The organism is Roseateles sp. P1_C6 (genome assembly GCF_056406315.1).
In genome coordinates this window covers 115,344-341,286 of the sequence record NZ_JBFUAK010000005.1, presented here as the reverse complement: position 1 = coordinate 341,286, position 225,943 = coordinate 115,344, and the positions used below count along the sequence as shown (strand labels likewise).

General features: G+C 70.2%; 191 protein-coding genes, 1 pseudogene and 1 riboswitch (2 of these 193 only partly in view). Of the genes and pseudogenes, 106 read left to right on the top strand and 86 right to left on the bottom strand.

Features of this window, described 5'->3' with window-relative positions:
* From AC1D29_RS12885 to AC1D29_RS12845, 9 genes are all read left to right on the top strand, one after another.
* Window positions 1–1,283 carry the 3' portion of a DUF1800 domain-containing protein gene (locus AC1D29_RS12885; RefSeq protein WP_477897863.1) on the top strand. The gene continues 256 nt to the left of window position 1, outside the view, so 1,283 of the gene's 1,539 nt are visible here — the last part of the coding sequence; the start codon falls outside the window, past its left edge; the stop codon is at window positions 1,281–1,283.
* A 3-nt stretch (window positions 1,284–1,286) separates the two neighbouring features.
* A complete protein-coding gene (locus tag AC1D29_RS12880) occupies window positions 1,287–2,528 on the top strand; it encodes a DUF1501 domain-containing protein (RefSeq protein ID WP_477897861.1) in 1,242 nt (413 codons plus the stop codon).
* A 118-nt stretch (window positions 2,529–2,646) separates the two neighbouring features.
* Window positions 2,647–3,009: a tautomerase family protein gene (locus AC1D29_RS12875; protein ID WP_477897859.1), complete on the top strand. Its 363-nt coding sequence runs from the start codon at window positions 2,647–2,649 to the stop codon at window positions 3,007–3,009.
* Between the two features lie 83 nt (window positions 3,010–3,092).
* On the top strand, window positions 3,093–3,611 hold the full coding sequence (locus AC1D29_RS12870; protein WP_477897857.1) for a hypothetical protein: 519 nt from the start codon (window positions 3,093–3,095) through the stop codon (window positions 3,609–3,611).
* A gap of 114 nt (window positions 3,612–3,725) precedes the next feature.
* Window positions 3,726–5,003, top strand: a complete 1,278-nt coding sequence (locus AC1D29_RS12865; protein WP_477897855.1) for an efflux RND transporter periplasmic adaptor subunit — start codon at window positions 3,726–3,728, stop codon at window positions 5,001–5,003.
* Window positions 5,004–5,017: 14 nt separating this feature from the next.
* The gene (locus tag AC1D29_RS12860) at window positions 5,018–5,701 is read left to right on the top strand and encodes an ABC transporter ATP-binding protein (protein ID WP_477897853.1); all 684 of its coding nucleotides are present in this window, start codon (window positions 5,018–5,020) and stop codon (window positions 5,699–5,701) included.
* Window positions 5,698–6,978, top strand: coding sequence for a TolC family outer membrane protein (locus AC1D29_RS12855; RefSeq protein ID WP_477897851.1), 1,281 nt, complete (start codon window positions 5,698–5,700; stop codon window positions 6,976–6,978). Before AC1D29_RS12860 ends, AC1D29_RS12855 begins: the two co-directional genes overlap by 4 nt.
* A complete protein-coding gene (locus AC1D29_RS12850; protein ID WP_477897849.1) occupies window positions 6,978–8,285 on the top strand; it encodes an ABC transporter permease in 1,308 nt (435 codons plus the stop codon). The genes AC1D29_RS12855 and AC1D29_RS12850 overlap by 1 nt, the downstream gene beginning before the upstream one ends.
* Window positions 8,285–9,595: an ABC transporter permease gene (locus AC1D29_RS12845; RefSeq protein ID WP_477897847.1), complete on the top strand. Its 1,311-nt coding sequence runs from the start codon at window positions 8,285–8,287 to the stop codon at window positions 9,593–9,595. Before AC1D29_RS12850 ends, AC1D29_RS12845 begins: the two co-directional genes overlap by 1 nt.
* Window positions 9,596–9,634: 39 nt before the next feature.
* Here AC1D29_RS12845 and AC1D29_RS12840 read toward each other — a convergent pair whose 3' ends face one another.
* From AC1D29_RS12840 to AC1D29_RS12830, 3 genes are all read right to left on the bottom strand, one after another.
* Window positions 9,635–10,459: a DUF6279 family lipoprotein gene (locus AC1D29_RS12840; protein ID WP_477897845.1), complete on the bottom strand. Its 825-nt coding sequence runs from the start codon at window positions 10,457–10,459 to the stop codon at window positions 9,635–9,637.
* A 62-nt stretch (window positions 10,460–10,521) separates the two neighbouring features.
* Window positions 10,522–10,986, bottom strand: coding sequence for a BON domain-containing protein (locus AC1D29_RS12835; protein WP_477897843.1), 465 nt, complete (start codon window positions 10,984–10,986; stop codon window positions 10,522–10,524).
* A complete protein-coding gene (locus tag AC1D29_RS12830; protein WP_477897841.1) occupies window positions 10,983–11,456 on the bottom strand; it encodes a DUF6265 family protein in 474 nt (157 codons plus the stop codon). Before AC1D29_RS12830 ends, AC1D29_RS12835 begins: the two co-directional genes overlap by 4 nt.
* A gap of 69 nt (window positions 11,457–11,525) precedes the next feature.
* Here AC1D29_RS12830 and AC1D29_RS12825 point away from each other — a divergent pair, with 69 nt between their 5' ends.
* The 7 genes from AC1D29_RS12825 to glcF are packed head-to-tail and all read left to right on the top strand — an operon-like array spanning window position 11,526 to window position 19,190.
* Entirely contained in the window at window positions 11,526–12,011 is a 486-nt protein-coding gene (locus tag AC1D29_RS12825; RefSeq protein ID WP_477897839.1) for a retropepsin-like aspartic protease family protein, read from the top strand.
* Window positions 12,008–12,931: a TraB/GumN family protein gene (locus AC1D29_RS12820; RefSeq protein ID WP_477897837.1), complete on the top strand. Its 924-nt coding sequence runs from the start codon at window positions 12,008–12,010 to the stop codon at window positions 12,929–12,931. The genes AC1D29_RS12825 and AC1D29_RS12820 overlap by 4 nt, the downstream gene beginning before the upstream one ends.
* Window positions 12,932–12,975: 44 nt before the next feature.
* Window positions 12,976–13,725: a PhaM family polyhydroxyalkanoate granule multifunctional regulatory protein gene (locus AC1D29_RS12815; protein WP_477897835.1), complete on the top strand. Its 750-nt coding sequence runs from the start codon at window positions 12,976–12,978 to the stop codon at window positions 13,723–13,725.
* The gene (locus AC1D29_RS12810; RefSeq protein ID WP_477897833.1) at window positions 13,722–15,200 is read left to right on the top strand and encodes an FAD-linked oxidase C-terminal domain-containing protein; all 1,479 of its coding nucleotides are present in this window, start codon (window positions 13,722–13,724) and stop codon (window positions 15,198–15,200) included. Before AC1D29_RS12815 ends, AC1D29_RS12810 begins: the two co-directional genes overlap by 4 nt.
* Window positions 15,197–16,279: a glycolate oxidase subunit GlcE gene (glcE, locus tag AC1D29_RS12805; protein ID WP_477897831.1), complete on the top strand. Its 1,083-nt coding sequence runs from the start codon at window positions 15,197–15,199 to the stop codon at window positions 16,277–16,279. Before AC1D29_RS12810 ends, glcE begins: the two co-directional genes overlap by 4 nt.
* Window positions 16,280–16,293: 14 nt before the next feature.
* Window positions 16,294–17,946 (top strand): phosphoglucomutase (alpha-D-glucose-1,6-bisphosphate-dependent), encoded by a 1,653-nt coding sequence (gene pgm / locus AC1D29_RS12800; protein ID WP_477897829.1) that lies wholly within the window; start codon window positions 16,294–16,296, stop codon window positions 17,944–17,946.
* Window positions 17,946–19,190, top strand: a complete 1,245-nt coding sequence (gene glcF / locus AC1D29_RS12795; RefSeq protein WP_477897828.1) for a glycolate oxidase subunit GlcF — start codon at window positions 17,946–17,948, stop codon at window positions 19,188–19,190. The genes pgm and glcF overlap by 1 nt, the downstream gene beginning before the upstream one ends.
* Here glcF and AC1D29_RS12790 read toward each other — a convergent pair.
* Together AC1D29_RS12790 and metK are read right to left on the bottom strand one after the other, a co-directional pair.
* Window positions 19,187–20,728, bottom strand: a complete 1,542-nt coding sequence (locus tag AC1D29_RS12790; RefSeq protein ID WP_477897826.1) for a methyl-accepting chemotaxis protein — start codon at window positions 20,726–20,728, stop codon at window positions 19,187–19,189. The genes glcF and AC1D29_RS12790 overlap by 4 nt on opposite strands.
* A 138-nt stretch (window positions 20,729–20,866) precedes the next feature.
* Complete coding sequence (gene metK / locus AC1D29_RS12785) at window positions 20,867–22,048, bottom strand: methionine adenosyltransferase (RefSeq protein ID WP_477897824.1); 1,182 nt, start codon at window positions 22,046–22,048, stop codon at window positions 20,867–20,869.
* Window positions 22,049–22,177: 129 nt separating this feature from the next.
* On the opposite strand from metK, the gene AC1D29_RS12780 reads away from it, so the two are divergent.
* Window positions 22,178–23,041, top strand: coding sequence for a lysophospholipid acyltransferase family protein (locus AC1D29_RS12780; RefSeq protein WP_477897822.1), 864 nt, complete (start codon window positions 22,178–22,180; stop codon window positions 23,039–23,041).
* Here AC1D29_RS12780 and AC1D29_RS12775 read toward each other — a convergent pair.
* The 4 genes from AC1D29_RS12775 to AC1D29_RS12760 all read right to left on the bottom strand — a co-directional run bounded on the left by AC1D29_RS12775 (window position 23,038) and on the right by AC1D29_RS12760 (window position 28,729).
* The gene (locus tag AC1D29_RS12775) at window positions 23,038–23,913 is read right to left on the bottom strand and encodes a PEP-CTERM sorting domain-containing protein (protein WP_477897820.1); all 876 of its coding nucleotides are present in this window, start codon (window positions 23,911–23,913) and stop codon (window positions 23,038–23,040) included. The two genes, AC1D29_RS12780 and AC1D29_RS12775, sit on opposite strands and share 4 nt — an antisense overlap.
* Window positions 23,914–24,022: 109 nt before the next feature.
* Window positions 24,023–26,620: an ATP-binding protein gene (locus AC1D29_RS12770; protein ID WP_477897818.1), complete on the bottom strand. Its 2,598-nt coding sequence runs from the start codon at window positions 26,618–26,620 to the stop codon at window positions 24,023–24,025.
* 73 nt (window positions 26,621–26,693) lie between these two features.
* Window positions 26,694–27,983, bottom strand: coding sequence for an ATP-binding protein (locus AC1D29_RS12765; RefSeq protein WP_477897816.1), 1,290 nt, complete (start codon window positions 27,981–27,983; stop codon window positions 26,694–26,696).
* Window positions 27,980–28,729 carry a response regulator gene (locus tag AC1D29_RS12760; protein WP_477897814.1) on the bottom strand — a complete coding sequence of 250 codons (750 nt, stop codon included), beginning with the start codon at window positions 28,727–28,729 and terminating at the stop codon, window positions 27,980–27,982. Before AC1D29_RS12760 ends, AC1D29_RS12765 begins: the two co-directional genes overlap by 4 nt.
* 148 nt (window positions 28,730–28,877) lie before the next feature.
* Between AC1D29_RS12760 and AC1D29_RS12755 the strand changes: the two genes are divergently transcribed.
* From AC1D29_RS12755 to AC1D29_RS12725, 7 genes are all read left to right on the top strand, one after another.
* Window positions 28,878–29,330, top strand: coding sequence for a DUF2147 domain-containing protein (locus AC1D29_RS12755; protein ID WP_477897812.1), 453 nt, complete (start codon window positions 28,878–28,880; stop codon window positions 29,328–29,330).
* Window positions 29,327–30,463 (top strand): cytochrome c biogenesis protein/redoxin, encoded by a 1,137-nt coding sequence (locus AC1D29_RS12750; RefSeq protein WP_477897810.1) that lies wholly within the window; start codon window positions 29,327–29,329, stop codon window positions 30,461–30,463. The genes AC1D29_RS12755 and AC1D29_RS12750 overlap by 4 nt, the downstream gene beginning before the upstream one ends.
* Before the next feature lie 7 nt (window positions 30,464–30,470).
* Window positions 30,471–31,310, top strand: a complete 840-nt coding sequence (dapF, locus tag AC1D29_RS12745; RefSeq protein ID WP_477897808.1) for a diaminopimelate epimerase — start codon at window positions 30,471–30,473, stop codon at window positions 31,308–31,310.
* Entirely contained in the window at window positions 31,307–32,020 is a 714-nt protein-coding gene (locus tag AC1D29_RS12740) for a DUF484 family protein (RefSeq protein ID WP_477897806.1), read from the top strand. The genes dapF and AC1D29_RS12740 overlap by 4 nt, the downstream gene beginning before the upstream one ends.
* Window positions 32,021–32,112: 92 nt before the next feature.
* A complete protein-coding gene (locus AC1D29_RS12735; protein ID WP_477897804.1) occupies window positions 32,113–33,003 on the top strand; it encodes a tyrosine-type recombinase/integrase in 891 nt (296 codons plus the stop codon).
* Window positions 33,000–34,511, top strand: a complete 1,512-nt coding sequence (locus tag AC1D29_RS12730; protein ID WP_477897802.1) for a hypothetical protein — start codon at window positions 33,000–33,002, stop codon at window positions 34,509–34,511. Before AC1D29_RS12735 ends, AC1D29_RS12730 begins: the two co-directional genes overlap by 4 nt.
* On the top strand, window positions 34,508–35,689 hold the full coding sequence (locus AC1D29_RS12725) for a class I SAM-dependent rRNA methyltransferase (protein WP_477897800.1): 1,182 nt from the start codon (window positions 34,508–34,510) through the stop codon (window positions 35,687–35,689). Before AC1D29_RS12730 ends, AC1D29_RS12725 begins: the two co-directional genes overlap by 4 nt.
* A gap of 2 nt (window positions 35,690–35,691) precedes the next feature.
* On the opposite strand, the gene AC1D29_RS12720 is transcribed toward AC1D29_RS12725, so the two are convergent.
* A complete protein-coding gene (locus AC1D29_RS12720) occupies window positions 35,692–36,168 on the bottom strand; it encodes an Lrp/AsnC family transcriptional regulator (RefSeq protein WP_477897798.1) in 477 nt (158 codons plus the stop codon).
* 136 nt (window positions 36,169–36,304) lie between these two features.
* On the opposite strand from AC1D29_RS12720, the gene glmS reads away from it, so the two are divergent.
* Window positions 36,305–38,164 (top strand): glutamine--fructose-6-phosphate transaminase (isomerizing), encoded by a 1,860-nt coding sequence (glmS, locus tag AC1D29_RS12715; protein WP_477897796.1) that lies wholly within the window; start codon window positions 36,305–36,307, stop codon window positions 38,162–38,164.
* Here the strand turns inward: glmS and AC1D29_RS12710 are convergent, their stop codons facing one another.
* Window positions 38,165–40,228, bottom strand: coding sequence for a TonB-dependent siderophore receptor (locus tag AC1D29_RS12710; RefSeq protein WP_477897794.1), 2,064 nt, complete (start codon window positions 40,226–40,228; stop codon window positions 38,165–38,167). It abuts the gene before it with no gap.
* Window positions 40,225–41,421: a PepSY-associated TM helix domain-containing protein gene (locus tag AC1D29_RS12705; RefSeq protein ID WP_477897792.1), complete on the bottom strand. Its 1,197-nt coding sequence runs from the start codon at window positions 41,419–41,421 to the stop codon at window positions 40,225–40,227. Before AC1D29_RS12705 ends, AC1D29_RS12710 begins: the two co-directional genes overlap by 4 nt.
* A 693-nt stretch (window positions 41,422–42,114) precedes the next feature.
* Between AC1D29_RS12705 and dgoD the strand changes: the two genes are divergently transcribed.
* The 11 genes and pseudogenes from dgoD (at window position 42,115) to AC1D29_RS12650 (ending at window position 54,623) form a co-directional block, all read left to right on the top strand.
* Window positions 42,115–43,263 (top strand): galactonate dehydratase, encoded by a 1,149-nt coding sequence (gene dgoD / locus AC1D29_RS12700; RefSeq protein ID WP_477897790.1) that lies wholly within the window; start codon window positions 42,115–42,117, stop codon window positions 43,261–43,263.
* Window positions 43,263–44,168 (top strand): 2-dehydro-3-deoxygalactonokinase, encoded by a 906-nt coding sequence (locus tag AC1D29_RS12695; protein WP_477897788.1) that lies wholly within the window; start codon window positions 43,263–43,265, stop codon window positions 44,166–44,168. Before dgoD ends, AC1D29_RS12695 begins: the two co-directional genes overlap by 1 nt.
* Window position 44,169: 1 nt before the next feature.
* Window positions 44,170–44,787, top strand: coding sequence for a 2-dehydro-3-deoxy-6-phosphogalactonate aldolase (locus AC1D29_RS12690; RefSeq protein WP_477897786.1), 618 nt, complete (start codon window positions 44,170–44,172; stop codon window positions 44,785–44,787).
* Between the two features lie 31 nt (window positions 44,788–44,818).
* Window positions 44,819–47,236, top strand: a complete 2,418-nt coding sequence (locus AC1D29_RS12685) for a beta-galactosidase (RefSeq protein WP_477897784.1) — start codon at window positions 44,819–44,821, stop codon at window positions 47,234–47,236.
* 8 nt (window positions 47,237–47,244) lie between these two features.
* Window positions 47,245–48,156 carry an SMP-30/gluconolactonase/LRE family protein gene (locus AC1D29_RS12680; RefSeq protein WP_477897782.1) on the top strand — a complete coding sequence of 304 codons (912 nt, stop codon included), beginning with the start codon at window positions 47,245–47,247 and terminating at the stop codon, window positions 48,154–48,156.
* Window positions 48,157–48,172: 16 nt separating this feature from the next.
* Window positions 48,173–49,159, top strand: a complete 987-nt coding sequence (locus tag AC1D29_RS12675) for an arabinose ABC transporter substrate-binding protein (protein ID WP_477897780.1) — start codon at window positions 48,173–48,175, stop codon at window positions 49,157–49,159.
* Window positions 49,160–49,237: 78 nt separating this feature from the next.
* The gene (gene araG / locus AC1D29_RS12670) at window positions 49,238–50,749 is read left to right on the top strand and encodes an L-arabinose ABC transporter ATP-binding protein AraG (protein WP_477897778.1); all 1,512 of its coding nucleotides are present in this window, start codon (window positions 49,238–49,240) and stop codon (window positions 50,747–50,749) included.
* A gap of 59 nt (window positions 50,750–50,808) precedes the next feature.
* Window positions 50,809–51,732, top strand: a pseudogene (araH, locus tag AC1D29_RS12665) (L-arabinose ABC transporter permease AraH); the annotation flags it as partial.
* Window positions 51,716–52,885: a glycoside hydrolase family 53 protein gene (locus AC1D29_RS12660; protein WP_477897776.1), complete on the top strand. Its 1,170-nt coding sequence runs from the start codon at window positions 51,716–51,718 to the stop codon at window positions 52,883–52,885. The pseudogene araH and the gene AC1D29_RS12660, both read left to right, overlap by 17 nt.
* Window positions 52,882–53,652: an SDR family oxidoreductase gene (locus AC1D29_RS12655; RefSeq protein WP_477897774.1), complete on the top strand. Its 771-nt coding sequence runs from the start codon at window positions 52,882–52,884 to the stop codon at window positions 53,650–53,652. Before AC1D29_RS12660 ends, AC1D29_RS12655 begins: the two co-directional genes overlap by 4 nt.
* A gap of 14 nt (window positions 53,653–53,666) precedes the next feature.
* Entirely contained in the window at window positions 53,667–54,623 is a 957-nt protein-coding gene (locus AC1D29_RS12650; protein ID WP_477897772.1) for a LysR family transcriptional regulator, read from the top strand.
* A gap of 17 nt (window positions 54,624–54,640) precedes the next feature.
* Here AC1D29_RS12650 and AC1D29_RS12645 read toward each other — a convergent pair whose 3' ends face one another.
* The 9 genes from AC1D29_RS12645 to AC1D29_RS12605 all read right to left on the bottom strand — a co-directional run bounded on the left by AC1D29_RS12645 (window position 54,641) and on the right by AC1D29_RS12605 (window position 70,554).
* The gene (locus AC1D29_RS12645; RefSeq protein WP_477897770.1) at window positions 54,641–56,584 is read right to left on the bottom strand and encodes a sensor histidine kinase, YfiR-like protein-associated; all 1,944 of its coding nucleotides are present in this window, start codon (window positions 56,582–56,584) and stop codon (window positions 54,641–54,643) included.
* Window positions 56,585–57,133 carry a TOL_0243 family YfiR-like periplasmic protein gene (locus AC1D29_RS12640; protein ID WP_477897768.1) on the bottom strand — a complete coding sequence of 183 codons (549 nt, stop codon included), beginning with the start codon at window positions 57,131–57,133 and terminating at the stop codon, window positions 56,585–56,587. It abuts the gene before it with no gap.
* A complete protein-coding gene (locus AC1D29_RS12635) occupies window positions 57,133–59,067 on the bottom strand; it encodes a TOL_0244 family TonB-dependent receptor (RefSeq protein WP_477897766.1) in 1,935 nt (644 codons plus the stop codon). Before AC1D29_RS12635 ends, AC1D29_RS12640 begins: the two co-directional genes overlap by 1 nt.
* A gap of 1,033 nt (window positions 59,068–60,100) precedes the next feature.
* A complete protein-coding gene (locus tag AC1D29_RS12630; protein WP_477897764.1) occupies window positions 60,101–61,345 on the bottom strand; it encodes a hypothetical protein in 1,245 nt (414 codons plus the stop codon).
* A 12-nt stretch (window positions 61,346–61,357) separates the two neighbouring features.
* On the bottom strand, window positions 61,358–62,572 hold the full coding sequence (locus AC1D29_RS12625) for a sugar MFS transporter (protein ID WP_477897762.1): 1,215 nt from the start codon (window positions 62,570–62,572) through the stop codon (window positions 61,358–61,360).
* A 4-nt stretch (window positions 62,573–62,576) separates the two neighbouring features.
* The gene (locus AC1D29_RS12620; protein WP_477897760.1) at window positions 62,577–64,619 is read right to left on the bottom strand and encodes a glycoside hydrolase family 97 protein; all 2,043 of its coding nucleotides are present in this window, start codon (window positions 64,617–64,619) and stop codon (window positions 62,577–62,579) included.
* The gene (locus AC1D29_RS12615; RefSeq protein ID WP_477897758.1) at window positions 64,613–66,133 is read right to left on the bottom strand and encodes a tryptophan halogenase family protein; all 1,521 of its coding nucleotides are present in this window, start codon (window positions 66,131–66,133) and stop codon (window positions 64,613–64,615) included. Before AC1D29_RS12615 ends, AC1D29_RS12620 begins: the two co-directional genes overlap by 7 nt.
* 10 nt (window positions 66,134–66,143) lie before the next feature.
* Window positions 66,144–67,514, bottom strand: a complete 1,371-nt coding sequence (locus AC1D29_RS12610; protein WP_477897756.1) for an alpha-amylase family glycosyl hydrolase — start codon at window positions 67,512–67,514, stop codon at window positions 66,144–66,146.
* A gap of 193 nt (window positions 67,515–67,707) precedes the next feature.
* Window positions 67,708–70,554 (bottom strand): TonB-dependent receptor, encoded by a 2,847-nt coding sequence (locus AC1D29_RS12605; RefSeq protein ID WP_477897754.1) that lies wholly within the window; start codon window positions 70,552–70,554, stop codon window positions 67,708–67,710.
* Between the two features lie 355 nt (window positions 70,555–70,909).
* On the opposite strand from AC1D29_RS12605, the gene AC1D29_RS12600 reads away from it, so the two are divergent.
* Together AC1D29_RS12600 and AC1D29_RS12595 are read left to right on the top strand one after the other, a co-directional pair.
* Window positions 70,910–71,575 (top strand): response regulator transcription factor, encoded by a 666-nt coding sequence (locus AC1D29_RS12600; protein ID WP_477897752.1) that lies wholly within the window; start codon window positions 70,910–70,912, stop codon window positions 71,573–71,575.
* Entirely contained in the window at window positions 71,559–72,938 is a 1,380-nt protein-coding gene (locus AC1D29_RS12595; protein WP_477897751.1) for an ATP-binding protein, read from the top strand. The genes AC1D29_RS12600 and AC1D29_RS12595 overlap by 17 nt, the downstream gene beginning before the upstream one ends.
* Here AC1D29_RS12595 and AC1D29_RS12590 read toward each other — a convergent pair.
* Together AC1D29_RS12590 and AC1D29_RS12585 are read right to left on the bottom strand one after the other, a co-directional pair.
* Complete coding sequence (locus tag AC1D29_RS12590) at window positions 72,916–74,169, bottom strand: MFS transporter (protein ID WP_477897749.1); 1,254 nt, start codon at window positions 74,167–74,169, stop codon at window positions 72,916–72,918. The genes AC1D29_RS12595 and AC1D29_RS12590 overlap by 23 nt on opposite strands.
* Window positions 74,162–75,352 carry an FAD-dependent oxidoreductase gene (locus AC1D29_RS12585; protein WP_477897747.1) on the bottom strand — a complete coding sequence of 397 codons (1,191 nt, stop codon included), beginning with the start codon at window positions 75,350–75,352 and terminating at the stop codon, window positions 74,162–74,164. The genes AC1D29_RS12590 and AC1D29_RS12585 overlap by 8 nt, the downstream gene beginning before the upstream one ends.
* Window positions 75,353–75,442: 90 nt before the next feature.
* On the opposite strand from AC1D29_RS12585, the gene AC1D29_RS12580 reads away from it, so the two are divergent.
* Both AC1D29_RS12580 and AC1D29_RS12575 read left to right on the top strand, forming a co-directional pair.
* Window positions 75,443–75,925: a MarR family winged helix-turn-helix transcriptional regulator gene (locus AC1D29_RS12580; RefSeq protein ID WP_477897745.1), complete on the top strand. Its 483-nt coding sequence runs from the start codon at window positions 75,443–75,445 to the stop codon at window positions 75,923–75,925.
* 114 nt (window positions 75,926–76,039) lie between these two features.
* A complete protein-coding gene (locus tag AC1D29_RS12575; protein ID WP_477897743.1) occupies window positions 76,040–76,504 on the top strand; it encodes a hypothetical protein in 465 nt (154 codons plus the stop codon).
* A 29-nt stretch (window positions 76,505–76,533) separates the two neighbouring features.
* Here the strand turns inward: AC1D29_RS12575 and AC1D29_RS12570 are convergent, their stop codons facing one another.
* A complete protein-coding gene (locus AC1D29_RS12570) occupies window positions 76,534–78,441 on the bottom strand; it encodes an AsmA family protein (RefSeq protein WP_477897741.1) in 1,908 nt (635 codons plus the stop codon).
* A gap of 206 nt (window positions 78,442–78,647) precedes the next feature.
* Between AC1D29_RS12570 and AC1D29_RS12565 the strand changes: the two genes are divergently transcribed.
* From AC1D29_RS12565 to AC1D29_RS12545, 5 genes are all read left to right on the top strand, one after another.
* Window positions 78,648–79,091, top strand: a complete 444-nt coding sequence (locus AC1D29_RS12565) for a BON domain-containing protein (protein WP_477897740.1) — start codon at window positions 78,648–78,650, stop codon at window positions 79,089–79,091.
* A 121-nt stretch (window positions 79,092–79,212) separates the two neighbouring features.
* Window positions 79,213–80,250, top strand: coding sequence for a branched-chain amino acid ABC transporter permease (locus AC1D29_RS12560; protein ID WP_477897738.1), 1,038 nt, complete (start codon window positions 79,213–79,215; stop codon window positions 80,248–80,250).
* A gap of 174 nt (window positions 80,251–80,424) precedes the next feature.
* Window positions 80,425–82,200: a branched-chain amino acid ABC transporter ATP-binding protein/permease gene (locus AC1D29_RS12555; protein ID WP_477897736.1), complete on the top strand. Its 1,776-nt coding sequence runs from the start codon at window positions 80,425–80,427 to the stop codon at window positions 82,198–82,200.
* Window positions 82,197–82,928: an ABC transporter ATP-binding protein gene (locus tag AC1D29_RS12550; protein ID WP_477897734.1), complete on the top strand. Its 732-nt coding sequence runs from the start codon at window positions 82,197–82,199 to the stop codon at window positions 82,926–82,928. The genes AC1D29_RS12555 and AC1D29_RS12550 overlap by 4 nt, the downstream gene beginning before the upstream one ends.
* A gap of 3 nt (window positions 82,929–82,931) precedes the next feature.
* Window positions 82,932–83,354: a zinc-ribbon domain containing protein gene (locus AC1D29_RS12545; RefSeq protein WP_477897732.1), complete on the top strand. Its 423-nt coding sequence runs from the start codon at window positions 82,932–82,934 to the stop codon at window positions 83,352–83,354.
* A gap of 8 nt (window positions 83,355–83,362) precedes the next feature.
* On the opposite strand, the gene AC1D29_RS12540 is transcribed toward AC1D29_RS12545, so the two are convergent.
* Complete coding sequence (locus AC1D29_RS12540; RefSeq protein ID WP_477897730.1) at window positions 83,363–84,115, bottom strand: glucose 1-dehydrogenase; 753 nt, start codon at window positions 84,113–84,115, stop codon at window positions 83,363–83,365.
* 115 nt (window positions 84,116–84,230) lie between these two features.
* Here AC1D29_RS12540 and AC1D29_RS12535 point away from each other — a divergent pair, with 115 nt between their 5' ends.
* Window positions 84,231–85,145 carry a LysR family transcriptional regulator gene (locus AC1D29_RS12535; RefSeq protein WP_477897728.1) on the top strand — a complete coding sequence of 305 codons (915 nt, stop codon included), beginning with the start codon at window positions 84,231–84,233 and terminating at the stop codon, window positions 85,143–85,145.
* Here the strand turns inward: AC1D29_RS12535 and AC1D29_RS12530 are convergent.
* Entirely contained in the window at window positions 85,142–85,885 is a 744-nt protein-coding gene (locus tag AC1D29_RS12530) for a sulfite exporter TauE/SafE family protein (RefSeq protein WP_477897726.1), read from the bottom strand. The two genes, AC1D29_RS12535 and AC1D29_RS12530, sit on opposite strands and share 4 nt — an antisense overlap.
* A gap of 15 nt (window positions 85,886–85,900) precedes the next feature.
* Window positions 85,901–86,509: a DUF938 domain-containing protein gene (locus tag AC1D29_RS12525; RefSeq protein WP_477897724.1), complete on the bottom strand. Its 609-nt coding sequence runs from the start codon at window positions 86,507–86,509 to the stop codon at window positions 85,901–85,903.
* Window positions 86,510–86,631: 122 nt separating this feature from the next.
* Between AC1D29_RS12525 and AC1D29_RS12520 the strand changes: the two genes are divergently transcribed.
* Both AC1D29_RS12520 and AC1D29_RS12515 read left to right on the top strand, forming a co-directional pair.
* The gene (locus AC1D29_RS12520) at window positions 86,632–87,258 is read left to right on the top strand and encodes a glutathione S-transferase family protein (RefSeq protein ID WP_477897722.1); all 627 of its coding nucleotides are present in this window, start codon (window positions 86,632–86,634) and stop codon (window positions 87,256–87,258) included.
* Window positions 87,259–87,268: 10 nt separating this feature from the next.
* Entirely contained in the window at window positions 87,269–88,183 is a 915-nt protein-coding gene (locus tag AC1D29_RS12515) for a pyridoxamine 5'-phosphate oxidase family protein (RefSeq protein ID WP_477897720.1), read from the top strand.
* A 27-nt stretch (window positions 88,184–88,210) separates the two neighbouring features.
* Here the strand turns inward: AC1D29_RS12515 and AC1D29_RS12510 are convergent, their stop codons facing one another.
* The 3 genes from AC1D29_RS12510 to AC1D29_RS12500 form a co-directional block, all read right to left on the bottom strand.
* Entirely contained in the window at window positions 88,211–89,110 is a 900-nt protein-coding gene (locus tag AC1D29_RS12510) for a LysR family transcriptional regulator (protein ID WP_477897717.1), read from the bottom strand.
* A 68-nt stretch (window positions 89,111–89,178) separates the two neighbouring features.
* Entirely contained in the window at window positions 89,179–90,048 is an 870-nt protein-coding gene (locus AC1D29_RS12505; RefSeq protein WP_477897715.1) for a pirin family protein, read from the bottom strand.
* A gap of 21 nt (window positions 90,049–90,069) precedes the next feature.
* Window positions 90,070–90,675: an FMN-dependent NADH-azoreductase gene (locus tag AC1D29_RS12500; protein WP_477897713.1), complete on the bottom strand. Its 606-nt coding sequence runs from the start codon at window positions 90,673–90,675 to the stop codon at window positions 90,070–90,072.
* A 119-nt stretch (window positions 90,676–90,794) separates the two neighbouring features.
* On the opposite strand from AC1D29_RS12500, the gene AC1D29_RS12495 reads away from it, so the two are divergent.
* On the top strand, window positions 90,795–91,709 hold the full coding sequence (locus tag AC1D29_RS12495; RefSeq protein ID WP_477897711.1) for a LysR family transcriptional regulator: 915 nt from the start codon (window positions 90,795–90,797) through the stop codon (window positions 91,707–91,709).
* A gap of 13 nt (window positions 91,710–91,722) precedes the next feature.
* Here AC1D29_RS12495 and AC1D29_RS12490 read toward each other — a convergent pair whose 3' ends face one another.
* Together AC1D29_RS12490 and AC1D29_RS12485 are read right to left on the bottom strand one after the other, a co-directional pair.
* Complete coding sequence (locus AC1D29_RS12490) at window positions 91,723–92,472, bottom strand: TonB family protein (RefSeq protein WP_477897709.1); 750 nt, start codon at window positions 92,470–92,472, stop codon at window positions 91,723–91,725.
* A 124-nt stretch (window positions 92,473–92,596) separates the two neighbouring features.
* Window positions 92,597–93,004: a MerR family transcriptional regulator gene (locus AC1D29_RS12485; RefSeq protein ID WP_477897707.1), complete on the bottom strand. Its 408-nt coding sequence runs from the start codon at window positions 93,002–93,004 to the stop codon at window positions 92,597–92,599.
* A gap of 51 nt (window positions 93,005–93,055) precedes the next feature.
* On the opposite strand from AC1D29_RS12485, the gene AC1D29_RS12480 reads away from it, so the two are divergent.
* On the top strand, window positions 93,056–94,114 hold the full coding sequence (locus tag AC1D29_RS12480; RefSeq protein WP_477897705.1) for an MBL fold metallo-hydrolase: 1,059 nt from the start codon (window positions 93,056–93,058) through the stop codon (window positions 94,112–94,114).
* Between the two features lie 239 nt (window positions 94,115–94,353).
* Here the strand turns inward: AC1D29_RS12480 and AC1D29_RS12475 are convergent, their stop codons facing one another.
* The 7 genes from AC1D29_RS12475 to AC1D29_RS12445 are packed head-to-tail and all read right to left on the bottom strand — an operon-like array spanning window position 94,354 to window position 102,086.
* On the bottom strand, window positions 94,354–95,163 hold the full coding sequence (locus tag AC1D29_RS12475; protein WP_477897703.1) for a M48 family metallopeptidase: 810 nt from the start codon (window positions 95,161–95,163) through the stop codon (window positions 94,354–94,356).
* A 5-nt stretch (window positions 95,164–95,168) separates the two neighbouring features.
* Entirely contained in the window at window positions 95,169–95,969 is an 801-nt protein-coding gene (locus tag AC1D29_RS12470) for a lysophospholipid acyltransferase family protein (RefSeq protein ID WP_477897701.1), read from the bottom strand.
* Window positions 95,969–96,613 carry a D-glycero-beta-D-manno-heptose 1,7-bisphosphate 7-phosphatase gene (gmhB, locus tag AC1D29_RS12465; RefSeq protein WP_477897699.1) on the bottom strand — a complete coding sequence of 215 codons (645 nt, stop codon included), beginning with the start codon at window positions 96,611–96,613 and terminating at the stop codon, window positions 95,969–95,971. Before gmhB ends, AC1D29_RS12470 begins: the two co-directional genes overlap by 1 nt.
* A gap of 11 nt (window positions 96,614–96,624) precedes the next feature.
* A complete protein-coding gene (gene glyS / locus AC1D29_RS12460) occupies window positions 96,625–98,775 on the bottom strand; it encodes a glycine--tRNA ligase subunit beta (protein ID WP_477897697.1) in 2,151 nt (716 codons plus the stop codon).
* Entirely contained in the window at window positions 98,772–99,731 is a 960-nt protein-coding gene (glyQ, locus tag AC1D29_RS12455; RefSeq protein ID WP_477897695.1) for a glycine--tRNA ligase subunit alpha, read from the bottom strand. Before glyQ ends, glyS begins: the two co-directional genes overlap by 4 nt.
* A 34-nt stretch (window positions 99,732–99,765) precedes the next feature.
* Entirely contained in the window at window positions 99,766–101,196 is a 1,431-nt protein-coding gene (gene lnt, locus AC1D29_RS12450) for an apolipoprotein N-acyltransferase (RefSeq protein ID WP_477897693.1), read from the bottom strand.
* A gap of 8 nt (window positions 101,197–101,204) precedes the next feature.
* On the bottom strand, window positions 101,205–102,086 hold the full coding sequence (locus AC1D29_RS12445) for an HlyC/CorC family transporter (RefSeq protein ID WP_477897691.1): 882 nt from the start codon (window positions 102,084–102,086) through the stop codon (window positions 101,205–101,207).
* A 113-nt stretch (window positions 102,087–102,199) separates the two neighbouring features.
* Between AC1D29_RS12445 and AC1D29_RS12440 the strand changes: the two genes are divergently transcribed.
* The 5 genes from AC1D29_RS12440 to hslU all read left to right on the top strand — a co-directional run bounded on the left by AC1D29_RS12440 (window position 102,200) and on the right by hslU (window position 107,755).
* The gene (locus AC1D29_RS12440; RefSeq protein WP_477897689.1) at window positions 102,200–103,258 is read left to right on the top strand and encodes a CobW family GTP-binding protein; all 1,059 of its coding nucleotides are present in this window, start codon (window positions 102,200–102,202) and stop codon (window positions 103,256–103,258) included.
* Window positions 103,259–103,415: 157 nt separating this feature from the next.
* Complete coding sequence (gene dksA, locus AC1D29_RS12435; protein ID WP_477897687.1) at window positions 103,416–104,063, top strand: RNA polymerase-binding protein DksA; 648 nt, start codon at window positions 103,416–103,418, stop codon at window positions 104,061–104,063.
* Between the two features lie 17 nt (window positions 104,064–104,080).
* Window positions 104,081–105,841 carry a hypothetical protein gene (locus AC1D29_RS12430; RefSeq protein ID WP_477897685.1) on the top strand — a complete coding sequence of 587 codons (1,761 nt, stop codon included), beginning with the start codon at window positions 104,081–104,083 and terminating at the stop codon, window positions 105,839–105,841.
* Between the two features lie 37 nt (window positions 105,842–105,878).
* Window positions 105,879–106,445, top strand: a complete 567-nt coding sequence (gene hslV / locus AC1D29_RS12425) for an ATP-dependent protease subunit HslV (protein WP_477897683.1) — start codon at window positions 105,879–105,881, stop codon at window positions 106,443–106,445.
* Window positions 106,442–107,755, top strand: coding sequence for an ATP-dependent protease ATPase subunit HslU (gene hslU / locus AC1D29_RS12420; RefSeq protein ID WP_477897681.1), 1,314 nt, complete (start codon window positions 106,442–106,444; stop codon window positions 107,753–107,755). Before hslV ends, hslU begins: the two co-directional genes overlap by 4 nt.
* Window positions 107,756–107,759: 4 nt before the next feature.
* Here hslU and AC1D29_RS12415 read toward each other — a convergent pair whose 3' ends face one another.
* The gene (locus tag AC1D29_RS12415) at window positions 107,760–108,392 is read right to left on the bottom strand and encodes a helix-turn-helix transcriptional regulator (RefSeq protein ID WP_477897679.1); all 633 of its coding nucleotides are present in this window, start codon (window positions 108,390–108,392) and stop codon (window positions 107,760–107,762) included.
* 202 nt (window positions 108,393–108,594) lie between these two features.
* Between AC1D29_RS12415 and AC1D29_RS12410 the strand changes: the two genes are divergently transcribed.
* Window positions 108,595–109,323 carry a response regulator gene (locus AC1D29_RS12410; protein ID WP_477897677.1) on the top strand — a complete coding sequence of 243 codons (729 nt, stop codon included), beginning with the start codon at window positions 108,595–108,597 and terminating at the stop codon, window positions 109,321–109,323.
* On the opposite strand, the gene AC1D29_RS12405 is transcribed toward AC1D29_RS12410, so the two are convergent.
* Entirely contained in the window at window positions 109,269–111,542 is a 2,274-nt protein-coding gene (locus tag AC1D29_RS12405; RefSeq protein ID WP_477897675.1) for a hybrid sensor histidine kinase/response regulator, read from the bottom strand. The two genes, AC1D29_RS12410 and AC1D29_RS12405, sit on opposite strands and share 55 nt — an antisense overlap.
* A gap of 50 nt (window positions 111,543–111,592) precedes the next feature.
* On the bottom strand, window positions 111,593–112,546 hold the full coding sequence (locus AC1D29_RS12400) for an ABC transporter substrate binding protein (RefSeq protein ID WP_477897673.1): 954 nt from the start codon (window positions 112,544–112,546) through the stop codon (window positions 111,593–111,595).
* A 116-nt stretch (window positions 112,547–112,662) separates the two neighbouring features.
* On the opposite strand from AC1D29_RS12400, the gene AC1D29_RS12395 reads away from it, so the two are divergent.
* Both AC1D29_RS12395 and AC1D29_RS12390 read left to right on the top strand, forming a co-directional pair.
* Window positions 112,663–113,388, top strand: a complete 726-nt coding sequence (locus AC1D29_RS12395; RefSeq protein WP_477897671.1) for a hypothetical protein — start codon at window positions 112,663–112,665, stop codon at window positions 113,386–113,388.
* A 10-nt stretch (window positions 113,389–113,398) separates the two neighbouring features.
* A complete protein-coding gene (locus AC1D29_RS12390; RefSeq protein WP_477897669.1) occupies window positions 113,399–114,124 on the top strand; it encodes a phosphatase PAP2 family protein in 726 nt (241 codons plus the stop codon).
* A gap of 83 nt (window positions 114,125–114,207) precedes the next feature.
* On the opposite strand, the gene AC1D29_RS12385 is transcribed toward AC1D29_RS12390, so the two are convergent.
* A complete protein-coding gene (locus tag AC1D29_RS12385) occupies window positions 114,208–114,972 on the bottom strand; it encodes a type III pantothenate kinase (protein WP_477897667.1) in 765 nt (254 codons plus the stop codon).
* Between the two features lie 118 nt (window positions 114,973–115,090).
* Here AC1D29_RS12385 and AC1D29_RS12380 point away from each other — a divergent pair, with 118 nt between their 5' ends.
* Window positions 115,091–116,641, top strand: coding sequence for a methyl-accepting chemotaxis protein (locus AC1D29_RS12380; RefSeq protein WP_477897665.1), 1,551 nt, complete (start codon window positions 115,091–115,093; stop codon window positions 116,639–116,641).
* Here AC1D29_RS12380 and AC1D29_RS12375 read toward each other — a convergent pair.
* From AC1D29_RS12375 to nirB, 6 genes are all read right to left on the bottom strand, one after another.
* A complete protein-coding gene (locus tag AC1D29_RS12375) occupies window positions 116,634–116,858 on the bottom strand; it encodes a hypothetical protein (RefSeq protein WP_477897663.1) in 225 nt (74 codons plus the stop codon). The genes AC1D29_RS12380 and AC1D29_RS12375 overlap by 8 nt on opposite strands.
* A gap of 142 nt (window positions 116,859–117,000) precedes the next feature.
* Window positions 117,001–117,747, bottom strand: a complete 747-nt coding sequence (gene cobA / locus AC1D29_RS12370; RefSeq protein WP_477897661.1) for a uroporphyrinogen-III C-methyltransferase — start codon at window positions 117,745–117,747, stop codon at window positions 117,001–117,003.
* Complete coding sequence (locus AC1D29_RS12365) at window positions 117,744–120,506, bottom strand: nitrate reductase (protein WP_477897659.1); 2,763 nt, start codon at window positions 120,504–120,506, stop codon at window positions 117,744–117,746. Before AC1D29_RS12365 ends, cobA begins: the two co-directional genes overlap by 4 nt.
* A gap of 29 nt (window positions 120,507–120,535) precedes the next feature.
* Window positions 120,536–120,919 (bottom strand): nitrite reductase small subunit NirD, encoded by a 384-nt coding sequence (gene nirD, locus AC1D29_RS12360; protein WP_477897657.1) that lies wholly within the window; start codon window positions 120,917–120,919, stop codon window positions 120,536–120,538.
* Window positions 120,920–120,924: 5 nt separating this feature from the next.
* Entirely contained in the window at window positions 120,925–121,707 is a 783-nt protein-coding gene (locus tag AC1D29_RS12355; protein ID WP_477897654.1) for a type IV pili methyl-accepting chemotaxis transducer N-terminal domain-containing protein, read from the bottom strand.
* Complete coding sequence (gene nirB, locus AC1D29_RS12350; protein WP_477897652.1) at window positions 121,707–124,169, bottom strand: nitrite reductase large subunit NirB; 2,463 nt, start codon at window positions 124,167–124,169, stop codon at window positions 121,707–121,709. The genes AC1D29_RS12355 and nirB overlap by 1 nt, the downstream gene beginning before the upstream one ends.
* A gap of 316 nt (window positions 124,170–124,485) precedes the next feature.
* Between nirB and AC1D29_RS12345 the strand changes: the two genes are divergently transcribed.
* On the top strand, window positions 124,486–126,246 hold the full coding sequence (locus tag AC1D29_RS12345) for a protein kinase domain-containing protein (protein WP_477897650.1): 1,761 nt from the start codon (window positions 124,486–124,488) through the stop codon (window positions 126,244–126,246).
* Window position 126,247: 1 nt separating this feature from the next.
* Here the strand turns inward: AC1D29_RS12345 and AC1D29_RS12340 are convergent, their stop codons facing one another.
* The 3 genes from AC1D29_RS12340 to AC1D29_RS12330 form a co-directional block, all read right to left on the bottom strand.
* Entirely contained in the window at window positions 126,248–126,712 is a 465-nt protein-coding gene (locus AC1D29_RS12340; RefSeq protein ID WP_477897648.1) for a hypothetical protein, read from the bottom strand.
* 65 nt (window positions 126,713–126,777) lie between these two features.
* A complete protein-coding gene (locus AC1D29_RS12335; protein ID WP_477897646.1) occupies window positions 126,778–127,245 on the bottom strand; it encodes a hypothetical protein in 468 nt (155 codons plus the stop codon).
* Between the two features lie 61 nt (window positions 127,246–127,306).
* Window positions 127,307–128,566, bottom strand: a complete 1,260-nt coding sequence (locus AC1D29_RS12330; RefSeq protein ID WP_477898300.1) for an MFS transporter — start codon at window positions 128,564–128,566, stop codon at window positions 127,307–127,309.
* 199 nt (window positions 128,567–128,765) lie between these two features.
* On the opposite strand from AC1D29_RS12330, the gene AC1D29_RS12325 reads away from it, so the two are divergent.
* From AC1D29_RS12325 to AC1D29_RS12310, 4 genes are all read left to right on the top strand, one after another.
* Window positions 128,766–130,013, top strand: coding sequence for an ANTAR domain-containing response regulator (locus AC1D29_RS12325; RefSeq protein WP_477897644.1), 1,248 nt, complete (start codon window positions 128,766–128,768; stop codon window positions 130,011–130,013).
* Between the two features lie 85 nt (window positions 130,014–130,098).
* Window positions 130,099–131,013, top strand: coding sequence for a dioxygenase family protein (locus AC1D29_RS12320; protein ID WP_477897642.1), 915 nt, complete (start codon window positions 130,099–130,101; stop codon window positions 131,011–131,013).
* Window positions 131,010–131,723 (top strand): response regulator, encoded by a 714-nt coding sequence (locus AC1D29_RS12315; RefSeq protein WP_477897640.1) that lies wholly within the window; start codon window positions 131,010–131,012, stop codon window positions 131,721–131,723. Before AC1D29_RS12320 ends, AC1D29_RS12315 begins: the two co-directional genes overlap by 4 nt.
* Window positions 131,717–132,853: an ATP-binding protein gene (locus tag AC1D29_RS12310; RefSeq protein ID WP_477897638.1), complete on the top strand. Its 1,137-nt coding sequence runs from the start codon at window positions 131,717–131,719 to the stop codon at window positions 132,851–132,853. Before AC1D29_RS12315 ends, AC1D29_RS12310 begins: the two co-directional genes overlap by 7 nt.
* On the opposite strand, the gene AC1D29_RS12305 is transcribed toward AC1D29_RS12310, so the two are convergent.
* Window positions 132,850–133,749, bottom strand: coding sequence for an AraC family transcriptional regulator (locus AC1D29_RS12305; RefSeq protein ID WP_477897635.1), 900 nt, complete (start codon window positions 133,747–133,749; stop codon window positions 132,850–132,852). The two genes, AC1D29_RS12310 and AC1D29_RS12305, sit on opposite strands and share 4 nt — an antisense overlap.
* A 96-nt stretch (window positions 133,750–133,845) precedes the next feature.
* Between AC1D29_RS12305 and AC1D29_RS12300 the strand changes: the two genes are divergently transcribed.
* Window positions 133,846–134,586, top strand: a complete 741-nt coding sequence (locus AC1D29_RS12300) for an SDR family oxidoreductase (RefSeq protein ID WP_477897633.1) — start codon at window positions 133,846–133,848, stop codon at window positions 134,584–134,586.
* A 10-nt stretch (window positions 134,587–134,596) separates the two neighbouring features.
* Here AC1D29_RS12300 and AC1D29_RS12295 read toward each other — a convergent pair whose 3' ends face one another.
* The 3 genes from AC1D29_RS12295 to AC1D29_RS12285 are packed head-to-tail and all read right to left on the bottom strand — an operon-like array spanning window position 134,597 to window position 137,564.
* A complete protein-coding gene (locus AC1D29_RS12295) occupies window positions 134,597–135,277 on the bottom strand; it encodes a GNAT family N-acetyltransferase (protein ID WP_477897631.1) in 681 nt (226 codons plus the stop codon).
* A gap of 8 nt (window positions 135,278–135,285) precedes the next feature.
* Window positions 135,286–137,070 carry a DUF885 domain-containing protein gene (locus AC1D29_RS12290; protein WP_477897629.1) on the bottom strand — a complete coding sequence of 595 codons (1,785 nt, stop codon included), beginning with the start codon at window positions 137,068–137,070 and terminating at the stop codon, window positions 135,286–135,288.
* Entirely contained in the window at window positions 137,067–137,564 is a 498-nt protein-coding gene (locus tag AC1D29_RS12285) for a cupin domain-containing protein (protein WP_477897628.1), read from the bottom strand. The genes AC1D29_RS12290 and AC1D29_RS12285 overlap by 4 nt, the downstream gene beginning before the upstream one ends.
* 75 nt (window positions 137,565–137,639) lie before the next feature.
* Here AC1D29_RS12285 and pdxR point away from each other — a divergent pair, with 75 nt between their 5' ends.
* On the top strand, window positions 137,640–139,088 hold the full coding sequence (gene pdxR / locus AC1D29_RS12280; protein WP_477897626.1) for a MocR-like pyridoxine biosynthesis transcription factor PdxR: 1,449 nt from the start codon (window positions 137,640–137,642) through the stop codon (window positions 139,086–139,088).
* A 72-nt stretch (window positions 139,089–139,160) separates the two neighbouring features.
* Window positions 139,161–139,961 (top strand): hypothetical protein, encoded by an 801-nt coding sequence (locus AC1D29_RS12275; protein WP_477897624.1) that lies wholly within the window; start codon window positions 139,161–139,163, stop codon window positions 139,959–139,961.
* Here the strand turns inward: AC1D29_RS12275 and AC1D29_RS12270 are convergent.
* Window positions 139,949–140,848: a LysR substrate-binding domain-containing protein gene (locus AC1D29_RS12270; RefSeq protein WP_477897622.1), complete on the bottom strand. Its 900-nt coding sequence runs from the start codon at window positions 140,846–140,848 to the stop codon at window positions 139,949–139,951. The two genes, AC1D29_RS12275 and AC1D29_RS12270, sit on opposite strands and share 13 nt — an antisense overlap.
* Before the next feature lie 132 nt (window positions 140,849–140,980).
* On the opposite strand from AC1D29_RS12270, the gene AC1D29_RS12265 reads away from it, so the two are divergent.
* Together AC1D29_RS12265 and AC1D29_RS12260 are read left to right on the top strand one after the other, a co-directional pair.
* Window positions 140,981–141,379, top strand: a complete 399-nt coding sequence (locus AC1D29_RS12265; RefSeq protein WP_477897620.1) for a RidA family protein — start codon at window positions 140,981–140,983, stop codon at window positions 141,377–141,379.
* Window positions 141,376–142,473 (top strand): oxidoreductase, encoded by a 1,098-nt coding sequence (locus AC1D29_RS12260; protein WP_477897618.1) that lies wholly within the window; start codon window positions 141,376–141,378, stop codon window positions 142,471–142,473. The genes AC1D29_RS12265 and AC1D29_RS12260 overlap by 4 nt, the downstream gene beginning before the upstream one ends.
* Before the next feature lie 36 nt (window positions 142,474–142,509).
* Here AC1D29_RS12260 and AC1D29_RS12255 read toward each other — a convergent pair whose 3' ends face one another.
* The 8 genes from AC1D29_RS12255 to AC1D29_RS12220 all read right to left on the bottom strand — a co-directional run bounded on the left by AC1D29_RS12255 (window position 142,510) and on the right by AC1D29_RS12220 (window position 150,399).
* Window positions 142,510–143,313 (bottom strand): ABC transporter ATP-binding protein, encoded by an 804-nt coding sequence (locus AC1D29_RS12255; RefSeq protein WP_477897616.1) that lies wholly within the window; start codon window positions 143,311–143,313, stop codon window positions 142,510–142,512.
* Window positions 143,314–143,316: 3 nt separating this feature from the next.
* Entirely contained in the window at window positions 143,317–144,222 is a 906-nt protein-coding gene (ntrB, locus tag AC1D29_RS12250; RefSeq protein ID WP_477897614.1) for a nitrate ABC transporter permease, read from the bottom strand.
* A 3-nt stretch (window positions 144,223–144,225) separates the two neighbouring features.
* Complete coding sequence (locus AC1D29_RS12245) at window positions 144,226–145,473, bottom strand: CmpA/NrtA family ABC transporter substrate-binding protein (RefSeq protein ID WP_477897612.1); 1,248 nt, start codon at window positions 145,471–145,473, stop codon at window positions 144,226–144,228.
* 308 nt (window positions 145,474–145,781) lie between these two features.
* Entirely contained in the window at window positions 145,782–146,393 is a 612-nt protein-coding gene (locus AC1D29_RS12240; protein ID WP_477897610.1) for an ANTAR domain-containing response regulator, read from the bottom strand.
* A gap of 49 nt (window positions 146,394–146,442) precedes the next feature.
* On the bottom strand, window positions 146,443–147,405 hold the full coding sequence (locus AC1D29_RS12235) for an SRPBCC family protein (protein ID WP_477897608.1): 963 nt from the start codon (window positions 147,403–147,405) through the stop codon (window positions 146,443–146,445).
* A gap of 13 nt (window positions 147,406–147,418) precedes the next feature.
* On the bottom strand, window positions 147,419–148,702 hold the full coding sequence (locus AC1D29_RS12230) for a TRAP transporter large permease (RefSeq protein WP_477897606.1): 1,284 nt from the start codon (window positions 148,700–148,702) through the stop codon (window positions 147,419–147,421).
* Entirely contained in the window at window positions 148,699–149,319 is a 621-nt protein-coding gene (locus tag AC1D29_RS12225; RefSeq protein WP_477897604.1) for a TRAP transporter small permease, read from the bottom strand. Before AC1D29_RS12225 ends, AC1D29_RS12230 begins: the two co-directional genes overlap by 4 nt.
* 81 nt (window positions 149,320–149,400) lie before the next feature.
* Window positions 149,401–150,399 carry a TRAP transporter substrate-binding protein gene (locus AC1D29_RS12220; protein WP_477897602.1) on the bottom strand — a complete coding sequence of 333 codons (999 nt, stop codon included), beginning with the start codon at window positions 150,397–150,399 and terminating at the stop codon, window positions 149,401–149,403.
* 115 nt (window positions 150,400–150,514) lie between these two features.
* On the opposite strand from AC1D29_RS12220, the gene AC1D29_RS12215 reads away from it, so the two are divergent.
* Both AC1D29_RS12215 and AC1D29_RS12210 read left to right on the top strand, forming a co-directional pair.
* On the top strand, window positions 150,515–152,428 hold the full coding sequence (locus AC1D29_RS12215; RefSeq protein ID WP_477897600.1) for a sensor histidine kinase: 1,914 nt from the start codon (window positions 150,515–150,517) through the stop codon (window positions 152,426–152,428).
* Window positions 152,421–153,026 (top strand): response regulator transcription factor, encoded by a 606-nt coding sequence (locus tag AC1D29_RS12210; protein ID WP_477897598.1) that lies wholly within the window; start codon window positions 152,421–152,423, stop codon window positions 153,024–153,026. The genes AC1D29_RS12215 and AC1D29_RS12210 overlap by 8 nt, the downstream gene beginning before the upstream one ends.
* Window positions 153,027–153,034: 8 nt before the next feature.
* On the opposite strand, the gene AC1D29_RS12205 is transcribed toward AC1D29_RS12210, so the two are convergent.
* Window positions 153,035–155,179 (bottom strand): phosphocholine-specific phospholipase C, encoded by a 2,145-nt coding sequence (locus tag AC1D29_RS12205; protein WP_477897596.1) that lies wholly within the window; start codon window positions 155,177–155,179, stop codon window positions 153,035–153,037.
* A 158-nt stretch (window positions 155,180–155,337) separates the two neighbouring features.
* On the opposite strand from AC1D29_RS12205, the gene AC1D29_RS12200 reads away from it, so the two are divergent.
* The 11 genes from AC1D29_RS12200 (at window position 155,338) to AC1D29_RS12150 (ending at window position 174,408) form a co-directional block, all read left to right on the top strand.
* The gene (locus AC1D29_RS12200) at window positions 155,338–156,450 is read left to right on the top strand and encodes a LacI family DNA-binding transcriptional regulator (RefSeq protein ID WP_477897594.1); all 1,113 of its coding nucleotides are present in this window, start codon (window positions 155,338–155,340) and stop codon (window positions 156,448–156,450) included.
* Between the two features lie 15 nt (window positions 156,451–156,465).
* The gene (locus AC1D29_RS12195) at window positions 156,466–157,842 is read left to right on the top strand and encodes an MFS transporter (RefSeq protein ID WP_477897592.1); all 1,377 of its coding nucleotides are present in this window, start codon (window positions 156,466–156,468) and stop codon (window positions 157,840–157,842) included.
* A 97-nt stretch (window positions 157,843–157,939) separates the two neighbouring features.
* Complete coding sequence (kduD, locus tag AC1D29_RS12190; protein WP_477897590.1) at window positions 157,940–158,743, top strand: 2-dehydro-3-deoxy-D-gluconate 5-dehydrogenase KduD; 804 nt, start codon at window positions 157,940–157,942, stop codon at window positions 158,741–158,743.
* The gene (locus AC1D29_RS12185) at window positions 158,740–159,960 is read left to right on the top strand and encodes a glycoside hydrolase family 88 protein (protein WP_477897588.1); all 1,221 of its coding nucleotides are present in this window, start codon (window positions 158,740–158,742) and stop codon (window positions 159,958–159,960) included. The genes kduD and AC1D29_RS12185 overlap by 4 nt, the downstream gene beginning before the upstream one ends.
* A 49-nt stretch (window positions 159,961–160,009) precedes the next feature.
* Complete coding sequence (locus AC1D29_RS12180; protein WP_477897586.1) at window positions 160,010–162,874, top strand: TonB-dependent receptor; 2,865 nt, start codon at window positions 160,010–160,012, stop codon at window positions 162,872–162,874.
* A 185-nt stretch (window positions 162,875–163,059) separates the two neighbouring features.
* The gene (locus AC1D29_RS12175) at window positions 163,060–166,053 is read left to right on the top strand and encodes a polysaccharide lyase family 8 super-sandwich domain-containing protein (RefSeq protein WP_477897584.1); all 2,994 of its coding nucleotides are present in this window, start codon (window positions 163,060–163,062) and stop codon (window positions 166,051–166,053) included.
* Window positions 166,050–168,122: an alpha-L-fucosidase gene (locus tag AC1D29_RS12170; RefSeq protein ID WP_477897582.1), complete on the top strand. Its 2,073-nt coding sequence runs from the start codon at window positions 166,050–166,052 to the stop codon at window positions 168,120–168,122. Before AC1D29_RS12175 ends, AC1D29_RS12170 begins: the two co-directional genes overlap by 4 nt.
* A 38-nt stretch (window positions 168,123–168,160) precedes the next feature.
* Window positions 168,161–169,558, top strand: coding sequence for an alpha-L-fucosidase (locus AC1D29_RS12165; protein ID WP_477897580.1), 1,398 nt, complete (start codon window positions 168,161–168,163; stop codon window positions 169,556–169,558).
* A 19-nt stretch (window positions 169,559–169,577) separates the two neighbouring features.
* Complete coding sequence (locus AC1D29_RS12160) at window positions 169,578–170,867, top strand: alpha-L-fucosidase (RefSeq protein ID WP_477897579.1); 1,290 nt, start codon at window positions 169,578–169,580, stop codon at window positions 170,865–170,867.
* Between the two features lie 37 nt (window positions 170,868–170,904).
* Window positions 170,905–172,560: an alpha-amylase family glycosyl hydrolase gene (locus AC1D29_RS12155; RefSeq protein ID WP_477897577.1), complete on the top strand. Its 1,656-nt coding sequence runs from the start codon at window positions 170,905–170,907 to the stop codon at window positions 172,558–172,560.
* 45 nt (window positions 172,561–172,605) lie between these two features.
* Entirely contained in the window at window positions 172,606–174,408 is a 1,803-nt protein-coding gene (locus AC1D29_RS12150) for a glycoside hydrolase family 35 protein (RefSeq protein ID WP_477897575.1), read from the top strand.
* 8 nt (window positions 174,409–174,416) lie between these two features.
* On the opposite strand, the gene AC1D29_RS12145 is transcribed toward AC1D29_RS12150, so the two are convergent.
* Together AC1D29_RS12145 and AC1D29_RS12140 are read right to left on the bottom strand one after the other, a co-directional pair.
* Window positions 174,417–175,289 carry a sugar phosphate isomerase/epimerase family protein gene (locus AC1D29_RS12145; RefSeq protein WP_477897573.1) on the bottom strand — a complete coding sequence of 291 codons (873 nt, stop codon included), beginning with the start codon at window positions 175,287–175,289 and terminating at the stop codon, window positions 174,417–174,419.
* A 9-nt stretch (window positions 175,290–175,298) separates the two neighbouring features.
* Window positions 175,299–175,967, bottom strand: coding sequence for an ion channel (locus AC1D29_RS12140; protein WP_477897571.1), 669 nt, complete (start codon window positions 175,965–175,967; stop codon window positions 175,299–175,301).
* A gap of 205 nt (window positions 175,968–176,172) precedes the next feature.
* Between AC1D29_RS12140 and AC1D29_RS12135 the strand changes: the two genes are divergently transcribed.
* From AC1D29_RS12135 to AC1D29_RS12125, 3 genes are all read left to right on the top strand, one after another.
* The gene (locus AC1D29_RS12135) at window positions 176,173–176,523 is read left to right on the top strand and encodes a hypothetical protein (RefSeq protein WP_477897569.1); all 351 of its coding nucleotides are present in this window, start codon (window positions 176,173–176,175) and stop codon (window positions 176,521–176,523) included.
* A 189-nt stretch (window positions 176,524–176,712) separates the two neighbouring features.
* Window positions 176,713–177,978, top strand: a complete 1,266-nt coding sequence (locus AC1D29_RS12130) for a S1C family serine protease (protein ID WP_477897567.1) — start codon at window positions 176,713–176,715, stop codon at window positions 177,976–177,978.
* Between the two features lie 204 nt (window positions 177,979–178,182).
* A complete protein-coding gene (locus AC1D29_RS12125) occupies window positions 178,183–178,836 on the top strand; it encodes a PEP-CTERM sorting domain-containing protein (RefSeq protein ID WP_477897565.1) in 654 nt (217 codons plus the stop codon).
* Window positions 178,837–178,839: 3 nt separating this feature from the next.
* Here AC1D29_RS12125 and AC1D29_RS12120 read toward each other — a convergent pair whose 3' ends face one another.
* Both AC1D29_RS12120 and AC1D29_RS12115 read right to left on the bottom strand, forming a co-directional pair.
* The gene (locus tag AC1D29_RS12120) at window positions 178,840–180,633 is read right to left on the bottom strand and encodes a S53 family peptidase (RefSeq protein ID WP_477897563.1); all 1,794 of its coding nucleotides are present in this window, start codon (window positions 180,631–180,633) and stop codon (window positions 178,840–178,842) included.
* Between the two features lie 47 nt (window positions 180,634–180,680).
* A riboswitch (cyclic di-GMP riboswitch) is annotated at window positions 180,681–180,775 on the bottom strand.
* An 80-nt stretch (window positions 180,776–180,855) separates the two neighbouring features.
* Window positions 180,856–183,060 (bottom strand): molybdopterin-dependent oxidoreductase, encoded by a 2,205-nt coding sequence (locus tag AC1D29_RS12115; RefSeq protein WP_477897561.1) that lies wholly within the window; start codon window positions 183,058–183,060, stop codon window positions 180,856–180,858.
* Window positions 183,061–183,210: 150 nt separating this feature from the next.
* Here AC1D29_RS12115 and AC1D29_RS12110 point away from each other — a divergent pair, with 150 nt between their 5' ends.
* A complete protein-coding gene (locus tag AC1D29_RS12110) occupies window positions 183,211–183,795 on the top strand; it encodes a 2OG-Fe(II) oxygenase (protein WP_477897559.1) in 585 nt (194 codons plus the stop codon).
* A 9-nt stretch (window positions 183,796–183,804) separates the two neighbouring features.
* Here the strand turns inward: AC1D29_RS12110 and AC1D29_RS12105 are convergent, their stop codons facing one another.
* From AC1D29_RS12105 to AC1D29_RS12070, 8 genes are all read right to left on the bottom strand, one after another.
* Window positions 183,805–184,692: an alpha/beta hydrolase gene (locus AC1D29_RS12105; RefSeq protein WP_477897557.1), complete on the bottom strand. Its 888-nt coding sequence runs from the start codon at window positions 184,690–184,692 to the stop codon at window positions 183,805–183,807.
* Entirely contained in the window at window positions 184,683–185,765 is a 1,083-nt protein-coding gene (locus AC1D29_RS12100) for an esterase/lipase family protein (protein ID WP_477897555.1), read from the bottom strand. Before AC1D29_RS12100 ends, AC1D29_RS12105 begins: the two co-directional genes overlap by 10 nt.
* 49 nt (window positions 185,766–185,814) lie before the next feature.
* Window positions 185,815–186,435, bottom strand: coding sequence for a PEP-CTERM sorting domain-containing protein (locus tag AC1D29_RS12095; protein WP_477897553.1), 621 nt, complete (start codon window positions 186,433–186,435; stop codon window positions 185,815–185,817).
* A 106-nt stretch (window positions 186,436–186,541) separates the two neighbouring features.
* Window positions 186,542–187,306 carry a LytR/AlgR family response regulator transcription factor gene (locus tag AC1D29_RS12090; protein WP_477897551.1) on the bottom strand — a complete coding sequence of 255 codons (765 nt, stop codon included), beginning with the start codon at window positions 187,304–187,306 and terminating at the stop codon, window positions 186,542–186,544.
* Window positions 187,303–188,349 (bottom strand): histidine kinase, encoded by a 1,047-nt coding sequence (locus AC1D29_RS12085; protein WP_477897549.1) that lies wholly within the window; start codon window positions 188,347–188,349, stop codon window positions 187,303–187,305. Before AC1D29_RS12085 ends, AC1D29_RS12090 begins: the two co-directional genes overlap by 4 nt.
* Entirely contained in the window at window positions 188,346–189,443 is a 1,098-nt protein-coding gene (locus AC1D29_RS12080) for a sensor histidine kinase (RefSeq protein WP_477897547.1), read from the bottom strand. The genes AC1D29_RS12085 and AC1D29_RS12080 overlap by 4 nt, the downstream gene beginning before the upstream one ends.
* Window positions 189,444–189,539: 96 nt before the next feature.
* Window positions 189,540–190,091: a PilZ domain-containing protein gene (locus AC1D29_RS12075; protein WP_477897545.1), complete on the bottom strand. Its 552-nt coding sequence runs from the start codon at window positions 190,089–190,091 to the stop codon at window positions 189,540–189,542.
* Window positions 189,973–190,404, bottom strand: a complete 432-nt coding sequence (locus tag AC1D29_RS12070) for a hypothetical protein (protein ID WP_477897543.1) — start codon at window positions 190,402–190,404, stop codon at window positions 189,973–189,975. Before AC1D29_RS12070 ends, AC1D29_RS12075 begins: the two co-directional genes overlap by 119 nt.
* Window positions 190,405–190,504: 100 nt before the next feature.
* Here AC1D29_RS12070 and AC1D29_RS12065 point away from each other — a divergent pair, with 100 nt between their 5' ends.
* Both AC1D29_RS12065 and AC1D29_RS12060 read left to right on the top strand, forming a co-directional pair.
* Window positions 190,505–191,074 carry a DUF1134 domain-containing protein gene (locus AC1D29_RS12065; protein WP_477897541.1) on the top strand — a complete coding sequence of 190 codons (570 nt, stop codon included), beginning with the start codon at window positions 190,505–190,507 and terminating at the stop codon, window positions 191,072–191,074.
* 54 nt (window positions 191,075–191,128) lie between these two features.
* On the top strand, window positions 191,129–194,029 hold the full coding sequence (locus tag AC1D29_RS12060) for an adenosylcobalamin-dependent ribonucleoside-diphosphate reductase (protein WP_477897539.1): 2,901 nt from the start codon (window positions 191,129–191,131) through the stop codon (window positions 194,027–194,029).
* 15 nt (window positions 194,030–194,044) lie between these two features.
* On the opposite strand, the gene AC1D29_RS12055 is transcribed toward AC1D29_RS12060, so the two are convergent.
* The 5 genes from AC1D29_RS12055 to AC1D29_RS12035 all read right to left on the bottom strand — a co-directional run bounded on the left by AC1D29_RS12055 (window position 194,045) and on the right by AC1D29_RS12035 (window position 199,902).
* Window positions 194,045–195,124, bottom strand: coding sequence for a substrate-binding domain-containing protein (locus AC1D29_RS12055; RefSeq protein ID WP_477897537.1), 1,080 nt, complete (start codon window positions 195,122–195,124; stop codon window positions 194,045–194,047).
* 94 nt (window positions 195,125–195,218) lie between these two features.
* On the bottom strand, window positions 195,219–196,691 hold the full coding sequence (locus tag AC1D29_RS12050; protein ID WP_477897535.1) for a peptide MFS transporter: 1,473 nt from the start codon (window positions 196,689–196,691) through the stop codon (window positions 195,219–195,221).
* A gap of 94 nt (window positions 196,692–196,785) precedes the next feature.
* Entirely contained in the window at window positions 196,786–197,154 is a 369-nt protein-coding gene (locus AC1D29_RS12045) for a hypothetical protein (RefSeq protein ID WP_477897533.1), read from the bottom strand.
* Between the two features lie 328 nt (window positions 197,155–197,482).
* Window positions 197,483–198,742, bottom strand: a complete 1,260-nt coding sequence (locus AC1D29_RS12040; RefSeq protein ID WP_477897531.1) for a sialidase family protein — start codon at window positions 198,740–198,742, stop codon at window positions 197,483–197,485.
* Window positions 198,743–198,834: 92 nt separating this feature from the next.
* Window positions 198,835–199,902 carry a glycoside hydrolase family 43 protein gene (locus AC1D29_RS12035; RefSeq protein WP_477897529.1) on the bottom strand — a complete coding sequence of 356 codons (1,068 nt, stop codon included), beginning with the start codon at window positions 199,900–199,902 and terminating at the stop codon, window positions 198,835–198,837.
* Between the two features lie 119 nt (window positions 199,903–200,021).
* On the opposite strand from AC1D29_RS12035, the gene galE reads away from it, so the two are divergent.
* Window positions 200,022–201,032 carry a UDP-glucose 4-epimerase GalE gene (galE, locus tag AC1D29_RS12030; RefSeq protein ID WP_477897527.1) on the top strand — a complete coding sequence of 337 codons (1,011 nt, stop codon included), beginning with the start codon at window positions 200,022–200,024 and terminating at the stop codon, window positions 201,030–201,032.
* Window positions 201,033–201,036: 4 nt separating this feature from the next.
* Here galE and AC1D29_RS12025 read toward each other — a convergent pair whose 3' ends face one another.
* Entirely contained in the window at window positions 201,037–202,005 is a 969-nt protein-coding gene (locus tag AC1D29_RS12025; protein WP_477897525.1) for an ArsR/SmtB family transcription factor, read from the bottom strand.
* 146 nt (window positions 202,006–202,151) lie between these two features.
* Between AC1D29_RS12025 and AC1D29_RS12020 the strand changes: the two genes are divergently transcribed.
* From AC1D29_RS12020 to AC1D29_RS11940, 17 genes are all read left to right on the top strand, one after another.
* Complete coding sequence (locus AC1D29_RS12020) at window positions 202,152–203,222, top strand: UDP-glucose--hexose-1-phosphate uridylyltransferase (protein ID WP_477897523.1); 1,071 nt, start codon at window positions 202,152–202,154, stop codon at window positions 203,220–203,222.
* The gene (gene galK, locus AC1D29_RS12015; protein WP_477897521.1) at window positions 203,219–204,388 is read left to right on the top strand and encodes a galactokinase; all 1,170 of its coding nucleotides are present in this window, start codon (window positions 203,219–203,221) and stop codon (window positions 204,386–204,388) included. The genes AC1D29_RS12020 and galK overlap by 4 nt, the downstream gene beginning before the upstream one ends.
* Window positions 204,385–205,374: an aldose epimerase family protein gene (locus tag AC1D29_RS12010; protein WP_477897519.1), complete on the top strand. Its 990-nt coding sequence runs from the start codon at window positions 204,385–204,387 to the stop codon at window positions 205,372–205,374. Before galK ends, AC1D29_RS12010 begins: the two co-directional genes overlap by 4 nt.
* 12 nt (window positions 205,375–205,386) lie before the next feature.
* Entirely contained in the window at window positions 205,387–206,502 is a 1,116-nt protein-coding gene (locus AC1D29_RS12005) for a glycoside hydrolase 5 family protein (RefSeq protein ID WP_477897517.1), read from the top strand.
* A 152-nt stretch (window positions 206,503–206,654) separates the two neighbouring features.
* Window positions 206,655–207,746, top strand: a complete 1,092-nt coding sequence (locus AC1D29_RS12000) for an ABC transporter ATP-binding protein (RefSeq protein WP_477897515.1) — start codon at window positions 206,655–206,657, stop codon at window positions 207,744–207,746.
* Window positions 207,743–208,639, top strand: coding sequence for a carbohydrate ABC transporter permease (locus AC1D29_RS11995; protein WP_477897513.1), 897 nt, complete (start codon window positions 207,743–207,745; stop codon window positions 208,637–208,639). Before AC1D29_RS12000 ends, AC1D29_RS11995 begins: the two co-directional genes overlap by 4 nt.
* Entirely contained in the window at window positions 208,636–209,460 is an 825-nt protein-coding gene (locus AC1D29_RS11990; protein WP_477897511.1) for a carbohydrate ABC transporter permease, read from the top strand. The genes AC1D29_RS11995 and AC1D29_RS11990 overlap by 4 nt, the downstream gene beginning before the upstream one ends.
* The gene (locus AC1D29_RS11985; protein WP_477897509.1) at window positions 209,457–210,770 is read left to right on the top strand and encodes an ABC transporter substrate-binding protein; all 1,314 of its coding nucleotides are present in this window, start codon (window positions 209,457–209,459) and stop codon (window positions 210,768–210,770) included. The genes AC1D29_RS11990 and AC1D29_RS11985 overlap by 4 nt, the downstream gene beginning before the upstream one ends.
* Before the next feature lie 463 nt (window positions 210,771–211,233).
* Window positions 211,234–211,758, top strand: a complete 525-nt coding sequence (locus AC1D29_RS11980) for a TonB-dependent receptor plug domain-containing protein (RefSeq protein ID WP_477897507.1) — start codon at window positions 211,234–211,236, stop codon at window positions 211,756–211,758.
* Entirely contained in the window at window positions 211,755–213,968 is a 2,214-nt protein-coding gene (locus AC1D29_RS11975) for a TonB-dependent receptor (protein ID WP_477897505.1), read from the top strand. Before AC1D29_RS11980 ends, AC1D29_RS11975 begins: the two co-directional genes overlap by 4 nt.
* A 271-nt stretch (window positions 213,969–214,239) precedes the next feature.
* Complete coding sequence (locus tag AC1D29_RS11970) at window positions 214,240–215,196, top strand: ABC transporter substrate-binding protein (protein WP_477897503.1); 957 nt, start codon at window positions 214,240–214,242, stop codon at window positions 215,194–215,196.
* Window positions 215,196–216,689, top strand: coding sequence for a sugar ABC transporter ATP-binding protein (locus AC1D29_RS11965; protein ID WP_477897501.1), 1,494 nt, complete (start codon window positions 215,196–215,198; stop codon window positions 216,687–216,689). The genes AC1D29_RS11970 and AC1D29_RS11965 overlap by 1 nt, the downstream gene beginning before the upstream one ends.
* Window positions 216,686–217,630 carry an ABC transporter permease gene (locus AC1D29_RS11960; RefSeq protein ID WP_477897499.1) on the top strand — a complete coding sequence of 315 codons (945 nt, stop codon included), beginning with the start codon at window positions 216,686–216,688 and terminating at the stop codon, window positions 217,628–217,630. Before AC1D29_RS11965 ends, AC1D29_RS11960 begins: the two co-directional genes overlap by 4 nt.
* A complete protein-coding gene (gene yjfF, locus AC1D29_RS11955) occupies window positions 217,627–218,601 on the top strand; it encodes a galactofuranose ABC transporter, permease protein YjfF (protein WP_477897497.1) in 975 nt (324 codons plus the stop codon). The genes AC1D29_RS11960 and yjfF overlap by 4 nt, the downstream gene beginning before the upstream one ends.
* 24 nt (window positions 218,602–218,625) lie before the next feature.
* On the top strand, window positions 218,626–220,434 hold the full coding sequence (locus AC1D29_RS11950) for a glycoside hydrolase family 2 protein (protein ID WP_477897495.1): 1,809 nt from the start codon (window positions 218,626–218,628) through the stop codon (window positions 220,432–220,434).
* Between the two features lie 66 nt (window positions 220,435–220,500).
* Window positions 220,501–222,474 (top strand): RICIN domain-containing protein, encoded by a 1,974-nt coding sequence (locus tag AC1D29_RS11945; protein ID WP_477897493.1) that lies wholly within the window; start codon window positions 220,501–220,503, stop codon window positions 222,472–222,474.
* A gap of 21 nt (window positions 222,475–222,495) precedes the next feature.
* A complete protein-coding gene (locus AC1D29_RS11940) occupies window positions 222,496–223,482 on the top strand; it encodes a glycoside hydrolase family protein (RefSeq protein ID WP_477897491.1) in 987 nt (328 codons plus the stop codon).
* Window positions 223,483–223,509: 27 nt separating this feature from the next.
* Here AC1D29_RS11940 and AC1D29_RS11935 read toward each other — a convergent pair whose 3' ends face one another.
* The gene (locus AC1D29_RS11935) at window positions 223,510–223,905 is read right to left on the bottom strand and encodes a hypothetical protein (RefSeq protein ID WP_477897489.1); all 396 of its coding nucleotides are present in this window, start codon (window positions 223,903–223,905) and stop codon (window positions 223,510–223,512) included.
* A gap of 104 nt (window positions 223,906–224,009) precedes the next feature.
* Window positions 224,010–225,943, bottom strand: the 3' portion of a protein-coding gene (uvrA, locus tag AC1D29_RS11930; RefSeq protein ID WP_477897487.1) for an excinuclease ABC subunit UvrA. 3,694 nt of this gene lie beyond the right edge of the window; 1,934 of the gene's 5,628 nt are visible here — the last part of the coding sequence; its start codon lies off the right edge, out of view; its stop codon occupies window positions 224,010–224,012.

Here is a 225,943-nt window from a genome sequence, read left to right as displayed (position 1 = left end):
CCGAGGCGCTGACCGCGCGCCTGGCCGGCCTTGATGTGCTCAAGCTCGACCAGGCCGAACTGCTGGGCCGCTACCGCGAGGCCGTCAAGGCGGCCCGCGAGGCGCGGCGTGAGCAGGCCAAGGGCGAGACGCCCAGCGCCGACGCGCTGAACGCGGTGCGCGAGAAGGTGCGCCCCCTCGTCGGCCAGGCCGCCACCGCGCGGCTGGCGCGGGCGCTGCAAAGCCCGGCCCAGCTGGAAGAGGTGCTGACCGAGTTCTGGTTCAACCACTTCAACGTGTTTGCCGGCAAGGGCCCGGTGGGCGTGCTGGTGGCCGACTACGAGCAGCGGGCCATCCGGCCCTTCGTGCTGGGGCGCTTTCGCGACATGCTGGGCGCGACCGCCAAGCACCCGGCGATGCTGGTCTACCTGGACAACGCGCAGAGCGTAGCCCCCGGCTTCACGCCGCGCCGTGCGGCGCCCAACCCGCAGCGCGCCAGCGGCCTGAACGAAAACTACGCCCGCGAGCTGATGGAGCTGCACACGCTGGGCGTGGACGGCGGCTACACGCAGCACGACGTGACCGAGCTGGCGCGCATGCTGACCGGCTGGGGCGTCGACCAGCGCAAGGCCTTGGCTGGCGGCACGGGCGACCTGTTCGAGTTCGATGCGCGCCGCCACGACCGCGGCAGCAAGACCTGGCTGGGCCAGACGGTGAGCGGCGCCGGCCAGGCCGAGGGCGAGCGGGCGCTGGACGTGCTGGCCGCCCATCCGGCCACGGCCCGCCACCTGGCGCACAAGTTCGCCCAGGCCTTTGTCGCCGACGACCCGCCGGCCAGCCTCGTCGGCAGGCTGGCTGACAACTTCAAGGCCACGGGCGGCGACCTGCGGGAGCTGACGCGCACGTTGATCCGGTCCGACGAGTTCTGGCGTCGCGACGCCTACCAGGCCAAGTTCAAGACACCGTATCAATACCTGCTGTCCAGCCTGCGCGCGCTCGACCTGCCATTGGCCAACCCGCAAAACCTGCTGGGCGCGCTGGCCCAGGCCGGCCAGCCGCTGTACGGCGCGGCCACGCCCGACGGCTACAAGAACACGGCCGCCGCCTGGCGCAACCCCGAGGCGCTGACGCAGCGGGTGCAGCTGGCCACCACGTTAGGCCAGCGCAGCGGCGCCAGCGCCGAGCGGCTCAGCACCACGCTGGGGGCGTCGCTCAGCGAACCGACGCGGCGCACGCTGGCGGCCGAGCCGGCCGGGCAGCAGGTGGCTCTGTTGCTCGCCAGCCCCGATTTCATGAGGAGATAAGCCATGCTCCGTCGCCAACTCCTGCACTTCGGTGCCTTCACGCTGGGTGGCCTGCCCGTGTCGCTCGTGCAGGCCCAAGGTGGCACGCAGAAGAAGCTCGTCGTCGTCATGCTGCGCGGCGCGGTCGATGGCCTGTCCGTCGTCGCGCCTTATGGCGAGCGCGAGTACGCCGCCAACCGCCCGCAGATCGCGATTGCACCGCCCGGGGCGGACGACGGGCTCATCAAGCTGGACGCGATGTTCGGCCTGCACCCGTCCCTGGCACCGCTGAAACGCCACTGGGACGGCGGCCAACTCGCCTTCGTGCACGCGGCCGGCTCGCCGGACCCGACGCGCTCCCACTTCGATGCCCAGGACTACTTCGAATCCGGCACGCCGGGCCGCAAGTCCACACCCGACGGCTGGATGAACCGGCTGCTGACGGCGCTGCCCGGCGAGCCGGCGCCGACGCGCGCCATCTCCCAGGGCAGCACGCCGCCGCGCATCTTTGCCGGCAGCGCCAGCGTCGCCAGCCTGGGCCTGGGCCCCAACGCGATGCAGCGCCGCGCCATCGACGACCCGCAGTTGCAGGCTGGCCTGGCCAAGCTCTACGCCAACGATGCCCAGCTCCGCAGCACGCTGCGCGACACGACCGAAGGGCGCGGCGAGATGAGCCGCAGCATGGCCTCGGGCATGGGTGGCGAGGGCCGCGCGATGGACCCCAGCGCCGACGCAGGCGCGCCGTCCGCGCGCAGCTTCGCTGCCGACGCGCGCCGGCTGGGCACGCTGATACGCAAGGACCCCCACACACAGCTCGCCTTCACGGCGGTGGGCGGCTGGGACACCCACGTCAACCAGGGCGCCGCGCGGGGCCAGCTCGCCAACCGCCTGGCCAGCCTGGGCGAGGGCCTGGACGCGCTCAGCCTGGGCCTGGGCGATGCGTACAAGGACACCGTCATTGTCGTCGTCAGCGAGTTCGGCCGCACGCTGCGCCAGAACGGCAACGGCGGCACCGACCATGGCCGCGGCAATGTCATCTGGCTGATGGGCGGCGCCATCGCCGGCGGCCAGATGCTGGGCGACTGGCCGGGCCTGGACAAGAGCGCACTGGCCGACGGCCGCGACCTGGCCGTGGCCAACGACTTCCGCCAGGTGCTGAGTCCCCTGTTGCAGCGACACCTTGGCCTGACGGAAACCGCACTGGCAACAGTGTTTCCACAAGCCCCGCAAACTTGGCGTTATGCGGACAAGTTGTTGCGCACCTGAAGTCGGGTGCGCAGTCCCTGGGAGAACGACATGATGCGAACGGACATCCCGTGGTTCGGCCTGTGCCTGCTGGGCGCGGTGCTGGCCTACTTTTTCCTCGTCGCCACGGGCGCCTGAATTGCCCATCGTCGACATCTGCTGGGTCGGCGACCTGCCGCCCGGCACCGACGCGCTGGCGCCGCGCCTGGCGGACGCCATCGGCGACGCCCTTGAGCTGGCCCCGGGCCGGGTCTGGGTCAGGCTGCATGCGCTGCCGTCCGCCCATTACGCCGAGAACGGCGGCTTGCTGCCGGGCGCCTTGCCCATCTTCGTCACCCTGCTGCACGCCCGCCCACCGCTGGGGCAGGCGCTGCAGGCCGAGGTGAGCGCGCTGACCACCGCCGTGGCCAAGGCCAGCGGCCGGCCCGCCGACCGCGTGCACCTGGCCTACCCGCCTGCCGGCGCGGGCCGCATCGCCTTCGGCGGCCGCCTCGTCGAGTAGCCGCGGGCGCACCCCCAGTTCGAAGTCTTCCGCACCCGAGGGTTGCGGCGTTGAAGCGCCACCATCGGGTTCGAGGAGAAGACATGACATCCATCCCATTGACGCTGGCGACCCTGGCCGGGGTGTTGCTCGGGGCGGCCCAGGCCGCGCCGCTGCCGGCCTGCGAGCGTGCCGGCGTGACGTACTCGGCCCCACGCCTCGTGCCGCTGCACGGCCATGTGGCGGTGGCGCGGCTGGCCACGCGGCCGCAGCGCGAACTGGACGACAGTGACCCCGAGTACAAGCCGCAGTCGCCGCAGGGCACGGCGGCTTTCTTCCGGGCCGTGACGATTGACCCGACGAAGGACGGCCCGCGCGACAACGTCATCGAGGTCTTCACGACGCAGGGGCCGCGTCGCGCCTGGCGGCTGGACTTCAGGCAGCTGCAGGGCAATGTCGAGATCCAGTGGCTCAGCGAAGACCTGCTGTTCCTGCGTGCGTGGTGGGGGCGCATCGTGTCGACCGACCTGCTGTTCGAGGTCGGCACGGGGAGGTTCCTTTATGCGAAGGAGGCGAGCTACGCGGCGCTCACTGCGCCTTGCGACGAGGTACCCGCGAGATAGCTGCCGGCACGCCGCCCGGACTGTCCGGACACTGTCCGCGGACAGCGTCCGTCGCGCCAAGTGCTTGATTTACAACTCTTCACCCCCTGGCACACAGCTTGCAAAAGCCAGGGCATGAACACTCGCTTCCGCGAAACCTCCGAGCAGGATCGCCCGCTCGCTCCCAAGTCAAGGCGCTGGCCGTTGCTGCTGGCCGGTGGCGCAGTCGTCGTCGGCGTGCTGACCTTGTTCGGCGGCGGCCGCGTCAAGCAGATGCTGTCGGCCGACTCGGCCGTCAGCACCGCGCGGCTGTCGCTGGCCACCGTTGACGTCGGGCCGCTGACGCGCGACGTCGCCGGCGAGGGCCGCGTCGTCGCCGCGCAGAGCCCCACGCTGTACGCGCCCGGCGGCGGCACCGTGACGCTGACCGTGCAGGCCGGCGACCCGGTCAAGCGCGACCAGGTGCTGGCCCGCATCGACTCGCCCGAACTGGCCAACCGGCTGGCGCAGGAGCGCAGCAACGTCGACGCGCTGAAGGCCGACCTGGCGCGCGCCGAGGTCGACGCCCGGCAGCAGTCCGCCGCGCTGCAAAGCGCCTACGAGAACGCCCGCATCGACCAGCAGACCGCCGCCAACGACCTGACGCGCCAGGCCCAGGCTTTTGAGGCCGGCGCCACCGCGCGCATGCAGGTCGAGCGCGCGCAGGACGCGTTGGCCAAGGCCAAGCTGGCGCTGGACCAGGCGCAAGGCTTGCGCGGGCTGAAGACCGACAGCCTGGCGCTGGACGTGCAGGCCAAGCGCAGCGCGCTGTCGCGCCAGCAGTTGATGGTGGCCGACCTGGAGCGCCAGGTGGCCGAGCTGGCCGTGCGCTCGCCGGTGGATGGCCAGGTGGGCCAGCTCTTCATCGCCGAGCGCGCCAACGTGGCCCGCGACGCCAAGCTGCTGTCGGTCATCGACCTGTCGGCGCTGGAGGTGCAGATGCAGGTGGCCGAGAGCTTTGCGCGCGAGCTGCAGCCCGGCATGCCCGGCGAGATCACCGGCAACGGCCAGCGCTGGGCCGGCCTGGTCAGCTCGGTGTCGCCGGAGGTGGTCAACGGCGAGGTCAGCGCGCGGCTGCGCTTTGACGGCAAGCAGCCCGAGCAGCTGCGCCAGAACCAGCGCCTGTCGGTGCGCGTGCTGCTGGACCGCCGCGACAAGGTGCTGGGCGTGGCGCGCGGCAGCTTCGTCGACGAAAGCGGCGGCAGCTATGCCTACGTGGTGCGGGGCGGCGTGGCGGAGAAGGTCGCCGTCAAGCTGGGCGCGCGCTCGCTGGAGCGGGTCGAGGTCGTCTCGGGCCTGGTGGCCGGTGACCGCGTCGTCATCTCCGGGTCGGACAACTTCAAGGGCGCGGACCGCGTCTTGATCGCAGATTGAACAAAGGAAGAACGATGCTCCAGATGGAAAAACTGCAGAAGGTCTACCGCACCGAGATGGTCGAGACCTATGCATTGCGCGACTTCAACCTGACCGTCAACGAGGGCGAGTTCGTCGCCGTGACCGGGCCGTCGGGCTCGGGCAAGACGACCTTCCTGACCATCGCCGGCCTGCTGGAGGCCTTCAGCGGCGGCAGCTACAAGCTGGACGGCATCGACGTCAGCCGCATGGGCGACGGCGAGCGCTCGCGCATCCGCAACCAGAAGATCGGCTTCATCTTCCAGGCCTTCAACCTGATCCCCGACCTCAACGTGCTGGACAACATCGAGGTGCCGCTGCGCTACCGCGGCTTCGGCGGCGCCGAGCGCAAGCGGCGCGCGGCCGATGCGCTGGCCCGCGTGGGCCTGTCGGCGCGCGGCCGCCACTACCCGGCCGAGCTGTCGGGTGGCCAGCAGCAGCGCGTGGCCATCGCCCGCGCGCTGGCCGGCGAGCCGCGCCTGCTGCTGGCGGACGAGCCCACCGGCAACCTCGACAGCGCGATGGCGCGCAGCGTCATGGAGCTGCTGGAAGAGCTGCACCGCGATGGCGCCACCATCGTCATGGTCACGCACGACCCGCAGCTGGCCGCGCGTGCGCAGCGCAACGTGCATGTCATCGACGGCCAGGTCGTCGACCTGGCGGCGGAGCTGGTGGCTTGAACGCATTGAAGCCCCTGCTGCTCGCCGCGCTGTGCGTGGCGACGGCGGCCCACGCCGACGACCTGCTGCAGGTCTGGGCCCAGGCGCGCGCGGCCGACCCGCTGCTGCGCCAGGCTGCGGCCTACAGCGGCGCGCAGGATGCCAGTGCGCGCGAGGCCCGCGCGGCGCTGCTGCCGCAGTGGAGCCTGCAGAGCACCGAGCAGCGCGAGAACGGCGGCGGTGGTCGCCAGCGCACGACGACCAGCAGCATCAGCCAGCCGCTCATCGACCTCGCCGCGCTGCGCGAATGGGATGCCAGCCGCAGCCAGGCCTCGGCCCAGGCTGCCCGCCTGGCCGCCGCCGAGCAGGCGGCCCGCTCGCGCGTCGCCGAGGCGTACTTCGGCCTGCTGTCGGCCGAGGCGCAGCTGGCCACCGCGCGCGCCAACGAAGAGGCCTTCGCCCGCCAGGTCGGCGAGGCCGACACGCGCTTCAAGGCCGGGCTGTCGGCCCAGGTCGAGGCCGACCAGTCGCGCGCCTACCGCGAGCTGGCGCGCGGCAACACGATGGCCGCGGAGCTGAACCTGGCCGATGCCCGCGAGGCCTTGGCGCAGCTGACCGGCGTGCCCGTCACCGCGCTGCAGCCGCTGCGCCGTGCGCTGGCCGCCCAGGCCTTGCCCGACGACGCCGAGGCCTGGGCGCAGCGCGCGCTGCAGGCCAACCCCGAACTGCGCGCGCTGCAGTTGGACGTGCAGGCCAGCGAGCAGCGCATCTCGGCGGCGCGTGCCGGCCATCTGCCGACGCTGAGCCTGGGCGTGGACACCACGCAGCGCCGCGGCGACGCCGTGCCTGCGCTGGACGCCGGCCGCACGCCCACCCAGGTCGCGCTGCGGCTGACCGTGCCGCTGTTCGCCGGCGGTGCCACCGCTGCCGCGGCCGACCGCGCGGGCTTCCAGCGCGACGCCGCGCGCGAGCAGCTCGAAGCCGGCCGCCGCGCCGTGCTGCGCGAGGTGCGCGCCCAGCACCTGGCCGTGGGCCAGGGCGCCGTGCAGTTGCGCTCCACGCAGGTGGCCGTCGAGGCCGCCGAGCGCGCGCTGGAGGCCACGCGCACCGGCCTGACGCTGGGCACGCGCAGCACCACCGACCTGCTGCTCGCCATCCAGACCCTGGCCGGCGCGCAGAACGCGCAGACCCAGGCCCGCCACCGTCACGTGCTCGCGCTGCTGGCGCTGAACCAGGCCGCCGGCAGCCTCGGCGACGCCGAACTCGCCACCGTCAACGCTCTTCTGGAGAACCGCTGATGTTTCTTCACTACCTCGAACTGGCCTGGCGCAACACGCTGGCCTCCAAGGGCCTCAGCGCGCTGATGGTGCTGGCGCTGGCGCTGGGCATCGGCGCCTGCATGACGACGCTGACCGTCTATCACGTGCTGTCCGGCGACCCCATTCCCGCCAAGAGCGCGCGGCTGTTCAACGTGCAGCTGGACGCCTCCGACATGGTGGGCTGGAAGGCCGGCGAAGAGCCCAACTTCGACCTGACCCGCTACGACGCGACGGCCTTGCTGCGCGACAAGAAGGCGATGCGCCAGGTCATGTCCAGCGGCTTCAACACGGCCGTGGGCCTGCCCGATGCGCAGACCAAGCCCATCTTCTCGGGCGTGCGCATGACGTCGGCCGACTTCTTCGCGATGTTCGACGCGCCCTGGCAGCACGGCGGCGGCTGGAGCGCGGCCGACGACGAGGGCGAAGCGCGCGTCGCGGTCATCTCGGCGTCGCTGAACGAGAAGCTCTTCGGCGGCACCAACAGCGTGGGCAAGGAGGTCATCGTCCGCGGCCAGCCGCTGCGCATCGTCGGCGTGCTGAAGGCCTGGAAGGTGCAGCCGCACTTCTGGGACCTGACGCTGGGCAGCTATACCGAGACCGAGGACTTCTACCTGCCGTTCTCGACGGCCATGGTGCTCAAGATGGGGCACTGGGGCAACATGGATTGCTGGGGCCGCGGCGCCAACGGCGGCACTTCGATGGACCTGAACGCCAGCTGCTCGTGGATCCAGTACTGGGTCGAGTTCGCCCAGCCCGCGGATGCCGCGGCCTACCGCGACTACCTCGTCGCCTACTCCGATGCGCAGCGCAAGGCCGGCCGTTTCGAGCGCCCGACCAATGTTCGGCTGCGCAGCGTGATGGACTGGCTGGGTGCGCAGAAGGTGCTGCCCGCCGACGTGCGCCTGCAGACCTGGCTGGCCTTCGGCTTCCTGGCCGTCTGTGTCGTCAACATGGTGGGCTTGCTGCTCGCCAAGACGCTGCGCCGCAGCGGCGAAATCGGCGTGCGCCGCGCCCTGGGCGCCACCCGCGGCGACATCTTCCAGCAGTTCGTCGTCGAGGCCGGCCTGCTGGGCCTGGCCGGCGCGCTGCTGGGCCTGCTGTTCGCCCAGGGCGGCCTGTGGCTGGTGCGCCAGAGCCCCAACGACTACGCCCGCCTGGCGGAGCTTGACGCCAGCATGCTGGCCCTGACGCTGGGCCTGGCGCTGCTGGCCAGCCTGCTGGCCGGGCTGCTGCCGGCCTGGCGCGCAGCCCTCGTCACCCCCGCGGTCCAACTGAAGGTGCAGTGATGTCTGACATGCGAACACCCGGCCCCACGCTGTCCATCGTCCCGCCCAGCCGCGCAAGTTCTGCCCCGCTGGGGGCATTCGGGCGGGCGCTGAGCGATCTCGCGCCCATCCTGTCGACGCTGCGCCGACACCGCATCGCGGCCGGCCTCATTGTGCTGGAGGTGGCGCTGACCTGCACCATCGTCACCAACGCGCTGCACCTGATCCAGACCCGCGTCGAGGCGCTGAACACCGACAGCGGCCTGGTCGAGTCCGAGATGGCCGTGCTGAACCTGCGCGGCAGCAGGCCGCAGCTGCCCGAGCGCACCGCGGCCATCGTGGCTGAGGACCTGACGCGGCTGCGCGCGCTGCCCGGCATCAAGGCGGCCACGGTGGCCAACCAGATCGTCTACGGCAACAACAGCAACAACAGCGGCGTCTCGCTGGAGCCCGACAACAAGGGCTTGCGCATCGGTGCGGCGCAGTACGCGTCCGATGACCAGATGCTGCCCACCTTCGGGCTGAAGCTGCTGGAAGGCCGCAACTTCACGGCCGACGAGGTGCTCGACAACTTCCAGGTCTTCAGCGTCTCCGACCCCAAGATCGGCCAGCTCATCATCAACAAGGTGATGGCCGACAAGCTCTTCCCGGGGCGCTCGGCGGTGGGCCAGACGGTCTACATCTTCGGCCGCTCGCCGTCGACCATCATCGGCGTCGTCGACACGCTGACTCACACGCAGCTGCACCGCGCCCGCGGCGACGGCGGTGGCGCCGCGATGATCCTGCCGCTGCGCGGCGGTGGTTCCTACATCCTGCGCACCGAGCCGGGCCGGCTGGACGCGCAGATCAAGGCCGCGACCGCCGTCCTGGAGGAGGGCGACAAGGGTCGCGTCGTCACCCAGGGCCAGCGCCTGACCGAGATGCGCGCGGCCTTCTATGCGCAGGACCGCGCGATGGCCTGGCTGATGGGCGGCGTCTGCGTGTCGCTGCTGCTGGTCACGGCCATGGGCATCGTCGGCCTGGCCAGCTTCTGGGTGCAGCAGCGCACCCGCATGATCGGCACGCGCCGCGCGTTAGGCGCCACCGAGGGCCAGATCCTGCGCTACTTCCAGCTCGAGAACCTGTTGCTGACGACCACTGGCGTGCTCATCGGCCTGGTCGGCGCCTGGGGCCTGTCGCAGCTGCTGATGCAGAGCTATGAGTTGCCGCGCCTGCCCTGGTTCTACCTGCCGGCCGGCGCGCTGGCGCTGTGGGCACTGGGCCAGCTCGCGGTGTGGGTGCCGGCGCGCCGCGCCGCGCGCTTGTCCGCCGTGGCGGCGCTGCGGTCCTGAGTCGGCGAGGGCTTGGGCGCGGCCTGGACCGGCGGTGCTTCAGCCCTTTTGCAGGCTGGCCAGCTCGGCCGACCAGTCGGCCCAGTGCTTGCGCACCTGCTCGCGCTGTTCCGCGGTCTGGCCGTTCAGCAGCTTCAGCAGGCTGGCGATGATCTGTTCGCGGTAGGCCTGCTCGGCCGGCAGCGGCAGCAGGTTGCGCATCAGCAGCGCGGTGCCGCCGGCCAGGTCCTGGTGCGACCAGGCGCGCAGCGCCTCCACCGTGTGGGCCTGCCGCGTGGCGCGCCCCTGGGCCATGGCGGCCAGGTCGAAGCGCCAGGCGCGGGCGTCGGCCTGGGCCTGCTTGCGCGGCGCGCGGTCCAGGTCGCCCAGCCAGCGCTCCAGGTTGGTCGTGTAGCGCTTGGCGCGCTCGTCCGGGCCGCCGCTGCCGGACTGCTTCTCGCGCCATTCGGCGGTCTTCTCGTCCATCTTCTTTTGCAGGTGCTGCCATTGCTCGGGCCGCAGGCCGGCCAGCAGCGGCGCGGCCAGCGGCGCGGCATGCTGCAGGCAGCGCTCGGCGCTGGCCCGCGCGCCGCGCTCCAGCGCCAGCAGTTCGTCGGTCGTCACGCCGTCATCCAGCGCGGCGTGGGCCTGGCGCAGCAGCGCGATCCACTGCGGCAGCTCCTCGCGACGGTGCCAGGCCTGCCAGGCCTGCAGCTGCTCCTTCAGCCGGCCGCGCTGGCCGCTGTCCAGGTCCAGGTAGGTGTCGGCCCACAGGCCCGCCAGCAGCGGCAGTTGCTTGTAGGCCAGCGTCAGGCTGGAGCAGCCGATCAGGCCCAGCAGGGCGGTCAGCGCGAGGAGGGTGGCAATTCGCTTCAGCACAGGCATGGGCTCACCGTGACGGGACCGGCCGCATGGTGCCAGCGCCGTCATCCCTTTGGATTTGCGGGTCAATTCAGGCGCCGGTACGGCAGCGGGCCGTGACCGACCCGCACCAGGGCCACGGCTTGCTGCACGTCCGGCAAACCGCGTGCCAGGGCTTCCAGCGTGGCCACCTGCTCGGCGCGGGCGACGCAGCCTTCCAGGTAGACGACGCGGCCCTGCACGGTGAACCACAGGCTGCTGGGGTGCAGCGCCGCTGCGCCCGCCAGCGGCCCGCGCAGCGCCGCGGCGATGCCGGCGTCGTAGCGGAAGGCGTTGGGCTCGCTGCACTCGCCTTTGAGCCAGCAGGTCGTGCCGCGTTCGGCGCGCGCGTGGGCCTGCACGCGCATTTCGGCGGTGGTGATGCGCGGGCCGCGTGGCTCGGGGCAGTCGGCGATGTCGGCGGACACCGCCTCGAAGGGGTCGCCGAAGCGGTTCAGAGGCTGCTCGTCGGTGCCACCGGCCAGCAGCAGCGCGACCAGCGCCAGCTTCATCCCGGGCAGGCCGTGCGCTGCATCGGGAAGTCGATGCCGCGCGCCTTGCCGTTCATCTCGCCCTCGATGCGCGCCACCAGGCGGTCCGCCGCCGTGCGGCGGTAGCTGACGCGCTGCGGGAAGTCGTGCGCCGGGTTCTCGAACACCACCTCCGCCTCGCCGTCGCTGAGCAGCTTGAACGTCGTCGGCGGCCGGCCCTGCGGCTGGGCGATGTAGCTGAGCTTGCCTTCGGCGTCGGCGCGCATCTGCATGAACTCGAACTCGACGACGCGCCCGTTCTTGACGATGCGCGCCATGCCCAGCATCAGCCCGCCGGCCGGCGCCGACCACAGTTCGATCGAGCCGGCCTCGCGACCCTGCTGCGCCCAGCAGCCGGCCAGCCAGGCGACGGGCGCGAAGGGGTCGGGCTGAGTCTGGGCGTGGGCAAGAGGCACGCAAGCGGCGAAGAGGAGGGCGGGCAGCAGCTTCATGGATTCCGATTCTGAGCCGCGCGGTTATCGTTGGTTCCCGCGCTAACCCTTGTCCGCCACCCGTTCCCCATGTCCCAGAAGGATCTGCCCCACGCCGCCAAGCTGCTGACGATCTGGCTGCTGATCGGCCTTGTCATCTTCCTCGGCTTCAAGGCCTGGGAGCATGAGCGCGAGGCCAGCCGCTTCAAGCTGGCCGGCCAGACCGTCGTGCTGACGCGCGCCGACGACGGCCATTTCCACTGGCCGGGCCGGGTCGGCAACGTCGAGGTGGACTTCCTCGTCGACACCGGCGCCACGTCCACCGCGCTGCCGCAAAGCCTGGCCGAGCGCGCCGGCCTGACGCCGCTGGGCGCCCTGCGCACGCAGACGGCCGGCGGCGCCGCCAACGGTTTCGCGGCGCGGGCCGACATCGCGCTGGAAGGCGGCGTGCGCGCCGACAAGCTGATGGTGGCGGTGCTGCCCAACCTGGCCGCGCCGCTGCTGGGCATGGACGTGCTGGGCCGGCTTCACTTCAGTCAGAAACCTGGCGAACTCCGCATCGAACCCCAGCCATGATCCGTGTCCTGTTGTTGTCCGCGCTGCTCGTCGGCAGCGCCCACGCTGCCTGCCCGCCCACGCCCGCGGCGGCGACCATCGAGCAGGCCACCGCCTGGGCTGCCAAGGCGCCCGACCGCGGCGTGCTGTGGCGCATCAGCCGCGGCGGCCACAGCAGCTACCTGTTCGGCAGCCTGCACATCGGCAAGGCTGACTGGGCCTACCCCGGGCCGGCGCTGCGCAAGGCCTGGGAGGAGACCGAGGTGCTGGCCGTGGAGCTGGACCCGGCCGACGTTGGCGCGGTGCTGGCCAAGGCCGGCCCACCCCAGCCGCTGGCGCCGGCCCTGGCCCGGCGCATCGAGACCCAGGCGCGTGCCGCCTGCCTGCCGCCGGCGGTGCTGCCGTCGCTGCCGGCCATGCTGCAGCTCAGCACGCTGACGCTGCTGGAGGCGCGCCGCGACGGCTTCGACGCCGGCTTCGGCCAGGACCTGATGCTGATGGCGCGCGCCAAGGCCGAGGGGCGGCCGGTGCAGTCGCTGGAAAGTGTGGAGGAGCAGCTCGCTGCGCTGGAGCCGACCGCGGCCGAGTTGCCCCAGGTGGTGGACGGCACGCTGCGCCAGCTGCAGCGCGGCCAGATGCGCGCGCCGCTGCGCCGGCTGGCCGACGCCTGGTCGCGCGGCGACCTGAAGACGCTGGCGGACTACGCGCGCTGGTGCGGCTGCGCCGACAGCCCGGCCGAGCGCGCCTGGTTCAAGCGCCTGAACGACGACCGCAACGTGCAGCTGGCTGCCCGCATCGATGCGCTGCACGGCGCGGGCCAGCGGCTGCTGGTGGCGGTGGGGGCGCTGCACATGAGCGGGCCCGAGGCGCTGCCCCGGCTGCTGGCGGCGCGCGGCTTCGAGGTGCAGGCCCTCATTCCGAGCAAGGTGGCCAGCAAGTAGGATGGCTCACGCCCCTCCACACTGGCAGCGGCGAGGAGACAGACATGACCGACAACAGCTTCACCAAGTTCGTGCCCGGTTTCGAGTTCCTGCAAGGCCTCGTGAAGAACGCCGGCTCGGCACTGCCGGGCATCGGCCAATGGGTGGCCCCCACGCTGAACCCCGAGGAACTGAGCAAACGCATCGAGGAGCTGCGCACGGTGCAGTTCTGGCTGGAGCAGAACGCGCGCATGTTGGGCGCCACCATCCAGGCGCTGGAGGTGCAGCGCATGACGCTGTCGACGCTGCAGACCATGAACGTGCCGCTGAACCAGCTGCGCGACAGCCTCAAGCTGCCGGAGGCGCCCGCCTGGCCCGCCATCCCGCCCGAGATCATGGCTGCCGCGGCGCCCGTGGCCCAGGCTGCGGCCAAGACGGCGGTGAAGACCGCCGCCAAGACGGTGAAGACCGCAGGCGACGCCGCCAAGGCCGTGGCCGCCAACCCGGCCGCCGCCGTGGACCCGACGCAGTGGTGGACGGCGCTGAGCCAGCAGTTCACGCAGCTGGCCACGTCGGCCATGAAGGACACCGCGACCGACGCGGCCAAGAACCTGGCCGGCACCCTCGTCAAGCAGAGCTTCGACGCCGCCAGCGAGACGCTCAAGCGCGCGGCCAGCGTGCCGGGCGCCGTGGTCGGCGGCGTCGCCAAGGGCTTCGCGGGCGGCGCAGCGCCCAAGGCCTCAGCCAAGCCGGCGGCCAAGGTGGCAGTCAAGACGGCGAAGCCGCGCACCACGCCGGCCCGCCGCAAGACTTGAACGCGCCGACCGACCTCGCCACCCGCCGCGCCGCGCTGGTTGCGGCGCTGGCCCCGCTGCTGCCGCCGCATGCGCTGCTGCACCAGGCCGAGCAGACGACGCCGTATGAGTGCGACGGCCTGACCGCCTACCGCCAGCGCCCGCTGGCCGTGGCCCTGCCCGAGACCGAGGCCCAGGTCGCCGCCGTGCTGAAGGCCTGCCACGCGCTGGGCGTGCCCGTCGTCGCGCGCGGTGCCGGCACGGGGCTGTCCGGCGGCGCGATGCCGCACGAGGTGGGCCTGACGCTGGCGCTGGCCAAGTTCAACAAGATCCTGCAGCTGGACCCGCTGGCGCGCACGGCCCGCGTGCAGTGTGGCGTGCGCAACCTCGCCATCAGCGAGGCCGCGGCACCGCTGGGCCTGTACTACGCGCCCGACCCCAGCAGCCAGATCGCCTGCACGATAGGCGGCAACATCGCCGAGAACAGCGGCGGCGTGCACTGCCTGAAATACGGCCTGACGTTGCACAACGTGCTGCGCGTGCGCGGCTTCACCGTCGAGGGCGAGGCAGTCGAATTCGGCAGTGACGCGCTGGATGCGCCGGGGCTGGACCTGCTGGCCCTGGTGGTGGGCAGCGAAGGCATGCTGGCCGTCGTCACCGAGGTCACCGTCAAGCTGGTGCCCAAGCCCAAGCTGGCGCGCTGCCTGATGGCCAGCTTCGACGACGTGCGCAAGGCCGGCGACGCGGTCGCGGCCATCATCGCGGCCGGCATCATCCCGGCGGGCCTGGAAATGATGGACAAGCCCATGACGGCCGCCGTCGAGGACTTCGTGCATGCCGGCTACGACTTGAGCGCCGAAGCCATCCTGCTGTGCGAGAGCGACGGCACGCCGGAGGAGGTGGCCGAGGAGATCGCCAAGATGGAGGCGGTGCTCGTGGCCAGCGGCGCGACGCGCTGCCAGGTCAGCGAGGACGAGGCCCAGCGGCTGAAGTTCTGGAGCGGCCGCAAGAACGCCTTCCCCGCGTCCGGCCGCATCAGCCCCGACTACATGTGCATGGACTCGACCATCCCGCGCAAGCACCTGGCCACCATCCTGCTGGACATCCAGCAGATGGAGAAGAAGTACGGCCTGCGCTGCGCCAACGTCTTCCACGCTGGCGACGGCAACCTGCACCCGCTGATTCTGTTCGACGCCAACGACCCCGACCAACTGCATCGCTGCGAGCAGTTCGGCGCGGAGATCCTGGAGCGCAGCGTGGCGCTGGGCGGCACGGTGACCGGCGAGCACGGCGTGGGCGTCGAGAAGCTGAACTCGATGTGCGTGCAGTTCAGCGCCGAGGAGCTGGAGCAGATGCTGGCGCTCAAGCGCGCCTTCGACCCTGCCGGCACGCTGAACCCCGGCAAGCAGATCCCTTCGCTGAGCCGCTGTGCCGAGTACGGCCGCATGCACGTGAAGCGCGGGCTGCTGGCCTTTCCCGAACTGGAGCGGTTTTGAGCTTCGCGGACCTCCAGCAACGCCTGCGCGATGCGCGCGCGCCGCTGCGCATCACGGGCCACGGCAGCAAGGATTTCTACGGCGAGGCGCCGGCCGGCGAGACGCTGTCGACGCTGGCGCTGAGCGGCATCACGGCCTACGAACCCAGCGAGCTGTTCATCAGCGCGCTGGCCGGTACGCCGCTGGCCGACGTCGAGGCGGCGTTGGCTCAGAACCGCCAGCGCCTGGCCTTCGAACCCCCGCGTTTCCAGGGCGGGCCGGGTGGCCGCGGCACGGTGGGCGGCATGGTCGCGGCCGGGCTGTCGGGCCCCAGCCGTGCGGCGCTGGGCTCCGTGCGCGACCACCTGCTCGGCGCCGTCATCATCAACGGCAACGGCGAGCTGCTGAACTTCGGCGGCACGGTCATGAAGAACGTCGCCGGCTTCGACGTCAGCCGCGTGCTGGCCGGCTCCATGGGCCAGTTGGGCTTGATCACCGAGGTCACGCTCAAGGTGTTGCCACTGCCGGCCGCCACGGCGACGCTGCGCTTCGAGTTCGGGCAGAGCGCCGCGTTGATGGCGCTGAACCGCTGGGGCGGCGAGCCGCTGCCCGTCGAGGCCAGCGCCTGGTGGGAAGGCGCGCTGGTGCTGCGGCTGGCCGGCGCGAATGCCGCCGTCGACGCGGCCGCGCGCAAGCTGGGCGGCGACGTCATCCCGGCCGACCTGGCCGCATCCTTCTGGACCGGCCTGCGCGACCAGGACGACGAGTTCTTCATCGGCGCCCAGCGCGCGGTGGCCGGTGGCGCGCGGCTGTGGCGGCTGTCGCTGCCCAGCACGACGCCCGAGCTGAAGCTGCACGGCGAGCAGCCGATCGAATGGGGTGGCGCCCAGCGCTGGGTCGTCACGCCGCTGCCGCCCACCGCCGTGCGCGAGGCCGCGGTGGCGGTCGGCGGGCATGCGACGCTGTTCCGCGCGCTGGACAAGAGCCCCGGCGTGTTCACGCCGCTGAGCGCGCCGCTGGCGGCCATCCACCGGCGGCTCAAGGCCAGCTTTGACCCGCACGGCGTCTTCAATCCCGGCCGGCTGTATCCCGGCCTCTGACACTGGGCCTCCTCATGACGTCCCGACTCCACCCGCTGGCCGGCCAACCGGCGCCGGCCGACACGCTCATCGATGTGGAGGCGCTGTGCGAGGCCTACTTCTCGCGCCAGCCCGACCCCGCCAGCCCCGAGCAGCAGGTGTCTTTCGGCACGTCCGGCCATCGCGGCTCGGCGCTGGACGGGTCGTTCAACGAGTGGCATGTGCTTGCCATCACGCAGGCGATCTGCGACCACCGCCGGCAGCAAGGCATCGCCGGCCCGCTGTTCCTCGGCGCCGACACGCATGCGCTGTCGGCCCCGGCGACGATCAGTGCGCTGGAGGTGCTGGCGGCCAACGGCGTCGACGTGATGCTGTCACCCTCGGGCCAGTTCACGCCCACGCCGGCGGTGTCGCTGGCCATCCTCGAATACAACCAGGGCTGCGAGGGCAGCGCGCGCGCGGACGGCATCGTCGTCACGCCCTCGCACAACCCGCCGCGCGATGGCGGCTTCAAGTACAACCCGCCGCATGGCGGCCCGGCGGACAGCGACGTCACCGGCGGCATCCAGGCGGACGCGAACGGCTACCTGGCGCGGGCGCTGGACGGCGTGCTGCGCATGGACGGCGATCGAGCGCTGAAGGCCGGCACCACCCACGAGCACGACTACCTGGCCGAGTACGTCGCCGCGCTGGAACACGTCATCGACTTCGACGTCATCCGCGCCTGCGGCATCCGCCTGGGCGTGGACCCGCTGGGCGGCGCGGGCGTGGCCTACTGGCCGGCCATCGCCGAGCGCTACCGCCTGCCGCTGACGGTGGTCAGCGACACGGTCGACCCGCGCTTCCCCTTCATGACGCTGGACTGGGACGGCAAGATCCGCATGGACCCGTCCTCGCCCTGGGCGATGCGGCGCCTGACGCAGCTGCGCGACAAGTTCGACATCGCCTTCGCCTGCGACACCGACCACGACCGCCACGGCATCGTCACGCCCAGCGGCGGGCTGATGCAGCCCAACCATTACCTCAGCGTCGCGACCGACTACCTGTTCCGCCACCGCCCCGGCTGGCGCGCGGGCGCGGGCATCGGCAAGACGGTGGTGACTACCGCGCTGATCGAACGCATCGCGCGCAGCCTGGGTGCGCGGCTGTTCGACGCGCCGGTCGGCTTCAAGTGGTTCTCGCCTGGGCTGCTGGACGGCAGCCTGGGGCTGGGCTGTGAGGAGAGTGCGGGCGCGTCCTTCCTGAGGCGCGACGGCCGCGTCTGGACCACCGACAAGGACGGCATCGCCGCCGCGCTGCTGTCCGCCGAGATCACCGCGCGCACCGGCCGCGACACCAGCGTCTACTACCAGGGCCTCACCGCCGCGCTGGGCACGCCGTTCGCCGACCGCGTGGACGGCGCCGCCACGCGCGCGCAGAAGCAGCGCCTGGCCAGGCTGACCGCGGCCGACGTGCACGCCACGGTGCTGGCCGGCGAACCCATCCAGGCGGTGCTGGGCACGGCGCCGGCCAACGGCGCGGCCATCGGCGGCATCAAGGTGTGCACGGCCAATGGCTGGTTCGCGGCGCGGCCCTCGGGCACGGAGGACATCTACAAGGTCTACGCCGAGAGCTTTCGCGACGAGGCGCACCTGCGCGTGCTGCTGCAGGAAGCGCAGGACATCGTCAACCAGGCCCTCGCCCCCTGATGCAAACCACGCTCGCTCCCGAATTTGCCGGCACGCCCGACGGCACCGAGGCCGAGGCCATCCTGCGCCGCTGCGTGCACTGCGGCTTCTGCACGGCGACCTGCCCGACCTACCAGTTGCTGGGCGACGAGCTGGACGGCCCGCGCGGCCGCATCTACCTGATCAAGCAGGTGCTGGAGGGGGTGGCGCCCACGCGCGAGACTCAGCTGCACCTGGACCGCTGCCTGACCTGCCGCAACTGCGAGACGACCTGCCCGTCGGGCGTGGAGTACGGCCGACTGGTCGACATCGGCCGGCGTGCCGTCGACGCCAAGGTGGAGCGCCCCGCCGGCGAGCGCCGCGTGCGCTGGCTGCTGAAGGAGGGGCTGACGTCGCCGCTGTTCAAGCCGGCCATGAAGCTGGGCCAGGTCTTCAGGCCGCTGGTGCCGGCCGCGTTGAAGGACAAGGTGCCGGCCAAGCCGCCCGCCACGGCGCATGACTGGCCCACGCGCCAGCTCAACCGCAAGGTGCTGCTGCTGCTGGGTTGCGTGCAGCCGGCCATGGCGCCCAACATCAACAGCGCGACGGCGCGGGTGCTGGACGCCGCCGGCATCCAGACGCTGGTGGCCGACGGCGCCGGCTGCTGCGGCGCGATCCGCGAGCATCTGGGCGACCACGACGGCGCGCTGGACAACATGCGCCGCAACATCGACGCCTGGTGGCCGCTGGTCTCGGGCCGCGGCGAGCGCGTCGAGGCACTGGTGATGAACGCGTCGGGCTGCGGCGTGACGGTCAAGGACTACGCCCATGCGCTGAGCGCCGACCCGGCCTATGCCGACAAGGCCCGACGCATCAGCGAGCTGACCAAGGACTTGAGCGAGCTGCTGCCCGAGCTGGTGCCGGCGCTGAAGTCCCGGCTCAAGGCCAAACCCGGCGCGCTGGCCTACCACCCGCCCTGCACGCTGCAGCATGGCCAGCAGCTCAAGGGCGTGGAAGCCGCGCTGGGCGAGCTGGGCTTTCGCATCGCCTGCGCGCCGACCGACAGCCACCTGTGCTGCGGCTCGGCGGGCACCTACTCGGTGCTGCAGCCCGAGTTGTCCAAGCAGCTGCGCGACCGCAAGCTCGCCGCGCTGGCGCCGTTGCAGGCGGAGCAGATCGTGTCGGCCAACATCGGCTGCATCCAGCACCTGCAAAGCGGCACCGCCCAGCCGGTGCGGCACTGGGTGGAAGTGCTGGACGACGCCTTGCGTGGGGTCGGGGCCTAGGTCCTGAACGTCGAAACGAGCTTGACCAGCTCGTCGGCCTGATGCTTCAGGCTCTCGGCGGCGGCGGCGCTTTCCTCGACGAGGGCCGCGTTCTGCTGCGTTGCCTGGTCCATCTGCGTGATGGCCTGGCCCACCTGGCTGACGCCGGTGCTCTGCTCGCGGCTGGCGGCGCTGATCTCGCGCACGATCTGCGCCACGCGGTCGATGGACGTCACCACCTGGCCCATGGTCTCGCCCGCCTTGTTCACCAGCACGGCGCCTTGCTCCACACGCTCGACGCTGTCGCCGATCAGGCCCTTGATCTCCTTGGCCGCATCGGCGCTGCGTTGGGCCAGCATGCGCACCTCGCTGGCGACGACCGCGAAACCGCGGCCCTGCTCGCCGGCCCGCGCGGCCTCGACGGCCGCGTTCAGCGCGAGGATGTTGGTCTGGAAGGCGATGGCGTCGATGGTGCCGATGATGTCGCCGATCTTGCGCGAGCTGTCCTCGATGCCGCGCATGCGCTGCACCGCCTCGCCCACGACCTCGCCGCCCTGGCGCGCCACCGCGCTGGCGTCATGCGCGAGCTGGTCGGCCTGGCCGGCGTTGTCGGCATTGAGCTTCACGGTGGCGGACAACTGCTCCATGGACGCGGCCGTCTGCTGGATGGCGCTGGCCTGCTGCTCGGTGCGGGATGACAGGTCGTTGCTGCCGTGCGAGATCTCGGTGCTGGCCGTCGCCACGCCGCTGGCGTTCTCGCGCACCGAGCCGACCAGGTGGCGCAGCGCCTGCTGCATCTGCCCCAGCGCCTGGGTCAGCTGGGCGGTCTCGTCGCTGCCGACGCTGCGGATGTCGCGCGACAGGTCACCGCGGCCGACCTCCTCGGCCTCCTGGATGGCCTCGCGCAGCGGGCCCACGACGGAACGCGTGATCAGCCAGGCGGCCGCGATGCCCACGCTGAGGCAGGCAATGGCGATGACCAGCATGATCATCTGCGTGTGGCGCGCCTCCTCCATGACCTGCTGGGTCTCGATGCGCACGCGCTCGCCCTGGAAGTCGGCCATGCGACTGATGGCCGCGACATAGGCTTCGGAGGCCGGTCGCATCTTGCCCTCCAGCGTCTGCAATGCCGTGTCGGCCTCGCCGGCCTTCAGCTGGGCGAAGACCTGGTTGCGGATGTCGACATAGGCCTTGCGGGCGTCGCCAATTTCCGCGAGCAAGGCCTTGCCGCGCTCGGTGTCCACCACCTTGCCCAGGCTCTCCTGCAGTTCGGTGATCTTGGCGCTCGTCGTCTTGATGATCGGCGCGAAGAACTCCGCCACGGGGCCGGCACCGCCGGCCCGCGCCACCGCGTCGGTGCGCGTGACGTTGAGCTGGGTCTGCGTGCGCCAGTCCTGCGCCAGGTCCTGCCGGCGCTGCAGCTCCACAAGCAGGTCGATGTGGGGGCCGACCGCGCCGATCTGCCGGTAGCTCAGGCCCAGGGCCACCGCCAGCAGCAACAGCACCAGGCCGAAGCCCAGGCCCAGCCGGGTCCCGATTCGCAAGGACTGCATCTTCATCACCGCCTCCAGGGTTGATGGAGCGGCGGGCGTCTGGTGCGCACCCTACCGGTGCGTTGACTCTACCTGCGGCCGCATGGCGCGGCACAAAGAAAAACACCGCCTGAAAAGGCGGTGTTTGTTCGGAGCGACGAGGGCTTACAGACCGGCCGCTGCCCGCAGCGCCTGAGCCTTGTCAGTTCGTTCCCAGGTGAACTCCGGCTCTTCACGGCCGAAGTGGCCATACGCCGCCGTCTTCGAATAGATGGGCCGCAGCAGGTCCAGCATTTGGATGATGCCCTTGGGGCGCAGGTCGAAGTGCTCGTTGACCAGCTTGGCGATCTGGTCGTCGGGGATGACGCCCGTGCCTTCGGTGTAGACCGTCACGTTCATCGGCCGGGCCACGCCGATGGCGTAGGCGACCTGGATCTGGCACTGACGAGCGAGACCCGCGGCGACGATGTTCTTGGCCACGTAGCGCGCGGCATAGGCGGCCGAGCGGTCGACCTTGGACGGGTCCTTGCCCGAGAACGCGCCACCACCGTGCGGGCAGGCGCCGCCATAGGTGTCGACGATGATCTTGCGGCCGGTCAGGCCGCAGTCGCCCTGCGGGCCGCCGATGACGAAGCGGCCGGTCGGGTTGATCAGGTACTTGGTGTCGGCGCTGATCCACTCCTTGGGCAGCACGGGCTTGATCAGCTCCTCGCGGATGGCCTCGTAGAACTCGTCCGTCATGCGGTCGCCCAGCGAATACTCAGGCGCGTGCTGGGTGGACAGCACGACGGTGTCGATGCTGTGCGGCTTGCCGTCCACATAGCGCATCGTCACCTGGCTCTTGGCGTCGGGGCGCAGGAAGGGCAGGCGGCCGTCCTTGCGCAGCTGGGCCTGGCGCTCCACCAGGCGGTGCGCGTAGTAGATGGGCGCGGGCATCAGCTCGGGCGTCTCGTCGCAGGCGTAGCCGAACATCAGGCCCTGGTCACCGGCGCCGGTGTTCAGGTGGTCGTCGGACGCGTGGTCCACGCCCTGGGCGATGTCGTTGCTCTGCTTGTCGTAGGCGACCAGGACCGCGCAGCCCTTGTAGTCGATGCCGTAGTCGGTGTTGTCGTAGCCGATGCGCTTGATGGTGTCGCGCGCGACCTGGATGTAGTCGACGTGGGCGTTGGTCGTGATCTCGCCGGCCAGCACGACAAGGCCGGTGTTGCACAGCGTCTCGGCGGCCACGCGGCTGCGCGGGTCCTGCTCGAAGATCGCGTCGAGGATGGCGTCCGAGATCTGGTCGGCCACCTTGTCGGGGTGCCCTTCCGAGACGGATTCAGACGTGAAGAGGAAATCGTTGGCCACTTTTAAACTCCGGTTGCTTTTTTGGCGGCGTCGCCGTTGCTCCTGGAGGTGCGGCGAACGCTTTAGCGGGATTTGTGAATCGCCCCGCAAGTAGTTCCATAACTCGGCGATGCGCCCAGTATAGAAAACATGGCTTGGGTCTTCCGTTGCTTGTCCCGTCTGCCCCTGGCGCTTTTGCACGCTTTGGGTGCTGCGCTGGGCTGGATCGTCTATGCGGCGTCCGCCACCTACCGCAGGCGCTTCAAGGCGAACGTGGCGCAGGCCGGCGTGGCCTGGCCCGCCGCGCGGCCGGCCATCGCCGCGGCCGGGCGCATGGCGGCCGAGCTGCCCTGGCTGTGGGTGGGCCAGCGCGGCAAGCCACTGGGCGCGGCGCTGCAATGGGACGGTGGCGAGCTGATCGCCGCCGCGCTTGGACAGAAGCGCGGCCTGGTCATGCTGACGCCGCACATGGGGTGCTTCGAGATCTGCGCGCAGGCGATTGCCGAGCGTTTCACGACGCCCGAGGCGCCCATCACCGTGCTTTACCGCCCGGCGCGCCAGGCCAGCCTGCGCGACGTGATGGCCGGTTCGCGCGAGCGGCCGGGCCTGGCGACGGCGCCAGCGTCGCTGGCCGGCGTGCGGCAGATGATCCGCGCGCTGCGCAAGGGCGAGGTCATCGGCCTGCTGCCCGACCAGGTGCCGCCCGACGGCCTGGGCGTCTGGGCGCCGTTCTTCGGCCGCCCGGCCTACACGATGACGCTGGCGGCCCGCCTGGTGCAGCAGACCGGCGCGGCGCTGCTGCTGATCTGGGGCGAGCGCCTGCCGGACGGGCGCGGCTTCGTCGTGCACGTGCTGCCGGCACCGGCCATTCCGGCCGAGGCCAGCAACGAAGCCGCGGCCGCCATCGTCAACGCGGCCATGGAAAGCCTCATCCGCCGCGCCCCCGGGCAATACCTGTGGGGCTACCACCGCTACAAGCAGCCGCGCGGCCTGGACATCGGCGCGGCGCCCTAGCCGGGCCGACGCCGCAAGGCGAACAACGCGATCAGGCCCAGCGGCAGCAGCAACGCCGCGGCCGGCTCGGGTACCGCGGTCGTCAACAGCGCCGGATCGCCACCCGTGATGGCGGTCAAGCGCATCGTGTGCAAGGCATCGGCCTCCACGTCGGTCGTGTCGTAGGTCATCTGCACGCCGGCGCTGAGCCGGCTGATCAGCACGAAGCTCGCGCCGGGGTCCACCGTCACGCTGACCGAGAAATCGCCAGCGAAGGGCTGCGGGTCGTAGAGGAGGCCCACGCCGGTGTGGTCGCTGTAGCCGAAGTCGATCAGCCCGCCCTCGAAGTACGGGTCCTGGCCGGTGTACAGCGCCGCCGACCCGAACGCGCTGGCCCGTGCGCTGCTGAGCATGCCGTCGACATGGAAGTCGAAGTGGTAGGTTGCCGTGGCGGCGCCGAGGTAGTGGTAGGTCTGCTGGGTGCGCGCATTGGCGGTGGCCGCGTACAAGTCGATGCCGATGGTCAGCTGCGCCGGGTCCGCCAGGTTGATGACGGGCTCGTTGTCGGCCTTCGCGTAGGCGCCCAGCACCGGCTTGGCCAGCGCGCCTTCGAAGGCGGCGCTGGCGTGGTACTCCACGCCGCCGCCCAGGCTGTAGCCCGCCGTGTTGGCATCAGCGACGGGCTGGCCGACGTAGTCCACCTGGGCGGCCGCCGGGCCGCTCTGGCTTTGCACGGGCGTGCCGGTGAGGCCCATCAGAAAGTGCGGGCAGGTGCTGCAGCCAATCTGGAAGTCGCCCCGCGCGGTGCCGCTGGCGGTGGCGACGCCGGCCTGGCCCCAGGCGGCGGCGCTGGTCAGCAGCGCGAGGGCGGTGAACAGTGCATGGATCTTCATGAGGGGTCTCCCTGACAAGGCGATGCCCGGGCCAACCGGCCCGGCATGCCAAGGCTAGCGGGCGCCACGCGGCGCTGCTGCCGCGGCGCTACCCGGATTTGCGCGCGCACTACTCAGATTTCGCGCGCCGGATCGCGTCCTGGCGCGTCTTCACGCCCAGCTTGAGGAAGAGGGCGGCGACATGGTTCTCCACCGTGCGCTCCGAGCGACGCAGCGTGGCCGCGATGGCGCGGGTGCTGTGGCCTTGTGCCAGCAGCTCCAGCACCTCACGTTCGCGCGCGGTCAGGCCCAGCGGGTCCTGCTTGGCGTGCCCGTAGCGGCCGCGCCCCACGCCGCGCACGCCGACGCGGCGCAGGCGCCGGCGTGCGCATTGCGCGGCCAGCTCGGCGCCCAGGCCCTGCAGCAGCTGCAGCCCCTGGGCGACGGCGTCGGCATCGCCCCACAGCAGCGCCAGCGCCTGCTGGTAGGGGCAGCCCACCGCCGCCCAGGCCTGGCTGGCGGCGCGGTGCTGGCCGGCCGCCTCCAGCGCGCAGGCCGGCGGCGCGTCGGCGGCGAGTGCCTGCGGCTGGCCCAGGCGGGTGAGCCACACCTGGATCTGCGCCCGCCGCCACGGTCCCAGCCGGGTAGACGCGCCGGCCAGCGCCGCCTCGGCCAGCGCGCGTGCGCCGCGCTGTACCGACAGTGTCGCGATCTCCACCTGCTGCACCTTCACCGACATGAACCAAGGCCGCAGCGCCAGCCGCCGCTCGCCATTGGCCAGCGCCTGCCAGTAGGCCAGCGCGCCCGGCTCAGCCCGGCGGGCCGCCTGCAGGGCCAGCAGATGGCTCACCTGCTCGCGCTGCAAGTCGTTCAGGTCGCTGCGGGCCTGCAGCTGGCGCAGCCTCGCCTCGCCGGCCGGCCAGTCGCCGCGGGCGATATCGCCACAGGCCTGGCGCACGCGCAGCGGCACGGCGAAGAGGTCCAGGTCGCGCGCCTCGCAGAACGCCAGCCCGGCCGTGCACAGGCGGTCCAGCTCGTCGTAGCGCGACGCGACCAGCGCGGCCGAGGCGAGGTTGGTCCAGGCGCGCGCGGCCAGCTCCTCCTGGCTGGTGGTCAGGGCCTCTTGCAGCGCCGCGTGCAGTTCGGCCGTGCCCAGGCCTTCGTCCGGCCCACCCAGCCGGGCGGAGGCGAAGGTGATGCGCGCGCCAAGCTCGCCCGCGTGGTCGCCCAGCCGGCCGAACAAGGCCAGCGCCTGGGCGGCGCCGCTCAGTGCCGCCCCGGTGTCGTCGTCCAGCAGGTGCAGCTGCGCGCGGCTGGCCAGCGCGTGGGCCAGGGCCGGGCTGTCGGCGGCGTGCTCGCTCAGCAGCGCCAGCGCGGCTTCGGCGTGCGCCAGCCCGGCACCGGCGCGACCGCGCGTCCATTCGATGCGCGCAAGCAGGCCCAGGTGCTCGGCCTGCGCCAGCGGCCGCCCGCCGGCCCGGCTCAGCGCCAGCGCGGCGGCTCGCGCGGCCTGCTCGATCTGGCCTGTCAGCAGGCATTCGAAAGCCTGCGCGCGGGCCAGCGGTTCGACCTGCGCGGGCGGCAACTGCGCCGCGCGTTGCAAGGCCAGGCCCAGCAGCGCGGCGGCCTGGCGGTGGGCGCCGGTGGCGGCAGCCAGTTCGGCGGCGCGTGGCGCCAGCCGGGCCACGGCATGGTCCAGGCCGGCTTGCTCGGCGTGGTGCACCAGCCGCGCGGGTGCCGCGCCGCGCTCGCTCAGCGCATCGAAGACCGCGGCATGCAGCGCCGCGGCGCGCGGCCCCAGCGCGTCCAGCACGGTCAGCCGGGTCAGCTCGTGCGCGAAGCGCAGGCAGTCGGCGCTGGCTTGCAGCAAGTCGCTGGTGACCACCTCGGCCAGGGCCTGCGGCTCCAGCCCGCAGACATGGGCCAGCACGGCGGTTTCCAGCGGTGACGGTGACACGCTGGCCACGTTGAGCAGCTCCCTCGCCGACGGCGACAGCCGCGCCACGCGGGCCAGCAAGGCGTCGCGCACCGAACCGGGCAGGCCCGCGGCGAGCGGCGCGGCGAGCAGCTCGGTGACGAAGAAGGGGTTGCCGCCGCAGGCCTCGAACAGGCCCGCGGCCGGGCGGCCGGCACGTGCCGCCAGCGTGGCCACGGCGGCACGGCTCAGCGGCGCCAGGCTGAGGGTGCGTGCGCCTTGCCCGGCCAGGCCGGCCAGCGCCGCGCGCAGCGGGTGGGCCGGGCCCAGCTCACCACCGCGCCAGGTCAGGCACAGCAGTACCCGGGTGCCGGCGATGCGCCGGGCCAGGAAGCGCAGCAGGTCCAGCGTGGCGCCGTCGGCCCAGTGCAAGTCCTCGAACACCCAGACCCGCGCACGCCGTGTCTGGCGCGCCACTTCGAGCAGCGCCGCGAACAGCACCGCGGCCGGCGCGCCACGTCGCACCAGCGCCGAGATCTCGTCCGGCAGGCGGGGCAGCATGTCCAGCAGCGGCCCCAGCGGCAGCGGCGTGATCAGCGGCTCGCAGGCGCCCCAGGCCCAGTCGGCGCCGCCGCTGCCGGCGCTCGCGCGTTCCGCCACGCGCAGCAGCCGGGTCTTGCCCATGCCGGCATCGCCTTCCAGCAGTACGCAGCGGCCCTGGCCCTGCGTCGGGTCGGCCAGCGCGGCCAGGTCGGCGCGCAAGCCGGCGAGCGCGGCCTCGCGTTCCAGGAGCGGCGGTTCGGGTGACGGCATGGGGCGGGTCCAGGCTCGCGCCGATTCTGCGAGCGCGTGGCGGCGCGAGCCCTCCCCATGAACGCGGGCTTCATCAAGATGCAGGTCGGCGCGGTGCCGGCAGGCTCAGCCGGGCCTCCAGGCCGTCGCCTTCGCGCGGCAGCAGTTCCAGCGTCGCACCCAGCGCCTGCGCGAGGCGCAGCGCGATCGCCAGGCCCAGGCCGGTGCCGCCGCTGGTGCGGTTGCGCGACGCCTCCAGGCGCACGAAGGGCTGCAGCGCGGCCTGCAGTTGATCGGCCGGGATGCCCGGTCCGCGGTCCAGCACGGCGATCTGAAGTGCACCGTCGACCGGCGTGACGACGACCTGCGCCGCGCCGGCGAACTTGACCGCGTTGTCGATCAGGTTGCCGACGATGCGGCGCAGCGCGCGCGGCCGCGTGGTGACGGGCGCAAGCGCACTCGGCGCATCGAGGCTGACTCGCTGGCCCGCGTCCTGGCCGTCGCAGACCAGGCCGTCCAGCAGCGCGACGAGGTCCACTGCCTGGGGTGCCTCCTCGGCCGCGTGCGCGCTGGCCGCGTAGTGCAGGCCCTCGGCGACCAGGCCTTGCATCTCGGCGATGTCGGCCAGCAGCTTGTCGCGCGCCTCGCCATCGGCGAGCAGCTCGCTGCGCAGGCGCATGCGCGTCAGCGGCGTCTGCAGGTCGTGCGTGACGGCGGCGAGGATGTGGGCGCGCTCGCGCAGGTGCGCCTGGATGCGCGCCTGCATCGCGTTGAAGGCACGCGCCGCGGACGCCACCTCGCGCGGGCCGTCTTCGCGCAGCGGCGTGGCGGCCAGGTCCACGCCCAGGTCGTCGGCGGCGTCGGCCAGGCGGCGCAGCGGCCGTGTGGCCAGGCGCACGGCCGCCGCGCCGCACAAGGCCAGCACGGCGATCTGCGCGGCCAGCAGGGCCAGCGTCGTGCCGGCCAGCGTCAGCCTGGGCGGCTGCACGTGCAGTGCCAGCGCGCTGCCGTCGGCCAGCGCCAGCGCGAAGACCAGCTCGCCGTCGGGCCGCGTACCGGACGCGACCAGCCGAGCGGCGCCGACCTCTTCGGCCAGCGCCTGCGCGAGGCCGGCGGCCAGCTCGTCAGGTGCGAGCGCCTCGGCCGGTGACGCCAGCTCGTAGTGGTAGTTGGGCCGCGCCAGCCTGGGCAGCCAGGCCGCGCGCTCGGCGGCGGGCAGGTGGTCCAGCACGGCGACGGCCGTGGCCACGTCGCGGCCCAGATAGGCTCGCATCAGCCGGCCCATCGCGTCGCCGCGCTCGGCCAGCCAGGCCAGGCTGGCCAGGCCGTAGGCCAGCAGCAGGCCGATGAGGAGCAGGCCGGCGATGCGGCTGGCCAGGCTCACGGCGTCAAGGCTTCGACGGCCGCGCAGAACACGTAGCCTTCGTTGCGCACGGTCTTCAGCAGCCGGGCTTCCTTGGCGTCGTCGCGCAGGCGGCGGCGCAGGCGGCTGACGAGCAGGTCGATGGAGCGGTCGAAGAGGTCGGCATCGCGGCCCTGGGTCAGGTTCAGCAACTGATCGCGGCTGAGCACGCGCTGCGGGTGGTCCAGCAGTGTGCGCAGCAGCCGGTACTCGCCGCCGGTCAGCGGCACCAGCGTGCCGGCGGGGTCCAGCAGGTGGCGGCCGGTCGTGTCCAGCACCCAGTCGTTGAAGCCCAGACGTCGTGCCTGGTGCAGCGGGCTCAGCCGCGGTGGCAGCTGGCGGGTGCGGCGCAGCACGGCGCGGATGCGCGCCAGCAGCTCGCGCGTGGCGAACGGCTTGGCGAGGTAGTCGTCGGCGCCCATCTCCAGGCCCAGCACGCGGTCGGCCTCGTCGCTGCGCGCGGTCAGCATCAGGATGGGCAGCGGCTCGACCTCGCGGCCGCGCAGCTCGCGGCACAGGCTCAGCCCGTCTTCGCCGGGCAGCATCAGGTCCAGCACGACGAGGTCGATGGTCTGCGTCGCCAGCACGGCGCGCATCTCGCGGCCCTGGGTGGCGGTGCTGACGCGGTAGCCGGCGGCGCGCAGGTAGTCGGCCAGCAGCGCGAGCAGCTGGCGGTCGTCATCCACCAGCAGCAGGTGGTCGGGGCGCACATCGGGCCGGTCTTGCATGGCGGCCACGATAGCCCAGGCGGTCGGGCGTTTTGTATCGCTCTTTGTCTGCGCGGCGGGCACGTGTCTGGCGGCGACACATCGACATTGCCGCGATACCGCCACGCCCTGCAATGGCGCCTCCTTCCACTTGAACGAGGTGCCCGTCATGCGAACCGCTCTTCTCTTCATCGCCGCCCTGCTGGCCGCCGGCGCGGCACAGGCCGACCCGCGCGGCCTCTGGTTGACCACCAGCGGCAACCTGGAGGTGCGCATCGAGCCCTGCGGCGCGGCGCTGTGCGGCAAGGTGGCGCGCGTCATCGCCAACCAGTCGATGAGCCGGCCCGGCGACGCCATGGCAGCGGACGCGCAGCCGGCACACGAGGGCATGGGCATCCTGAAAGACTTCCTGCCGTCGGCCAGCGACGCGACGCCCGAAGGCGGGCGTGTGACGACCGAATGGCGCGGCCGCATCTTCAACCGCGAGAACGGCAAGACCTATGACTGCCTGATGTCGCTCGGCCCGGCTGGCGAGCTGAGGCTGCGCGCCTATGTCGGCCTGCCGCTGTTCGGCAAGACGCAGGTCTGGCAACGCGTGCCGGGCGCGCAGGCGCAGCGATGAGCGCGGTGCTGCCGTTGACGGCCGCCTTCGGCGCCGGCCTGGCCACCGTCGCCAGCCCTTGCGTGCTGCCGCTGCTGCCGGCGCTGCTGGGCAGCGGCTGGGGTCGGACGGACCCGTGGCGACCGCTGCTCATCGTGCTGGGCTTCACCGCGTCCTTCAGTGCGCTGGCGTTGGCCTTCGGGGCGTCTGCAAGCGCGCTGGGCCTGTCGGCCGGCGCGCTGCGCGATGGCGCGGCGCTGCTGTTGCTGGCTTTCGGCCTGCTGCTGGTCTGGCCGGCCGGCTGGGAGCGGCTGGCCCGGCCGCTGGGCCGCGTGGCCGACTGGACGCAGCGCTTCGGCCACGGCGGTGGGCGGCTCGGTGCGCTGGCGCTGGGCGCGAGCCTGGGTGCGCTGTGGACGCCTTGCGCCGGCCCGGCGCTGGCCAGCATCCTGGCGCTGGTCGCCAGCGCGGCCGACCGGCAGCAGGGCGCGGCGCTGCTGGTGGCCTACGCGCTGGGGGCCGGCGGCCCCATGCTGGCCGTGGCCCATGGCGGCCAGCGCATCGCACAGCGGCTGCGGCAATGGTCCGGCCCGCTGCGCCGGGCGCTGGGCGTGCTGGTCATGACCTTGGCGGGCGCCAGCCTGGCGGATGTCAGTTCGGCCTGGGTGGCGGGGCTGACGGCGCTGACGGGTCCGTCGGCGTCGGCCCAGAACCAGGTCGTCGGCAGGCCCGCGCCCGAGCTGGCCGGCACGGGCGCCTGGCTCAACAGCCCGCCGCTGACGCTGCAGGCGCTGCGCGGCCGGCCGGTGCTGGTCGACTTCTGGACCTGGGACTGCGTGAACTGCCTGCGCAGCGTGCCCGTCATCGAGCGGCTGCACCAGCGCTTTGGGTCGCGCGGCCTGGTCGTCATCGGTGTGCACACGCCCGAGTTCGCGCATGAGCGGCCGCTGGACGGCGTGCAGGCCGCGGTCAGGCGGCTGGGGCTGCACTACCCGGTCGTGCAGGACAACGAGTACCGCGTCTGGCAGGCCTTCGGCAACCGCTACTGGCCGGCCGCCTGGCTCATCGATGGCGAGGGCCGCATCGTCTACCGCCATGAGGGCGAAGGGGGCGAGGCGCAGCTCGCCGCGGCCATAGAGAGCGCCTTGCGATAATCGGCGCATGAGATTGCGCTTCACCAAGATGCACGGCGCGGGCAATGACTTCGTCGTCATCGATGCCACCCGGGAGCCGTTCGCGCTGACGAAGGCGCAGATGCGCCTGCTGGGTGATCGGCGCTTCGGCGTCGGCTGCGACCAGATCCTGGTCATCGAGCCCAGCCAGGATGCCGGCGCGGACTTCCGCTACCGCATCTTCAACAACACCGGCGACGAGGTGGAGCACTGCGGCAATGGCTCGCGCTGCTTCGTGCGCTTCGTCGTCGATGCGGGCCTGACGGCCAAGCGCGAGATCCAGGTCGACACCATGAACCGTCGCCTGGCGCTGACGCTGCAGGATGACGGCCGCGTGACGGTGAACATGGGCGCGCCCGTGTTCGAACACGCGGCCCTGCCTTTCGATGCGAGCGGGCTTCAGCCCCGGCTGGAGAACGGCTTTGAGCTGTGGCCGGTGGATGGCGTTGAGTTGGCCGTGCTGTCCATGGGCAACCCGCATGCGGTGCAGCGTGTCGACGATGTCGAGACCGCGCCGGTGCTGACGCAGGGCCCGCGCATCGAGCGCCATGCGCGCTTTGCCAAGGGCGTGAATGCCGGTTTCATGCAGATCCTGGCGCGCGACCGCATCGCGCTGCGCGTGTTCGAGCGCGATGCCGGCGAGACGCTGGCCTGCGGCACGGGCGCCTGCGCGGCCGTCGTCGCGGGCATCCGCGCGGGCTGGCTGGACGCCGCCGTCGAGGTGCAGACCCGCGGCGGCCTGCTGAAGATCGAATGGGCCGGTGGCCAGAGTCCGGTCATGATGACGGGCCCGGCCGTGAAAGTTTTTGATGGAGAAATCGAACTGTGAGTTCCAACCCGGCCGCTGACGCGGTGCAAGGCATCACCGAAACCGACATCGCCAACTACCTGGCGGCCACCCCCGGTTTCTTCGAGCGTCACTCGGCGCTGCTGGCCAGCGTGCAGTTGCAGCACCCGCATGGCGCGCGCGCCGTGTCGCTGCAGGAGCGCCAGGCGGAGATGCTGCGCGACAAGATCAAGGGCCTGGAGCTGCGCGTCATCGACATGATCCGCAACGGCCAGGACAACGTGGCCATCGCCGACCGCCTGCACCGCTGGACGCTGGCCGTCATGCGCGCCGCCGGCACGCCCGCGACGCTGCCGGAGGTGCTGCTGAGCGAGCTGCGCCACCAGTTCATGATCCCGCAGGCCAGCGTGCGCCTGTGGGGCGTGGCGGCCGAGCATGAGGCGGCCGAGTACGCGGCCTCCGTCAGCCCGGACGTGAAGAGCTTCGCGTCCAGCCTGAGCCAGCCCTATTGCGGCGTGAACTCGGGCTTCGAGGCGGCGCGCTGGCTGGGGCTGAGCGAGAGCGGCGGCACGGCGACGTCGCTGGCGCTGATCCCGCTGTGCCAGCCCAATGCCAACGAGGGCAAGCCCTTCGGCCTGCTGGTGCTGGGCTCGCCGGACCCGACGCGCTACACGGCCGAGATGGGCACGGACTTCCTGACCCGTGTGGGCGAGATCGCCAGCGCTGGCCTGGCGGGTTTGCTCGCTGCATGAGTGAACAGGCCGAGCGCCGGGCCGCCCCAAGCCGGCCTGACGTCCCCTCGGCGGCCGAGGGGCCTCGACTGATCGCGGACTACCAGGAGTTCTTGCAGCACGCCCGCGTGCAGCAACGCCTGAGTCCGCGCACACTGCGCATCTACACGGACGGCCTCGAACGCCTGCAGGCCATGCTGGCGGAAGCCACCATCGACGCACGCACGCTGAGCATTGCCCAGGCGCGGCGCCTGGCGGCGCTGCTGCATCGCGAGGGCCTGGCGCCCAAGTCCATTGCGCTGCTGCTGTCGGTCTGGCGCAGCGCCTACCGCTGGCTGGGTCTGCAGGGCCGGGTCGCGCTGAACCCCTTCGACGGGCTGCGTGCGCCCAAGGCGCCCAAGCCCTTGCCCAAGGCGCTGGGGGTGGACGACGCCGTGCAACTGGCCAGCTACACGCCGGATGACGTGGCCGATTCGCGGCTTGAGGCGCGCGACCGCGCGATGGTCGAGCTGCTGTACGGCGCCGGCCTGCGCGCGGCCGAGTTGATCGGGCTGGACGTGCAGGCCAGCGGCCAGGCGGCCGGCTGGGTCGACCTGCAGTCCAGCGAAGTGCATGTGCTAGGCAAGGGCGGCAAGCGCCGCAGCACGCCGCTGGGCAGGGCAGCGGCCGAGGCGCTGCAGGCCTGGCTGGTCGTGCGCCCGCAGCTCGCCGTGGCGGGTGAACCGGCATTGTTCGTCGGCGCACGCGGCCGCCGCGTGGCCGGCTCCACGCTGCGCGTGATGCTGTCGGCGCGCGCCGTCGCCGCTGGCACGCCGGCCCATGTCCATCCGCACATGCTGCGCCACAGCTTCGCGTCCCACCTGCTGCAATCCAGCGGCGACCTGCGCGCGGTGCAGGAGCTGCTGGGCCACGCCCACATCACGACCACGCAGGTCTACACGCAACTGGACCATCAACACCTGGCCAGGATTTACGACGCGGCTCACCCCCGCGCCAAGAAATGACCGTTCGAATCGCCACGCTGCTGGCCCTGCTGCCGGCCTGCGCGCTGGCCACCCCCGATGACGTCCCGTTCGCCCGCGTGAACACCGTGCGCCCCGCCGCGGTCGAGGGCAACTGGACGCGCATGAAGATGCCCGACGGCGGTCGCACGGCCTTCGCGTCGCTGAGCTACATGATGGCGCTGGACGACGACTGGGGTTTCGGCCCCGGCTTCTACGGCGCGGCCAAGGGTGACTACGGCGGCATCTTCACGGTCGGCTTCACGGGCCAGCGTCGCTGGCGCCTGTCCAGCAACACGCACCTGGCGGCCAGCCTTTATGTGGGCGCGGGTGGCGGCCTGTCCAGCCAGCAGCTGCGCTTTGGCGGCGGCCTGATGCTGCGGCCCGAGCTGTCGCTGCGCACCGAGAACGGCGCCTGGTACACGGGTGTGGGCATCTCGCAGATCCGTTTCCCGAGCGGCAACGTGAAGAGCGGCGTGGGCCTGGCCTTCACGGTCGGCCGGTCGATGGACTTTGCGAGCTTCTCGCCCGACGACGCCGGCAAGCCGGCCCGCGCCGGTCGCCGCACGGGCCTGGGCTTCGACGAGATTGCGCTGACGGGCGGCATGGAGAAACCCCGTGCTTCCACGCGTGACCGTGGCGGCAACCCGCGCACGGCCAAGGTCGGCAAGGCCGGTGCGGAGCTGCGCCAGTACATCGCCGACGGCAGCTGGTGGGGCGTGGAAGCCTCCGGCGCGGCCAAGGGCGGCGCCGACGGCTACATGGAAGTGCTGGGCCAGATCGGCCAGGACTGGGCGCTGTTCGGCACGCCGCGCTTGCGGGTGGGCGGACAACTGGGCGCGGGCCTGGGCGGCGGCGGCAGCATCGACAGCGGCAACGGCTGGCTGCTGCGCGCGGGGCCCACGCTGCGCTGGATCACGCCGTGGGGGCCGACCGTGCGTGTGGACGCCGGTATTACCCATGCGCCCAGCGGCGCCTACAGCGCGAACTATCTGCGCGCCGTGCTGGCCATGCCGCTGGACCGCACGCCGACGCTGATCGGCGACGACCCCGGCGGCACGGTGCGTGTGCAGCAACTGGGCGCCAGCGTCATGCACCTGCCGCGCGTGCGCTTCAAGGACGGTCGCCAGGAGGCCGTCAGCCACCTGGCTGTCAACATGTCGCGCGAGTTCTCGCCGCGCCTGTACGGCACGGCCCAGGCGGGCAGTGCCGCGGCGGGCAGCGCGGGTGCTTATTCCTTCGGCCTGTTCGGCCTGGGCGTGCAGAGCGACCCGCTGTGGGGGTCCTTGCGCGTCGGCGCCGAGGTGCTGGTCGGCGCGGCCGGCGGCGGTGGCGTGAAGGTGGGTGGTGGCGCGGTGACGCAGGCCGAGGCCTGGGCGCAATGGGCCGTCAGCGAGCGGCTGCGGCTGCGCGCCGGCGTGGGCCAGTTCCGCACCATCCGCGGCCATGACCAGTCCACGCCGCTGACGCACCTGCAGCTCAGCTACGCGTTCGGTACGCTGCAGCGATGAAGAAGATCACGCTGCGTGCCGGCAAGGAGCGCTCGCTCGTCAAGCGCCACCCGTGGGTGTTCGAAAGCTCCATCGCCCGCGGCGGTGGCGACTCGGGCGAGACGGTGCGTGTGGAGTCGGCCGACGGCGCCTTCCTGTGCTGGGCGGCGTTCAGCCCGCAGTCGCAGATCCGCCTGCGCGCCTGGAGCTTCAACGAGGCGGAGCGCATCGACGCGGCCTTCTTCCAGCGCCGCATCGTGCAAGCCATCGCGATGCGCGCGCGGCTGGCGATCGCGTCTGATGCCTGGCGCCTGATCCACGGCGAGGCCGACGGCCTGCCGGGCCTGATCGTGGACCGCTACGGCGACACGCTGGTGGCGCAGTTTGGCGGCGCCGGTGCCGAGCGCTGGAAGGCGCCGATTGCCGACGCGCTGCTGGCCGCGACCGGCCTGACGCGGCTGTACGAGCGCTCCGATGCGCAGGCGCGCGAATGGGAAGGCCTGCCCGTGCAGACCGGCTGGCTGAGGGGTGAGGGCGAGACCGCGCTGACCATCCGCGAGCACGACTGGCAGCTGACGCTGGACGTCGCCGAGGGCCACAAGACCGGCTACTACCTGGACCAGCGCGACAGCCGCCGCCGCTTTGCCGATGCGGTGCGGCAGTACGGTGTGAAGAGCGTGCTGAACTGCTTCAGCTACACGGGCGGCTTCTCGGTCGCCGCGCTGGCGGGCGGCGCGAGCCAGGTCATCAGCGTGGACTCCTCCGGCCCCGCGCTGGCGCGTGCCAGGGCGCATGTCGAACTGAACGGTTTTGACGCCGGCCGCCACGAGGCCTGGGATGCCGACGTGAATGCGATCTTGCGCCGCTGCTTGCAGGAAGGCCGGCGCTTCGACGCCATCGTGCTGGACCCGCCGAAGTTCGCGCCCACGGCCGCCCACGCCGAACGCGCTGCGCGGGCCTACAAGGACATCAACCGGCTGGCCTTCATGCTGCTGAACGACGGCGGCCTGCTGTACACCTTCTCGTGCTCGGGCGGCATCCCGCCCGACCTCTTCCACAAGATCGTCGCCGGTGCGGGGCTGGACGCAGGTGTCGACGGCTACATCGTCGAACGCCTGTCGGCCGCGGCCGACCACCCGCAGACGGTGTGCTTCCCGGAAGGCGACTACCTCAAGGGCCTGGGCATCCTGCGACGCTAGGTTCAGCCCGGCGCTGCAGGCAGCGCGATGCGCGTGTCGAACTTGGCCCGCTTCACGCTGAAGAAGGCCTTGATGTTGCGCACGTTGGCGTCCTGGGTCAGCAGGCGTTGCGTCAGCGCGTGATAGGCCGGCATGTCCGCCACCTGCACGACCAGCACGAAGTCCGGCCCCGGCGACACCCGCCAGCATTGCTGCACGGCGGCCTCCTGCACGGCGCGGGCCTCGAAGGCGTCCAGGTGCTCGGCGCCCTGGCGGTCCAGCGTGATCTCCAGCAGCGCCGACAGGCCCGCACCGAGCCGGTCCGGCGACAGCAGCGCGACGCGGCGCTCGATGACACCGGCGTCGACCAGGCGCTTCACGCGGCGCAGGCAGGTGGCCGGCGACACGGCCACGCGGGCCGCCAGGTCCTGGTTGCTCAGGGAGGCGTCCGTCTGCAGCACGTCGAGCAGCCGGAGGTCGATGGCGTCAAATTCATTCATACATGTTTATGTTTTGAATGGAAATTTCACAAACAATGCGGATGGAAATTTTCATTCATATTTCGATGAATTTCGCATGCATATACCGATTTGGCTTGCCTAGGATGCGCCCCATCCCTAGAACGGAGAGTCATCCATGTGCGGCATCGTCGGCGCGGTCAGTCAGCGCAACATCGTTCCCATCCTCGTCGAAGGCCTGAAGCGCCTGGAATACCGCGGCTATGACTCCTGCGGCGTGGCCGTGCACCAGGACGGCGGTCTGCGTCGTGCGCGCAGCACGTCGCGCGTGGCCGAGCTGCAGCACCAGGCCGACCAGGATGGCATCTCCGCCGGTACCGGCATCGCCCACACCCGTTGGGCCACGCATGGCGCACCGGCCGTGCACAACGCGCACCCGCACTTTTCGGTCGGCCCGAGCGCGAGCGGCGACGGCGTCGGCCGCATCGCCCTCGTGCACAACGGCATCATCGAGAACCACGACGAGCTGCGCGCCGAACTGAAGGCGCGCGGCTATCACTTCGCGAGCCAGACCGACACCGAGGTCATCGCCCACCTGATCGACCACCTCTACAGCGGCGACCTGCTGGACGCCGTGCAGCAGGCTCTGCCGCGCCTGAAGGGCGCCTACGCCGTGGCGGTGTTCTGCCGCGACGAGCCGCACCGCGTGGTCGCCGCGCGCGAGGGCTCGCCGCTGGTGCTGGGCGTGGGCGAGCAGGAGAACTTTGTGGCGTCGGACGCCATGGCGCTGGCCGGCGTGACCAACCAGATCGTCTACCTGGAAGAGGGCGACGTCGTCGACCTGCAACTGGGCCGCTACTGGCTCAGCCGGCTCGACACGACGACGGGCCGCTACGTGTCCGTGCAGCGCGAGGTGAAGACCGTGCACGCCCACAGCGGCGCCGCCGAGCTGGGCCCGTACCGCCACTACATGCAGAAGGAAATCTTCGAGCAGCCCACGGCCATCGCCAACACGCTCGAGGCCATCACCAGCATCAGCCCCGAGCTGTTCGGCGACGGCGCCTACCGCATCTTCAAGGAGGTCGACAACGTCCTCATCCTGGCCTGCGGCACCAGCTACTACTCGGGCTCCACGGCCAAGTACTGGCTGGAGAGCGTCGCCAAGATCCCGACCTCGGTCGAGATCGCCAGCGAATACCGCTACCGCGACAGCGTGCCCAACCCCCGCACGCTGGTCGTCACCATCAGCCAGAGCGGCGAGACGGCCGACACCATCGCCGCGCTCAAGCACGCCCGAGCGCAGGGCATGCCGCACACGCTGACCATCTGCAATGTGTCCACCAGCGCGATGGTGCGCGAGTGCGAGCTGGCCTACATCACGCGCGCGGGTGTCGAGATCGGCGTCGCGTCGACCAAGGCCTTCTCGACCCAGCTCGTGGGCCTGTTCCTGCTGACGCTGGCGCTGGCGCAGACGCGTGGCCACCTCAGCGAGGAAGACGAAGCCCGCCACCTGAAGGACCTGCGCCACCTGCCCGTCGCCGTGCAGGCCGTGCTGGCGCTGGAGCCGCAAGTCATCGCCTGGAGCGAAGAGTTCGCGCGCAAGGAGAACGCGTTGTTCCTGGGCCGCGGCCTGCACTACCCGATCGCCTTGGAAGGCGCGCTCAAGCTGAAGGAAATCAGCTACATCCATGCCGAGGCCTACCCGGCCGGTGAACTCAAGCACGGCCCGCTGGCGCTCGTGACCGCCGAGATGCCCGTCGTCACCGTCGCGCCCAACGACGCGCTGCTGGAGAAGCTGAAGAGCAACATGCAGGAAGTCCGCGCCCGCGGCGGCCAGCTCTACGTCTTCGCCGACGGCGACACCGCCATCGAAAGCGAAGCGGGCCTGCACGTCATCCGCATGCCCGAACACTACGGCGCGCTGTCACCCATCCTGCACGTCGTGCCGCTGCAGCTGCTGGCATATCACACGGCCTGCGCACGGGGCACGGACGTGGACAAGCCCCGTAACCTGGCCAAGTCGGTCACGGTGGAGTGATCAGTACTTCCAGCTCACCGTCGCATTGAAGCTCCGTGGTGCGCCGTAGTACGCCTGATCCCATTTCAGGCTGCCCAGGTAGTTGGCGTTGTTGACGTTGTTGACCGACAGGCCGGCGCTCCAGTGCTTGTCGAACTCGTAGCTGCCGTTCAGGTCCAGCACGCCGTAGGCCTTCTGCTTCACGGCGCCGGTGGCGTCGCTGATGCCGCTTTGCCAGCGCAGCGCGGCGCCAAGCTTGAGTTGGGGCAGCAGTTGGTAGGTTGAGCTCAGGCGCAGCGCACGGCGCGGGATGTAGCGGGTCACGTCGCTGCCGTCATTGCCCTTCAGCCGCAACTGGGTCCAGCCACCGGCCAGCCGCCAGTTCCGGGTCAGGCGGCCGTTCACCTCCAGCTCGTAGCCCGTGCTGGTGGCGCTGATGCCCTCGTAGTAGGTGCTGAAGTCCGCGTGCTGGCCGGCGGCCACAGGCACGTTGCGCTGGCGGGTGCGGAACAGCGCCGCACTGCCGGTCAGCTCGCCTTGCAGCCACGATGCCTTCAGGCCGGCCTCCAGGTTGCTGCCTTCCAGCGGGTCCAGTGGCTTGTGGTTGATGTCGGCCTCGAGCTGCGGGTTGAAGACCTCGGCGTAGCTGGCATAGGCGCTGTAGGTCTCGTTCAGTTCCAGCACCGCGCCCAGATAGGGTTTGACGGCACTGTGCTTGTAGGTCTGATCGACGCTGTAGCTGATGCCACTGCTCTTGACCCGTGTGGCGTTGAGGCCGGTGACGACCTTGAGCGCGTCGCTGACGTAGAACTGCGCGGCGGCATAGGCGCTTTCGCGGCGGCGCGCGGTGTCCGAGTAGTTGGTGGACGCGCCGAACGCGGGCTTGGGAAAGCTGCCGTCCCAGCCCTGCAGCGCCGGCACCGGCGCGTCGATGTTGGCGGCGTACAGCGAGAGCTCGTCGAGTGACTGTCGGCCCGCGTTCAGGCCCAGTGTCAGCTGGTGCTGGCGACCCGCCAGCGCGAAGGGGCCGGAGACGAAGGCGTCGGCAACCGTGTCCACGTATTTGCCTTCGAACGCCGACGGGTAGGCCATGAGGCCGGTGTCCGGCGCGCCATAGACGTAGAACAGCTCGCTGGGCGTGCTGCGGCTGCGGCGCGAGACGGTGGCGCGGGCCTGCCAGCCGTCGCCCAGGTCATGGCTCAGTTCGGCGAAGACCTCGGTGTCGCGGTTGGTCCACCAGGCCCAGTCGGCCGCGGAGCTGGTGTTGCGCGAGTAGTCGACGCGCCGGCCCGTGCTGTCCACCAGCGGCAGCGCGCCCCACATCGGGCTGCGTGCCTTGCTTTGCTGCGCGTTCAGGCCCGCGGTCAATTGGGTGTTGCGACCCAGGTCCAGTTCCAGCACGCCATAGACGACGCTGCGGTGCTGGCCGTAGCGGTCCAGGTAGCTGTCCTTGTCCTCGTCTGCGACGACGAGGCGGCCGCGCAGCGTGCCGTCGGCGTTGAGGCTGCCGCCGAGGTCGGCCTCGATGCGGTGCTGGTTCCACGAGCCCAGCGTCAGCGCGGTGCTGGCCGCGAAGCCCTTGCCGTGGGCGCGCTTGCGGATGAGGTTGACCGTGGCCGACGGGTTGCCGGTGCCGGCCAGCAGGCCGGTGGCGCCGCGCAGCACTTCCACGCGCTCGAAAGCGGCGGTGTCCAGCGCACCCCATTGCGCGCCGTTTGCGAACGGCAGGCCGAGGCCGTCGACCTGGAAGTTGGTGATGTCGAAGCCGCGCGCGCTGAAATAGGTGCGGTCGGTCTCGACGCGCTCGACGAGCACGCCCGGTGTCAGGTCCAGCAGCTTGTTGATCTCGGTCAGGCCGAAGTCGCGGATCTGCTCTGCGCTGATGACGGTGATGGACTGCGGTGTCTCGCGCAGCGACAGCTCCAGCCGCGCGGCGCCGCTGCTGCTGCGGGCGTCGTCGGCCGCCTTGGCCTGCACGCGCACGACGGGCAGCGTGTTGTCGGCGGGCGTCTGTTGGGCCAGCGTGGTGCCGGCAGCCAGCGCCAGCGCCAGCGGGGTGAGCATCCAAAGGGTCTTGTTCGTCATGCTTGCGAGGTTTTCAGGGCGGGAGATGCGGGGGAGGGCGCGGTGCGGCGGCGGGCGCGGGCCTTGCGCAGCCAGATCAGCACGCCGGTGACGGACAGGCCGGCGATGGCCAGGCCCAGGGCCGAGACGAGGATGCGGCCGGGCAGGCCCAGGATGCGGCCCGAGTGCAGCGGGAACTGGGCTTGCAGGTAGAGATCGCCGGCCGTGCCTTCGCCCGGGATCAGCGCGCCGGCCGGGCTGCCGTCGCGGCCGTCGACATAGATCCAGGGGTTGCCGAGGCCGCCGTCGCCGTGGTCGTTGCCGGGTGCGAAGAAGCCCACGCCGTAGACGCCGTAGTCGGCTGAATAGAAGATGCCGCCGGCCGGCGCCGCCAGGCCGCGTTCGCGCGCCAGCACGCGGGCGGCGTCGAGCGCCTGGGCGCGCGTGAGTCGCGGTGCGATCGGCTGAGCGCTGGCCTGGCGTGTCTCGAAGGCGCTGGGCGTGAGGCGGGACACCGCCGACACCAGCGGCACGACGACTTGCTGCCGCAGGTTCATGGCCACCGAGGTCAGCGCGATGACCAGCACCAGCAGCCACAGCCACACGCCGCCGCTGCGGTGCAGGTCGAAGTTCAGCGCGTGGCCGCCCTTGCGCCAGCGGAAGGCGAAGGATTTGCGCCAGCTGCGCCAGCTTGGGAAGGACAGGTAGATCGCGACGAAGCAGTCCAGCACCCACACCAGGCCGATCAGCCCCATCAGCCAGATGCCCCAGGCGATGCCGCCGGACTCCGGCAGGTGCAGGCTGTAGTGCAGCGCGTAGAGGAAGGGCAGCAGGTTCTCGCGCGACAGCGACAGCGCACCCCACTGGCGGCGTGCCTGCACCTCGCCGCTGGCAGGGTCCAGCGCGACCTGGTTGAAGCCCGGTGCGTTGGCCGGGTTGCGCGGCTCCACCATGGCCAGCAGCGTGTGGCCGGGTTCCGCTTGCAGCGGCAGGTAGCTCACGCGCAAGCGCGGGTCGGCGGCCTCCAGCGCGTCGGCCAGGGCCAATGCCGGGCGGGCGGGGCCAGCGCTGCGGGCCTCGAAGAACTGCGGGTTCAGTGCCGCGTCCAGCTCATGGTCGAAGGCGATGACGGCACCGGTGAGGCCGGCGATGAACAGGAACAGCGCGGCGGCCAGCCCGAACCAGCGGTGCAGCAGGACAAAGAAGGAACGCATCTCATGGCGGGCCACGCGCCCGGTTGGCAGATTCGCGGCCGGTTGGCGCGCCAATCGCACTTTAACGCAAATGCGAATACATCGCATTTGCGTTCAATGTGTTGCCGACCGCATGTTGGCAACGAGCGCCCACGGCGCGGCCTCGCCGGTGCGCAGTCAATGCCTTCGAGTCGCGGTTGGGGGGTGCGGATGAGGACGTGCCGGCGCTGTGGCCGGCACGTTGCGCCGCCAGGTCGCCTGGACCCGGCCGGCTGGTCATTCAGTTGCGCATGGCGGCCCTGGGCATCGCCATGCGGGTGGCATCACGGGCGTGATGCCCATCGCGCCAGCGCCGGGCGGGTTGCCTCGGCCACGGCGCGCCGTGAGATCAGGCGCCCGTAGCGCCCAGCTTGGTGCCGACGACGTCGCCGAGTTGGGCCACGATGGCCACGACGGAGAAGGCGAGGGTGATGATCAGCAGTTCCATTTCTTTCCCTTTGGTCTTTGTTGAAACGTTTGCATTGTCAGGGTTACTACCAATGCATGCAAGGGTTAACCCTGAAAATTCCAGGTGATGACATGAAGATGTCACGACAAGCTGCTGGGGAATCGACTGGCTATACCAACTTGGTATAGCAACGACTCAAGAAACGATATTTCCTGGTTAGCAGCCCCTCCTAAGCTCTGCGACGTTCCTGAACGAGTCCCCGAGCCATGCGAATCACTAAGCTGACGACCTACCGCGTTCCGCCGCGGTGGATGTTCCTGAAGATTGAAACCGACGAAGGCGTCGTCGGCTGGGGTGAGCCCGTGCTTGAAGGGCGTGCGCGCACCGTCGAGACGGCTGTCCACGAGCTGTCGACCTACCTGGTCGGGCAGGACCCATCCCGCATCAACGACCTCTGGCAAGTCATGTATCGCGCGGGCTTCTACCGTGGGGGCCCCATCCTGATGAGCGCCATCGCCGGCGTCGATCAGGCGCTGTGGGACATCAAGGGCAAGGTGCTGGGTCAACCGGTCTACGAGCTGCTTGGCGGGCTGGTGCGCGACAAGATGAAGATCTATTCCTGGGTCGGCGGTGACCGCCCGGCCGACGTCATCCGCGACATCAAGCGCCTGCGTGAAGGCGGGATCGACACCTTCAAGATGAATGGCACCGAGGAGCTGGGCATCGTCGACAGTGCTCGCAAGATCGACGAAGCCGTGGCCCGCATCGCCGAGATCCGCGAAGCTTTTGGCTACGACATCGAATTCGGCATCGATTTCCATGGGCGCGTCTCGACGCCCATGGCCAAGCCGCTGCTGAGGGCGCTGGAGCCCTATCGGCCGCTGTTCGTCGAGGATCCGATACTGGCCGAACAGGCCGAGCAGTACCCGCGGTTGGCGGAGCACACCAGCATTCCGCTGGCAGCGGGCGAGCGCATGTACTCGCGCTTTGATTTCAAGCGCGTCTTCGCCGCCGGGGGCATCGCCATCGTGCAGCCCGACCTGTCGCACGCTGGCGGCATCACCGAGTGCTACAAGATCGCCGCGATGGCCGAGGCGCATGACGTGGCCCTGGCGCCGCATTGCCCGCTCGGTCCGATCGCGTTGGCGTCTTGCCTGGCGATCGACTTCGTCGCGCACAACGCCGTGCTGCAGGAGCAGAGCATGGGCATCCACTACAACCAGGGCGCTGAATTGCTGGATTTTGTGAAGAACCCCGAGGACTTCCACATCGAGAACGGTTTCATCAACCCGCTGCGCAAGCCGGGCCTGGGCGTGGAGATCGATGAAGAGCGCGTCATCGAGGCCAGCAAGACGGCACCCGACTGGCGCAATCCCGTCTGGCGCCATGCCGACGGCAGCGTCGCGGAGTGGTGATGTCTGAAGCCCGCCTCATTGCGATGGACTGGGGCAGCACGCGGCTGCGCGCCTTCCTGCTCGGCACGGGCGGAGAGGTGCTGGCGACGCGCCAGTCCAACGACGGTGCATCGACGCTGTCCGGTGCCGACGCCTTTGCCGCGGCGCTGGCCGCACTGGTGGGCGACTGGCGCGAGCAATGGCCTGCGCTGAAGCTGCTGGCCTGCGGCATGGTCGGCAGCCAGCACGGCTGGCGAGAGGCGGCCTACGTGGCCTGCCCGGCGGATGCCGCGGCGTTGGCGAGTCGCGCGCTGCAGCTCGACGCTTCCGTGAGCATCGTGCCCGGTCTCGTGGACAGCGCCGCTCAGCCCGACGTCATGCGTGGTGAAGAGACGCAGATCGTCGGCGCGCTCTCGTTGCACCCTGAGCTGGCCGCCGAGGCCTGCCTGGTGCTGCCGGGCACCCATTCCAAATGGGCGCGCGTGCGCGAGGGCCGCGTGACGGGCTTTGCGACCCACATGACCGGCGAGCTGTTCGCGCTGCTGCGCCAGCATTCGGTGCTGGCCCGGCTGATGCCCGCGGATGGCGCCTCGCCTTCACGACCCGAAGCCTTCCTGCAAGGCGTGGACGCGGCGCGTGAAGACGGCGGCCTGGGTCACCACCTCTTCGCCGTACGCACGCTGGGCCTGTTCAAGCAATTGGCGTCCGAGCAGCTGCCCGACTACCTGTCAGGCCTGCTGATCGGCCACGAGATCGCCAGCGAGCTGAACAATGCCACGCAACAGCTCGCGCTGATTGGCGACCCTGCGCTGTGCACGCGCTACGCGCAGGCACTGGGCCGCTTTGGCCAGCCGGCGCCGCTGCTGCTGGACAACACCGCCCCCGCCGGCCTGTGGCGGCTGGCGCAAACCATGAATCTGACCTGACATGCTTGACCGGGCCCTGCAACAACTCCCCCTCGTCGCCATCCTGCGCGGCGTCAAGCCCGAGGAGGTCGAGGCCATCGCCGATGCGCTCTACGCCGAGGGCTTTCGCGTCATCGAGGTGCCGCTGAATTCGCCGAACGCGCTGGACTCCATCGCCCGTCTCGCGCGCCGCATGCCGGCCGATGCCGTCATCGGCGCCGGCACGGTGCTGAGCGTGCAGGCCGTGGCCGACGTCCAGGCGGCCGGCGGCAAGGTCATCGTCATGCCGCATGCCGACGTGGCCGTGATCCGCGAGGCAAAAGCCCGCGGCCTGTTCTGCGTGCCCGGTGCCGCGACGCCGACAGAGGCTTTCGCCGCCGTCAATGCCGGGGCCGATGCGGTCAAGCTGTTCCCGGCCGAGCTCGTCACGCCGACCATCGTGAAGGCCATGCGTGCCGTGCTGCCGAAGGAGCTGCGCCTGCTGCCGGTGGGCGGCATCACGCCGGACAACATGGCGCCGTACGTGAAAGCCGGTGCGGCCGGCTTCGGCCTGGGCTCGGCGCTGTACAGCCCGGGCCTCAGCGCCGACGCGGTCGCGCAGCGTGCGCACGCTTTTGTTCAAGCCTGGCGCGCGCTCTGACGCGTCACACAACAACCCCCGGAGACACCCCATGAACCGCGTCCGCATGCTGAGCGCTGCGCTGCTGCTGGCCGCCTTCGGGCCTGCCGTCGGCCTCGCCGGCGCCGACACCTTGCTCAAGCTGGACGCCCGCGCCGCCGCCGCCACGCCGCAAACCGGCCACCTGAAGCTGGGCACGGCGCGCTCGCCCAAGGGTGAAACGCTGGCCGCCAACAACCAGTACCTGCTGCAAGACGGCAAGCCCTGGCTGCCGGTCATGGGCGAGTACCACTACAGCCGCGCACCCGCCTCGCAGTGGGACACGCAGCTGCGCCTGATGAAGGCCGCTGGCATAGACATCGTCGCCAGCTATGTGTTCTGGAATCACCACCAGGAGCAGCCTGGCGCCTTCGACTGGAAGGGCAACCACGACCTGCGTCGCTTCGTGCAACTGGCCCAGGCCGCCGGGCTGAAGGTCATCGTTCGCCTGGGCCCTTGGGCGCATGGCGAGTCGCGTTACGGCGGCATCCCCGACTGGGTCGTCGATGCCATGCCCACGCGCAGCAACGATGCCGAGTACATGGCCCATGTCGAGCGCCTGTACGCCGAGATCGGCGCGCAGATCAAGGGCCTGCTGTGGAAGGACGGCGGCCCCGTCATCGGCGTGCAGCTGGAGAACGAATACAACCTGCGCGGCCCCGGCCGCGGCGAGGAACACATCAGCGCGTTGAAGGCGCTGGCGCTGAAGGCCGGCATGGACGTGCCGCTGTACACAGTCACCGGCTGGGACGGCACGGTCTACCCGTCCGGCGAGGTCACGCCGGTCTTCGGCGGCTACCCGGACGAGCCCTGGGCGACGAGCACCAAGGAGCTGGCGCCGAAGGAGACGCATGCCTTCCGCTTCAACACCCGCGTCAGCGGCGACCTGGGCGCGCAGACCCAGGCCCATGCGCCCGGCACGGCCGAGACCGACAAGGACAAGGTGCCCTTCCTCGGCGCGGAATACGGCGCCGGCCTGCCGGCCATGTACCGCCGCCGCACGCTGGTGTCGCCGGACGACATCGCCGCCATGCTGCCGGTGCAGCTGGGCTCGGGCGTGAACCTGCTGGGCTACTACATGTTCCACGGCGGCCGCAACCCGGTTGGCGTGGGCGGCACGGGCCTGGAGGAAAGTTCCCTGAGCGGCGGCTACAACGACACGCCGCGCATCAGCTACGACTTCCAGGCGCCGCTGGGCCCGGATGGCCAGCAGCGGCCGGTGTTGACCAAGCTGCGCCCCTTCCACTACTTCCTGCGCGACTACGGTGCCCAGCTCGCGACGATGACCGTGCGCCAGCCCGAGCGCGTGCCCGCCGACCCGGCCGACCTGCAGACGCCGCGCTGGTCCGTGCGCGCGTCGGGCGACAGCGGCTTCCTGTTCTTCAACAACCATGTGCGCCAGTACGCGATGCCGGCGCAGACGGGCGTGCGCTTCGAGGTACAGCTGCCCGGCGGCACGCTGACGCTGCCGAGCAAGCCGGTGGACATCCCGAACGGTGCCTACTTCGTCTGGCCCCTCAACCTGGACCTCGACGGCGTCAAGCTGCGTTACGCCACGGCCCAGCCGATCGCGCGCCTGGACGCCGGCGCGCAGGGGGTCATCCACGTCTTCGCGCCGACGGCGGGCGTCGAGGCCGAGTTCGCGCTGGCGGACGGCGTCAAGACCTTGTCGTCCGAGGGCGCCCAGCTGCTGACCATTGGCAAGACCGAGGGCAAGGCCAACGGCCGCGCGGTCAATGTGCTGCTGCTGTCGACCGAGGAGGTCGCGCAGTTGCAGATCCTGGACATCGCCGGCCAGCGCCGCCTGGTCTTCAGCGAGCAGCAGGCCTGGGTGGCGGATGGCAAGCTGCAGCTGCGTGGCCTCGCGACCGAGCCGCTGCGCGCCGCCGTCTTCCCCGCCCTGGCCAAGCCCCGCGCGGCCGGGCTGGCCGTGCGCCAGGACGGCGTGCTGCAACGCCTGGAGTTCAAGGCCGATGCGGGCGAGCCCACGCTGCAGGTCAGCGCCACGCGGCCGGCCCGCAGTGCGCCGCGCATCCTGAAGGGCGGCCTCGCGAACGCGGCGCTGCAACCCATTCCCGAGGCCTTCGGCACCGCGGCGACCTGGTCGCTGCGCCTGCCGCAGAAGCTGCCCCCGCAGGCCGAGGACGTGCTGCTGGAGCTGGACTTCGTCGGTGACATCGGCCGCGTGTTTGCCGGGCCGCGCCTGTTGGACGACTGGTACTACAACGGCCAGCGCTGGCAGATCGGCCTGCGCCAGTTCGGCCTGAAGCCCGGCCAGACGCTGAGCCTGAGCGTGCTGCCGCTGCGCGCCGATGCGCCGATCTACATCGACGCCGCGCACCGCCCCACCTTTGCCGACGGCCAGACCCAGGTCGCCGAGCTGCGCGGCGCACGGCTGCTGCCGGTGCGCCGCGCCGCGATCACGCCTTGAGGACAGCGATGACCGATACCGCACTCGACCTCATGCTGGCGCACAACGCCACGCTCGGCGAGGGCCTGCTGTGGCGCAACGGCCGTTGGTGGTGGACCGACATCGAGGCCGCCACGCTGTTCGCGTGGCGCCCGGGCAGCGCCGGGCCGCAGTTCTGCCGCCTGCCGGACCGCTTGGGCAGCTTCGCCCATTGCCGCTCCGGCCGGATGCTGCTGGGCCTGGCCAAGCGCATCGCCATCGCGACGCTGGGCGAGGACCTGGCGCTGGCGCAGCTGCGCACGCTGGCCCCCGTCGATGCCGCCGAACCACGCACGCGCATCAACGACGGCCGCACGGACCGGCGCGGCCATTTCGTGTTCGGCACGCTGAACGAGGCCAAGGAGCGGCGTCCCAAATCGACGATCGCCAGCTTCTACCAATACTCGATGCAACACGGCCTGCGCCGCCTGGCGCTGCCGGCCGTGGCGATTGCCAACAGCATCTGCTTCAGCCTGGACGGCCGCACGATGTACTTCTGCGACACGCTCTCCCAGCGCATCCAGCAGTGCGACTACGACGCCGACACCGCCGAGGTCGACAACGTGCGTCTCTTCACGCAGATGGACCGCGACGACGCCTGGCCCGACGGTTCGGTCATCGACGCCGAAGGCTGCCTGTGGAACGCGCAATGGGGCGCCGGCCGTGTGGCACGCTACGACCCCCAGGGCCGGCTGATGGGCGTCATGACCGCGCCGGCCCCGCACACCAGCTGCCCCGCCATCGGCGGCGAGGGCCTGGACCAACTGATGCTCACCACCGCCCGCACGGACCTGGGCCGCGAGGCACTGGCCGCGCAGCCGCTGTCCGGCAGCCTGTTCGGCCTGCGCCTGCCGCAGGCCCTGGGCGTGGCCGACACGCTGTTTGACGACCAAGACGATTGAGAACAAGGAGACACGGATGAACAAGCAACGACGCCTCTGCACCGCCCTGACCCTGGCCTTGCTGGCTGCCCCGCTCGCGGTGCGCGCGGCCGAGCCGGTCAAGGTCGGCTTCCTCGTCAAGCAGGCCGAGGAACCCTGGTTCCAGGACGAATGGCGCTACGCCGAGCAGGCCGCCAAGGACAAGGGCTTCACGCTGGTGAAGATCGGCATCCCCAACGGCGAGAAGATGATGGCCGCCATCGACAACCTGGCCGCGCAGAAGGCGGTCGGCTTCGTCATCTGCGCGCCCGACGTGAAGCTGGGCGTGGCCGTGAACCGCGCCGCCAAGCGCCACAACCTCAAGGTCATGTCGGTGGACGACCAGCTCGTGGACGGCGCCGGCAAGCCCATCGCCGACATCCCGCACATGGGCATCTCCGGCTACGAGATCGGCAAGCAGGCCGGCCTTGCGATGGTGGCCGAGATGAAGGTGCGCGGCTGGAAGCTGGACGAGGTCGGCGCGCTGCGCGTGGCCTTCGACCAGCTGCCCACCGCCCGCGACCGCACCATGGGCGCGGTGGATGCGCTGAAGGCCGCCGGCCTGCCCGTGGCCAATGTCATCGACGCGCCCCAGGCCAAGACCGACACCGAGAGTGCCTTCAACGCCGCCAACATCGCCTTCACGAAGAACGCCAAGTTCAAGCGCTGGGTGGCCGTGGGCCTGAACGACGAAGCCGCGCTGGGCGCGGTGCGCGCCGCGGAAGGCCGCGGCATCAAGCAGGACGCGATGCTGGCCGTCGGCATCGGTGGCAGCCAGACGGCGCTGAACGAATTCACCAAGCCCACGCCCACCGGCTTCTTCGGCACGGTGCTGATCAGCCCCAAGCGCCACGGCTACGAGACCGCGACGGCTGTCTTCGAATGGGCCACCGCCGGCAAGGCGCCCCCGCCCGTGACGCTGACCAGCGGCGTCTTGATGACGCGCCAGAACCAGGCCGAGATCCGAAAGCAGATGGGCTTGTGATGCGGCCCCCCTGTTCGTTCCACTCTCTGCCCCCCGAGGGGGCGCTTCAACGCCTCCGGGCGGCCGATCGGCGTTGAGATGTCATCCCTGCAGTTCGACAACATCAGCAAGCATTTCCCCGGCGTCAAGGCGCTGAACGGGGTCAGCTTCGAGGCGCGTGCCGGCCAGGTGATGGGCCTGCTGGGCGAGAACGGTGCCGGCAAGAGCACGCTGCTGAAGATCCTCGGCGGCCAGTACAAGCCCGATGGCGGCCGCCTGCTGCTGGAGGGCCAGGAGCGCCACTTCACCTCGGCCGGTGACGCCATCGCCGCCGGCGTGGCCATCATTCACCAGGAGCTGCAGTACGTGGCCGAGCTGACCGTGGCCGAGAACGTGCTGCTGGGCCGGCTGCCCACGCGCTTCGGCCTGGTCGACCACAAGGCCGCGCGCCGGCTGGTGGCCGAGCAGCTGGCCGCCATCGGCGTGGACCTGGACCCGGCCGCGCGGCTGTCCGAGCTGTCCATCGCGCAGCGACAGATGGTGGAGATCTGCAAGGCCGTCATGCAGGACGCCAAGGTCATCGCCTTCGACGAGCCTACCAGCAGCCTGTCGCACCGCGAGACCGAGATCCTGTTCCGGCTCGTGAAGCGCCTGCGCTCCGAGGGCCGCACGCTGATCTACATCTCGCACCGGCTGGAAGAGCTGTACGAGCTGTGCGACGCCTGCACCATCTTCCGCGACGGCCGCAAGATCGTCACGCACGAGGTGATGGCCGACGTGCCGCGCGAGCGGCTGATTGCCGACATGGTCGGCCGCGAGCTGCAGGACATCTACGACTACCGCAGCCGCCAGCACGGCCCCGTGCGGCTGGAGGCGCGCGGCCTGCACAGCGCGCGCCTGCCCGAGCCGCTGAGCTTTGCGATGCGCGGCGGTGAGGTGCTGGGCTTCTTCGGCCTGGTGGGCGCCGGCCGCAGCGAGCTGATGCGCCTGCTGTACGGCGCCGATGCGCGCCGCGGCGGCGAGGTGCTGCTGGACGGCAAGGCCGTCTCCGCGGCCGGCCCGTCAGCGGCCATCGCGGCCGGCATCGTGCTGTGCCCCGAGGATCGCAAGGAGCAGGGCATCCTGGCGCACAGCTCGGTGGCCGAGAACATCAACATCAGCTGCCGCCGCCACGGCCTGGCGGGTGGCATCTTCCTGCGCCACGGCCAGGAGGCACAGCGCGCCGACGACTTCATCCAGAAGCTGCGCATCAAGACGCCCAACCGCGAGCAGGAGATCCGCCTGCTGTCGGGCGGCAACCAGCAGAAGGTCATCCTGGCGCGCTGGCTGGCCGAGCCGGGCCTGAAGGTGCTCATCCTCGACGAGCCGACGCGCGGCATCGACGTGGGTGCCAAGAACGAGATCTACAAGATCATCCACGACGTGGCGGCCGCGGGCTGCTGTGTCATCGTCATCTCCAGTGAACTGCCCGAGGTGCTGGGCATCACCGACCGACTCATCGTCATGCGCGACGGCCGCATCAGCGGCGAACTCTCGCGTGACACCGCCAGCGAGACCGCCGCGCTCGCGCTGGCCCTGCCTGACGGAGCGCCTGCCGCGCCCCTGCATTGATCATGAACACGACCACTCTCACGCCTCGCCCCGCCATGTCCACCACGTCCCGCGCCCTGCTCAAGGAACACAGCATGACGCTGGGCTACGGCCTGCTGTTCGTCGTGCTGGCCTTCACCGTCGAGAACTTCTTCTCCACGGCCAACGTCATCGGTCTGCTGCTGTCGGTCGCCCAGATCGGCATGGTGGCCTGCACCATGATGCTGTGCTTGGCCTCGCGGGACTTCGACCTGTCCGTCGGCTCCACCATCGCGTTCGCCGGCGTGCTGGGCGCCATGGTGCTGGAGCGCACCGGCAGCGTGGGCCTGGCCATCGGCGGCGGCCTGCTGGCTGGCGCGCTGATCGGCGCGGGCAACGGCGTGCTGATCGCCTACCTGCGCGTCAATGCCCTGATCGCGACGCTGGCCACCATGCTGATGGTGCGCGGCCTGGCCTTCATCGTCTCCAAGGGCCAGGCGGTGGGCATTGCCGACGAGGGCTTCATCTCGTTCGGCGATACCACCTTCCTGAACCTGCCACTGCCGATCTGGATGACGGCACTGTGCTTCCTCGTCTTCGGCGTGCTGCTCAACCACACGGTGTTCGGCCGCAACACGCTGGCCATCGGCGGCAACCCCGAGGCCGCGCGGCTGGCGGGCGTGAAGGTGGAGCAGCTGCGCGTGTGGATCTTCCTGCTGCAGGGCGTCGTCACGGCGTTGGCCGGGCTGATCCTGTCGGCGCGCATCACCAGCGGCCAGCCCAACGCGGCCACCGGCTTCGAGCTGGACGTCATCTCCGCCTGCGTGCTGGGCGGCGTGTCGCTGCAGGGCGGCAAGGCGCGCATCTTCGGCGTGGTCATCGGCGTGCTCATCATGGGCACGGTCGAGAACGTCATGAACCTGCTGAATGTCGACGCGTTCTATCAATACCTGGTGCGCGGGCTGATCCTGCTCGCGGCGGTGCTGCTGGATCAGCTGAAGACCCGCGGTGAACGCCGTGCTTGATCGGCGCACGCTGCTGGCAACGGCGCTTGCAAGCGCGTTGCCGGCCCTGGCTGCCACGCCGTTTCTGGCCGGCGGCGACATCTCCGCGCTGACCTGGATGGAGCGCGCCGGCGCCGTCTACAAGGACCGGGACGGCAAGCCGGGCGATGCGCTGGAGATCCTGAAGCGTCACGGCCACAACATCGTGCGCATCCGGCTCTACGACCACACCGGCCCGGGCACAGGCGCCGACGGCTGGTACTGGCCCGAAGCCTCCATGGACCTGCCCGACGTGCTGGCCCTCGCGCGTCGCGCCAAGGCGCAGGGCATGCAGATCCAGTTCAGCTTCCACTACAGCGACTTCTGGACCAACTCCAAGACACAGGACCCGCCCCACGCCTGGCGCCGCGAGCTGGCCCGGTTGCCGGACGACAGCGCGCGGTTCGAGCGGCTGCTGGCCCTCGTGGAGGCGCGCACGCGCGAGGTCATGCAGGCGCTCGTGGCGCAGGGCACGGCGCCCGAGTTCGTGTCGCTGGGCAACGAGATCGAGCATGGCCTGCTCTATCCCTGGGGCCGCACCGACAACTGGCAGCGCCTCGGTGCGCTGCTGAAGGCCGGCCACGCGGCCGTGAAGGCCGTCAGCCCGGCGTCGCGCGTCGCGCTGCACCTGGACGACGGTGGCAACGAGGCCAAGTACCGCGACTGGTTCGACCATGCCCGCGAGCAGGGCGTGCACTGGGACGTCATCGGCCCGTCCTACTACCCGTTCTGGACCAAGAAGAACGTCGGCCAGCTCACCGCTTTCTGTGACGCCGTTTCCAGGCGCTACGACAGCGACATCCTCATCATGGAGGCCGGCTTCAACTTCGCGCCCAGGCGCCATGACGGCTGGCCTGGCCAGCTGGAACACAACGGCCCCTACCCGGCCAGCATGAGCAGCCCCGAGGGCCAGCGCGACTTCATGGCCGAGCTGCTCGGCGCGATGAAAGCCGCGCCGCGCGTGCTGGGCGTCCTCTATTGGGACCCCATCATGATCGCCAACCCCGGCGTCGGCTGGGCCCTGAAGGAGGGCTCCGGCGAGCCAGGCCCCAACGTCGTCTCCAACACCACCCTCTTCGACTTCCAGGGCAAGGCTCTGCCCGTGCTGGACATCTGGAAGCGCTACACGCAATGAGTTCTCTCCGTCTGCAAGGCAAGATCGCGCTGGTGACCGGTTCCACCCAGGGGATTGGCAAGGCCGTGGCCCGGCTCTTCGTCGCCGAGGGCGCCAAGGTCATCCTCAACGACTTGCAGGTGACGCCGCAGAGCGAGGCGCTGCTGGCCGAGCTGGGCGAAGACGAGGCCATGTTCGTTGCCGCCGACATCGCCGACGAGGCGGCCGTGCGTGACATGGCCGCGCGCGGCGCCGAGCGCTTCGGCCCCATCAGCGTGCTCATCAACAACGCCGGCATGAACGTCTTCGCCGAGCCCCTGGCGATGACGACGGCGCAGTGGCAGCGCTGCTTCGCCGTGGACCTGGAAGGCGCCATGCACTGCAGCCGCGCCGTGCTGCCGGGCATGCTGGAGGGCGGCGGCGGCAGCATCGTCAACGTGGCTTCCGTGCACGGCCACCGCATCATCCCGGACGCCTTCCCCTACCCGGTCGCCAAGCACGCGCTGATCGGCATGACCAAGGCGCTGGGCATCCAGTACGCCGCGCGCAACGTGCGCGTCAACTCGATCTCGCCCGGCCTCATCCTGTCCGAGCGCGTCGTCGAATGGCTGGCCGGCGTGCCGCCGGAAGAGGCGCGGCGCCAGGTCGAACTGCTACCCTGCAAGCGCATCGGCACGCCGGAGGAGGTGGCCTACACGGCCCTCTTCCTCGCCAGCGACGAGGCCCGTTTCATCAACGCCACCGACATCCTCATCGATGGCGGCCGCTCCCAGCTCTATCACGAGTAGTTCGACACCCCAGCATGACTGACCCGCGCTCGGATCGCTTCGTCCGCTCGCACCTCAAGACCCGCCAGCTGGTGCTGCTGGTGGAGCTGGGCCGCCATGGCTCCATCCTGCACGCGGCCCAGGCCGCCAACCTGACGCAGCCGGCTGCGTCCAAGCTGCTGGCCGACCTGGAACACGCCTTGGGCGTGAAGCTCTTCGAGCGGCTGCCGCGCGGCGTGGCGCCGACCTGGTACGGCGAGGTCATGATCCGGCGCGCCGGTGCGGCGCTGGCCGAGCTGGACGCCGGCCACCAGGAGGTCATGGAGTTGCTGGCCGGCCTTTCCGGCCGGGTCGCCGTCGGCTCGGTGCTGACGCCGTCGACGACGCTGCTGCCGACGGCTGTCGTGGCATTGAAAGCGCGCCAGCCGCGCGTGCATGTCGCGATCACCGTGGACACCAGCAAGCTGATGATCCAGCAGCTTCAGGGCGGCGAGCTGGATCTGGTCATCGGCCGCGTGCTGGACAGCGAGTCCGCGGCCCAGCTCAGCTTCGAACCCCTGACCGACGAGCCGCACAGCCTGATCGTGCGCACCGACCACCCGCTGGCCGGCCGCAGCGACCTCAGCCTGGCCGAGTTGTCGCACCAGAGCTGGATCCTGCCGCCTGGCGGCAGCATCTTGCGCGACCGCCTGACGGCGCTGTTCCTGAGCGCGGGCCTGGATCAACCCCAGCAGGCCATCGCGACGCTGTCGCTGCCCGTCGTGATCAGCCTTCTGGGCCAGTCCGACATGGTGGTGGCCCTGCCTGAGGAACTGGTGCGACCCTATCTGAATGCCGGCCTGCTGACGGTGCTGGACTTTGACCTCGGCCTGCGCATGGATGCCTATGGCATCGTCACGCGCCGCGGCCACCAGCTGTCGCCCGGTGCCGAGCTGATGCTGACCTGCCTGCGCGAAGAGGCGCAGCGGCGCGGCATCGGCGCATCGGCCTGAGCCGGCGGTCCCGCGCTTCAGCGCCGCTGCCGCGCGACGTCCAGCGCCTTGTCCAGCGCATCCATCAGCTGGGCCGCATCCAGCGGCTTGGTCAGGTAGCGGAAGAAACCCGCCGCGAGTCCGGAGGCCGCCGCATCGGGCATCGCGTTGGCGGTCAGCGCGATGACGGGGATGTGGCTGGTGCGCGGGTCCAGCTTCAGGATGGCCTGGGCCTCGCGGCCGCTCATCGTCGGCATGTTGTTGTCCATCAGGATGACGTCGGGCAGCTGCGCACGCGCCATGTCGACACCGGCGCGGCCGTCGGACGCCGAAAGCAGGCGCACATCGGCGCGCGTCCTCAGCAGCTCCTCGACCAGCTTCAGGCTGGCCGGGTTGTCCTCGACGTAGAGCACCGTGGCCGGTGGCTCGCCTTCGCGCGGCGCCGTCAGTCCCGTCAGCGCGCCCCAGTCGGTCTCGGCGTGCGGCAGTGCCGGGATCTCGCTGGCGTGCAGGTCGACCCAGAACACGCTGCCCTCGCCGGGCGTGCTGTGCACGCCGATCTGCCCGCCCATCAGCTCGACGAGGCGCTGCGTGACGACCAGGCCGATGCCCGTGCCCTGCTCGGGGCCGGCTTCCTGGCCCAGGCGGTTGAAGGGCTGGAACAGCGCCTGGACCTGCTGGGGCTGCAGGCCGCGGCCGGTATCTTGCACCTCGATGCGCACCTGGTCTGCACCAGTCGTGCCGCAGCTCACGCGCACCGAGCCGTCCGGCCGGTTGTACTTGATGGCGTTGCTGACCAGGTTGAGCAGCACCTGCTTGAGCCGCATGCGGTCGGCCAGCGCCACGGAGCCGCCGCTGGGCATGAACCGCACCGCGATGCCGCGCTGCGTGGCCATGGGCTCGATCATCTTGCGGCATTCGGCCAGCACGTCATCCACGTCCACCGGCTCCAGCGACAGCTCCACGTGGCCGGCCTCGATGCGGGCGAGATTGAGGATCTCGTTGATCAGCGTCAGCAGGTGCTTGCCGGCGCCGACGATGTGGTCGACGAACTCGCGGCGGCGCTCGGGCTTGGCTTCGGCGACATCGGTGCCCAGCAGCTGGCCGAAGCCGATGATGGCGTTCAGCGGCGTGCGCAGCTCGTGGCTCATGCTGGACAGGAATTCCGACTTCGCGCGGTTGGCCTGCTCGGCCGCGGCCGTTGCCAGCCGCAGCTCTTCGTTGGAGGCCTCCAGCTGCGCCGTGCGCTCGCGCACGCGCGCCTCCAGCTCCTCGTTCAGGCGCAGCACCTCGTGCGAACGGCGCTCGATCTCGCCCAGCATGCCGTTGAACGAGTCGGCCAGCAGGCCCACCTCGTCCTGCGTGGCCTTGGGCGCGCGGCGCGAATAGTCCTGGCGCTGCATGACGTCCTGGGCCACGTCGCTGATGGCCAGGATGGGCTGCACGACCGCGCGCTGCAGCCGCGTCGACAGCAGCAGCGCCACGCCGAGCGCCGCGATGGCCACGGCGGCGGCGATGCCCAGGTAGCTCAGCACTCGGTCATAGAGTGCGTATTCGGCGCGCAGCAGCACGCTGCCGATGACGCGGCCGTCCTGGCGTATCGGTTGCGCGACGACCAAGTCGCCCTGGTCGCGGTGCACGCCGGCCGCCTGGGCTCGCGGCGGCACGGTGGCGTCCACCCCCGGCGCCGCATAGGCCGCGAACATCTCGCCCTGCGCGCCGTAGATGGCCGCCGCCTTCACCTTGGGCTGCAGGCGCAGCAGCGCGAGGTTCTCGCTCGCCACCTTGTGGTCGTCGAACTCCAGCGCCGGCGCGGTCGATCGGCCCAGCAGCTCGGCCTGCGCCTTCAGGTCGGTGACCCAACCCTCGTGATAGGCGCGCAAGTCATAAGCCACCATCGCGCCGAGCGCGACGAGCAAGGCCACCAGTGACGTCAGCATCGTGACGCCGAGCAGCCTGCGCTGGAGTGAGAGCCTGAACATCTATGACCTGCCTTCAACCCGTCGCGCCACGCCAAGCAGGCGTACGCTGATCTTGAGGCCGCTTTGCGTGGCCGGCGGTAACAGGATGTCGAAGCGCACCTTGTCGTCGACGACCACGAAATTGATCATGCCCGTTGCACCGCCGGGGTCAAGCTCCGTGATGGTCAGGACCGGCCGGCCGGCCAGCGCCGCGATCAGCGCCGGCGCGTGGGCGGCCATCGCGCGCGACACGAAGACGGCGTGCATCCCCTCGGGCACGTCGCCGCGGGTCAGGCGGCGCACTTCGACCGGCCGCCCGCCCACCGAGGCCGCCGCCGCCGTGCGGCGGAACTCCTCCGCCACGACCTCGCTGCCGAGCACGCCGACCCGCCATGGCTCGCCGACGCCCAGCACCTGGGCCGGCCAGTCGACGTAGTTGCCGAACTTGCAGACAAAGGCCGCCTTCACCTGGTACTCGACGACGCTGTCGTCCTCGCCCGCCGACGCGGCGCCCACACCGACGGCGGCGGCGAGCAGCAGCATGCGGCGGGTGAGTGGCGACGGCGTCATCAGGGGAACTGGGCGCGCAACTGCAGGACGATGTTGCGTCCGAACTCGGCGCGCGTCTCGACAGGCGCGAACTCGCCGTGGCTGCCGAGCAGGTTGCGGCCGGTCAGCGCGATCTCGAGGTTCGCGTTCAGGCGCCGGCCCAGGCGCAGGTCCAGCGTCGTGTAGGCGGGCACGTCGGGCGTGCGCAGCGCGCTGACACGGCGCAAGACGACGTCCAGCTCGCTGTCCTGCGGCAGGTTCAGCGCGGCGCGCAGCTGCCACAGCTGGCGCGGCATGGCGCCGTCCGTGGCGGCGAGGCTGTCGGCCGTGTCGATGCTGCCGGGCACGTAGCGCAGCCGGGGCCGCAGCAGCGTGACACCGGCATGCAGCCGCAGTGCCGGCGCCGCCTGCAGGCTGCCCCAGGCCTCGATGCCGTCGACGCGGCCGCGCATGCCATTGCCGAAATAGACCTGGGTCTGGCTGGGCGCCAGCTCCTGGGTGCGCAGGTGCTTGTAGTCGGCCAGGAAGGCCGTCGCCGCCAGCGACAGCGCCGGCAGCGGCTGGCCGCGGTAGCCCAGCTGCAGCACATCGGCCGTCTCGGCCCGGAAGCCCGCGCCGCCTTCGAGCACGAACGGCGGCTGAGCCGGGATGTAGGCGTCGCGGTCTAGCCGCGACGGCGCGCGCACGGTGCGGGCCAGCGAGGTCCACCACAGCTGCTGGGGCGTCGGCTGCCAGGAAAGGCGCAGGCTGGGCAGGAACTCGGTGCCGGTGTAGTCGTTGCGCTCCGCCCGCGCGCCCACCGTCAGCCGCAGGTCGTCGCGCAGCGCGATCTCGTCCTGCGCGAACAGGCTGGTCCAGCTCTGGTTCAGGCGCTCGGGCAGGAAGGCGAAGATGGTCGTGTGGTGGGCCAGCCGGTCCTGCGAGCGGCGGTGGTTGGCGCCCAGCACCAAGGTGTGCGCGGGCGCCGGTCGCAGCGTGTACTGCAGCTCCAGGTCGGCGATGTTCAGCGTCTCGTCGAAGGACGGCGGCACGCGGCGCACGGTGCGGTCCAGATAGCCCTGCATGCTGAGCTCGCCGCTGCCCAGCGGCCGCTGCCAGCGCGCCAGCAGGTTGGCGCCGGACAGCGTGATGGTGTCCAGTGCCATCGGGTAGCCGGTCACCGAGATGCTGCCGGGTGGTGGCTGGCCGTGCAGGCCGCGGTAGGCGTTGGCCAGCACGGTGACGCGCTCGCCGCCGCGTCCCCAGTCGGCACGCAGGCCGGCCTGAGTCAGGTGGCCGGCGTCGTCGATAGGGTGCCCATCGGCGGCTTCGTTGCCGCGCAGGTCGGTGCGCCGCAGGTGCAGACGCAGGTCGCCGCCGCCGGTTGCCGCCATGCCGTGGCGCAGCGTCACGGCGCGCTCGCGGTTGCCGGCCGCGGCCGAGACCAGCGTGCCGCGCGTGGCGGCCGCGCTGCGCGTGATGATGTTGATGACGCCGTTGACGGCATTGACGCCCCACAGCGTGCTGCCTGGGCCGCTGGCGACCTCGATGCGCTCGATGTCCTCCAGCGGCACATCCTGCACGTCCCAGAACACGCCCGCGAACAGTGGCGTGTAGACCGAGCGGCCGTCGATCAGCACCAGCAGCTTGTTGGCCGAGTTGGCATTGAAGCCGCGCGCGCTGATCGCGTAGCCGCCGCCGTAGACGCGCGCGACGTGCAGCGTGGGCGCCAGCCGCAGCGCCTCGGGCAGCGTCGTCACGCCGGTGCGGCGGATGTCGTCGGCCGTGATGACGAAGATGGACGCGGGCGCGTCAGCCAGCCGGGTTTCACGCTTGGAGGCCGTCGTGATCAGCACGTTGCCCAGCTCCTCGAAGCTGAGGTCGACAAGGCTTTGTTGCGCGCTGGCATGATCAGCAAGCAAGGCCGCGAGTGCCGCTGCTGCGGCGCTGCACTGCCGGATGGCTGACAGGCCCATGAGACCTCCGGCGGGGTGTTGGTCTGGCCCACGATAACGCAGGGATCAAGCGGCAGCAACGCAGCTTTTTGGTTGCGGGCGTGACGAAAGACCGGCGCGGCCCAAGCTGATACCTTGTTCCCCCCACCTGCCATGCCGCATCCCGGCGGTCGAGCCCATGATCCGGATTCCCTCCTGCCTGTCAGTCCTGCTGGTCACACTCGGCCTGGCCGGCTCGGCCGCCGCCGCCGAGCCGGCCAAGGCGGGCGAACGCGCGTTCACGCTGAGCTGGCCGGAGGCCGCGCCGCGCGGCGCCACCGAGCTGCGCCTGCTGGCCTGGTATCCGGCCGCGGCGGACGCGGTCGAGCGCGAGATCGCCGTCGGCCCGGTCTTCATCGCCGGCCCCGTGGCAGCGGATGCCCGCTGGCAAGACGACACGCGGCGCCACCCGCTGGTGCTGCTGTCGCATGGTTTTGGCGGCGCGGCGCGCCAGCTGACGTGGCTGGGTGCGGCGCTGGCGCGCGCGGGCTACATCGCCGTCGCGGTGGACCACCCGGGCACCAACGGCATCGACGGCGTCACGCCGGTCGGCGCCTATGCCCCCTGGGAACGCGCGGCGGACCTGAGCCGCGCGCTGGATGGCGTGCTGGCCGACCCCGGGCTCGGCCCGCGCGTGGACCGCGAGCGCATCGTCGTGGCCGGCTTCTCCATCGGCGGCTGGACGTCGGCGCTGCTGCTGGGTGCGACGGCCGACTTCGAGCGCTTTCGCCAGTTCTGCCGCAGCGCCGCGCGCGACAGCATCTGCAACCCGCAGGTGGAGTTCGACCTGAACTACGAGCGCCAGCAGGCGGAGCTGGCGCGTGCCGGTGCCGAGCGCCTGCTGGCGGGCGAGCGCGCCGACCACCGCGACGCGCGCATCAAGGCGGGCGTGCTGATCGCGCCGGCGCTGGTGCAGGCCTTGTCGCCCGACAACCTGGCGCGCATCCGCGTGCCGGTGCTGCAGATCGCCGGCGACACCGACGCGGTCGTGCCGACGCCGACGAATGCGGCCTGGCTACAGGCGCGCGTCGCTGGCGCAAGCCTGCAGGTCCTGCCCGGCGTCGGGCACTACGACTTCCTGTCGTTGTGCACGCCGGCCGGCCGCGGCCTTGAGCCGCGGCTCTGCGCGGACGGCGGCCCGCCGCGGCGCGTCACCCACCAGCAGACCATCCGTGCCGTGCTCGGCTTCTTCGCGAAGACGCTGGGGCCGGCGCCTTGAGCGCAGGGCCGCGCTGACGTCGGCCAGCAGCAGCTGCAAGGCCAGCATCGCCAGCAGGGCGGGCGCGGCCTCGGCCTCGGGGCCGGTGACGAGCTGCAGCATCGCGTCGTGCGCCGTGCCCAGGGCGCGTTCGGTGATCCACACGCCGGGCGCGCCGCGGCGCGGTGCCGCCTCGGCGCCCAGGGCCAGGCAGACGACGGACGCGGTGGGCGGCAGGTCGCCCGTGCGCAGCGGCCGCGCCGGGATGCCGGCGCGCCACAGCGCATGCAGCGCAAGGTCCAGCAACGGCGCGCGGGCAGCGTCGGCGAGCACGTCCACCTGGCCGGCGCCGGCCAGCACGGCGGCCGCCGAGGCGAGCGCGGCGCGGTCCAGGCCGCGCAGCGCTTGCGTGCTGCGCGCCAGCAGCGGGTGGCCTGCGGGGGCGTCACCAGCGTCCCCCAGGCTCGCGGCCAATGCGCGCTTGAGGCTGCTGACGCCGTCGAACCCCACCGCGCGGCTGAAGCGGATCACTTGCGGCTGGCTGACCCCGGCCGCTTCGGCCAGGCGCGCCGTGGCCGTCTGCAGCGCGGCGGCGGGGTTGGCCAGCACGACGTCGGCGACACGGCGCTCGCAGCGCGTCAGCCCCGCATAGGCCGCACGGATCTGCGCGCAGACGGCGCCGGTGGCGGGCGTGTGCAAGGCCAGGTCCAGCGCGCGGGCCGCTCCGGCCCAGCACGGCGTGTCGTCGTCGAGCGGTGCCGTGGCATCGGCCTGTGCGGCCAGGCGGCGCGCGCGATCACGCGGCACGGTGCACAGCGTCGCCAGGCCCAGCTGTGTGCGCAGCGCATCGGCAGCGAATGGCGCATCGCCCACCAGCACGACGTGGCGCACGGGACGGTGCAGGGCCGCCAGCGCGTCGGCCAGCGCGGGTGCGAGCTGGGCCGCGTCGCTGACGGCCTCGTCGTGCGCATGGGCGCGGCGGCCGTCGCTGTGCAGCAGCAGGGTCCGCAGACGCCCGCGGTGCCAGCAGGCAAGCAGGCGCGGCCAGGGCTGGGCGTCCATGTTGGCGAGCGGTCAGCGTGTGAACAAGCGGGCGTTGAGCCAGCCGTAGGCCGCAATGCCCGCGTAGCACAGCGCCGGGACGCCGAACGAGGCCTGCAGGCCGATGACGTCGGCCGCGTAGCCCTGCACCAGCGGCAGCAGCGCGCCACCGACGATGGCCATGCACAGCAGGCCCGAGCCCTGCGCCGTCTGCGCGCCCAGGCCATGCACGCCCATGCTGAAGATGGTCGGGAACATGATGGAGTTGCACAGGCCCACGGCGAGCAGCGCCCACATCGCGACGGGGCCATGCGTGGTGACGCCCACGGCGATCAGCGCCACGGCCAGCGCCGCGTGCACGGCCAGCAGCCGGCCCGGCGCCATCACGCGCATCAGGCCCACGCCGACGAAGCGGCCGACCATGGCGCCGCCCCAGTACAGGCTGAGGTAGGGCGCGGCCTGGGCGGCGGTCATGCCGGCGGCGTCCTGGATGAAGTTGATGAGCAGGCTGCCGATGCTGACCTCGGCGCCGACGTACAGGAAGATCGCGACGACGCCCCAGAACAGGTGCGGGTGGGCGCGCGCCACGGCGACGGCCGACGTGGTCGTCGGCGTGCTTTCGTCGGCGATGCGCGGCAGGCGGGCGATGGCGAACAGGCCGGCCAGCACCAGCAGCGCGGCGGCCAGTGCGAGGTAGGGGCCTTTGACGTCGCCGCCGGCACTTTCCGCGGCCGCGGGCAGGATCAGCACGCCAAGCGCGGGGGCCACGGTCGTGCCCAGCGAGTTGAAGGCCTGCGTCAGCGTGAGGCGGCTGGACGCCGTGCGCGGGTCGCCCAGCGCCGTCACATAAGGGTTGGCGGCGACCTGCAGCACCGTGATGCCGGCGGCCAGCACGAAGAAGGCAAACAGGAAGAGCGCGTAGCCGGCGCTGACGGCCGGCAGGAACAGCAGGCAGCCCGCGGCGGCGACCCCCAGGCCGGCGACGGCGCCATGCTGGTAGCCCAGCCGCTTGATGAGCCGCCCGGCCGGCAGCGACACAAGGAAGTAGGCGCCGAAGAAGCAGAACTGCACCAGCATGGCTTGCAGATAGCTCAGCGTGTACAGCGCCTTCAAGTGCGGGATGAGGACGTCGTTGAGCGCCGTCAGCAGACCCCACATGAAGAACAGCAGCGTGACGATGGCGAGCGGCGCGCGGCCGGCTTTGGCGTTGGTGGCCGGCGTGGGCAGAGCGGAGGAGGGGACGGACATCGGTTTACTTTGGCAGGGGGGTGAAGCGGATGGCCTGGCCACCGCCGGGCGCGAGGTGCAGCGGCAGCGTGTCGGTGGACTGCACGGCGACCTGTTCGGTGACGAGGTCGAAGCGGCGCTTGGCGTCGCGGTAGTCGGCGCTGTCGCCATCGCGGTAGATCTCGGCGCGGTAGCGGCGGCCGGCGTCGAGGAAGGCCAGCGGCAGCGTCAGCTTGCGGGCGTCGCCGTTGGTGATGGCGCCGACATACCAGTCCTCGCTGCGGCGGTCCTTGCGGGCAATCGTCGCCACCTCGCCCAGTTCGCCGTGGATGACCCGGGTCGTCTCCCAGTCGGTCGGCACGTCCTTGATGAACTGGAAGGCGGCCGGCCAGCGTTCGTAGTGCTCGATGAGGTCCGGCACCATGACCACCGGCGAGTACAGCGCCACGTACAGCGCCAGCTGCTTGGCCTGCGTGGAGTTCAGCTTGCGGTCGCCGGCGCCGTTCAGGCTCAGCACGCCGGGCGTGTAGTCCATCGGCCCGCTGAGCATGCGCGTGAAGACCAGGTTGACCTCGTGGTCCACCGGGTTGATGGGGTCGCCCCAGGCGTTGAACTCCTGGCCGCGCGCGCCCTCGCGCGAGACCCAGTTCGGATATGTGCGGCGCAGGCCGGTGTCCTTGACGGGCTCGTGCGTGTCTATGGCGATGCGGTGCTTCGCCGCCTCCTGCACGGCCTTGACGAAATGGCGCACGCCTTCTTGCGATTCGGTGAAGCCGAAGTGGGTGCCGCCGCCGTTGGCATTGGCGAACTGGGCTGTGCCTGCGTCGGTCACATAGCCGGACTTGACGACGTCTACGCCCAGCCTGGCGTAGAGCGCATAGGCCGCGTCCATCTGCTGCTCGTAGCGCGCGACGTTGCCGCCGGTCTCGTGGTGGCCCACCAGGCGCACGTCCTTGGCCTTGGCGTAGGCAGCCAAGGCGGCGAGGTCGAAGTCGGGCATGGCCTTGAGGTAGTCGAAGGCCGAGCCGCTGCCCACCCAGTTGCCGTCCCAGCCCAGGTTCCAGCCCTCCACCAGCACGCCGCGAAAGCCGTGCCTGGCGGCGAAGTCGATGTGCCGCTTCGTGTTGGCCGTCGTCGCGCCGTGCTTGGGCCCGCTGGACCAGCTGGCGCGGTCCAGGTGCATCTCCCACCAGACACCGACGAACTTGCCAGGCCGGAACCAGCTCACGTCGCCCAACCGGTTGGGCTCGTTGAGATTGAGTTCAAGGTTGGACTCGTACAACGCGCCTGCCGAGTCGGCGACGCGCAGCGTGCGCCAGGGCGTGGTGAAGGCGCCGCGCTTCTCGACGGCGGCACCGCTGGCGCCGGGCGCGAGCTGGGCGCGCAGCTTTTGGCCACCGACCTTGCGCACCCACATGGACGCGTAGTCCACCAACGCTGCCTCGTGCAGCGCCAGGTGCACGCCGCTCTGTGTGCGCATCGTCAGCGGCGTGTTCGCCAGGCCCACCTCGGCCAGCGGCGTGCGCTGCACCGGGTACTCCAGCACCAGCGCCTCGCCCGCCGGGATCCACCAGGCCGCGGCCGGCTCGGCAATGTCGAACTCGGTCAGCTCGTCGCTGATGCGGGCGATGGGCAACTGCGGCTGCTCGGGCAGTTCGTAGCGGAAGCCGAAGCCGTCGTCGAAGACGCGAAAGCGCAGCGCCATCGCGCGGCCGCCCTGGGCGGGTTGCTGCAACGCCACCAGCAGCTCGCGGCAGTGGCTGCGCACGCGGCGGCTCTCGCCCCAGGGCTGCTCCCAGGTCTCATCCTTCTCGGTGGTCTGCTGGCCCACCAGCTTGAAGCCGCCGTCCAGCTGGTGCGCGTTGGCCAGCAGCAGCCCCAGGCGCGACGCGTTGACCAGCGGCTGGCCCTTCCGGTCCACGCGGTAGGCCAGCCGGCCCTCGCCGGTCAGCTGCAGCGTGACGACCAGCTGCCTGTTCGGTGAGCTGACGGTGGCCAGCGTTTCGTCGGCCTGGGCGGTTGCGCAAAGAACGAGGGAGAGGAGAACAAACAAGCGGCGAGTCAGCATGTCTCTAGGTCCTGGGCTGCGGCGCAGTGCGCCGCGATGAAGTCCGCGTGCCCGGGCATCTGCGCGATGCAGCGCTGGATGACGGCCTGGGTGTCGTCCAGATAGTCGTTGATTTCGCTTTCCGGCAGAGCTTCGGCCAGCGGATGGTGGGCGCCGGGTGTGACGCCCTGGCCGTGCAGCACCTGCAGCCAGCCCACCTCGGAGAACAGCTCGTCGCCGTGGCGCACGATGCGCCCGCTCGCGCGCCACAGATCCAGCTTGTCCTGCAGCGTCTGAGGCACGGCCATCGTGCGCACGTGGTTCCAGAAGTCGCTGTCGCTGCGCGTGGTCGCGTGGTAATGCAGGATGAGGAAGTCGCGGATGCGCTCGGTCTCGAAGTCACTCTGCCGGTTGAACTCGGCGACGTCCGCCGGGTTGAACCTCTGGTCCGGGAAGAACTGGATCAGCCGCGCGATGGCCGACTGCACGAGGTGGATGGACGTGGACTCCAGCGGCTCCATGAAGCCCGACGACAGGCCGATGGCGACGACGTTGCGGTTCCAGACCTTGCGCCGGCGACCGCTCTCGAAGCGCAGCACGCGCGGTTCGGCCAGCGCCTGGCCGTCTAGGTTGCGCATCAGCAGCGCCGCGGCCTCGTCGTCGCCCATGGCCTGGCTGGCATACACGTGGCCGTTGCCGGTGCGGTGCTGCAGGCCGATGCGCCACTGCCAGCCGGCGGGGCGGGCCGTGGCGCGCGTGAAGGGCGGCAGCTCCTGGGCCCGCGCGCTGGGCACCACGACCGCGCGGTCGCAGGGCAGCCAGTGGTTCCAATGCTCGTAGCCGGTCTTCAGCGCCTGCTCGATGAGCAGGCCGCGAAGGCCCGAGCAGTCGATGAAGAGGTCGCCCTCGATCGGCGTGCCGCCGGCCAGGCGCACGCTGCGCACATGGCCGTTCTCGTGCAGTTGCGCGTCCAGCAAGCGGCCCTCGGTGCGCTGCACGCCCAGCTTCTCGGCGTAGCGGCGCAGGTAGCCCGCGTACAGGCCGGCGTCGATGTGGAAGGCGTGAACGATCTCGGCCAGTGGCGAGCGGCCCAGGCCGGGGTCGGCGCGCATGAAGCGGTGGGCGCGGGCGGCGGCCGCGTTGATGGAATAGGCCCACAAGTCCGGCGTCCGGCCCGCCCGGTGCATGCGCAGCCAGTAGTGATGGAAGGGCAGGATGCTGGAGCGGTGGCCGATCTGCCCGAAGGCGTGCAGGTAGCGGTCGCCGATGGCGCCCCAGTCGCGCAGCTCGATGCCGAGCTTGAACGTCGCCTGCGTCTCGCGCATGAACTCGTTCTCGTCGATGCCCAGTAGCTGGTTGAACTGCCGGATCATCGGGATCGTCGATTCGCCCACGCCCACGGTGCCGATCTCCTCGGACTCGACGAGCTTGATCGTCACGCGGCCGTTGGTGACCTTGGCCAGCGCGGCGGCCGTCATCCAGCCGGCGGTGCCGCCGCCGACGATGACAACGGTGTTCAGGTTCTGCTGCTGCATGTCGGCCCCCTCATTGCACGAGGACGCGCCAGCCCCAGGCGGGCAGGCTCAGCGTGGCGCAGTCGGCCAGCGGCACCTCGGCGCCGCCGTTGAAGTCCCGGTAGCGGCCGACGTGTCGCGGGCCCATCAACTTCACGTCCACGGCCGCCGCCGACAGGTTGAAGACGCCCAGAACCTTGTCGCGGCCGTTGCCGCGCACGAAGCTGAACACCTGCTTGGGCGCGCTGTTGGCCACGGGCTCCATGACGGCGCCGTCCGCGCCGTTCCACAGCGCCGTGTTGCGCTTCTTCAGCGCGATGAGGGCGGGCAGCAGCACGCCCTGCGGTGCGGCCTTCCACTCGATGGGGTCGCGCTCGAAGAATGCGAGGCGCTTCTTGTTGCCGGCCTCCTGGCCGTTGTAGACCAGCGGCAGGCCTTCGCTGATGAAGCTCAGCACGGTCACGGTGTCCGCGGCAGCGCCGAAGATCTCGAACTCGGTGCCCTCCCACGCGTTCTTGTCGTGGTTGGTCGTGTAGAGCAGCCGGTAGGCCTCGCGCGGGTAGAACTTGCGATTCCACGCGTAGTAGGGGTACAGCGAGGTCGCGTCGGCCCGGCCCTCGGCGATGAGCTTCATCGCGTCCCACCAGCTCCACGCGTAGGTCGCGTCGAAGGCGCGCGCGTGCAGGTCGCGGCTCTCCCATTCGGCCAGCAGGAACACGGGCTTGACGGCGCGCAGCTCCTTGGCGGCCTGTTCCCAGAAGTCCAGTGGCGACAGGCCCGCCGCGTCGGCGCGGTAGCCGTCCACGCCCACGTCGCGCACCCAGTACAGCAGCGCCTGCGTCATGTAGCGACGCAGCGCGGCCTTGTCGTAGTCGAGGTCGATGATGTCGTCCCAGTCGTACCAGGGCGTGGGCGTGAAGCGGCCCTGCTCGTCGCGGGCGTACCAGTCGGGGTGGGCCTTCACGAGCACGTTGTCCCAGGCCGTGTGGTTGCCGACCCAGTCAAGGATGACCTTGAGGCCCAGCTGGTGCGCCGTGGCGACGAACTGCTTGAAGTCCGCCAGCGTGCCGAACTCGGGGTTCACGGCCAGGTAGTCGCGCACCGCGTACGGGCTGCCCAGCGCGCCCTTGCGGTGCTTCTCGCCGATGGGGTGGATGGGCATCAGCCACAGGATGTCCACGCCCAGCGCCTTCAGTCGCGGCAGCTGCGCCTCGGCGGCGCGGAACGTGCCCTCCGGCGTGAACTGGCGCGTGTTGATCTGGTACAGCGTCGCGTTGCGCGCCCAGGCCGGGTGCTGGACCTGCACGTAGGGCTGAGGCTGGTCGACGTCCCTGGGCGCGGCGAGGGCGTTGCCGGCGCAGGCCAGCAGGGTGGCGGCGAGCGCGTGGAGAAGTTTGATCACGATGTTGGAATGCGGTTGACGCGCGCTTGGTACGCCGGACACGGTTGCATTGCGGGCCGAGCGCCGGGCCGCTCCCAAGCCGGCCCGGCAGGGCGATGTGCTTGCGGCTCAACGCCGCAAGCATCGCCGTCCCCGTGGGGGATCGTCCGGTCGCGCCGCGTTCGGCAGGCGCGAGCGGACGGGGGGCTTCATCTCAATACCTGTAGTTCAGACCCAGGCGATAGGTCTTGCCGTACACCACCTTGTTGGTGACGATGTTGCGGTCGGTCGTGTACTCCTGGAACGGCGCATTCGTCAGGTTGTGGCCCTGCAGCAGCACCGACAAGCCCTTCAGCCAGCCGCCCTGGAACTCATAGCCCACCTGCGCGCCGATGATGGTCTCCTGCTTGATGAAGGTGAACTGCGAGTCGCTGCGGTAGTCCAGGATCTGGCCGATGAAGTCCGAGCGGCGGTGCGCCGCCCAGGCCAGCTGGAAGCCGGCCTTCTCGTAGTACAGGCGCAGCGTCGTGACGTTCTTGGACAGGCCCGGCAGCCCGATCTCGCCCACCTGGCCGGCGAACACCGGCGAGTTCTGCGGCGACACGAAACCCGACGTCGGCAGCTTCACCGAGCTGGCGGTGTGCGAGTGGCTGACCTGCGTGCCGAAGCCGTCCAGCCAGCCGCTGAGCATGCGCCCCGGCAGGTTGACCGACAGTTCGAAGCCATGCATGTTGCCGCCCTCGCCGTTGACCGGCTGGGTCAGGAAGCCGACGCTGGAGCCCGCGAACGGGCCGGTCGTCGGCAGCGGCGTGTTGGGGCCGATGAAGGGCTTGAAGTCGAACTCGCGCGGCACGTTCAGCACGTAGTTGTCCAGCTTCTTGAAGAAGCCGGCCAGGCTGATGTAGCCATACTTGTCGAAGTACTTCTCGTAGGAAATGTCCAGCGCCGTGGCGGCATAGGGCTTGAGCTGCGGGTTGCCCGCGAAGGCCGTCAGCGCCGGCTTCTGCGCATCGGGCGCGGGCTGCGCCACCGACATGCTGGCCTTCTCGTTGTCGAGATTGGGGCGCGCGATCTGCTTGCCCAGCGCAAAGCGCAGCATCTGCTGGTTGCCCAGGTCGAACGTCAGGTTCATCGCCGGCAACACGTTGTTGTAGGTGATGCCTTCGTTGCGGACGGTGTAGGGGCAGGTCTGCTCGGTGATGCCGGTGCAGGCGTACTCGTCCACCTGGTTGCCGGTGGCGCGCTGGTCGGTGTGCACCAGCTGCAGGCCGATGTTGCCGCTGTACGGGATGCTGCCGAGGTTGCCGCCCAGGTCGGCCATCGCGTAGGCGGTGGTCACCTTCTCGCGCACAGTCCAGCCGCGCGACAGCACGTTCTTGTCCACCCAGCGGTTGGACTCGTAGATGGTGCCCAGCGACCCGGTCGGGTCCCAGGACGCGACCTCGATGCCCGACGCGCCGGCGATGGCTGTGCCGGTGCCGGGCATCTTGACGCCGGCGTAGCCGTCGCCGCCCTTGATGGACAGGCGGCCTTCGTCGCCGGCGCGGATCTTGTCGCGCTTGGACAGGTTGATGCCGAAGCGGGTGCCGGTGACGGGGCCCCAGTCCAGGTCGTGATGGGCCGTGAGGCGCAGGCTGGTCAGCGTGTCCTCGATGGTGGGCAGGGCCACGTAGCCGGCCTGCGGCGTCAGCGGCCCACCGCCCCAGCCGTCCACGTCGGTCAGCAGCGCGAAGTTGCGGTCGGCGAAGTTGCCGCTGGTCTTGTACTGCACGTCGGCAAAGTTGCTGCCGTTGAAGCCCGTCCAGCTGATCGTGGCCAGCTGCGCCGACGGCGTGCTGCCGACCTGGCCGGCCGTGGTCTCGTAGTTGCTGATGTTCTTCACGCCGTGCGAGCGCGACACGTCGCCCTCCCAGCGCCAGTCGCCGGTGCGCAGCTCGGCGTTCCAGCCCAGCGACAGCAACCGGTCCTTGTTCGAGAACATGTGGTTGCGCACTACACCCTTGTAGTTGTTCATCGTGCCGCTGGTGGCCACGCCGTTGGCGATGGTTGCGTTGCTCAGCTGGCCGTTGGGGTCGTAGATGCCGGCGCCAAAGGCGATGGCGCCTTCCAGGCCGGTCTGCTTGGTGGCTTCGGTGCCGGCGCCGTAGAACACGTCGGCGGTGGTCTTGAACTCGCTGCTCGGCTTGTACTGCAGCGTCAGCACGGCGCCGTCGCGCGTGCTCTTGCGGCGCTGCGTCTCGTACTTGAAGCCGCCCGGCACGGCCACCTGCTGGCCGTTGTAGTCCACCGTCGGCGCCCAGCCGCCCCAGCTGTCGAAGCGCTGCTCGCCGCCGTTGTCCTCGCGCAGCCGGGACAGCGCCACGGCCACGCCCAGCGTCTTGTTGGCGAACTGGTCCACGTAGACCAGGCTGGTGCGATGGCCCGAACCCACTTCCACGCCGGAGTCCACACCGATGCGCTCCTTGCGTGCGTTCAGCGCCAGCGTGCGCTTGCCATGGTCCAGCGGGCGGATGGTGCGCATGTCGATGGTCGACGCCAGGCCCTGGCCGACGAGGCCGGCGTCCGGCGTCTTGTAGATCAGCAGGCTGCTCATCAGCTCGGCCGGGAAGAGGTCGAACTCGGGGCTGCGTGCGTCGCTGGTGGACGCCTGCTCACGGCCGTTCAGCAGCGCGCCGTTGAAGGTGGGCGACAGGCCGCGCACGCTGACGCCGGTGGCTTTGCCGTTGACCTTGCTGCGCTGCGTAGCCACGCCGGCGACGCGGCTGATGGACTCGGCCACGGTGACGTCGGGCAGCTTGCCGATGTCTTCCGCCGACACGGCTTCGACGATGGAGGAGTTGTTGCGTTTGGTGGCGATGGCGTCCTCGACGCCCTTGCGGATGCCGGTGACGACGACGGTGTCCAGCGACTGCGGCGGGGGCGCGGTCTCCTGGGCCTGCGCGGCCTGGGCACCCAGCAGCAGCAGGGCGCAGGCGCGCGCAATGGGAAGCGCCGAAGGAAGGGGGTGGAGCCCGCGCGCTCGCGGCTGGCGCGGCGCTCGTGCGGCTGGCAGATGGGCCATGGGGTTTGCCTCTCGAATGTTGTAGTGATCGGGTCCGGTTCTGCTCGTCGGCCGGTGTCCGGTTCTGTGAGCGAACGGCCGCGATGCTCTGGGGCCCGCCGCGCAGCGTCAATCCGGAGCGTGAGCTGCTGAAGAAAGCCTAAAGATTGGGGGGTGTGCGGCGCTCGAAAACGCCGGTTTCCGGCGCCGTTGACGGCGCGGCGTCAAGGCGCAAGGGGCGCTATCGAACGGCGCTGAAGAAATCCTGAAGATTGGGCGTTTGGCCTTTATCCATCGGTGTTTCAGGCCGACAAGGCTGTCAATTGCGCGTTTGTGCGGTGCTGGTTTTGCGGGACGCGCCGCTAGACTGCCTGCCGTGAAGATCTATCTCATCGAAGACGACCTGAACATCGGCCAGGCGCTGCTGACCGTGTTCAAGGACGAGGGCCACGAGGTCGTCTGGGTGCGCATGGCGAGCGACGCCGTCGAGCGGCTGCGCGCCGAGGATTTCGACGCCGTGCTGCTGGACCTGGGCCTGCCCGATGGCGATGGCAGCGAGTTGCTCAAGCGCATCCGCGCGGCGGGCCTGACGGTGCCCGTGCTCATCATCACGGCGCGCGACGGCCTGCAGGACCGGCTCAAAGGCTTCGACAACGGCGCCGACGACTACCTCATCAAGCCCTTCGACATCCCCGAGCTGCTGGTGCGGCTGCGCGCCATCCTGCGCCGCAGCGGCGCGCATGGCGAGGCCGAGGCGCTGTGGAACTTCGGCAACCTGGCGCTGGAAGAGAAGCGCATGCGCGTCACGCTGGCCGGCGCGCCCATCACCTTGTCCAAGACCGAGTACGCGCTGCTGCTGACGCTGATGAAGCAGAGCGATCGCGTGCTGACGCGCGCCGAGCTGGAGAAGCGCGTGCTGCCCTTCAGCGACGGCGCGACGCTGGATGTCCACATCTCCAACCTGCGCAAGAAGATCGGTGACGGCCACATCCGCACCGTGCGCGGGGTGGGCTACATGATGCAGCGTGACCGCGTCGCCTGACCAATCGTCGCTGTTCCGGCGGCTGATGCTGGGTTTCAGTGCGGTCATCCTGGTCGTCGCGCTGGGTGGCTTCCTGTACGTGGCGCTGGAGGCCAAGATCACGCAGCGCTCGCGCACGGCCAGCGAGAACGGCGCCCATGCGCGCGAGCTGCTGCTGCACCTGACCGAGATCGCCGACAAGCCCGACCGCGTGCGCCAGGCCGCGCGGGCGCTGGAGGACGTGCGCGCCGAGATGTTTCGCCAGCTGGACTACCACTCGCATGTGCGGGTTCGCGTGTGGCAGCGCGGCACGCTGCTCTACAACTCCATGCCCGAGCTGCCGGACGCGCTGCCGCTGCCCGACAGCCCCGAGGCGCGCGACACCAACGCCTGGGTGCAGGCGGTGGAGAGGGACGAGGCCACCGGCCTGGTCGTGGAGCGCAGCCACGAGGTCGACGACCGCTGGATGCAGAGCTTCTCGGGCGTCAGCTTCCTGCTGCGCTCCAGCATCTTCAGCCTGCCGCTGCTGCTGCTGCCGGCCTGGCTCATCGTCGGCATCGGCCTGAAGCCGCTGCGCTCCATCGCCACCGTCATCGAGAACCGCTCGGACCAGGACCTGACGCCGCTGCCGGTGTCCACCTACCGGGAGCTGTCGCCGCTGGTCACGTCCATCAACCACCTGATGGCGCGGCTGCGCCGGCGCATCGAGCATGAGCATGAGTTCCTGTCCGACGCGGCGCACGAGCTGAAGACGCCGCTGGCGGCCATCCAGATCAACGCCCACCTGCTGCAGACACGCGGCGCGGAGGCTGACCCGCAGCGCCATGCGGAGGTCAGCGCGGGCCTGCGCGAAGGCGTGGCGCGCGCCAACCACCTGGTGCAGCAGCTGCTGTCGCTGGAGCGCGCCCGCTCGGACGCGAGTGATGACGCTACCCAGCCGCTGTTGTCGCTGGAGACGCTGGTGCGCGACCGCCTGGCCGCCGCCGCGCCGTTGGCCGTGCAGCGCGGCATCGACATCGACTTCCACGCCGACGCGCCCTGCGAGCGGCCGCTGCACCAGGAAACCATCTGGGCCCTGGTCGACAACCTGATCAGCAATGCGATCAAGTACTCGCCCGAGCATGGCCGCATTGCCGTGCGGCTGGCGCCCTTGGCCGAAGGCGGCTGTCGCTTGAGCTTCAGCGACCAGGGCCCGGGCATCGCCGAGGCGCTGCGCCAGCGCGTCTTCGAGCGCTTCTACCGCATCCCCGGCCAGGCTCAGAGCGGCAGCGGACTGGGGTTGGCGATTGCGGAGCGCGCCGCCGCGCGCAATGGCGGCGTCATCCAGCTCGACGCCGGGCCGGACGGGCGCGGCCTGCTGGTCACCGTGGTGTTTGCGGCTTAGCGTTCTTCTGCAGCTGCCACAGCAGCACGCAGACGATCAGCGTCGTGCCGATCAGCACGTTGCCCACCCACGGGAAATGCTCCAGCCGGCCGTCGGCGGCGATGGTGACGATGTGGCCGGAGACCAGCGCCGCCAGGCCGCCGGCCAGCTGCTGCAGCGCCGCGTTCACGGCCGTGAAGGCGCCGCGCTGCTCGGGCGCGGGGATGCCGGCGACGACGACCTGCCAGGGCACCATGCGCGAGAAGATGCCGGCGAACATGACGACGTTGACGACGATCAGCGTCGTCAGCGATGACGGCCCCAGCCGCGTGTACAGCGCCACCATCGCGACGGTGATGGCGCTGCCGGTGAAGAACACCGGCAGCGGGCCGAAGCGGTCGGTGAGCCGGCCCACCAGTGGCGCGACGAACATCGTGCTGATGCCGGTGACTAGGTAGACGATGGGCAGGTGTTCGAGGTCGATGCCCACGTTGCGCACCGAGAAGGCGCTGGCGAACGGCATGATCATGAAGCCGCCCGTCGTCAGCAGCGCCGTGATGGCGAAGGCATGCAGGTGGCGGCGCTGCGCGACGGTGTGCAGCAGGTGGGCGAACGCGCTGCGGTCGTTCTGCAGTTTCAGATGGGCGTCCACCGGCTTCATGCGCCAAGCGATCAGCCCGCCGCCGACGACGCCGAAGGCCACCAGCGCCATGAAGGGCGCGTGCCAGTCCCAGTGTGTGGCCAGGTACAGGCCGAACGGCAGGCCCAGCACCTGGCTGGCCGCGAAGCCGCCCTGCAGCAGGCCCATCACGCGGCCGCGCAGCGCGGGCTCGAACAGGTCCGCCGCGATGGCCATGACGATGGAGCCGATGACGCCGCCGAACAGGCCCGTGACGATGCGCGCCGCCAGCAGCGATTCGAAGCTCGTCGCCAGGCCGCACCACAGCGTGCCGAGCAGGAAGCCGCTGTAGAAGAACAGCAGCAGCTTCTTGCGGTCGAAGCGGTCGGCGAAGCCGGCCGTCAGCAGGCCGGCGGCACCGGCGCTGAAGGCATACGCCGACACGACCAGGCCGAACTGCTGGGTGGTCATCGACAGCGCCGGCATGATCAGCGCGCCCAGCGGCGACATGATCATGAAGTCCAGGATGACGGCGAACTGCAGCAGCGTCAGCACGCCGGTGGCGAAGCGCTGGTAAGGGGTGAAGGCCCGCGGCGGCGCGGCGGGCGGCAAAGCTTGTGTGGCTTCAGGCATGGGTGATCTGGGGTTGCAGGCGCTCGGCCTGGTGTTGCATCAGGTGTTCCAGGGCGAGGGCCTCGCCGTCGTGTGAGAGCTGTTCGGCGGCGGCATCGGCCGAACCGGCGGCGGCCTCGATGACACGTTCGAACATCGCCGCTTCGGCGCGGGCCACCGCAGCCTGCCAGTCGCCCGCGGCAGCCGCAGTGTGCGCGACGGCGCGCCCAAGCATGGCAGCATCCAGCAGCGCCGCGTTGACGCCTTCGCCCCCGAACGGGGACATCAGGTGGGCGGCGTCGCCGATCAGCGTCAGGCCTGGCCGGTGCGCCCAGCGGTGGCCCACCGGCAGTGCATGGATGGGCCGTGGCACGTAGAGGCCGTTGCTGGCCTGCAGCACGGCCTGGATGGACGGCGCAAAGCCGGCGAACTCTTCCAGCAATTGGGCCGTTACGCGCTCGGGGTTGAACAGGTCGAAACGGCGCCAGGCCCAGTCGGCCGGCACGCGAAAGACGGCGTAGGCGCGGATGTGGGCGTGGCCGTTGCGCTGGGCGATCAGCGCGCGGCCGTCGCCCTGCACCATCATCTTGCCGCGGCCCACGAGCGCGGCGACGTCGGGGTGGCGGTCGTCCACGTCGTCGAGGCCGAACTCCAGCAGCGTCAGCCCGCTGTACTGCAGCGGGTAGGACGACAGCAGCGGCCGCAGCCGGGAGCCTGCGCCATCCGCGCCCACGACCAGGTCGAAAGGCTCGCTCGCAGCCCGGCCTTCGTCCAGCAGCAGGCGCCAGCGGCCGTCGCCCGTCGGCTCGGCGCCGCTGACGGCCCGGCCCCAGCACACCGTGTCGGCCGGAATGGCGTCCAGCAGCAGCTGGCGCAGCGCGCTGCGGTCCACCTCGGGGCGGCCGCCGTCCTCGGCGTCTTGCTCGTCGAACAGCAGGTCGCCATGGCGGTTGTAGAGCTTGTTGCCCTGGTCTTCGGGGCGGGCGATGTGCGCGAATTGCGGCAGCAGCCCGGCCTCGGCCAGGGCCAGCAGGCCGCCGCCCTCATGCAGGTCCAGCGTGCCGCCTTGCGGGCGGGCCTGCATGTGCGCCTCGCGTTCGAAGACGGTGACGGCGAGGCCGGCGCGGTGCAGCATGCGCGCCAGCAGCAGGCCGCCAGGGCCGGCGCCGACGATGGCGGTGCTTGGGGGGAAAGGAGACGTCATGGTGGGCTTGAGATGCATAGGTTCCTATTCATATTAAAATAGGTGCCTATGTAAAGTCAACGGCCATTGGGCCTTCTTTTGCGAGCATTCATGGACCAGCCTGCCTGTCCTGCCCCCGACCAGCCGCCCAGCGAAGACGGTTACACGCTCAAGCTGCTGGGCCACATCCACCGCAGCTTCCACCGCGTGGCGGACCCGTTGCTGCGCGAGCGCGGCTTTGCGATGGGCCAGCTGCCGGTGCTGATGGCGCTGAAGGACGGCCGCCCGCATTCCCAGGCCGAGCTGGCGCGGTTGGCGCAGGTGGAGCAGCCCAGCATGGCCCAGCTGCTCGCGCGCATGGAGCGCGACGGCCTCGTGCAGCGCGTGCCCGACCCCGACGATGGGCGCAGCCGCCTGGTGTTGCTGACGGCCGAATGCCGGGCCCGCATGCACGAGTCGCGCGCCGTCATGCAGGCGCTGGGCACCGAGGCGCTGGCGGAGTTCTCGCCCGAGGAGCGTGCCGAACTGGGCCGGCTGATCCGCCGGCTGGCGGACAAGGTCGACCGCATGCTGGCCGAGCGCCAGGGCGACTGACGGGCGCCGGCGCGTCATAGCGCGCCGTCCTACGCGGCGTCGCGCCGGCAGCTCACAGGGCCGCCTCGCGGGCGCGGCCAAAGTCGGGGCACAACCCCCACGAGGAGACGCATCATGTCCGCAACAGACTGCCCGCCCCGGCCGGCATCGGCACCGGTGATGGCGGCCGATGTGCTGATCTGCGTCGTCGGTACCGCCGAGGTGCTGAGCCGCGCGCAGGAGGACCTGGCGGTGCTCGCGCGCGACGATGTCAGCCTGATGAGCTGGTGCCTGGACGATGACTTCGGCGAGCCACCGCCGGCGGCGGACTGGGCCGATGGCCTGGTGGTGCTGAACTCCGACGTCTGGGCCGCGCCCACCGGCTGTGCGCGGCTGCAGGCGCTGCTGAAGATGGCCTGGCGCTGCGGCCGCACGGTGGCGCTGTGCGGTGACGCGGTCAACTCCCTGACCGTGCTGGGCTTCCCGGCCGACGTGCCGGCCGAGGCGGAGGGCCTGTTCCTGTGCCCCGACGGGCCGTGCCGCGAGACGCTCAGCGAGTTCCTCGACGCCGTCCACGACCAGCCGCATCGCCGTCGTTGAGCGGCTTCAGCCGCGGCGCGCTGCGCGTTTCATTTCTTCGCCTTCACGTCCTTGGCGACCTTGACCTCGCGGGCCGTCAGGCGGCAGTCCACGGGCGGCTGATCGTCGCCCGGGTCGATGAAGGCCAGCAACGCCGCCGGTGGCGACAGCGAGCCCAGCGCCAGCGCCGCGATCGCGCGGCCGCCCAGGCGCTTGCCTTCCAGCGCCACGCGCGGGTCGGCGAGCGTGCCCTGCAGCCGCAGCGGCGCGCGCAGCGTCAGCGGCGAGAAGTCCTTGGGCTTGGCGACCAGGCGCAGGTCCAGTGACTCGTCGGCCAGGCTGACGCGACCGTCCAGCTCGATGCGGCTGTCGCGGTTGTCCATGACGGCCGTGCGTGGCCTGAGCACGCCCGCCTCGAAGCGGCCGTCCAGGCGGGCGCAGGTCAGCGGCAGGTTCTGGTCGCCCTTCAGCAGCAGCCCCAGGCCCTGGGCGATGTCCAGGCCGATGGCTTCGGTCAGCAGGTGGGAGACGCTGCCGTTCTCGATGCGCAGCTGCACCGGCCCGCTCAGGCTGCCCAGCACGGCGGCCGTGCTGCGACCCTTGCCCTGCACATCCAGCTGGGCCTTCATGCGGCCGGTCAGCGGGTGCTCGGTCAGGCTCTTCACGTTGGGCTTGAACCAGCGTTCGACGGCCAGGCCTTGCACGTCCAGGCTGGCTTGCCACAGCGGCGGGTTGGGGCGCGTGTCCAGGCGGGCCGAACCGGCGATCTCGCCGCCGGCCACGCCCGCGTTCAGGTGGCTCAGCGTCAGCTCGCCGTTCTCCAGCACGAGGCTGGCGTTGACGGGCCCCAGCGGCTCCAGGTTGGTGGTGCCGAGGTCCAGCTGCGACAGCGCGACGGCCACGCGCGCGTCCATCGCGTTCAGCGCCGGCAGGTCGAAGGCGCGGTCGGGCAGCAGGCGGCCGGGGCGGCTGGGTGGCGCGTCCGCACCGACGGCCGGCCCCAGGTCCGCCAGGCGCAGCGGGCCGCCGCGCAGCAGGCCGCTGAGCTGCGGCCGCGCGGGCCGGGTGTCGAACGCGAAGTCGCCGCCCAGCTTGCTCTTGCCGATGCGCGCGCGCACGCCGCCGAGCTGCCAGACGCCGGCGGCATGCTGCAGCCGGCCGGCGAGGTCGAAGGCCGGCGTGCTGGGCAGCGTCACGCCGAAGGGCTTGCCCACGGCGGCCAGCGAGCTGCCGCGCACCTGCAACTGGCCGTCCAGCGCGCGAGCGTCCAACAGCGACGTGGCGGTGCCGGCGAAGGACAGCCGCTCGGCACCCTGGCTCAGCTCCACGCGCAGCTGCACCGGTGGCACGCGGGCCTCGGGCGGCGACAGCAGCGCCAGGCCGGCGCTGGCCTCGGCGTTCAGCGCCAGCTGCTGGCCGCGCAGCCGCCCCTTGAGCTCGGCCTTCCAGTGGCTGTCGGCCTGCGTCGCGAAATGAGCGTCCGCCAGCAGCTGCAGCGGCGCGTCGTCGAGGTGGGCCGAGCCGTTGTGGATGACGAGCTGTTCAATCTGCGGCAGCGGCGTCGGTTCGTGGCGGGCGCCGCTGGGCTGCAGCGGCCAGGCCGTGCGGCCGGCGGCGTCGCGCTGCCAGTTCAGCGACAGCGACTGCGCCTGCACGAGCTTGAGCCGCAACGGCGCGCCACGGCGCCAGTCCCAGATGTCGCCCCAGCGCCAGGCCAGCACGACGTCGCGCGCCTCGGCCAGCGCCTCGCCCTGCGCGGAGACCACGCGCGCCTGCGGCGCCTCCAGGCGGGGGTTCCACAGCAGGTACACATGCGTCTCGGGATCCACCTGCAGGCCGTCGGGGCCGCGCTGTACCAAGCGCGGTGCCAGCCCCGGCCAGCCGGCCTGGTCCAGGGCGACGACGGTGGCGACCGCCGCGAGCACGACAGCGCCGGTGATGACTACGGCGGTCTTCATGGCCTCATGCTCGCCAGCACCCACCGTGACCCGCGTGGGACGGTGGCGCCGACGCCTGTAGGACATGACCGCCGACGTCCGGGCCGGCCGCGGCCTGTCGGTCTGGTCCGACATGCAATCGGCACCTGGGCTGAAATTCAGCGCCGCTCTGGGCGTCCAAAGTGAAGGCACCGGCCCCTGAGGCCTCAACCCCGAAAGGACGCCCGATGAATCACTCCGCCCGACTGCCCCTGCTGGCCGCACTGGCCCTGTCCGCCGCCTTGGTCGGCTGCAACAAGAACCGCGATGAAGAGCTGAGCGCCGGCCAGCGTCTGGACGGTGCCGTGGCCGATGCCAAGCGCACGGCCGAGGAAACCAAGCGCGATGCCAAGGACGCGATGAACAGCGCCGAGAACTCGGCCGCCCGCGCCGCCAACAACACGGCCCAGGCCACCACCGACATGGCCATCACCGCCAAGGTCAACGCCGCGCTGGCCGTGGACGACAAGCTCAAGGCCACGCAGATCAATGTCGACACGCGCGAAGGGCAGGTCACGCTGACCGGCGCCGCGCCCGACGCGCAGTCGCGCGAGCGCGCCACGACGCTGGCCTCCGCTGTCGACGGCGTGAAGCAGGTCAACAACCAGCTGGTTGTCAGCAAGAACGGCTGAGCGAGCTTTCTCGCCAGGCAAAGGCGCCCTTCGTGGGCGCCTTTTGCGTTCTGGGTGATTTCCCGACCGTGCGGTCGGCAAATCGCCGATACCATGGGCGCACTCTTCATTGCGCGCCGCCATGGATCTCACGATTGCCGCCATCCTGGGCTTAGACGGGCTGACCAACGGGGCCATCTACGCCCTTGTCGCGCTGGCCCTGGTGCTGGTCTTCTCGGTTACCCGCGTCATCTTCATCCCGCAGGGCGAGTTCGTCGCCTTTGGCGCGTTGACGCTGGCCTCGCTGCAACTGGGCAAGGTGCCTGGCACCGTGTGGCTGCTGCTGATGATGGCCGCGGCCGTCGCGGTGCTGGACCTGGTCCAGGCCGTGCGGGAGCGCTGGAGGATGGCCCGGCTCGCGCTGAGCCTGTTGCAGACGCTGAGCTTTCCTATCGGCATGGCGGTGGTGGTGCCGCTGACCGCGCAGCAACAGCCCGCACTGTGGATCCAGGTATTGATCACGCTGGCCATCGTCACGGCCATGGGCCCGCTGCTGTACCGGCTGGCCTACCGCGCGCTGTCGGGTGCCAGCGTGCTGACGCTGCTGATCGTGTCGGTCGGCGTGCACTTCGCGCTGACCGGCATCGGCCTGGTCTTCTTCGGTGCCGAGGGCTATCGGACGCCGCCGTTCTGGGACGCCCGCTTCGACGTCGGGCCGCTGAGCTTCACGGGGCAGACGCTGATCATCTTCGGCGCGTCCGTGGCGCTGCTGGTGGCGATGTTCGTTTTCTTCGAGCGCACGCTGACCGGCAAGGCGCTGCGCGCCACATCGGTCAACCGCACCGGTGCGCGGTTGATGGGCATCTCCAGCGACGCGGCCGGCGCACAGAGCTTCACGATGGCCGCCTTCATCGGCGCGCTGTCGGGCCTGCTCATCTCGCCGTCGACCACCATCTATTACGACACCGGCTTCCTGATCGGCCTGAAGGGCTTCGTCGCCGCGGTGTTCGGCGGCCTGGCCAGCTTCCCGATGGCCCTGGCCGGCGCCATCGGCGTGGGCCTGATCGAAAGCTTCGGCTCCTTCTGGGCCAGCGCGTTCAAGGAGGTCATCGTCTTCACGGTGATCCTGCCCATCCTCCTCTGGCGGTCGTTCGTGGACCCGCACCACGAGGAGCATTGAACATGATGGAAGCCCCTCGCCCAGTCTCGCACCGGCTGAACGCCGGCCAGCCCGGTCGGTCCCCCGCGGGGACGGCGATGCTCGCGGCATCAAGCCGCGAGCACATCGCCAGTGCGGGCCTGCTTGGGAGCGGCCCGGCGCTAGTCCCGCAAATTCCCTCCGTCGCCAGCTGACATGAACCGCAGCCATCTTGCGGCGGTTGCCGCCATCGTCCTGCTCGTCCTGCCCTTCGCCCCGGTGCCGGACTTCTGGATCACGCAGCTCAACTACATCGGCCTGTTCTCGCTCGTCGTGCTGGGCCTGGTGCTGCTGACCGGCGTCGGCGGCCTGACGTCCTTCGGCCAGGCCGCGTTCGCCGGCATCGGCGCCTATGCCACGGCCTACCTGTCAACGACGCTTGGGCTGTCGCCCTGGCTGGGGCTGCTCGCTGGGCTGGCGATCACGTTGCTGCTGGCGCTGGTCATCGGCCTGCTGACGCTGCGCATGTCGGGCCACTACCTGCCGCTGGCCACCATCTGCTGGTGCCTGGCGCTGTTCTACCTGGTCGGCAACCTGGAGGCCCTGGGCAAGTACGACGGCCTGCTGGGCCTGCCCGCGATCACGCTGGGCGACTTCAGCTTCCAGAGCGAGCGGCGCATCTACCTGCTGATCTGGCTGGCCGCGCTGCTGGCGGCGCTGGCGGTCACGCAGCTGCTGGACTCGCGGCCCGGCCGCATCATGCGCGCGCTCAACACCAACCGCGGCGGCGGCGCGACCATGCCCGAAGCGATGGGCGCGTCCACCTTCCGCTACAAGCTGGTGATGTTCGTCATCGCGGCGCTGCTGGCGTCGGTGTCGGGCTGGCTGTATGCGCACATGCAGCGCAGCGTGAACCCGTCCCCCTTCGGCATCAAGTTCGGCATCGAATACCTGTTCATGGCCGTGCTGGGCGGCATCGGTACGGTGGGCGGCGCCTTCACCGGTGCGGCCCTCGTCAAGCTCGCCGAGGACCAGCTCAAGGTCGTGCTGCCCATGGTCTTCGGTGGCTCGGGCAACTACGAGATCATCGTCTTCGGCGTCGTGCTGGTGCTGGTGCTGCGCTTTGCGCCGGACGGCCTGTGGCCGCTGATTGCGCGCTGGCTGCCTGGCGCGGCCAGGCGCGTGGTGGACGAGACGGCGCCGGCCTTGAGCGCGCGCAGCCACCCCGCGCGCGGCGCGCCGCTGCTGGACGTGCGCAAGATCCGCAAGCAGTTTGGCGGCCTGGTGGCCGTCAACGACATCAGCTTCGCGATCCGCGCCGGTGACATCGTGGGCCTCATCGGCCCCAACGGTGCCGGCAAGAGCACCACCTTCAACCTCATCTCCGGCGTGCTGCCGTTGACCAGCGGCGAGGTGGAGCTGGGGCAGCAGCGCGTGGACGGCCGCGCCAGCCGAGACATCGCCCGCGCCGGCCTGTCGCGCACCTTCCAGCACGTGAAGCTGGTGCCGGACATGACGGTGCTGGAGAACGTGGCGTTAGGCACCTACCTGCGCACTAAGAGTGGCACCGTGCGCGCCATGCTGGGCCTGAACGCGGCCGAGGAGCGCCAGGCCCGCGCCGAGGCCATGCGCCAGCTGCGCCGCATCGGCCTGGCCGACCAGGCGCACGAGCTGGCCGGCAACCTGGCGCTGGGCCCGCAGCGCCTCGTCGAGATCGCGCGGGCGCTCGCCAGCGACCCCTCGCTGCTGCTGCTGGACGAACCCGCCGCCGGCCTGCGCCACAAGGAAAAGGAAGCCCTCGCCGAGGTGCTGAAGCAGCTGAAGGCGGAAGGCCTGTCGCTGCTGCTCGTCGAGCACGACATGGACTTCGTCATGAAGCTCACCGACCGCATCGTCGTCATGGAGTTTGGCCGCTACCTGATGGACGGCACGCCGGCCGAGGTGCAGGCCAGCCCTGCGGTGCGTGCGGCTTACCTGGGAGCGGACGAATGAGCGCGCTGCTGGAAGTTGCCGATCTGCACGCCGGCTACGGTCGCGCCGAAGTGCTGCACGGCCTGAGCTTCACGGCCGCCGAGAAGAGCGTGGTCACCGTCATCGGCCCCAACGGCGCCGGCAAGTCCACGTTGCTGGGCGCGCTGATGGGACTGATCCCGTCGCGCAGCGCGACGCTGCGTTTCGCGGGTGAAGACATCGCCAAGCTGACGCTGGAAGAGCGTGTGCTGGCCGGCCTGGCGCTGGTGCCGGAGAAGCGCGAGCTGTTCGGCACGATGACCGTCGAGGACAACCTGCTGCTGGGTGGCTGGCGGCCCAAGAAACTGGGCGACCGCAAGTGGCGCGATGGCATGGAGAGCGTCTACACGCGCTTCCCGCGGCTGAAGGAACGCCGCGCGCAGGCGGCCGGCACGCTGTCCGGCGGCGAACGCCAGATGCTGGCCCTGGGCCGCGCGCTGATGGGGCAGCCCAAGCTGTTGATGCTGGACGAACCCAGCCTGGGCCTGGCGCCGCTGATCGTGCGCGAGATCTTCACCATCGTCGACGCGCTGCGTGAAAGCGGCGTCAGCATCCTGCTCGTCGAGCAGAACGCCCGCGCCGCGCTGCGCGTGGCGGACCACGGGCATGTGTTGGAGACGGGGGAGTTCGGCTTGAGTGGGCCGGCGGATCAACTGGCGGCTGATCCGCGGGTCATCGAGACGTATCTCGGGGCGGGGCATAAAGGCTAGAGTGTGAATAAGCGAGCGTCGCCGGACTCAGTTCCTGCAGATCCTTCGCAGTGGTCTGAGTCGAGTCAGCGCTCAGTCGCGGCCGGGTGGACGACGGAGTACACGTCTTACAGATACGCGTGCTGGCGATGCCGTGCGAGCACCGTCTTCACCGCCGCTGATCAAAAGTACACGTACGAAGTCAAGAAGGCACCTATCGACCAGAGGCGTGTCTTCTGTGAAGACTGCTGGAAGCGATTGAACGCAATAGATGGCGAGCTCGCTAGATTTGCCCATGCGTGGATTGCGAATAAGGCGGCCTTGCGCGCTGATCGGGTCTTCCTCGAGCGCTGGGCATCGCTGCTCCAAGAGCGAGATGGCTACGTCCCGTACAAATCGGACGTAGCCCGCAAGAACATGGTCACCAAACTGCTCAGTGTTGCCTGACGCGCTTCTCACTGAGTCGTGAATCCACCGTCCACCGCAATCGACTGCCCCGTCAGGTACCGCGCCTTGTCGCTGGCCAGGAAGACGATGGTCTGCGCGATCTCGTCCACCGTGCCGGCGCGCTTGGCCGGGATGGCGGCGAGCAGGCCGGCCTTGGCGTCCTCGCTGCGGCCGAGGAAGCGTTCCATCATGTCGGTCTGAACCGGCCCCGGCGCCACCGCATTGACGCGCACGCCCGCGGCAGCACCCTCCAGCGCGGCGCTCTTGGTCAGGCCCTCGACGGCGTGCTTGCTGGCCACATAGACCGACGCGCCGGCAAAGCCGATCAGCCCCGCCACCGACGACAGGTTGACGATGGCGCCGCTGCCCTGGGCCAGCATGGCGCGCATCTGGTGCTTCAGCGAGAACAGCACGCCGCGCACATTGGTGTCGAAGATGGCGGCGTAGTTCTCCGCGCTCTGCTCGGCGATGGGGCCGTTCGTGCCCTCGGTGCCGGCGTTGTTGACGGCCACGTCCAGGCGGCCGAAGCGGGTCACGGTCTGCTCGACGAGGGCGCGCACGTCGGCCTCGTCGCGCACATCGGCACGGATGAAGGCGGCGTCTGCGGCGCCGTGCGCTTTCAGCTCGGTCGCCAGCGCCTGGCCTTCCGGCTCGCGGCGGCCGCTGACGACGACGGTGGCGCCTTCCCTGGCGAAGGCCAGCGCCGTGGCGCGGCCGATGCCGGTCAGCGCGCCGGTGATGAGGACGATGGGTGAAGTCATGAGAAAACTCCTGAAGAGTGGTTGAGTGACTTCACTGTGATTGCTGCCCGAACCCGGCGGTAGCCGCTCGATCTGCCTAAGATTTATTCCAATCAGGAATTCAAGGCAAAAAGACATGGACCGTTTGCAGGCGATGCAGACCCTGGTGCGGGTCGTCGAGCTGGGCAGCTTCTCGGTTGCGGCGCGCGAGCTGGGCAGCACGCAGAGCGCCGTCAGCAAGCAGGTGGCGGCGCTGGAGAAGCAGCTGGGCGCTCAGCTGCTGTCGCGCAGCACGCGGGCGCTGAAGCTGACGCAGGCAGGCGAACGCTACGTGGAGCAGGCGCGGCGGCTGGTGGCGGAGATCGCCGAGGCCGAGAGCGAGCTGCGCGCCGGCGAGCACCAGTTGCAAGGCCTGCTGCGCGTGGCGGCGTCGGTGGCCTTCGGGCGGCTCAAGCTGATGCCGCTGGTGCAGAGCTTTCTGGCGACCCACCCCGGCGTGAAGATCGATCTGCGCCTGGACGACGGCTTCATCGACCTCATCGAGCAGGGCATCGATGTCTCCGTGCGCATTGGCGAGCAGCCGGACTCCAGCCTGGTCGCGCGCCGCATCGGCACGACGCAGCGCGGGATCATGGCCTGCCGCGGCTATTTCGAGCGCCTGGGTCTGGCGCCGCCGCGCGAGCCCGCCGACCTGGCGTGCCACGACTGCATCGTCTACAGCGAACTGCGCACCGGTCCGATCTGGACCTTCGAGGCCGGCCCGGGCGCCGACGTGCCGCCGGGCAGCCTGGCCAGCGTGCGCGTGGACGGCCGCCTGCGCACCAACAGCGGCGAGGCCGTGCGCGCGGCGGTGCTGTCGGGCATGGGCCTGGCCAACGGGCCGACGTGGCTGTTCGAGGCCGAACTGGCCAGCGGCGAGGTGCAGGTGGCCATGCCGCACTGGCTGGGGCGCGACCTGCCCATCCAGCTCGTCAGCCCGCCGCAGCGGCGCAATTCGGGCAAGGTCAAGGCCTTTGGCGACCACCTGGCCGCGGGCCTGGCCGGCGGCTAGATCGGCCGCAGGAACAACCCGACCGTCAGCGCCACGCCCAGCGCGACGATGGCGATGCGCAGCGCCTTTTCGTTGACGTGGTGCAGCGCCCAGGCACCGGCCAGGCCGCCGACGATGGCGCTGGCACCGAGCACGACGGCCTGCAGCCAGTGCACCTCGGGCGACAGCACGAACAAGGCCACGGCCGACGCGTTCATGATGCCGGCCAGCACGTTCTTCGTGGCGCCGGCGTTGCGCGTCGGCATGCCGGCCACCGTCAGCGCCGCCAGCATCAGGAAGCCGATGCCGCCACCGAAGTAGCCGCCGTAGATGGCGATGAGGAACTGCATCGCCGCCGTCGCGCGGGCGCTCAGGTGGTGGTCGGCCGACGCGGGCGGCTTGCGCAGGAAGCTGCCCCAGGCGAACACGCTGGTGGCGAACAGCACCAGCCAGGGCACCAGCCGCGCGAACACCGAGGAGGGCGTGTTCAGCAACAGCCAGGCGCCGACCGCGCCGCCCATCAGGCTGGTGATGACCAGCGCGCGAAAGGACAGCGTCGCTGTGCCGACGACCAGTCGCCGGCCCGCCCAGCCCGATGTGAGCTGGCCGGGGAACAGCGCCACCGTGGACGTGATGTTGGCCGCCAGCGGCGACATGCCGGACAGGATCAGTGCCGGCAGCGTGACGAATGAGCCGCCGCCGGCCAGCGAGTTCTGGAGGCCGGCCCACAGGCCGGCCAGCACGAGGAGTCCAAGGAGCATGTCGAAGGGGAGGGATCAGGCGGCGTCGGCGCGCGCCCAGGCCAGCAGCATATTGTTGGCCGGCATCGCCAGCGTTTCGCGCAGGCAAAGGCCCGCGGCGGCGGCCTGCGCGGCCACGTCGGCCAGGCGCCGAATGCCCCAGGCCGGGTTGCGCGCGCGCAGGTCGGCGTCGAAGGCGAGGTTGCTGGGCGCGGTGGGCTGGTCGTCCAGCAGATAGGGGCCGTAGGTGACCAGCAGGCCTGCAGGCGCGAGGTGGCGCGCAGCGCCCTGCATCAGCCCGGCCGTGCATGCCCAGGGTGCGATGTGGACCATGTTGGCGCAGTAGATCGCGTCGACCTGCGCCGGCACACCGGGCCAGTCGGCGTCGAGCACGTTCAGCGTGATCGGCGGCCGCACGCGCGCCAGCCCGGCGCACCACGCGGCGATGGAGGGCAACGCGTCGGCATCGAAGTCGCTGGGCTGCCACTGCCAGCCGGGCAGCCCGGCGCTGCAGAACGCCGCGTGCTGGCCCGTGCCGCTCGCGATCTCCAGCAGCACGCCCGACGGCGGCAACAGGCGCTGCAGCGCGGCCAGGATGGGCGGGCCGTTGCGTTCGGCGGCGGGGCTGTGGCGGCGTGGGTCCATGGGCTGGATTGTCCGGCGGGCCGACTGCCCTCAGCCGCGGAAAGAATGACTTGCCGTGCGCGCCGTTTCGCGGCGGCGGGCGGCTGGGCACAGTGGGGCCTGTTGCTTTCCAAGGAGCCCCCATGACCCTCAAGCTGTACCGCCACGCGCTGTCCGGCCACGCCCACCGCGCCGAGCTCGCGCTGTCCCTGTTGGGCCTGCCGCATGAACTGGTTGACGTGGACTTGGCGGCCCGCGCGCACAAGACGCCGGAGTTCATCGCCCGCCATCCCTTCGGCCAGCTGCCGCTGCTGGAGGACGACGGCCACTTCGTCTGGGACAGCACGGCCATCCTGGTCTACCTGGCCACGAAGCACGACCCCAGCGGCCGCTGGCTGCCGCAGGACGCCGCCGGCCGCGCGGCCGTGCAGGCCTGGCTGTCCGTGGCTTCGGGCCTGATCGCCTTCGGCCCCGCGGCGGCCCGCCTGGTCACGGTGTTCGGCGCGCCTTTCAATGCCGACGAGGTGATCGCCCGCGCCCATGCGCTGTTCAACGTCATGGAGGGCGAGTTGTCGCGCCGGCCCTTCCTGGTGGGCGGCCATGCCACGCTGGCCGACATCGCCGGCTACAGCTACATCGTCAACGCGCCCGAGGGCAATGTGGACCTGGCCGCCTATCCGGCGCTGCGGGCCTGGTTGGCTCGGGTCGAGGCCTTGCCGGGTTTCGTCGCTTTCCAGACGTCAGCGGCCGGCCTGCGCGCCGCGGCCTGAGGAGGCTCTCATGGATACGCCCTTCCATGCCGGCGAGGTCGCCGTGCAGCAGCGCCTCGGCGTCGCCGAGCGCATGCACGAGATCGGCAGCCGCGTCGTGCGCGACCACATGCCCGAGCAGCACCAGCGCTTCTACGAGCAACTGCCGCTGATGCTGGCCGGCAGCGTGGACCCCGCCGGCCGGCCCTGGGCCACGGTGCTGGTCGGTCGGCCGGGCTTCGTGCGCGCGACTGACGACCGGCACCTGGACTTCGCTGCCACGCCCATCTCCGGCGACCCGGCCGCGGCCGGCATGACGGCGGGCGCGCCACTGGGCCTGCTGGGCATCGAGCTGCACACGCGGCGGCGCAACCGCGTCAACGGCCAGCTGCAGGCCGCCGGCCCCGACGGCCTGCGCCTGCGTGTGCTGCAGACGGTGGGCAACTGCCCGCAGTACATCCAGGGCCGCGAGTTCGACTGGGTGCGCGACGCCGCCGACACGCGGCCGCGGGCCATCGAGCGCGTGCAGCAGCTGGATGGCGACGCGGCCTGGTTGATCGCCGCTGCCGACACCTTGTTCGTTGCTACGCATGACGGCGAGGCCGGCGCCGATGTCTCGCACCGCGGCGGCCCCGCGGGTTTTGTCGTGCAGCAGGACGAGCAGACGCTGCTGGTGCCTGACTACTCGGGCAACCGCATGTTCATGACCTTGGGCAACCTGCAGGCCGACGGCCGCGCGGGCCTGCTGTTCATCGACTTCGAGCGCGGCGACCTGCTGACGCTGACGGGCCGCGCCGAGATCGTCTGGGATGAACCGGAACTGGCCTCGCTCGACGGCGCGGAACGCGCCTGGCGCTTCCACCTCGACGAGGGCTGGTGGCTGCGCGACACGCTGCCGCTGCGCTGGCGCTTCCGCGACTGGGCGCCGCAGAACCGGCGGGCCTAGGGCCTGCTGCCGTAGCGTTAACAGGCCCTAGCGCAGCGCCGGGTTGGCCCGCAGCGTGGCCACGGCCAGGTCGACGAAGGCGCGCACCTTCTGCGTCATGTGCCGGCCCTCGTGGTGCACGACCTGGACGGGCAGCGGCGGCGTCTCGAAGCCTTCCAGCAGCGGCAGCAGCGCGCCGCTGGCGAGTGCTTCGGCCACCTGGTAGCTCAGCAGCCGCGCAATGCCGACGTCGGCCAGTGCGGCGGAGCGGGCCGCGTCATTGGTCGTCGTGCGCAGCCGCGGGCGGATGCGTTGCACCAGCGACCGGCCGCCCTCGGCAAAACGCCATTCGGGGTAGGGCGAGACCCCGACGGGCTGGATCAGCGTGTGCTGGCCCAGGTCCTCGGGGCGCTGCGGCCGGCCGTGCGCGGCGAGATAGCCCGGCGACGCCACCAGCATGCGCCGCACGCGGCCGACGGCGACGGCCTTCAGCGACGAGTCCGGCAGCTCGCCGATGCGCACGGCCACGTCCAGCCCTTCGTCGACGAGGTTGACGACGCGGTCGACGAACACGCATTGCGCGTCGACGTCCGGGTAGCGCTGCAGGTAGTCCGCGACGATGGGCGTCACGTGCAGGTTGCCGAACAGCACCGGCGCCGTGACGCTGAGCAGGCCCTTGATCTGGCTGCGGCTGTCGCCGGTGGCGCTCTCGGCCTCGCTCACGTCGGCGAGGATGCGCCGGCAGTCCTCGGCATAGCGGGCGCCGGCCTCGGTCACGCGCACCTTGCGCGTCGTGCGGGTCAGCAGGCTGACGCCCAGCCGCGTCTCCAGCTCGGCGATGGCGCGGGTGACAACCGGGGCCGACAGATCCAGCCGGCGCGCCGCGCTGGCGAAGCCGCCGCTGTCGACGACGGCAACGAAGACTTCCATGGCCTGCAGGCGGTCCATGCCAGCGTCAGCGCGAGGGCGCGGCGTTGTGGTTCATGCCGGGCATTTTGGGCCCGGCACGTGCGCACTCAGGCGAGTCGGCCCGCCTGGAAGTCGCGCACCGCCTGCACCAGCTCGGCCTCGGTGTTCATGACGAACGGGCCGTACTGCGCGATGGCCTCGCCCAGCGGCCTGCCGGCGATCAGCAGCGCGCGGGTCGGCTGCTCGCCGGCCTGCAGGCGCACGCCGTCGCTGCCGGGCGTGTTGGCCAGGATGGCCATGCGGCCGGCGGGCTGCAGGCAGCCGCTGTCGAACTTCAGCGCGCCTTCGTAGACGTAGACGAAGGCGTTGAACTCGGGCGACAGCAGCTGCTCGAAGCGGGCGCCGGGCGCGAAGTGCAGGTCCAGGTACAGCGGCTCGGTGGCCTCACGCTGCACGGCGCCGGTCACGCCGTGGCTCGCGCCGGCGATGACGCGCGCCTTGACGCCGTCGCGCTCGAACTCCGGCACCTCGTGGCTGGCCACGTCGCGGTACCAGGGCGCGCACAGCTTGTCCTTGGCGGGCAGGTTCAGCCACAGCTGGAAGCCGGCCATGCGGCCCGCGTTCTGCTCGGGCGTCTCGCTGTGGATGACGCCGCGGCCGGCGGTCATCCACTGCACGCCGCCGTCGCTGATCAGGCCTTCATTGCCGGCCGAGTCGCGGTGGCGCATGCGGCCGTTGAGCATGTAGGTGATGGTTTCGAAGCCGCGGTGCGGGTGGTCGGGAAAGCCGGCGATGTAGTCGTCCGGGTTGTCCGTGCCGAACGCGTCCAGCATCAGGAAGGGGTCCAGCCGGCGCTGCAGGTTCTGCGTCAGCACGCGGTTGAGCTTGACGCCGGCACCGTCGCTGGTCGGCTGACCGGCGACAAGGCGCTCGACCTCGCGCGGTTGGGTCAACAGGGTTGTGGCGACGGTGTTCATGGCGGGTTCCTTGATCGTGGATTAAGCAGCAAGCAGTTGGTTGATTTGCGAACGGGCGGCGGCCAGGCCTTGTTCGGCCGCGAAGGCCATGCCCTCGGCGTAGACGAACTCGACATCGGTCATGCCCAGGAAGGCCAGCACGGTGCGCAGGTAAGGCGTCATCTGGTCGCTGGGCTGGTCGCGGTGGATGCCGCCGCGGCTGGTGACGATGTAGACCTTCTTGCCGGTCAGCAGGCCGACGGGGCCCTTCTCGGTGTACTTGAAGGTGACGCCGGCACGGGCCACCGCGTCGATCCAGTTCTTGAACTGGGCCGTGACGTTGAAGTTGTACATGGGCACGCCGATGACGACCGTGTCGGCGGCCTGCACTTCGGCGATCAGCGCGTCGTCCAGCGCGACACGGGCGGCCTGCTCGGGGCTGCGCTGGTCGGCCGGCGTGAACAGGGCGCCCAGCGCGACTTCGTCGAGCACGGGTTGCGGCGTCAGCGTCAGGTCGCGCACGGTGACCGTGGCTGCGGGGTTGGCGGCGCGCAGGCCGGTGGTCAGCTCGTTGGCCAGGCGGGTGGAGATCGAGCCTTGGTCATCGGTGGCACGGCGGGCGCTAGCGTTGATTTGCAGGATGTTCATCTGGGGCTCCGAAGGGGTGGTGTTGCGATGGATGAACTCTAGGAGCCATCAATCGACGCCGGAAGCCGCTGGTTTGCATAAGATTGTTCCGCCAATGCACCAATGAGCGAGCGAGAACGATGGAATCCGATGCCGACGACCTGCTGCTGTTTGCCCGCGTCATGGAGGCCGGCAGCTTCAGCCGCGCGGCCGAGCGCGTGCACTGGCCCAAGAGCACGGTGTCGCGGCGCATCGCCGCGCTGGAGACGCGGCTGGGCGAGAAGCTGCTGCAGCGCACGACGCGCAAGCTGTCGCTGACCGACTTCGGCGCCGGTGTGCTGGAGCACGCGCGCGCCGTTGCCGCGGAGGTGGACGGCGCGCTGGCGCTGGCCTTGCACCGCCAGCAAAAGCCCAGCGGGCGGCTGCGCGTCAGCATGCCGGCGGACTTCGCGCAGTTGGTGGCCGCCGGCATGCTGGCCGAGTTCGCGCTGGCCTACCCGGAGGTGCAGCTGGAGCTGGACCTGACGCCGCGGCGCGTGGACCTGATCGGTGAGGGATTCGATCTGGCCATCCGCATGGGCACGCTGGACGAGGACAGCCAGCTCGCCGCGCGGCGGCTGGCGACGACGCATTGGGGGCTGTACGCGTCGCCGGAATACCTGGCTCGCGTCGGCGAGCCGCTGATGCCGCAGGCGCTGGACAGCATGCACGGGCTGATGCTGCGGGCACACGGCGGCGAGCCGGTGCCCTGGCGGCTGCAGCGCGACGGCGCCGAGCCCTATCTGGCGCGGCCGGTGCAGCGCACGCTGGCCAATGCGCCCAGCCTGCTGGCCCAGCTGGCGGAGGCCGGCGTGGGCATCGCCGGCATTGACCGGCTGCTCGTCAGCGACTCGCTGCGCCTGGGCCGGCTGCAGCGGCTGCTGCCGGACTGGCACCTGCCCGGCTCGACCGCCTGGGCCGTGTTCCCGGAGCGGCGGCTGATGCCGCTGCGCACGCGGGTGTTCCTGGAGGCAATGTCAGCGCTGCTGGAGACCTGCGCCGTGCCGCCGGCGTGAGCCGCGCCCAGGCTCAGTCGTCGCCGTTGTTGAACGCGACCTCGACGGCCGCGTCGCGCGCCTTCGGGATGGGCGCGAAGCGCCATTGCTTGACGGCTTCGACGGCCGCGCTGCCCAGGCGGGCGTGGCTGGCCTTGATGGACTGCGCCTGCACCACCTTGCCGTCCGGTCCGACGGTGAACTGCACCTGCGCAAAACCGTTGCGAAAGCTCTGCGCCTGCAGCTGGCGCGGGATGACGGGGTCGACCTTGGCGATCAGCTTGAGCGGCACCTCCGTGTCCTCGGCCGGTGCGGGTGGCGGCTCCACGGCGCGGGCCGCCACGGCCATGGGTGCGGCCGGCGCAGGCGTGGGCGCGGCAGAAGCCAGCACGACAGGCGTGCGGTCGGGTTCGGGCTCGGGGGCGGCGGCCACCGCCACGGGGGCCGGTGCAGCCGGCGCCGGGGCAGCGGCCTGAGTCGGGGCCTGCGCGCTGGCCTGCGTCGGTGCGGCCGGCTTGGGCGCGGCGGCAGCTACCGGCGCGGGCTTGCGCGCTGCAGGGGCCGGCGCTGGCGCCGGGGCGGGCGCTGGCGTCTGTCGGTTCGCGCCCTTGTCGGCGTTGAGCTTGATCCAGTGGAAGACCGCGTCGGCGGCCTTCTGCGCGCGCTCCAAGCCTTCGGGCTTGGCGGGCTCGGTTTGCGCGCTGGCGGGTTGGGCCAGCATCATCAAGGCGCCCGCGATCGCGGGCAGGGTGAGCGCCAGGGCAGGGCGCGGTCCGAGGGTCATGACTGCTCCACAGAGACGAACCGGCGGGGGGTGACCGGCGGCCGAACTCTAGTCACTCTTGTGCAGTGCAGCAGCGGGGTTTGTCCCGCATGCGACGCAATTTGGGAGCTCTCCCGGCAAAGCGTCACACTTGGCCGGCCAACAGCGAGCGGCAGCGCTTCTCGTGCTGTTGGATTTCCGCCAGCGTGACCTCGATGTCGTGGCGTTGCTGCTCCAACTGGCCGCGGTGCTGGGCCAGGATGGCCAGGAAGGCGCGCAGCTGCGGCGCGGCGCTGGCCTGGCTGTCGTACATGTCCACCAGCTGCTTGATCTCCTGCAGCGCCAGCCCCAGCCGTTTGCCGCGCAGCGTCAGCTTCAGCCGCGTGCGGTCACGCGGCGTGTAGACGCGGTTGCGGCCCTTGCGGCCCGGTTCCAGCAGGCCCATGTCCTCGTAGAAGCGGATCGCGCGCGGCGTGATGTCGAACTCGGCGGCGAGTTCGGTGATCGTGTAGGTGGTTTCGGTCGCAGTGGAGACAGGGCGGCGGGAGGGCATGGCTACACTCAATTGACGTAAACGTCAGTCTAAGACCAGCCGAGCAGCACCATGGCCAACGCGCGCGAATCCGAACTCCATTACCCCCTGGGCGACACCTTGCCCGGCCCCGGCGAGGCGCTGGACCTGGCGCCCGGCGTGCGCTGGGTGCGCATGGGCCTGCCTTTTGCGCTGGACCACATCAACCTGTGGCTGCTGCGCGACCGCCAGGACGGCCGCGAGGGCTGGACCATCGTCGACTGCGGCATCAGCAGCGACGAGACGCGCGCCAACTGGGAGACCGTGTTCGCCGAGCGGCTGGACGGCCTGCCGGTGCTGCGCGTCATCGCCACGCATTTCCACCCCGACCATCTGGGCCTGGGCCACTGGTTGACCGAGAAATGGAACTGCCGCCTGTGGATGAGCGCGACGGACTTCAACTTGGCGCGGCTGGCCAGCAGCTCCACGGTGGGCATGGGCGGCGCGTCGGCCGCGGCCTTCTTCGGCAGCCATGGGCTGACGGACGAGGAGTCGCTGGAGAAGATCCGTGCCCGCGCCGACTACTACCCCAAGATGGTGCCGGTCGTGCCGGCCAGCTTCCGGCGGCTGATGGATGGTAGCGAGGTCGAGATCGGCGGGCGCAGCTGGCGCTGCATCGCCGGCTACGGTCATGCGCCGGAGCACATCAGCCTGTTCTGCGCGGAAGCCAAGCTGCTGATCAGCGGCGACATGGTGCTGCCGCGCATCTCGACCAACGTGTCCGTCGTCGACGTCGAGCCCGAGGCCGACCCGCTGACGCTCTATCTGAACTCACTGACGCGCTACCTGGACCTGCCCGCCGACACGTTGGTGCTGCCATCGCACGGCAAGCCCTTCACCGGCCTGCATGCGCGCATTGATCAGCTGCAGGAGCATCACGACGAACGCCTGGCCGAGGTCGTGGCCGCCTGCCGCGCCGAGCCCACGCATGCGGCCGGGCTGCTACCCGTGCTGTTCAAGCGCAAGCTGGACCTGCACCAGACCACGTTCGCGATGGGCGAGGCGATCGCCCACCTGCACGCGCTGTGGCTGAAGGGTGAATTGCGGCGCGAGCTGGGCGCCGACGGGGTCTACCGCTTCTCGACGGCTTGACGGCTTGACGGCCTTACGGCACGACGCGACAGCGCAAAAAGAAAAGCCGCCGCGGGATGCCCAGCGGCGGCGTTTCGGCCTGAACGGTACCTCTCTCCCTCTTCTCCACCGGGTCTAGCCGGCTTGCGGTACCTGTGGTGACAGCGTCGGCACGAAGTGTTGCTGAACGTGTCTGCGTGCGGATGACGCGCGCCGGGCAATATTCACCAGCAAACCATTGCAGCGGCCGGCGACGCGGCTCACTGCACGACGATGGATTCCTCGCGCAGCGCCTCGCGCGAGCGCTCGAAGTCGGGCAGCACGGAGCGCACGGTGTCCCAGAAGGCGGGGCTGTGGTTCATCTCGCGCAGGTGCGCCAGTTCGTGCGCGACGACGTAGTCGATGATGGCCGGCGCGAAGTGGATCAGGCGCCAGTTCAGCCGGATGCTGCCGTCGGCGCTGGCGCTGCCCCAGCGGGTCTGGGCCGACGACAGGCGCAGCGACTTCATCGCCACGCCCAGTTGCGCCGCGAAGCGCTGGCAGCGCGGCAGGAAGTCTTCCTTGGCGCGCGCCTGCAGCCAGGACTGGGCCAGGTCGCGCACCTGCTCGGCCGCGGCGCCATGGGGCAGCGGCAGGTGCAGTTCGCGCGTGGCGGCGTCCCACAGCACCTCGCGTGCCGTCGGCGTGATGACCAGCGTCAGCGCCTCGCCGAGGTAGGGCAGGCGGCCGCCGTCCAGCCAATCGATGCGTGCGGCGTGCATGCGCTGCAGGCGCTCGCGCTGCTCGACGAGCTTGCGCAGGATCCATTCGCCCTTGTGGTGCAGCGCGCGTTCGATCTCGGCGACGGGCACCCAGCGGGGCGCGCTGACGCGCAGGCCTTGCGGGCCGACGACGAAGCCGATGGAGCGGCGGCGGGCGCGCTTGAGTTCGTAGCCGATGCGGTGCTGGCCCAGCCACAGCTCGCGCCGCGCCCGCGTCGCACCGGGCTCGGCGGGGGAGACGTCGGCCTGTGCCTCGAACAGCGACAGCTGGCTGTCTTGCAGAAGCGGGGCCGGGCGCTTGGCGGGCATGGCGGTCAGCGTTGGCTGGGCGCTGCGTCGCGGGCAACGCCCGCGGGCGGCTGGCTGGCGTAGGCCTCGGGGTCGAGGCGGCGCATCTCGGACTCGATCCAGTCCTTGACCTCGCGCATCAACTCACCAGGCTCGCGGCCCTGCGACGGGATCTGCTTGCCGATGGAGATGTCCACGACGCCGGGGCGCAGCAGGAAGCTCTTGCGCGGCCAGCAGCGCGCGGCGGTCGCGGCGATGGGCACCACGGGCAGGCCGGCCTCGATGGCCAGGCGGGTGCCGCCGGTCTTGTAGTCGCCCACCTCGCCGCGCGGGATGCGCGTACCCTCGGGGAACATGATGACCCAGTTGCCCTGGCCGCCCAGCCGCTTGCCCTGCTTGAGCACCTTGTTCCAGGCCTCCGTGCGGCGGCCGCGGTCGATGTGGATCATGTCCATGCGCGCCATGGCCCAGCCGAAGAAGGGCACGTAGAGCAGTTCGCGCTTGAAGACATAGGCCAGCGGGTGGCTCAGCAGCGCCGGGTAGGCGAAGGTCTCCCAGGTGCTCTGGTGCTTGGACAGCAGCACGACGCCGGCGCGGCGGTCGGAGGCGGGCGGCAGGTTCTCCATGCCCTCGATGCGCCAGCGGATGCCGCAGATGTAGCGCGCGCTCCAGATCGCGATCTTCAGCCAGTTCGCGCAGGCCCAGTAGATGGGGTCGCCGCGGCGGAAGATGGACAGGATGACGACGCCCGTGGCCCACGGAATGACCGTCACGATGAGAACGAGGACAAAGATCAGCGAGCGGATGGCGCTCAACAACGTGGACATCAGTTCAGGTCTCCGGCCTGGGTGTCGGGGGTGAGGGCCTGGCCGCGCTGCTCGGCGACGCGGCGGCGCTCGTCCTGGATGATGGCTTCGGCGAAGCTCGCCAGGTCGTCGTGCACGCGCGCCTTGGGCACCTGCACGAGCAGGTTGGCGAGTTCCTCGGTGCCGAGGTGGCCGAAGGGGCCGGTCAGCACGAGGTGAGGCACGCAGCCGGCGTTCTGCGCCGTCAGCAGGTCGGTCAGCGACGCGCCGACCATGTGCACCGCGGCCAGCGCGACGTCGAAGCGTTCGCCAATCTGCTGGATGAGCCCCGGCAGCGGCTTGCGGCAGTCGCAGCCTTCCTCCGGCGTGTGCGGGCAGAAGAAGGCCGCATCCAGTCGCCCGCCTTTCTCGGCCAGCAACTGGTTCAGCCGCAGGTGCACCGCGTTCAGCGAGGCCATGTCCAGCAGGCCGCGGCCGATGCCAGCCTGGTTGGTGGCCAGCACCGTGTGCCAGCCGGCATGGTTCAGCCGCGCGACGGCCTCCATCGCACCAGGCAGCGGGTCCAGCTCCTCGGGGGCCTTGACGTGGTCGTCGCGGTAGCGGTTGAGCGTGCCGTCGCGCCCGAGGATGACGAGCTTCATGCCGTGGGCGTGGTCGGCGCGCATCGAGGCTTTCTTCAAGTGGCCAGGCGCGACAGGTCGGCCACTCGGTTCATGGCGGCATGTAGCCGGCCCAGCAGCGCGAGGCGGTTGGCGCGCAAGGCGGCGTCTTCGGCATTGACCATCACGTCGTCGAAGAAGGCGTCGACCGGGGCCTTGAGCGCGGCCAGGCGTTGCAGCGAGCCGGTGTAGTCGTGCTGCTCGAACAGGCTGTCGGCGGCCGGCTGCACCTCGGTGATGGCGGCGGCCAGCGCCTGCTCGGCGGCCTCCTGCAGCAGCTCGGGCTTGATCTCGGTGGGCAGTTCGCCCTCGACCTTCTTCAGGATGTTGCCCACGCGCTTGTTGGCGGCGGCCAGCGACGCGGCTTCGGGCAACTGAGCGAAGGCGCGCACGGCCTCCAGGCGGCGTGGCACATCGCCCAGGCGAGCGGGGTTCAGCGCCAGCACGGCATCGACTTCCTGCGCGCTGTAGCCCTGGTCACGCAGGGACACGGCCAGGCGGTCAGCGAAGAAGGTCAGCAGCGCATCGCGCGGGTTCGTTACCAGCTCGCCGAACGGCGGTACGGCCGAGTCGATCAGCGCGGGCAGGTCCAGCGGCAGGTTCTTCTCGACGAGGATGCGGATGACGCCCAGCGCGTGGCGGCGCAGTGCGAACGGGTCCTTGTCCCCGGTGGGCAGCTGGCCGATGCCGAACAGGCCCACCAGTGTCTCCAGCTTGTCCGCCAGCGCCACGACCGTGCCGGTGTGGTTGCGCGGCAGCGCGTCACCGGCGAAGCGGGGCTTGTAGTGGTCCTCGATGGCAATGGCGACGCCGTCGCGCAGGCCCTCGTGGCGGGCGTAGTAGCCGCCCATGATCCCTTGCAGCTCGGGGAACTCGCCGACCATGTCGGTCAGCAGGTCGCATTTGGCCAGCTGGGCGGCCTGCTTGACCTTGCTGTCCAGCACCTTGAACTCGTCGTCGGCGTCGACCGTGTAGGGCAGCGTCGCCATGCTCAGCTGGTTGACGATGGCATGCGCAATGGCGCGCACGCGCTCGGCGCGCTCGCCCTGGGAGCCCAGCTTGCCGTGATAGACGACCTTGGCCAGGCCGGGCAGGCGGTCTTCCAGCTTCTTCTTGCGGTCCTGGTCGAAGAAGAACTTGGCGTCGGCCAGGCGCGGGCGCACGACGCGCTCGTTGCCCTGCGTGACGGCGCTGGCGTCGGCCGGCGCGATGTTGCTGACGACCAGGAAGTGGCGCGTCAATTTGCCGTGCGAGTCCAGCAGCGGGAAGTATTTCTGGTTGGCCTTCATCGTCAGGATGAGGCATTCCTGCGGCACGGCCAGGAACTCGGCCTCGAACGCGCAGGTCAGCACGTTGGGGCGCTCGACGAGGGCGGTGACTTCATCGAGCAGCGCTTCGTCGTCGATGGGCGTCAGGCTCAGCGCGTCGGCCGCGCCCTTGAGCTGGCGCGAGATCTCTGCGCGGCGCTCGGCGAAGCTGGCGATGACGGCGCCTTGCTCACGCAGCTGTGTGGCATAGCTGTCGGCGGACTCGATGCTGACCGTGGGCTGGGTTGCCTCGAAGCGGTGGCCACTGGTCGTGCGGCCGGACGTCAGGCCCAGGGCTTCAAGAGGAATGACGTCATTGCCGTGCAATGCAATGAGCCCATGTGCCGGGCGAACGAACTTCACGCTGGTAAGTCCGTCGTCCAGCTGATAGCTCATGACCTTGGGAATGGGCAATTCATCAATTGCCTTTTCAAGCGCGTCTTGCAAGACGGCAGCAAGCGGGCGACCAACCTTTGTCGTCCTTAGATGCGCTTGTCCGTTCTCGACAAAAACTTGCTGGAGCGCGACCTCAATTGCTTCGCTGTCTGGGTCAGAAAAAAGCAGTTTGGCGAGTCTCTTCCGGAGAGCTTGTGTGGCATTGCCCTCTGGCGAGAAGGCCACCTGTGCTGACATCAGCTTGTCCGTGGTCGGTTTGTCTTCGCCGATTGCTAGAACGTTCGTGATGTGGACGCCCAGGCGTCGCGGAGTAGCAAAGTTTGTGACGTTGCTATTCGAGGTCGTGAGTTCAAACACACCTAGCGATGTGTTTAGGCTCGTGGCAAAAGCTTCGCCTAGTTTCTTTAGCGCTTTAGGCGGAAGCTCCTCAACAAATAGCTCGATCAGAAGATTCTTGGTGTTCATGCCAACTGCCCTCCGGCGCGACGGGCAACTGTGGCCATGTACGTGTCACCAAATTCTTTTAGCAAGAGTGAGGAATCCGCTTCAGTAAACCGCCACATTGGGAAACCCAGTCGCTCGCGCGACTCGTAATAGCTTTGCGCGACGGCACGTGCGAGGTTGCGGATGCGGCCGATGTAGGCGGCACGCTCCGTCACGCTGATCGCGCCGCGGGCGTCCAGCAGGTTGAAGCTGTGGCCGGCCTTCAGCAGCTGCTCGTAGGCGGGCAGGGCCAGCTGTTGCGTCATCAGGTGCTTGCTCTGGCCCTCGTGCGCGGCGAAGGCGCCAAGCAGGAAGTCCACGTCGCTGTGCTCGAAGTTGTAGGTCGACTGCTCCACCTCGTTCTGGTGGAACACGTCGCCGTAGGTCAGGCCGTCGGTGTAGACCAGGTCGTAGACCGATTCCTTGCCCTGCAGGTACATGGCCAGGCGCTCCAGGCCATAGGTGATCTCGCCGGTGATGGGCTTGCAGTCGATGCCGCCGACCTGCTGGAAGTAGGTGAATTGCGTCACCTCCATGCCGTTCAGCCACACCTCCCAGCCCAGGCCCCAGCAGCCGAGCGTCGGGTTCTCCCAATCGTCCTCGACGAAGCGCACGTCGTTCTTCTTCAGGTCGAAGCCAAGCGCTTCGAGCGAGCCGAGGTACAGCTCCAGGATGTTGGCCGGCGCGGGCTTGAGCACGACCTGGTACTGGTAGTAGTGCTGCAGGCGGTTGGGGTTCTCGCCGTAGCGACCGTCCTTGGGGCGACGGCTGGGTTGCACGTAGGCGGCCTTCCAGGGCTCGGGGCCGAGGGCGCGTAGGAAGGTGGCGGTGTGGCTGGTGCCGGCGCCGACTTCCATGTCGTAGGGCTGGAGCAGCGCGCAGCCTTGTTGGGACCAGTAGTCCTGAAGCGTCAGGATGATTTGCTGGAAGGTCAGCATGGGGCGGGGGCGCGAGAGCGGGGGGTGGTCGATTCTATGGGGCGGCCCTGCGTGCGCCGGCCAGCGCCAGCAGGGCCAGGATCCACAGCGGCCACAGGCCCAACGCGTTGAGCCAGATCGCGTAAGGCGTCGAGCCGCTGCGGCCGTCGACATCGGCCTCCAGCACGCCGCGCTGCAGCGCCGGCATGCGGGCCGTGACTTGGCCGTGGTGGTCGACGACGGCGGTCGCGCCGGTGTTGGTCGAGCGCACGACGGCGCGCTGGAATTCCCGCGCACGCATCTGCGAGAACTGCAGGTGCTGGTCCTGGACCATCACGGTGCCGAACCACGCCAGGTTGCTGACGTTGACGAAGACGGTGGCCGCGCCGGGGCCGACGGCGCTCTGCACGAAGTCCTCGCCGAACAAGTCCTCGTAGCAGATCAGCGGCCGCAGACGCTGGCCGGCGACGGCCCAGGCGCGCTGGTGGTCGCCGCGGGCCTGGTCGTCCAGCGGGATGTTCATCGCGTGGACGAACCAGCCGAAGCCGGGCGGGATGAACTCGCCGAAGGGCAGCAGGTGGCGCTTGCCGTAGTGGTAGTCGCTGCCCAGGCCGACGACGGAGTTGACCCAGCCCTCGTCCACGTTCCCCAGGAACGTCCCGAGCAGCGCCGGACGCTCAGGGCGCGACAAGCGCACCAGCGTCGCGCGGTCCAGCTCGGCCAGCGGCAGCGGCACGACGGACTCGGGCGTGATGACGACCTGGCCGCGCGCCGATTCGATGAGCTGGGCCAGCGCTTCCAGGTTGACGGCAAAGCGGGCGGGGTCGAACTTCTGGTCCTGCGGGATGCTGGGCTGCACCAGCGACAGCGCGACATGGCCGGTCGAAGCCGTGAAGTCCTGCGGCGCGAGCACACCGGCCAGCGGCAGCAGCAGGGCCGGTGCGGCAAGGCGCCACGCCTTGTCGCGCAATAGCACCAGGCCGGCCGCGAGCAGCGCGGCCAGTGCCGTGATGCCGTAGACGCCGATCCACGGCGCCCAGCCCGCCAGCGGCCCGACCGAATGCGCGTAGCCGGACGCGATCCAGGGGAAACCGCTGAACCAGGTCGCCCGCGCCAGCTCGGCCAGCAGCCAGGCCGGCACCAGGGCCAGCAGCCGCGCGCGGCCGGGCGCGATCCAGCGCACCGTCAGGCCCAGCGCCAGCGCGTAGTAGCCGCTCAGGAACGCCGCCAGCAGCCCGACGGCCAGTGCCGCCAGCACCCACGGGATGCCGCCGAACTGGTGCATGCTGATGTGCAGCCACCACAGGCCCGAAGCCAGCCAGCTCCAGCCGAACAGTGCGCCGTGCAGCGCGGCCGCTCGCGGCGTGGCCCGGGCAACCAGGCCGAACAGAATAGCCAGCGCGACAACCTGGGCCCACCAGGCGCCGGTGGGGGCGAAGGCCGACGTGTGCAGCAGCCCGGCGGCCAGCGCCACGGCGGCGCTCACCGCGCGCCTCACGCTTCGGACTCGCCTTCGGGTGCGCGCGTGACCTTGAACCAGCGCACCGCGCCGCCCCGGGTCAGCATGACGGCGAAGTTCAAGCCGCCGATGCGCACCGACTCGCCGCGGCGCGGCACGCGGCCATGCTCATGGGCGACCAGGCCGCCGATGGTGTCGAAGTCGTCGTCCGGCAGGGCCAGGTTGAAGGCGCCGTTGACGGCCGCGATGGTCGCGTCGCCGGCCACGCGCTGGCTGTTGTCGGCCAGCGTGTAGATGCCGGACTCGCCATCCTTGTCGTCGAACTCGTCCTCGATCTCGCCGACGATCTCCTCCAGCACGTCCTCGATGGTGATGAGGCCGGCGGTGTTGCCGAACTCGTCGATGACGATGGCCAGGTGGTTGCGGTTGGAGCGGAAGTCGCGCAGCAGCTCGTTCAGGCCCTTGCTCTCCGGCACGAAGACGGTGGGCCGCAGCAGCGCGCGGAGGTTGAGCTCGGGCGCGCGCTGCATCTTCAGCAAGTCCTTGGCGAGCAGGATGCCGATGATGTTGTCGCGCTGGCCCTCGAAGACCGGGAAGCGCGAATGGCCGGTGTCGATGACCAGGCCCAGCAGCTCGTCGTACGGTGCGTCGATGTCCAGCAGGTCCATGCGTGGCGCGGCCACCATCGCGTCGCCGGCCGACAGCTCGGCCATGCGCAGCACGCCTTCCAGCATCTGGCGCGACTCGGGCTCGATCAGCTCACGCTGCTCGGCATCGGCCAGGGTTTCGATCAATTCGGTCTTGGAGTCGGGGCCGGGGTGCAGAAACTCCAGCATGCGCTCCAGCAGGCCACGTGCCTCGGGCGGGTGTTTGGCGGCCCCGCGGACTGGGGGCCGGCCTGAATGCGGTTCGCTCAAGGGGAGCAGTCAGGGTATTGCGGAAAGGACAGAATAGCCGATTGGTTTGACAAGACCTTGTCCTGGGGCGTCCAGCCCCCATATCTGCTGCCTTCTTGAAAAACGGCCCCACCATGTCCACTGCTGCCCAAGGCCTCATCCCCGCCACCATCCTGACCGGCTTCCTCGGTGCCGGCAAAACCACGCTGCTCAAGCGCGTACTGACCGAGGCCCATGGCCAGAAGATCGCCGTCATCGAGAACGAGTTCGGCGAAGAGAACATCGACACGGAGATCCTCGTGTCGGACACCAACGAGCAGATCATCCAGATGAGCAACGGCTGCGTCTGCTGCACGATCCGCGAGGACTTGCGCACGACGCTGGCCGACCTGGCCGCCAAGCGCCGCAAGGGCGAGCTGAACTTCGAGCGCGTCGTCATCGAGACCACCGGGCTGGCCGACCCCGGCCCGGTGGCGCAGACCTTCTTCATGGACGACGAGATCGCCGAGAGCTATCTGCTGGACTCCGTCCTGACGCTGGTCGACGCCAAACACGCCGACACCCAGCTGGACACCCGCCAGGAAGCGCGCATGCAGGTCGGCTTTGCCGACCAGATCTTCATCAGCAAGAGCGACCTGGTGGAGCCAGCGGCCGTCGAGGCCCTGGTGCACCGCATCAAGCACATGAACCCGCGTGCGCCCATCCAGACGGCGCATTTCGGCGAGGTGTCCTTGGCCAAGGTGTTCGACCTGCGCGGCTTCAACCTGAACGCCAAGCTGGAGATCGACCCCGACTTCCTGAAGGCGGATGACCACGACCATCACCACCATGACCATGATCATCACGACCATGAGCACGGTGAGCATTGTGACCACCCCCACCACCATCATCACGACGATGATGTGAAGAGTTTCGTGTTCCGCTCCGACAAGCCCTTCAACCCGGCCAAGCTCGAGGACTTCCTCGGCGCCATCGTGCAGGTCTACGGCCCCAAGATGCTGAGATACAAGGGTGTCCTACACATGAAAGGCACCGAGAAGAAGGTCATCTTCCAGGGCGTCCATCAGATGATGGGGTCTGACCTGGGCCCGAAATGGATGCCGGGCGAGAAAAAGCAGAGCAAGATGGTGTTCATTGGTATCGATCTGCCCAAAGAGGTTCTGATGCAAGGTTTGGAAGGCTGTTTGGCGTGACGTTTTTCGTCACCGGAAACCCTGCTTTCGGGGGAGTGCCGACCCAGAAATTCGCATGGCTACAATCCGCCGCGCTCAAAATCGGGCAGCCGGCTGATAAGCAGTGCGATCACGGTCTGACACCGCGCCGATGCAAACCCTGAGCGAGGAGAAGACAGTGAGCAAGACCCCGGCCCCTAAAACCGCCGCCGCATCCACCAAGGGTGCGAAGAAGACTGATGCCGGCGCCGACGTCGCAACGTTGGAGGCGCCTGCACCGGCAAATCGCTTTGCCGACCGCTTTGCTCCGCCGAAACCGCCTGCGCGCGGTGCGGGGCATGTCGAGTCCGACACGCCTCGCGTGGCCGCCAAGGGCGACCCCAAGCTGGTCAACGCCTGGAAGACCAAATCGGGCGCCGAGCTGACGGACGCCGAAGTGCTGGCCATGCCGGACTCGGAGTACATGAACGCGAAGCAGATCGAGTTCTTCCGCACCAAGCTCACTGAGCTGAAGGACGGCGTGCTGTCCAACGCGGGCGAGACGACCGAGCATCTGCGCGAGGACACGACCATCGTGCCCGACCCGGCAGACCGCGCGACCATCGAGGAAGAGCATGCGCTGGAACTGCGCACGCGCGACCGCGAGCGCAAGCTGCTGAAGAAGATCGTGCAGTCCATCGCCCGCCTGGACACGGGTGAGTACGGCTACTGCGACGAGACCGGCGAGCCCATCGGCCTGGGCCGCCTGATCGCCCGCCCGACCGCGACGCTGTCGCTCGAAGCGCAGCAGCGCCGCGAGCTCAAGCAGAAGATGTTCGGCGACTGATCCCTTTCGCGCACGACATGTCCGACTCCAAGCCCGCAGACCCGAAGGAAGGCGACAGCTTCTTCCGCAAGGTTGCGCGCTTCGTCGCCAATCCGACGACGGATTGGGCGGAAATCAACTCGCGCCAGGACGACCCCGAGGGCGACCTCGCCAAGGCCGAACTGCGCGCGATGGTGGAGCGCAAGCGCCGCAACGATTTCGTGCGCAAGCGCGAGCTCGACATGCTGCGCCGCATCCGCCGCGAGGGCCTGACGCCCGAGCAACTCGCGGCGCTGGCCTCGTCGCCGTCCAGGCTGGGCGATGACGAGCGCGCCAGCGAGCCCAATTCCAAGATCGATCTGGGCGTGAAGGCCAAGATCGACGAGATCGAGCAGCAAATGGTGGGCGAGAGCTTTGCGACGACGCAGGCCGTGCCCAAGCAGCAGCCCGGTTTCTTCGAGACCAGCACGCGGCCCGCGGCCTTTGCGTCGACCGTGTCGGCGCCGCCGGCCATGGACGCCGCGGGCGGCCGTGTCAGCGAGTTCTCCAGCCCCAAGGAGGTTCAGCGCCTGTCCGCGCCGACGCCGCCGGCCGCGGTGACCATGGGCGCGGCCATCCCGCCGCTGTCCGACTCGCCGCCCAGCCGCCTGCCTGACCTGCCGCCGCTGGACATGCCGTTGTCCTTCACGATGGCGGAATCCTCGGCGGTGGAGGTGCAGGAGGTCGTGCACGACCCCGAGCTCGACGAGGCCGTCATTGCCTTCGCAAATGCCGATTACGACAACAGCGAGCGCGCGCTGACCGAGCTGGTGCGCCCGGGCGGCAGCCGTAACCTGCACGGTGAGACCTGGCTGGTGCTGTTCGACCACTACCGCGCCACCGGCGCGCAGGGCAAGTTCGAGGCGCTGGCCGTCGAGTACGCGCAGCAGTTCGGCCTGTCGGCGCCGCAATGGTTCTCCATGCCCAAGCTGGTGGCCGAGTCGACGCGCCAGGCCGCCCGTTCACCGATGGCCAAGGCCGGCCAGGTCAGCTGGACGTCGCCGGCGACGCTGACCTCCGAGGACGTGGCCTTGCTGCAAAAGCGCAGCGAGACCCTGCCCATGCCCTGGATGTTCGACTGGGGTGCGCTGGACGAGGTCGACATCGATGCGGCCATCCAGCTGCGCCAGCTGTTCCGCCATTGGGCCCAGCAGCAGGTCGACCAGCGCTGGATTGGCGGCGACCGCTTCCTGAACCAGCTCAAGGAAATCGCCCCCGTCGGTGAGCGTGACACCGACCCGGCGCTGTGGATGCTTCGCCTCGAAGCGCTGCGCCTGGCCAACCGGCCCGACCAGTTCGACGAGGCGGCCATCGACTACTGCGTGACCTACGAGGTCTCCCCGCCGTCCTGGGAGCGCGCCAAGTGCCGCGTGCGCATTGGCGGCGAAGGCTCGTCGACGAACAGCCCGGCGACCAGCACGATGCAGAGCGAGGCGCAGTCCACCTTCCTGGATACCGGCCTGCCCGACGCCGCCAGCATGGCGGCGCAGCTCGACCTGATGGGCCAGCTCAGCGGCGACATTTCCGACATCCTGCGCGGCCTGTCCGCCGAGGTGGGTGAGGCCAGCCTCATCCACATTTCCTGCACCAAGCTGATCCGGCTGGACTTCATGGCCGCCGGCGACCTGCTGAACTGGGTGCTGCAGCGTCGCACCGAGAACCGCTCGGTGGTCTTCCTCGAGGCGCACCGGCTGGTGGCGCTGTTCTTCGGCGCGATGGGCATCAACGAGCACGCGAAGGTGAAAGTCAGAATCAACTGACTTGACCGCGCCGCTGTCGGCCCCAAGTGAGGCCTCTATGTCTTCCGATTCCTCCTCCGCCGTCTATCACGGCACCACCATCATTTCGGTGCGCCGCCAGACGCCCGCCGGCTGGCAGGTCGCCATCGGCGGCGATGGCCAGGTGACGCTGGGCAACACCATCGTCAAGGCCAGCGCGCGCAAGGTGCGCAAGCTCTACCGCGACCAGGTGCTCGCGGGCTTTGCCGGCGCCACGGCTGATGCGTTCACGCTGTTCGAGCGCTTCGAGGCCAAGCTGGAGAAGCACCAGGGCCACCTCGTGCGCGCCGCCGTCGAGCTGACGCGCGACTGGCGCACCGATCGCGTGCTGCGCCGGCTGGAGGCCATGCTGGCCGTGGCCGACCGCACGGCGTCGCTGATCATCACCGGCAACGGCGACGTGCTGGAGCCCGAGCAAGGCATCGTCGCCATCGGCTCCGGGGGCGCCTACGCGCAGGCCGCGGCCAAGGCGCTGCTGGCGCACACCGAGCTGGGCGCGGCGGACATCGTCAAGAAGTCGCTGGAGATCGCCGGCGAGATCTGCATCTACACGAACCAGAACCACACCTTGGAGGTGCTCGAATGAGTTCGATGACGCCTCAGGAGATCGTCTCCGAGCTGGACCGCCACATCGTTGGCCAGCAGGCCGCCAAGCGCGCCGTCGCCATCGCGATGCGCAACCGCTGGCGCCGCCAGCAGGTCGATGACAAGCTGCGCGGCGAGATCACGCCCAAGAACATCCTGATGATCGGTCCGACCGGCGTCGGCAAGACCGAGATCGCGCGCCGCCTGGCCCGGCTGGCCGGCGCGCCCTTCATCAAGGTCGAGGCGACCAAGTTCACCGAGGTCGGCTACGTCGGCAAGGACGTCGACTCCATCATCCGCGACCTCGTCGAGGTGGCCGTCAAGCAGGAACGCGAGGTGGCGATGCGTCGCTGCCGCACGCGCGCCGAGGACGCCGCGGAGGACCGCATCCTCGACGTGCTGCTGCCGGGCTCTGAAGCCGACAACGCGACCCGCCAGAGCTTTCGCAAGCGCCTGCGCGAAGGTCAGCTCGACGACAAGGACGTCGAGCTCGACCTGCTCGCGCCCAAGCCCAGTCTGGAGCTGCTCGGCCCCTTCGGCAACTCGCCGGGCATGGAGGACATGACCGAGCAGCTGAAGGGCATGTTCAGCCAGTTCGGCGGCGCGCAGAAGAAGACCCGCAAGCTCAAGATCGCCGAAGCGATGAAGCTGCTCGTCGACGAGGAGGCGGCCAAGCTCGTCAACGAGGATGAGATCCGCACGGCGGCTCTGGGGCATGCGCAGGAGATGGGCATCGTCTTCATCGACGAGATCGACAAGGTCGCGTCGCGCAACGAGCATGGCGGCGCCGAGGTGTCGCGCCAGGGCGTCCAGCGCGACCTGCTGCCTCTCGTCGAAGGCACGACGGTATCGACGAAGTACGGCCTCGTGAAGACCGACCACATCCTCTTCATCGCCAGCGGCGCCTTCCATCTCGCCAAGCCGAGCGACCTGATCCCCGAGCTGCAGGGCCGCCTGCCGATCCGCGTCGAGTTGGACTCGCTGTCGGTGGCCGACTTCGAGGCCATCCTGACCAGCACGCACGCCAGCCTCGTCAAGCAATACCAGGCACTGCTGGCGACCGAAGGCGTCACGCTGGATCTGCAGGCCGGGGCCATCCGCCGCCTGGCGCAGATCGCGTTCGAGGTCAACGAGCGCACCGAGAACATCGGCGCGCGGCGGCTGGCGACGGTGATGGAGCGGCTGCTGGACGAGATCAGCTTCGACGCGCCGAACAACGCGGGTCAGACCGTGACGCTGGACGCCGCGGCCGTCGACGCCAAGCTGGCCGCGCTGGCGGCGAACGAGGATCTGAGCCGCTTCATCCTCTAGCGGGTCAGTGGGGCAGTGCTGCAGCGCTGCCCGTCCAGCGCAGCAGCTGCATCAGATTGGGCGCCTGCGTCTTGCCGAGCAGGTTGCGCACATGGCTGCGCACAGTGCTGACGCACAGGCCCAGGTGGCGGGAGGTTGCGTCCACGGGTTCGCCGTCTGCCAGCAGCAGCAACACATGGCGTTCGGCCTGGCTGAGCCGGCATTGGCGCGTCAGCGCATCGATGCGTGCCGCCTGGGTCAGGGCCGGCTGGTCCTGATGCACGGCCAGCAGCACGCTGGGCGAGGGCCAGTCCGACGCCAGCGCGATGGCCGGCGCCAGTGGCGCTGCGTGCAGCCAGCCGGTGGCCAAGCTGGGCGTGAACCACAGCCCGGTGCGCGAGGACGAGCCCGCCGCAGCCAGGGCCAGCAGGTCGCTCAAGCGCGGGGCGTCGAGCTGGCCGATGCTCATCAAATGACCCGAGCGCGCCTCGCCCAGGCCTTCGGCCAGCAGATGCTCGGCGCTGGCGTTGGCGAACAGCAGGCGCCGGTCGGGCAGCAGCACCAGCAGCGGCTGTGGCAGGGCACCCAGCACCTGCCGCGGCTGGCTCTCCCGATCACCTGGGCGCTCGGACGATGTCGTTTGGACGATTGGCAGCATGGGACCCCCTGAGCCTCTGCGGCGCGGTGGCGCCGTCTCTTGTCATCAAGTTTGGTGAGTGCGGGCCGGCATTGCCATTGCCGAGAAGTACGCCGAGCCAGGGCCTCGCGCATAGGCCAAATGGCCTACCCAAAGGATTGCCCCGCAAGCGCGGCGACGGTGCTGCGCGCCGATACCATCGACCGCAGCGGGGAGACTGCTCATGAAGATTCTGTTGATCGACGATCACCCCTTGTTCCGCGAGGGTGTGGCACTGCTGCTGAAGCCGCTGGTGGATGAGCTGCAGACCTGGGAGGCGGGCAGTTGCGAGGAGGCCTTTGCCTTGCTGGCCCAGCGCGGCGGCGCCGATCTGGTGATGATCGACCTGGGCTTGCCGGGGCTGTCCGGCCTGGAGGGGTTGGCGCGGTTGCGGCGTGACCATCCGGAAGTGCCCGTCGTCGTCATGTCCTCGGCAGATGACAAGGACACCGTGCTCGCTGCGCTGGATGCCGGCGCGATGGGCTTCATCCCGAAGAGCTCGACATCGCAGGTCATGCTGGGCGCGCTGCGCCTCATCCTGGCCAAGGGCATCTACCTGCCGCCGTCGGTGTTTCTCGGCGGCCGGGTGCTGTCTCCAGCGTTGCCCGCGATGGCGCCGGCATCGCCGCCCGGCAGGCGCCCGACAGAGCTGGGGCTGACGCCGCGCCAGGCCGATGTGCTGCACCTGCTGCTGCAGGGCAAGCCGGCCAAGCTGATCGGGCGGCAGCTCAACCTGTCGCTGAGTACCGTCAAGGCCCACACGTCGGCCGTGCTGCGCTCGCTCAACGTGACGACGCGTACCCAGGCCGTGCTGGCGGCCAGTCGCCTGGGGCTGCGCTTTGACCCGCCGATGCCGACTCAGGGGCCTGCAGGAGACGCCAGCGATTCCTGCATGGCCTCCAGCAGCCGCTGAAGGCCGATCGGCTTGTGCAGCAGGCGTGCGCCGAATGCGGCGGCCTGTGCCTGCAAGCCTGCATCCGTGTTGGCCGTGACGATCAGCGCGGGGATGCCTTCGTCGTAGTGCTGCCGCAGCCGCCGAATGACTTCGAAGCCGTCCCGGCCGGCGCCCAGCTGATAGTCGGTGACGATGAGATCGGGCACGCGCAGGTGCGCCTCCAGCTGGCTCATGGCCTCGTCGCAGGACGCCGCGGCGACGACGTGGCAGCGGCTGGCGTGCAGCGCGTCGACCAGCGCCTGCGCGTTCATCGCCTCGTCGTCGACGATGACGATGAATCGCCCTTCCAGCGCCTGCTGGCTGGCTGTGAAGCGCGGCGACGCCCGGGGTAGCGGCAAGGGCGAAACCAGCAAGGGCATCACCAGCCGGAACACTGAGCCGTGCCCGACGCGGCTGTTCACGATCAAGCTGTAGCCGAGGATGTGGGCACAACGCTGCACGATGGACAGGCCCAGGCCCAGGCCTTTTTCCTGGCCTGTGCCCGGCGCTTCGATGCGGAAGAACTCCTCGAAGATGGCATCGCGGTAGCGCGGCTCTATGCCAGGGCCACTGTCCCAGACCTGCAGTTCGACACGGTCGCCACGCCGGCGGCAACCCACCAGTACGCCGCCCTGGCGCGTGTAGCGGATCGCATTGGCCACCAGGTTGCCGGCGATGCGTTCCAGCAGCGTGGCGTCACCCTTCACGACGAAATCGCAGCGCCGCACGCTCAGGCGCAGCCCTTTCTCGGCCGCTTGCGGCGCCCAGGTCTGTTCCAGGCGATGCAGCAGCCAGCCCAGATCGACGTCTTCGAGGTGGGCCTGAACCGCGCCGGCGTCGAGCTTGGAGATGTCCAGCAGGTTGCCGAACAGGTTCTCCATCGTCGCGACGGAGGACTCGATCTTGTCAGCCAGCGCCAGGTGCTCGGGGCTGTCGAGGCGGCTCTGCAGCACGCCCAGCAGCAGGCTGATCGAGTGCATGGGCTGGCGCAGGTCGTGGCTCGCGGCGGCGAGGAAGCGGGTCTTGGCAGCGTTGGCGCGTTCGGCCTCGTCCTTCAGGTGCGTGAGTTCGTTCGCCCGCGCGGTCAGCACGTCCCGCGCGTCCGACAGCTGGGCCGTGCGTTCGGCGACCTTGGCCTCCAGGCTGGCGTAGACCTCCCGCAGGCGCGAGGCCATCTGGTTGAAGTCCTGTGCGAGATCCTCGATCTCGTCGTGGCGGTGCAACTCCAGCGGCGAGTGCAGATCTCCCGCGGCGATGCGCGCCGTGGCCATGCGCAGCGCCACGATGGGCGCTGCCATGCGGCGCGCGAAGGCGACGCCCAGCACGAGGGCCGCCATCACGCCCACGAGCATCAGCAGCACGGTGCGCGTGAGCGTTGCCCAGACGGGCTTGAGCGCCTCGCTGCGCTGCTGTTCCATGAAGACGATCCAGCCGGTCCCCGGCACGGCCGCCGAGGTCGTGATGACCGGCCGATCCTGCAGGTCATGGGCCGCGAGCCCGCGGATCTGGCTGGCACCCGACGCCGCATTCGCGCGCGCCTGCCGCACGACCTCGGACCGCGACAGGTCGATGCGACTCAAGGTGTGGGTCGCCTGGGGATGAGCGATCAACAGCCCCTGGGCATCGACGATATAGGCCAGTCCGGCCTCGCCCGCCCTGACCCGTGCCACCACATCGCCCAGCAGGCGCAGGTCGACCGTGGCGACGATGGCGCCCTGACCGTCGAAGACCGACATGCACAAGGTCGGCAGATAGCCGTCGCGGAAGAAGGTGCGGCCGCGGCGTATGCCTTCGTCCGCGCCGACCTGGGCGAGGGACGGCTCGTCAAGCGGCAGGCCCGACCCGATGCGATCGGGCGCGTGCTTGGAGGTCGAGAGCAGCTCCTGGCCCCCGCGGTCCACGGCCTGCAGGTCGGTGATCGCCGGCACCAACTGCATCAGCCGATAGAACTCTTCACGCCGTTGCGGCAGGCCGAAGTCCGGGCGCCCCCAGGGCATCTTCGCCGCGTCGCGCAGGCCGGTCTCAATGACGCCCAGATAGGTCGCGATCTCGCGCGCGGCCCCTTCGGCAAGCGCTTCCTGAACTGCTTCTATGCGAGCCAGCGATTCACGGTAGCCGAAATACATCTCGGACAAGCCCGAGGCCAGGAGCAGGCTGAGCGTGACGCCGGACAGGCCGAGCGCATAGCGCCTGGACAACGGCCGGTATCGGTTGTGGCCTCGAAACTGCCGTAGCCAGCGGGCCACGCTCATCGCAGCACCACGTCCGCCCGCCTTACCACCTGGGCGCTGGGCGCAGGAAAGCCGCCTTCGGGATTGGGGCGCACGGCGAGCACGGCGCGCTGCGGGCGCAGGATGGGGATGCTGCCGGGGGCCTCGCCGTCGAGCACCCGCACGACCAACTCCGCCATGGCCGGCCAGGCGAAGGACATGTCCAGGGCGTAGGACAGCGGCGCGCCGACGGCCATGTCGGTGGTATTGGCCAGGATGACCGGTTTGCCCCAAGCGCGAAGCCTGTCGACGATCATCGGCGTATTGAGGCCGGCCAAGCCGCTGCGCGGGATGCACCAGGCATCAAATCCCGCGGCGCGCGGTTCGGCGAACAGGGCTTGCGCTTCAACCGTGTTCTCGGCGTACAGGATCGTCACCTCCAAGCCCAGCCTGGCCGCAATGGGCGGCAGGGTCTTCTCGGTGTCGAAGTACTCGCCCCAGGGGCGATCGATCAACACCGCCACGCGCTTCACCAGTGGGTAGGCGTCGCGCAGGATCTCCAAACGTTTGGCGTCCAGCGTGTCGGCCACCCAGATGCCCGTCATCGCCTCCGCGCGTCGCTCCATGGCACTCACGACCCCGTAGCGCACGGGGTCCAGCACGCTGCCGAACACGATGGGCGTGGCGCCGGCATGGTCCTTCGCCAGCTTGGCTGTCGCGGAGGACGGGGCCACGATCAAAACGGGGTGCAGAGCGGCCACGCGACGCACGGCAGCCGGCGTCGAGGCTGGCGTCTCCAGGCCCGAGTCCATGAAACGGATCTGCATCCTGCGCCGGGTTTCGGCGGGAAGTCGATCCGCTGCTGCCATGAAGCGCTGGTAGCTCACGTCCCTCGCGGCCGAGCCTATGCCCAGGAAGACGATCAAGGCCGCCTGCGGCGGGCGGGCACTGTCGGCTTTCAGTGACACCGTACCCACAATGCTGATGACCATTGCCAAAGCAGTGGCCCAACGGACATTGCGCCGGCCGGACCCCGCTGGATATCCTCTTCGCATCGCCATCAAGCCACCTCGCCCCACGGTGGCAGCGAGTTTAGGAGGAGAGGTCCATGCAGCGAATCAAGCATCACTTTTGCTGGGTCAAAGCGGCGCCCGTACCGCCTGACGCCGAGCAGCCGGTCATGGCTTCGAGCACGGGTGGAGCCGCGGCGATGCCCCCGACAGCGATGCAGATTGGCCTGCCCGATACCCCGTCCGCCGTCAGCGCCATGCCGGCCACGCCGGCGGTCGGCGCCCGTGCCGTGGGCTGGCCGTTCAGTGCCACGGGGCACTTCCGCACCTTGCCTCAGATGCCCTGGCCTCCGGTCAAACCTGAGGATGTCGATCTGCTGCAAGGCTTGCCTGCGAGTGCGACCGGTACCTTCAAGGCCATGCTGGCCGATGCGGTGCCCGCGCTGTCGGCGAACGACCTGCTGCGAGCGCTGCCGCTCAGTGCGACGGGACACTTTCGCGTGCTGAGCGATGCCGCCCTGCCGGCCGTCGGCGCCGAAGCTTTGCCCATGGGTGGCGAGGGTCAGGCGCTGGACGCCGTCGCGCCGCTCGTCGCGCTGTCTGGAGAGATGTTCGCGCCGCCGCTGATGTTCGCCGGTGCGACATTCATGGGTGCATGGCAGGTGGAAAACCATCCCTCGGCATCGGTGGCCTTGAGCTTCATGCCCATCGTCGGTTCGCGACACGATGCGCTGCTATGGCGAGACAGCCGCCAAGGCCAGGAGTGGGCGCAGGACGCGCTGGCGATCACGCTGCTGAGCTTTGCAGCCATCGGCGAAATCTGAGGAGAAGGCCATGAGTGCTGATCCGGATTTTTCGGCGCTGAAGTACTTCCCTGCCGCGGACTGGCGGGCCGAGTTCCGCGATGACATCGCCAACGAGGTCAAGTTTCTGCCGGACAACTGGGCCGACGAGATTGTGATCAAGCTCGACGGGCCGGTGCTGGACGCCTTGAAGGTGGATGGCGACCAGCTGATGGCGTGCAAGCAGGAGCGAACGGCGAGGGGTGATGGCATCAAGTCGCAGGCCGGGTCGGTACAGGGCCTAGCAGCCGGCCTCATGGCGCTGATGGAGGCCCGCGAGTCCGTGAGGCTGGAGCGGCCAATGACGGCGAAAGTCCTGAACGCCGCCAACGACGATCTGATGACCACGGTCTTCTACTTCAAGTGCAAGTTCAACGCGGGCCGGCCTTCAGCCTATTTGCCTGAGCTCGCGCCGATGTTCGCCAGGCCGGATCCGCTCTATCCAGGGCATCCGAGCTACCCCAGCGGGCATGCTGCGCAGTCGCGCATGGTTGCGTTGGTTTACGGGCACCTGTTCCCCGCGCTGAAGGACCCGCTGATCAAACTCGCGAATGACGTGGCTTTCAACCGCGAAGTGGCGGGCGTTCATTTCCACTCTGACTCGCTTGCCGGGCAGGCGCTTGCCGAGCGGGTCTTCGAGCTGCTGGTGGCGCACCCGGTGTTTGCCAACATGCTTCGCCTGGCGCGCGTGGAGTGGCCGGGAAACCGGGGCTTGTAGGCGCGCTCAGCGCAGCCCGGGCAAGCCCCGCTTCATGGCGCCAAGCGCCTGAATGCTCGCCCGGCGCGAGCTGACGCACAAGCTCAGGGCCGTGTCGCACTGACGGCCAGCAGGCCATCAAAGATCAGGCCCTCGATCAGCTCGTGCGGTGCATCCAGCGCCGGGGCCACCTTCCAGCCGGCGCCGCCGGTCATCAGCAGCAGCGGGGCGCGGCCCTCGCGGGTCTGCAGCAGCCGGTGCATGTGTTCGATGGCGCCGGTGATGGCGAAGGTGCCGCCCGTGGTCAGCGCGTCGCTGGTGTTGGTCGGGAAGTCGCGCACCTCGCCGGTCGGCACGCGCAGGCCGGCCGTGCCGCCCTCCAGCGCGCGCAGCATGATGCCGTGGCCGGGCAGGATGAGGCCGCCGAGGAACTGACCGTCGCTGGACAGCGCATCCACCGTGACCGCGGTGCCGACCATGACGGTCAGCACCGGGCCGTCGAAGCCGCGCTTGAGCGCGTGCGCGCGGGCACCGATGACGGCCACCCAGCGATCGGCGCCCAGGCGGGTCGGGTGGTCGTAGCCGTTCTTGACGCCGGCGGCCTCCGCGGCGGGCACGACCCAGCGCGGCACCAGGTCCCAGTGCTCCATCTGCTCCTCGACGCGGCGGCGCACCGCGTCGCCGGCCACGTTGCTGCCCAGCATGCGCGTGGGCGGGGCCAGGCCTTGCCAGTCCTCGTCCGCGAGGCGGTCGATGTTTTCCAGGAAGACGGCACCGTGCTGCGTCGGCGGGCTGCCAGGTTCGGCGCCCTCCGGGTAGGCGGCCCACTTGAGCCGGGTGTTGCCGATGTCGATGGCCAGAAAGCTCATGGTGGGCTGTGGCGTGAACGATGCCGCGAGCCTACCAGCAGGCTTTCGTGTTCCACCGCGGGTTTCTGCTTCAATCGAAAGCTGCCCTCGATCGCCCCTTTCCCACCAGGAGAACCCCATGCTGCGTCGCCTGCGCATCCAAGCCCGCCTCTGGCTCGCCTTCGGCATCATCCTGGTGATGACGTTCGTGCTGGTGGCCGTGGGCGGGTTCGGCCTGAACGTGTCCGAGAAGGCCATCCAGGGCATCACGCAAAAGCTGATCCCGGCGTCCAACATCACGATGGCCGCGCGCAGCCAGCTGTTGCAGAGCAAGGCTGCCACGTCGACGCTGGTGGCGTCCATCTTCAACAAGGAAGGCACGGCCCGCGCCCGCAAGGAGTGGGATGCCGCGCAGGCGGGGCTGGACAAGGCGATGGACGACTTCGGCGCCATCACGACCGAAGACAAGGGCAAGACGGCGCTGGCCAAGTTCCGCGGTCTGATGGCCGACTACCGCAAGGCCGTGAAGCCAGTGGCCGACAAGCTCGTCGCCGACGGCTACGCGGACGCCCAGGCGGCCTTTGAGGACATGAAGACCGCCGATGCCGCCTACGACCCGGCGCTGCTGATGCTGAACGGCATCGAGGGCGACCTGAAGAAGCGTGGCGACGACATCTTCACGCAGGTCGAGGGGCTGATCAAAAACGTCTTCCTCGCCTTCATGATCGCCTTCGTCGTCTGCGTGGTCGTCGGCGGTGTTTTGGCGGTGCAGATCTCGCGCTCCATCATCGGCCCGCTGATGGCCGCCAAGCGTTTCGCCGAGCGCATGGCAGGCGGCGACCTGTCGCGGGCGCCCGAGGTGCGTGGCAACGACGAGTCCGCCGAGATGATGCAGGCGCTGGCGGCCATGCAGAAGTCGCTCAGCGAGATCGTCGGCCAGGTGCGCGAGTCGGCCGAGAGCATCCAGGTCGCGTCCAGCGAGGTGGCCAGCGGCAACATGGACCTGTCCCACCGCACGGAGCAGACGGCGTCCAACCTGCAGCAGGCGTCCAGCTCCATGACGCAGCTGACCGGCACCGTCGGCCAGAGCGCCGATTCGGCGATGACCGCCAAGCAGCTGGCCGGTGCCGCCGCCGAGACGGCCGGGCGCGGCGGCGCGGTCGTGTCGCGCGTCGTCAGCACCATGGGCGAGATCAACACCGCCAGCAAGAAGATCGCCGACATCATCGGCACCATCGATGGCATCGCCTTCCAGACCAACATCCTGGCGCTGAATGCGGCCGTCGAAGCGGCACGGGCTGGCGAGCAAGGCCGCGGCTTCGCCGTCGTGGCCGGCGAAGTGCGCTCGCTGGCACAACGCTCGGCGGAAGCCGCGCGGGAGATCAAGGCGCTGATCGGCGCCAGCGTCGAGCGCGTCGAAGCGGGCACCAGCCTGGTCAACGACGCCGGCGCGACCATGACCGACATCGTCGGCTCCGTGCAGCGCGTGACCGACATCATTGGCGAGATCAGCGCCGCCGCGGTGGAGCAGAGCCAGGGCATCGCCCAGGTCAACGGCACGGTGACGGAGCTGGACCAGATGACGCAGCAGAACGCCGCGCTGGTGGAGGAGTCCGCCGCGGCGGCTCAATCGCTGAAGGAGCAGGCCGTGCGCCTGGCGGGCCTGGTCAGCAGCTTCAAGCTCAGTTGAGGCTGCTCACGGCATCCCCTCCGCGCAGGTGATGTCGCGGGGCCATCGGGGATCTGAAACAGAGCCTTGGCTGCGCTGCGCTGCCGGGCTGGTGGGTGGGCGCGAGCGGGGTCGCCAGATAGAGCGCAAAGGCGAGGCCTGGGTGGATCGTGTCGGTCTCGATCTGGGCCTGGGCAGCGCCGGCGTGCGCAGCTGCTGCAGGCATGGGGAACTTCATGTCGACCTCCGTGTGATGGGGTCGGCAGTGTGCGATGTGCGGCGCGGCGGCGCCATCCTCGGCTGGGGGATGTGGGCGTGTCCTGATCCGCGCGGCTGTCCCCGGTCAGGGACAGGCCGGCTCAACCGGTCATCACTTCGGATCAGCCAGCCATAACTTCCGGCCATGCCAGCGTCGCGGCCGCGTGCCGGGCCACCTCGCCGACGACCAGCAGGGCCGGGCTCTTCAAGCCCTCGCGGGCGATGCAGTCCGGCAGGTCGGCCAGCGTCGTCACCGCGTGGCGCTGCTGCGCCGTGTGCGCGGCGCTGACCACGGCCGCGGGCAGGTCGGCCTTCAGGCCGGCGGCCATCAGCTGGGCCGTGATGTCGGCCGCGCGGGCCACGCCCATGTAGATGACCAGCGTCAGGCCGGTGCGGGCCAGCGCGGCCCAGTCGGGCTCGGCGCGACCTTCGCCCGCGTGGCCGGTGACGAGGATGACGCCGGGCGACGCGCGCCGGTCGGTGACCGGGATGCCCACGGCCGCCGGGCCGGCAATGCCGCTGGTGAGACCGCTCACCACCTCGACGTCCAGGCCGGCCTCGCGCAGCGCATCGACCTCCTCGCCGCCGCGGCCGAAGACGAAGGGGTCGCCGCCCTTCAGGCGCACGACGCGGTGGCCGGCATGGGCCTCGCGGATCATCAGCGCGTGGATGAAATGCTGGTCCGTCGAGATGCAGCCGCCGCGCTTGCCGACGCGCAGCAGCCGGCCTTTCACGAGGGCCAGCACGCGTGGGTCGATGAGGTCATCGGCAAGCACGACATCGGCGGCTTCGATGCGCTTGAGCGCGCGGACGGTCAGCAGTTCGGGATCGCCAGGACCGGCGCCGACGAGCGAGACAACATGGCTCATGCGGGAACCTCTTCAGGGGTGGTGTTGACCAGGCGGCGCAGCGTCGGCAGGCAGGAGCCGCACTGCGTGCCGCAGCGCTTCTCGGCCTGCAGCTGGGCCAGGCGCTCAGAAGGGCTGCCGCTGCAGCGGGCCAGCGTCAGGCGGATGACGTCCTCGCGCACGTCAAAGCAGTTGCAGACCTGCGGGCTGGCCGCGGCGCCGGGGTTGGTGGGCGGGGTGCCGGGTGACAGCAGCCAGCGGCCCACCGTGGATGCCGCCGTGCGCTCGCGCCACAGGTCGACGAGCCAGGCGCCTTCCTCATGCTGGCCCACGCGCAGCAGCGCTTGCAGCGGCGCGGCCTGCAGGTCATCGCCATCGAGGTTGAGCAGGCGCAGCCGGCCGCGCTGGGCGTCGGCGTAGCGCAGCACGGCGGGGCTGTTCAGGCCCAGCACGGCGGCCAGTTCGTCGACCAGCTCGGGCGCGGGCGCCTCGGCGCAGGCGGCTTCAAACGCCCAGCCGACTTGCTCGCCGTGATCGGCTCTCGCCGGCTCCGGCAGGCAATGCGCATAGCCGAAGCGCGGCATCAGCGCGCGCAGCTGCTCGCGCAGGCGCTGGCCGTCCTCGGGCGCTACCCAGGCGCAGGCGCTCAGGCGCCAGGGCAGCGTGGCCGGCTCGATGGCGACGGCGCTGAACTTCAGCTCGGGTTGCTTGGAGTCGGGGCAGAAGGCCCCCTGAGTCAGCGCGTTGATGCCCAGCTGCGCGCCGATGAACTCGTCGCCCCAGTGCATGGCGATGTCGGCGCCGGCCGGCGGCACGTTCTCGTCGAGCTTGAGCGGCAGCACGACCTCGCCGCGCTTGGAGCGCACATGCACCAGTTCGCCATCGGCCAGCTTGCGGCGCGCGGCGTCGCTGGGGTTCACGCGCACGACCGGCCGGCCCTCGTGGGCGAACAGGCGTGGCACGCTGCCGCTGCGGCTCATGCCATGCCACTGGTCGCGCATGCGGCCGGTGGTCAGCGCAAAGGGCCGCTTGGCCGTCGCCGTCTCCGCGGTGGCGTGGTAGGGCTTGGTGATGAAGCGGGCGCGGCCGTCGGCGGTGGCGAAGCGGCCTTCGGTGTACAGCCGCGCGGTCGGTCCGCTGACGAAGGGCCACTGCTGCGGGCCTTCGCTGTCCAGCGTGAGCCAGGACAGGCCGGTGATGTCCAGGTCGCGGCCGCGCGTGGCTGCGCGATGCTCCAGCCACAGGTCTTCGGGCGTCGTCGCGGTGAGGCGCGGCGGGCGATCCAGGCCGGCGTCGATCAGCGTGGCGATGTCGCGCGCGATGCGCCAATCGGCGCGGGACTCGCCCGCCGCGGGCACGGCCGGGCGCACGCGGCTGATGCGGCGCTCGCTGTTGGTGACGGTGCCTTCCTTCTCGCCCCAGGTGGCAGCGGGCAGCAGGTAGTCGGCATAGCGGGCCGTGGCCGTGTGGGCGAAGGCCTCCTGCAGGACGACCAGCTCGCAGCGCTCCAGCGCCTGGCGGACCATGGCCTGGTCGGGCATGGACTGGGCGGGGTTGGTACAGGCAATCCAGATCGCCTTGATCTCGCCGCGCGCCGCGGCCTCGAACATCTCGACGGCCGTGTGGCCACGCTTGCCCGGCAGGTCACTGGATTGATCGAGGCCCCACAGCGACGCGATCTCGGCCCAGTCTTCGGCCTTGCCCGGGTCGCGGTGGCCGGGCAGCAGCGTGGCCATGCCGCCACTCTCGCGGCCGCCCATCGCGTTGGGCTGGCCGGTCAGCGAGAACGGGCCGGCACCGGGCTTGCCGATCTGGCCGGTGGCCAGGTGCAGGTTGATGAGCGCGGTGTTCTTGGCGGTGCCGCTGCTGCTCTGGTTCAGGCCCTGGCAATACAGGCTGAGCGACGACGGTGAGGTGGCGAACCATTCGGCGGCCTGCCAGATGTCGGCCTCCTTCACGCCGCAGACCTGGGCCGCGCGCGACGGTGCCCAGTCGCGCACCAGTGCCTTCAGTGCGTCGAAGCCTTCGGTGGACTGGGCGATGAAGTCACCCGCCGTCCAGCCCTGCCAGATGACGGCGTGCAGCAGGCCGTGGCACAGCGCCACGTCGGTGCCGGGTCGGATCTGCAGGTGCAGGTCGGCCAGCTCGGCCGTCTCGGTGCGGCGCGGGTCAATGACGATCAGCTTGTGGCCCGGCTTGCCGTTGCGCGCGTCTTCAAGGCGGCGGAACAGGATGGGGTGGGCCCAGGCCGGGTTGGCGCCGCTGATCAGCACGCAGTCGGCCAGCTCGATGTCCTCGTAGCTGCAGGGCGGCGCGTCGGCGCCCAGCGCCTGCTTGTAGCCGACGACCGCCGAGCTCATGCACAGGCGCGAGTTGGAGTCGATGTGCGGTGTGCCGATGACGGCGCGGGCCAGCTTGTTGAAGGCGTGGTAATCCTCGGTCAGCAGCTGGCCGGAGATGTAGACGCCGATAGCTTCAGGGCCGTGGGCCGCGCGGATGGCCAGCAGCTTGTCGGCGATCTCGCGGTTGGCCGTGTCCCAGCTGATGACCTCGGCTTGGCCGCCGCGCTCGGTGCGGCGCTGCGGCTCGCGCAGGCGCTGGTGCTGGATGACGACCGGCGTCGCCGTCAGGTGCAGGTTGGTGCCCTTGGTGCACAGGCGCCCGAAGTTGGCCGGGTGGTCGGGGTCGCCGCGCACGCCGGTGATCTGCGTGTCGTCATGCTCGATGACGACCCCGCAGCCGACGCCGCAGTAGGGGCAGGTGGACTTTGTCTCGTTCATGTTCTTTTGGGTGGGCTGGCGTCCCGCCCTTACGCCACCGCGATCGAAATCTTTGGCCCCGCCACGGGAGCGGGCAGGTCCAGCGCCAACGTGTCCAGCTCGCTCTTCAGCAGGAACACGTCGCCGCTCTCCAGCTTCACGCGGAAGGCCGGCGTGCAGCCCTCGTCGGGCTCGCGGGCGTTGCCGTCCGCCAGGCCGATGGTCCAGTTGTGCAGCGGGCAGGCCACGTGCTTGCCGAAGACGATGCCCTGGCTCAACGGGCCGCCCTTGTGCGGGCAGCGGTCCAGCAGCGCGAAGACCTCATCTTCGGCGTTGCGAAACACGGCCACGTCCACGCCCTGGCTGCGCTGCACGCGGCGCGAGCCCAGCACGGGGATGTCTTGCAGCGCGCAGATGCGGGTCCAGTCGTCCATGGTCGTCATCCCAGTTGGCGGGCGAATTGCCCGGTCACGGTTTCCATCACGGCGAGCAGGTTCTCGCTCGCCACGAACACGTCGCTGGCCGCCTTGGAGCCCTGGCTCTCGCCGGCCAGCGCCGCTTGCAGGAAGACCCATTGGCTCTGCGCCAGGGCCAGGTTGTCGCGTATGGCCGGCGTCACTTCGGGGGCCGAGCCCAGCACGCGCAAGGCGGTCTCGAACTCGCCGCGGGCCTTGACCGTTTCCTTGGCGACCAGGTCGGGCCGCGCGCCCTGCTGGCCGGCCATGAAGAACAAGGCCAGGCGCTGCGACAGCATGCGCTGGCGGCCCGACATGTTGACGAGCATGGCCGTCGCCGCGGCAGAGCGCTGCTGCAGCTGGCTGGTCGCGACATGGGCCAGGCTGAGCATCTCGCCCGAGGCCTGCAGCAACTCGTCGACGCGCTCGCGGCTGGGCGTGCTCTGCAGCAGCGCGCGATAGTCGCCGAAGCGATGCTGCATGGCCTTGTAGCTGCCGGCGATCTCGGGCGTCGGCGCAAAGGCCAGCAGCTCGCCGAGCTGGCGCTCGAAGCGGACCTCGCTGGCCTGCAGCACGGTGCGTGCGCGGTCGGCCAGCTCGGGGCGCAGCTGGCCCAGCCAGGCCTTGCCCATGCGCTGGCTCAGCATGCGCTGGGCGCCGGCCATGTTGATGGCGTCGCCCAGCTGGCTGATGCGGCCGCCCTGGGCCAGGGCGGGCAGGCTGGCGACGGTGACGCCGGCGATGACGAAGCTGCGACGGTTCAGCATCAGGCGCCGACCTTCTCGAACTGGCGCAGGTCGACATGGGCCTTGTCGAAGTCGAACCAGGGGTCGGGCTCGCCGTCCAGGCTGAACTGCAACTGTGCCCACAACGCGCGGCGGTTGTCGGCGTCGTCGAGGATCTTCTTCTTGACGTGGTCCAGGCCGACGCGGGCGACGTAGTGCACCGTGCGCTCCAGGTACCAGCCCTCCAGGCGGTACAGCTGCAGGAAGGCGCCGCTGTACTCCAGCACTTCTTCCGGCGTCTTCAGCTTGCAGAAGAACTCGGCCACCTCGGTCTTGATGCCGCCGTTGCCGGCGACGTAGATCTCCCAGCCCGAGTCGACACCGATGACGCCCACGTCCTTGATGCCGGCCTCCGCGCAATTGCGCGGGCAGCCCGACACGGCGATCTTGACCTTGTGCGGCGCGTACATGCGCCACAACGCGCGCTCCAGGTCCTTGCCCATCTGCGTGCTGTCCTGCGTGCCGAAGCGGCACCACTCGCTGCCCACGCAGGTCTTCACCGTGCGCAGCGCCTTGGCATAGGCATGGCCCGACGGCATGCCGATGTCCTTCCAGACGTTGACCAGGTCTTCCTTCTTCACGCCCAGCAGGTCGATGCGCTGGCCGCCGGTGACCTTGACGGTGGGGATCTGGTACTTGTCCACCGCGTCGGCGATGCGGCGCAGTTCCGAGCTGGTCGTCTCGCCGCCCCACATGCGCGGGATGACCGAGTAGCGACCGTCCTTCTGGATGTTCGCGTGCGAGCGCTCGTTGATGAAGCGGCTCTGCGGGTCGTCGATGGCCTCCTTGGGCCAGGTCGAGATCAGGTAGTAGTTGATGGCCGGACGGCAGGTGGCGCAGCCGTTGGGTGTCTTCCACTCCAGGGAGCGGAACACATCGGCCGACGTCAGCAGATGGCCGGCCTTGATCGCGTCGCGCGCGTCCTGGTGGCTGGCATCGGTGCAGCCGCAGATGGCCTTCTTCTTCGGCGTGGCCGAGTAGTCGCCGCCGGCCGTGAACATGATGAGCTGCTCGACCAGGCCCGTGCAGCTGCCGCAGCTGGCGCTCGCCTTGGTGTGCTTGCGCACCTCGTCCAGCGTGAACAGGCCCTTGTCGCGGATGGCCTTGCAGATGCTGCCCTTGCTCACGCCGTTGCAGCCGCAGACCTCGTCGCTGTCGGCCATGGACGCCGCGCGGCTGACGCCCTGGTGGCCCACGTCGCCGATGTTGGCCCCCGCCTCGCCGAACATCAGCTTGTCGCGGATGTCGGCGATCTTGCGGCCCTCGCGCAGCAGTTTGAAGTACCAGCCGCCGTCCACCGTGTCGCCGTACAGGCAGGCGCCGACGAGCTGGTCGTCCTGGATGACCAGCTTCTTGTAGACGCCGGCGAAGGGGTCGCTCATGACGATCTCCTCCGTGCCCGCGCCGCCGGTGAAGTTGCCGGCGCTGAACAGGTCGATGCCCGTCACCTTGAGCTTGGTGCTGACCGATGAGCCGAGATACCGGCCGATGCCGAACTGGGCTAGGTGCGTCGCGCAGACCTTGCCCTGCTCGAACAGCGGCGCCACCAGGCCGTAGGCGATGCCGCGGTGCGCGGCGCATTCGCCGACCGAATAGACACGCGGGTCGGTGACGGTCTGCATGGTGTCGGTGACGACGATGCCGCGGGCGCAATGCAGGCCGGCGGCTTCGGCCAGCGCCGTATTCGGGCGGATGCCGGCGGCCATGACGACCAGGTCGGCCGGCACCTCGATGACCTTGCCGTCGCTGCCCTTGAGCCTGACGGCGCGCACGCGGCCCGTGTCGCCGGCCAGCAGCTCCTGCGTCTGCGCACCCAGCATGAAGTTGAGGCCGCGGTCGACCAGCGACTTGCGCAGCAGGTCGCCGGCCACCGTGTCGAGCTGGCGCTCCATCAGCGTGTCGACCAGGTGCACCACCGTCACCTGCATGCCGCGCAGCATCAGCCCGTTGGCGGCCTCCAGCCCCAGCAGACCGCCGCCGATGACGACGGCGTGCTTGTACTTGGTGGCCGCGTCGATCATCGCGTTGGTGTCGGCGATGTCGCGGTAGGCGATGACGCCGTCCAGGTCCTTGCCCGGCACCGGCAGGATGAAGGGCATCGAGCCGGTGGCGATCAGCAGGCGGTCGTACTCGGCGGAGATCTCACCGCCTTGGCCGTCGGCGGCGACGACGCGGCGGCGCACGCGGTCGATCTGCGTGACGGCCTTGCCCAGGTGCAGCGTGATGCCGTTCTCCTCGTACCAGGAGAGCGGGTTCAGGATGATCTCGTCGATCGTCTGCTCGCCGGCCAGCACGGGCGACAGCAGGATGCGGTTGTAGTTGGGGTGCGGCTCGGCGCCGAAGACGGTGATGTCGTAGAGGTCCGGCGCGATCTTGATCAGCTCCTCCAGCGTGCGCACACCGGCCATGCCGTTGCCCACCATCACGAGCTTCATCTTCTTCATGCCGTACTCCAAGAGGCCTGGTCTACCAATTGCTTTGCAAGCGATGTGCCAGCGATGAAGCTGGCCTCCAGCTCGGCCGCAGCGTGAAAAACGACTGGCGGCGCCCCACGCCGAAGCGCTTGCTATCCCGGTGCGGGTGCACTCATCCCCAAATTGCACCAGGAGCGTGCCCCTCGTCCAAGGCGTACCTTGGCCGGTCCCCCGTGGGGACGGCGATGCTTGCGGCATCGAGCCGCAAGCACATCGCCAGGCTGGGCCGGCTTGGGAGCGGCCCGGCGCTCGGCCCACAATCAATAACTGACAAAGCCCAACGCGCATGCGCTTCGAACTCGACACCGGCCTGTCCAGCCAGCAGGGCAAGCGCCCTCGCAACGAGGACTTCGCCGGCGTGCAGGCGCCGGCCGCGCACGAAGCCGAGCGCGGCTGGGTGGCGGCGCTGGCCGATGGCGTCAGCGGCGGCGAGGGCGTGGGCAGCGAGGGCCTGATGGCCGCGCAGACCTCGGTGATGAGCCTGCTGCGCGACTTCCACGCCGTGCCCGCGGCCTGGGACACCAGCGTCGCGCTGGACCGGCTGCTGGGCCACCAGAACGCCTGGCTGGCCGCCCACAACCGCCGCCCCGGCGCCGACGGTCAGCCGCGCGAGGCCTTGACCACGCTGACCGCGCTGGCGCTGCGCGGCCGCCGCTATGCGCTGGCCCATGTCGGCGACAGCCGCGCCTGGCTGCTGCGCGACGGCCAATGCCTGCTGCTGACGCAGGACCACCGCATGGAGCGCCGCGACTTCGCTGGCCTGACGCGCGCGCTGGGCCTGGACGACGCGCTGCGCCTGGATCACAGCGAAGGCGAGCTCAAGGTGGGCGACCGCCTGCTGCTGACCAGCGACGGCGTGCACGGCGCCCTGCGCAGCCGGCAGATCGCCGACCTGCTGCGCACCACGCCCGGCGCCCAGGCCGCGGCCGATGCGCTGACCGCCGCGGCGCTGGCCGCCGGCAGCCATGACAACGCCACCGCGCTGGTGCTGGACGTGAAGGACCTGGCCGACCCGGGCCTGAACGACCTGGCGGCGCTGGGCCGCACGCTGCCCAGCCCGGGGCCGCTGGGCGTCGGTGCGGTGCTCGACGGCTACCAGGTCACGGCGCTGGTGGCCGACAACGGCGTGCACCGCCTGCTGCAGGCGCGCGAGCAGGCCACGGGGCGGCTCGTCGCGCTGAAGATGCTGCGCCCGGGCCGGGCCGACGATCCCGAGGAGCGCGCCATGCTGGCGCACGAGATCTGGCTGGGCCTGCGCCTGGCCGAGGCGCCGCGCAGCCGCCGCGGCGGTGCGGCGACGGGCAGCGGCTTCGTGCGCGTGCATGCGCCGGCCGACGGCGCCACGCATTTCTATGCCGTGTTCGACTGGCATGGCGGCCACACGCTGGAGCAGCTGCTGGCCAAGGGCCCGCTGGACGCCGGGCAGGCGCTGGCGCTGGGCACGGCGGTGGCGCGATCTTTGAGCCTGCTGCATGCGGCCGGCGTGGTGCACCGGGACCTGAAGCCGGGCAACCTGCACCTTGGTGATGACGGTCATTGGCGCGTGCTGGACCTGGGCGTGGCGCTGAGCCGCCGGTCCTCGCCGGCCGCGCGCGAGCTGCATGCCGGCACGCCCAGCTACATCAACCCCGAGCAGTGGCAAGACCCACCGACCCCGCCCGATGCCGGCTCGGACCTGTTCGCGCTGGGTGTCACGCTCTACCAGTCACTGACCGGCCGCCTGCCCTACGGCGAGATCGAGCCCTACCAGCTGGCCCGCTACCGCCGCGAGGCGCCCAGCGTCAGCCGGCTGCAGCCCAGCGTGCCCATGCCGCTGGACCGGGTCGTCATGCGCGCCGTGGCGCGCGAGGCCAAGGCCCGCTTCGAGACGGCCGACGAGTTGCTGCTGGCGCTGGACCGCTGCGCGGCGCGTGACCAGGCCGCGGCGGTGCGGCCCGCGCGCAACGGCAGCGGCAGCCATCCCGCGCTGACCTGGCAGATCGCGCTGGGCCTGTCGCTGCTGCTGAACCTGCTGCTGGTGGCCTGGCTGCTGTTCCTGCCGAAGTGAGTCAGAGGCCGAGGCGGTCGCGGTTGATGCCCTTGACCTCGACGTCGAAGCTGCAACTGCCGCTGGTCTGGTCGGTCGTGAACTCGACCGTGCCCGCCGCGCGGCCCACCGCGTCGTGCATCTCGAAGCGCGTGAAGTGGAACTTGCCGCCGGTCACCCGCTGCTGCTTGCCCTGCACGCGGATGACCGAGCGCCACAGCGACTCCATCGCCAGCGTGTAGTCGCCCGGCGCCGTGATGTCCACGGCCTTCAGCTCGATGCTGCTGGTCGGCGCTTCGCCGCCGTCCAGCGTCATCAGCCGAAAGCGCGACAGCTTGCCGGTGTTGCCGGGCTTGCCGCTGGGCGAGTAGTTGAAGTCGGCCAGGCTGTCGGACACGCGGATGTCGGCGCCGCCGATCTTGCAGCTGACGCCGGCCTGCGCACTGGCGGCCAGGCCGAGGAGGATGAGGGCGAGGAGGGTCTTCATGCCCGCAGTGTGCCGAGCATCGCGTGCGGTCCCTATCCCTTGCAGTTGGGGCGTGAGCGCCTAGCTCAGAACCCCAGCCGGTCGCGGTTGATGGCTTGCACCTGCACGTCGAAGCTGCAGCTGCCGCGCGTCGTCTCGCTGGTGAACTCCACCGTGCCGGCTGCATGGGCGACCATGTCGCGCACCTCGAACGTCGTGATGTGGAACTTGCCGCCGCTGACCTTCTCGCGCTTGCCGCGCACGTTCACCAGCGAGCGCCAGCCCGGTTCCAGCGACAGCGGGTAGTCGCCGGGCTTGGTCACGTCGGCGGTCTTCAGCTCGATGCTGTTGGTGTCGCCCTCGCTCTCGTCCAGCGTCAGCAGCCGAAACAGCGACAGCTTGCCGTTGGCGTCGCGCTTGCCGGCCGGCGAGTGGCTCAGGTCGGCCAGGCTGTCGGAGACGTTGATGGCGGCGCCGCCGAACTTGCAGGCGACGCCGGCCTGGGCGCCCGCCGCGACGGCGAGCAGGGTGAGGGCAACAACAAAGGTTTTCATGCGCCGCAGTGTGCCCAGCGATCAACGCACTGCTGTCCCCCGCGCGAGGGGCAGGCGGGGGTCAGACGCGCTGGTAGTGCACCGGCTCCGCGTCCTTGGCGCCGGCGGCGGCGCGGCGGGCGCGGCCGCCCTTTTCGGCCCAGGTGCGTGTCCAGCGGATCTGCATGACGCGCATGACGCCCAGCATCAGCACGGCCAGCACGGCGAAGATGACGAAGCCCCACAGGTAGGTGCCGGCATGCTGCTTGGACAGGCCCATCAGGTTGGGCACCAGGCCGCCGCCCAGGGCGCCGACCTCGCCGATCATCGAGCCCGCCACGGCGGTGGCCGCGGGCCAGCGCAGCGGCACCAGCTGGAACAGCGCACCGTTGCCGGCGCCCAAAGCGCCGAAGCAGACGATCAGCAGCAGCGTCGTCAGCACCAGCGAGCCGCTGGCCAGCCCCACGCCGGCCAGGCTGATGGCGACGATCACCAGCACGCCCGTCAGCACGTTGACGCCGCCCAGGCGGTCCGACAGCCCGCCGCCGACGACGCGCACCGCCGCGCCCATGAAGGCCGCCAGCATCGTCAACTGGCCGGCCTGCACCTTGGAGACGCCGAACTGGTCGTAGTAGTAGGTGGGCAGGAAGGTCGTCAGGCCGATGAAGCCGCCGAAGGTCACGCCGTAGATCAGGCTGAAGGCCCAGCCGTCCTTCTCGAACAGGCAGGCCGCATGCTCGCGCAGCGTGGCATGCGCATCGACGTCGGGCGGCTCCTTGGCGAAGACGACCATGACCACCATCGGGATCAGGATGGCACCGGCCGCGAAGGCGTAGACCGTCTGCCAGCCGAAGGCCTGGGCCAGCGGCGGCGCCACCAGCACCGACACGGCCGTGCCCACGTTGCCCGCGCCCACCAGGCCCATGGCCAGGCCCTTGTACTGCGGCGGGAACCAGCCCGAACCCAGGCTCAGCGCGACACCGAAACTCGCGCCGGCGATGCCCAGCAGCACGCCCATGGCCAGCAGGTCGTCGTAGCTCTTCACCATGAAGAAGCCGTACAACATGGCCACGGCGATCAGGCCCATCTCCACCAGCGTCGCGTTCTTGCGGCCGATGTATTGCGACAGGATGCCCAGCGGGAAGCGCATCAGCGCGCCGGCCATGATGGGAATGGACAGCATCAGCCCCTTCTGGGCCGGCGTCAGGTTGAAGGCCTCGCTGATGAAGGGCGCCAGCGCGCCGTTCAACACCCAGATGCAGCAGGAGAACGCGAAATACAGGAAGGCAGCGAACAGCGTGGGGCTGTGGCCGGCGCGTTTGAAGTTCTGGAAGGCGGACATCTTGGGCTCGATCTTGCTGGCCGCACCCGCCCACGCCCACCCACCGGTCGCGTGCCAGGGCGGCGCGGACATCGCGGCAGGGAAGGCAGCCCGCACCATTGCGAGCACCACGCGCCGATACTTGCAAACCCCATGCCCACCCACCTTTCGCTCAGCTGGCCTGCTTCTTGCGCCGTTTTGGGGCGTGATGACTGACGCCATGCCCGACACCGCTCCCGCCACTCTGTTGCCGACGCTGCTTTGCGCCGCTGAACAGCCGCCGCAGGCCGCCACCTTGCAGGCCCTGGGCTGGCCGCTGCGCACCGTTTCGGAGCTCGCGCCGCCGGCCGACGGGCCGGCCGTGGGGCTGCTGTGGTGCCCGGACTGCACCGCCTTGGCGCAGCAGCTGCACTCCGAGCGGGCCTTCGGCCTGCCCGTGGTGCTGCTGGCGCCGCCGCCGACGCCCGAGCAGCGCCGCGCCGTGCTGGCCCGCGGCGCGCTGCTGTGGCTGCCGACCGATGTCGACGCCGCCGTGTTGGGCGAGGCCTTGCTGTGGGCGCGCGACCTCAGCGAACAGCTGCAGGCCCGCGACAGCGCCGTGCAGGCCAAGCTGGACGAACGCAAGTGGACCGAACGCGCCAAGGGCTTGCTGATGCAGGCCCGCGGCATCGACGAGGCGGCCGCATTCGCGCTGCTGCGCAACACGGCCATGCAGACGCAGTCCAAGCTGCCCGAGGTGGCGCGCGGCGTCGTGCACACCAGCGAGCTGGCCGAGGCGCTGGAGCGCGCCGGTGCGCAGCGCATGCTGAGCCAGCGCCTCGTCAAGCTGCAGGCGCTGCGCCAGTGGCCGCGGCTGGCGCCGCCCGAGCGCCGCGAGGCGCAGGCGCTGCTGGATGCCTCCGCCGAACGGGTGGCCGCCAACCTGGCGCGGCTGGCCGAGTTGCTGCGCGCCGACCTCGCCGACGAGCTGGCCGCCGTGTCCGCCGCCTGGGCGCAGCTCGACGCGGCGCTGGGCAGCCGTCAGCCCGACCTCGCTCGCAGCGACCGCGCCGCCCAGCGCCTGCTGGACAGCAGCGAGACGCTGGTGACCCGCCTGTCCGAGCGCGCCGGCCAGCGCCCGGTGGGCCTGCTGGCCCAGGTCACCCGGCTGCGCCTGCTGAGCCAGCGCCTGGCCAAGGAGGGCCTGCTCAGCCAGCTGCTGCCCGGTCACGACGCCAGCGGCCTGGCGGCGGGCCTGGACGAGTTCGTCAAGGCCTACGAACAGGTGCGCACCGCGCCGCTGGCCGGCCCGGCGCTGCAGCCGGCCTTCGCAGCCGTGGACGAGGCCTGGTTGCTGCTGCTGCGCGGCCTGCGTGTGGAGCAGGGCGACGCCGTGCAGCGCATGCACCAGGGCAGCGAGCGGCTGCTGCAGGCGCTGGAGGTGCTGATCCAGGCGCTGCAGGGGTCGCTGCAGCTGATCCTGGGGTGATCTTGTCGGCCTGGACACAATCTGCCGATCCGCCCGATACATCGCGGCGCTGCAATGCCTCCATCCGAACGGCGAAGGAGATGCAATGCGCCCCGATCACGACCTTAAGCAGAACCACGACCACGACCTGGGCCTGGCCCACGACCTGAGCCGCCTGCACCAGCAGGCGTTCGAGCGCCGCGTCGCGCTGCGCTGGCTGCTGGGCGCGGGCGCCGTGTCGCTGACCGGCGCCGGCGCGCTGGCGCTGGCCGGCTGCGGCGGGGGTGGCAGGAGTGCGAGCACGACCACCAGCGATTCGACCTCCGGCTCGGGCTCGTCCGGTTCCACCGGCAGCACGGGGTCCACGAGCAGCAGCTGCGCCGTCATCCCGTCGGAGACCGAAGGCCCCTACCCGGGTGACGGCTCCAACACCGCCAATGGCAGCGTGGCCAACGTGCTGGCGCTGTCCGGCGTCGTGCGCAGCGACATCCGCGCCAGCATCGCCGGCGCCAGCGGCGTGGCCACGGGCGTGCCGCTTCAGGTCATCATCGAGCTTGTGAACACGAATGCGTCCTGCGCCGACCTGTCCGGCTATGCCGTCTACCTGTGGCATTGCGACGCGCTGGGCCGCTATTCCATGTACTCCAGCGGCGTGACCGGCGAGAACTACCTGCGCGGCGTGCAAGCCACCGGCAGTGACGGCACGGCGGTGTTCGAGACCATCTATCCCGGCTGCTATGCGGGCCGCGTGCCGCACATCCACTTCGAGGTCTACCGCAGCACGACGACGGCGACCAACTGGAACAACAAGCTGCGCACCTCGCAGCTGTGCTTCCCCGCCGATTCGAACAGCGCCGTCTACGCGACCAGCGGCTACGGCAACAGCGCCACCAACAACGCGTCCATCAGCCTGTCCAGCGACGGCATCTTCAGTGACGGCTATTCGACGCAGCTCGCCACCATGACGGGCTCGGTCAGCGCCGGCTACGTGGCCCGCTTGAAAGTGGGTATCGCTGCATGATGCATTGCCTGGTCGTCGACGACGACGCCGAGATCCGCGCCAGCCTGACGGCCTATCTGCAGGGCTTCGGCTGGCAGGTCGGCGCCGCGGCGGACGGCCAGGCGATGCGCCAACACCTGGCGGCGGCCAGGCCTGATGTCATCGTGCTGGACCTGATGCTGCCCGGCGAGGACGGCCTGGCGCTGCTGCGCTGGCTGAGCACCCAGCCCGACGCGCCGCCCGTGCTGATGCTGACCGCGCGCGGCGACACCATGAGCCGCGTCGTGGGCCTGGAGCTGGGCGCCGACGACTACCTGGCCAAGCCCTTCGAGCCGCGTGAACTGGTCGCGCGGCTGCAGGCGCTGGTGCGGCGCGCGAACAAGGGCCAGGCCACGGGCGTGGACGACGACACGCGCACGCTGCGCTTCGGCCGCTGGCGCTTCGACCGGCTGGCGCGCCAGCTCATCAGCGCGGAGGACGTCAGCATCGCGCTGTCCGCCGCCGAGTTCCGGCTGCTGGCCGCCTTCGTACAGCGCCCGGGCCGCGTGCTCAGCCGTGACCAGTTGATCGAGCTGACCCGCGCGCCGGGTGTGGACGTCAACGACCGCAGCATCGACCTCGCCGTGTCGCGGCTGCGCGCCAAGTTGGGCGACACCGCGCGCGAGCCGTCCATGATCCGCACCGTGCGCGGCGAGGGCTATCTGTTCGACGCGGAGGTGAGTCCGTGCTGAGCCGCTTGAAGTCCTGGGACAGCCTGGGGCTGCGCCTGTTCCTGCTGATGTGGGCCGCGCTGGCGCTGAGCCACCTGGCCGCGTGGAGCCTGGTGACGCAGACCTTGCCCGGTCCCGCGGACCGGCCCGGCCCGCCGCCGCTGCATGCCGACGGCGCGCGCCCCATGCCGCCGCCCCACGAGGGCTTCGACGACGCCGGCCCGCCGCCACGCCGTGAGCCCAACGCCGGCATGCCCGCCCGCATGCCCACCTTCCCGTCGCTGCCGCCCAACCTGCCGTGGCGCTCCGGCCTCATCGACTACGGCGTGCGCCTGCTGGTCATCGCGCTGGCGGCCTGGTGGGGCTCGCGCTGGCTGGCGCAGCCGGTGCGCCGCCTCGTCAGCGCCGCGCGGCAGCTGACACCGGCCCTGACCCAAGGCCGGCCGGCGCCCACGCTGAGCGAGGACGACGGCACGCGCGAGGTGCGCGACGCGGCGGCCGTGTTCAACCGCATGGCCGCGGAGTTGAGCGGGCAGTTCGAGGAGCGCGGCCTGATGATCGCGGCCATCTCGCACGACCTGCGCACGCCGCTGACGCGCATGCGGCTGCGGCTGGAGACGGGCGAGGTGGAGGCCAAGGTGCGCGAGCGCTGCATCGACGACCTGCGCGAGATGAACCGGCTGGTGGAGAGCGTCATCGACGTGTTCCGGCCCGCCGAGGCCGCGCAGCCGCAGCGCGTGGACCTGTCGGCCCTGGCCCAGTCGGCCGTGGACGACCTTGCCGAGGCCGGGGCCCAGGTCGGCTTCGAAGGGCCGCCCGCCGTCATCACCGCCGACCCGGTGGCGCTGCGTCGCGTGGTCGACAACCTGGTCGGCAATGCGCTGCGCTATGCCGGCAGCGCCGACGTGCGCGTGGAGCTGTCCGCCGGCGTGACTCGCCTGGTCGTCGATGACAACGGTCCCGGCATCCCCGAGGCCGAACTGGCCCTTGTGCGCCAGCCCTTCCGCCGCGTGGAGGGCTCGCGCAACCGCGCGACCGGCGGCACGGGGCTGGGCCTGTACATCGCGCAGCAGCTGGTGCGTCGCCAGGGTGCCGTGCTGGTGCTGAGCAACCGGCCCGAGGGCGGGCTGCGGGCGGAAGTGGTGTTCTAGGCCGCCTGCCGCGCGTAGCGCGCCGGCGGCTGCCCGACATGGCGCGTGAAGGCGACGCTGAAGGTGCTGGCCGAGCTGTAACCCACGCGCTCGGCGACGCCGGCGACGCCCAGGCCTTCGTCGCGCAGCAGCCGCCGCGCCAGCGCCATGCGCCAGGCGAGCAGGTAGCTCATCGGCGCCATGCCCACGGCGCGGCTGAAGCGCTCAAAGAAGGCCGAGCGCGACAAGGCTGCGGCCTGGGCCAGCGACGCCACCGTCCACGCGTGGGCCGGCGCGTCATGCACACAGCGCAGCGCCGCGGCCAGCCGCGCGTCGGCCAGGCCACGCACCAGGCCGGGCGCCGCAGCCGTGCCCTGCGCGGATCGCAGGGCCTCGATGAGCAACACCTCCAGCAGCCGTGACATCACCTCGTCGCGTGCGGGCCGCAGCGCGCGCGTCTCGTCGACGACCAGTTGCACCAGCGCCGTCAGCCGCGGCTCGCCGCGAACGTGCACTAGCTGCGGCAGCAGCGACACCAGCAGCGCCGCGTCGGGCGAGCCGAACGTGCAGTGGCCCACCAGCAGGCGCACGTCGGCCGGGCCGTCCGGATGGCCCACTCGGTAGCTGCCGTCGGCCTGCTGCGCGGGCAGTGTGTCGGGCAGGTCGGGCGGGGGCGGCTCGGCGCTGCTGTTCGTGAAGGGCTGCGCCGCCGGGACGAGGACGAAGTCGCCGGCCTGCAGCGGCAGTGCGGGCTGCCCGTCAACGGTGAGCTGGCAGCCGCCCTCCAGCACGACGGCATAGAAGGGCAGGCCAGCCTCTGCGCGGCGCACCCGCCAGGCGCCCGCGCCGGCGACGACTTTGGAGAAGCGCGCGCCCGGTTGCAGCAGGCCGACGACCTCGGCCAGTGGATCGATCATGACAGGACGATTGCTAATGTTTTGCGGATCTTCAACTGTAGCCAGTCCTGCGGTGCCGCCCTATCGTGGCGGCATACCCCACCCAAGGACTTCGCCATGAAAACCGTTCTGATCACCGGCTGTTCGTCCGGCTTCGGCCTGGAAACTGCCCGCCACTTCTTGGCCCAGGGCTGGCAGGTCATCGCGACGATGCGCACGCCGCGCGAGGATGCGCTGCCGGCCAGCGAGCGCCTGCGCGTGCTGGCACTGGACGTGACCGACGCCGACAGCATCCGCCGCGCGGTCGCCGCGGCCGGCCCCGTCGACGTGCTGGTCAACAACGCCGGCATCGGCCTGCTGGGCGCGCTCGAAGGCATCCCGATGGCGCAGGTGCGCGAGATCTTCGAGGCCAACACCTTCGGCACGATGGCGATGACTCAAGGCCTGCTGCCGCAGTTCCGCGAGCGCCGTGCCGGCGTGGTCATCAACGTGACGTCCAGCGTGACGCTGAAGGCCTTGCCGCTGCTGGCCGTCTACACGGCGAGCAAGGCGGCGGTGAACGCCTTCACCGAAGTGCTGGCGCTGGAGCTGGCGCCGTTCGGCATCCGCGCGCACCTCGTGTTGCCGGGCCGTGCGCCGACCACCCGCTTTGGCGAGAACGCGCGCTCGCGCATGCAGGGCAGCATCCCCGAGGCCTATGCCGAGATGGCCGGGCAGGTGTTTGCCGGCTGGGCGCAGTCGACGGAAGAGGTCACGCGGGCGCGGGACGTGGCCCAGGCGGTCTGGCGTGCGGCGACCGATGCCGACAGCCCGATGCGGCTGGCGGCGGGCGCCGACGCGCTGGCGCTGATGGCCTGAGCGCGGCCGCTCAGCTCGGCTCGGGCACGCAGGCCGCGGCCATCAGCGATTCAAGCCGCCAGCCCTGCGCCGAGTACAGCGCGCGACCGTCCTCCGTCGCGACGAGCAGGCCTTCGCGTGCGCCGGCGGCGCGGGCGGCCTGGGCCAGCAGCGCCATGGCGTGGCGCGCCAGGCCACGGCGGCGATGAGCCTCGTGCGTGACGACCTGGTCGAAAATCGCATGCGGCCCCGCCAGGCCGACGCGGGCGCGTGCGGCCAGCTCGCCGTCGGGCGTCAGCACGCGGCATTCGAGGGCCACGGCCTCGGCTGTGCAGTCGGCGCGATAGCCGGGCGCCAGGGCGGGGGGCGTGGCCTCGTGCAGCGACGCGCTCATCAGGTATTCGGTGGGCTGCAGCACCCAACTCGCTGGCAGGGCCAGCGTCGCCGGGTCGGCCAGGGCCTTGATCCAGGCGCCGGGGGCTGTGATGCCTTCGGCCCAGGCCTGCAGCCGCTGCGAAGGCCAGGCCGGCAGCAGGTCGCGCCGGCGGTGGCCGGGCAGGCCCACGTCGATGCGCCAGGCGCCATCGTCCAGCGGCCGGGGCTGCGGCATGCCACGCGACGCGGCCCAGCCGCGTCCCCAGGCGACGAGCGCATCGGCCATCGAGCGCCCTGCTGCGGCCCGCGGCCGCGTGTCGTCGAGAGGTGTCGTCATCGTCGGCATTATTGGCCGCCCTGCGTTGCGGCCACCGACGCGCCGGCTGGGGCACCCTGACGCAGCCAGCCGTCGATGCGCTGCTCCAGCAGGCTCAGCGGCAGCGCGCCGGCGCCCAGCACCTGGGCGTGGAAGTCGCGCACGTCGAAGCGCGGGCCCAGCGCCGCCCGGGCGCGCTCGCGCAGCGCCAGGATGCGCAGCTCGCCGACCTTGTAGGCCAGCGCCTGGGCCGGCCAGGCCATGTAGCGTTCCACGTAGCGCCGCGCCTCGGCCTCGTCGTAGCCCTCGACGTCGCGCTCGTAGCGCAAGGCCTGCTCGCGCGTCCAGCCCAGCGCATGCAGGCCGGTGTCCAGCACCAGGCGCACGGCGCGGTGCAGCTCGTTGGTCAGGCGGCCCAGGCGCGCCGCGCGGTCACCGTAGACGCCCAGTTCGCCGCCCAGGCTCTCGGCGTACAGCGCCCAGCCCTCGCCGAACGCGCTGTACCAGAGGAAGCGCCGGAAGCGCGGCAGCGCCAGCTCCTGCTGCGAGGCCATCTGGTAGTGGTGGCCGGGCTGGCCCTCGTGCAGCAGCAGCGAGGCCATGCCCGGCGTGGGGTAGTCGCGGGCGTTCGCCACGACGACGTTGAAGACGCCGGGCCGCGAGCCGTCCTGGGCCGGCGGCGTGTAGGCGTCGGACGCCGTCGCGACGCGCAGCGGGTCGACGGGGCGCACCTCCAGCCGCGCCCGCGGTGCGCTGCGGAACAGCCGTGGCAGCCTGGCCTCGATGTCGCGGTTCAGCGCGGCATAGCTGGCCAGCACCTCGGCCTCGGTGGTGAACGGCCGCAGCTCGGGCCGCTGGCCGACGTGGGCCAGAAAGTCCGACTGGCTGCCCGCGTCGCCGAACTCGGCCTGCACGGCGCTGATCTCGCGCTGGATGCGCGCGACCTCGCGCAGTCCCAGCGCGTGGATGTCGGCGACGCTCAGGGCGGTCGTCGTGCGGCTTTGCACGAGGGCGCGGTACCAGGCCGCGCCGCCGGGCAGGGCCGACAGGCCGGCCGTGTCGCGGCAGCGCGGCAGATAGGTCTGGGCGATGAAGCGGCTCAGCCGGGTCATTGCCGGGCGGATCTCGTCGTCCACCACGTGCGCATAGCCCGCGCGCAGCCGCTCGGATTCGGCCCCGCCTTGCGGCAGGCGGGCAGCGGCCTGCATGAAGGGGTTGGCCTCGGCCGCGGCCAGCGCGTCGATCTGGGCCAGCACGCGCGCCATGACCGGCCGCGGCTGCGTGATGCCGCGGGCCAGGCCGGTGCGCAGGTTGGCGATGGCCTGGTCCGCCCAGGCCGGCAGCCCCTGCAGCCGCTGCAGGAAATGCTCGTGCTGCTGCAGCGTCTGCAGCGGCTGGGCGGCGTTGCCGCTGGCGTATTCGGCCAGCTGCGAGGGCAGGCCGTCCATCTGCGTCAGCGGCAGCAGGTGGGTGGGGAAGCGCAGCAGCGCGAGCCGGCTGCGTGCCTCGTAGGCCAGCAGCTCGTGCGTGGTGCGCTCCTCGGCGCCGAGCTGGCGGGCGTCGATGCGGGCCAGCTCGCGCAGCGTGGCGGCGTAGAAGGCCTGCTGGCGCTGGCGGTGGGCCGGCGCGATGTCGATGGCCAGCTGGGCCTCGAAGCGCGGGTCGCCGGTGTTCTCGGTGGCCTGCAGCGGGAAGAGCGTGTAGTAGCCGTCGTAGTAGCGCTCGGCCAGGTCGGCCAGGCGCTGGCCGGCGGTCTGCGCGGCCACGGGCCAGGCCAGCGCGAGCAGCAGTGCGGCGATGACACCGCGCCTCATGCGCCCGCCCCGGCCGACTCGGCCAACAGCGGGCGCAGGCAACGGGCGGCGCAGAAGTCCTGGTAGGCGGCGACGAGGTCGGCCGTCGTGATGTGGCGCTGCACGGTGCCGTCGGCGGCCACGTAGTCCACGTCGCCGCGCACGACCACGTGCAGCACCAGCACCTCGTCGCCCACGGCCTCCCAGCTGTCGACGTTGCCGTCGGGCTCGAAGACGTAGTCACCGGTGCCGATGATGCGGCCGTCGTCCAGGCGGCGCAGGCCCTGCAGGTTCAGGCCGTGCACCTCGCCGTGGTGGCGGTGCAGCGTCAGCTTGGTGCCGGGCGTCAGCCGCATCAGCTCGACCCAGCCGCCGTCGGGCAGGAACTGCAGCGGCAGCGACCATTTGCCGGGGCCCTCGGGGATCCAGGCGTCCAGGCCGGCGCGTTGCAGGGCGGCGGCGACGTGGGCGTGGACATGCGGTTGCAGGCCGTCGAAAGGTGTCGTCAAGGTCATGGGGTCTCCTGTGTGCCAGGGCGCTAGAGTGCCGGCTTGCATGGCTCCGCAAAAGAGCCAAGTCAGGAAGAAAACATGGATCCAAGCCTGGAGCTCAACCTGCCACTCGCCGAGCGCGGGTCCCGCCTGGCCAGCCTGCATGCGGCCTTGCGCGAAGCCATCGCCAGCGGCCGCCTCGCGCCGGGCCTGCGCCTGCCGTCCTCGCGCGAGCTGGCGGCGAGCGTGGGCGTGTCGCGCAACACAGCCGTGGCCGCCTACGAGCTGTTGGCGTCCGAGGGTTGGCTGGAGTCGCGCGGCGCGGGCGGCAGCTTCGTCGCGGAGCTGCCGCGGGCGGCGGTGGCCGTGTCGGACCGCGCCAGCGTGGCGCCCTGGGCCGACAGCCGCTGGCTGCGCGGCGAGGGCGGCGGCTGGCCGGCGTTGCTCACCAGTGGGCCGCCACCCGCCTGGCAGTTCAAGACCGGCCTGCCGGACATTGCGAGCTTCCCGTTCGAGGTGCTGCGCCGCCTGCAGACGCGCGCGCTGCAGCACGCTGCGCGGGAGCCGGCACGCTACCCGGAGGCGCAAGGCCTGCGCGCGCTGCGCGAGGCGATCGCGGGCCATGTGTCGTCGTCCCGCGCGGTGGCCTGCACGGCGGATGACGTGGTCATCACGGCCGGCGCACAGCAGGCGTTCGACCTGATCGCGCGCGTGCTGGTCACACCGGGTCGCACGCTGGCCGCCGTCGAGAACCCCGGCTACCCGCCGCTGCGCGCGGCGCTGCTGGGGGCCGGCGCGTCGCTCGCGCCGGTGCCGCTGGATGCCGAGGGGCTGGTCGTCGGCGCCTTGCCACCGGAGGCCCGCATCGTCTGCGTGACGCCGTCGCACCAGTCACCGCTGGGCATGGCGATGTCGCTGGCGCGGCGGCGCGACCTGCTGAACTGGGCCGCTGCGCGCCAGGCCGTCGTCATCGAGGACGACTACGACGGCGAATTCCGTTTCACGTCGCGGCCGCTGGATGCGCTCAAGACGCTGGACCGCGACGGGCGTGTGTTCTATGTCGGCACGCTGTCCAAGAGCATGCTGCCGGCGCTGCGCCTGGGCTATGTCGTCGCACCGGCCTGGGCGCGCGACGCGCTGGTGGCCGCCAAGCATGCGGCGGGCTTCGGCACGCCGGCGCTGACGCAGGCCGCCGTCGCGGACTTCATCGCCGAAGGCCACCTGCTGCGGCATGTGCGCCGCATGCGGGCCGAGTACGGCGAGCGGCGGCGCGTGCTGGAGCAGATGCTCAAGCGCCATCTGGGCGAGCGGGTGGCGATCTACCCCGCCATCGCGGGCCTGCACCTGGCGGTGGCGTTGCCGGCCGGCATGGACGCTGACGAGCTGACGCGCCGGGCCTGGACCGCCGGCGTGGGCGTGGAGCCACTGAGCCGCTACTGGCTGGGCGCAGGCGGCGTGCAGGGGCTGGTGCTGGGCTACGGCAGCATCACGGCGGCGCGCATCCCGGAGGCCGTGCGCCGGCTGGCCAAGGCATTTGGCACCCTGTGAATCGCCGGATTTGGCTCTGTGCCGTGGCGGGCCGTTTGCCTACGCTGGCGGCTTCGCATCACGGAGCCCCCCATGCCCCATTTCATGTGCCGCACCTGCGGCAGCGAGCACGAGGACAGCCCGCAGCCGCCCGCGCTGTGCCCCGTCTGCAACGACGAGCGCCAGTACGTCGGCTGGCAGGGCCAGGCCTGGACCACGCACGAGGAACTGGCCACCACGCACCGCAACCGTCTGGAGATGGACCAGGGGCTGTTCGGCATCGGCATCGCGCCGGGCTTTGCGATCCCGCAGCGGGCGCTGCATCTGCCCGAGGCCGGCGTGTTGTGGGAGAGCACGGCGCTGGTCACGGACGAGGCCGTGGCCGAGCTGAAGCGGCGCGGTGGCGTTGATCGCATCGCCATCTCGCACCCGCATTTCTATTCGGCGATGGTGCGCTGGAGCGAGGCGCTGGGCGGTGTGCCGATCTTCGTGCACGAGAACGACCGGCAATGGGTCAGCCGCGGCTCGCGCTGGGTGGAGTTCTGGCGTGGCGACACGTTGAGCCTGGGGCGTGGCGCGACGCTGCTGCGTTGCCCGGGGCACTTCCCCGGCAGCACGGTGCTGCACTGGCAGGGCCAGGATCGCGCGCTGCTGCTGGCGGGCGATTCGCTGCATGTGACGCAGGACAGGCGCCACGTGAGCTTCATGTACAGCGTGCCCAACCACGTGCCGGCGCGGCCGGCGCTGGTGCGCGAGACGCAGGCGCGGCTGCGTGGCGTCGAGTTCGACGATGTCTACGGCTTCACCTGGGGCCTGAACATCATCGGCCGCGGCCGAGCCGCGGTCGATCAGTCCTTCAAGCGCTACTTCGGCATGATCGGTCAGCCTGCCTGATCTGCCTGACCGGCCTGCTCGCGCAGCCAGGCCAGCGTGGCTTGCGCGCTGGGCGACGGGGTGCGCTCGCGGCTGACGGCGAGGTGGTAGGTGTGGCCTGCAATGGCGGGCCCGAAAGGCTGGGCCAGGTGGCCGGCGGCCAGTTCCTCGGCCACCAGGGGCAGGCTCAAAAGCGCGACGCCGTGGCCGGCCACGGCGGCCTGGATGGCGTGGCCTTCGTCCGAGAAGCGCAGCTGCCCCGCCGACGATGGCGGCGCGATGCCTGCTGCGTCGAACCAGCGCTGCCACGTCGGGTTCTCGGGCCGTCGCCGCTTCCAGTCGAAGCAGATCAGCGGCACGCGCGCGAGGTCGTCCACGCTGCGCACGCCCAGCCGCGGGTTGGCGACCGGGGCGAACTGGTCGGTGAACAGCGGTTCCGCGACAAGGCCGGGGTACGGCCCGCGGCCGTAGCGGATCGCGATGTCCACGGCCGTCGAGCGCAGGTCGGCGAGGTCGTCGGAGGCCTGCAGTCGAAGATCCACGTCCGCGTGCCGGCGTTGGAAGTCGGCCACGCGCGGCAGCAGCCACTTCACGGTGAACGCGTGCGTCGCCGAGATCACGACCTGCGGCCGGCGCCGCGGCTCGGCCAGCCGGTCCAGCGCGGCCTGGAAGCCGTCGAAGCCATCGCGCAACACGGGGTAGAGCTGGCCGCCGGCCGCGGTCAGCACGACGCGCCGCACCTGGCGCTCGAACAGCGCGACGCCCGTGGCGGCCTCGAGCGCCCGGATCTGGTGACTGATGGCCGTCGGCGTGACGGCCAGCTCCTCGGCCGCCGCCTTGAAGCTGGACAGTCGCGCGGCGGCTTCGAAGGCGCGCAGCGCGGACAGCGGCAGGTTGCGGCGGTTCATGATCGGCCACGCTCGATAGATGAAATTGATTCATCTTACGGCTGACAAATCAACCTTTGTCGCGCTCGCTGTCGGTCTCTATCTTTCGTTCACGGCAGCCCTGCCGTACGCATGAATGAAAGGAATGCAACCATGCTGGAACGCGTCATCACCCATCCCGACCCGTACGAGCCTTACCTTCTGTCCCAGGGCATCAAGGCTGGCGGGCTGTTGTTCATTTCCGGCCAGGCCGGGGCCGGTGCCGACGGGCGCATCGTGCCGGGCGGCTTCAAGGCGCAGGGCGAGCAGGCGTTCGCCAACCTGCGCCGCGCGCTGGAGGCCGGCGGCGCCAGCCTGAAGGATGTCGCCAAGGTCACCATCTTCGTGACCGACATGGGCCACTTCGACGACGTGGTCGCGCTGCGGCGCCAGTTCTTCTCGGCGCCTTACCCGGCCGACACCATCGCCGAGATCAAGGCGCTGTACACGCCCGAGGCGATGATCGAGATCGAGGCCATCGCCGTCGTGCCCGGCGATGGTGTGCAGTCGTGAGCGGCCTGTTCTCGCCCCTGGCCCTCGGGCCGCTGCGGCTGGCGAACCGACTGGTCGTCGCGCCGCTGACGCGTGTCAGCGCGACGGCTGGCGGCCATGCGACGCCACGCATGGCCGAGTACTACGCGGAGTTCGCGCAGGGCGGCTTCGGTCTGGTCATCACCGAGGGCATCTACACGGACCGTGCCTACGCGCAGGGTTATCTGTTCCAGCCGGGCCTCGCCGACGACGCGCAGCGCGACGCCTGGCGGCCGGTCGTGGACCGCGTGCACGAGGCGGGCGGGCGCATCGTCGCGCAGTTGATGCACGCGGGCGCGATCTCGCAGGGCAACCCGCATCGCGCCCGGCCCAAGGGGCCGTCGGCCGTGCAGCCGGCAGGCCAGCAGATGGCGGTCTACCGCGGCGAGGGGCCTTACCGCATGCCCGAGGCGATGAGCGGCGACGAGATCGAGCACGCGGTGTCGGGCTTTGCCGCGGCGGCCGCACATGCGCGGGATGCGGGCTTCGACGGCGTCGAGATCCACGGCGCCAACGGCTATCTGCTGGACCAATTCCTGACGGCGCACACCAACCTGCGCGACGACGCCTACGGCGGCACGCTGGCGCGGCGGCTGACGCTGGGCGTGGCGGTGGCGCACGCGGTGCGCGCGGCCGTGGGCCCGAACTTCGTGGTCGGCTACCGCGTGTCGCAGGCCAAGGTCAACGACTACACGCACCGATGGGCCGGTGCGCAGGCGGACGCCGAGCTCGTGTTCCGCACGCTGGCGGCGTCGCCCATCGACTACCTGCACACGACCGAGTTCGAGGCCTGGCAGCCGGCCTTCGGTGACGGCCGTGGCCTGGCGGCGCTGGCGCGGCGGCATGGCGGCAAGCCGGTCATCGCCAACGGCTCGCTGCACGACCCCGCCCGGGCGCGGGCGCTGCTGGCGCGCGGCGAGGCCGACCTCGTCGCGCTGGGGCGCGGCGCCATCGCGAACGCGGACTGGCCGCGGCGCGTTCAGGCCGGTGAGGCGCTCGAACCCTTCGACCCCGCGATCCTGTCGCCGCTGGCCGACCTGGCCAATGCTGACCGCTTGCGCGCGTGCTGCCCCTGACGTCCCGCCGCAAGCCGAGCGCCGAGGGGCTTCACGTCATGCGGCCTTCTCGACGTGCGCATGGCGCGTGTACAGGAAGTCGATGACCTCCTTGCGCGCATGCACGTAGCGCGGGTCTTCGGCCAGCTCGACACGCACGCGCGGGCGCGGGATGTCGACATGCAGGATGTCGCCGATGGTGGCCGCCGGGCCGTTGGTCATCATGACGATGCGGTCGCTCAACAGCACGGCCTCGTCGACGTCGTGCGTCACCATGACGACCGTGCTCTGCGTGCGCGCAACGATCTTCAGCAGCTCGTCCTGCAGCCGCGCGCGGGTCAGCGCGTCCAATGCGCCGAAGGGCTCGTCCATCAGCAGCACCTTGGGTTCCATGGCCAGGGCCCGGGCGATGCCGACGCGCTGCTTCATGCCGCCGGAGATTTCGTGCGGGCGCTTCTGCAGCGCATGGCTCATGCCCACCAGCTCCAGCGCGGCCTTGGCGCGCAGGTGCAGGCGAACGCTGGGCTCCTTGCCGCCGAACACGGACTCGACGGCCAGCAGCACGTTCTCCAGGCAGGTCAGCCAGGGCAGCAGCGAGTGGTTCTGGAACACCACCGCGCGCTCGGGGCCGGGCGCGGCGATCTCGCGGCCGTCGCAGATCAGCGCGCCCTCGGTGGGCCGCAGCAGCCCGGCGATGAGGTTGAGCAGCGTGGACTTGCCGCAGCCCGAGTGGCCGATCAGCGTGACGAACTCGCCGCGCTGCACCTGCAGGTTGACATCCTGCAGCGCGTGAAAGCGCCCCTTGCGGGTGGTGAACGCCATCTCGGCGTGCTGGACTTCGATGAAGGCACGGTCGCTCATGGTTCAGTCCTCAAAGGAGAAGTGCTTGGCAAGGCTCATCAGCGCCCACTCGAGCAGCAGCCCGACGATGCCGATGACGAAGATGGCGATGATGATGTGGGCGACGTTGAGGTTGTTCCACTCGTCCCAAACCCAGAAGCCGATGCCCACGCCGCCGGTCAGCATCTCGGCCGCGACGATGACCAGCCAGGCCGTGCCCACCGACAGGCGCACGCCCGTCAGCACATAGGGCAGCACAGCGGGCAGCAGGATGCGGGTGATGACCTTCCACTCGCTGAGCTTGAGCACGCGTGCGACGTTCAGGTAGTCCTCCGGCACGCGCTGCACACCCACGGCCGTGTTGACCACCATGGGCCAGATCGAGCAGATGAAGATGGTCCAGATCGCGGCCGGGTTGGCGCTCTTGAACACCAGCAGGCCGATGGGCAGCCAAGCCAGCGGTGAGACCGGCTTGAGCAGTGCGATCAGCGGCGAGACCATGCGGCTGGCGAACTCGAAGCGGCCGATGATGAAGCCCAGCGGGATGCCCACCAGCGCCGCGAGACCGAAGCCCATGCCCACGCGCTGCAGCGAGAACAGGATGTTCCAGCCTATGCCCTGGTCGTTGGGGCCCTTGCTGTAGAAGGGATCGGAGAACAGCTTGACGGCGGCATCGAAGGTGGCCGCCGGGGTTGGAAAGCTGCCGCCCTTCATCGTCGCCAGCCCCCAGATGCCGACCAGCAGCGCGAGGCTGAGAAAGGGCGGCAGCACGCGCAGCGCCAGGCCGCGCCAGTCGATGGGGTCGCGCTTGGGGGCGGCCTTGGGTTCGGGCGTCTTGGCGGCGGTGTCGATGGGTGCGGCCGGGCGGCTGACGCTGACCGGCGCGGTGGCGACGCTGTCGCCGGGCGAATGGAAGACGGCGGAGACCATGATTTACACCTTTACCTTGAAGCTGTCCGCGTACTTGGCGGGGTCCTTGCCGTCCCAGACGACGCCGTCGAGCAGCTTGGAGCTGCGCATCGGGTCCTTGGGCACGCTGATCTTGAGCGCGCTGGCGGCCTGCGTGTACAGGGCCGTCTGGTTGATGGCCTTGGCGGTGCCCAGGTAGTCGGGGTGGTCCTTGATCAGGCCCCAGCGCTTGTGCTGGGTCAGGAACCACATGCCGTCGCTCAGGTAGGGGTAGTTCACCGCGCCGTCGTCGAAGAACTTCATGTGGCGCGGGTCGTCCCAGGTCTTGCCCAGGCCGTTCTGGTAGCGGCCCAGGATGCGCTGGTTGATCGCGTCGACGCCGGTGTTGACGTAGGCCTTGTCGGCGATCGTCTCGGCCATCTTGTTCTTGTTGGACAGGCCGGCGTCGATCCAGCGGCTGGCCTCCAGCACGGCCATGATGACGGCGCGCGCGGTGTTGGGGTACTTCTTGACGAAGTCGCCGGTGGTGCCCAGCACCTTCTCGGGGTGCTCGGGCCAGATGTCCTGCGTGGTGGTGGCCGTGATGCCGATGCCGTCAATGATGGCGCGGTGACCCCAGGGCTCGCCGACGCAGTAGCCGTCCATGTTGCCCACGCGCATGTTGGCCACCATCTGCGGCGGCGGCACGGTGATGACCTTGGCATCCTTCTGCGGGTTGATGCCGTGGGCCGCCATCCAGTAGTACAGCCACATCGCGTGCGTGCCGGTGGGGAAGGTCTGCGCGAAGGTGTATTCGCGCTTGTCCTTGGCCATGACCTTGGCGAGCGAGGCGCCGTCCACCGCGCCGGCGTCGGCCAGCTTCTTGGACAGCGTGATGGCCTGGCCGTTGCGATTCAGCGTCATCAAGACGGCCATGTCCTTCTTGGCGCCCGACACGCCCAGGTGCACGCCGTAGATCAGGCCGTACAGCACATGGGCCATGTCGAGCTCGCCGTTGACGAGCTTGTCGCGCACGCCGGCCCAGGAGGCTTCCTTGGTGGGGATGATCTTGATGCCGTACTTCTTGTCGAAGCCCAGCACGGAGGCCATGACGACGCTCGCGCAGTCGGTCAGCGGGATGAAGCCGATGCGCACTTCCTCCTTCTCGGGCTTGTCGGAGCCTTGCGCCCAGGCGCCACCGGCAAGGCCGAGGGTGGGCAGGGCGGCGGCAGCGGCGAGCAGGCTGCGGCGCTGCAGGTGGGGCGTGGCGTTCGAGTTGTCGCTGGCGGTCATCACGGGCTCCTGAGATGCAAAGCGAAACGACGTCGCGACCGTGCTGCTCCGCCGCCGCGACCGAGCGGGCAGGGAATAGGGGAGGTCGGACGCCGTTGTCCTGAAGTGCCGGCCGATTGAACAGCCGGCCGGCCCAAGAGGCCTGCGCCATTGCAGGCCTCGCTGCTGTTTGAGCAGATTGCGTGCCAGCTTCGGCAGGGAGGCCTCTGGCCCGGTTTGCACGCGCTTGGCGCATGGCAGCCGCCGCGCCGGGCGGTTTGCGCCGCGCCGGTGCGTGGGGTCAATGGCCGTGTTGGTGCGCTGCGCCCTCAGCGGGGGCGCAGCAGCTGATGCGCATCAATCAGGCGCGTCGCGACGGTGGCCAGCGTCTGGCCGCCGTCCATCGCGAGCTGGCGCATGCGCTGGAAGGCGGCCTCCTCGTCCAGGCCTTGCTCGCGCATCAGGATGCCGCGGGCCCGCTCCACCAGCTTGCGCTCGGCGAGCTGGGTCTGCGCGTGGCGCAGGTCGCGCTGCAAGGCCTGGTCATGCTCGAAGCGGGCCAGCGCCAATTGCAGCAGCGCCCCCAGCCGCTGCGGCGGCAGTCCGGCCAGCTGCAGTGCGCTGACGCCGGCCTGCAGCGCGGCGCGCATGGACTCGGGCGCCATCTGCTCGGCAAACAGCAGCACCGGGCGCGGGCGCAGCGCCTGCGCTTCGGCGAGCTGGGTCAGCAGCTCGGGCGTGGGGTGGTCGCAGTCGATCAGCAGCAGCTCGGGGGCCAGGCGCTGCAGGGCATTGCCCAGCGCGGTGGGCTCGGCGACAAGGTCCAGCACGTCGACGAGCTGGCAGCGCAGCCGGATCAGCTCCAGGCGAATGACCGGGCTGCGACGCTGGCCGGCGTCGGCCAGCAGCACGCGCAGGCCGGGAAGGGAAAGCGGGTTCATGCCCCAGGGCAGTGCAAGTAGCGTGCCTTGGGAGAAAAGCTTGGGGGCCTCAGCGGCGGATCGGCAGGTGCAGCTCGACGATGCCGCGTTGGCCGGCGGCGGGCTGGGTGATGTAGCGCGCACAGGGCGGCAGGCGCGGGTCGGGCTGGCGCTGCTCCACGCGCAGGCGCTGCATCGCCTGGTACCAGGCCAGCTCCAGCGCCTCGGGTGGGCCGTCGAAGCGCAGCACATAGGCCGCGTGGGGCGGCTGCTCAGTCAACGTCAGGCCTGCGGGCGTGGGCGCGCCGTCCGGCAGCTCGACGCCGACCTTGCAGTCGACGATGCGCAGCTTGAGCTGGGTCTTCAGGTAGTGGACGACCGCGGTGCCGTCGCTGCGGCCCAGGCCTGCGCGCACGGCGGCGATGCGCGGCGGCAGCTCGGCGGCCAGCGTGTCCAGTGGGCCGCGGTAGGCTTGGCTGGCGCAGCGGCGTGCGGGCTGGTCCTGCACGCCGAGGTAGTCCAGCGTGTAGGCCGGCGGTGCGGTCTCCAGCGTGGCGGCCAGTCGGTCCAGGCCGAAGCGCAGGTCCAGCGCCGTCGCGCCGCGCACCGTGGCCGCAAAGGCGCGCAGCGTGAAGGCGACGCGGCCCTTGAAGCGCCAGGTCACCCGCGTGCCGCCCGGCGCCGGGTCGAAGCGCCAGTCCGAGCGGCCGCGCACGGCAAAGGGCAGCGCGAAGTCCAATCGCTGGCGCAGCGTCTGCGCCGCCGACGGCAGCTGGCGCAGGCGGGCGCGTCCGACCTGAGGCACGTCCCAGGCCAGCGTCGCGCCGTCGACCGACGCCCGCGCGTCGCGCGCGTGTTCTAGCCAGGGGTTCCAGGCCTGCCACTGCGCCAGGTCGGCCACGCGGGCCTGGATGGCTTCGGGCGGCGCGGCGATGAGCCGGCTCTCCTCGGCCCGCACGCGGCCGCTGTAGCGCCCCATGTAGACGAACAGCAGCACGACCATGAAGGCCAGCGCGAAGAGGAGGGCGCTCATCGTGCCGCCCCGGTCAGAGCATGCCCATCATCTTGGGCACGATCAGCGTCAGCCATGGCCAGTACGTGACGATGACGAGGAACACGATCATCGTCAGTAGCCAGGGCATGACGGCCTTGGTCAGCTCGGTGATGCCCAGCTTGGAGATGCCGGACGCGACGTACAGGTTCAACCCCACCGGCGGGTGGCACAGGCCCACTTCCATGTTGACGTCGATCAGGATGCCGAAGTGCACCGGGTTCACGCCCAGCTGCATGGCGGCCGGGAAGAAGATGGGCGCCATGATCAGGATGATGGACGACGGGTCCATGAAGTTGCCCGCGCCCAGCAGCACCAGGTTGACGACGAACAGGAAGCCGTTCTGGCCCAGGTTCATCGACAGCAGCCAGTCGGCCAGCTGGTGCGGCAGGTTCTCGTTGGCCAGCACGAAGGAGAACAGCACCGCGTTCGTGATGATGTACAGCAGCATCGCGGACATGTTGGCCGAGTCCTTCAGCACCTTGGGTACGTCCTTGAGCCGCAGGTCCTTGTAGACGAAGATCGCCACGAAGAAGGAGTACACCGCCGCCATCGCCGCCGCCTCGGTCGCCGTGAAGGCGCCCGACCAGATGCCGCCGACGATGATGACGACGAGCAGCAGGCCCCAGAAGCTCTTGCGGAAGGCCGCGAAGCGCTCGCCCCAGCCGGCACGCACCATGCGCGGGTAGTTGTTCTTGCGGGCGATGTACCAGGTCACTGCGGCCAGCATCAGCGCCAGCACGATGCCGGGCAGCAGGCCGGCGACGAACAGCGCGCCGATGGAGGTGTTGGTCGAGATCGCGTAGATGACCTTGGGGATCGACGGCAGCATCAGGATGCCCAGCGACCCGGCCGTGATGATGACGCCGGCGCCGAAGCGCATCGGGTAGCCGTGCGCCACCATGGCCGGCAGCACGATGGAGCCGATGGCCACGACCGTCGCGACCGACGAGCCGCAGACCAGCGCGAACATCGAGCAGGCCAGGATGGACGCCAGCGCCAGGCCACCGTGGAAGTGGCCCACCATGGACGTGGCGAAGTTGATCATCCGCCGCGCGACACCCCCGTGGGTCAGGAAGTTGCCGGCCAGGATGAAGAAGGGGACGGCCATGATTTCCCACTTCTCGATGCCGGTGAACAGCTTGAGCGCCACCGATTCGATGGGCACCTGCGTCATCGTGAAGATGAAGGTCAGCACCGTGAGGCCCAGCGAGATGCTGATCGGCATGCCGGTCAGCATCAGTGCCAGCAGCAGACTGAAGATGATGAGGGCGTTCATTTCCTGGCCTCCTCGACCTGCAGGGGCGTCTGTTCATCCACGCCTTCGACATAGGCGTGGTCGTGGGTGGGCAGCTCGCCGGTCTTCCAGAACGCGACGCAGACCTGGATGAAGCGGTAGCACATCAGCGCCGAGCCCAGCGGAATGGCGGAGTAGACGATCCAGGTGGGCCACTCCAGGTCGGGCGTGGTCGGGCCTTCGAAGACGTCCTCGCGCGGCTGGCCGATCAGGTCCAGGAAGGCATGGTGGGCGCCGTTGTCCCAGACGAAGGCGCCGCCCAGCCAGGCGATGACGCCGGTGAACACCGCGCCGGCCAGCAGTCCGAAGATGACGAAGCGACCGCGGTTCCTGGGCGCCATGCGGTTGATGACGACGTCCACGCCGACGTGGATGCCGGTGCGCACGCCATAGGCCGCGCCGAACTTGCACATCCACACGAACAGGATGATGCACAGCTCCTGCGCCCAGCTCATGTGGACCTTCAGCGCCAGGTCCTGGATGTAGGGCACGCCGGCGAGGTAGCGGTGCACGACGGCGACAAAGATCACCAGCGTGGCCGCGGCCATCAGGAAGGAGATCAGCCACTCCTCCAGATGGTTCAGCGCTTTGTTAATCATGGTTGCTCTCCGATCAACGGAAACGGCTGCGCCTGCCAAGGGCCGTGGCGGCCCTGGCATGGCGAGGCGCGGGACGGGGATTTACTTCGGGGCGACGAAGCCGGCGGTCTTGTAGGCGGCCTCGATGGTGGCCTTGCCGACGCGCGACTCCATCTCCTTGTGGACGGGCATCAGCGCCTTCTTCCACTCGTTGGTCTCGGCCGGCGTGGGCGTGTAGATGGTCACGCGGCCGCTGGCCTTGATGCCTTCCAGCGCGCGGCCGTTCTCGGTGCTGGCGATGGCGTTGGCGTAGACGGTCGAGTCCTTGATCGCGCCTTCCAGCTGCGTGCGGATGTCGGCCGGCAGGCCGTCCCAGAACTTCTTGTTGACGATCAACGCATAGGCCAGGTGGCCATGGTTGGACAGCGTCATGTGCTTCTGCACTTCGAAGATCTTCTGCGTATAGAAGTTGCTCGGCACGCCTTCGGTGCCGTCCACGACGCCGGTCTGCAGCGCCTGGTACAGCTCGCTGAAGGCCATGACCTGCGGGATCGCGCCCAGCGCGCGCATCTGCGCGTCCAGCACCTTGCTGGACTGGATGCGCATCTTCATGCCCTTGAAGTCCGCCACGTTGTGCAGCGGCTTGTTGGCGCTCATGATGTGGAAGCCGTTGTCCCAGTAGGCCAGGCCCTTGATGCCCTTGGGCTCCAGCTTCTTGAACAGGTCGGCGCCGAGCTGCCCGTCGGTCACGGCGCGGAAGGCGTCGGTGTCCTTGAACAGGTAGGGCAGGTCGAAGACCTCGAACTCCTTCACGCCCAGCGGGCCGAACTTGGCCAGCGACGGGGCCAGCATCTGCACCGAGCCCAGCTGCAGCGCCTCCATCTCTTCCTTGTCCTTGTAGAGCTGGCTGTTGGGGTACAGCTCGATCTTCACGCGGCCATTGGTGCGCTGCTCGGCCAGCTCCTTGAAGCGCTGCGCGCCCTTGCCCTTGGGCGTGTCGGGCGCGACGACGTGGCTGAACTTGATGACGATGGGCGCCTGGGCGATGGCCGCGAACGGAAGGGCCAGTGCAGCGGCGAGCACGAGACGACGCAGGGTCATGGGAGTCTCCGGATGTTGGAATTGGATGGACGGCATTCTTGCGAGTGGGCCTGGGCGCGCAAAGTTGTGGAGTTCCACATTTCTGATCACCTTTACTCTTCTTAGACTGCAGGCCATGAAGTTGCGCGAGCTCCTGCCCCAAAGCCTGTGGCTCGCGCCGATGGCGTTGTCGCTGATCTTCGTGCTGGGCGTGCTGGCCTGGGTGCGCGCCAACGAGGCCGAGGAGCAGGAGCAGCAGCGCCAGACGCTGATCTCCGACGCGCTCAGCACCGAGGCCCAGCTGCGCGACCGCATCGGCGAGGAGCAGGCCCACCTGCGCCAGCTCGCCCAGGCGCTGCTCGGCAAGCCGCCCAGCGAGGCGCTGCTGGCCGACCACGCCGAGGTGGTGTCCGGGTTGCGGCGGCTGTGGCAGTCGGTCACCTGGCTCGATGCCCGCAACCGCGTGCTGGCCGAGGTGTCGGGCCGCGGCGACATCGGGCGGCTGGAGGACGGCTTGTCGCTGCACCTGACCGCGCCGGTCGGCAGCACGGGCGTGCTGGTCGTGCGTTACCCGCCGGCGCTGCTGCTCAAGCGCGGCGTGCCCTGGTGGCTGGCACGCAAGTACGACGTGCAGCTGGTCGACAGCGCCGACCAGGTCATCGCTTCCAGCACCGAGTCGCCGCTGCGCGCCGCGCAGGCGTCGCGGCCCAGCTACCGCGTCGCGCTGACCGGCCCGCTGCGCGCCAGCCCGCTGACGCAGGAGACGCTGACCGACGCCGCGCTGGAGCTGACGGTGCGCGACCCGGTCGTCAACGGCGTGCGGCCGCTGGCCTGGGTGCTGGTGGCCGGCTTCCTGCCGCTGATCGCCGTCGCCAGCGCGCTGATCCGCCGCCAGATGCGCCAGGTGCAGCGCGCCGAGGTGGCCGGCCGCACCGAGGCCGCGTGGCGGCGCGCCATGGAGGACTCGGCGCTGGTGGCGCTGCGCGCGCGCGACTTCGACGGCCGGCTGCTCTACGTCAACCGCACCTTCTGCGACATGGTGGGCCTGCCGGCCGAGGCCCTGGTCGGGCTGCTGCCGCCCATGCCCTACTGGCCGCCGGACACGCTGGCCGAGGTGACCGAGCGCAACCGCCGCAACCTCGCCGGCCACGCGCCGCGGGACGGCTACGAGTCGCTGTGGCGGCATTCGTCGGGCCGCATGCTGGACGTGATGGTGTTCGAGTCGCCGCTGGTGGACGCGGGCGGGCGCCAGATCGGCTGGATGGGCAGCATCATCGACATCACCGAGCGCAAGCGGCTGGAGGAGCGCGAGCGCCGCCAGGTCGAGACGCTGGCCCACAACGCGCGGCTGACCATGCTGGGCGAGGTCGCGTCCACGCTGGCCCACGAGTTGAACCAGCCGCTGACGGCCATCGCCAGCTATGGCGCGGGCATCAGCAACTCGCTGGCCAAGCTGGGTGTGCAGGACGAGCTGGTGCTGGGCGCACTGCAGCGCCTGGGCCAGCAGGCCGAGCATGCCGGCCGCATCGTCGCGCGCATCCGCGAGTTCCTGACCCGGCGCGAGCCGCGCCACGAGCGTTGCGATCTGCACGAGGTCATCGCCGCGGCCGTCGACCTGCTCAAGCGCGACTGCCAGCGCCGCGGCGTCACGCTGGAGTTGTCGCTCGCGCCCGGCGTGCCCGCCGTGCTGGCCGACGCGGTGCTCATCGAGCAGGTGGTCATCAACCTGGTGCGCAACGCGGCCGATGCGCTGCAGGCGCGCAGCAGCGCCCGCCGCATCGCCGTCAGCAGCCGCGTGGCCGGCGACTTCGTGCGCGTCGACGTGCAGGACAACGGCCCCGGCCTGGCCGGCCGACGCGTCGAGCAGCTGTGCGCGCCGTTCTATTCCACCAAGGCCGACGGCATGGGCATGGGCCTGGCCATCTGCCGCTCCATCATCGAAGCCCACCAGGGCGTGCTCGACGCGAGCGAGGCGGCCGGCGGCGGTGCCCTGTTCTCCTTCAGCCTGCCCCTGACCCGCGAACTGAGCCGGGAGACCGTGCATGGCTGACGCCAGCGTCCACCTCGTCGACGACGACACCGGCGTGCGCGACGCGCTCGCCTTCCTGCTGCGCTCGCGCGGCCTCAACGTGCGCGCCTTCGATGGCGGCCCGGCGCTGCTCGCGGCGCTGGACGCCGAGCCGCCGCCGCGCGGCATCTTCCTGCTCGACGTGCGCATGGAGCCCATGACCGGCACGCGACTGCACGACGAGCTGCTGGCCCGCCGGCTGAAGAACCCGGTGCTCTTCCTGACCGGCCATGGCGACATCCCCATGGTCGTCGAGGCGCTGAAGAAGGGCGCCTTCGATTTCCTTGAGAAGCCCTACAGCGACAACGCGCTGGCCGACCGCATCGAGCAGGCGCTGGCCGTGGACGCGGCCATGCAGGCCGAGGGCGCGCAGGCGGCCGAGCGCACCGCGCGCCTGGCCAGCCTGACCGAGCGGGAACGCGAGGTCATGACGCGCGTGGCGGCCGGCAAGCTCAACAAGGTCATCGCGGACGAGCTGAACGTGTCCGTGCGCACCGTCGAGGTCCACCGTGCGCGCGTGTTCGCCAAGCTGGGGGTGAGGTCGGCGGCGGAGGTGGCGACGCTGTTGGCGGGGCGGTAGGGGGGCGGTCAGGGCCAATCCGCGCGCAGCCGGCAGGCGCCGCCCATCGCCGGGTCGCTGATGGAGGGCCGGCCTGTCTCGATGTGGCCGGCGAGCCGGCAGCCGAAGCCCGGCCAGGCGCTCGACGTGAGGCCGACGTCGTACCAATGGCCGTTGTCTACCAGGGGCAGGCGCAGCAGGCGGGTCTCGCCGGGCTGCAGCGACAGCTGCTGTGCGGCCGGCATGGCATGGCGCAGCGGCCGCAGCGCCACCGGCAATGCGCGGCTGCCCGGGTTGGTCAGGCGCAGCAACAGGTCTCCGCTGGCCGTGTCGGCCTGAGCCTCGACGAGCGGCGCGCCGGCCGCGTCCGACGTGCCCATGAAGTGGCGGTGAAAGCCGTTCGGGCCGAGCACCCACAGGTCGTGGCGCGCGTCACCGCCGGGCGCCTGCCAGTCGTCCTGCAGCGTCTTGCCCGCCTCCACCGTGTAGCGGCGTGGCACGGCCTGCAGGTGGAGCCGGTCGTAGACGTGGAACACCGCGCCGGCGGCGCCGGTGTTCTTGAACAGCAGCCGCATCGCACCGGGCCGCGCCTGGGCTTGCACCTGCAGGTCGTACGGCAGCGGCCGCGCCGGACGGCTGGCGCGCGGCTGCTCCGGCAGGCGCGGCGCGTCGGGAATGGTGGGCAGCTGCGTCTTCTCGAACTGCCGCGCCCGTTGGCGGCGCTCCTGGGTGGCTGGCAACGCGGCCACCCAGGCCGAGGCGGCGCGCTCGGGGTCGCGGAAGTCGAAGCAACTGGTCAGGTCACCGCAGACGGCGCGGCGCCACGGGCTGATCAGCGGTTCGCGCACGCCGAAGCGCGCCTCGATGAAGCGCAGCACCGACGAGTGGTCGGCCACCTGCGAGTTGACCCAGCCGCCGCGGCTCCACGGCGAGATCACGTACAGCGGCACGCGCGGGCCCAGGCCGTAGGGGCGGTGCTGGCAGAGCGGGTCCGAGCCGTCGTCCAGACGGTGGTGGTACTCGCCGGCGGTGTCCACGGTGGAGGCGCCGGCTCGCGCGCTGCGGCCGGGCACGATGGCGGCCGGGTCCTCCGGCAGATAGGACGGCACGGCCGGCGGCGGCATGTGGTCGAAGAAGCCGTCGTTCTCGTCGAAGTTGATGAGCAGCACCGTGCGGCTCCACACCTCGGGGTTGGCGGTCAGCGCCTGCAGCACGCGGGCGATGTAGTCGGCACCGGACGCCGGGCTGGACGGGCCGGGATGCTCGGAGCCCTCGGCGGTCGCGACGATCCAGCTGACCTGAGGCAGGCGGCCAGCCAGCACATCGGCCTGCAGCAGGTCGAGGTCGCGCGTGGCGATGCCGCGCGCCTTCAGCGCGGCGTCGTGGCCCGGGCGGTCGTACCAGGCGTCGCGGAAGGGGCGAAAGCCCGCCAGCGGGTTGTCCTCGAAGTTGTCGGCCATGTCCTGGTAGACCTGCCAGTCGACGCCCGCCGCCTGCAGTCGCTCGACATAGGTCGTCCAGCGGTAGTCGGTGTTGCGGTCCGGGCTGAAGCCGCAGCGGCTGTTGTCGGTGGCCGGGCCGCCGGCCACGGCGAAGGGGTCGTTGTGGCCGCTCCACAGGAAGAGCCGATTGGTGTTGGTGCCGGTCTGCGTGGCGCAGTGGTAGTGGTCGCACAGCGTGAAGGCCTGCGCGAGCGCGAACTGGAACGGGATGTCCGCCTCGCGGAAATGACCCATCGCATGGTTGCGCTTGACCCAGGGCCAGTGCGCCATGCGGCCGTGGTCCCAGGCGGCCTGGGCGTCCGCCCACGCGTGCGGGGCGCCGGCGACGCGCATGTGCGCGAAGTCCTGCTGCGTGTTCAGGTGAAAGGGCGGCAGCAGCCGCGCCGGCTCCCCCTGCATCGGCTGCGCGAACACCGTGCGCCCGCCGGGCAGCGGCACCGGGTGCGGGTCGCCGAAGCCGCGCACGCCGGCCAGCGTGCCGAAATAGTGGTCGAAGCTGCGGTTCTCCTGCGTCAGCACGACGATGTGCTGCACGTCCTGCAGCGTGCCGGTGCGCCGCGCAGCGGGGATGGTGAGCGCGGCCTGGATGGCCGGCGGGAAGGCCGCCGCAGCGCCAAGGCCGGCGGCGCCGGCAAGCTGCCGCAGGAAACGGCGTCGGCCGTCATGCGTCATGGGGTGTCTCCATTGCGAGGCTGAGTATTCACGACGCACGGCCCCTTGCCGGTGATCGCGTTTGCATGCACAATGAGTTAACGTTAACACATTGAGCGGCAGGTTTGAAGGTGGCGCCGCACAATGCCGCTTCCCTGTGACGCCAGCACCCCACACCGATGACTCGCAACAAGTCCGCTGCAACCCGCTCTGCCCAGGCGGCCCCCGCGCCCTCGTCGGCGCAAACGCCACCGCCGGCCACTCGCGTCACGGTCGTCGAGGTTGCCCAGCGCGCCGGCGTGTCGCTGATGACCGTGTCACGCGCGCTCAGTGGCAAGGGCTACGTGGCCGAGGCCACGCGGCAGAAGGTCCAGGAGGCCGCGGACGCGTTGGGCTATGTGGCCAACGTGGGTGCTCGTGTCATGAAGGGCGGGCGCACCGGCGTGCTGGGGCTGCTGGTCAGTGATTTCCAGTCCCCGGTCATCGCCGCCATCATCAGCGCCATCAGCCGTGTCGTGAAGCAGGCGGGCATGGACCTGATCCTGTACGACCTGGCCGCCGCCGACGGTGCGCGGCCCGACGTCGTGCCCCTGCTGTCCAGCCTGTGCGACGGGTTGCTGCTGATCCTGCCCGGTGCCTATGCCGAGAACCTGGATCAGTTCGAGCGCGTCAGCCTGCCCGTGGTGCTGGTGAACTACTGGCGTGCGCCGACATCGCTGCCGGTCGTGCGTGCCGACAACTACGAAGGCGCGCACGCGCTGACGCGCCATCTGCTGGAGCTCGGCCACCGCCGCATCGCCTTCGTGCGCGGCACCTCGCATTCCGGCCAGAGCCAGGAGCGTGAGCGCGGCTACCTGGCCGCTCTCAACGAGGCGGGCGTGAGCGCCGATCCGCAGCTGATCGCGCAGGGCGACTTCATCCAGCGCTCGGGTTTCGAGCAGGCCGGCCTGCTGCTGCAACTGCGCGAGCCACCGACCGCCATCTTCTGCGCCAACGACCTGATGGCCCTGGGCGCGCTGGATGCCGCACGCGCCGCGGGCCTCGCCGTGCCGACGCAGCTGTCGATTGCGGGCTTCGACGACATCCTCGCGGCCTCGCAGAGCTACCCGGCGCTGACCACCGTCAAGCAGGACTATGAGCAACTCGGCGATGGCGCGGTGCGGCTGCTGCTGCAGCACATCAGCGAAGGCGCTCGGCGCGGCATCCGCGTGGAGCTGCAGAGCCATCTCGTGGTCCGTGATTCGACTGCCGCGCCGCCGGCGCGTGCCAAGAAGGCCGGCCGCGCCCGCTAGTCACCTGCCCCTCCGATGTCCGCTCTCACCGACACCGCCGCACCGCCCGAGGCCGACCCGCCGCGCACCTGGCGCCAGGGCACGCTCGTCTACGGTCCCGCCGCGCTGGTGGTGTTGTTTGCCTTCCTGCTGATCGGCGACTTCGCGTGGAGCCTGAAGGAGCGCGCCGTCACGCCCGTCGCGCAGATCCTGATGCGCCAGCTGCAGGCGGGCGACCTGTTCATCGCCATCGTCGTCGGCTCGTTCCCGGCTGGGCTTGGCCTCGTGCTGGGCCCCGTCATCGCCGTGCGCTCCGACCGCCACCGCGGCCGGCTTGGCCGGCGCATTCCCTTCCTGCTGCTGCCGATGCCGCTGGTGGTGGGCGGCCTGCTCGGCATGGCGGCGACGATGCCGGCCGGCGCGATGCTGCACGAGCTGCTGGGTGGCGCGTCGCCCGGCGAGCGCGCCTGCCGCATGGCCTGGTTCGCGCTGAGCTGGACGATGTTCGAGGCCGCGTCGATCACCGCCAACGCCGTGTTCTATGGGCTGATCGCCGACGTCGTGCCGGCGCGGCTGACCGGTCGCTTCTACGGCCTGTTCCGCGTCATCAGCCTGTTGGCCGGCATCGGCTTCACCTACCAGGTGCTGGGCCACGCCGAAAGCCACTTCCCAGCCATCTTCAGCGCCATCGCGCTGGCCTATGGCGCCGGTGTCGCGCTGATGTGCTGGCGCGTGCGCGAGGGCCATTACCCGCCGCCCGCGCCGCTGCCGCCGCGCGACCGCGGCGCGGGTGCCGTGCGCCGCTACCTGCGCGAGTGCTTCAGCCAGCGCTTCTATGTGTTGCTGTTCTTCGCGATGATGTTCGGCTTGGTGGCCGGCAGCCCGGTCAACAGCTTCGGTGTGTTCTACGCGCAGCGCGTCGGCCTGGGGCTGGACGGCTATGGCAAGGCGCTGGCGCTGACGTATGCCTGCTCGCTCGTGCTGGCCTTTCCGGTCGGCTGGCTGGCGGACCGCTTCCATCCGCTGCGCGTGGGCCTGACCTGCATCTTGGCCTATGCCGTGGCGATGCTGATGGCCGGCTGGTGGGTGAGCGACGCGCAGCAGTTCGCCTGGGCCTTCGTCGCGCACGGCGTGTTGTCGGGCGCCTATCTCACCGGCGTCGCGGCACTGGGCCAGTACCTCTACCCGCAAGCGCGCTTCGCGCAGTTCCACTCGGCGATGAACCTGCTGTCGGCCGTCGGCTATGTGCTGGTGCCGCCGGCGATGGGCGCGTGGCTGGACGCGACCGGCAACGAATACCGCCACACCTTTGTCGCCAGCGGCCTGCTGGCCACCGCCTCGGCCTGCGTCTTCCTGGCGCTGCTGAAGCCCTTCCGCACCCTGGGCGGCGCTCGGCACTACCAAGCTCCCTGAACGACTGAACGGGCCGGCTCGGGCACAGCTCCGGGCTTTCCCTGTGCTGAATCTGCGCCAAACAGGTTAACGTTATCACATAAACATCACAACACTGATGAACGCCCCACTGCATTTCATGGAACCTGGCGCCGGCTCGCCGGCCGGTGACCCCTTCCGCCTGGACGGCTGCCAGGCCCTCGTCACGGCCGCGGCCAGCGGCATCGGCCAGGCGCTGGCCATCGGCCTGGCCCGCGCCGGTGCGGACGTGGCCATCACCCGCCACCAGCAGGACTGCGGCGACACCGTCGCCGAGATCGAAAATCTGGGCCGGCGCTGCGCCGTCTTCCAGGCCGACCTGGGTGACCCCGCCGCGCCGCAGCGGTTGATGGACGACGTGCTCGACACGCTCGGCCATGTCGACGTGCTGGTCAACAACGCCGGCATCATCCGCCGCGGCCTGGCCATCGACGCCACGCCGCAGGACTGGGACGCCGTGCTGCAGGTCAACCTGCATGCCGCCTGGCAGCTTGCCCAGCAGGCCGGCCGCCACATGCTGAGCCGCGGCCAGGGCCGCATCATCAACGTCGCGTCGCTGCTGAGCCTGCAAGGCGGCATCCGCGTGCCGGCCTATGCGGCCAGCAAGCATGCGCTGCTCGGGCTGACGCGCGCTCTGGCCAATGAGTGGGCCGGCCGCGGCGTTGGTGTGAACGCGATCGCGCCCGGCTACATCGAAACCGCCAACACCGAGCCGCTGCGCGCCGACGCCGACCGCGCCCGCCAGGTGCTGGAGCGCATCCCCGCCGGGCGCTGGGGGCGCCCGCAGGACATCGCGGGCGCCGTGGTCTTCCTCGCATCGCCGGCCGCGGCCTATGTGCATGGACAACTGCTCGTCGTCGACGGCGGCTGGATGGCGCGATGAACGGCAGCGCATTGCAGACGCGGCCGGTGCAGGCCGCCACGAACGCCGACGACTTCGCACGCGAAGCCGGGGCTGGGCTGACCCAGGCGCTGGCCCAGCTGGCACGCTGCCTGCGCGACGTGGGCCCGCACTTTCCGCACGAGACGACGCAAGCTGACCGCTACAGCCTGGCGCGCTGGCCCGGCGAGCCCGATGGCGCCAACACCAGCTGGACATCGGGCTTCTGGACCGGCCTGCTGTGGATGGCGCACGAGCTGGGCGGCGATGCCGCCTTTGGCGACGCCGCGCGCGCCCAGCTGCCAGGCTGGGCGCTGCGGCTGGAGCGCCGCTTTGTGCTGGACCACCACGACCTCGGGTTCCTGTTCATGCCGTCCTGCGTCGCCGCGCTGCGCGACGGCGAGCATCCGTTGGCGCGCACCACCGCGCTGCAGGCGGCCGAGTTGCTGATGGCGCGCTACCTGCCCGGTGCCGGCGTCATCCAGGCCTGGGGCAAGCTCGACGATCCGTCGCAACGCGGCCGACTCATCATCGACTGCCTGCTGAACCTGCCACTGCTGCACTGGGCCAGCGCGCAGACGGGCGACCCGCGCTACGCTAACGCCGCGCGCTCGCATGCCAAGCGCTCCCAGGCCGTGCTCGTACGCGCCGACGCCAGCACCTTCCACACCTTTCATTTCGACCCCACGACCGGCGCGCCGCTGCACGGCACCACGCACCAGGGCGCCTCGCACGACTCCTGCTGGGCGCGCGGACAGGCCTGGGGCATCTACGGCTTTGCGCTGAACCACCGCTGGGCGCCGGACCTCGGCCTGCTCGACACCGCCTGCCGCGTGGCCGACCGCTTCCTGGCCGACCTGCCCGAGCACGGCGTCCCTTGCTGGGACTTGGCCCTCAAGCACGAGGCCGGTGAACCCTGGGACAGCTCGGCCGGCGCCATCGCCGCCTGCGGGCTGACGGAGCTGGCCGACCTGCTCGACTCACCCGCACTCGCTGCGCACTACCGCGCCGCCGCGCAGCGCATCCTGCGCGGCCTGCTGCGCGAGTGCGCCGGCTGGCTGGCCCCCGGCAACGCGCTGCTGCGCCATGGCGTCTACAGCCTGCCCGAAGGCATCGGCATCGACGAGGCCAACCTGTGGGGCGACTTCTTCCTGCTCGAAGCCCTGGCCCGCCACGGCCGCGACTGGACGCCTTACTGGCACCCCGACCCCGTGCGCTGATTGCAGCGCCGCACCACCCACCACGACAACAATCCCGGAGAGACAGACCATGGCCCATCACCACGCTCCCTTGCGCCACACGCTGCGCCCCACCGCCCTGGCCCTGGCCGCCGCCTGCGCGGTTGGCACGCTGCCCGCCTGGGCGCAGACCGCAGCTGGCGACAAGGCGTCGACCCAGCAGCTCGACACCGTCGTCGTCTCCGGCATCCGCGCGTCCAAGGACAAGTCGCTGGCCACCAAGCGCCAGGCCGACGGCGTCACCGAAGTCGTCAGTGCCGAGGACATCGGCAAGATGCCCGACAAGAACGTGGCCGACGCGCTGCAGAAGCTGCCCGGCATCACCACGCTGACGGGCTCGGGCGGGCAGGGCGGCTACGACGAGAACGACCGGGTCAGCATCCGCGGCACCAGCGCCAGCCTGGCGCTGACCACGGTCAACAGCCACGCCGTGGCGACGGCCGACTGGAGCAGCGGCGACCAGATCGCCAACGGCGGCGCGGCGCGCAGCGTCAGCTTCCTGCTGTTCCCGTCCGAGATCGTCAGCCAGGTGGTGGTGCACAAGAGCGCCCGGGCCGACCAGATCGAGGGCGGCGTTTCCGGTTCGGTCAACCTGATCACGCGCCGCCCGCTGGAGTTCAAGCAGCCGTTCACCGCGGAGATCGGCGTGCAGACGGTCTATTCCGACCTGGCCGAGAAGTTCGACCCGCAGCTCAACGCGCTGGTCAACTGGCGCAACGACGACAAGACCTTCGGCGCGATGCTGCAGCTGTTCAGCCAGGAGCGCCACGTGCGCCGCGACAGCCAGCGCATCGGCTGGAGCCGCATCAGCCCGACGAGCACGGTGGGTCAGGCCAACAACGGCCAGCTCGCCAATGCGCTCTACGTCAACGACATCGCCCACATGCTGTTCCAGCAGGAGCGCAAACGCACCGGTGGCGTGTTCGACCTGGAGCTGAAGGTCTCCGACAAGCTGAGCCTCAACCTCGACGGCTTCTACTCCAAGCTCGACGCGCAGTACGCCAATAACCAGCTGGTGGTGCGGCCGGGCAACTCGGTCAACGGCGGCGTCGTGCCGACCGACGTGCAGCTGGAGAACGGCGTGCTGACAGGTGCGCGTTTCAACAACACGGGCAACGCCATGGGCGCGCAGCTGGAAAGCTACGTGACACCCAAGGCCACGGCCCAGACGCAGTACTTCAACACCTCGTTCCGCTGGGACCCCACGGACCGCTGGACCGTCGAGGGCCAGGTGGGCACGACCAAGGCCATCGGCGACACGCGCGAGTACGGCAGCTACATCTTCCTGCCCGGTGTAGCCACCGCCTACCGCGCCAACGGCTTCGACTCGCCCGTGTCCCTGTCGCTGCCCAACGGCTTGACCGCCTCCAACCTGTCGGCCGCGCCGGGCAACTCCGGCGCCGACAACAACTTCAGCCTGACCCACAGCCTCGACAAGGAAACCTACGCCCAGCTCGACGCGGAAGTGCAGTTCAACGACATGGTGCTGAGCGCCATCAAGTTCGGCGTGCGCACGACCGACCACACGCGGGAAGGGACGCGCCCGGGCAAGGGCGGCAACCCGATGAACGCCGCTGGCACTGGCCAGGTGGTGCTCACCACCATCCCGAGCTGGGGCGGCGCGACCTTCCCCGGCAACTTCGGTGGCGGCCTGGGCGACACCGGCTCGTCGGCCGGCATGACGCCGCTGATCTCCATCCCGTCGATCGCGCAGTGGGCCGACGCCAACCTCAGCTTTGATCGCCAGTTCAACCTGCCGGTCTCCGGGGTCTTCACGGTCAAGGAGAAAACCGGCGCGGCCTACGCGCTGGCCAAGTTTGCCGGCGACCGCTGGCGCGGTGACGTCGGTGTGCGCTTCGTGCGCACGCAGACCGAGGTGACGCGCAACCAGGGCCTGCCTTGCGGCGCCGCCGGCAGCCGCGCGCCGGACGGCAGCGTCATCACCTATGGCAGTGCAGCCCAGGCCCAGGCCTGCAACGACGGCGGCTTCGTGCCCGCCGGTGCCACGCTGATCACGGGATCGCGCTTCGGCAACTTCATCGTCACCACCACCAGCCACGACTACAGCGAAGTGCTGCCGAGCGCCAATCTGGTATTCGATGTCAGCCGCAACCTGGTGCTGCGCGCCGCGGCGGCTAAGGTGATGTCCCGTCCGGACTACACGGCGCTGGGTCAGTCGGTGGGCAATTTCGGCTACCTCGTCACGAACACGCCGCCGTCCACCGCCAGCGGCGGCAATGCCGAGCTCGACCCCGTGCTCGCCTGGAACTACAACCTCGGCGCCGAGTGGTACTTCCAGCCGCGCGCGGTGCTGTCGGCCCAGGTGTTCTACATGGACTTCAAGTCGCTGATCGGTTCGGGCTCGACGATCCAGAACCAGCTCAACACGGCGATCCCGCTGTCGCTGGGCGGCCCGCAGGTGGTGCCGACGCTGGTGAACTCGCCGGTCTCGATCACGGGCCGCTCGCGCGGCATCGAGCTGGGCTACGAGCAGCCGGTCTTCAGCGGCTTCGGCGTCCAGGCCAACTACACCTATGTGGATGCGCAGGAGGCGACCGGCCTGCCGATCCAGGGCGCGTCGCGCAATTCGTACACGGTGGGCGGCTACTTCGAGAACGACAGCTTCAGCACGCGGATCAGCTACTCGCACCGCAGCAAGTCGCGCACCGGGCTGTTCGGTCCGGCGCAGAACTACCTCGCACCCACCGGCACGCTGGCGGCGTCGGCCAACTACACCGTCAACGACAAGCTCACGTTGACCTTCGAAGGGCTGAACCTCAACAACCCCAAGCTGCGCTACTACAACGCGCCCACGGCGACGGTGCCGTTCGAAGCCACGACGCAGGTCCACACCAGCGGGCGCCAGTACTACGTCGGTCTTCGCTACAAGTATTAAGCCGTTCTCGCCTGCCAGTTCTGCCTCGTCGCACCGCTGGCGCTTTCCCAGGTGACATCGGCCGCGCCGAAAGTGGCGCCCCCGACGCCGCATGGGCCCGTACCGGGTGCACGCCACCGCCAGGTGGCGTGCACCCGAACGGTTTGTCTTCGTTCCTGTCCAAACGAATCAGAGGAGACATCGCCATGAAAACTCGGGCAACCCACGTCACCGGCGGCAGCGCCAGTGCCTGCCAGCAGCGCCATGCGGCGTTGGCGGCCTCTTTCTGGCGCGCCTTGCTGGCAGCCTGGTTCGCCGTGCTGGCGCTAGGGAGCACGGCGGCGCACGCCGACGAATACGACACGCTGCGAGAGCGCTGGGTCACGGTGCAGACCGGCGGGCCCGCCCTCGACACCTCGCAGCCCGACATCGCCGCCGCGATTGCGCGCATCACCGCCGCCGCGCAGTCCTCGTGGGACAGCCTGCACAAGGAGCCCGGCCGCACGCGGCTGTGGGACGACGTCGGCGTGACGGACAACGGCGTCGATGCCGCCGCCAACTACGCGCGCCTGCGCGGCATGGCCGTGGCCTATGCCACCGCAGGCTCCTCGCTGCAGGGCAATGCCGCGCTGGCGGCCGACATCGTCGGCGCGCTCGACTGGCTGTATGCCAACGTCTACAACCCGAGCAAGCCCGTCACCGCCTGGGCCGACCTCGAGTTCGTTGCGTCGCAGGCCTCGATGACCACGTCGCTGCTGGTCTACGCCCACCTGACGCCGACGCAGATTGCCAACTACACCGCCACGGTGGACCGCTTCGTGCCCGACTGCTCCAGCTGGATCAGCATGTACAACACGACGAATGTCGCCACAAGCGGCAACTTGCTCGACCTGTGCCTGGCCCAGACGCTGCGCGGCGTCCTTGGCAAGAACAGCGGCAAGATCGCCGCCGCGTCCTCCAAGATCAGCCCGGTGTTCCTCTACGTCACCAGCGGCAACGGCTTCTATCCGGACGGCTCCTACATCGACCACTCCACCAACGCCTACATCGCCGGCTACGGCGTGGCGGTGCTTGGCGGCCTGTCCAGCATGTTGCACCTGCTCGCGGGCACGACCTGGGCCATTACCGATCCCAATCTGGCCAACGTCTGGACCTGGACATCCAAGGCCATCGTGCCGCTGGCGTTCAACGGCGCCATGACCGACGCGGTCACGGGCCGCGGTGTCTCGCGCTGCGGCCCCGGTGGCCACGGCACGGGCCGGGCCATCGCGCAGTACCTGCTGCGTCTGGCCTACGGTGCGCCAGCCGCCCAGGCCGCCTACCTGCGCAGCGTGGCCAAGGCCTGGGCCACGCAGGACACGAGCTGGAACGGCTACACCCAGACCTGCAGCAGCCCGGCCATGGTCTTCAGCAACTACTACTCGGGCCTGGCGGCCTACGACATCGCCAACTTCATCGCGGTGGTGAACGACCCCTCGGTGGTCGCGGCAGCGCCGCTCAACGGCAACTTCAACTTCGCCAGCATGCAGCGGGTGACGCACTTCGCGCCCGGCTTCGGCATCACCCTGAGCACGTTCTCCAGGAAGATCTCCTCGTTCGAGTGCGGCAGCGCGGAGAACCTGAAGGGCTGGTACACGGGCGCCGGCATGACTTACTTCTACACGGCCGACCAGACCCAGTTCAACGACCACTTCTGGCCCACCGTCAACCCCACGCGGCTGCCCGGCGTCACCACCGACGGCTCGACCCGCGTGCCGACCTGCAACTACGAGAACTACCTGAACACCTACGACTGGGCCGGCAATTCCGCGGCCGCCGGCCTGCACGGCAGCGCCGGCATGCAGTTCACGCTCGCGCCGCTCACCGGCAGCACGCTGAACGGCAAGAAGTCGTGGTTCTTCTTCGGCGACAAGATGGTGGCGCTCGGCTCCGGCATCGCCAGCACCAGCGCCGGCACGGTGGAAACCGTGGTCGACAACCGCAAGCTGATCGCCGCCGGCAACAACATGCTGATCATCAACGGCACCGCCCAGCCGACCTCGCTGGGCTGGTCGGCCACGCTGGCTGGCGTGTCCTGGGCGCACCTCGACGGCAACGTGACGGGTTCGGGCATCGGCTACCACTTCCCCGGCACGGCCAGCGTGACTGCGTTGCGCGAAAGCCGCAGCGGCGCGTGGCGTGACATCAACGCCAACAGCGGCCCCACCACCCCCTACAGCAACAGCTTCCTGAGCCTGGCGCTGCGCCACGGCACCACGCCGAGCAACGCCAGCTACGCCTACGTGGTGCTGCCGAACCGGACCTCCGCGGCGACGTCGGCCTACGCGGCGGCGCCCACCATTCAGGTGCTGGAGAACTCGTCGGAGGCCCATGCCGCCCGCGACACCGCGCTCAAGGTCACCGGCGTCAACTTCTGGAACGACGCGGACAAGACGGTCAACGAGGGCAGCTCGCCCTACATCAGCAGCAACAGGAAGGCCTCGGTCACGACGCTGGAAGCCGCCGGCGGCGTGCTGCACGTGGGCATTGCCGACCCGACGCAGCTGAACACCGGCAGCATCGTCATCGAGATCCAGCGCGCCGCAACCGCACTGATCGCGGCCGACAGCGGCGTGACGGTGCTGCAGCTGTCGCCCACCCTCAAGCTCAGCGTCAACGTCAACGCGTCCGCCGGCAAGACCTTCAAGGCCAGCTTCCAGCTCGGCACGCTGACCCGCCGCGCCGCCACCGCCGACGCGCATGTGCGCAACGGCACGTATGCCGACACCAATTTCGGCTCCTCCGGCGTCATGGACGTGAAGAAGGAGGGCACCGGCTACGACCGCCAGACCTTCGTCAAGTTCGATCTGACCGGCATCACCGGCCCAGTGGCCAGCGCCAAGGTCCGGCTGTTCATGACCGCATCGGGGGGCGCTGCCATCACGAACGAGGCCTTCCTGGTGACTCAGGACGGCTGGTCGGAAAGCGGCATCACCTGGAACAACAAGCCGTTGACATCAAGCCTGCTGGGCAGCTGGACGTTCACTGCCAACAGCTTTGTCGACATCGACGTGACGGCACAGGTCGTTGGTGCGCTGGCGGGCGACAAGCTGGTGTCCGTGATGATCGATGCCGCGGCCAACTACGGCAGCAATGGCTGGTCGCAATACGCCTCCCGCAGCATCGCCAACGGGCCGGTGCTGCTGGTCGCCACGCCATGACGCTGTCGCGCCGCGAACTGCTGAGCCTCGGCATGCTGCCCCTGTCGACCGCCCTGCCGGCCGCGGCGGGCGTGGCGCCTCCGCGGTCGCACGGCGCGGTGCCGAGCGCACGCCACCTCCGGTGGCATGCGCTCGAGCGCTACGCCTTCGTGCACTTCGGCATCAACACCTTCAACGACCGCGAATGGGGCTATGGCGACGAGTCGCCGGCGCTGTTCGACCCCAGCGACTTCGACGCCGGCCAGATCGTCGCCAGCGCCCGCGCCGCCGGCCTGCGCGGCCTGATCCTGACCGCCAAGCACCATGACGGCTTCTGCCTGTGGCCCAGCGCGCACACCGCGCACAGCGTGCGCAGCAGCCCGTGGCGGGGCGGGCGGGGCGACGTGGTGCGCGAGATCTCGGACGCATGCCGTCGGCAAGGCCTGGCCTTCGGCGTCTACCTGTCGCCCTGGGACCGCCGCCACGCGGAATACGGCCGGCCGGCCTATGTCGATTACTTCCGCGCCCAGTTGCGCGAGCTGCTGACGAACTACGGGCCGATCTTCGAGATCTGGTTCGACGGCGCCAACGGTGGCGACGGCCACTACGGCGGCGCGCGCGAGATGCGCCGTATCGACGCGGCGAGCTACTACGACTGGCCGACCACCTGGCGCATCGTTCGCGAGCTGCAGCCCGACGCGGCGATCTGGGGCCAGCGCGGCTCGGACCTGCGCTGGGTCGGCAACGAAGAGGGGCATGCCGGCGACCCCTGCTGGGCCACGATGGACAAGGGCGCGTTCAGCATCGAGAAGAACCATGGCGGCGTGCGCGGCGGCGAGCTGTGGCGCCCGGCCGAGGTGGACGTGTCCATCCGCCCGGGTTGGTTCTGGCACGCGCACGAGGACGAGCAGGTGAAGTCGGTGGGCCGGCTGCTGCGCATCGAGTTCGAGTCGGTGGGTCGCGGCGCCGGCCTGCTGCTGAACCTCGCGCCGGACCGGCGTGGCCGCATCCCCGACCACGACGCCCAGGTGCTGCGCGAATGGGGGCAGCTGCGCGCCGCCGCCTTCGGCCGCGACCTGGCGCGCGGCGCACTTGCCAGCGCCAGCCATGTGCGGGGTGCGGCCTTTGCCGCAGGCTGCGTCAATGACGGCCGCGACCACACCTACTGGAGTTGCGACGACGACGTGCGCCAGGCCGAACTGCTGCTCAAGCCGCGCCGGCCCACCACCTTCGACGTGGTGCGGCTGCGCGAACACCTGCCGCTGGGCCAGCGCGTGACGACGTTCGCGCTGGACGTGGACGACGGCGCCGGCTGGCGCGAGATCGCGCGCCACCAGGCCATCGGCAGCCAGCGTCTCGTGCGCCTGGCCACGCCGGTGACCGCGCGCCGGGTGAGGCTGCGCATCGTGGAGGCCGAGGCCTGCCCGGCAATCAGTGAGTTCGCGCTGTTCCTTTTGCCCGAGCTGCTGGAGCCGCCGACCATCGCGCGCGATGCCGCCGGGCAGGTGTCGCTGGGCAGCGACTGGACCGGCGTGGCCATCCACTACACCGTCGACGGCAGCACGCCGCACGCGCGCTCGCCGCGCTTTGAGCTGCCGTTCGCACTGCCCGACGGCGGCACCGTCAAGGCGATCTGCCGGCGCCCCGGGCGGTCGGCGATCAGTGCCGTCGCCACGCGCAGCTTCGACGTCGCCAAGGCCGGCTGGCGCATCGCCGTGGCCAGCGCGCCGGGTGCCGAGGCGCTGCTGGACGAGAACGCGGCCAGCCTGTGGCTCTGTCCCCCTGGCGGCGAGGTCACGGTCGACCTGGGCCGAGCGCTGGCGCTGAAAGGCTTCGCGCTGCTGCCCGCCGCGCACATGCCCACCGGCAGCGGCGCGCCTGCCGCCTACGCCTGCGAGCTGAGCACGGACGGCTCGGCTTGGCGGCTCGCCGCGCAGGGCGAGTTCGCCAACATCGCCGCCAACTCGGCGCTGCAGGCCGTGCGCTTCGACGCCGCGACGGCGGCGCGCTACCTGCGGCTCACGCTGCCGCGCGCGGTGGGCGGCGAGGCGCAGATCGCCTTCGCCGAACTCGCGGTGCTGACGCGCTGATCGACCCTCTCCTCGTGCCTCTTCAGGAAAGCCATCCCATGCAACGACTCCTACATCTCGCCGCTTGCGTGTTGTGCATCGCGCTCGCCACGCCCGTGGCGACGGCCCAGCAGGCCCCCCAACCGCAGCCGGCAGCGCAGCCCAGGCTGGCCGACCCGCTGAACCGGAACGCCGACTACGGCTGGTTCCTGGACCGGCGCTTCGGCATGTTCATCCACTTCGGCCTGTACGCCAACGGCGCCCGCCACGAATGGATGAAGCACCGCGAGAAGCTCAGCAACGCGCAGTACCAGAAGTACTTCGACACCTTCAACCCCGATCTCTTCGATGCGCGCGCCTGGGCGCAGGCCGCCAAGGCGGCGGGCATGAAGTACGTGGTGCTGACCGCCAAGCACCACGAGGGCTTCGCGTTGTGGGATTCCAAGCTGACCGACTACAAGATCACCAACACGCCGTTCAAGCGCGACCTGATCCGCGAATACGTCGATGCGGCGCGGGCCGAAGGCCTCAAGGTCGGCTTCTACTACTCGCTGATCGACTGGCACCACCCCGACTACCCCATCGACGGCATGCATCCGCTGCGCGACGACGAGGCGGCCAGGAAGGGCAACGGCCAGCGTGACATCCGCAAATACCAGGCCTACCTGCACGGCCAGGTGCGCGAGCTGCTGAGCAACTACGGCAAGATCGACTACCTGTGGTTCGACTTCTCCTATCCCAAGGAGGACTGGGGCTGGGCCAAGGGCAAGGGCCGCGAGGACTGGCAGAGCGAGAAACTGGTCGAGCTGGTGCACCAGCTGCAACCCGGCATCCTGCTGAACAACCGGCTGGACATCCCCGGCGGGGTGGACACGCCCGAGCAGTACCAGCCCAAGTTCAGCGGCGTCTCTGCTGAGCTCAAGCTGGTCGAGGAATGCACCACCTTCAGCGGCTCCTGGGGCTACTACCGCGATGAGCTGACCTGGAAGTCGAACGAGCAGGTGGTGCGACTGCTGGTGGACGCGGTCAGCAAGGGCCACAACCTGCTGCTCAATGTCGGCCCGAACGCGCGTGGCGAGTTCGACGCGCGGGCTTCGGCGCGCCTGGCCGCGCTCGGCGCGTGGACCCGGCTGCACGGCCGCGCGATCTACGGCGCCGGCCCCAGCACCTATGCCGCGCCCGACGGCACGCGCTACACGCAGCGCGGCGACCGGCTCTACCTGCACCTGCAGAACTATCCGATGGGATCGATCGAGCTCGACGGCCTGGCGGGCAAGCTGCGCTACGCGCAGTTCCTGCACGACGGCTCGGAGGTGCTGTTCAAGGAGGCCGAGAAGAAGGTCGACGGCAACAACCTGACCAGCAACCTCAGCGAGGGTGCGGTCCGGCTGACGCTGCCGCAGGTGAAGCCCGACGTGGCGGTGCCGGTGGTCGAGATCTTCTTGAAGCAGCCCTGACCTGCAGGACCGAAGAACCATGCCCGTCAACACGACGCAACGCGCCTGCCTGGATGCGCAGCCAGAGACCCGCATCGCCTGGTGGCGCCAGGCCCGCTTCGGCATCCTGATCCACTGGGGGCTCTATGCCATTCCAGGTCGGGGCGAATGGGTGCAGTGGCGGGAGCAGATTCCCGTCGACGAATACGCCAAGCTGGCCGATCAGTTCGACCCCCAGGCGTTCGACGCTGACGCCTGGGCTGCCCTCTTCAAGGCGGCCGGCGCGAAGTACGCGGTGCTGACCACGCGCCACCACGACGGCTTTGCCCTGTTCGACAGCCGCGCCAGCGACTTCACGAGCACGAAGACCGCCGCCGGCCGCGACTTCGTGGCGGAGTACACGCAGGCCTTGCGCAAGGCCGGCCTGGGTGTCGGGCTCTACTACTCGCCGATGGACTGGCGCTTCCCGGGCTACTTTCTGCCAGACCTGCAACGCCCCAGTGCGGAGGCGATGCGTGAGCAGTACCACCGGCAGATGGAAGAGCTGCTGACCCACTACGGAAAGATCGACATCGTCTGGTTCGACGGCGGCCAGCACACCGGGCTCAGCTTCAAGGGGGAATGGGGCCCTGAAGCCGAGTGGCGCAAGCGCCCGGGCGGCGCCCCGTACCAGGGCGGGTTCGACTACCAGCACGAGAAGGTCCACGCCATGCTGCGCCGCCTGCAGCCTCAGGCCGTGATCAATGGGCGTGCCGACATGGTGGAGGACTTCCACACGCGCGAGGGCGTCGACCAGGTGGGTGAGTTCGACGACCAGCACCCTTGGGAGCTGTGCCTCACCATGGGCGGCCCCTGGGGCTGGACGCGCGACCAGGCCGTCATGCCCGGGCCGGAATTGATCCGCCTGCTGGTCGAAACGGCCGGGCGCGACGGGAATTTCCTGATCAACGTCGGGCCGCGGCCCGATGGCCAGATCGATCCTTCGCAGGCCGACCGCTTGCGCGAGGTCGGCGACTGGCTTGGCCGCAACGGCGAAAGCATCCACGGCACACGCGGCGGGCCGTTCCTGCCGGGTGAATTCGGCGTCTCCACGCATGCGGGCAACAAGGTCTATGTGCATGCGCTGCGTTGGCCCGGCGACACGTTGCGCCTGCCGCCCCTCGCGACGCGTGTTGCGCGCGCCAGCGTGCTGGGGGGAGGCGACCTCAGCTACGCGCAGACGGCCCAGGGCATCGAGGTCTCGGGGCCGAAGGCCGTGCGCGACGAGGTCGACACCATCGTCGTCCTGGAACTGGTGCAGGCGGTGCAAGCGCCCGCGCCCACGCGTTGACGTTCAACGGCATCACTGAAGCTCAACCCTCATTCCCATGACGAAAACGCAGATCCCAACCGCCACTGAAGCCACCGCTGCCGCCCCTTCGCGGCTGGGGCCGGCCTGGCTCGAGAACGCGGTGTTCTACGAGATCTATCCGCAGACCTTTGCCGACACCAACGCCGACGGCATCGGTGACCTCGAGGGCGTCATCGCCAGGCTGCCTTACCTGCGCGACCTCGGCATCGATGCGATTTGGCTCAACCCCTGTTTCGAATCGCCGTTCCGCGATGCCGGCTACGACATCAGCGACTTCTACAAGGTGGCGCCGCGCTACGGCAGCAACGACGACCTGCGCCGGTTGTTCGACGAGGCCGGCAGGCTCGGCATCAAGGTCATGCTGGACCTGGTGGCCGGCCACACCTCGGACCAGCATCCGTGGTTCCAGCAGTCGCAGCGCCATGCGCGCAACGCCTATTCGGACTGGTTCGTCTGGACCGACAGCGTGTGGACGCGTCCCAAGGAGCTCAACCGGCCGGTCGAGGTCGGCGCGGCCGAGCGCGACGGCAACTACCTGTTCAACTTCTTCTCCTTCCAGCCGGCGCTCAACTACGGCTTCGCCAGGCCCGACCCGGCCCAGCCCTGGCAGCAGCCGGTCGACGCGGCGGGGCCGCAGGCGACGCGCGCCGAGCTGAAGAACATCATGAAGTTCTGGTTCGACCTTGGCGCCGCGGGCTTTCGCGTCGACATGGCCGGCTCGCTGGTCAAGAACGACCCCGACGGCAGCGCCACGGCGGCGCTGTGGCAGGACTTCCGCGCGTGGATGGACCGCGAGTACCCGGACCGCGCCATGGTGTCGGAATGGTCCAAGCCTGACGTGGCGATCCCGGCCGGCTTCCACATGGACTTCCTGCTCGACTGGGGCGTCGCCGGCTACAAGCGGCTGTTCCGCCCCGACGGCGCGATGGCGCCGGTGTTCGACCGCAGCGGCAGCACCGGTTTTCGCGCCTTCCTCGACGATTTCGAGCCGCTGTACGAGGCCACACGCGGCAAGGGTTTCATCGCCATCCCCAGTGGCAACCACGATACCGTGCCGCGCCTGGGAAACGGGCGCGACGCGCGCGACCTGGCGGTGGCGCACGCCTTCCTGCTGACCATGCCGGGCGTGCCCTTCATCTACTACGGCGACGAGATCGGCATGCGCTCGCCCGCGGGGCTGCCCTCAAAGGAGGGCGGCTTCAACCGCACCGCCGCGCGCACGCCGATGCAGTGGGACGACAGCGCCAACGCCGGCTTCTCGCACGCGCCGGCCGAGCAGCTCTACCTGCCCGTCGACACGGCCGCCGACCGCCCCACGGTGGCGGGCCAGCGTGGCCAGGCGGGTGCGCCGCTGGAGACCGTGCGCAGCCTGATTGCCTTGCGCCGTGCCCATGCCGCGCTCGGTGCCAGCGGCGACTACCGCACGCTGGCGGCAGAACCCGGCCAGCCGCTGGTGTTCGAACGCCGCAAAGGCGGCGAGCGCATCCTGGTGGCGATCAACCCTGGCGGCGAGGCGGCCGAGGCGCGCCTGCCGGGTTCGCTCGCACTGGGTGGTGCGCGGCGCCTGGCCGGCAGCGACGGCGCCCTCGTCGGCGACGGTGACGGTGACGATGACGGTTGGCGCGTGCGACTGCCTGCGGTCAGCTACGTCGTGCTGCTCGCGGCGAGCTGAGCCTCAACCCCTTCCTGCCCCACACCAAAGCTGACCCTGCCTGCCATGTCCTCCTTCTCCGTCGTCGGCAACGACTTCCATCTCGACGGCAAGCCCTGGCCGCTGCTGTCCGGCGCTCTGCACTACTTCCGCGTCCACCCCGCACAGTGGGAGGACCGGCTGCTCAAGCTGCGCGCGATGGGGCTGAACACCGTCGAGACCTATGTCGCGTGGAACTTGCACGAGCCCGAGCCCGGCCGCTTCGACTTCGACGGCGGGCTGGACCTGGTGGCTTTCCTGCAGCTGGCGCAGCGCCTGGGCCTGCGCGCCATCGTTAGGCCCGGCCCCTATATCTGCGCCGAGTGGGAGTTCGGCGGGCTGCCGGCCTGGTTGCTGGCCGACCCGGACATGGTGCTGCGCAGCAGCTACGGCCCGTATCTCGACGCGGTCGAATGCTTCTTCGCGGCCTTGCTGCCGCGGCTGGTGCCGCTGCTGGTGGGGCAGGGCGGCCCGGTGCTGGCCGTGCAGGTCGAGAACGAGTACGGCAGCTACGGCAGCGACCCGGCCTATCTGCAATGGCTGCACGACACGCTGCGCGCGCACGGCATCGGCACGCTGCTGTTCACGTCCGACGGTCCGACCGACGCGATGCTGACCCATGGCACGGTGCCCGGCGTGCTGAAGACCGGCAACTTCGGGGCCCGCGTGGAGGCGCAACTCGCCAAGCTGCGCGAGCATGAGACGCACGGGCCGCTGGTGTGCATGGAGTTCTGGAACGGCTGGTTCGACCACTGGGGCGAGCCCCACCACACGCGCGACGCGCTGGATGCGGCGAACTGCCTGCAGCAGATCCTGGACCACGGCGCCGGCGTCAACGTCTTCATGTTCCACGGCGGCACGAGCTTCGGCTACATGAACGGCGCCAACACCGACCCCAAGACGCATGCCTACCAGCCCACCGTCAACAGCTACGACTACGACGCGCCGCTGGCCGAGGACGGCAGCGTGACACCCAAGTTCCTGGCGATGCGCGAGGTGCTGCAGGCCCGCCACGGCGCGCCGCTGCCGGCGTTGCCGGAGCCGGCGCCGCGGCTGGGCGAGCAGCGCGTGGCGCTGGCGCCCGGTTGCAGCCTGTGGTCGCTGGTGGAGGTGCTGGCGCCCGCTGCCACCGGGGCTGGCCTGCGCTCGATGGAGCAGCTCGGGCAGGCCTATGGCTACCTGCTCTACCGCACGACGCTGCGCCACCCCAGGGGCCGCGTGACGCTCAGCGTGCAGCAGGTGCACGACCGCGTGCAGGTGTTCGTCGACGGACGGCCGCAGGGCGTGCTGGAGCGCGACGGGCCGGGCACGCTGGAGATCGACTGGCCGGCCGGCGAGGCGCGGTTGGACCTGCTCGTGGAGAACCTGGGCCGCGTCAACTACGGGCCTTGCCTGCACGACCGCAAGGGCTTGTTCGGCTGGGTGCGCCTCGGGCTGCAGGTGCTGCAGCGCTGGCAGCATTTCTGCCTGCCGCTGGCCGCGCCGCCGCAGGACGTGGCCCGCCACGATCCGCGCGTCGACGCCGCGCCGCGCTTCCACCACGCCCGCTTCTCGCTGGAGCGTCCCGCCGACGGCTTTCTCGCGCTGGAGGGCGCCTGCAAGGGCCAGGTCTGGGTCAATGGCTTCCACCTCGGCCGGCATTGGCAGCGCGGCCCGCAGCGGGCGCTCTATCTGCCTTGGCCGCTGCTGCGCGCCGGCGACAACGAGCTGGTCGTGCTGGAGCAGGAAGCGCCCGCCGGCCAGGCGCTGCACGCCCTCATCACGCCGCAGCGCCCGCACGATGCGAGCGCCGACGTCGACATGGCGCCGCTGCTGGCCTCGCTGTTCTAGCGGCCGCGCTACAGCACCAGGCTTCGCACGTAGCGCAAGCTGGCCTCGATGCTGGCCATGGGTGCCGCCGGCTGGTCATGCTCGACGAAGAAGTGCCGGATGCCGCGGCTTGCCGGGTCCGCCAGCAGCCGCGGGAAGTCGACCGCGCCGGGGCCGACCTCGGTCATCAAGGCGAGGGCCTCGTCCATGTTCAGGCTGAGGACGTTCCCGCCTTCCAGCCGCGGCAAGGCCTTGAGCTGCTTGAGGTGGACCAGCGGGAAGCGCCCCGGGTGGTCGCGCAGCAGCTTCAGCGGGTCCTGGCGGGCAGCCACGGCCCAGCACAGGTCCAACTCCATCTGCACCAGGCCTGCATCGCAGTCGGCGAGCAGGATGTCGTAGGGCCGCTGCCCCTGGAGCGTGGCGAACTCGAAATGGTGGTTGTGATAGCAGAACTGCAGGCCGGCCTGGCGGCACAGCGCGCCGGCCCGGTTGAAGTCCTGAGCCCGGCGCTTCCAGCCGTCGAGGTCGCGCCACTGCGCCGGCGCCACCCACGGAAAGACCAGGAAGCGGTGGCCGATGGCGCTGGCCGCCGCGATGACCCGCTCCGCCTCTCGCCCGAACAGCCTGTCGTCGACGTGCGCCGACGGCGCGCTCAGCCCCAGCTCATTAAGCCAGGACCGGATCGTTTGCGGTGACTGGTCGAAGTAGCCGGCGAACTCCACCTCGCGGTAGCCCAGCGCGGCGATGCGGGCAAGCGTGCCGCGGAAATCCTGCTTGAGTTCTTCGCGGACGGTGTAGAGCTGCAGCCCCGCAAGGGCGATGCGCGGGCTGGCGCCTGCCCGAGCCCAGCCGTGGCCCAGGCCCGCGGCGAGCAGGCCCTTCAAGGTGTCGCGTCTGTCCATGCGGTCTCCTCACCGGCGCAGCAGCGTCAGCCCGATCAGGCGTGACACCACCGCGGCCAAGTACATCACGCCGACAAACATCTCCAGGCTGGCCAGCGCGCGTGCCAGCGGGCGCAGCGGGATGACGTCACCGATGCCGGTGCTGGACAGCAGCGCGAAGCTCAGGAACATCAGCTCCGACCAGCTGCGCGGCTGCTCGGCATTGACGGCCGCCGCGAAGCTGCCCGGTTGCACGTACTGCAGCGCCACGAAGCTGTAGGCAAAGCCCCAGGCCAGCAGCGTGAAGGTGGCGCCCGCGGCGAACAACTCGTCGGTCGTCGCGTGCATGTCGCTCATCATGTAGGCGACCAGGCTGCCCGCGGCGTAGAAATAGAACAGCGCCTCCAGCGCCGCCGACCAGGGCTGCAGCCAGTGCATGTCCAGCACGGCCTGCAAGACCAGCAGCACGATCGCCGGCAGCGCCAGGCAGACGCTCAGCCACGTCAGGCCCGGCGTGCGGCGCACCATGCCGGTCGTGAACACCAGCACGGTGATGCCGAAGGCGCTCAACGCCACCGGCCCGGCCCGCGTCGATTCGAGCAGCGGATAAAGCAGCAGGCCGACCAGCTGCACGATCAGCAGGATGGCTGACGGATGGCGCCGCGTGACGGCGAGAAGTTCGTGGTGGCGGGCTGGCATCACGCCATTAGAGCGCCGGTCCGTGGCTTGCAAGCGCTTGCGCCATCGCGAGGCATGGCTCCCAAAACCGGCGCACGATGGGCCCGTTTGGGCCCAGCCCTGGGGCAGATCACCGTGCGATGACAGCGTTTGAACCTGGCATGGGGTTTGCACTAGGGATAGCGCCGAGGCGACTGGCCTCGGGGAACCTAAGGAGTACCTCACCATGAAGACCTGGACAAATCTGCGACCCCTCACCCTGACGGCCGCTCTGCTCGCCACCATGACGCTCACCGCGCCCGCGAGTGCCCAGGAACCCACCGTGCCCGCTGCTGCCGACCGCGCGATGCTGCGCGAGGCCAGCGGTGAATACCTGCTGGATGACGGCCGCACGCTGAAGGTCCATGTCGGCGCGCGTCGCCTGGGCATCAGCCTGGACGAGAGCCCGCTGGAGACCTGGCGCGCCGAGAACAACGAGCTGCTCGTCAGCCCCGACGGCCTGCGCCGCCTGCGCCTGATCCGCAACATCGACGGTTCCGTCGACCGCGTGGCGCTGGAGATCGACCGCGTGCGGTGACCCGCCGCGGCAAGCGAAGCCGGCGCATGCTCGCGGCGTGCGTCGGCTGACTTCAAGGCGCTGCGCCCACCCGGCGGTGCGCATGCGTCCAAGCAACCGAGATCTGCTGGACTGGCGGCGCTCAATTTTCTTTACGAGCCTGCGCGAAACCGCGCGCTTAGACTTTTCCCCTCACAGGGGAGTCTTTGCATGCTCAACAAAAACCACACGGCAGGCAGCGCCGCCGCGCTGCTGTTCGCCTCCCTCGCATGGCCTGCCTGCGTGCAGGCGCTCGACCTGTCCAAGCCCGTGCCGCGGGTCGAGACGCGCAAGCCCGTGCCCTTCCAGGACACGCGGCCGCACCGCATCCAGTTCGCGCGCTGGGTCAGCGCCATTCCGGCGGGCACCGTCATCGGCCTGCACGACAAGAGCACCTTTGTCTGCGGCGATGGCAAGCCCATGCATTACGGGCCGAACAACGACGCCGTCTTCCGACAGCGCGTGCAGCGCGGCTTCGAGGATGTGGCGACGGAGTACCAGTTCACCCGCAAGCCGGGGCAGGATTCGGTGTTCGAGGCCGACCCGAGCAATGCCGTGGACTTTCGCCTGGGCGTGACCATGCTGGCGCTGGACTACCGCGTCTGCGAGCGCGCCGGCACCAAGGGTGCCGCATGGGGGCGCTTCAAGTGGGAGCTGTTCTCGCTGCGCGAACAGCGTGTCGTCTACAGCGCCGAGATCGAAGGCAGCGCGCAGAGTGACGAGTTCCTGCCGTCGGGTGATTTCTCACGGCTGTTCGGCCGCAACGTGGCGTCCAACCTGCTGGCCGACCCGGCGTTCGCCGATGCGCTGCGCGGCAATGCCAGGCCGACGCCGGCGGCGATACCCGCGGCGCTGCAGATCGCCACCGGCCCCACCGTGCCGGGCCCGGTCGCCAAGTCGGGCGAGGCGCTGCTGCAGGCGGTCGTCACCGTGGAGAGCGGCATCGGCAGCGGCTCGGGCTTCTTCATCGGCCGCGAGGGCTATCTGCTGACCAACCTGCACGTCGTGGCGGACGCCAAGTTCGTGCGCCTGAAACTCGCCAATGGCCGCGCCCTGGTGGGCGAGGTGCTGCGGGTAGACCGCACCCGTGACGTCGCACTGCTGCGCACCGATCCCGTTGCCACGCCGGTGCTGGCGGTGCGCCAGGGCGACCCGCAGATCGGCGAGGACGTCTACGCCATCGGCTCGCCTTATGGGGCGGTGCTCAGCGGCTCCGTGACACGCGGTGTGCTGAGCGCACGCCGCGTGCTGGAGAGCCAACCCTTCCTGCAGAGCGACGTGGCCGTCAACCCAGGCAACAGCGGTGGCCCGCTGGTGGACATGAACGGCCAGGTCGTCGGCATCGCGCAGCTGGGCCGCAGCGGCGTGAATCTGTTCATCCCCATCGGCGAGGCGCTGCAGCGCCTGGGCCTGCAGATGCAGGCCGACGGCGGCTGAGGGCCTGGCGCGCGCGGCATCAACTGCGGCGCATGCTGAGGCTCCTTCATGAGGGCCCGCATGCCGGGGCTGGATCGTGTTGTTCCTGCCGTCCCCGTGAACGCGGGGGATGGCCGTGCCGTTTCGCTAACGCTTGCCTAATGGTGACGCGCGAATCTGCCGGCGAGCGCTGCATGCAGCAGCCCGCCACCAGGAGACTTCGCGATGACGCCTTCCCAGTTCCTGCTCGCCCTGGCCGCAGCCGCCGCGCTGGCCCCGCCGGCGCACGCCTTCAGCGAGAACTTCGAGGGCATCACGCCCAGCAATGCCGCGGCGTCCAGTGGCGTCATCGCCGGCAGCGGCTTCGAGGTCGTCACCGGCTACGTCTGGGCCATCGGCGTCGACGCGACGCCCGAGCGCGGCAAGGCGCTGGACCTGGGGTCGGGCTGGTATGCCTTGAACTACGACAACGCGGCCAATGTCGGCTCGTCCACGGTGCGCTCCGTGCAGAGCTTCGACCTGCTCGCCGGCCAGCAGTACACGCTGAGCTTCGACTACTCGCGCCAGGGCTTCAGCGCCGGCAACGGGCCGTTCGACAGCCGCATCACGGCCGCCGTGGGCAGCCATTCGGTGAGCTATGCCGACGTCGTCGGCTTCTACTACGGCATGGACTGGAAGCCGGGCAGCCTGACCTGGACGCAGGCCGGGACCGAGCTGGGCGTGCACCTGACGTTCACGGCCGCCGGCCCGGGCGGCTACTCGGGCATGAACATCGACAACATCCAGTTCGGCGCGACGGCCGTGCCCGAGCCGGCCACCTGGGGCCTGCTGCTGGCCGGGCTGGGGCTGCTGATGCTGCGGCGCCGGTCCGGCCGTTGACGGTCAGGCGGCGGTGATCGTCACGGTCACGTTGCCGGTCGTCGTGCGGCCCTGGTTGTCCTTCAGCGTGATGACCAGCGTGGTCTTGCCCGCCACCGGCTTGGCCCAGCTGACGGCGATGCCGCCGCTGGTGGACGCGAAGCCCATGCCGCTGGGCGCGCCGCTGATCGTGATGGACAGCGAGCTTGCACCCGGCGCCGCGTAGCCGATGGTGCCGGTGAAGCCCTTGCCGGCGGTGCCGGTCAGGCTGGTGGTCGTCAGCGTGGGGCCGGTCGCCACGGGCGTGGTCGGGTTGCTGGCCACGGTGGCGCCGCTCAGGCTGCTCCACAGCGCGCCGACATTGGGCGTGCCCCAGCCGGTCGGCGTGTCGTAGCCGGCCTTGGCGGTGCAGGTCGTGCAGCTGCCGTTGCTGCCGCTGGCGACGTCCTTGAAGGCAGCGGCGTACTGCGTCGGCACGGCGCCGATCTGCTGGTACAGCGCCGCATGCGGCTGGCCCAGCGCCACCTTGCCGGCGGCGGCGCGCAGCGCGTTCGTCACGGCGATGAGGCCGGCCCATTGCGGCGTGGCCAGGCTGGTGCCGCCAGCGCTGACCCAGCGCACGGTCGTCGTGCCCGGCGACAGCAGCGCCACGTACTGGCCGGAGTTGGGGTCGGCGTTGAAGGCCACGTCGGCGACCGCGCGGCGCGCATAGCCGCCGATGGTGCCGCTCTGGTAGCTGGGCAGCGCGACGTAGGCGCTGGTGCCGCCGCCGGTGCCCGTCCATGTCGTTTCGCCGCGCGCGCCGCTGCCGCTGTAGGTCAGCGTCGTGCCGCCCACGCCCAGCACGCGGCTGGACGCTGACGGCCAGGACACGGCCGCGCCGTTGTCGCCGGTGGCGGCGACATAGCTCATGCCGGTGGCCCCGAAGGCCGCGTCATAGCTGCTCGTCCAGCTGCCCTCGGCGGCACCGAAGCTCATGGACACGACGCCCGCGCCCATCTTGTTGGCCAGGGCCACGGCGTTGGACAGGCTGGCCACGCCGGCATCGGGCGCCTCGATCAGCACCAGGCGGGCCAGCGGTGCGGTGGCATGCGCCCACTGCACGTCCAGCGCGATCTCGGTGGCCCAGCCGCTGTCATAGGCCGGCGCGGTGGACGACAGGTTGGCGCCGGCGCTGTAGGCGATGACCAGTTCGCAGCCGGTGGCGGACGCGGCGGCCAGCGGCAGCGTGGTGCTGGCCGTCAGCGTGCGCGACGTGCAGGTGGGCAGGCCGAACTTGGCGTTGAACGCGGCCAGCTCGGCGGCGATGTTGGGGTCGTGCTTGGCGTTGATGATGTAGATGGTCTGACCGGCACCGAGCTGCGCGGCCTGCGCGGTGGTGAGCCCTACAGTGCTGGCGGGCAGCACGGGCAGCGCGTAGGCGGCGCGGATCTGTGCCGGCGTGTAGGTGGTCACCGTGGTCGTCGTGGCCATGGGCGCGGCCTCGCCGCCAGCGGCCATCGCGCGCGGGCGCAAGGCGTCGTCCAGGCCGGTCAGCGTCAGGCGCTGGGTCGACACGCCGGCCGGCGCCTGGGCGCGGTGCGGTGCGGCGCCGTTGTCGGGCTCTTCAAGGGCGACGGCGGCCGTGTGGAAATGAGGTTGAGCCTCGATGCCGGCTGCCGGATCTTCATCCTCAAGCTGCACGCTGAGCGAGACGTTGCTGGGCGCTTCGCTGGCCTGGACGGTGGCGCTGTCGGTGCCACCACCCCCGCCGCCACAGGCGGTCAGCGCCGCGGTGGCGAGCAGGCTGAGGGTCCAGGAGAGGCGGGTACTGCGCATGGCCGATGTCTTGCGATGAAGAGGGCCACGCTGGACAGGACTTGCATCCTGGCGGCCCCGCTGCCGTGGCGTCTGCAGGTGCAGGCGCGGTAGGCCGGTGGCTTTGCGTCCCCGCCTTTCGACGGGATTGCCCTCTGGGTTGGTGAAGCGGCTTCAGTCTAGTTCGCAGGCCTCATTTATGACTGTGAACTCTGCCGCGCTCCACCGTTTCCTGACATTCATTCACACCGGCGCGATCTCCACGGCCACGCCGCTCAGCACCGCGTTGCCGCTCAGCGGGTCGCGCGCCGCGTCGTCCAGCAGCGCGTTCATGTTGACGCCGGGCCGCTCGCGCGCGACGGCCAGCTGCACGCCGTCCAGGTCGTGGCCCCAGCCATGCGGCAGGCTGACGACGCCCGGGCTCATGTCGGCGCTGCGCTCCACGCGGGCGATCAACTCGCCGACGGCGCTCTTGACCTTGGCGAACTCGGCCAGGCCCAGCCGGTCCGCGTCGCCCGGGTTGACCAGCAGCGTGCAGCGGTCCGGCCCCTTGGCCAGCACGGGCAGGTTGTGCATCCAGCTGTTGCCCGAGCGCGTGTCGCGGCGGCCGATGAGGCTGAAGGCCGGTGCGTCCTCGGCCTTGACGGCGGCCAGGTCGGCCAGGATGGATGGCGGCGCCAGCTCGATCTTGCCGCTGGGCGTGCGCAGCACCTCGGGGATGCGCGGCGTCAGCGCGCCCAGGTCCACGCCGCCGCCGGCGACGGTGCTGGCGGCCTTCACCTTGGCGAGGTTGATGCCATCGGGCTTGCGGCCGAACTGGTCGCCGTAGGGGCCCACGCGCAGTTGCAGGTCGATGAGGCGCTCGGGGCCGCGCCAGGGCTCGAGCGCGGCCAGCACGGCCGGCGTCTGGTCACCGGCAAAGCGCTTCACGTCGGAGGCGATCGCCTCGTCATCGAGCTGGGCCACGTCCACGTCCAGCCCGCGGCCTTCCAGCAGCGCGCACAGGCGCAGGATGGTCTGCCACTCCTGCGGCGTGCCGGCCGCGGCGTCGAACACCGGGCCCGAGAAGCGCGCGTGGTTGCGGTGGCTGAGCTGCGGGAAGGCGACGTCGAAATGCAGGTCCTCCAGCGGCGACAGGCCCGGCAGGATGACGTCGGCATGGCGGCTGGTCTCGTTGACGTAAATGTCCAGACTGAGCATGAAGTCCAGGCCTTGCAGCGCCTTGGCGATGCGCGGACCGCCTGGCGCGGACAGCACCGGATTGCTGGCGATGCTGATCAGCGCCTTGATCTGGCCCTCGCCGGCGGTCTCCATCTCCTCGGCCATCACGGTGATGGGCAGTTCGCCGAAGACCTCCGGCGCGCCGGATACGCGGCTGTGGCGTCGGCCGGTCGTGATGCCCTTGCCGCTGCCGGGCTTGCCCTGGGTGTTGGGCGCGAACGCGGCGGCCTTGGCGAACATCGCGCCGCCTTCGCGGTCGAGGTTGCCGGTCAGCGCGTTGATGAGGTCGACGAGCCAGGAGTTCACAGTGCCGAAGCGCGTCGTGCAGGTGCCGATGCGGCCGTAGACGGCGGCGCGGGGTGCGGCCGCCAGCTCGCGGGCGATGCGACGCTGGGTCTCGGCCGGGATGCCGCAGCCGGCGGCCGTGACCTCGGGCGGGAAGGGCAGCACGGCGGCGCGCGCCTCGTCCAGGCCGTTGACGTGTTCCGCCAGCCGACCGAGCTTGACCAGGCCTTCGTCGAACAGCGTGTGCGCGATGCCGGCCAGCAGCAGCGCATCGCCGCCGGGGCGGATGGGCAGGTGCTCGTCGGCCGCCGCGGCGGTCTCGCTGCGGCGCGGGTCGACGACGACGATGCGCCCGCCGCGGGCCCGCATGGCCTTGGCCTTGCCGCGGTAGTCGGGCACTGTCCACAGGCTGCCGTTGCTGATCATCGGGTTGCCGCCCAGGATCAGCAGGTAGTCGCAGCGCTCGATGTCGGGCAGCGGGATGGACAGCCAATGTCCGAACATCAGCCCGGCGCTGAGCTGCTTGGGCATCTGGTCCAGCGTCGACGCGCTGAAGGCGTTGCGCGTGCCCAGGGCGCGCACCAGGCGCGGCGTGTAGGCCAGCAGGCTCACCTTGTGCGCGGCCGGGTTGCCGATGGTCAGCGCCACCGAGTCCGGCCCATGCGCGCGCCAGATCGGCAGCAGGCGCTTCTCGATCTCGGCAAAGGCCTCATCCCAGCTGGCCTCGACGAACTGGCCATCGCGCTTGATCAGCGGCGTGCGTAGCCGGTCGGGGTCTTCATGCAAGTCCTTCAGCGACACGCCCTTGGGGCACAGGTAGCCATGGCTGAAGACATCGTTGTCGGCGCCGCGGATGCTGATGACCTTGGCGCCCTCGGTCTTCACCTCCAGGCCGCAGCAGGCCTCGCACAGCGGGCAGATGCGGTAGTGGCTTTCGGTCATGGCTGTCTCCTTGAATGCAGCCATTCTGCGGCGCTGGAACAGGGGACAGCGTCAAGCCGGCGACAGCCTGTTACCGAGGCATTGCCCCAATGCTGCGGTCAAAACCCGTGGGCATACTCGGCGCCGCTTTTTCTCTTGCAAGGTGGGTTCATGGCTGTCATCCACGGGCGCGACGCCCTCTCCGACACGACGCTGGAGCGCCTGTTCCAGTACATCGAGGCCCGCCGCAAGGACGCGGTCTGGAACACCAACCTCAACCTCTGGGACGCCGGCATCGTGCACCAGAGCGCGCCGGTGCTGGTGCATCCCATCGAGCAGGCGTTCTCCAACGACCTGCTCGCCGAACTGCACGAGCGCGGCAAGCTGCCTTACCGGCACGAGGGCATCACGGTGATGTTCTACGCCTGGCCGGCCGGCAGCTACATCCCCTGGCACAGCGACTTCGTCGAGAAGTACTCGATGACCGTCTACCTGAACCAGACCTGGAACCCCGACCACGGCGGCGCCTTCTGCTGGCAGGACTGGGGCCTGGGCATAGAGCGCCACGACTGGTCGGCGCCCCCGGTGAAGTGCCAGATGATCCGGCCGCAGTTCAATGCCTATGCGCTGATGACCGACACCGAATGGCACAGCGTGACGATGACCACGCCCAACGCGCCGGCGCGGCTGACGCTGCAGCTGTTCCTGCCGCGGCCCAAGCCGGAGATCAAGCCGGCGCCGATGCCGGGCATGTGACGCTCGGAGTCAGCGTTTGGCCGGGATGGCGCCGACGATGCGCCGCACCACCTCGGCACCCGCCGGCGTCCACGGTGCGATCAGCTCGAAGTGGCCGGCGTCGTCCAGCGTGACGACCTCTACCGCATCACCCCTGGCCGTGGCTTGCGCGCGGTAGTCGGTGCTCGCCGCGGCCGGCACGATGCGGTCCAGCCCGCCGTGGATGAGCGCTTGCGGCAGCTGCAACGGCAGCAGCGCCAGTGGCGACGTGTCCTGCAGGTTGGCGGCCGTGGGCGCCTGGCCCAGCAGCTGGTCCACCGACGGGCCGCACAGCTTGTTGCTCGATGCATAGGCCAGGTCCGGGATGCCCGCCACGGCGACGACGGCCGGGATGGGCAGCGGCGCGGCGGTCTTCAGCGGGCTGGTCGCGGGCAGCTGAGGCCGCGCGGCGGCCCACAGCGCCAGGTGCCCGCCCGCCGAATGGCCCGTGGCGACGAGCCGCCTCAGGTCCAGCGGGTAGCGCTGGGCCAGCGTGCGCAGGCGGTCGGTGCCCCGCGCCACGTCCTGGAACGTGCCCGGATAGCCGCCGCCCGCGTGGCCCACGCGGCGATAGCTGATGCTCCACACGGCCACGCCCGCGCTGCGCAGCGCGTCGGCCTGGAAGGCCAGCAGCTCCGGCCCCGGCAGGCTGGACTGCCAGCAGCCGCCATGGATCATCAGCGCGACCGGGTGCGGCCCAGCCCCCTTGGGCAGCCACAGCTCACCAAACTGCTGCGGCGCGTCGCCGTAGGCCAGGCGCTGGTCGGGCTGCGGCCGGTCGGGCCGGTCGAGCACTTGCAGGAAGGTCAGCGTCTGGGCGGGGGCAGACAAGGCCAGCGGCAACCACAGGCTTGCCAGCAGGCGTGGCATCAATCGCATGGGGTCAACCAGTCTTGCAGTTGCTTCAGCACCGCCGCATCGGTCTGCAGGCCCATGTGGCCCAGGCCGGTGAAGAGGGCGGTGTCGGTGAAGGCCAGGCGGCGCGCCGGCGAGCGGTGCTGGCCCAGCGCGCTGGCCACCGGCACCAGGCCATCGCCCAGCCAGCGCGCCGGTGAGCCCGTGGCCTTCTTGGACGTCGTGGCCGCCACCGCGTAGCAGGCCACGCCGGCGGGCAGCGGCAGGCCGCTGGCCTTGCCTTCGTCGGCTTCGAGCAGGCTGGCGTGGCGCAGGTCGCGGATGCCGGCGCTGCGCCGCGATGCCAGCAGCGCCAGCGGGCGCGAGTAAGCACTGACCGCGAGCAACTGCTGCAGCTGCTGGCCACCGCGCTCCAGCGGTGCGCCCTGGTGCGGCGTGCCCAGCGTGACGAGGCATTGCAGGCGTTTGGGCCAGCGCTTGCGCTGGGCTTGGGCGATGGCGCTGCGGGCGACCAGGCCGCCCATGCTGTGGCCCAGCAGCGTCAGCGGGCCGGGCACGCCGTCCAGCAGCCGGGCCAGCTCGGCACCGTTGCGCCAGATCGGCCGGCCGCTGTTGTAGCGCAGGCCCAGCGGCTGGTAGCCCAGCGCGGCGAATGCGGCGGGGAAGTCCGCGCCGTCGCGACGCCACTGCGCCTCGTTCATGCACAGGCCGTGCAGCATGACGAGCGCCGGCCCGGTGGCGCCTGGCACCAGCGGCTGCAGGCTCATGGGGGTGGCCAGCGGGTTGGCGGTGTCTTCCAGGTAGTCGCCCAGCACGCCGTTCAGGGCCGCCAGCGCGGCGTTGGCGCGGTCGGGGGCGGCCTGGCCCAGCATCGGCGTCAGCGCGCCCAGGGCCATGTCCAGCCCGCCGCCGACGAGTTGCGTGACGCCACGCACGCTGCGGTAAACGAGGCCGGTGATGCCGCTGGTGCGCTGGCGCTGCTGCGTCAGCGGCAGGCGGGTGATCTCGGCGTGCATGGCCTCGACGAGGTCGGTGACGCCGGTGGTGGCGGCTGTCGCGAGGCGGCTGGCGCCGCGCAGGTGCTGGGGGCTGGGCATGGCTGAGTGTCGAGCCAAACCCGTCGGGGGCCGAGGCGGCCTGGCAGGCTCAGCGCGCGGCTGCGGCGAAGCGCCTGCGCAGCAGCAGCAAGACCGCGGCGCCCGCGCCGGCCAGCATGCTGGTCGCGGGTTCGGGCACGGCGGTCAGCACGGCGACGGCGTCGATGTCCGCCCCGGCGGGCTGGCCGGCATTTCCGCTGAGGTCCACGAGGCGGACGTAGCGGAACAGCGTGGACGCCGCGAACCCCTGGTTGTCGAGGTCAATGCCGGCGGTGCCGCCGGACGCCGTGCCGACGTTGAACCAGGTCGCGCCGTTGGCGCTGATGAAGACCTGCGACTGCTCCGCGGTGCCGCCTTGGCTGGGACCGATCTCGTACACCACCAGGTCGGCGGCCGACGTGCCGCCCACGCTGAACGGGCTGGACATCTGCAGCGTGATCGAGCCGGCCACACCCAGCGCGACCGAGCCGACGCCGAACCCGGGGCTCAACGAGTCGTCGTAGTCCGGCGCGCCGAGCGCGGCAGACGGGCTAACGAAGTTGGGGTGCGTGGTGCCCGGTCCCTGGCTGAAGCTCAACACCTCGTTGGCGTAGGCGGTGGCTGCGCCAACCGATGCCGGCGCCAGCAGCGCGCCAGCGAGACACAGGCCGGTCGTGAACGCGTTCGACATGGCGATCTCCTTCGTCGTCATCGGAGTCTGCGCACGCGGGCCGCCAGGCCTGCTGGGACTAACCCTGGTTTGGGCCGCGCATCCCGTGTTTGAGGAGCTCGCCGCCCTACATCTGTCGGAACAGATGCGCGCAGCTCTCCGCCACCAGCAGGCTTTCCGTGCCGTGCTTGAGCTTGATCTGCATGCGGCCGCGGAAGTCGCGGCTGACGCTGGCGATGGCGTTCACGTTGACCAGCGTGGAGCGGTGGATCTGCCAGAACTGCTGCGGGTCCAGCTCGTCGATGAGTTCCTTCAGCGGCTTGCGGATCAGCGCTTCGCCGTCCTTCAGCGCCAGCCGCGTGTACTTGTTGTCGCTCTGGAAGAACATGACCTCGTCGACGGTGATGAGGCGCAGCGTCTGGCCCACCGACGCGTTGATCCAGCGCAGCGGCGCACGCGCGGCCGACGGCGCGGGCCGCTCGGCCAGCTGGTCCAGCACGCCGGCCAGCGGCGCTGGCGCCTGGCCCAGCCTGGCTTTGAGCCGCGAGATGGCCGTGAACAGCCGTGCACCGGCCAGCGGCTTGAGCAGGTAGTCGACGGCGCCCTGGTCGAAGGCGGCGATGGCGTATTGGTCGTAGGCGGTGACGAAGACGACGTGGCTGCGGCCATTGATCTGGCGGGCCACGTCGATGCCGGTGGCGCCGGGCATCTCGATGTCCAGGAACAGGATGTCGGGGTGGTGCTGGTCCAGCAGGCGCAGCGCCTCCAGGCCGTCGGCCGCTTCGCCGACGATGCTGAGTTCGGGCCAGAGCTTGCCCAGCTGTTCCACCAGCTCGCCACGCAGCGCGGCTTCATCCTCGGCGACCACGGCGGTCGGAGCAAAGAGACTCATGACGGCAATTCCAGGTTGAACTCCGTGCGGTCGGTGCCGCTGGTGCAGACAAGTTTCGCGCCCAGCACGGTCAGGCGCTCGCGCAGCGACGCGAGATCGGCGTCGTCGCTGCACAGGCCCGGCTGATCAAAGCCCAGCGTGATGCCTTCATCCACTTTCAGCCAGCAGCGCCTGGGGTGGCCCAGCCGCAGGGCGCGCTGCACCAGCGGCAGCAGCAGCATGGGTGGCAGCGGCGTCGCGCCGCGCGAACCCAGCTCGCAGTCGAAGGCCGGCGGGTCGCCGTTCAGGTCGCGCAGCAGGTCCAGGTAACTGGCGATCAGCTCGGCCTCGCTGCCCAGCGTTGCGCCGGCATCGCGCAGCCGCGGCAGCGCCACGCGCAGGTGGCGGATCAGGCGCTCCAGCCGCGCGCTGGCGCCGGTGTCCTGGCGGGCATAGGCCTGCTCGACGGCCACCAGCGCGTCGAACAGCAGGCCGGGGTCGACCTGGGCCTGCAGCGCCGCGAGCTGCGAGCCCAGCGCGTGGCGGCGCAACTGGCTGTGCTCGCGCAGCAGGTCCTGCGCGGCCTGGTCCTGGCGGCGGCGCAGGGTGCGGAACTCCAGCACGCCGACGATCATCAGCGCCGGCATGAAGACCCACAGCGTGTCGCCGATGACGGCGGTGACGCGGAACACCGTGCACTTGGGCTTGCCGTGGGTGAGGGCGTACCAGTCGCAGATGGACGGCCATGGCAGGGCCGTGATCAGCGGGTAGATGATGGCGATGGTCAACACCGAGCCCAGCAGCGTGGCGGCCACCAGGCGCTTGCGACGCGCCGGGTGGATAGGGCTGCTGCGCGCGGCCGGCAGCCAGCACAGCACCAGCAGCACGCAGCTGAGCAGCGGCACGACCAGATGCCGGGCCAGGATCTGCGGCAGCTGGTCGCCGACGCTGAGCTCCAGCAGCGAGGTCAGGTCGATGGCGCCGAACAGCAGCGCCGCGGCGACGAAGGCCAGCACCTCGTTCCAGCGCAGCGAGCGCCAGGAGCGCAGCACGTGGGCGATCATTCCAGCGCCTCCCGCGGCAGCCGCACGCGCGCGACGACGCCGCGTGGCTGCGCCGCTTCCAGTTCCAGCACGGCGGTGTCGCCGAAGCGCGCCGCCAGCCGCGCCCGCGTGTTTGCCAGGCCCACGCCGGTGCCGCCGCTGGCCGCGCCAAAGCCCTGGCCGTTGTCGGCCACCTCGACGCTCAGGCCGCCGTCTGCCGCGTGCTGGGCACGGATCTCGATGCGCCCGCCTTCCGGCAGTGGCGACAGGCCATGCTTGATCGCGTTCTCCACCAGCGTGGGCAGCACCAGCGTCGGCAGGCGCGCCGCCAGCAACTCGGGCGGCGCGCTGATGCCGAAGCTCAGCCGCTCGCCCATGCGCATCTGCAGGATGGCCAGGTAGTGGCGCACCAGCTCCAGCTCGTCGGCCAGCGTGGACTCCTGCCGGCGCATGCCCGGCAGCGCGGCGCGCAGGTAGGCGATCAGCGCGACCAGCATGTTGCGGCCGCGCTCCGGCTGGGTCTCGTACAGGCGCTTGACGTTGGCCAGCGTGTTGAACAGGAAGTGCGGCTCGATCTGCGCGGTCAGCGCCGACAGCTGGGCCTCGGTCTGCTGGGCCTTGAGCGCCTCGCGCTCGCGGAACAGCCGGGTCAGCTGCTCGCTGCCCTGGCGCTGGGCGCGGCTGACCAGCAGCAGCGCGTAGGCCATGCCGCCCAGCAGCGTCCAGATGGCGATGGTGGACGCGACCCAGCCAGGCTTGACCTTCATGCTGGGGTCGTCCATCGACGCGGCGATGTAGCGCAGGAAGGTGCCCAGCGCGGCGCCCAGGCCGACGGCCAGCGCCTGCACGGTCAGCGCCGCCGGCAGCTTCCAGCGCCGCCCGGCCAGCAGCGCCTCGGCCAGCGCCACCATCAGCATCACCGACAGGCCGGTCAGCAGCGACTGGCGGCTGAAGCGGATCAGGTCGAACAGCGCGCTGCTGAGGTCGTTGTCACTTTCGCCGAACCAGGTCAGCGACCGGGAGATCGCATGCAGCAGGCAGAAGTAATAGACGCCCGCCAGCATGCGCAGATTGCAGATGCGGCGAAAGGCTTGCAGCGGGCTGAGGTCCTCCATTGGGATCATTCTCGGCCGCCCGTCACCCGCCGGTGGGCGATGCGACGAAACCGGGCATAGCAGGCGCCAAACCCGGCGCCCCGGCCCGAAAAGACCCTAGGCGCCGCCAGCCGCGGCAATCAGCGCCTTGAGTTCGCGCTCCGAGGCCGCCGGGTCGGCGAGATTCACCTCGATGAGGCGGCGCAGATGCGTGATGGACTCGATGTCGATGCTGCGGCACAGCACGCCAGCATGGTCGCCCTCGACATGGGCCAGCTCGCCGGCCATCGCGATGACGATGTCGCTCGCGCCGTCGCCGTCAGCGTCGCCCAGCGGCAGCTTGACGAGGCAGGGCATGCCCGCCTGCGGCAGCGGGCCGGCCGGCAGCTGCAGCAGCACGCCCTTCAGCGAGATGTCGATGACCTGGCAGCGCAGGTGCGACTGGGTCGTGATCAGCTCGGCACCGGCGGCGAAGGTGACGCGGGCGAATTGGCGGCGTTCGGTGCTGATGGTGTTCTCCCGCGGGCTGAACCAGATCGTGCGATCGATCCTAGACGAAAGGTTCCAGCTCGGCGCTACCGAACACCGTGCTGTTCTCCACGGCCTGCTGCAGCCGCTCGGGCGCCAGCGACGCCAGGCCCATGGCCTCCAGCATGAACCAGGCGGCACGCAGGAAGGCGATGGTCTCCTCGCGCGTCGCGTCGGTCAGCACGGGCTCGTCGTCCCAGTCGCGCTCGGCGGGCGCGCGCGGCGCGACGACGGCGGGGCGGTGGGCGCGGGCGATGCGGGCCAGCATCTCGCGCATGTCCATCGTCGCGCTGGGCGCGTCGATGAGGCGCACCAAGTCGCCCAGCTGCTGCTCGGCGGCGGCGGCCAGCAGCCGCGCGGCGTTGTCCGCACCGCCCGCCAAGTAGAGCCCGGCGGCGAGGTCGACGTATTCGAGGGCGGCCGATAGCCGCTGGAGGTCGGGGTTGGACGACATGACCATCGAGTCTAGGTTGTGTGAAGGGGCAACGGGCGGCCAAAGTTCACGGGGCTTTGTTTATGCTGGGCCGCTCAAGGAATGTCCCAAGGAGCCGCCCATGATCGACCGCCGCCAGCACCTGCAACATCTCGCCGCCCTGGCTGCCGCTTCGGCGCTGCCGGCCGTGGCGGCCGACGACAAGGACGCCACCTACGACGAGGACTCCATCCTCAAGGCGGCCACCGATTTCTTCGGCCAGACGACGGAAGGGCTGGCCAAGGTCATCGAGAAGGCTTTCAAGGAGCAGGGCCGGCCCAATGCCTACATCAAGGGCGAGGAGGCGTCGGCGGCCATCACCGTGGGCCTGCGCTATGGCGACGGCGAACTGCTGATGAAGGGCGGCGGCTCGGCCAAGGTGTTCTGGGCCGGCCCGTCCATCGGCTTCGACCTCGGCGCCAATGCATCCAAGGTGTTCACGCTGGTCTACAAGCTGCCCAAGGCGGCCGACATCTACCAGCGCTTCCCCGGCGTGGACGGCAGCCTCTATTACATCGGCGGCGCGGGCATCAACTACCAGCGCCTGAACGGCATCACGCTGGCGCCCATCCGCCTGGGCGTGGGGCTGCGCGCGGGGGCCAGCGTGGGCTATATCCATTACCGGCGCGAGAAGAGCATCAACCCGTTCTGATTCACCGCGCCGGCAGGCGTAGACTGTTAATTCATACAGTATTCGAGGCGTCCCGTGAGCATCACCACACCCGACCTGCCGGTGCAGGACATCAGCAGCGAAGTCCTCATCGAGAAGTACGCCAAGGGCGGCGAACAGACCCCGGACGAGCTGCGCGAGCGTGTCGCCAAGGCCTTGGCGCAGGCCGAGAAACCGGCCGACCGCGCCCGCTGGACGGCCGCCTTCCTGGACGCGCAAAAGCGCGGCTTCGTGCCGGCCGGCCGCATCATGTCCGCCGCCGGCACCGAGCTGTCGGCCACGCTGATCAACTGCTTCGTGCAGCCGGTGGGCGACTCCATCGCCACGCCGGAGGACGGCGTGCCCGGCATCTACACGGCGCTGACCGAAGCCGCCGAGACCATGCGTCGCGGCGGCGGCGTGGGCTACGACTTCAGCCGCATCCGGCCGATGGGCGCCTGGGTGGGCTCCACGCGCAGCCACGCGTCAGGTCCCATCAGCTACATGCGCGTGTTCGACCGCAGCTGCGAGACGGTGGAGAGCGCCGGCAGCCGCCGCGGCGCGCAGATGGGCGTGCTGCGCTGCGACCACCCCGACATCGAAGCCTTCATCCACGCCAAGGACCAGGGCGACCTGCGCAACTTCAACATCTCCATCGGCGTGACCGACGCCTTCATGGAGGCGGTGCAGGCCGACGACGCCGTGGAGTTGGCGCACAAGGCGCAGCCCAGCGCCGAGCAGATCGACGCCGGCGCCTACCAGCGCGGCGACGGGCAGTGGGTCTACCGCAAGGTCAAGGCCCGCGCGCTGTGGGACCAGGTCATGCGCTCCACCTACGACCATGCCGAACCGGGCGTGCTCTTCCTGGACCGCATCAACGCCGACAACAACCTGCACTACTGCGAGACGATTGCGGCGACCAACCCCTGCGCCGAGCAACCCTTGCCGCCCTATGGCTGCTGCTGCCTGGGCTCCATCGACCTGACGCGTTTCGTGCGCGACCCGTTCAGCGCCAGGCCCGCGTTCGACGAGGCCGGCTTTGCCGAGGTCGTGGCCGTGGCCACGCGCATGCTGGACAACGTGCTGGACGTGACGCCGTGGCCGCTGCCGGCGCAAGCCGCCGAGGCCGGCAACAAGCGCCGCGTGGGCCTGGGCTTCACGGGCCTGGGCGATGCGCTCGTCATGCTGAACCTGCGCTATGACACGCAAGAAGCGCGCGACATGGCCAGCCACATCAGCGAGGTCATGCGCGACGCGGCGTACTCGGCGTCCAGCGACATCGCCGCCGAGCGCGGCAGCTTCCCGCTGTTCAACGCCGACCTCTACCTGTCCGGCGGCAGCTTCGCGTCGCGGCTGCCGCAGGGGCTGAAGGACAAGATCCGCGCGCAGGGCCTGCGCAACTCGCACCTGCTGTCCATCGCGCCCACCGGCACCATCAGCCTGGCCTTTGCCGACAACGCGAGCAACGGCATCGAGCCGGCCTTCTCCTGGACCTACACGCGCAAGAAGCGCCTGCCGCAGACCGAGGGCGGTGGCTTCAAGGAGTACGCGGTCGAGGACCACGCCTGGCGCCTGTACCGCCACCTGTTCGGCGCCGACGCACCGCTGAGCGACGCCTTCGTCACCGCGCTGGAGTTGAGCGCGGCCGACCACGCGTCCATGGTCGCGGCCGTGGCGCCCTACATCGACACGTCCATCAGCAAGACCGTCAACGTGCCGGCCGACTACCCGTACGAGGACTTCCAGAACCTCTACATCCAGGCCTGGCAGACCAAGCTGAAGGGCCTGGCCACCTATCGGCCCAACAGCGTGCTGGGTTCGGTGCTCAGCGTGACGCCCGAGGTCAAGCAGCCCGAGCCGCTGCGCGCCGACGTGGACGGCACCAACCAGCGGCTGCGCGTAGAGCGCCTGCCCAATGCCGTCGTCGCGTCGCTGCGCTGGCCCGGCCGCCCCGACATGCCCGGCGGCAACCCGGCGTGGAGCTACCTGATCCAGCACCCGCACGGCGACTTTGCGCTGTTCATCGGCGAGTTGCCGCTGGACGGCCCCGATGGCGGCCTGTTCGGCCGCAACCTGCCGTTCGAGGTCTGGGTCAACGGCGCCGAGCAGCCGCGCGGCCTCTCCGCCTTGGCCAAGACGCTGTCCATGGACTTGCGCACCAACGACGCCGCCTGGCTGCGCCTGAAGCTGGACGCGCTGGCCACGGTGGCCGAAGAGCGCGCCTTCGAGATGCCCATGCCGCCCAGCGGAGAGAAGCGCCTCTTCCCCGGCGTCGTCGCCGCAACGGGTGCCGTCATCCGCTGGCGCTGCGAGCAGCTCGGCGCGCTGCAGGAGGGCGGCCCCACGCCGGTTGTCGATGCGATGTTCAGTCGCAACGAGCCGCGCACCGGCGTGTCCGGCACGCTGGCCTGGGCCGTCGACGTGGACAACCCGGCGACCAACGAGCAGTTCACGCTGACGCTGAAGGAGGTCGTGCTGCCCACGCCCGAGGGTGGGAGCGTCACGCGCCCCTGCGCGATGGGCTTCTCGGGCAACTACCCCAAGGCGCTGGACGGCCTCGCCCGCCTGCTGTCGCTGGACATGCGCGTGATGGACCCCGGCTGGATCGCGATGAAGCTGCGCAAGCTGCTCAACGTCGGCGAGCCGCTGGGCCATTTCATGGCGCCCGTGCCGTCATTGAATGGCGAGCGCCGCCAGCAGGTCTGGCCATCGACCGTGGCCTATGTGGCGCGGCTCGTCATCCACCGCTACGCGATGCTGGGCATCCTCGACGAGGCCGGCCAGCCGCTGACCGACATGGGCCTGCTGCAGACACCGGCTCCCAAGCTTGCGGCGGCCGCGGGTGCGCTGCAGGTGCAGGCCGGCCGGCCGTGCCCCGAGTGCGGCAACGCGACCATGATCCACAAGGATGGCTGCGACTTCTGCACGGCTTGCGGGTATGTGGGGCAGTGTGGCTGAGCTCGAGCGCCGCGGTCACTGAGCCTTCGCGCGGCCGGACTGGCTGCCAAACCACTGCTGCCGATATTCGGCCCGGTAAGGCAATGCGTCGTCGACATCACGAGGCCCCAGCTGGCGCAGCAGCTCCATCGTGACGGCAATCGGGCGGGCGACGCGGCCGCTGGGCGGCTGCCCGGCGAAGGCCCGCCTCAACTCGTCGGCCAGTTGCCAACCCTGCAATCCCGCCGGCTCCGCGATGGTGGCGATCTGCTGGGATCGACCGGAGCGTATGCGGCTCAATGCGTTGCGGGAGCCGTCTCCCGCGGCGATGCCGACGATGTCGCGGCGGCCCAGGGCGAGCAGCGGGAAGTGCAGGGAATCCATGTAGACGTCGTTGATCGCCAGCACATGGGTCCAGCGCGTGCCAAAGCGGCGCTGCAGCCTCTCCAGCGCCGCCGGCATCTCCTTGGCCGCGTTCGAGATGGGGATGTCCTCGACCGCCAACAGCTCGCAGCCGGCACAGCGTGACAAGGCTTCCCGCATGCGCAGCGTCTTGAAGTTGGCGATGTCGAAGCGGCCGTCGTTGAAGATGACGACACCGGGGCGCGCCGCAGCGGATTGCGTCACGAAGGCGGCTGCCATCTCGGCGACCACGGCGGGGTCGGTGCCGACATTGGCGAACAGGCTGGATGGCGAGCCCTGGCGCGAGGACGCATGCCAACCGACCAGCACGGGCACGGGCCGTGCGGCTGCGGCCAGCCGGTCGGCGATGTCGGCTTCATCGAACCCTCCCAGAACGATCGCATCCGTGTCGGTGCGCAGCGCCTGGTCGAAGAGTCTCCTGATCGTCGCCCGGTCACCCGCGCCGTTGACGATGCTCAGTGTCCAGCCCAGTTCCTGGCAGGCCTGCTCGAAGCCGCGATAGACGGCGGTGATGCCGCCATTGCGGAAGTCCTGCGCGAGGAAGACGACGCGTCGTGGCCCGTCGGTCGGTGCGTCGGCCTGCGCGGTGGTCGCGGCGGCAAGCCAGGCGACGAGCGTGGCCAATGCCTGGCGGCGCTCCCATCGAGGGGATGCGATGGGCGCCGCACGCCACCCGGAGCTTGTGAAGGCCATGCGCGCAGCCTAACCCCGCCGGGGGCGGCCGTGTTGATGGCCGACGCCCGCCAGCTGCGCCACCGCTGTAGCGGCGTCAGCCCTACGCGTCGGGTCAGTGCGTGTTGTCGCCACTGGCGTCGATCAACCGCCTCAACCATGGCCGCAGCGCAAACAGCGCCGCCCCGGTGACCAGGCTGCCCACCGCCAGCTGCGTGAACAGCACTGCGTATTGCGAATTCGTTGTCAGCGGCGACCCATCCACCGGTTGCGCGACGACGCCCGAGAAGTCCCCGGCGAACAGCGAGGCCAGCCCGGTCACCAGCATCCAGGCGCCCATCATGACGCCCTGGTATTGCCGTGGCGCGAGGCGGCCGATCATGGCGTAGCCCACCGGCGAGATCAGCAGCTCGCCGACCGACTGCAGCACGTAGCTGATGAACAGCCAGGAGAAATCGGCGCGGCCCGTGGCCGGGTCGGCGAAGTGGATGCCCAGCGGCAGCGCCAGGAACCCGAGGCCCATCAGCGCGAGCGAGGCGGAGAACTGCATCGGGATGTCCACCGGCCAGCCCCTGGCGCGCCAGCGCGCGAACACGGCCGCCAGCCATGGCCCGCCGATGACGATGCAGACGGTGTTGATGTTCTGCACCCACTGCGGCGCAACGGGCACGCCCCAGACGTTCATCCAGACGTTGCCCACTGCGTACATCTGCAGGCCATTGGGCGCCATCTGGTACAGCGACCAGAACACCAGCGAGCCCAGCATCAACACCAGGTAGGCCTGCATGCGACGCTTTTCGGCGGGCACCGGGTGGCGCTGCGTCATCACCAGCAGCGCCACGCCCACCGCGGCGCACAAGGCCTTCATGCCGAGGGCGGTGTCGGTGGGGTGTTGCAGCAGCCAGGCCAGCAGCGGCACCAGGCCGGTCAGCACGCCGATGCCGATCGCGAAGCGGCCCCAGAAGCCCGCGCCGCTGCGCTGCGCCAGCGGTGTGTCGCGGTCGGCCAGCGCGCGCCAGAAGATCAGCGCCAGCGCGATGGCCATCGCGTTGCCCAGCGTCGCGAACCAGAAGATGGTGCTGTACAGCTCTTCCAGCTGGTAGTGGCCGGCCACCGTGAAGCCGATGAAGAAGCCCACGTTCATGCCCGCGTAGTTCCACAGGAAGGCGGCTTCGCGGCGGTCGTCCTCGGGCGCGAAGCGCTGCGTCAGCATCATGTTCAGGCAGGTGACGTTCAGGCCGCTGCCGGTCAGGAACAGCGCCAGGCCCCAGTACAGCCCAGCCAGGCTGCCGCCGGCGATGGCGCCGCAGCCCAGCAGTTGCAGCAGCATGCCGCCGACGAACAGGTTGCGGTTGCTCAGGAAGCGGCCGCCCAGGTAGCCGCCGAACAGGTGCAGCCCGTAGTTGAAGGCGCCGAACAAGCCCATCATCAGCGCCGCTTGCTCGCTGCTGAAGCCAAGTCGGCGCGTGGCGTACAGCACCAGCGTGGACTGCAGCACCGCGAAGCCCAGCGTGGCGAAGACTTGCACCATGAAGAGCACGGCCGAGCCTTCGGGCACGCGCGTCCAGTGTTGTTGTCGTTGTTTCATGGGGCGCGGATTGTCCGGGTGCCCGGACAGGCGCCGCCTGGGTGTCATCCCGCGGAGCGGGCGGCTTTACACGCCGCTGGCGCCGCGCCGGCGGCTAGCCGGGTGGGCGTATCAGGTTCACCGCCATGGGCTGGCGCCCATCGAGGATGTCCGTCGTGACTTCTCGCAGCACGACGACGCCGTGCTGCCGCTGCCAGGACTCCCAGAGGTAGGCGGCATCGGCATCCACACCCGACGGCCCGCTGAGCGCATAGGTCCGGCCGGTCTTGGTGGTCACTTCCTCGGTGTCGATGTGCACGAAGGCCACCGCGGAGGACACCTTGGCGCAGTGCTGGTCTTCCATGTAGCCGACCAGGTGCCAGGTGGGGGCGTCGTAGTTGGGCACCTGCACTTCCCAGGCACGCCACCGGACCAGCGCGATCCGGGGCTCCTGGGAGAACGGCGTGGAGATCCAGAAGCTCACGCTGGATCACCCATGCGGCCAAAGGATGGGCTTGCGTGCGGCGGCTGCCGGCACCCACCAGCGCGGCGAACGGCGTGGGCGAGAAAAGGCGCGACGCCACAGCGGACGCGGGACCGCGCGTGGGCTGACCAGCGCCGGGTCGGGGTCGCCGAACCAGTTCGGCACGGCAAATCGGAAGGGGAGTCTCATGCCAGGGCCCTCTGCTGCGCCACCGTGTGCGCTCCTGGACGATGCCCTCCACCTGGATGCGCGGCTGTAGGACTTTGTGCTGCTTACATGCCAGCGCGCCGGCAGCCGCCTTGCCGGCCAGCGAGCCCGCCGCCGCGGGTCAGGACGGCAGCGCGCCCCTCGCGAGGCGGGTGCGGCAGACCTGCGCGCCGTTGAGGGTCTCGAAGTCGCTGGCCAGCATCAGCAGCTGCTTGCCGTCGGCCGAGGGCAGCAGCGGCGACGAATAGTTCTGGCACCAGTTGGTGGCGGTGGGTGGGTTCAGCGGCTTGACCGGCGCGGCCATCGTCGTCCAGGCGCCGCTGCCGTCGGCCGTGCTGCTGATGAAGACGGTGCCGCCGTTGCCGGCCGCATCCACGCTGCCGGCGCTGTTGTTCAGGATCTGCCCGACCAGCGCGATGCGCTTTTGCGCCGGCAGCCAGACATGCGTGGGCGCATGGCGGAACCAGCGGCCGTCGGCCGTCTGGGGCTCGAAGCCCTTGTCGCTGGCGTCACCCCAGTCCAGGCCGTCGGCGGAGCGCTTCAGGTAGACGCGGCAGTCCAGGCCGGCCGTGCTGCAAAACTCGTAGCTGAGCAGGTAGCTGCCGTCGCCCAACTGGCTGGTGACGGCCATGCCAGGGCGGTCGGTCGACTTGACGGCGGCGACGAGCAGGCGCGGCGCAGTCCACGTCACGCCGTCGGCGGTGCTCATGATCTTGAGCACCTGCGAGGCGCCATCCTCGGTCTCGTCGGAGTACATGCAGGCGAGCTGGCCGCTCTTGGTGACGAGGAACTCGGGCTCCCAGATGCCGGTGCCGTCGCCGCCGCGCGGCTTGCGGCCGGTGCCGCAGTTCGCGTTCAGCGCGGTCCAGGTCTTGCCGGCGTCGGTGCTGCGGTAGATGGGGTGCTGCATCGGCGTGCCGGGGGTGTCCTGGCCGACGGAAGCCGACCACAGCAGCGTGCCGGCCGCCAGCGTGCCGACGGTGGCGGGCAGCTCGTAGACCGAGCCACAGCACAGGCCCTTGGGCCAGGCGGCGTCGCTGACGGCGCCCTGCGGGGCGAACGTGGCGCCGTCGTCGCGGCTGATGAAGATGCGGCCTTGGCCCTTGTCGCCGTCAAAGCCGATGGCGCTGGCGATGACGGCACCGTTCAGGCTGGCGTCGGCCTGGTGGGCCAGGCGGATGACGCGCGGGTAGAACACCGAGGCCTCGCTGAGCAGTGTGCCGGTGCGGGTGGGCGGGGGAGGTGTCGGCGTCTCGGGCGTTGGCGTGGACGAACCACCACCACCGCCGCCACAGCTGGCGCAGGCGCTGATCAGCAGCAGGACGGGCAACAGCGCGGCGGTGCCGGCGAGTTTTTGCCAGAGCTTCATGAGGAGGGTCATTGTTGCGCTCCAAAAGCGAAGGGATGAGGTGGCCTAGCCGCATCGCAGCGAGCGCTGCGGCGGGCGTGTGGGGGAGGGGCAGGAAAGGCGGTCTAGGCTTCGCCGGACGGCTTGCGCTGGGGCACGCCGCTGGCAATCGCCGGGCCGAACAGCGGCCGTCCGTCCGCGGACCAGGTGAAGCGCTGGATGCGCATCGTGCGGCCACTCGCGTCGCCGGCGTCCTGGTCCTTGGCGTGATAGACCAGCCAGTCCTCGGTGCCGTCCGGCGAGCGGGTGAAGCTGTTGTGGCCCGGGGCGAAGACCTTGTCGGTCGGGCCAAACACCGGTTTCGGGTGCTTGGTCCAGCTCTTCGGATCCAGCGGGTCGTTGCCGGTCAGCTCCAGCAGGCCGAGGTAGTAGACGGCGGCGGTGTGGCCGGCGGAGTAGACGACGAAGTCGCGGCCGTTGCGCTGCAGGGCCTGGGGCGCCTCGATCCAGTGGTTGTCGCGCTGCGGCTGCCAGCGGCCGTCCACCTTGTGCCAACCGCGCTCCCAGTCGTGCTCGCCGCGAACGATGCGCACGCCCGGGCCGGCGGCGCGGGTGGGGTTGCTCATCGGCGCGATCCACAGGCCGTCGTCGGCGTACATCCAGAACAGCCGCCCGTCCTTCAGGCGCAGCACGGAGCCGTCGATGGCGTAGCGCTCATGCTCGGCATGCACGCGGCCGCGGTCGACGAACGGGCCCATCGGGTGTTCGGCCTCCAGCACGTAGTGGCGGTGGTTGGCGTCCACGCCATCGGCGGCGGTGAAGTACAGGTACCAGCGGCCGTCGAGCAGGTGCAGCTCGGGCGCCCAGATCATCTTGCTGCGCGGCCCGCCCGGCTCGGGCGTCCAGACCTTGCGGCGCTCGGCGTTGCGCCAGTCGCTCAACTTGTCGGAGCTGTAGACCCACAGGCCGCCCTCGGGGTCGAAGGTGGCGGTCAGGTAGTAGCGGCCGGCGTGCCAGACGACCCAGGGGTCGCCGGCCTCGACGCCGGGCAGCACGGGGTTGGTGAAAGTGCTTTTCGTCTGCGGCGCGGTCATCGCGGCTCCTGGCGCGCCCAGGCCCAGTGCGGCAGCCAGGCCCAGCAGGCCTCGGCGGCGCAGCGCCTGGCCCGGCGTGCTGTCGTCGTTGTGGTTCATCGGTTGTTGTCTCCTCGCCTGGTGGCCCAGCGGCCCCGAGGCGGCGCGATGCTAGTCGGCTTTCTTGTTTATAACAAGTAAATTGGTTAATAATGGGCCCAACAACGATTGGAGACCTCATGCGCGTGCTCGTGACCGGCGGTGCCGGCTACATCGGCAGCCTCACCACGCTGCAACTGCTGCAGTCGGGGCACGAGGTGCTGGTGCTGGACAACCTCAGCAACGCCAAGCCGGCGGTGCTGGCGCGCATCGCCCAACTGGCCGGGCGCGAGCCGGCTTTTCAGGAGGGCGACGTGCGCGATGGCGCGCTGCTGCGCCGGGTGCTGGCCGAGCACCGCACCGAGGCCGTCATGCATTTCGCGGGGCTGAAGGCGGTGGGCGAATCGGTCCACAAGCCGCTGGCGTACTTCGACAACAACGTGCAGGGGTCCTTGAGCCTGCTGGCGGCGATGCGCGACATGGACGTGCGCACGCTGGTGTTCAGCTCCTCGGCCACCGTCTATGGCCTGGCCGAAACCATGCCGCTGCGCGAGGACGCGCCCACCGGCACGACCAACCCGTATGGCCGCAGCAAGCTGATGGTCGAGGAGATCCTGCAGGACTTGGCCGCGGCGGACGCAAGCTGGTCGCTGTGCGCGCTGCGCTACTTCAACCCGGTGGGCGCCCACCCCAGCGGCCTGCTGGGCGAGGACCCGCAGGGCACGCCGAACAACCTGATGCCCTTCATCGCCCAGGTGGCCGTGGGCCGGCGCGCGGCGCTGCAGATCTTCGGGCGCGACTACCCGACGCCCGACGGCACCGGCATGCGGGACTACATCCATGTGCAAGACCTGGCCACCGGCCACCTCGCGGCGCTGGGCCATGTGCATGGCCGGCCGGGCTGGCATGTGTTCAACCTCGGCACGGGGCAGGGCCACTCGGTGCTGGAGGTGTTGCGCGCCTACGAGGGGGCGTGCGGCAAGCCGCTCGCGCACGAGTTCGTGCCGCGCCGCGGCGGCGACGTGGCGCAGAGTTGGGCCGACCCGGCGCGGGCCGAATCGCTGTTGGGCTGGCAGGCCAAGTTGGGCCTCGGCCAGATGTGCGGGGACAGTTGGCGCTGGCAGTCCACCAACCCCAACGGCTACGACTGACGTGTCAGGCCGCGCCCGCCCCGGGGCCGGTGCCGCGCGGGAAATCGAACGCCACGCGCATGACCATGTCCTGCGGGTAGTTGCCGAACTTGCGGCCGAACAGGTTCATGCCGCCGCGGTTGCGGGCGTCTTCCTTGATGCCCAGCCGCACCTTGATGTGGTTGGTCTGCGGCAGCGTCAGCTGCTCGATCTGCACGCCGCTCAGCGCCACGCCGTCGATCATGGAGCCCTTGGGGCCCACGCTCCACTGCTTCAGCAGCCCGTGCGTCGTGCGGTCGGTCTGCCACCACGCCGGCATCAGCAGCGACGCCTTGCCGCCGTAGTCGCCGGGGCTGGTCCAGGTGCCGATCTCGACGTCGTTGATCCACAGCGTGATGTCCGACGGCCAGTCCTCGTTGAACTGCGGCGCCTCGGAGCAGATCTCCACCGACAGCTCCAGATGCGAAGGCACCGCGCCGTACGGCAGGTTGTTCGGGAAGGCGTACTCCACGTAGCCGTCGCCGCCGAACCACAGCAGCTGCGCGTAGACATGCTCGGGCTCGAAGAAGGAGCGCGGGTCGTCCAGCATGCCAATGATCTTGGTCTCGCTGACCAGGCCGCAGCTGGGCTTGGCCTCCACATGCCGGTAGCTGCCGATGGGCATGTTGATGGACATGACGTTGGGCCGGGACTCCACCGCCGCGCCGGGCAGCCGCAGCCGCACCTCGTCATAGCGCTTGGAGCACAGCTTCTGCTGGCCGCGCGTGCCGGGCTCCACCTCCACCGACACCAGGCCCACGGCCTGCAGCTGGTTGATGTTGAAGCTGACCGTGGAATGGGGCAGGCCCATGGCCGAGGCCAGTTCGGAGACGTTCAGCACCTGGTGGGTCAACATGCCCAGCATGGCCTGGCGGGTGTCGGAGGCGAGCGCCTTGGCCACGGCCAGCGCGGCGTCGCCCTCGACCATCAAGATTCGGCTGCCCGAGACCTCCATCGCTCCACTCCACCTTTGGATCCAAAGAAGTTGGGAGTTTATGCGGGCACCTCGGCTGGGCGCAGCGCGCTTTCCCTGGGCGGCGGCGCACCGACTAGGGTAATGACTGATCGTTAATAACAAATAAAATGGCGACAATGCATTGCATGAGTTCTCCCGCCTCTCACGAGCATGTCCACCGCCGGCGCAACCCGCTGACGGGCCGCCACGTGCTCGTCTCGCCGCACCGCACGCTGCGCCCCTGGCAGGGCGCGCAGGAGGCGGTCGACCACACGCCGCTGCCCGCGCACGACGCCCACTGCTACCTCTGCGCCGGCAATGTGCGCGCCAACGGCCAACGCAACCCCGGCTACCGCGACACCTTCGTCTTCGCGAACGACTTCGCGGCGCTGCAGCCCGATGCCGTCGACATGCCGGCGGCAGCCGCCGGCAGCCTGATGCAGCCCGAGCCGGTCGCCGGCGAATGCCGCGTGCTGTGCTTCTCGCCCAATCATTCACTGACGCTGCCCGAGATGGACTTGCCTGCGCTGCGCGCCGTCGTGCAGGCCTGGCAGGCGCAGTCCATCGACATGGGCGCACGCTGGCGCTGGGTGCAGGTGTTCGAGAACAAGGGCGCGGCCATGGGCTGCTCCAACCCGCATCCGCATGGCCAGATCTGGGGCCTGGACCGGCTGCCCGACGAGGCCGCGCTGGCCGATCAGCACCAGCGCGACTACCTCGCCGCGCATGGCGAGTCGCTGCTGCTGCGCTATGCGCGAGACGAACTGGCCGCCGGCGAACGCGTGGTCATCGAGACCGAGCACTGGCTGGCCGTCGTGCCCTACTGGGCCGCGTGGCCGTTCGAGACGCTGTTGCTGCCCAAGGCCCACACGTTGCGGCTGGAGGCCTTGTCGCCCGCGCAGGCCGATGACCTGGCCGAGGCCGTGAAGCGGCTGACGACGCGCTACGACAACCTCTTCCAGTGCTCGTTCCCGTACTCCATGGGCTGGCACGGCGCGCCGCACGAGGCCGGGAGCGCGGACGACGCGGCGATGCAGCACTGGCAACTGCATGCCCACTTCTACCCGCCGCTGCTGCGCTCGGCCACCGTGCGCAAGTTCATGGTGGGCTTCGAGATGCTGGGCGAGGCCCAGCGCGACCTGACGCCGGAGGTGGCCGCGCAGCGGCTGCGCGACGTCAGCGACACCCTTCACTACCGACAGGCGAGGGCCGCATGACCGTCGACCTCCAGACAACGCCGCATGCACGCGCGGCGCAGGGATTCCTGCGCGCCTTCGGCACCCGGCCGCAGCGCGTGGCGCGTGCCCCGGCCCGCGTGAACCTCATCGGCGAGCACACCGACTACAACGAGGGTTTCGCCATGCCCTGCGCCATCGACCGCGACACCGTCGTGGCTGCGGCGCCGCGCGATGACGACGTCGTCGAGGTGCTGGCCTGCGACATCGGCGAATCGCTGGGGCGCTTCCGCGTCGGCGACGCAACCGACGTCAGCGGGAGCCCGCAGTGGCTGCGCTACGTGCAAGGCATGGTGGCCGTGCTCAAAGCGCAGGGGCTGGCGGTCGGCGGCGCACAGCTGGCCATCGCCGGCAATGTGCCGCAGGGCGCGGGGCTGAGTTCATCGGCGTCGCTGGAGCTGGCCGTGGGCCAGGCGCTGTCGGCGCTGAACGGTTGGCAGCTGGCGCCCAAGGCGATGGCGCTGGCGGGGCAGCGGGCCGAGAACGTCTACGCGGGTTGCCAGTGCGGCGTGCTGGATCAGATGTCGTCGGCTCTGGGCGTGCAAGGCCATGCGCTGCTGCTGGATTGCCGCAGCCTGGATGTGCAGCCGATCCCGCTGCCGGCAGGCACGGCGGTGCTGGTCATCGATTCCAAGATCCAGCGCGGGCTGGTGGACAGTGAATACAACCTGCGTCGCCAGCAATGCGAGGCGGCGGCCGCGGGATTGGGCGTGAAGGCGCTGCGCGATGTGGACGACTCGCTGTGGTCGCGCCTCGGCGGCTCGCTGGACCCGGTCGTGCGCCGCCGTGCGCGGCACATCATCAGCGACAGCCAGCGCTGCGAGCTGCTGGCGGGCGCACTGCGAGCCGGCGACCTGCGCGAGATCGGCCGCCTGATGCGCGAGTCCCACTGGTCCATGCGCGATGACTTCGAGATCACGGTGCCGGCCATCGATGCGCTGGCGGCCTTGGTGCAGGACGTCATCGGCGACGCCGGCGGGGCGCGCATGACGGGTGGCGGCTTCGGCGGCTGCGTCATCGCGCTGGCGCCACAGGCCATGGTCGCCGAGATCCGCGCGGCGGTGGCCAGGGGCTACCGCTCGCCGGACGGCCGCGCGGCCGAGGTGCATGTCTGCACCGCATCGGGCGGCGCGGGGGTGCTGGCATGAGCGCGCCCAGCAGCTTCGCGCTGCAGTCGGCCGATGGACTGCGCGTGACCGTCACCAATGCCGGCGCGGCGTGGATGTCCTGCCTGATTCCCGTCGCCGGCACCTCACGCGAGGTGCTGCTGGGCTACCAGACACCCGCCGACTACCTGACCCAGCCGGGCTACCTCGGCGCCGTCGTCGGCCGCCACGCCAACCGCATCGCCGGCGCGCGCTTTGCACTGGACGCCCGGCACTTTGCGCTGCAGGCCAACGAGGGCGAACATCAGCTGCATGGCGGCGCGGGCGGATTCCATCGCAAGCTGTGGGACGTGGTCAGCCACTCGGCCGACCGCCTCGAACTCGCGCTGCGCTCGCCCGATGGCGACCAGGGCTTCCCGGGCGAGCTGACCGTGCGCGCCACCTACCGCGTCGAGCCACCGTTCAGCGTCAGCCTCACGCTGGAAGCGACGACCAGCGCTCCCACGCTCTGCAACCTCAGCAGCCACGCCTACTTCAACCTCGACGGCACCGGCGACATCACCAGCCATCGCCTGCAGATCGCCGCCGACCGTTATCTGCCGGTCCGCCCCGACCTGATCCCCACCGGTGAACAAGCCGACGTGGCCGGCACGCCGTTCGACTTTCGCGAACCCCGCCGCATCGGCGATGCGCTGCAAGCGCTGGAAGCCACGCAGGCCAGGCCGCTGTGCCACGACCACTGCTGGCTGGGCAGCCATGCCGCGCTGTCGTCCGCCAACGGTGACCTCGCGCTCGATCTGCGCAGCGGCCAGCCCGGCCTGCAGTTCTACGCCGGCGAGTTCCTGCCCCGCACGCCGGGTCGCGACGGTCGCCCCTACGCCAAGCACGCCGGCCTGGCGCTGGAGCCGCAGGCGCTGCCCGACAGCCCGCACCACCCGGAATGGCCGCAGCGCAATGCCGTGCTGCGCCCCGGCGAGACCTATCGCCATCAACTGACCTACCGATTCACCCCGGCCCGCACGGCCTGACCCCGAACGACCATGAGCAACCCGACCTCCACCCCCGCCCGCTGGACGCCCGCGCAGGCCCACGCCTGGTTCAAGGCGCAGCCCTGGGCGCTGGGCGCCAACTTCGTGCCCGCCTCCGCCATCAACCAGTTGGCCATGTGGCAGGCCGAGACCTTCGACCCGGAGCGCATCGATCTCGAACTCGGCTGGGCCGCGGGTCTGGGCATGAACACGATGCGCGTGTTCCTGCACGACCTGCTGTGGGCGCAGGACGCGGCCGGCTTCAAGCAGCGCATCCACCAGTACCTGGACATTGCCGACCGGCACGGCATCCGCACGATGTTCGTGCTGTTCGACTCCTGCTGGGACCCCGAGCCCAAGCTGGGCCCGCAGCGCGAGCCCATCCCCGGCGTGCACAACTCCGGCTGGGTGCAAAGCCCCTCGGCGGCGCAACTGGGCGACCGCGCCACCTGGCCGCAGCTGCGTGCCTACGTCGAAGACATCGTCAAGACCTTCGGCCAGGACCCGCGCGTGACCTACTGGGACGTCTGGAACGAGCCCGACAACCAGGGGGGCGGCATGGGCTACTACCAGCCGCGCGAAGCCAAGGACAAGATCGCGCTGGTCGCCGAGATGATCCCGCAGGCCTTCGACTGGGCGCGTGCGCAGAATCCCATCCAGCCGCTGACCAGCGGCCTATGGCTGGGCGACAACTGGGCGCCCGAGTCGCCCGAGCTGAACGCGGTGCAGAAGGCGCAGCTGGCATGTTCGGACGTCGTCAGCTTTCATGACTACAACTGGCCCGAGAAGTTCGAGGCCCGCATCCGCCAGCTGCAGCAGTACGGCCGCCCGCTGATCTGCACCGAGTACATGGCGCGCAGCCTGGGCTCCACGTTCGACATCGCGCTGCCCATCGCGGCCCGTGAGGACGTGGGCATGATCAACTGGGGTTTCGTCGACGGCAAGAGCCAGACCAAGATGCCCTGGGACTCCTGGCAGCGCCCTTACACCATCCACCCGCCGCTGGTCTGGTTCCATGACGTGCTGCACACCGACGGCAAGCCATACCGCGAACGCGAAGCGGAACTGCTACGGCAGCATGGGAGCCCCTCGGCCAGTCGCGCTCGCGCTGAACGCGGGCGCACCTGACCGGTCCCCCGAGGGGACGGCGATGCTTGCGGCATTGAGCCGCGCGCACATCGCCAGAGGGGCCGGCTTGGGGCGGCCCGGCGCTCGGCCCGCCAAGAAAGAATGGACAGAGGTGTCGCCATGAACGACGTCCAACACCGGAGACAAGTCCTTTGACCGCAAGCATCGAATTCGCCGGTGTCGCCAAGCGCTTTGGCGCCGTCGAAATCATTCCCGACTTCTCGCTCAGCATCGCCGCGGGGGAGTTCATCGTGCTGCTTGGGCCCTCGGGCTGCGGCAAGTCCACGCTGCTGCGCATGCTGGCCGGGCTGGAGAGCGTGTCCGGTGGCCGCATCGTGCTCGGCGGCACCGATGTGACCCAGCTGCCGCCGGGGCGGCGCGGGCTGGCGATGGTGTTCCAGCAGTACGCGCTGTACCCGCACATGAGCGTGTTCGACAACATGGCCTTCGGGCTGCGCAACGTGGGCGTGGCGGACGCCGAGGTGAACCGCCGCGTGAACGACGCGGCGCAGATGCTGGAGCTGGACGCGCTGCTGCAGCGCCTGCCCGGGCAGCTGTCTGGCGGGCAGCGTCAGCGCGTGGCCATCGGCCGTGCGGTGGTGAAGGAACCCAAGGCCTTTTTGTTCGACGAGCCGCTGTCCAACCTCGACGCCAAGCTGCGCAACCGCACACGCATCGAGCTGGCGCGACTGCACAAGCGACTGGGCTCGACGATGGTGTTCGTCACGCACGACCAAGTCGAGGCGATGACGCTGGCCGACCGCATCGTCGTCATGAACGGCGGCCGCATCGAGCAGGTCGGCCAGCCGATGGAGATCTACCAGAGGCCACGCACGAAGTTCGTCGCCGGCTTCGTCGGCAGCCCGGCGATGAACTTCCTGCCGGTGGAGCGCGTGGCCGATGAGCAGGGCTGCATGGCCGTGCGGCTGGCGGGCGGCGCGGTGCTGCGCACGCAGGTGAGGGCGGGCGTGGCGTCGCGCGAGCTGTGCATCGGCGTGCGGCCCGAGGGGCTGAAGCTGGCCGACGACGGCGCCGTGTCCGGCAGCGTCGAACTGATCGAGCGACTGGGCGAACGCAGCCTGGCCCACGTGGGCATCGGCAACGGCAGCGTCATCGTCGCCGAGGTGCCGGTGCAGCGCGCGCTGGCGCTGGGGGATGCCGTTCGCCTGCAGCCCGACCTCGGCCAGCTGCATGTCTTCGATGCCGACGGCGTCGCCCACCACGCCGAGGCCGCCGCCGCATGAGCGCAGCCACCTTGCATCGCTCGGCCATCGCCGGACCCGCCTGGGTGGGTTGGGCTTTTGTTGCGCCCTTCCTGCTCTGCTACCTGGGCCTGCTCGTCGCGCCGGTGCTGGAGGGGTGGTGGCTGTCCTTTCATGCGGTGGACCTGCTGACGGGCCGCGGCCAGTTCGTGGGCCTGGCCAACTTCATCGACCTGGTCAAGGACGAGATCTTCCTGCGCAGCGCCACCAACACGGTGCTGTTCGCGGCGATGTGCACGCCGGCCTTCGTGGGCCTGGGCCTGGCGCTGGCGCTGGTGCTGAACCGGCCGGGCAAGCTCGGCGCCTGGCTTCGCGGCACCTTCTTTGCGTCCAACGTGTTGTCGGTGACGGTGGTCACGCTGATCTGGCGCCTGGTGCTGCTGCCGGACCGCGGGCTGCTGAGCCAGGGGCTGCAGTCGCTGGGTCTGCCCGACCTCGCGCCGCTGAGCGACGAGCGCCTGGCGCTGCCTTTCATCGCGCTGGTCACGCTGTGGTGGGGCATCGGCCTGCCGATGACGCTCATCCTCGCGGCGCTGCAGCAGGTGCCCAAGGACTTGTACGAGGCCGCCGCGCTGGACAACGCCAGCCGTTGGCGCGCGTTCCGTTTCATCACGCTGCCGGCGCTGCGCCGCACGCTGATCCTCGTGGCCATCGTGCAGCTGCTGGGGCAGCTGCAGGTGTTCGGCCAGGCGCAGCTGCTGACCAATGGCGGGCCCAACAACAGCACGCGGACGATGGTGATGTTCATCTACGAGGCGTTGTTCGACCAATGGGCGCTGGGCTACTCGGCCGCTGCCGCGCAGCTGCTGTTCGTGCTGCTGGTGCTGGGCGTGTCGGTGCAGCGCTGGGCCGAGAAGAAGGAGGACGCGCCATGAAGACGTCGCTCTTCGACCGCCTGCTGCTGGCCGGCGCCGTTCTGCTGGCCGTGCTGTGGATGCTGCCGCTGGTCTGGGTGTTCGTGCTGTCGCTGAAGTCCAACGCGGTGCTGATGGAGCGCACCGACGCCATCCTGTCCACGCCGTTCACGCTGCGCAACTACGCGGACATCCTGGCCAATCCGGCCGTGTTCCGCTGGGTGCTGAACAGCTGCGTGGTGGCCGGCGTGCAGACGCTCCTGGTGCTGCTGCTGTCGTCGCTGGCGGGCTACGGCTTTGCCCGTTGCGAGTTCCGCGGCAAGCGCATCGTCTTCGCGCTGGTGCTGGCGGGCCTGGCCGTGCCGGAGCCTGCGGTGGTCATTCCGCTGCACCGCTTCTTCGCCGAGCTTGGGTTGCACAACAGCTACGCGGGCCTCGTGCTGCCGCGCCTGGCCGCGCCCTTCGGCGTGTTCCTGATGACGCAGTTCTTCAAGGCCATCCCGCGCGAGCTGGAGGAGGCCGCGCTGATGGACAACGCGTCGCGCTGGACCATCTTCTGGCGCGTCATCCTGCCGCTGACGCTGCCCGCGCAGGCGACCCTGGGCATCTTCAGCTTCCTGGCCGCGTGGAACGACTACCTGTGGCCGCTGATCTCCGCGACCCGGCCCGAGATGTACACGCTGACCCTGGGCCTGGCGGCCACGCAGACCAACTTCGCGCAGTCCGAGGGGCTGGGCTTCCTGATGGCGCAGGCCGTGTTCGCCGCGCTGCCGGTGCTGGTGCTGTACGCGTTCTTCCAGCGCCACATCGTCGCGGCCGTGGCGGGAGGCAAGCCGGCATGAAGCGCCACCTCATCATCTTCGCCGCCGCGCTGCTCACGGGCGTTGCGGCGGCCGCCCCCGTCGAGATCACGCTGGCCCGCTTCTTCGGCAGCTGCGACGCGGAGTTCGGCCACGTGACCGACCCGGCGCAGGTCAGCAGCGAGTGCGGGATCATCACCGTGCTCACCCACAAGTTCAATGCGCGGGAGACCGGCCGCATCCACGTCAACACGCAAGTGGTGGAGCACTCGGCCTACTACCCGCAGCTGGGCGCGCGCATCGTCGGTGGCGACCTGCCCACCATCGCCATCATGCACAGCTCCGTGCTGGGCGATTTCGCCAAGCGCGACCTGCTGCAGCCGCTGGACGGCGCGCTGGATGCCGCCGACTTCACGCCCCACGCGCGACGCGGCGTGACGCTTGGCGGCCACGTGCTGGCCTTGCCCTACGACAGCCACGCGATGCTGTGGCACATCAACCTGGGGCTGATGAAGCAGGCCGGCCTGGTCGACGCGCAAGGCCGTGCGCGGCTGCCCACCTCCACGCAGGAACTGCTGGATCAGGCGCGCGCGTTCAAGCGCGCCACCGGCAAGCCCTATTTCGTGTGGCTGACGCTGAACGACCCCAGCTTCTTCGCGCGCAGCGTGCTGGGCCTGGTGCAGCAGCAGAACGGCAACCTGTTCCCCAAGACCGACCAGGCCATCGCCCTCGACACGCCGGAGGTAAAGGCGGCCGTCGCCTTCATGCGCACGGTCTACGCGGAAGGCCTGTCCACGCGCCACATGGACTACAGCGCCGCGCTGCAGGCCTTCATGGCCGGTGCCGGCGCCGTGATGCCCAACGGCACCTGGTTGCTGGGCCAGCTCAACGACCGCGCGGCCCAGGCCGGCAACCCGCTGAGCCGCGCCTACGAGTCCGTGCCCGAGCCCACGCTGTACGCCAGGCCCGCCACCTGGGCCGACAGCCACGTGTGGGTCATGCTGCGCAACGCCAGGCAGACGCCGGCCGAGCGCGGCGCGGCGCTGAGCTTCCTGCGCTTCCTGAACGACGAGAGCCTGGCCTGGGCCCGCACCGGCCAGTTGCCGGCGCGCCAGTCGGCCGTGGACAGTGCGGCCTTCAAGGCGCTGCCCATGCGCGCCGCGCTGGGCCCCGTGGCGCAGGTGGGCACCGGCCTGCCCACCACCGTCGCACGCCAGTCGCGCGTGATGGGCCTGCTGGGCGAAACCGTCTCGGCCATCGTCGTCTCCGGCGAGCCGCTGGAGGCCACGCTGGCCAAGGGCCAGCAGCGCATCAACAACCTGCTGGCGCGCGAATCGCGCTTCCTGAAATGAAGCCACTCGTCCAAGGATTACTTGGCCGGTCCCCCCGAGGGGACGGCTTGGGAGCGGCCAGGTGCTCGGCCCGCCAAGCCGGATGTGCCGCGTGCTCGACTCATGGTTTGCGATAGTTTTATAACAAGTAAATTGGTGAATAATCAGTTCAATGATCGAAAAGGACCGCCGGCCCCGGCCGTGCGGACCCGCAACGAGGTGGCGCCCACGGCCACTGCATGAAAGGGTTCTGAAGGTATCGGCTGCGGCATCACGCTGGCAGCCGGGGCGGCACCCGGCTCCGTTCAGGAGCGTTGCTGCGCCCAATGTTGCAAGAAAAGTTGTTTGTAATGATGTCGAAGCAGCCGTCTGCCAGGCGGCTCGAGACGTCGGGGACCGGCGCCGCAGGTGCCAAGATTTCGTTCAATAACCGGCCGAAGGCAGCGCCACACGCAGCGCCGCACCCAGGCCCCAGGAGACAACAATGAAGCGATTCACCCTCTCGCCGATCTCGGCTGCCGCCATGCTGACGCTGGCTCTCGCCGGCCCGCAGGCCGTGGCGCAGGAGGCGCCCAAGCCGGCGGCCGAGGCCAACAAGCTGGACCAGGTCGTCATCCTCGGCCAGCGCGCCAGCCGCAACGCCGCCGTGCAGGCCAAGCGCGACGCCGACCAGGTCGTCGAGTCCATCGTCGCCGACGACATCGGCAAGTTCCCCGACAACACGGTGGCCGAGGCGCTGCAGCGCGTGCCAGGCATCCAGACCGTCGTCGGCTTCAACAACGAAATCGTCAACCCGCTGATCCGCGGCATCGGCGACATCGTCACCACCGTGGACGGTCGCGAGATGTTCACTGGCGTGGGCCGCGGTTTCGCCTTCCAGGACCTGCCGGCCGAAGCCATCTCGCGCGCCGACGTCTACAAGTCCGCCGGCGCCAACCTGCTGGAAGGCGGCGTGGCAGGTGCCATCGACTTGAAGCTGCGCAAGCCCATGGAGTTCCGCAAGGGATGACGCTGGTCGTCAACGGCCGCGCCAATGTCGGCGAGTTCACGACCAAGCCCAGCACCAAGCTCGGCGTGCTGGGCTCCTACCGCGTCAGCACCGACGCCGGCGAGATCGGCATCCTGGCCGACGTCTCCTACGCCGACCACAAGTTCAACCGCCCCATTTCCTTCAACTGCGACCCGCGCTCCGGCACCAACGGCCCGGCGGGTGCGGCCGGCATCGTGCTGCCCACCTGCGTCGGTGGTCTGACCGACACCGGCGGCTACCAGCGCCCGCAGGCCAACGCCTCCATCCAGTGGCGCCCGAACGCGCAGAACGAGTTCTATGCCGATGCGCTGTACGCCGGCTACCGCGGCAAGTTCGGCACCTACTTCATCTTCTCGGACATCTTTGCCGCGGCCAACATCACCAACGCCAAGGCCAGCGACGACTGCTACAAGGCCAACATCAACGGTGCGGGCTTCCTGGGTTCGCCGACCGATGGCGTGCAGAGCCTGTGCAACGGCGTGTCCGCCACGTTCAACAACGTGCCGGGCCTGACCAGCACGCAGGCCAAGACCGGCGCCACCGACCAGCGCGTGCTGGCCGGCGGCTGGAAGTACAACGCCGGCCCGCTGTCGCTGAACCTCGACCTCTCGCACATGGCGTCGGACAACCGCAACCGCAACATCATTGTCGACATCGGCAAGCAGATCGGCGCGGTCGACATCGTCGTCAACGCGGGCGGCAACGGCACCACCAACATGCCCGGCAACCCGCTGGGCAGCAAGACCGACTTCCGCTTCGCCAACGGCCTGTTCCAGGACATCAACTGGGCCAAGAGCGAACAGAACGCGGTGGCGGTCAAGGGCAGCTACGACCTCGACGGCTTCATCACGTCCATCGAGTTCGGCGGTCGCGCCGCCGACCGTGACTCCCAGTTCCGCGCCAACGAAGCCGGCGGCCCCGGCGCACCGGGCGGCAACCGCGTGACGCTGGTCAGCTCGGCCACGCAGCTGCCGGCGGACTTCCTGATCCAGGCGCCCAACTGCATCCCGCAGATCAACGGCTGCCAGCCGTGGATGACGCCCAACCCCGACTACCTGCGCAACAACACCGACGTGCTGCGCGTGCTGTACGGCAGCCAGCCGGGCGACCCGGCCTACGCCCCGGTCAACAACTTCGACGCCAAGGAAAAAACCTACGCGCTCTACGTGCAGCCGCACTACGAGACGACGGTGGCGGGCATGCGCCTGGACGGCGTGTTCGGCGGCCGCTTCGTGCGCTCGGAGCGCACCATCTCCGGCGCCGGCCGCATCAGCGGTGTCGTCACGCCGCAGACCGCCTCGTCCACGACCAACCACTTCCTGCCCAACGCCAGCGCCAAGCTGGAGGTGATGCCCAGCCTGCTGGTGCGCGCCACCGCCGGTGTCACGATGGCCCGCCCGGGTCTCGGCGACCTGAACCCGACGCTGAACTACGCGGTGCCGCTGAATGCCAACGTCATCCCCGGCGGCAGCGGCGGCAATCCCGAACTGAAGGACCAGACCAGCACGGCCTACGACCTGTCCGTCGAGAAGTACTTCGGCAAGGGCAGCTACCTGCAGGCCGCCATCTACCACCGCACCTTGAAGGACCGCGTCGTGCGTTCGGTCGCCCGCGAGGTCATCAACGGCGTCACCTACGACATGAGCCGGCCGCGCAACCTCGGCAAGGCCACGTTGAAGGGCCTGGAGCTGAGCGCCCAGTACTTCCTGGACATGCTGCCGGGCGCGATGGGAGGCCTGGGCGTGTTCGGCAACTACACGATGGCCGACAGCAAGGTCGACACCGTGGGCGACAAGCTGTTCGGCAAGCCGCTGCTGGGTGTGTCCAAGCACAGCTACAACGCGGGCGTGCTGTACGAGAAGTACGGCTTCACCAGCCGCCTGACCTACACCTGGCGCGACAAGTTCAACGAAGGCCAGATCGACTGCCTGGTCGCCTCGCCCGCCGAGAACGGCCTGAGCACCGGCGTCTGCGGCCCCAACACGCAGCCGTACTACAACCGCGTCAAGGCCTACGGCCGGCTGGACTTCTCGCTGGGCTACCAGTTCAACGAGCACCTCAGCGTCAACGTCAACGCCAACAACCTGACCGGCTCGAAGTACTACAGCTACTTCCAGAACGAGAGCTTCCCGCACGACATCCGGTCGGACGACAAGTTCTATGGCCTGAGCTTCAACTTCAAGTTGTGACGGTTGGCCCCTCGCCCAGCTGGCCGCGCTGAACGCGGGCCAGTCTGGTCGGTCCCCCGAGGGGACGGCGATGCGTGGCGGATTGACCGCCACGCACATCGCCAGGCGGGCCGGCTTGGGGCGGCCCGGCGCTCGGCCCCGAAGACCTAAGTCTTCGATTGACTCCGCGCGGCGCACGGTTCGGCGCCGCCTTCACGCCGGCCTCGCGCACACACTCGTTCGAGCGCGTGCCGGGGCGGCCTTTTTCTTCGTTCTTCATGGAGCCGTTGCCATGGACCTCATCTCCCGACGCCATGCGCTGGCTGCTCTCGCAGCCACGGGCCTGCCCGCCTGGGCGGCCGACAGGAAGCTGGTGCTCGGCTTCTCGCAGATCGGCGCCGAGTCCGAATGGCGCACCGCCAACTCGGCGTCCATCAAGCAGGCCGCGAGAGACGCCGGCATCGAGCTGAAGTTCGCCGACGCGCAGCAGAAGCAGGAGAACCAGATCAAGGCGCTGCGGGCCTTCATCGCGCAGAAGGTCGACGTCATCGCGCTGTCGCCGGTCGTGGAGACCGGCTGGGGCACCGTGCTGCGTGAGGCCAAGGCCGCCGGCATCCCGGTCATCCTGACGGACCGCCTCGTGAAGGAAGCCGACGAGAGCCTGTGGGTCGCCTTCATGGGCTCCGACTTCGTCGAGGAAGGCCGCCGCGCCGGCCGCTGGCTGCTGGACCGCATGAAGGGCGGCAAGGACGAGGTCCGCATCGTCGAGCTGCAGGGCACCGTGGGCGCCGCGCCCGCGCTGGACCGCAAAAAGGGCTTCGAGGAGGCCATCAAGGCCGACACGCGCCTGAAGATCGTGCGCTCGCAGACGGCGGACTTCAGCCGCGCCAAGGGCAAGGAGGTCATGGAGGCCTTCCTGAAGGCGGAAGCCGGCAAGAAGATCCATGTGCTGTACGCCCACAACGACGACATGGCGCTGGGCGCCATCCAGGCCATCGAGGAGGCGGGCCTCAAGCCCGGCCAGGACATCCTGGTCATTTCCATCGACGGCGTGAAGGGCGCCTTCCAGGCCATGGTGGCGGGCAAGCTCAACGTCACCGTCGAGTGCAGCCCGCTGCTCGGCCCGCAGCTGATGCAGGCCGTGAAGGATCTGAAAGCCGGCAAGACGCTGCCGCGCCGCATGGTGACGGAGGAGGGCGTGTTCCCGGCCGAGGTCGCCGCGCGAGAACTGCCCAAGCGCAGGTACTGATGACGCATCCGGTCCTGCACGCGCGAGCCGTCGCCAAGGCCTTCAACGGCGTGCCCGCGCTGGTGAATGCCGGGCTGACGCTGCGGGCCGGCGAGGTGCAGGTGCTGATGGGCCAGAACGGCGCGGGCAAGTCCACGCTGATCAAGATCCTGGCCGGCGTGCAGTCGCGCGATGGCGGCAGCATCACGCTCGACGGCCAGCCGTTCGATGCGCGCACGCCGCTGAACGCCCAACGCGCCGGCATCGCCGTCGTGCACCAGGAGGTGCAGCTGTGCCCGAACCTGTCGGTCGCCGAGAACCTGCTCGCCGGCCGCCTGCCGCGCCGCTGGTGGGGCATTGACTGGCGCCGCGTGCACCGTGAGGCCGAGGGCGCGCTGGTGCGTCTGGGGCTGCAACTGGACATGCACCGTCCGCTGGGCGAGCTGCCCGTCGCGCTGCAGCAGATGGTGGCCATCGCCCGGGCGCTGCACCAGCAGGCGCGGGTGCTGATCCTGGACGAACCCACGTCCAGCCTCGACGAAGCCGAGACCACGCGGCTGCTCGCGCTGCTGCGCCAGTTGCGCGGCGAGGGCGTGGCCATCCTGCTGGTCACGCATTTCCTCGACCAGGCCTATGCCGTCGCCGACCGCTTCACGGTGCTGCGCAACGGCGAGCTGGTCGGCGAGTACTCGGCCGGGCTGCCGCGCATGAAGCTCGTGCAGCTGATGATCGGCCGCGAGCTGTCGACGACCACCGCCGCGCGCGATGACGCGGCACCGGCCGGCCAGCCGCTGCTGCAGGCCGCCCAACTGGGCCGGCGCAACGCCATCGAAGGCCTGAACCTCAGCGTCGCACCGGGCGAGGTGGTGGGCCTGGCCGGCCTGCTGGGCGCCGGCCGCACCGAGGCCGCGCGGCTGCTGTTCGGTGCTGACCGCGCCGATGCCGGCGAACTGCGCGTGGACGGCCGGCCCCTCGACCCGCGCAGCCCGCGCGACGCCATCCGAGCTGGCCTGGCCTTCTGCCCCGAGGAGCGCAAGGTCGACGGCATCGTGGCGGCGTTGAGCGTGCGCGAGAACATCGTGCTGGCGCTGCAGGCGCGCCGCGGCGTGTTCCGCATGCTGCCGCGCACCGCGCAGCGCGAACTGGCGCAGCGCTTCATCACGCAGCTGGGCATCAAGACGGCCGACGCCGAGACGCCCATCGTTCTGCTCTCCGGCGGCAACCAGCAGAAGGCCATCCTCGCGCGCTGGCTGGCCACCGCGCCGCGCCTGCTGATCCTGGACGAGCCCACGCGCGGCATCGACATCGCCGCCAAGCAGGACCTGATGGCCGAGGTGCTGCAGCTCTGCCGGCAAGGCATGGCGCTGGTGTTCATCTCGTCCGAACTGCCCGAGGTGCTGCGCGCCGCCCACCGTGTCGTCGTATTGCGTGAGCGCCGCCAGGTGGCCGAGCTGGATACACGGGGCTTGAGCGAGGAGCGGCTGCTGCACGTGATGGCGGGAGCGGGCCCATGAATGCATCCGTGAGGCACGCCGGCTTCGTGCTGCTGGCGCTGTGGATGCTCAACGCGGCGTTGAACCCCGGCTTCGTCGCGCTGCGCTGGCAGGACGGCCACGCCTTCGGCCCGCTGATCGACATCGTCAACCGTGCCGCGCCCTTGATGGTGGTCGCCATGGGCATGACGCTGGTCATCGCCGTGCGCGGCATCGACATCTCGGTGGGCGCCGTCGTCGCCATCACCGCGGCAGTCGCGGCGGCGCTGCTGCCCGAACGCGGCCTGGTGATCGCGCTGGCCGTCGGGCTGGGTGCCGCCGCGCTGTGCGGCCTGTTCAACGGCCTGCTGGTGGTCGCGGGCGGCCTGCAACCCATCATCGCGACGCTGATCCTGATGGTGGCCGGCCGCGGCATCGCGCAGCTGATCACCGACGGCCAGATCCTGACCATCAATGACACGGGCTACGCCTTCCTCGGCAAGGGCTTCCTGCTGGGGCTGCCGTTCGCGCCCTGGCTGGCGCTGGGCCTGGCCGCGCTGCTGGGCTTGCTGAAGCACCGCACGGCGCTGGGCCTGTTCCTGCAGGCGGCGGGCGCCAACCCCGCCGCGGCGCGGCTGGCGGGCGTGCATGCGGCGGGGCTGATCCTGGCCGTCTACATCGCCTGCGGGCTGTGCGCCGGCCTCGCGGGGCTGATGATCTCCGCCAACATCCAGAGCGCCGACGCCAACAACGCCGGCCTGATGCTGGAGCTGGACGCCATCCTGGCCGTCACGCTGGGCGGCACGTCGCTGCTGGGCGGCCGCTTCAGCCTGCGCGGCAGCCTGCTCGGCGCGCTCATCATCCAGACGCTGACGACCAGCATCTACGCCTTGGGCATCGCGCCCGAGGTCACGCTGGTCGTCAAGGCAGCCGTGGTGTTCGCCGTGTCCATCAGCCAGTCGGCGGTATGGAGGCGCGCATGAAGTTCAGCGCGCAAGACCTGCCCAGCTGGGCCTCGCTGCTGCTGCTCGTCGCTGCCACGCTGGGCGGCGCGGCGGCTTACCCGGGCCTGCTGTCCGGCCAGGTGTTGCTGAACCTGCTGATCGACAACGCCTTCCTGCTCGTCGTCGCCGTGGGCATGAGCTTCGTCATCCTGTCCGGCGGCATCGACCTGTCGGTGGGCTCCGTCGTCGCGCTGACAACGATGGCGCTGGCCTGGGGGCTGGAGCGCGCGCACTGGCCGCCCCTGGTGTTGATCCCGCTGCTGCTGCTGGGCGGTGCGGCCTTCGGCGCGCTGATGGGATGGGTCATCCACGCCTTCGCCGTGCCGGCTTTCATCGTCACGCTGGCCGGGCTGTTCCTGGCGCGCGGGCTTTGCTATCTGATCAGCGTGGATTCCATGGCGATCAGCGACGAGACGCTGGCGGCATGGTCGCAAGCGCGCTGGTCTTTCGGTCCGCTGGGCGAGATCACGCCTGGCGCCGTCTGCGCGCTGCTGGTGCTGGCCCTGGCCGCGTGGGTCGCTCGCTCAACCGGCTTCGGCCGCGCGGTCTACGCGCTGGGTGGGCAGGAGACGTCCGCCCGGCTGATGGGCCTGCCTGTCGCCGCTGCGCGCATCGGCGTCTATGCCGTCAGCGGCTTGTGCGCGGCGCTGGGCGGCGTGCTGTTCGGGGTCTACACGTTGTCGGGTTACGGCCTGAACGCGCAGGGCCTGGAGCTGGACGCCATCGCCGCCGTGGTCATCGGCGGCGCGCTGCTCAGCGGCGGCACGGGCCATGTGTTGGGTGCGCTGACCGGCGTGCTGATGCTGGGGCTGATCCAGACGCTGATCCTGTTCGACGGCACGTTGAGTTCCTGGTGGACGCGCATCGTCATCGGCGCGCTGCTGGGCGTGTTCTGCGGGCTGCAGCGGCTGTTGGTGTGGTGGCACGCGCGCCGTCGCTTCTCTTCCTGATTCATTTCACCCGAGGTCTTTCTCATGCGATTGCTGATCTCCACCGTCGTCCTCGCGTTGGCCGGCACGCTCGCCCATGCGCAGGAGCCCGAGAAGCCGGTCGTGCCGGGCGTGCGCCTCACGACGCCGTGGACGGCCGAGGCCGAGCAGGCCCCGGTGCCTCTGCCCGAGTACCCGCGCCCGCAGCTGGCTCGCAAGTCGTGGCTGAACCTCAACGGCAGCTGGGACTACTGGGGCGGCAAGGGCGCGCCCGACGCGCGCCACGCGCCGTCCACCGCGCCGGCCTTCCCGGCCAAGGTGGAGCAGGTGCGCGTGCCTTACCCGGCGGAGTCGCGCCTGTCGGGCCTCGAGCGGCTGGGCGAGGTCAACCTCTGGTACCGCCGCGGATTCGAGGTGCCCGCCGCCTGGGCGGGCCAGCGCGTGCGCATCAACTTCGGTGCGGTGGACCGCTTCGCGACGGTCTACGTCAACGGCACGCGCGTCGGCTTTCACGACGGGGGCTATGCGTCCTTCAGCTTCGACATCACCGACCAGCTCAAGCCCGGTCGCAACGAGCTGGTCGTCGCGGCCTTCGACCCCAGCACCGGCGATGGCATGCTGGGCAAGCAGTCGCTCAAGCCCGGCGGCATCTTCTACACGCCCAGCTCGGGCATCTGGCAGACCGTGTGGCTGGAGCCCGTCGGCGCGGCCCACGTCGCGCGGCTGGACCTGACGCCCGACGTGGCCAGGCAGCGGCTGCAGGTCATCGTCCGCGCGGACGCCGACGCGGACGTGGAGGCCGTGGCGCTGCGTGACGGCAAGCCCGTCGGCCGCGTGACCGGCCGGCCAGGCACGGCGCTGCACATCCCCGTGCCCAAGCCGCGCCTGTGGTCGCCGGACGATCCCTTCCTGTACGACCTCAAGGTCACCTTGAAGCGCGGCGACCAGGTGGTCGACCAGGTCGACAGCTACTTCGGCATGCGCTCCATCGCCATCGGCAACGTGGCTGGCATCCCGCGCCCGCTGCTGAACGGCAAGTTCGTCTTCCAGTTCGGTCCGCTGGACCAGGGCTTCTGGCCCGACGGCCTCTACACCGCGCCCACGGACGCCGCGCTGAAGTTCGACCTGCAGGCCACCAAGGACCTGGGCTTCAACATGGTCCGCAAGCACATCAAGGTGGAGCCGGCGCGCTGGTTCTACTGGGCCGACAAGCTGGGCCTGCTGGTGTGGCAGGACATGCCGCAGGCCTGGGACGCCGAGAAAGACCTGGCCGTGCGCGCCCGCACCGAAGGCCAGATGCGCGAGATCGTCGACCAGCTGCGCAGCGTCCCCAGCATCGTCTCGTGGGTCATCTTCAACGAGAGCTGGGGCGACTTCGACCACCGCCGCATGGCCGACGCGTTCAAGTCGCTGGATGCGACGCGGCTGATCAACACCCACTCCGGCATCAACTTCGAGCCGCACGACCAGGGCGGCGGCGACGTCATCGACATGCACGACTACCCCGGCCCGGCCTGGGTGAACTGGCAACCCGGCCAACCTGGACGGATAGCGGTGCTGGGCGAGTACGGCGGCAACAGCCTGCGCACGCCGGGCCACATGTATCGGCCCGACTCCAAGTGCTGCTACCTGCTCTACGAGAGCAAGGACGCCGTCACCAAGGTCTACGTCGAGCAGGCCGCGCGGCTGCGCGAGTTCGCGGCGACGCAAGGCCTGAGCGCGGCGGTCTACACCGAGACCACGGACGTGGAGGAGGAGCTGAACGGCTTCTTCACCTACGACCGGCAGGTCAGGAAGCTGGATTTCGAACGCGTCAGGAAAGCCAACCGCGCCCTGATCGAGTTCGGTCGCTGAATTTCTGGGGGCACAGACCCTGAGCGGCCGCCAGAGCCGCCTTCTTCCCATCCTTAGGAGACAGGCATGAGAGTTCTTCTCGCTTTGACGATGGCGCTGTGCGCGCTGCTGTTCGGCACGCCGGCCCGCGCGGCCGACACGGTGCTGAACACCACGCAGGACAGCTTCTACCCGCGCATGATCCGGCTCGCCGCCAGCGGCGGCGCCAACGGCCGGCTGATCGCGTCCCACGACCTCGGCGGCAGCCAGTCGCTGATCTACGAGAGCACCAACCAGGGCGCGACGTGGGCCCAGGTCGGCAGCATCACGGTGCCCGAGACCTGGCACTGCTGCAGCGGGCTGTGGGAGGTGCCACAGACGCTGGGCGCCACCGCGGCCGGCACGCTGTTCTGGGCCACCACCGGCCGCAACGGCACGACGCACACCATCCGCCTGTACCGCAGCACCGACGTGGGCCGCACGTGGACGCCTCTGTCGGTGCCGGCCGTCGGCAACACCGGCATCTGGGAGCCCGAGTTCGCCATCGACAGCGCGGGCCGGCTGCTGATGTTCTATTCCAGCGAGGAGTACAAGGCCGGCGGCTTCAACCAGCTGATCGCGCACAAGGTCTCCACGGACGGCGGCCTGACCTGGGGCGCCGACGTCGTCGACGTGGGCATCAGCGACGGCGGCGACCTGCGCCCCGGCATGCCCATCGTGCGCCGGCTGCCCAATGGCTCGTACGTGATGAGCTACGAGATCTGCGGCTCGCGATCCTGCGATGTCTACGTCCGCACGTCCACCAACGGCAGCAGTTGGGGCACGGCCAGCAACATGGGCACGCGCGTCGAATCCACGGCCGGCAACCACTTCAGCCACACGCCCACCCTGACGTGGATGAACGACGGCAGCGCGCAGGGCCGCCTGCTGCTGATCGGGCAACTGCTGCGGCGCAACGGCACGAACGCGCTGAACGAGGACGCCAACGGCCGCGTCTACATGTTCAACACGGCCGGCGGCACGGGCACCTGGACGGAGGCCGCCACGCCGCTGGCCACGCCCGTGGGCACGGGGGGCGACGCCTGCACCAACTACAGCACCCAACTGCTGCCCTCCGCCGACAACGCCCGCGTGCTGCAGCTGGCCGGCATGAGCTGCCGCATGCAATTCGCCAGCGCGCCGCTGAACAACCCGGTCGCCGATGGCGTCTACCGGCTGGTGGCCAAGCACAGCGGCCAGGTGCTGGACGTGGCCGGCTGCTCGACGACGCCGGGCGCCAACGTGCAGCAGTACACCTGGGCCGGCGGCGACTGCCAGCGCTGGCGCGTGACGAACACGGCCAACGGCATCTACACCCTCACGGCCCAGCACAGCGGCCAAGCGCTGGACGTCAACGGCTGCTCCACCGGCGCCGGTGGCAACGTGCAGCAGTGGACGGCCAATGGCGCCGCCTGCCAGCAGTGGCGCATAGAACCGGTCGGCGACGGCTACTACCGCGTCATCAACCACAACAGCAACCTCGTGCTGGACGTGAACGCCTGTTCCGCGGCCACGGGCGCCAACGTGCAGCAATGGACCTGGCTGGGCGGCGACTGCCAGCGCTGGCGCTTCGAGCGCGTCAGCCCGAACTCGGTCGCCAACGCGACCTACAAGGTCATCGCCAAGCACAGCAGCCAGGCGCTGGACGTCAACGCCTGCTCGACGGTGGCCGGCGGCAACATCCAGCAGTGGCCCTACAGCGGCGCGAACTGCCAGCGCTGGAACGTCACGCAGACGGCCGACGGCTTCTATGAACTCACGTCGGTCAACAGCGGTTTGAAGATGGACGTGCAGGACGCCTCGCTGCGCATGGGCGCCGACGTGCGCCAGTGGACCGGCAACAACGCCGCGGCGCAGCGCTGGGGCATCGAGAACGTCGGTGCGGGCTATGTCCGCATCGTCAACAAGAACAGCGGTCGCGTGCTCGACGTGGCCGGCTGCTCGACCGCCAACGGCGCCGACGTGGCGCAGTGGGAATGGCTGGGCGGTGATTGCCAACGCTGGCAACTGCTGGCGCCCTGAATTTCAAAGGAGATATCCACGATGAAGCTGCAAACCTGGCTCGCCGGTTTGCTGCTCGCGGTCACGGGCCTGGCCCGTGCCGCCGATGCAGCACCTGGCGGCTACCTGTTCGCCCACATGACGCACGCCCGCTACGGCGTGCTGCACTACGCCGTCAGCACCGACGGCCTGCACTGGAAGCGTCTGAACAAGGGCAAGGCCGTCAACGAGGAGTACCACGGCCACCCGTCCATCGTGCAAGGTGGCGATGGGCGCTACTACCTCGTCGGCAACCAGAGCGACGAAGACCCCGAGATCCGTTTCTGGGTCTCGGACGATCTCGTGAAGTGGACCAAGTTCGGCACCTACAAGCCCGACCTCGCGACCTTCGTGGGCCAGCCGCACCCGCTGCAGCGCATCGGCGCGCCCAAGCTGTTCTTCGACAAGGCGAGCAAGCAGTTCGTGCTGATGTGGCACACGCCCAACGTGCCCGGCTCGCCGGACGACCCCGAGCGCTACTGGGCCAGCCAGCGCACGATGGTCGTCACGTCGAAAGACCTGCGCGAGTTCACGGGGCCACCCAAGCGCCTGTTCGACTGGGACATGGCGACCATCGACGTTTTCCTCGTCGACAACCCGGCGGGTGGCTACTGCGCGGTGGTGAAGGACGAGCGCTTCCCGTCGTACAACTGGACCACGGGCAAGACGGTGCGCATGAGCTGCAGCGCGCACCTGCTGGGGCCGTATCCGGAGCCGGGGCCTTCACTCAGCCCGGCATTCCGCGAGGCGCCCACGCTGATCCGCGCGCCCAACGGCGCGGACTGGTTGCTGTACTACGAGCAGTACGCGGGGACGAGCTACGGGCTGTCGATGGCGCCGCGGCTGGAAGGGCCTTGGATCGAGGTCTGGGGCAACTCGGGCGTCAAGGAATGGAACCGCTTCGAGATGCCGGCGACGCTGCGGCACGGCTTCATGATGGCCATCACGCCGCAGCAGCTGGATGCATTGCAGAAGGCGTACCCCGAGTGAGGCGAAGGCCGGCCTTGGCCGGCCGGCTTATCGCAGGGCCGTGATCTGCGGCTCGGCCGACGAGCGGCTGGACTTGCGCCACAAGGCCACCGCCACATGCCCCACGAGGCCGAGGCCCAGCAGCATCAGCGCACCGACGCCCCACACCAGCCAGGCCAGCAGCGTGACGCCGCCCGCCAGCGACGGCAGCGCGCCGGCCAGCGCCTGCAGCTGGGGCGTCAGCGTCTCGACCGTGCCGATCAGCCACTCCGCCGCCGGCACGGGCAGCCAGGCGGTCAGGGCCTCGGGCAAGGTCCAGTCGCCCGAACCCAGCACGTCCGCCTGCGACAGCAGGGCGGTCAGCAGCGACTGCGCCGCCATGACCAGCCCGGACCACAGCGCCAGCAGCAGCAACACCAACAACCATCCGACAAGCAACACCATGACAAGACCTCCAGCCCTAAGCAAGCCGCAGTGTGTCCGCGTTGCCTGCGCTGTAGAAGGGGCTCAGGCCGCAGCCAGTCTTCCGCAAAACCGAAGCTGCGGCGTCAGGGGACCCGCGCAAGAACCGGCTTGAGGGCCACCCCCGTGTGGCTGCCCGACGCCACCACCGCCTCGGGCGTGCCTTCGATGACGACACGGCCACCCGCATCGCCGCCTTCCGGCCCCAGGTCCAGCACCCAGTCTGCCTCGGCGACGACGTCCAGGTCGTGCTCGATGACGACCACCGAATGCCCGCCCGCCACCAGCCGGTGCAGCACGCGGATCAGCTTCTCGACGTCCGCCATGTGCAGGCCCACGGTCGGTTCGTCCAGCACGTAGAGCGTGTGCGGCGCCTTCTGGCCGCGGCGGGTCACGTCGTCCCGCACCTTGACCAGCTCGGACACCAGCTTGATGCGCTGCGCCTCGCCGCCCGACAAGGTCGGTGACGGCTGGCCCAGCGTCAGATAGCCCAGCCCCACGTCCTTCAGCAACTGCAGCGGGTGCGAGATGGACGGCATGGCCGCGAAGAATTCGACCGCCTCGTCGACCTCCATCGCCAGCACGTCGCCGATGCTCTTGCCGCGCCAGCTGACGCCCAGCGTCTCCGGGTTGAAGCGCTGGCCGTGGCATTGGTCGCAGGGCACCTTCACGTCCGGCAGGAAGCTCATCTCGATGGTCTTCATGCCCTGGCCCTCACAGCCCGGGCAACGGCCCTGGCCGGTGTTGAAGCTGAAGCGGGCCGGCGCGTAGCCGCGCGCCTTGGACTCCAGCGTCTCGGCGAACAGCTTGCGGATGGCGTCCCAGAAGCCGATGTAGGTGGCCGGGCAGGAGCGCGGCGTCTTGCCGATCGGGGTCTGGTCGACCTCCAGCACGCGGTCCACCTGCGCATGGCCTTCGATGCCGTCGCAGCCGGTCCACTTGGCCGGCGCCTTGCGCAGCGGCACGGCCACGGCCATGTTGGCCAGCAGCACGTCGCGCGCCAGCGTGGACTTGCCGGAGCCGGACACGCCCGTCACCGCCACCAGGCGGTGCAGCGGCACGTCCACCGTCACGGCCTTCAGGTTGTGCAGCGCCGCGTTGAGCACGCGCAGCTTGGGTTCATCGGCCGCTATGGGCCGGCGCGCCTGCAGCGGGTGGATCAGCGGGTGCGCGAGCATGCGGCCGGTCGTCGATTCGGGCTGCAGCGCCAGCTGCGCCGCCGTGCCCTCGGCCACCACGCGGCCGCCGCGTTTGCCGGCGCCGGGGCCGATGTCGATGATGTGGTCGGCGCGGCGTATGGTGTCCTCGTCGTGCTCGACGACCACCAGCGTGTTGCCCTTGTCGCCCAGCGTCGCCAGCGCCTTCAGCAGGATCTGGTTGTCGCGCGGGTGCAGGCCGATGGTCGGTTCGTCCAGCACATAGCAGACGCCTTGCAGGTTGCTGCCCAGCTGCGCGGCCAGGCGGATGCGCTGCGCCTCGCCGCCCGACAGCGTGGGCGCCGCGCGATCCAGCGTCAGATAGCCCAGGCCCACTTCCTCCAGGAACTCCAGCCGGCCCAGGATCTCGCTGACGACGTCGCGCGCGATGTCGGCGTCGCGGCCTTCCAGGTGCAGGCCGCGCACCCAGTCGCGCGCATCGCCCACGCTCCAGGCGGCGACTTCGCCGATGCCCTTGTGCTCGAACTCCACCGAGCGCGCCGTCGCGTTCAGCCGCGTGCCGTGGCACTCGGCGCACGCCGCGTCGGTCAGGCCTTCGACCTCGGCCTCCTCGGACGGGAAGCTCTGCTCGCGGCCGCGGTTGTCGTCGCTCTGCACGCTGTCGTCCAGTGCCTTGCGCTGCTCGCGCGTCAGCGCCAGGCCCGTGCCCACGCAGCTGGTGCACCAGCCATGCTTGGAGTTGTACGAGAACAGCCGCGGGTCCAGCTCGGGGTAGCTGGTGCCGCAGACCGGGCAGGCGCGCTTGGTCGAGAACACCTTGACCTGGCCGATGCCGGCGCCGGTCTGGCCGTCGGCCAGCGCGT

What these genes read in the sequence shown, in the direction of transcription:
- AC1D29_RS12640 (WP_477897768.1), bottom strand. Translation starts at nt 57,133, where the DNA reads ATGACGCCGTCGCCACTCACCCGCCGCATGCTGCTGCTCGCCGCCGCC.
- AC1D29_RS12690 (WP_477897786.1), top strand. Translation starts at nt 44,170, where the DNA reads ATGCTTGACCGGGCCCTGCAACAACTCCCCCTCGTCGCCATCCTGCGC.
- dgoD (WP_477897790.1), top strand. Translation starts at nt 42,115, where the DNA reads ATGCGAATCACTAAGCTGACGACCTACCGCGTTCCGCCGCGGTGGATG.
- dapF (WP_477897808.1), top strand. Translation starts at nt 30,471, where the DNA reads ATGAGATTGCGCTTCACCAAGATGCACGGCGCGGGCAATGACTTCGTC.
- AC1D29_RS12585 (WP_477897747.1), bottom strand. Translation starts at nt 75,352, where the DNA reads ATGACGTCTCCTTTCCCCCCAAGCACCGCCATCGTCGGCGCCGGCCCT.
- AC1D29_RS11995 (WP_477897513.1), top strand. Translation starts at nt 207,743, where the DNA reads ATGAGCGCAGCCACCTTGCATCGCTCGGCCATCGCCGGACCCGCCTGG.
- AC1D29_RS12400 (WP_477897673.1), bottom strand. Translation starts at nt 112,546, where the DNA reads ATGGTCATCAGCATTGTGGGTACGGTGTCACTGAAAGCCGACAGTGCC.
- AC1D29_RS12160 (WP_477897579.1), top strand. Translation starts at nt 169,578, where the DNA reads ATGCCCGTCAACACGACGCAACGCGCCTGCCTGGATGCGCAGCCAGAG.
- nirB (WP_477897652.1), bottom strand. Translation starts at nt 124,169, where the DNA reads ATGAAGAAGATGAAGCTCGTGATGGTGGGCAACGGCATGGCCGGTGTG.
- AC1D29_RS11960 (WP_477897499.1), top strand. Translation starts at nt 216,686, where the DNA reads ATGAATGCATCCGTGAGGCACGCCGGCTTCGTGCTGCTGGCGCTGTGG.
- AC1D29_RS12705 (WP_477897792.1), bottom strand. Translation starts at nt 41,421, where the DNA reads ATGCGTTCCTTCTTTGTCCTGCTGCACCGCTGGTTCGGGCTGGCCGCC.
- AC1D29_RS12655 (WP_477897774.1), top strand. Translation starts at nt 52,882, where the DNA reads ATGAGTTCTCTCCGTCTGCAAGGCAAGATCGCGCTGGTGACCGGTTCC.
- AC1D29_RS12220 (WP_477897602.1), bottom strand. Translation starts at nt 150,399, where the DNA reads ATGACCCTGCGTCGTCTCGTGCTCGCCGCTGCACTGGCCCTTCCGTTC.
- AC1D29_RS12090 (WP_477897551.1), bottom strand. Translation starts at nt 187,306, where the DNA reads ATGAGTCTCTTTGCTCCGACCGCCGTGGTCGCCGAGGATGAAGCCGCG.
- AC1D29_RS12650 (WP_477897772.1), top strand. Translation starts at nt 53,667, where the DNA reads ATGACTGACCCGCGCTCGGATCGCTTCGTCCGCTCGCACCTCAAGACC.
- AC1D29_RS12560 (WP_477897738.1), top strand. Translation starts at nt 79,213, where the DNA reads ATGGATCTCACGATTGCCGCCATCCTGGGCTTAGACGGGCTGACCAAC.
- AC1D29_RS12820 (WP_477897837.1), top strand. Translation starts at nt 12,008, where the DNA reads ATGATCCGTGTCCTGTTGTTGTCCGCGCTGCTCGTCGGCAGCGCCCAC.
- AC1D29_RS12525 (WP_477897724.1), bottom strand. Translation starts at nt 86,509, where the DNA reads ATGGACCCACGCCGCCACAGCCCCGCCGCCGAACGCAACGGCCCGCCC.
- AC1D29_RS11935 (WP_477897489.1), bottom strand. Translation starts at nt 223,905, where the DNA reads ATGGTGTTGCTTGTCGGATGGTTGTTGGTGTTGCTGCTGCTGGCGCTG.
- AC1D29_RS12615 (WP_477897758.1), bottom strand. Translation starts at nt 66,133, where the DNA reads ATGCAGCAGCAGAACCTGAACACCGTTGTCATCGTCGGCGGCGGCACC.
- hslU (WP_477897681.1), top strand. Translation starts at nt 106,442, where the DNA reads ATGAGTTCGATGACGCCTCAGGAGATCGTCTCCGAGCTGGACCGCCAC.
- AC1D29_RS12235 (WP_477897608.1), bottom strand. Translation starts at nt 147,405, where the DNA reads ATGAGCGCCCTCCTCTTCGCGCTGGCCTTCATGGTCGTGCTGCTGTTC.
- AC1D29_RS12755 (WP_477897812.1), top strand. Translation starts at nt 28,878, where the DNA reads ATGCGAACCGCTCTTCTCTTCATCGCCGCCCTGCTGGCCGCCGGCGCG.
- AC1D29_RS12880 (WP_477897861.1), top strand. Translation starts at nt 1,287, where the DNA reads ATGCTCCGTCGCCAACTCCTGCACTTCGGTGCCTTCACGCTGGGTGGC.
- AC1D29_RS12285 (WP_477897628.1), bottom strand. Translation starts at nt 137,564, where the DNA reads ATGACCTTGACGACACCTTTCGACGGCCTGCAACCGCATGTCCACGCC.
- AC1D29_RS12110 (WP_477897559.1), top strand. Translation starts at nt 183,211, where the DNA reads ATGGCTGTCATCCACGGGCGCGACGCCCTCTCCGACACGACGCTGGAG.
- AC1D29_RS12365 (WP_477897659.1), bottom strand. Translation starts at nt 120,506, where the DNA reads ATGAACGAGACAAAGTCCACCTGCCCCTACTGCGGCGTCGGCTGCGGG.
- AC1D29_RS12605 (WP_477897754.1), bottom strand. Translation starts at nt 70,554, where the DNA reads ATGGCCCATCTGCCAGCCGCACGAGCGCCGCGCCAGCCGCGAGCGCGC.
- galK (WP_477897521.1), top strand. Translation starts at nt 203,219, where the DNA reads ATGACCGTCGACCTCCAGACAACGCCGCATGCACGCGCGGCGCAGGGA.
- AC1D29_RS12195 (WP_477897592.1), top strand. Translation starts at nt 156,466, where the DNA reads ATGTCCGCTCTCACCGACACCGCCGCACCGCCCGAGGCCGACCCGCCG.
- AC1D29_RS12415 (WP_477897679.1), bottom strand. Translation starts at nt 108,392, where the DNA reads ATGCTGCCAATCGTCCAAACGACATCGTCCGAGCGCCCAGGTGATCGG.
- AC1D29_RS11940 (WP_477897491.1), top strand. Translation starts at nt 222,496, where the DNA reads ATGAAGCTGCAAACCTGGCTCGCCGGTTTGCTGCTCGCGGTCACGGGC.
- AC1D29_RS11945 (WP_477897493.1), top strand. Translation starts at nt 220,501, where the DNA reads ATGAGAGTTCTTCTCGCTTTGACGATGGCGCTGTGCGCGCTGCTGTTC.
- AC1D29_RS12720 (WP_477897798.1), bottom strand. Translation starts at nt 36,168, where the DNA reads ATGAATGAATTTGACGCCATCGACCTCCGGCTGCTCGACGTGCTGCAG.
- AC1D29_RS12775 (WP_477897820.1), bottom strand. Translation starts at nt 23,913, where the DNA reads ATGAAGATCCATGCACTGTTCACCGCCCTCGCGCTGCTGACCAGCGCC.
- AC1D29_RS12010 (WP_477897519.1), top strand. Translation starts at nt 204,385, where the DNA reads ATGAGCGCGCCCAGCAGCTTCGCGCTGCAGTCGGCCGATGGACTGCGC.
- AC1D29_RS11980 (WP_477897507.1), top strand. Translation starts at nt 211,234, where the DNA reads ATGAAGCGATTCACCCTCTCGCCGATCTCGGCTGCCGCCATGCTGACG.
- AC1D29_RS12870 (WP_477897857.1), top strand. Translation starts at nt 3,093, where the DNA reads ATGACATCCATCCCATTGACGCTGGCGACCCTGGCCGGGGTGTTGCTC.
- AC1D29_RS12440 (WP_477897689.1), top strand. Translation starts at nt 102,200, where the DNA reads ATGTCCACTGCTGCCCAAGGCCTCATCCCCGCCACCATCCTGACCGGC.
- AC1D29_RS12035 (WP_477897529.1), bottom strand. Translation starts at nt 199,902, where the DNA reads ATGAACCACAACGACGACAGCACGCCGGGCCAGGCGCTGCGCCGCCGA.
- AC1D29_RS12500 (WP_477897713.1), bottom strand. Translation starts at nt 90,675, where the DNA reads ATGAACATCCTGCAAATCAACGCTAGCGCCCGCCGTGCCACCGATGAC.
- AC1D29_RS12540 (WP_477897730.1), bottom strand. Translation starts at nt 84,115, where the DNA reads ATGACTTCACCCATCGTCCTCATCACCGGCGCGCTGACCGGCATCGGC.
- AC1D29_RS12830 (WP_477897841.1), bottom strand. Translation starts at nt 11,456, where the DNA reads ATGAAGCTGCTGCCCGCCCTCCTCTTCGCCGCTTGCGTGCCTCTTGCC.
- AC1D29_RS12555 (WP_477897736.1), top strand. Translation starts at nt 80,425, where the DNA reads ATGAACCGCAGCCATCTTGCGGCGGTTGCCGCCATCGTCCTGCTCGTC.
- AC1D29_RS12290 (WP_477897629.1), bottom strand. Translation starts at nt 137,070, where the DNA reads ATGAGGCGCGGTGTCATCGCCGCACTGCTGCTCGCGCTGGCCTGGCCC.
- AC1D29_RS12125 (WP_477897565.1), top strand. Translation starts at nt 178,183, where the DNA reads ATGACGCCTTCCCAGTTCCTGCTCGCCCTGGCCGCAGCCGCCGCGCTG.
- AC1D29_RS12860 (WP_477897853.1), top strand. Translation starts at nt 5,018, where the DNA reads ATGCTCCAGATGGAAAAACTGCAGAAGGTCTACCGCACCGAGATGGTC.
- AC1D29_RS12055 (WP_477897537.1), bottom strand. Translation starts at nt 195,124, where the DNA reads ATGGCCTTCACAAGCTCCGGGTGGCGTGCGGCGCCCATCGCATCCCCT.
- AC1D29_RS12345 (WP_477897650.1), top strand. Translation starts at nt 124,486, where the DNA reads ATGCGCTTCGAACTCGACACCGGCCTGTCCAGCCAGCAGGGCAAGCGC.
- AC1D29_RS12215 (WP_477897600.1), top strand. Translation starts at nt 150,515, where the DNA reads ATGAAGTTGCGCGAGCTCCTGCCCCAAAGCCTGTGGCTCGCGCCGATG.
- AC1D29_RS12485 (WP_477897707.1), bottom strand. Translation starts at nt 93,004, where the DNA reads ATGCCCTCCCGCCGCCCTGTCTCCACTGCGACCGAAACCACCTACACG.
- AC1D29_RS12185 (WP_477897588.1), top strand. Translation starts at nt 158,740, where the DNA reads ATGAACGGCAGCGCATTGCAGACGCGGCCGGTGCAGGCCGCCACGAAC.
- AC1D29_RS12120 (WP_477897563.1), bottom strand. Translation starts at nt 180,633, where the DNA reads ATGCGCAGTACCCGCCTCTCCTGGACCCTCAGCCTGCTCGCCACCGCG.
- AC1D29_RS12255 (WP_477897616.1), bottom strand. Translation starts at nt 143,313, where the DNA reads ATGAGCGACCGTGCCTTCATCGAAGTCCAGCACGCCGAGATGGCGTTC.
- AC1D29_RS12050 (WP_477897535.1), bottom strand. Translation starts at nt 196,691, where the DNA reads ATGAAACAACGACAACAACACTGGACGCGCGTGCCCGAAGGCTCGGCC.
- AC1D29_RS12790 (WP_477897826.1), bottom strand. Translation starts at nt 20,728, where the DNA reads ATGAAGATGCAGTCCTTGCGAATCGGGACCCGGCTGGGCCTGGGCTTC.
- AC1D29_RS12475 (WP_477897703.1), bottom strand. Translation starts at nt 95,163, where the DNA reads ATGCCCGCCAAGCGCCCGGCCCCGCTTCTGCAAGACAGCCAGCTGTCG.
- gmhB (WP_477897699.1), bottom strand. Translation starts at nt 96,613, where the DNA reads ATGCGCGCCGACCACGCCCACGGCATGAAGCTCGTCATCCTCGGGCGC.
- araG (WP_477897778.1), top strand. Translation starts at nt 49,238, where the DNA reads ATGTCATCCCTGCAGTTCGACAACATCAGCAAGCATTTCCCCGGCGTC.
- glcF (WP_477897828.1), top strand. Translation starts at nt 17,946, where the DNA reads ATGCAAACCACGCTCGCTCCCGAATTTGCCGGCACGCCCGACGGCACC.
- ntrB (WP_477897614.1), bottom strand. Translation starts at nt 144,222, where the DNA reads ATGGTCTCCGCCGTCTTCCATTCGCCCGGCGACAGCGTCGCCACCGCG.
- AC1D29_RS12320 (WP_477897642.1), top strand. Translation starts at nt 130,099, where the DNA reads ATGCGCCCCGATCACGACCTTAAGCAGAACCACGACCACGACCTGGGC.
- AC1D29_RS12210 (WP_477897598.1), top strand. Translation starts at nt 152,421, where the DNA reads ATGGCTGACGCCAGCGTCCACCTCGTCGACGACGACACCGGCGTGCGC.
- AC1D29_RS12105 (WP_477897557.1), bottom strand. Translation starts at nt 184,692, where the DNA reads ATGCGATTGATGCCACGCCTGCTGGCAAGCCTGTGGTTGCCGCTGGCC.
- AC1D29_RS12205 (WP_477897596.1), bottom strand. Translation starts at nt 155,179, where the DNA reads ATGACGCATGACGGCCGACGCCGTTTCCTGCGGCAGCTTGCCGGCGCC.
- AC1D29_RS12230 (WP_477897606.1), bottom strand. Translation starts at nt 148,702, where the DNA reads ATGAACGCCCTCATCATCTTCAGTCTGCTGCTGGCACTGATGCTGACC.
- AC1D29_RS12180 (WP_477897586.1), top strand. Translation starts at nt 160,010, where the DNA reads ATGGCCCATCACCACGCTCCCTTGCGCCACACGCTGCGCCCCACCGCC.
- AC1D29_RS12685 (WP_477897784.1), top strand. Translation starts at nt 44,819, where the DNA reads ATGAACCGCGTCCGCATGCTGAGCGCTGCGCTGCTGCTGGCCGCCTTC.
- AC1D29_RS12680 (WP_477897782.1), top strand. Translation starts at nt 47,245, where the DNA reads ATGACCGATACCGCACTCGACCTCATGCTGGCGCACAACGCCACGCTC.
- AC1D29_RS12100 (WP_477897555.1), bottom strand. Translation starts at nt 185,765, where the DNA reads ATGCCCAGCCCCCAGCACCTGCGCGGCGCCAGCCGCCTCGCGACAGCC.
- AC1D29_RS12385 (WP_477897667.1), bottom strand. Translation starts at nt 114,972, where the DNA reads ATGAGCTTTCTGGCCATCGACATCGGCAACACCCGGCTCAAGTGGGCC.
- AC1D29_RS12565 (WP_477897740.1), top strand. Translation starts at nt 78,648, where the DNA reads ATGAATCACTCCGCCCGACTGCCCCTGCTGGCCGCACTGGCCCTGTCC.
- AC1D29_RS12340 (WP_477897648.1), bottom strand. Translation starts at nt 126,712, where the DNA reads ATGAAGACCCTCCTCGCCCTCATCCTCCTCGGCCTGGCCGCCAGTGCG.
- AC1D29_RS12575 (WP_477897743.1), top strand. Translation starts at nt 76,040, where the DNA reads ATGTCCGCAACAGACTGCCCGCCCCGGCCGGCATCGGCACCGGTGATG.
- AC1D29_RS12070 (WP_477897543.1), bottom strand. Translation starts at nt 190,404, where the DNA reads ATGTCGTCCAACCCCGACCTCCAGCGGCTATCGGCCGCCCTCGAATAC.
- AC1D29_RS12380 (WP_477897665.1), top strand. Translation starts at nt 115,091, where the DNA reads ATGCTGCGTCGCCTGCGCATCCAAGCCCGCCTCTGGCTCGCCTTCGGC.
- AC1D29_RS12625 (WP_477897762.1), bottom strand. Translation starts at nt 62,572, where the DNA reads ATGTCCGTCCCCTCCTCCGCTCTGCCCACGCCGGCCACCAACGCCAAA.
- AC1D29_RS12095 (WP_477897553.1), bottom strand. Translation starts at nt 186,435, where the DNA reads ATGTCGAACGCGTTCACGACCGGCCTGTGTCTCGCTGGCGCGCTGCTG.
- AC1D29_RS12170 (WP_477897582.1), top strand. Translation starts at nt 166,050, where the DNA reads ATGACGCTGTCGCGCCGCGAACTGCTGAGCCTCGGCATGCTGCCCCTG.
- AC1D29_RS12245 (WP_477897612.1), bottom strand. Translation starts at nt 145,473, where the DNA reads ATGACCGCCAGCGACAACTCGAACGCCACGCCCCACCTGCAGCGCCGC.
- AC1D29_RS12200 (WP_477897594.1), top strand. Translation starts at nt 155,338, where the DNA reads ATGACTCGCAACAAGTCCGCTGCAACCCGCTCTGCCCAGGCGGCCCCC.
- AC1D29_RS12835 (WP_477897843.1), bottom strand. Translation starts at nt 10,986, where the DNA reads ATGAAGCTGGCGCTGGTCGCGCTGCTGCTGGCCGGTGGCACCGACGAG.
- AC1D29_RS11965 (WP_477897501.1), top strand. Translation starts at nt 215,196, where the DNA reads ATGACGCATCCGGTCCTGCACGCGCGAGCCGTCGCCAAGGCCTTCAAC.
- AC1D29_RS12825 (WP_477897839.1), top strand. Translation starts at nt 11,526, where the DNA reads ATGTCCCAGAAGGATCTGCCCCACGCCGCCAAGCTGCTGACGATCTGG.
- AC1D29_RS12225 (WP_477897604.1), bottom strand. Translation starts at nt 149,319, where the DNA reads ATGATTAACAAAGCGCTGAACCATCTGGAGGAGTGGCTGATCTCCTTC.
- AC1D29_RS11970 (WP_477897503.1), top strand. Translation starts at nt 214,240, where the DNA reads ATGGACCTCATCTCCCGACGCCATGCGCTGGCTGCTCTCGCAGCCACG.
- AC1D29_RS12535 (WP_477897728.1), top strand. Translation starts at nt 84,231, where the DNA reads ATGGACCGTTTGCAGGCGATGCAGACCCTGGTGCGGGTCGTCGAGCTG.
- AC1D29_RS12165 (WP_477897580.1), top strand. Translation starts at nt 168,161, where the DNA reads ATGCAACGACTCCTACATCTCGCCGCTTGCGTGTTGTGCATCGCGCTC.
- AC1D29_RS12325 (WP_477897644.1), top strand. Translation starts at nt 128,766, where the DNA reads ATGCCCGACACCGCTCCCGCCACTCTGTTGCCGACGCTGCTTTGCGCC.
- AC1D29_RS12750 (WP_477897810.1), top strand. Translation starts at nt 29,327, where the DNA reads ATGAGCGCGGTGCTGCCGTTGACGGCCGCCTTCGGCGCCGGCCTGGCC.
- AC1D29_RS12150 (WP_477897575.1), top strand. Translation starts at nt 172,606, where the DNA reads ATGTCCTCCTTCTCCGTCGTCGGCAACGACTTCCATCTCGACGGCAAG.
- AC1D29_RS12130 (WP_477897567.1), top strand. Translation starts at nt 176,713, where the DNA reads ATGCTCAACAAAAACCACACGGCAGGCAGCGCCGCCGCGCTGCTGTTC.
- AC1D29_RS12335 (WP_477897646.1), bottom strand. Translation starts at nt 127,245, where the DNA reads ATGAAAACCTTTGTTGTTGCCCTCACCCTGCTCGCCGTCGCGGCGGGC.
- AC1D29_RS12085 (WP_477897549.1), bottom strand. Translation starts at nt 188,349, where the DNA reads ATGATCGCCCACGTGCTGCGCTCCTGGCGCTCGCTGCGCTGGAACGAG.
- AC1D29_RS12510 (WP_477897717.1), bottom strand. Translation starts at nt 89,110, where the DNA reads ATGGACCGCCTGCAGGCCATGGAAGTCTTCGTTGCCGTCGTCGACAGC.
- AC1D29_RS12355 (WP_477897654.1), bottom strand. Translation starts at nt 121,707, where the DNA reads ATGCTGAACCGTCGCAGCTTCGTCATCGCCGGCGTCACCGTCGCCAGC.
- AC1D29_RS12710 (WP_477897794.1), bottom strand. Translation starts at nt 40,228, where the DNA reads ATGACGAACAAGACCCTTTGGATGCTCACCCCGCTGGCGCTGGCGCTG.
- AC1D29_RS12305 (WP_477897635.1), bottom strand. Translation starts at nt 133,749, where the DNA reads ATGATCGATCCACTGGCCGAGGTCGTCGGCCTGCTGCAACCGGGCGCG.
- AC1D29_RS12330 (WP_477898300.1), bottom strand. Translation starts at nt 128,566, where the DNA reads ATGTCCGCCTTCCAGAACTTCAAACGCGCCGGCCACAGCCCCACGCTG.
- AC1D29_RS12675 (WP_477897780.1), top strand. Translation starts at nt 48,173, where the DNA reads ATGAACAAGCAACGACGCCTCTGCACCGCCCTGACCCTGGCCTTGCTG.
- AC1D29_RS12025 (WP_477897525.1), bottom strand. Translation starts at nt 202,005, where the DNA reads ATGGAGGTCTCGGGCAGCCGAATCTTGATGGTCGAGGGCGACGCCGCG.
- AC1D29_RS12770 (WP_477897818.1), bottom strand. Translation starts at nt 26,620, where the DNA reads ATGCCGTCACCCGAACCGCCGCTCCTGGAACGCGAGGCCGCGCTCGCC.
- AC1D29_RS12040 (WP_477897531.1), bottom strand. Translation starts at nt 198,742, where the DNA reads ATGACCCTCCTCATGAAGCTCTGGCAAAAACTCGCCGGCACCGCCGCG.
- glyS (WP_477897697.1), bottom strand. Translation starts at nt 98,775, where the DNA reads ATGAACACCAAGAATCTTCTGATCGAGCTATTTGTTGAGGAGCTTCCG.
- AC1D29_RS12840 (WP_477897845.1), bottom strand. Translation starts at nt 10,459, where the DNA reads ATGCCTGTGCTGAAGCGAATTGCCACCCTCCTCGCGCTGACCGCCCTG.
- AC1D29_RS12175 (WP_477897584.1), top strand. Translation starts at nt 163,060, where the DNA reads ATGAAAACTCGGGCAACCCACGTCACCGGCGGCAGCGCCAGTGCCTGC.
- AC1D29_RS12815 (WP_477897835.1), top strand. Translation starts at nt 12,976, where the DNA reads ATGACCGACAACAGCTTCACCAAGTTCGTGCCCGGTTTCGAGTTCCTG.
- AC1D29_RS12725 (WP_477897800.1), top strand. Translation starts at nt 34,508, where the DNA reads ATGAAGAAGATCACGCTGCGTGCCGGCAAGGAGCGCTCGCTCGTCAAG.
- AC1D29_RS12515 (WP_477897720.1), top strand. Translation starts at nt 87,269, where the DNA reads ATGGATACGCCCTTCCATGCCGGCGAGGTCGCCGTGCAGCAGCGCCTC.
- AC1D29_RS12495 (WP_477897711.1), top strand. Translation starts at nt 90,795, where the DNA reads ATGGAATCCGATGCCGACGACCTGCTGCTGTTTGCCCGCGTCATGGAG.
- AC1D29_RS12620 (WP_477897760.1), bottom strand. Translation starts at nt 64,619, where the DNA reads ATGCTGACTCGCCGCTTGTTTGTTCTCCTCTCCCTCGTTCTTTGCGCA.
- AC1D29_RS12480 (WP_477897705.1), top strand. Translation starts at nt 93,056, where the DNA reads ATGGCCAACGCGCGCGAATCCGAACTCCATTACCCCCTGGGCGACACC.
- AC1D29_RS12530 (WP_477897726.1), bottom strand. Translation starts at nt 85,885, where the DNA reads ATGCTCCTTGGACTCCTCGTGCTGGCCGGCCTGTGGGCCGGCCTCCAG.
- nirD (WP_477897657.1), bottom strand. Translation starts at nt 120,919, where the DNA reads ATGGACGACTGGACCCGCATCTGCGCGCTGCAAGACATCCCCGTGCTG.
- AC1D29_RS12645 (WP_477897770.1), bottom strand. Translation starts at nt 56,584, where the DNA reads ATGTTCAGGCTCTCACTCCAGCGCAGGCTGCTCGGCGTCACGATGCTG.
- AC1D29_RS12845 (WP_477897847.1), top strand. Translation starts at nt 8,285, where the DNA reads ATGTCTGACATGCGAACACCCGGCCCCACGCTGTCCATCGTCCCGCCC.
- AC1D29_RS12865 (WP_477897855.1), top strand. Translation starts at nt 3,726, where the DNA reads ATGAACACTCGCTTCCGCGAAACCTCCGAGCAGGATCGCCCGCTCGCT.
- AC1D29_RS12065 (WP_477897541.1), top strand. Translation starts at nt 190,505, where the DNA reads ATGATCGACCGCCGCCAGCACCTGCAACATCTCGCCGCCCTGGCTGCC.
- AC1D29_RS12430 (WP_477897685.1), top strand. Translation starts at nt 104,081, where the DNA reads ATGTCCGACTCCAAGCCCGCAGACCCGAAGGAAGGCGACAGCTTCTTC.
- AC1D29_RS11950 (WP_477897495.1), top strand. Translation starts at nt 218,626, where the DNA reads ATGCGATTGCTGATCTCCACCGTCGTCCTCGCGTTGGCCGGCACGCTC.
- AC1D29_RS12265 (WP_477897620.1), top strand. Translation starts at nt 140,981, where the DNA reads ATGCTGGAACGCGTCATCACCCATCCCGACCCGTACGAGCCTTACCTT.
- AC1D29_RS12760 (WP_477897814.1), bottom strand. Translation starts at nt 28,729, where the DNA reads ATGCAAGACCGGCCCGATGTGCGCCCCGACCACCTGCTGCTGGTGGAT.
- glmS (WP_477897796.1), top strand. Translation starts at nt 36,305, where the DNA reads ATGTGCGGCATCGTCGGCGCGGTCAGTCAGCGCAACATCGTTCCCATC.
- AC1D29_RS12470 (WP_477897701.1), bottom strand. Translation starts at nt 95,969, where the DNA reads ATGTCCACGTTGTTGAGCGCCATCCGCTCGCTGATCTTTGTCCTCGTT.
- AC1D29_RS12390 (WP_477897669.1), top strand. Translation starts at nt 113,399, where the DNA reads ATGAGTGCTGATCCGGATTTTTCGGCGCTGAAGTACTTCCCTGCCGCG.
- AC1D29_RS12270 (WP_477897622.1), bottom strand. Translation starts at nt 140,848, where the DNA reads ATGAACCGCCGCAACCTGCCGCTGTCCGCGCTGCGCGCCTTCGAAGCC.
- AC1D29_RS12155 (WP_477897577.1), top strand. Translation starts at nt 170,905, where the DNA reads ATGACGAAAACGCAGATCCCAACCGCCACTGAAGCCACCGCTGCCGCC.
- AC1D29_RS12020 (WP_477897523.1), top strand. Translation starts at nt 202,152, where the DNA reads ATGAGTTCTCCCGCCTCTCACGAGCATGTCCACCGCCGGCGCAACCCG.
- AC1D29_RS12135 (WP_477897569.1), top strand. Translation starts at nt 176,173, where the DNA reads ATGAAGACCTGGACAAATCTGCGACCCCTCACCCTGACGGCCGCTCTG.
- AC1D29_RS11975 (WP_477897505.1), top strand. Translation starts at nt 211,755, where the DNA reads ATGACGCTGGTCGTCAACGGCCGCGCCAATGTCGGCGAGTTCACGACC.
- AC1D29_RS12410 (WP_477897677.1), top strand. Translation starts at nt 108,595, where the DNA reads ATGAAGATTCTGTTGATCGACGATCACCCCTTGTTCCGCGAGGGTGTG.
- AC1D29_RS12550 (WP_477897734.1), top strand. Translation starts at nt 82,197, where the DNA reads ATGAGCGCGCTGCTGGAAGTTGCCGATCTGCACGCCGGCTACGGTCGC.
- AC1D29_RS11985 (WP_477897509.1), top strand. Translation starts at nt 209,457, where the DNA reads ATGAAGCGCCACCTCATCATCTTCGCCGCCGCGCTGCTCACGGGCGTT.
- AC1D29_RS12295 (WP_477897631.1), bottom strand. Translation starts at nt 135,277, where the DNA reads ATGACGACACCTCTCGACGACACGCGGCCGCGGGCCGCAGCAGGGCGC.
- kduD (WP_477897590.1), top strand. Translation starts at nt 157,940, where the DNA reads ATGAACGCCCCACTGCATTTCATGGAACCTGGCGCCGGCTCGCCGGCC.
- AC1D29_RS11990 (WP_477897511.1), top strand. Translation starts at nt 208,636, where the DNA reads ATGAAGACGTCGCTCTTCGACCGCCTGCTGCTGGCCGGCGCCGTTCTG.
- AC1D29_RS12375 (WP_477897663.1), bottom strand. Translation starts at nt 116,858, where the DNA reads ATGAAGTTCCCCATGCCTGCAGCAGCTGCGCACGCCGGCGCTGCCCAG.
- AC1D29_RS12590 (WP_477897749.1), bottom strand. Translation starts at nt 74,169, where the DNA reads ATGCCTGAAGCCACACAAGCTTTGCCGCCCGCCGCGCCGCCGCGGGCC.
- AC1D29_RS12570 (WP_477897741.1), bottom strand. Translation starts at nt 78,441, where the DNA reads ATGAAGACCGCCGTAGTCATCACCGGCGCTGTCGTGCTCGCGGCGGTC.
- AC1D29_RS12140 (WP_477897571.1), bottom strand. Translation starts at nt 175,967, where the DNA reads ATGCCAGCCCGCCACCACGAACTTCTCGCCGTCACGCGGCGCCATCCG.
- pgm (WP_477897829.1), top strand. Translation starts at nt 16,294, where the DNA reads ATGACGTCCCGACTCCACCCGCTGGCCGGCCAACCGGCGCCGGCCGAC.
- AC1D29_RS12275 (WP_477897624.1), top strand. Translation starts at nt 139,161, where the DNA reads ATGCCCCATTTCATGTGCCGCACCTGCGGCAGCGAGCACGAGGACAGC.
- AC1D29_RS12115 (WP_477897561.1), bottom strand. Translation starts at nt 183,060, where the DNA reads ATGACCGAAAGCCACTACCGCATCTGCCCGCTGTGCGAGGCCTGCTGC.
- AC1D29_RS12145 (WP_477897573.1), bottom strand. Translation starts at nt 175,289, where the DNA reads ATGGACAGACGCGACACCTTGAAGGGCCTGCTCGCCGCGGGCCTGGGC.
- pdxR (WP_477897626.1), top strand. Translation starts at nt 137,640, where the DNA reads ATGGATCCAAGCCTGGAGCTCAACCTGCCACTCGCCGAGCGCGGGTCC.
- AC1D29_RS12850 (WP_477897849.1), top strand. Translation starts at nt 6,978, where the DNA reads ATGTTTCTTCACTACCTCGAACTGGCCTGGCGCAACACGCTGGCCTCC.
- AC1D29_RS12080 (WP_477897547.1), bottom strand. Translation starts at nt 189,443, where the DNA reads ATGGAGGACCTCAGCCCGCTGCAAGCCTTTCGCCGCATCTGCAATCTG.
- yjfF (WP_477897497.1), top strand. Translation starts at nt 217,627, where the DNA reads ATGAAGTTCAGCGCGCAAGACCTGCCCAGCTGGGCCTCGCTGCTGCTG.
- hslV (WP_477897683.1), top strand. Translation starts at nt 105,879, where the DNA reads ATGTCTTCCGATTCCTCCTCCGCCGTCTATCACGGCACCACCATCATT.
- cobA (WP_477897661.1), bottom strand. Translation starts at nt 117,747, where the DNA reads ATGAGCCATGTTGTCTCGCTCGTCGGCGCCGGTCCTGGCGATCCCGAA.
- AC1D29_RS12695 (WP_477897788.1), top strand. Translation starts at nt 43,263, where the DNA reads ATGTCTGAAGCCCGCCTCATTGCGATGGACTGGGGCAGCACGCGGCTG.
- AC1D29_RS12490 (WP_477897709.1), bottom strand. Translation starts at nt 92,472, where the DNA reads ATGACCCTCGGACCGCGCCCTGCCCTGGCGCTCACCCTGCCCGCGATC.
- AC1D29_RS12315 (WP_477897640.1), top strand. Translation starts at nt 131,010, where the DNA reads ATGATGCATTGCCTGGTCGTCGACGACGACGCCGAGATCCGCGCCAGC.
- AC1D29_RS12005 (WP_477897517.1), top strand. Translation starts at nt 205,387, where the DNA reads ATGAGCAACCCGACCTCCACCCCCGCCCGCTGGACGCCCGCGCAGGCC.
- AC1D29_RS12300 (WP_477897633.1), top strand. Translation starts at nt 133,846, where the DNA reads ATGAAAACCGTTCTGATCACCGGCTGTTCGTCCGGCTTCGGCCTGGAA.
- AC1D29_RS12395 (WP_477897671.1), top strand. Translation starts at nt 112,663, where the DNA reads ATGCAGCGAATCAAGCATCACTTTTGCTGGGTCAAAGCGGCGCCCGTA.
- AC1D29_RS12780 (WP_477897822.1), top strand. Translation starts at nt 22,178, where the DNA reads ATGGCTTGGGTCTTCCGTTGCTTGTCCCGTCTGCCCCTGGCGCTTTTG.
- AC1D29_RS12240 (WP_477897610.1), bottom strand. Translation starts at nt 146,393, where the DNA reads ATGAACCCGCTTTCCCTTCCCGGCCTGCGCGTGCTGCTGGCCGACGCC.
- AC1D29_RS12630 (WP_477897764.1), bottom strand. Translation starts at nt 61,345, where the DNA reads ATGGACGCCCAGCCCTGGCCGCGCCTGCTTGCCTGCTGGCACCGCGGG.
- AC1D29_RS12520 (WP_477897722.1), top strand. Translation starts at nt 86,632, where the DNA reads ATGACCCTCAAGCTGTACCGCCACGCGCTGTCCGGCCACGCCCACCGC.
- galE (WP_477897527.1), top strand. Translation starts at nt 200,022, where the DNA reads ATGCGCGTGCTCGTGACCGGCGGTGCCGGCTACATCGGCAGCCTCACC.
- AC1D29_RS12580 (WP_477897745.1), top strand. Translation starts at nt 75,443, where the DNA reads ATGGACCAGCCTGCCTGTCCTGCCCCCGACCAGCCGCCCAGCGAAGAC.
- glyQ (WP_477897695.1), bottom strand. Translation starts at nt 99,731, where the DNA reads ATGCTGACCTTCCAGCAAATCATCCTGACGCTTCAGGACTACTGGTCC.
- AC1D29_RS12730 (WP_477897802.1), top strand. Translation starts at nt 33,000, where the DNA reads ATGACCGTTCGAATCGCCACGCTGCTGGCCCTGCTGCCGGCCTGCGCG.
- AC1D29_RS12635 (WP_477897766.1), bottom strand. Translation starts at nt 59,067, where the DNA reads ATGGGCCTGTCAGCCATCCGGCAGTGCAGCGCCGCAGCAGCGGCACTC.
- AC1D29_RS12505 (WP_477897715.1), bottom strand. Translation starts at nt 90,048, where the DNA reads ATGAACACCGTCGCCACAACCCTGTTGACCCAACCGCGCGAGGTCGAG.